189 protein-coding genes, 9 tRNA genes and 3 pseudogenes (1 of these 201 cut by a window edge) are annotated in these 230,686 nt (G+C 50.6%); 98 read left to right on the top strand and 103 right to left on the bottom strand.

Going from position 1 to position 230,686, the window contains the following annotated elements; translation table 11 throughout:
- The coding region (locus BUC02_RS07145; RefSeq protein ID WP_175549814.1) for a transposase at nt 1-303 on the top strand (303 nt) is incomplete at its 5' end.
- Nucleotides 304-463: 160 nt separating this feature from the next.
- On the opposite strand, the gene BUC02_RS07150 is transcribed toward BUC02_RS07145, so the two are convergent.
- The 3 genes from BUC02_RS07150 to BUC02_RS07160 are packed head-to-tail and all read right to left on the bottom strand — an operon-like array spanning nt 464 to nt 2,246.
- The gene (locus tag BUC02_RS07150; RefSeq protein ID WP_175549815.1) at nt 464-1,252 is read right to left on the bottom strand and encodes a DUF2971 domain-containing protein; all 789 of its coding nucleotides are present in this window, start codon (nt 1,250-1,252) and stop codon (nt 464-466) included.
- A gap of 39 nt (nt 1,253-1,291) precedes the next feature.
- The gene (locus BUC02_RS07155; protein ID WP_073320683.1) at nt 1,292-1,972 is read right to left on the bottom strand and encodes a GSU2403 family nucleotidyltransferase fold protein; all 681 of its coding nucleotides are present in this window, start codon (nt 1,970-1,972) and stop codon (nt 1,292-1,294) included.
- Nucleotides 1,950-2,246 (bottom strand): hypothetical protein, encoded by a 297-nt coding sequence (locus BUC02_RS07160; RefSeq protein WP_254794142.1) that lies wholly within the window; start codon nt 2,244-2,246, stop codon nt 1,950-1,952. The genes BUC02_RS07155 and BUC02_RS07160 overlap by 23 nt, the downstream gene beginning before the upstream one ends.
- A 410-nt stretch (nt 2,247-2,656) precedes the next feature.
- On the opposite strand from BUC02_RS07160, the pseudogene BUC02_RS07165 reads away from it, so the two are divergent.
- Nucleotides 2,657-4,006: pseudogene (locus BUC02_RS07165) on the top strand (ATP-grasp domain-containing protein); the annotation flags it as partial.
- 198 nt (nt 4,007-4,204) lie between these two features.
- Here the strand turns inward: BUC02_RS07165 and BUC02_RS07170 are convergent.
- The 6 genes from BUC02_RS07170 to BUC02_RS07195 form a co-directional block, all read right to left on the bottom strand.
- Complete coding sequence (locus tag BUC02_RS07170; protein WP_073320689.1) at nt 4,205-4,621, bottom strand: PIN domain-containing protein; 417 nt, start codon at nt 4,619-4,621, stop codon at nt 4,205-4,207.
- Nucleotides 4,605-4,838 carry a hypothetical protein gene (locus BUC02_RS07175; RefSeq protein ID WP_073320693.1) on the bottom strand — a complete coding sequence of 78 codons (234 nt, stop codon included), beginning with the start codon at nt 4,836-4,838 and terminating at the stop codon, nt 4,605-4,607. The genes BUC02_RS07170 and BUC02_RS07175 overlap by 17 nt, the downstream gene beginning before the upstream one ends.
- A gap of 407 nt (nt 4,839-5,245) precedes the next feature.
- Nucleotides 5,246-6,217, bottom strand: a complete 972-nt coding sequence (bioB, locus tag BUC02_RS07180; RefSeq protein WP_073320695.1) for a biotin synthase BioB — start codon at nt 6,215-6,217, stop codon at nt 5,246-5,248.
- Between the two features lie 194 nt (nt 6,218-6,411).
- Complete coding sequence (gene argF / locus BUC02_RS07185) at nt 6,412-7,371, bottom strand: ornithine carbamoyltransferase (RefSeq protein ID WP_073320698.1); 960 nt, start codon at nt 7,369-7,371, stop codon at nt 6,412-6,414.
- Nucleotides 7,372-7,754: 383 nt separating this feature from the next.
- Complete coding sequence (locus BUC02_RS07190) at nt 7,755-9,389, bottom strand: glucuronyl esterase domain-containing protein (protein ID WP_073320701.1); 1,635 nt, start codon at nt 9,387-9,389, stop codon at nt 7,755-7,757.
- A 138-nt stretch (nt 9,390-9,527) separates the two neighbouring features.
- Nucleotides 9,528-10,433 carry a DMT family transporter gene (locus BUC02_RS07195; protein ID WP_073320704.1) on the bottom strand — a complete coding sequence of 302 codons (906 nt, stop codon included), beginning with the start codon at nt 10,431-10,433 and terminating at the stop codon, nt 9,528-9,530.
- 70 nt (nt 10,434-10,503) lie between these two features.
- Between BUC02_RS07195 and BUC02_RS07200 the strand changes: the two genes are divergently transcribed.
- The 3 genes from BUC02_RS07200 (at nt 10,504) to trpS (ending at nt 13,378) form a co-directional block, all read left to right on the top strand.
- Nucleotides 10,504-11,343: a type III pantothenate kinase gene (locus BUC02_RS07200; protein ID WP_073320707.1), complete on the top strand. Its 840-nt coding sequence runs from the start codon at nt 10,504-10,506 to the stop codon at nt 11,341-11,343.
- 81 nt (nt 11,344-11,424) lie between these two features.
- Entirely contained in the window at nt 11,425-12,366 is a 942-nt protein-coding gene (locus BUC02_RS07205; protein WP_072798431.1) for a UDP-glucuronic acid decarboxylase family protein, read from the top strand.
- A 16-nt stretch (nt 12,367-12,382) separates the two neighbouring features.
- Complete coding sequence (gene trpS / locus BUC02_RS07210) at nt 12,383-13,378, top strand: tryptophan--tRNA ligase (RefSeq protein WP_073320710.1); 996 nt, start codon at nt 12,383-12,385, stop codon at nt 13,376-13,378.
- 149 nt (nt 13,379-13,527) lie between these two features.
- On the opposite strand, the gene BUC02_RS07215 is transcribed toward trpS, so the two are convergent.
- Nucleotides 13,528-15,321, bottom strand: a complete 1,794-nt coding sequence (locus BUC02_RS07215) for an ATP-dependent nuclease (protein ID WP_073320713.1) — start codon at nt 15,319-15,321, stop codon at nt 13,528-13,530.
- Nucleotides 15,322-15,548: 227 nt separating this feature from the next.
- Between BUC02_RS07215 and BUC02_RS07220 the strand changes: the two genes are divergently transcribed.
- Entirely contained in the window at nt 15,549-18,239 is a 2,691-nt protein-coding gene (locus tag BUC02_RS07220; protein ID WP_249268799.1) for a BamA/OMP85 family outer membrane protein, read from the top strand.
- A gap of 9 nt (nt 18,240-18,248) precedes the next feature.
- A complete protein-coding gene (locus BUC02_RS07225) occupies nt 18,249-18,764 on the top strand; it encodes an OmpH/Skp family outer membrane protein (RefSeq protein WP_073320715.1) in 516 nt (171 codons plus the stop codon).
- A 116-nt stretch (nt 18,765-18,880) separates the two neighbouring features.
- Here BUC02_RS07225 and BUC02_RS07230 read toward each other — a convergent pair whose 3' ends face one another.
- Nucleotides 18,881-20,053: a sugar transferase gene (locus tag BUC02_RS07230; RefSeq protein ID WP_073320718.1), complete on the bottom strand. Its 1,173-nt coding sequence runs from the start codon at nt 20,051-20,053 to the stop codon at nt 18,881-18,883.
- Between the two features lie 89 nt (nt 20,054-20,142).
- Between BUC02_RS07230 and BUC02_RS07235 the strand changes: the two genes are divergently transcribed.
- The 5 genes from BUC02_RS07235 to BUC02_RS07255 all read left to right on the top strand — a co-directional run bounded on the left by BUC02_RS07235 (nt 20,143) and on the right by BUC02_RS07255 (nt 28,354).
- Nucleotides 20,143-22,020 carry an InlB B-repeat-containing protein gene (locus BUC02_RS07235; RefSeq protein ID WP_073320721.1) on the top strand — a complete coding sequence of 626 codons (1,878 nt, stop codon included), beginning with the start codon at nt 20,143-20,145 and terminating at the stop codon, nt 22,018-22,020.
- Between the two features lie 47 nt (nt 22,021-22,067).
- On the top strand, nt 22,068-23,357 hold the full coding sequence (locus BUC02_RS07240) for a homoserine dehydrogenase (RefSeq protein WP_073190709.1): 1,290 nt from the start codon (nt 22,068-22,070) through the stop codon (nt 23,355-23,357).
- Between the two features lie 55 nt (nt 23,358-23,412).
- Nucleotides 23,413-24,864 (top strand): sugar transferase, encoded by a 1,452-nt coding sequence (locus BUC02_RS07245; protein WP_073320724.1) that lies wholly within the window; start codon nt 23,413-23,415, stop codon nt 24,862-24,864.
- Between the two features lie 93 nt (nt 24,865-24,957).
- On the top strand, nt 24,958-25,821 hold the full coding sequence (nadC, locus tag BUC02_RS07250) for a carboxylating nicotinate-nucleotide diphosphorylase (RefSeq protein ID WP_073320727.1): 864 nt from the start codon (nt 24,958-24,960) through the stop codon (nt 25,819-25,821).
- A 211-nt stretch (nt 25,822-26,032) separates the two neighbouring features.
- Complete coding sequence (locus BUC02_RS07255) at nt 26,033-28,354, top strand: NADP-dependent malic enzyme (protein WP_073320730.1); 2,322 nt, start codon at nt 26,033-26,035, stop codon at nt 28,352-28,354.
- A 7-nt stretch (nt 28,355-28,361) separates the two neighbouring features.
- On the opposite strand, the gene BUC02_RS07260 is transcribed toward BUC02_RS07255, so the two are convergent.
- The gene (locus BUC02_RS07260; RefSeq protein WP_139261057.1) at nt 28,362-29,351 is read right to left on the bottom strand and encodes a hypothetical protein; all 990 of its coding nucleotides are present in this window, start codon (nt 29,349-29,351) and stop codon (nt 28,362-28,364) included.
- A 102-nt stretch (nt 29,352-29,453) separates the two neighbouring features.
- Here BUC02_RS07260 and BUC02_RS07265 point away from each other — a divergent pair, with 102 nt between their 5' ends.
- The 4 genes from BUC02_RS07265 (at nt 29,454) to BUC02_RS07280 (ending at nt 44,570) form a co-directional block, all read left to right on the top strand.
- The gene (locus BUC02_RS07265; RefSeq protein ID WP_073320736.1) at nt 29,454-38,717 is read left to right on the top strand and encodes a VWA domain-containing protein; all 9,264 of its coding nucleotides are present in this window, start codon (nt 29,454-29,456) and stop codon (nt 38,715-38,717) included.
- A 207-nt stretch (nt 38,718-38,924) separates the two neighbouring features.
- Nucleotides 38,925-39,758: a TIGR02147 family protein gene (locus tag BUC02_RS07270; RefSeq protein WP_073321184.1), complete on the top strand. Its 834-nt coding sequence runs from the start codon at nt 38,925-38,927 to the stop codon at nt 39,756-39,758.
- A 34-nt stretch (nt 39,759-39,792) separates the two neighbouring features.
- Nucleotides 39,793-40,788, top strand: a complete 996-nt coding sequence (locus BUC02_RS07275) for a hypothetical protein (protein WP_139261058.1) — start codon at nt 39,793-39,795, stop codon at nt 40,786-40,788.
- A 95-nt stretch (nt 40,789-40,883) separates the two neighbouring features.
- Entirely contained in the window at nt 40,884-44,570 is a 3,687-nt protein-coding gene (locus BUC02_RS07280) for an SNF2-related protein (RefSeq protein WP_073320742.1), read from the top strand.
- 142 nt (nt 44,571-44,712) lie between these two features.
- Here BUC02_RS07280 and BUC02_RS07285 read toward each other — a convergent pair whose 3' ends face one another.
- The 3 genes from BUC02_RS07285 to polA form a co-directional block, all read right to left on the bottom strand.
- Nucleotides 44,713-46,794, bottom strand: coding sequence for a glycoside hydrolase family 5 protein (locus BUC02_RS07285; protein ID WP_139261059.1), 2,082 nt, complete (start codon nt 46,792-46,794; stop codon nt 44,713-44,715).
- Between the two features lie 206 nt (nt 46,795-47,000).
- Nucleotides 47,001-48,566 (bottom strand): glycoside hydrolase family 5 protein, encoded by a 1,566-nt coding sequence (locus tag BUC02_RS07290; protein ID WP_073320747.1) that lies wholly within the window; start codon nt 48,564-48,566, stop codon nt 47,001-47,003.
- 190 nt (nt 48,567-48,756) lie between these two features.
- A complete protein-coding gene (gene polA / locus BUC02_RS07295) occupies nt 48,757-51,627 on the bottom strand; it encodes a DNA polymerase I (RefSeq protein ID WP_073320750.1) in 2,871 nt (956 codons plus the stop codon).
- 53 nt (nt 51,628-51,680) lie between these two features.
- Between polA and BUC02_RS07300 the strand changes: the two genes are divergently transcribed.
- A complete protein-coding gene (locus BUC02_RS07300; protein ID WP_073320753.1) occupies nt 51,681-52,382 on the top strand; it encodes an SIMPL domain-containing protein in 702 nt (233 codons plus the stop codon).
- A 53-nt stretch (nt 52,383-52,435) separates the two neighbouring features.
- Complete coding sequence (locus BUC02_RS07305; RefSeq protein ID WP_073320755.1) at nt 52,436-53,593, top strand: FprA family A-type flavoprotein; 1,158 nt, start codon at nt 52,436-52,438, stop codon at nt 53,591-53,593.
- A gap of 45 nt (nt 53,594-53,638) precedes the next feature.
- Here BUC02_RS07305 and BUC02_RS07310 read toward each other — a convergent pair whose 3' ends face one another.
- Nucleotides 53,639-55,279 carry an NAD(P)H-hydrate dehydratase gene (locus BUC02_RS07310; RefSeq protein ID WP_139261060.1) on the bottom strand — a complete coding sequence of 547 codons (1,641 nt, stop codon included), beginning with the start codon at nt 55,277-55,279 and terminating at the stop codon, nt 53,639-53,641.
- The gene (locus BUC02_RS07315; RefSeq protein ID WP_073320759.1) at nt 55,280-56,203 is read right to left on the bottom strand and encodes a porin family protein; all 924 of its coding nucleotides are present in this window, start codon (nt 56,201-56,203) and stop codon (nt 55,280-55,282) included.
- Nucleotides 56,204-56,414: 211 nt separating this feature from the next.
- Between BUC02_RS07315 and BUC02_RS07320 the strand changes: the two genes are divergently transcribed.
- The 12 genes from BUC02_RS07320 (at nt 56,415) to BUC02_RS15855 (ending at nt 68,376) form a co-directional block, all read left to right on the top strand.
- A complete protein-coding gene (locus tag BUC02_RS07320) occupies nt 56,415-57,836 on the top strand; it encodes an esterase (protein WP_073320762.1) in 1,422 nt (473 codons plus the stop codon).
- Between the two features lie 99 nt (nt 57,837-57,935).
- A complete protein-coding gene (locus BUC02_RS07325; protein ID WP_073320765.1) occupies nt 57,936-58,760 on the top strand; it encodes an FISUMP domain-containing protein in 825 nt (274 codons plus the stop codon).
- A 4-nt stretch (nt 58,761-58,764) separates the two neighbouring features.
- Nucleotides 58,765-59,400: a hypothetical protein gene (locus BUC02_RS07330; RefSeq protein WP_073320768.1), complete on the top strand. Its 636-nt coding sequence runs from the start codon at nt 58,765-58,767 to the stop codon at nt 59,398-59,400.
- Complete coding sequence (locus BUC02_RS07335) at nt 59,400-60,056, top strand: FISUMP domain-containing protein (RefSeq protein ID WP_073320770.1); 657 nt, start codon at nt 59,400-59,402, stop codon at nt 60,054-60,056. The genes BUC02_RS07330 and BUC02_RS07335 overlap by 1 nt, the downstream gene beginning before the upstream one ends.
- A 52-nt stretch (nt 60,057-60,108) precedes the next feature.
- The gene (locus BUC02_RS07340; RefSeq protein WP_073320773.1) at nt 60,109-61,518 is read left to right on the top strand and encodes an ATP-binding cassette domain-containing protein; all 1,410 of its coding nucleotides are present in this window, start codon (nt 60,109-60,111) and stop codon (nt 61,516-61,518) included.
- 2 nt (nt 61,519-61,520) lie between these two features.
- Nucleotides 61,521-62,645, top strand: coding sequence for an Mrp/NBP35 family ATP-binding protein (locus BUC02_RS07345; protein WP_073320776.1), 1,125 nt, complete (start codon nt 61,521-61,523; stop codon nt 62,643-62,645).
- Nucleotides 62,645-62,941: a DUF971 domain-containing protein gene (locus BUC02_RS07350; protein ID WP_073320779.1), complete on the top strand. Its 297-nt coding sequence runs from the start codon at nt 62,645-62,647 to the stop codon at nt 62,939-62,941. The genes BUC02_RS07345 and BUC02_RS07350 overlap by 1 nt, the downstream gene beginning before the upstream one ends.
- Nucleotides 62,942-63,003: 62 nt before the next feature.
- Nucleotides 63,004-63,855 (top strand): sigma-70 family RNA polymerase sigma factor, encoded by an 852-nt coding sequence (locus BUC02_RS07355; RefSeq protein WP_073320782.1) that lies wholly within the window; start codon nt 63,004-63,006, stop codon nt 63,853-63,855.
- Complete coding sequence (locus BUC02_RS07360; RefSeq protein ID WP_073320785.1) at nt 63,855-65,570, top strand: tetratricopeptide repeat protein; 1,716 nt, start codon at nt 63,855-63,857, stop codon at nt 65,568-65,570. The genes BUC02_RS07355 and BUC02_RS07360 overlap by 1 nt, the downstream gene beginning before the upstream one ends.
- A gap of 110 nt (nt 65,571-65,680) precedes the next feature.
- A complete protein-coding gene (locus tag BUC02_RS07365) occupies nt 65,681-67,585 on the top strand; it encodes a tetratricopeptide repeat protein (RefSeq protein WP_254794145.1) in 1,905 nt (634 codons plus the stop codon).
- Nucleotides 67,572-68,030, top strand: coding sequence for a septal ring lytic transglycosylase RlpA family protein (locus BUC02_RS07370; RefSeq protein ID WP_175549817.1), 459 nt, complete (start codon nt 67,572-67,574; stop codon nt 68,028-68,030). Before BUC02_RS07365 ends, BUC02_RS07370 begins: the two co-directional genes overlap by 14 nt.
- Before the next feature lie 118 nt (nt 68,031-68,148).
- Nucleotides 68,149-68,376, top strand: a complete 228-nt coding sequence (locus BUC02_RS15855) for a hypothetical protein (RefSeq protein WP_139261061.1) — start codon at nt 68,149-68,151, stop codon at nt 68,374-68,376.
- A 52-nt stretch (nt 68,377-68,428) separates the two neighbouring features.
- Here BUC02_RS15855 and prmC read toward each other — a convergent pair whose 3' ends face one another.
- Together prmC and prfA are read right to left on the bottom strand one after the other, a co-directional pair.
- The gene (gene prmC, locus BUC02_RS07375; protein ID WP_083564473.1) at nt 68,429-69,337 is read right to left on the bottom strand and encodes a peptide chain release factor N(5)-glutamine methyltransferase; all 909 of its coding nucleotides are present in this window, start codon (nt 69,335-69,337) and stop codon (nt 68,429-68,431) included.
- Nucleotides 69,338-69,372: 35 nt separating this feature from the next.
- A complete protein-coding gene (prfA, locus tag BUC02_RS07380; RefSeq protein ID WP_073320791.1) occupies nt 69,373-70,440 on the bottom strand; it encodes a peptide chain release factor 1 in 1,068 nt (355 codons plus the stop codon).
- A 65-nt stretch (nt 70,441-70,505) separates the two neighbouring features.
- Between prfA and BUC02_RS07385 the strand changes: the two genes are divergently transcribed.
- The 3 genes from BUC02_RS07385 to BUC02_RS07395 are packed head-to-tail and all read left to right on the top strand — an operon-like array spanning nt 70,506 to nt 73,530.
- The gene (locus tag BUC02_RS07385) at nt 70,506-72,137 is read left to right on the top strand and encodes a hypothetical protein (RefSeq protein WP_073320794.1); all 1,632 of its coding nucleotides are present in this window, start codon (nt 70,506-70,508) and stop codon (nt 72,135-72,137) included.
- A 3-nt stretch (nt 72,138-72,140) separates the two neighbouring features.
- Nucleotides 72,141-72,953, top strand: coding sequence for a tRNA (N6-threonylcarbamoyladenosine(37)-N6)-methyltransferase TrmO (tsaA, locus tag BUC02_RS07390; protein ID WP_073320796.1), 813 nt, complete (start codon nt 72,141-72,143; stop codon nt 72,951-72,953).
- Nucleotides 72,954-72,978: 25 nt separating this feature from the next.
- Nucleotides 72,979-73,530, top strand: a complete 552-nt coding sequence (locus BUC02_RS07395) for a hypothetical protein (protein WP_073320799.1) — start codon at nt 72,979-72,981, stop codon at nt 73,528-73,530.
- Here BUC02_RS07395 and BUC02_RS07400 read toward each other — a convergent pair.
- Nucleotides 73,508-74,170 carry an NUDIX hydrolase gene (locus BUC02_RS07400; RefSeq protein WP_073320802.1) on the bottom strand — a complete coding sequence of 221 codons (663 nt, stop codon included), beginning with the start codon at nt 74,168-74,170 and terminating at the stop codon, nt 73,508-73,510. The genes BUC02_RS07395 and BUC02_RS07400 overlap by 23 nt on opposite strands.
- A gap of 131 nt (nt 74,171-74,301) precedes the next feature.
- Between BUC02_RS07400 and BUC02_RS16550 the strand changes: the two genes are divergently transcribed.
- Complete coding sequence (locus BUC02_RS16550) at nt 74,302-75,435, top strand: GGDEF domain-containing protein (RefSeq protein WP_254794146.1); 1,134 nt, start codon at nt 74,302-74,304, stop codon at nt 75,433-75,435.
- Between the two features lie 27 nt (nt 75,436-75,462).
- Here BUC02_RS16550 and BUC02_RS07410 read toward each other — a convergent pair whose 3' ends face one another.
- The 3 genes from BUC02_RS07410 to BUC02_RS07420 form a co-directional block, all read right to left on the bottom strand.
- Entirely contained in the window at nt 75,463-76,656 is a 1,194-nt protein-coding gene (locus BUC02_RS07410; protein WP_083564476.1) for an MFS transporter, read from the bottom strand.
- 84 nt (nt 76,657-76,740) lie between these two features.
- Complete coding sequence (locus BUC02_RS07415) at nt 76,741-77,901, bottom strand: class I SAM-dependent RNA methyltransferase (protein WP_073320808.1); 1,161 nt, start codon at nt 77,899-77,901, stop codon at nt 76,741-76,743.
- Between the two features lie 49 nt (nt 77,902-77,950).
- Nucleotides 77,951-79,981, bottom strand: coding sequence for a carbohydrate-binding domain-containing protein (locus tag BUC02_RS07420; RefSeq protein WP_073320811.1), 2,031 nt, complete (start codon nt 79,979-79,981; stop codon nt 77,951-77,953).
- Nucleotides 79,982-80,208: 227 nt separating this feature from the next.
- On the opposite strand from BUC02_RS07420, the gene BUC02_RS07425 reads away from it, so the two are divergent.
- From BUC02_RS07425 to pheS, 5 genes are all read left to right on the top strand, one after another.
- Nucleotides 80,209-81,681 carry an FISUMP domain-containing protein gene (locus BUC02_RS07425; RefSeq protein ID WP_073320815.1) on the top strand — a complete coding sequence of 491 codons (1,473 nt, stop codon included), beginning with the start codon at nt 80,209-80,211 and terminating at the stop codon, nt 81,679-81,681.
- A gap of 2 nt (nt 81,682-81,683) precedes the next feature.
- Nucleotides 81,684-82,217 carry a pyridoxamine 5'-phosphate oxidase family protein gene (locus BUC02_RS07430; RefSeq protein WP_073320817.1) on the top strand — a complete coding sequence of 178 codons (534 nt, stop codon included), beginning with the start codon at nt 81,684-81,686 and terminating at the stop codon, nt 82,215-82,217.
- A gap of 234 nt (nt 82,218-82,451) precedes the next feature.
- Nucleotides 82,452-83,720: an FRG domain-containing protein gene (locus tag BUC02_RS07435; RefSeq protein WP_139261062.1), complete on the top strand. Its 1,269-nt coding sequence runs from the start codon at nt 82,452-82,454 to the stop codon at nt 83,718-83,720.
- 4 nt (nt 83,721-83,724) lie between these two features.
- On the top strand, nt 83,725-87,117 hold the full coding sequence (locus BUC02_RS07440; protein WP_073320823.1) for an FISUMP domain-containing protein: 3,393 nt from the start codon (nt 83,725-83,727) through the stop codon (nt 87,115-87,117).
- A gap of 77 nt (nt 87,118-87,194) precedes the next feature.
- Nucleotides 87,195-88,217 carry a phenylalanine--tRNA ligase subunit alpha gene (pheS, locus tag BUC02_RS07445; protein WP_073320826.1) on the top strand — a complete coding sequence of 341 codons (1,023 nt, stop codon included), beginning with the start codon at nt 87,195-87,197 and terminating at the stop codon, nt 88,215-88,217.
- Between the two features lie 85 nt (nt 88,218-88,302).
- Here the strand turns inward: pheS and BUC02_RS07450 are convergent, their stop codons facing one another.
- The 7 genes from BUC02_RS07450 to galE all read right to left on the bottom strand — a co-directional run bounded on the left by BUC02_RS07450 (nt 88,303) and on the right by galE (nt 94,406).
- Nucleotides 88,303-89,286 (bottom strand): TrmH family RNA methyltransferase, encoded by a 984-nt coding sequence (locus BUC02_RS07450; RefSeq protein WP_083564477.1) that lies wholly within the window; start codon nt 89,284-89,286, stop codon nt 88,303-88,305.
- Nucleotides 89,287-89,310: 24 nt separating this feature from the next.
- Nucleotides 89,311-89,886: a 5-formyltetrahydrofolate cyclo-ligase gene (locus BUC02_RS07455; protein WP_073320829.1), complete on the bottom strand. Its 576-nt coding sequence runs from the start codon at nt 89,884-89,886 to the stop codon at nt 89,311-89,313.
- 56 nt (nt 89,887-89,942) lie between these two features.
- On the bottom strand, nt 89,943-91,100 hold the full coding sequence (locus BUC02_RS07460; RefSeq protein WP_073320832.1) for a ribonuclease D: 1,158 nt from the start codon (nt 91,098-91,100) through the stop codon (nt 89,943-89,945).
- A 65-nt stretch (nt 91,101-91,165) separates the two neighbouring features.
- Nucleotides 91,166-92,452 carry a type II toxin-antitoxin system HipA family toxin gene (locus tag BUC02_RS07465; RefSeq protein WP_073320835.1) on the bottom strand — a complete coding sequence of 429 codons (1,287 nt, stop codon included), beginning with the start codon at nt 92,450-92,452 and terminating at the stop codon, nt 91,166-91,168.
- Nucleotides 92,453-92,458: 6 nt separating this feature from the next.
- Nucleotides 92,459-92,869: a helix-turn-helix domain-containing protein gene (locus BUC02_RS07470; RefSeq protein ID WP_073320838.1), complete on the bottom strand. Its 411-nt coding sequence runs from the start codon at nt 92,867-92,869 to the stop codon at nt 92,459-92,461.
- Between the two features lie 350 nt (nt 92,870-93,219).
- Nucleotides 93,220-93,292 (bottom strand) — tRNA-Gly (locus BUC02_RS07475).
- A 94-nt stretch (nt 93,293-93,386) separates the two neighbouring features.
- A complete protein-coding gene (gene galE / locus BUC02_RS07480) occupies nt 93,387-94,406 on the bottom strand; it encodes a UDP-glucose 4-epimerase GalE (protein WP_073320841.1) in 1,020 nt (339 codons plus the stop codon).
- A gap of 172 nt (nt 94,407-94,578) precedes the next feature.
- On the opposite strand from galE, the gene BUC02_RS07485 reads away from it, so the two are divergent.
- Nucleotides 94,579-94,866 carry an ArsR/SmtB family transcription factor gene (locus BUC02_RS07485; RefSeq protein WP_249268804.1) on the top strand — a complete coding sequence of 96 codons (288 nt, stop codon included), beginning with the start codon at nt 94,579-94,581 and terminating at the stop codon, nt 94,864-94,866.
- Nucleotides 94,867-96,279, top strand: coding sequence for an SO_0444 family Cu/Zn efflux transporter (locus BUC02_RS07490; protein WP_073320847.1), 1,413 nt, complete (start codon nt 94,867-94,869; stop codon nt 96,277-96,279). It begins immediately after the preceding gene.
- Here BUC02_RS07490 and ispD read toward each other — a convergent pair.
- Nucleotides 96,276-96,959: a 2-C-methyl-D-erythritol 4-phosphate cytidylyltransferase gene (gene ispD, locus BUC02_RS07495; RefSeq protein ID WP_073320850.1), complete on the bottom strand. Its 684-nt coding sequence runs from the start codon at nt 96,957-96,959 to the stop codon at nt 96,276-96,278. The two genes, BUC02_RS07490 and ispD, sit on opposite strands and share 4 nt — an antisense overlap.
- Nucleotides 96,960-97,056: 97 nt before the next feature.
- Nucleotides 97,057-98,499, bottom strand: a complete 1,443-nt coding sequence (locus BUC02_RS07500; protein ID WP_073320852.1) for an alanine/glycine:cation symporter family protein — start codon at nt 98,497-98,499, stop codon at nt 97,057-97,059.
- Nucleotides 98,500-98,616: 117 nt separating this feature from the next.
- Here BUC02_RS07500 and gltX point away from each other — a divergent pair, with 117 nt between their 5' ends.
- From gltX to queA, 4 genes are all read left to right on the top strand, one after another.
- A complete protein-coding gene (gene gltX, locus BUC02_RS07505; RefSeq protein WP_073320855.1) occupies nt 98,617-100,089 on the top strand; it encodes a glutamate--tRNA ligase in 1,473 nt (490 codons plus the stop codon).
- Between the two features lie 175 nt (nt 100,090-100,264).
- Complete coding sequence (locus BUC02_RS07510; protein ID WP_088656678.1) at nt 100,265-101,437, top strand: BON domain-containing protein; 1,173 nt, start codon at nt 100,265-100,267, stop codon at nt 101,435-101,437.
- 9 nt (nt 101,438-101,446) lie between these two features.
- The gene (locus BUC02_RS07515; protein WP_073320860.1) at nt 101,447-102,439 is read left to right on the top strand and encodes a WYL domain-containing protein; all 993 of its coding nucleotides are present in this window, start codon (nt 101,447-101,449) and stop codon (nt 102,437-102,439) included.
- 1 nt (nt 102,440) lies between these two features.
- A complete protein-coding gene (queA, locus tag BUC02_RS07520; protein WP_073320863.1) occupies nt 102,441-103,487 on the top strand; it encodes a tRNA preQ1(34) S-adenosylmethionine ribosyltransferase-isomerase QueA in 1,047 nt (348 codons plus the stop codon).
- On the opposite strand, the gene BUC02_RS07525 is transcribed toward queA, so the two are convergent.
- The 4 genes from BUC02_RS07525 to BUC02_RS07535 form a co-directional block, all read right to left on the bottom strand.
- A complete protein-coding gene (locus BUC02_RS07525) occupies nt 103,484-104,743 on the bottom strand; it encodes a phosphotransferase (RefSeq protein WP_073320866.1) in 1,260 nt (419 codons plus the stop codon). The two genes, queA and BUC02_RS07525, sit on opposite strands and share 4 nt — an antisense overlap.
- A gap of 27 nt (nt 104,744-104,770) precedes the next feature.
- Nucleotides 104,771-105,124, bottom strand: a complete 354-nt coding sequence (locus BUC02_RS07530) for a hypothetical protein (RefSeq protein WP_073320869.1) — start codon at nt 105,122-105,124, stop codon at nt 104,771-104,773.
- 17 nt (nt 105,125-105,141) lie between these two features.
- Nucleotides 105,142-105,273: a hypothetical protein gene (locus BUC02_RS16625; protein ID WP_255369282.1), complete on the bottom strand. Its 132-nt coding sequence runs from the start codon at nt 105,271-105,273 to the stop codon at nt 105,142-105,144.
- Between the two features lie 220 nt (nt 105,274-105,493).
- Nucleotides 105,494-106,273 (bottom strand): nitrilase-related carbon-nitrogen hydrolase, encoded by a 780-nt coding sequence (locus tag BUC02_RS07535; protein WP_073320872.1) that lies wholly within the window; start codon nt 106,271-106,273, stop codon nt 105,494-105,496.
- Between the two features lie 61 nt (nt 106,274-106,334).
- Between BUC02_RS07535 and BUC02_RS07540 the strand changes: the two genes are divergently transcribed.
- Nucleotides 106,335-108,704 (top strand): peptidase associated/transthyretin-like domain-containing protein, encoded by a 2,370-nt coding sequence (locus BUC02_RS07540; protein ID WP_073320874.1) that lies wholly within the window; start codon nt 106,335-106,337, stop codon nt 108,702-108,704.
- A 140-nt stretch (nt 108,705-108,844) separates the two neighbouring features.
- Nucleotides 108,845-109,528, top strand: a complete 684-nt coding sequence (locus BUC02_RS07545) for a M15 family metallopeptidase (protein ID WP_254794147.1) — start codon at nt 108,845-108,847, stop codon at nt 109,526-109,528.
- Between the two features lie 355 nt (nt 109,529-109,883).
- On the opposite strand, the gene priA is transcribed toward BUC02_RS07545, so the two are convergent.
- Nucleotides 109,884-111,923 carry a replication restart helicase PriA gene (priA, locus tag BUC02_RS07550; RefSeq protein WP_073320876.1) on the bottom strand — a complete coding sequence of 680 codons (2,040 nt, stop codon included), beginning with the start codon at nt 111,921-111,923 and terminating at the stop codon, nt 109,884-109,886.
- A 127-nt stretch (nt 111,924-112,050) separates the two neighbouring features.
- On the opposite strand from priA, the gene BUC02_RS07555 reads away from it, so the two are divergent.
- Nucleotides 112,051-114,939: a DUF349 domain-containing protein gene (locus BUC02_RS07555; RefSeq protein ID WP_073321203.1), complete on the top strand. Its 2,889-nt coding sequence runs from the start codon at nt 112,051-112,053 to the stop codon at nt 114,937-114,939.
- 155 nt (nt 114,940-115,094) lie between these two features.
- Nucleotides 115,095-116,054 carry an L-threonylcarbamoyladenylate synthase gene (locus tag BUC02_RS07560; RefSeq protein WP_073320878.1) on the top strand — a complete coding sequence of 320 codons (960 nt, stop codon included), beginning with the start codon at nt 115,095-115,097 and terminating at the stop codon, nt 116,052-116,054.
- Here BUC02_RS07560 and gmk read toward each other — a convergent pair.
- The 4 genes from gmk to BUC02_RS07580 all read right to left on the bottom strand — a co-directional run bounded on the left by gmk (nt 116,051) and on the right by BUC02_RS07580 (nt 121,340).
- Nucleotides 116,051-116,614, bottom strand: coding sequence for a guanylate kinase (gene gmk, locus BUC02_RS07565; protein ID WP_073320880.1), 564 nt, complete (start codon nt 116,612-116,614; stop codon nt 116,051-116,053). The genes BUC02_RS07560 and gmk overlap by 4 nt on opposite strands.
- Before the next feature lie 110 nt (nt 116,615-116,724).
- Nucleotides 116,725-117,636 (bottom strand): glycosyltransferase family 2 protein, encoded by a 912-nt coding sequence (locus tag BUC02_RS07570; protein WP_073320882.1) that lies wholly within the window; start codon nt 117,634-117,636, stop codon nt 116,725-116,727.
- Between the two features lie 7 nt (nt 117,637-117,643).
- Nucleotides 117,644-120,205 carry an NPCBM/NEW2 domain-containing protein gene (locus BUC02_RS07575; RefSeq protein WP_073321205.1) on the bottom strand — a complete coding sequence of 854 codons (2,562 nt, stop codon included), beginning with the start codon at nt 120,203-120,205 and terminating at the stop codon, nt 117,644-117,646.
- Nucleotides 120,206-120,284: 79 nt separating this feature from the next.
- Complete coding sequence (locus tag BUC02_RS07580; RefSeq protein WP_139261063.1) at nt 120,285-121,340, bottom strand: hypothetical protein; 1,056 nt, start codon at nt 121,338-121,340, stop codon at nt 120,285-120,287.
- A 197-nt stretch (nt 121,341-121,537) separates the two neighbouring features.
- Between BUC02_RS07580 and BUC02_RS07585 the strand changes: the two genes are divergently transcribed.
- The 3 genes from BUC02_RS07585 to BUC02_RS07595 all read left to right on the top strand — a co-directional run bounded on the left by BUC02_RS07585 (nt 121,538) and on the right by BUC02_RS07595 (nt 125,236).
- Entirely contained in the window at nt 121,538-123,610 is a 2,073-nt protein-coding gene (locus BUC02_RS07585; RefSeq protein WP_073320885.1) for a transketolase family protein, read from the top strand.
- An 82-nt stretch (nt 123,611-123,692) separates the two neighbouring features.
- Entirely contained in the window at nt 123,693-124,136 is a 444-nt protein-coding gene (gene nrdR / locus BUC02_RS07590; protein ID WP_073320887.1) for a transcriptional regulator NrdR, read from the top strand.
- A gap of 149 nt (nt 124,137-124,285) precedes the next feature.
- On the top strand, nt 124,286-125,236 hold the full coding sequence (locus BUC02_RS07595) for a class I SAM-dependent rRNA methyltransferase (RefSeq protein WP_073320889.1): 951 nt from the start codon (nt 124,286-124,288) through the stop codon (nt 125,234-125,236).
- On the opposite strand, the gene BUC02_RS07600 is transcribed toward BUC02_RS07595, so the two are convergent.
- The 6 genes from BUC02_RS07600 to BUC02_RS07625 form a co-directional block, all read right to left on the bottom strand.
- Nucleotides 125,237-126,214: a uracil-DNA glycosylase family protein gene (locus tag BUC02_RS07600; RefSeq protein ID WP_073320891.1), complete on the bottom strand. Its 978-nt coding sequence runs from the start codon at nt 126,212-126,214 to the stop codon at nt 125,237-125,239. It lies immediately after the preceding gene.
- A complete protein-coding gene (locus BUC02_RS07605; protein WP_073320894.1) occupies nt 126,207-127,523 on the bottom strand; it encodes a bifunctional phosphopantothenoylcysteine decarboxylase/phosphopantothenate synthase in 1,317 nt (438 codons plus the stop codon). Before BUC02_RS07605 ends, BUC02_RS07600 begins: the two co-directional genes overlap by 8 nt.
- Before the next feature lie 220 nt (nt 127,524-127,743).
- On the bottom strand, nt 127,744-129,510 hold the full coding sequence (rpsA, locus tag BUC02_RS07610) for a 30S ribosomal protein S1 (RefSeq protein ID WP_073320897.1): 1,767 nt from the start codon (nt 129,508-129,510) through the stop codon (nt 127,744-127,746).
- A gap of 35 nt (nt 129,511-129,545) precedes the next feature.
- Nucleotides 129,546-130,214 (bottom strand): (d)CMP kinase, encoded by a 669-nt coding sequence (cmk, locus tag BUC02_RS07615; RefSeq protein WP_073320900.1) that lies wholly within the window; start codon nt 130,212-130,214, stop codon nt 129,546-129,548.
- A 36-nt stretch (nt 130,215-130,250) separates the two neighbouring features.
- Nucleotides 130,251-130,703, bottom strand: a complete 453-nt coding sequence (locus BUC02_RS07620; protein ID WP_073320903.1) for a hypothetical protein — start codon at nt 130,701-130,703, stop codon at nt 130,251-130,253.
- Complete coding sequence (locus tag BUC02_RS07625) at nt 130,703-131,314, bottom strand: hypothetical protein (protein WP_073320906.1); 612 nt, start codon at nt 131,312-131,314, stop codon at nt 130,703-130,705. The genes BUC02_RS07620 and BUC02_RS07625 overlap by 1 nt, the downstream gene beginning before the upstream one ends.
- A gap of 119 nt (nt 131,315-131,433) precedes the next feature.
- On the opposite strand from BUC02_RS07625, the gene BUC02_RS07630 reads away from it, so the two are divergent.
- Entirely contained in the window at nt 131,434-132,603 is a 1,170-nt protein-coding gene (locus BUC02_RS07630; RefSeq protein ID WP_073320909.1) for a TraB/GumN family protein, read from the top strand.
- Here the strand turns inward: BUC02_RS07630 and BUC02_RS07635 are convergent.
- The 8 genes from BUC02_RS07635 to BUC02_RS07670 all read right to left on the bottom strand — a co-directional run bounded on the left by BUC02_RS07635 (nt 132,600) and on the right by BUC02_RS07670 (nt 142,343).
- Complete coding sequence (locus tag BUC02_RS07635) at nt 132,600-133,244, bottom strand: HAD family hydrolase (RefSeq protein ID WP_073320912.1); 645 nt, start codon at nt 133,242-133,244, stop codon at nt 132,600-132,602. The two genes, BUC02_RS07630 and BUC02_RS07635, sit on opposite strands and share 4 nt — an antisense overlap.
- Before the next feature lie 77 nt (nt 133,245-133,321).
- The gene (gene cysK / locus BUC02_RS07640; RefSeq protein WP_073320915.1) at nt 133,322-134,248 is read right to left on the bottom strand and encodes a cysteine synthase A; all 927 of its coding nucleotides are present in this window, start codon (nt 134,246-134,248) and stop codon (nt 133,322-133,324) included.
- 41 nt (nt 134,249-134,289) lie between these two features.
- Entirely contained in the window at nt 134,290-135,450 is a 1,161-nt protein-coding gene (locus tag BUC02_RS07645) for an iron-containing alcohol dehydrogenase (protein WP_073320917.1), read from the bottom strand.
- 107 nt (nt 135,451-135,557) lie between these two features.
- Nucleotides 135,558-136,841 (bottom strand): O-acetylhomoserine aminocarboxypropyltransferase/cysteine synthase family protein, encoded by a 1,284-nt coding sequence (locus tag BUC02_RS07650; RefSeq protein ID WP_073055991.1) that lies wholly within the window; start codon nt 136,839-136,841, stop codon nt 135,558-135,560.
- Nucleotides 136,842-137,183: 342 nt separating this feature from the next.
- Nucleotides 137,184-137,642 carry an RrF2 family transcriptional regulator gene (locus BUC02_RS07655; RefSeq protein ID WP_073320920.1) on the bottom strand — a complete coding sequence of 153 codons (459 nt, stop codon included), beginning with the start codon at nt 137,640-137,642 and terminating at the stop codon, nt 137,184-137,186.
- 44 nt (nt 137,643-137,686) lie between these two features.
- On the bottom strand, nt 137,687-138,958 hold the full coding sequence (locus tag BUC02_RS07660; RefSeq protein WP_073320923.1) for a M16 family metallopeptidase: 1,272 nt from the start codon (nt 138,956-138,958) through the stop codon (nt 137,687-137,689).
- 54 nt (nt 138,959-139,012) lie between these two features.
- Complete coding sequence (locus BUC02_RS07665; RefSeq protein WP_073320927.1) at nt 139,013-139,888, bottom strand: nuclease-related domain-containing protein; 876 nt, start codon at nt 139,886-139,888, stop codon at nt 139,013-139,015.
- Between the two features lie 52 nt (nt 139,889-139,940).
- Complete coding sequence (locus BUC02_RS07670; protein WP_073320930.1) at nt 139,941-142,343, bottom strand: DEAD/DEAH box helicase; 2,403 nt, start codon at nt 142,341-142,343, stop codon at nt 139,941-139,943.
- Nucleotides 142,344-142,600: 257 nt separating this feature from the next.
- Here BUC02_RS07670 and BUC02_RS07675 point away from each other — a divergent pair.
- A tRNA-Ser gene (locus tag BUC02_RS07675) sits at nt 142,601-142,685 on the top strand.
- A gap of 88 nt (nt 142,686-142,773) precedes the next feature.
- On the opposite strand, the gene BUC02_RS07680 is transcribed toward BUC02_RS07675, so the two are convergent.
- From BUC02_RS07680 to BUC02_RS07690, 3 genes are all read right to left on the bottom strand, one after another.
- Complete coding sequence (locus BUC02_RS07680; protein WP_163453343.1) at nt 142,774-146,406, bottom strand: InlB B-repeat-containing protein; 3,633 nt, start codon at nt 146,404-146,406, stop codon at nt 142,774-142,776.
- 279 nt (nt 146,407-146,685) lie between these two features.
- Nucleotides 146,686-146,758: transfer RNA gene (locus tag BUC02_RS07685), tRNA-Glu, on the bottom strand.
- A gap of 107 nt (nt 146,759-146,865) precedes the next feature.
- Nucleotides 146,866-146,938 (bottom strand) — tRNA-Glu (locus BUC02_RS07690).
- A 75-nt stretch (nt 146,939-147,013) separates the two neighbouring features.
- On the opposite strand from BUC02_RS07690, the gene BUC02_RS07695 reads away from it, so the two are divergent.
- From BUC02_RS07695 to BUC02_RS07735, 9 genes are all read left to right on the top strand, one after another.
- Nucleotides 147,014-148,558, top strand: coding sequence for an ABC transporter ATP-binding protein (locus tag BUC02_RS07695; protein WP_073320936.1), 1,545 nt, complete (start codon nt 147,014-147,016; stop codon nt 148,556-148,558).
- 10 nt (nt 148,559-148,568) lie between these two features.
- Complete coding sequence (locus BUC02_RS07700) at nt 148,569-149,249, top strand: methyltransferase family protein (RefSeq protein WP_175549819.1); 681 nt, start codon at nt 148,569-148,571, stop codon at nt 149,247-149,249.
- Nucleotides 149,240-150,430 (top strand): glycosyltransferase N-terminal domain-containing protein, encoded by a 1,191-nt coding sequence (locus BUC02_RS07705; RefSeq protein ID WP_073320939.1) that lies wholly within the window; start codon nt 149,240-149,242, stop codon nt 150,428-150,430. Before BUC02_RS07700 ends, BUC02_RS07705 begins: the two co-directional genes overlap by 10 nt.
- Nucleotides 150,427-151,359, top strand: coding sequence for a 4-hydroxy-3-methylbut-2-enyl diphosphate reductase (gene ispH / locus BUC02_RS07710; protein ID WP_073320941.1), 933 nt, complete (start codon nt 150,427-150,429; stop codon nt 151,357-151,359). The genes BUC02_RS07705 and ispH overlap by 4 nt, the downstream gene beginning before the upstream one ends.
- A gap of 69 nt (nt 151,360-151,428) precedes the next feature.
- The gene (gene rpmB, locus BUC02_RS07715) at nt 151,429-151,650 is read left to right on the top strand and encodes a 50S ribosomal protein L28 (RefSeq protein WP_073056007.1); all 222 of its coding nucleotides are present in this window, start codon (nt 151,429-151,431) and stop codon (nt 151,648-151,650) included.
- A 212-nt stretch (nt 151,651-151,862) separates the two neighbouring features.
- Nucleotides 151,863-153,350 (top strand): DUF5683 domain-containing protein, encoded by a 1,488-nt coding sequence (locus BUC02_RS07720; protein WP_073320944.1) that lies wholly within the window; start codon nt 151,863-151,865, stop codon nt 153,348-153,350.
- A complete protein-coding gene (locus BUC02_RS07725) occupies nt 153,351-154,061 on the top strand; it encodes a hypothetical protein (protein WP_073320947.1) in 711 nt (236 codons plus the stop codon).
- An 88-nt stretch (nt 154,062-154,149) separates the two neighbouring features.
- Nucleotides 154,150-155,253 (top strand): efflux RND transporter periplasmic adaptor subunit, encoded by a 1,104-nt coding sequence (locus tag BUC02_RS07730; protein WP_073320950.1) that lies wholly within the window; start codon nt 154,150-154,152, stop codon nt 155,251-155,253.
- 7 nt (nt 155,254-155,260) lie between these two features.
- Nucleotides 155,261-158,326 (top strand): efflux RND transporter permease subunit, encoded by a 3,066-nt coding sequence (locus tag BUC02_RS07735; RefSeq protein WP_073320952.1) that lies wholly within the window; start codon nt 155,261-155,263, stop codon nt 158,324-158,326.
- Nucleotides 158,327-158,328: 2 nt separating this feature from the next.
- Here the strand turns inward: BUC02_RS07735 and BUC02_RS07740 are convergent, their stop codons facing one another.
- Together BUC02_RS07740 and dprA are read right to left on the bottom strand one after the other, a co-directional pair.
- On the bottom strand, nt 158,329-158,613 hold the full coding sequence (locus BUC02_RS07740; RefSeq protein ID WP_163415149.1) for an FtsB family cell division protein: 285 nt from the start codon (nt 158,611-158,613) through the stop codon (nt 158,329-158,331).
- Between the two features lies 1 nt (nt 158,614).
- On the bottom strand, nt 158,615-159,529 hold the full coding sequence (gene dprA, locus BUC02_RS07745) for a DNA-processing protein DprA (RefSeq protein WP_073320958.1): 915 nt from the start codon (nt 159,527-159,529) through the stop codon (nt 158,615-158,617).
- Between dprA and mazG the strand changes: the two genes are divergently transcribed.
- Complete coding sequence (mazG, locus tag BUC02_RS07750; RefSeq protein ID WP_073320960.1) at nt 159,528-160,334, top strand: nucleoside triphosphate pyrophosphohydrolase; 807 nt, start codon at nt 159,528-159,530, stop codon at nt 160,332-160,334. The genes dprA and mazG overlap by 2 nt on opposite strands.
- 478 nt (nt 160,335-160,812) lie before the next feature.
- Here mazG and fusA read toward each other — a convergent pair whose 3' ends face one another.
- From fusA to purU, 10 genes are all read right to left on the bottom strand, one after another.
- Entirely contained in the window at nt 160,813-162,942 is a 2,130-nt protein-coding gene (gene fusA / locus BUC02_RS07755) for an elongation factor G (RefSeq protein ID WP_073320963.1), read from the bottom strand.
- A gap of 108 nt (nt 162,943-163,050) precedes the next feature.
- Nucleotides 163,051-163,701, bottom strand: a complete 651-nt coding sequence (locus tag BUC02_RS07760; RefSeq protein ID WP_073320965.1) for an EcsC family protein — start codon at nt 163,699-163,701, stop codon at nt 163,051-163,053.
- Between the two features lie 121 nt (nt 163,702-163,822).
- The gene (locus BUC02_RS07765) at nt 163,823-164,158 is read right to left on the bottom strand and encodes a hypothetical protein (RefSeq protein ID WP_073320968.1); all 336 of its coding nucleotides are present in this window, start codon (nt 164,156-164,158) and stop codon (nt 163,823-163,825) included.
- An 89-nt stretch (nt 164,159-164,247) separates the two neighbouring features.
- Nucleotides 164,248-165,009 (bottom strand): type I methionyl aminopeptidase, encoded by a 762-nt coding sequence (map, locus tag BUC02_RS07770; RefSeq protein ID WP_072976675.1) that lies wholly within the window; start codon nt 165,007-165,009, stop codon nt 164,248-164,250.
- A 3-nt stretch (nt 165,010-165,012) separates the two neighbouring features.
- Complete coding sequence (locus BUC02_RS07775) at nt 165,013-166,410, bottom strand: DEAD/DEAH box helicase (RefSeq protein ID WP_073320971.1); 1,398 nt, start codon at nt 166,408-166,410, stop codon at nt 165,013-165,015.
- A 21-nt stretch (nt 166,411-166,431) separates the two neighbouring features.
- Nucleotides 166,432-167,718, bottom strand: a complete 1,287-nt coding sequence (locus tag BUC02_RS07780) for a hypothetical protein (protein WP_073320974.1) — start codon at nt 167,716-167,718, stop codon at nt 166,432-166,434.
- The gene (locus BUC02_RS07785) at nt 167,715-168,404 is read right to left on the bottom strand and encodes a hypothetical protein (RefSeq protein ID WP_073320977.1); all 690 of its coding nucleotides are present in this window, start codon (nt 168,402-168,404) and stop codon (nt 167,715-167,717) included. Before BUC02_RS07785 ends, BUC02_RS07780 begins: the two co-directional genes overlap by 4 nt.
- A gap of 13 nt (nt 168,405-168,417) precedes the next feature.
- Nucleotides 168,418-169,089, bottom strand: a complete 672-nt coding sequence (gene pyrE, locus BUC02_RS07790) for an orotate phosphoribosyltransferase (RefSeq protein WP_073320980.1) — start codon at nt 169,087-169,089, stop codon at nt 168,418-168,420.
- 37 nt (nt 169,090-169,126) lie between these two features.
- Entirely contained in the window at nt 169,127-169,627 is a 501-nt protein-coding gene (locus BUC02_RS07795) for a hypothetical protein (protein ID WP_073320983.1), read from the bottom strand.
- An 18-nt stretch (nt 169,628-169,645) separates the two neighbouring features.
- Nucleotides 169,646-170,491, bottom strand: coding sequence for a formyltetrahydrofolate deformylase (gene purU, locus BUC02_RS07800; RefSeq protein ID WP_073320986.1), 846 nt, complete (start codon nt 170,489-170,491; stop codon nt 169,646-169,648).
- Between the two features lie 100 nt (nt 170,492-170,591).
- Between purU and BUC02_RS07805 the strand changes: the two genes are divergently transcribed.
- Nucleotides 170,592-171,707: a fibrobacter succinogenes major paralogous domain-containing protein gene (locus tag BUC02_RS07805; protein ID WP_073320989.1), complete on the top strand. Its 1,116-nt coding sequence runs from the start codon at nt 170,592-170,594 to the stop codon at nt 171,705-171,707.
- A 158-nt stretch (nt 171,708-171,865) separates the two neighbouring features.
- On the opposite strand, the gene argS is transcribed toward BUC02_RS07805, so the two are convergent.
- The 12 genes from argS to BUC02_RS16555 form a co-directional block, all read right to left on the bottom strand.
- Nucleotides 171,866-173,593, bottom strand: a complete 1,728-nt coding sequence (gene argS / locus BUC02_RS07810) for an arginine--tRNA ligase (RefSeq protein WP_073320992.1) — start codon at nt 173,591-173,593, stop codon at nt 171,866-171,868.
- Nucleotides 173,580-173,996: a ribosome silencing factor gene (rsfS, locus tag BUC02_RS07815; protein ID WP_073320995.1), complete on the bottom strand. Its 417-nt coding sequence runs from the start codon at nt 173,994-173,996 to the stop codon at nt 173,580-173,582. The genes argS and rsfS overlap by 14 nt, the downstream gene beginning before the upstream one ends.
- Nucleotides 173,993-174,367 carry a LytR C-terminal domain-containing protein gene (locus tag BUC02_RS07820; RefSeq protein WP_249268809.1) on the bottom strand — a complete coding sequence of 125 codons (375 nt, stop codon included), beginning with the start codon at nt 174,365-174,367 and terminating at the stop codon, nt 173,993-173,995. The genes rsfS and BUC02_RS07820 overlap by 4 nt, the downstream gene beginning before the upstream one ends.
- A 123-nt stretch (nt 174,368-174,490) precedes the next feature.
- Nucleotides 174,491-175,126, bottom strand: coding sequence for a hypothetical protein (locus BUC02_RS07825; RefSeq protein ID WP_254794148.1), 636 nt, complete (start codon nt 175,124-175,126; stop codon nt 174,491-174,493).
- 20 nt (nt 175,127-175,146) lie between these two features.
- Entirely contained in the window at nt 175,147-175,494 is a 348-nt protein-coding gene (gene panD, locus BUC02_RS07830; RefSeq protein WP_073321213.1) for an aspartate 1-decarboxylase, read from the bottom strand.
- Between the two features lie 7 nt (nt 175,495-175,501).
- Nucleotides 175,502-176,263 (bottom strand): hypothetical protein, encoded by a 762-nt coding sequence (locus BUC02_RS07835; RefSeq protein ID WP_073321001.1) that lies wholly within the window; start codon nt 176,261-176,263, stop codon nt 175,502-175,504.
- A 23-nt stretch (nt 176,264-176,286) separates the two neighbouring features.
- A tRNA-Leu gene (locus BUC02_RS07840) sits at nt 176,287-176,370 on the bottom strand.
- Nucleotides 176,371-176,449: 79 nt separating this feature from the next.
- Nucleotides 176,450-177,352, bottom strand: a complete 903-nt coding sequence (locus tag BUC02_RS07845; RefSeq protein ID WP_073321004.1) for an SPOR domain-containing protein — start codon at nt 177,350-177,352, stop codon at nt 176,450-176,452.
- A 116-nt stretch (nt 177,353-177,468) separates the two neighbouring features.
- Nucleotides 177,469-178,791 carry a tRNA (N6-isopentenyl adenosine(37)-C2)-methylthiotransferase MiaB gene (gene miaB / locus BUC02_RS07850; protein WP_073321008.1) on the bottom strand — a complete coding sequence of 441 codons (1,323 nt, stop codon included), beginning with the start codon at nt 178,789-178,791 and terminating at the stop codon, nt 177,469-177,471.
- A 19-nt stretch (nt 178,792-178,810) separates the two neighbouring features.
- Nucleotides 178,811-179,821, bottom strand: a complete 1,011-nt coding sequence (locus BUC02_RS07855) for a HigA family addiction module antitoxin (protein WP_073321011.1) — start codon at nt 179,819-179,821, stop codon at nt 178,811-178,813.
- 339 nt (nt 179,822-180,160) lie between these two features.
- The gene (locus tag BUC02_RS07860) at nt 180,161-180,487 is read right to left on the bottom strand and encodes a hypothetical protein (protein WP_073321014.1); all 327 of its coding nucleotides are present in this window, start codon (nt 180,485-180,487) and stop codon (nt 180,161-180,163) included.
- Nucleotides 180,487-181,029, bottom strand: a complete 543-nt coding sequence (locus BUC02_RS16555; protein ID WP_254794149.1) for a hypothetical protein — start codon at nt 181,027-181,029, stop codon at nt 180,487-180,489. The genes BUC02_RS07860 and BUC02_RS16555 overlap by 1 nt, the downstream gene beginning before the upstream one ends.
- A gap of 153 nt (nt 181,030-181,182) precedes the next feature.
- Here BUC02_RS16555 and BUC02_RS07875 point away from each other — a divergent pair, with 153 nt between their 5' ends.
- The 5 genes from BUC02_RS07875 to BUC02_RS07895 all read left to right on the top strand — a co-directional run bounded on the left by BUC02_RS07875 (nt 181,183) and on the right by BUC02_RS07895 (nt 184,694).
- A complete protein-coding gene (locus tag BUC02_RS07875; RefSeq protein ID WP_073321017.1) occupies nt 181,183-182,883 on the top strand; it encodes a beta-galactosidase in 1,701 nt (566 codons plus the stop codon).
- An 11-nt stretch (nt 182,884-182,894) separates the two neighbouring features.
- Nucleotides 182,895-183,089, top strand: coding sequence for a hypothetical protein (locus BUC02_RS07880; protein ID WP_073056062.1), 195 nt, complete (start codon nt 182,895-182,897; stop codon nt 183,087-183,089).
- A 21-nt stretch (nt 183,090-183,110) separates the two neighbouring features.
- Nucleotides 183,111-183,791, top strand: a complete 681-nt coding sequence (locus tag BUC02_RS07885) for an HAD family hydrolase (protein WP_139261066.1) — start codon at nt 183,111-183,113, stop codon at nt 183,789-183,791.
- A gap of 22 nt (nt 183,792-183,813) precedes the next feature.
- Entirely contained in the window at nt 183,814-184,545 is a 732-nt protein-coding gene (locus BUC02_RS07890) for a hypothetical protein (protein WP_073321023.1), read from the top strand.
- A 75-nt stretch (nt 184,546-184,620) separates the two neighbouring features.
- A tRNA-Pro gene (locus tag BUC02_RS07895) sits at nt 184,621-184,694 on the top strand.
- Nucleotides 184,695-184,762: 68 nt separating this feature from the next.
- Here BUC02_RS07895 and BUC02_RS07900 read toward each other — a convergent pair.
- Both BUC02_RS07900 and BUC02_RS07905 read right to left on the bottom strand, forming a co-directional pair.
- The gene (locus tag BUC02_RS07900; RefSeq protein WP_083564492.1) at nt 184,763-186,649 is read right to left on the bottom strand and encodes a sensor domain-containing diguanylate cyclase; all 1,887 of its coding nucleotides are present in this window, start codon (nt 186,647-186,649) and stop codon (nt 184,763-184,765) included.
- 23 nt (nt 186,650-186,672) lie between these two features.
- Nucleotides 186,673-188,187: an extracellular solute-binding protein gene (locus BUC02_RS07905; protein ID WP_254794155.1), complete on the bottom strand. Its 1,515-nt coding sequence runs from the start codon at nt 188,185-188,187 to the stop codon at nt 186,673-186,675.
- 295 nt (nt 188,188-188,482) lie between these two features.
- Between BUC02_RS07905 and BUC02_RS07910 the strand changes: the two genes are divergently transcribed.
- From BUC02_RS07910 to BUC02_RS07935, 6 genes are all read left to right on the top strand, one after another.
- The gene (locus BUC02_RS07910) at nt 188,483-188,917 is read left to right on the top strand and encodes a DUF3332 family protein (RefSeq protein ID WP_073321033.1); all 435 of its coding nucleotides are present in this window, start codon (nt 188,483-188,485) and stop codon (nt 188,915-188,917) included.
- Between the two features lie 77 nt (nt 188,918-188,994).
- Nucleotides 188,995-189,699 carry a tetratricopeptide repeat protein gene (locus BUC02_RS07915; RefSeq protein WP_073321036.1) on the top strand — a complete coding sequence of 235 codons (705 nt, stop codon included), beginning with the start codon at nt 188,995-188,997 and terminating at the stop codon, nt 189,697-189,699.
- Nucleotides 189,696-190,856: a serine/threonine protein kinase gene (locus BUC02_RS07920; RefSeq protein ID WP_139261067.1), complete on the top strand. Its 1,161-nt coding sequence runs from the start codon at nt 189,696-189,698 to the stop codon at nt 190,854-190,856. Before BUC02_RS07915 ends, BUC02_RS07920 begins: the two co-directional genes overlap by 4 nt.
- Before the next feature lie 18 nt (nt 190,857-190,874).
- The gene (locus BUC02_RS07925; RefSeq protein WP_073321039.1) at nt 190,875-192,329 is read left to right on the top strand and encodes a sigma-54 interaction domain-containing protein; all 1,455 of its coding nucleotides are present in this window, start codon (nt 190,875-190,877) and stop codon (nt 192,327-192,329) included.
- Nucleotides 192,330-192,388: 59 nt separating this feature from the next.
- Nucleotides 192,389-192,841 carry a hypothetical protein gene (locus tag BUC02_RS07930; protein ID WP_073321041.1) on the top strand — a complete coding sequence of 151 codons (453 nt, stop codon included), beginning with the start codon at nt 192,389-192,391 and terminating at the stop codon, nt 192,839-192,841.
- Nucleotides 192,842-194,158, top strand: a complete 1,317-nt coding sequence (locus BUC02_RS07935) for a hypothetical protein (protein ID WP_073321043.1) — start codon at nt 192,842-192,844, stop codon at nt 194,156-194,158.
- 36 nt (nt 194,159-194,194) lie between these two features.
- On the opposite strand, the gene BUC02_RS07940 is transcribed toward BUC02_RS07935, so the two are convergent.
- The 7 genes from BUC02_RS07940 to BUC02_RS07970 form a co-directional block, all read right to left on the bottom strand.
- A tRNA-Ala gene (locus BUC02_RS07940) sits at nt 194,195-194,267 on the bottom strand.
- A 45-nt stretch (nt 194,268-194,312) separates the two neighbouring features.
- Nucleotides 194,313-195,317 carry a polyprenyl synthetase family protein gene (locus BUC02_RS07945; RefSeq protein WP_073321221.1) on the bottom strand — a complete coding sequence of 335 codons (1,005 nt, stop codon included), beginning with the start codon at nt 195,315-195,317 and terminating at the stop codon, nt 194,313-194,315.
- A 4-nt stretch (nt 195,318-195,321) separates the two neighbouring features.
- The gene (gene gyrB, locus BUC02_RS07950; RefSeq protein ID WP_073321045.1) at nt 195,322-197,262 is read right to left on the bottom strand and encodes a DNA topoisomerase (ATP-hydrolyzing) subunit B; all 1,941 of its coding nucleotides are present in this window, start codon (nt 197,260-197,262) and stop codon (nt 195,322-195,324) included.
- A gap of 59 nt (nt 197,263-197,321) precedes the next feature.
- Nucleotides 197,322-197,648, bottom strand: coding sequence for a DciA family protein (locus BUC02_RS07955; RefSeq protein WP_073321047.1), 327 nt, complete (start codon nt 197,646-197,648; stop codon nt 197,322-197,324).
- On the bottom strand, nt 197,648-198,421 hold the full coding sequence (locus BUC02_RS07960; RefSeq protein ID WP_249268811.1) for an MlaE family ABC transporter permease: 774 nt from the start codon (nt 198,419-198,421) through the stop codon (nt 197,648-197,650). Before BUC02_RS07960 ends, BUC02_RS07955 begins: the two co-directional genes overlap by 1 nt.
- Before the next feature lie 18 nt (nt 198,422-198,439).
- A complete protein-coding gene (locus BUC02_RS07965) occupies nt 198,440-200,203 on the bottom strand; it encodes a S41 family peptidase (RefSeq protein WP_254794150.1) in 1,764 nt (587 codons plus the stop codon).
- A 116-nt stretch (nt 200,204-200,319) separates the two neighbouring features.
- On the bottom strand, nt 200,320-201,174 hold the full coding sequence (locus BUC02_RS07970) for a sigma-70 family RNA polymerase sigma factor (protein WP_073321054.1): 855 nt from the start codon (nt 201,172-201,174) through the stop codon (nt 200,320-200,322).
- A 200-nt stretch (nt 201,175-201,374) separates the two neighbouring features.
- Here BUC02_RS07970 and BUC02_RS07975 point away from each other — a divergent pair, with 200 nt between their 5' ends.
- From BUC02_RS07975 to BUC02_RS07990, 4 genes are all read left to right on the top strand, one after another.
- The gene (locus BUC02_RS07975; protein ID WP_083564495.1) at nt 201,375-202,589 is read left to right on the top strand and encodes a sensor histidine kinase; all 1,215 of its coding nucleotides are present in this window, start codon (nt 201,375-201,377) and stop codon (nt 202,587-202,589) included.
- A gap of 224 nt (nt 202,590-202,813) precedes the next feature.
- Complete coding sequence (locus BUC02_RS07980; RefSeq protein ID WP_139261068.1) at nt 202,814-204,085, top strand: hypothetical protein; 1,272 nt, start codon at nt 202,814-202,816, stop codon at nt 204,083-204,085.
- Nucleotides 204,085-206,598 (top strand): hypothetical protein, encoded by a 2,514-nt coding sequence (locus BUC02_RS07985; RefSeq protein WP_073321061.1) that lies wholly within the window; start codon nt 204,085-204,087, stop codon nt 206,596-206,598. Before BUC02_RS07980 ends, BUC02_RS07985 begins: the two co-directional genes overlap by 1 nt.
- Nucleotides 206,599-206,676: 78 nt before the next feature.
- On the top strand, nt 206,677-207,477 hold the full coding sequence (locus BUC02_RS07990; RefSeq protein ID WP_073321063.1) for a hypothetical protein: 801 nt from the start codon (nt 206,677-206,679) through the stop codon (nt 207,475-207,477).
- Nucleotides 207,478-207,606: 129 nt separating this feature from the next.
- Here the strand turns inward: BUC02_RS07990 and BUC02_RS07995 are convergent, their stop codons facing one another.
- From BUC02_RS07995 to BUC02_RS08025, 7 genes are all read right to left on the bottom strand, one after another.
- Complete coding sequence (locus BUC02_RS07995; RefSeq protein WP_072976800.1) at nt 207,607-209,181, bottom strand: biotin attachment protein; 1,575 nt, start codon at nt 209,179-209,181, stop codon at nt 207,607-207,609.
- A 177-nt stretch (nt 209,182-209,358) separates the two neighbouring features.
- Nucleotides 209,359-209,880 carry a hypothetical protein gene (locus BUC02_RS08000; protein WP_073321065.1) on the bottom strand — a complete coding sequence of 174 codons (522 nt, stop codon included), beginning with the start codon at nt 209,878-209,880 and terminating at the stop codon, nt 209,359-209,361.
- Nucleotides 209,868-210,485 (bottom strand): hypothetical protein, encoded by a 618-nt coding sequence (locus BUC02_RS08005; protein ID WP_073321067.1) that lies wholly within the window; start codon nt 210,483-210,485, stop codon nt 209,868-209,870. Before BUC02_RS08005 ends, BUC02_RS08000 begins: the two co-directional genes overlap by 13 nt.
- A 65-nt stretch (nt 210,486-210,550) precedes the next feature.
- Nucleotides 210,551-210,919, bottom strand: coding sequence for a DUF1232 domain-containing protein (locus BUC02_RS08010; protein WP_073321070.1), 369 nt, complete (start codon nt 210,917-210,919; stop codon nt 210,551-210,553).
- Nucleotides 210,920-211,187: 268 nt separating this feature from the next.
- Nucleotides 211,188-212,246 (bottom strand): nuclease-related domain-containing protein, encoded by a 1,059-nt coding sequence (locus BUC02_RS08015; RefSeq protein WP_073321073.1) that lies wholly within the window; start codon nt 212,244-212,246, stop codon nt 211,188-211,190.
- 3 nt (nt 212,247-212,249) lie between these two features.
- The gene (locus tag BUC02_RS08020) at nt 212,250-212,834 is read right to left on the bottom strand and encodes a hypothetical protein (protein WP_073321076.1); all 585 of its coding nucleotides are present in this window, start codon (nt 212,832-212,834) and stop codon (nt 212,250-212,252) included.
- Nucleotides 212,835-212,947: 113 nt separating this feature from the next.
- A complete protein-coding gene (locus BUC02_RS08025) occupies nt 212,948-214,564 on the bottom strand; it encodes a hypothetical protein (RefSeq protein WP_073321079.1) in 1,617 nt (538 codons plus the stop codon).
- Nucleotides 214,565-214,840: 276 nt separating this feature from the next.
- Here BUC02_RS08025 and BUC02_RS08030 point away from each other — a divergent pair, with 276 nt between their 5' ends.
- The 4 genes from BUC02_RS08030 to BUC02_RS08045 all read left to right on the top strand — a co-directional run bounded on the left by BUC02_RS08030 (nt 214,841) and on the right by BUC02_RS08045 (nt 217,895).
- Nucleotides 214,841-215,284 carry a hypothetical protein gene (locus tag BUC02_RS08030; RefSeq protein ID WP_073321224.1) on the top strand — a complete coding sequence of 148 codons (444 nt, stop codon included), beginning with the start codon at nt 214,841-214,843 and terminating at the stop codon, nt 215,282-215,284.
- 68 nt (nt 215,285-215,352) lie between these two features.
- Nucleotides 215,353-216,249 carry an aspartoacylase gene (locus BUC02_RS08035; protein WP_254794152.1) on the top strand — a complete coding sequence of 299 codons (897 nt, stop codon included), beginning with the start codon at nt 215,353-215,355 and terminating at the stop codon, nt 216,247-216,249.
- Between the two features lie 47 nt (nt 216,250-216,296).
- Entirely contained in the window at nt 216,297-216,941 is a 645-nt protein-coding gene (locus tag BUC02_RS08040; RefSeq protein ID WP_073321082.1) for a hypothetical protein, read from the top strand.
- 15 nt (nt 216,942-216,956) lie between these two features.
- On the top strand, nt 216,957-217,895 hold the full coding sequence (locus tag BUC02_RS08045) for an HAD-IIA family hydrolase (RefSeq protein WP_073321085.1): 939 nt from the start codon (nt 216,957-216,959) through the stop codon (nt 217,893-217,895).
- A 250-nt stretch (nt 217,896-218,145) separates the two neighbouring features.
- Here BUC02_RS08045 and BUC02_RS08050 read toward each other — a convergent pair.
- A tRNA-Gly gene (locus BUC02_RS08050) sits at nt 218,146-218,218 on the bottom strand.
- Nucleotides 218,219-218,309: 91 nt separating this feature from the next.
- On the opposite strand from BUC02_RS08050, the gene BUC02_RS08055 reads away from it, so the two are divergent.
- Nucleotides 218,310-218,849 (top strand): hypothetical protein, encoded by a 540-nt coding sequence (locus BUC02_RS08055; RefSeq protein WP_139261069.1) that lies wholly within the window; start codon nt 218,310-218,312, stop codon nt 218,847-218,849.
- A 49-nt stretch (nt 218,850-218,898) separates the two neighbouring features.
- Here BUC02_RS08055 and nudC read toward each other — a convergent pair whose 3' ends face one another.
- The 4 genes from nudC to BUC02_RS16145 form a co-directional block, all read right to left on the bottom strand.
- Nucleotides 218,899-219,756 (bottom strand): NAD(+) diphosphatase, encoded by an 858-nt coding sequence (nudC, locus tag BUC02_RS08060; protein ID WP_073321090.1) that lies wholly within the window; start codon nt 219,754-219,756, stop codon nt 218,899-218,901.
- 109 nt (nt 219,757-219,865) lie between these two features.
- Nucleotides 219,866-221,764, bottom strand: coding sequence for a biosynthetic arginine decarboxylase (gene speA / locus BUC02_RS08065; RefSeq protein WP_073321092.1), 1,899 nt, complete (start codon nt 221,762-221,764; stop codon nt 219,866-219,868).
- A 92-nt stretch (nt 221,765-221,856) separates the two neighbouring features.
- A complete protein-coding gene (locus BUC02_RS08070; RefSeq protein WP_073321094.1) occupies nt 221,857-223,131 on the bottom strand; it encodes a saccharopine dehydrogenase family protein in 1,275 nt (424 codons plus the stop codon).
- A gap of 149 nt (nt 223,132-223,280) precedes the next feature.
- Nucleotides 223,281-223,343: transfer RNA gene (locus BUC02_RS16145), tRNA-Met, on the bottom strand.
- A 372-nt stretch (nt 223,344-223,715) separates the two neighbouring features.
- On the opposite strand from BUC02_RS16145, the gene BUC02_RS08075 reads away from it, so the two are divergent.
- The 13 genes and pseudogenes from BUC02_RS08075 to rlmN all read left to right on the top strand — a co-directional run.
- Entirely contained in the window at nt 223,716-224,120 is a 405-nt protein-coding gene (locus BUC02_RS08075; RefSeq protein WP_073321096.1) for a hypothetical protein, read from the top strand.
- Between the two features lie 2 nt (nt 224,121-224,122).
- Nucleotides 224,123-224,356, top strand: a complete 234-nt coding sequence (locus BUC02_RS08080) for a hypothetical protein (RefSeq protein WP_073321098.1) — start codon at nt 224,123-224,125, stop codon at nt 224,354-224,356.
- Between the two features lie 13 nt (nt 224,357-224,369).
- Nucleotides 224,370-224,747, top strand: coding sequence for a DUF3846 domain-containing protein (locus BUC02_RS08085; RefSeq protein WP_073321100.1), 378 nt, complete (start codon nt 224,370-224,372; stop codon nt 224,745-224,747).
- Between the two features lie 11 nt (nt 224,748-224,758).
- Complete coding sequence (locus BUC02_RS08090) at nt 224,759-224,932, top strand: DUF4314 domain-containing protein (RefSeq protein WP_139261070.1); 174 nt, start codon at nt 224,759-224,761, stop codon at nt 224,930-224,932.
- Nucleotides 224,933-224,934: 2 nt separating this feature from the next.
- Entirely contained in the window at nt 224,935-225,345 is a 411-nt protein-coding gene (locus BUC02_RS08095; protein WP_073321104.1) for a hypothetical protein, read from the top strand.
- A gap of 31 nt (nt 225,346-225,376) precedes the next feature.
- Nucleotides 225,377-225,658 (top strand): hypothetical protein, encoded by a 282-nt coding sequence (locus BUC02_RS08100; RefSeq protein WP_073321106.1) that lies wholly within the window; start codon nt 225,377-225,379, stop codon nt 225,656-225,658.
- Nucleotides 225,659-226,168: 510 nt separating this feature from the next.
- A pseudogene (locus BUC02_RS16405) lies at nt 226,169-226,321 on the top strand (GTP-binding protein); the annotation flags it as partial.
- Nucleotides 226,317-226,478: pseudogene (locus tag BUC02_RS16665) on the top strand (helix-turn-helix domain-containing protein); the annotation flags it as partial. The pseudogenes BUC02_RS16405 and BUC02_RS16665, both read left to right, overlap by 5 nt.
- 210 nt (nt 226,479-226,688) lie before the next feature.
- Nucleotides 226,689-227,306: a TetR/AcrR family transcriptional regulator gene (locus tag BUC02_RS08115; RefSeq protein WP_073321108.1), complete on the top strand. Its 618-nt coding sequence runs from the start codon at nt 226,689-226,691 to the stop codon at nt 227,304-227,306.
- On the top strand, nt 227,303-228,190 hold the full coding sequence (locus BUC02_RS08120; protein ID WP_073321110.1) for an ABC transporter ATP-binding protein: 888 nt from the start codon (nt 227,303-227,305) through the stop codon (nt 228,188-228,190). Before BUC02_RS08115 ends, BUC02_RS08120 begins: the two co-directional genes overlap by 4 nt.
- A 13-nt stretch (nt 228,191-228,203) precedes the next feature.
- On the top strand, nt 228,204-228,998 hold the full coding sequence (locus BUC02_RS08125) for an ABC transporter permease subunit (protein ID WP_035769273.1): 795 nt from the start codon (nt 228,204-228,206) through the stop codon (nt 228,996-228,998).
- 12 nt (nt 228,999-229,010) lie between these two features.
- A complete protein-coding gene (locus BUC02_RS08130; protein ID WP_026667057.1) occupies nt 229,011-229,796 on the top strand; it encodes an ABC transporter permease subunit in 786 nt (261 codons plus the stop codon).
- Nucleotides 229,797-229,870: 74 nt separating this feature from the next.
- On the top strand, nt 229,871-230,686 hold the 5' portion of the coding sequence (rlmN, locus tag BUC02_RS08135; protein WP_083564500.1) for a 23S rRNA (adenine(2503)-C(2))-methyltransferase RlmN. Its footprint extends 186 nt past the window's final position; 816 of the gene's 1,002 nt are visible here — the first part of the coding sequence; it begins with the start codon at nt 229,871-229,873; the stop codon falls past the right edge of the window.

Consider the following 230,686-nt stretch of genomic DNA (forward strand, 5'->3'; position numbering starts at 1 on the left):
GACATGTACGCGAAGGGAGTTGGCGAAACGCTGACATACCTCGAGTTCCCCAGCCAGCACTGGCGCAATATCCGGACGAACAACATCCTCGAACGGCTGAATCGCGAGATACGCAGAAGGACTCGTGTTGTCGGCTGCTTCCCGGACGGGGAATCGGCCCTTATGCTTGTCTGCGCAAGGCTAAGGCATGTCGCTTCGAAGGAATGGGGCACCAAGAGGTACCTGAACATGAAACACCTATACGAGCAGGAAAAGGAAAACGAACTGAAACGGGAACAGGAAAAGGACGGAAATGTAGCCTAGATCTGATGTTGGGACAAACTATTTTTGCGAAAAACCCTTGACACTACCCTGTTTTGAGGGTAAGGAAAATTTTGGAGCAAATGCCGGAGAAATACAAAGAGGACGAACGCAAAGGTCCTTGTAAAATTTTATCGTTGAATGTCAATGTATTTTTTTTGTATTACGGATTGTTGAAAATTTCCGAAAAATCAATCTGATAGGACGATTTATTCAATGTCGCTTGAAATATTTGAGGACTTATTCCTGAATCGATAATTTGCTTAATCCAAAAGTCTTGCTTTTTTAAATTGAATTTCGCCCCAAAATAAACGGACGTGATAAGTTCTTTTGGAAATTGAATTAGCCCTGACTTATGGATTGCTCGCCATTCCTTTTCATAAGACCATTCTTCATATTTGGTAAAGAACCATTTATCCATGACGTCTTTTTGTTCCTTAAAGAAATTGACCTTCGGGTAGTTTTTTTTGTATTGCACGGGTTCCAAAAGTCCTCCAGGTTTGGAGAATGTCATGTTCTTCCATAAAATTTTGGGATTAATTCCGATTACAATACCTTTGTGTGAATTTGCATAATGACTCCACATAAGGATGTCTTTAGGGGTTTCGCTCAGACATAGAATGCCAAACTCTTTTTCAATAGATTCTTTTTCCTGTATTAATCTGTTTTTTAAATCAGATTCCCAATTTTCATCATTTTGAAGGATGTTTTCTAATGATTTCATGTACTCTTCAGATGCATGACAGGTATTTCTAAAATAGTTGCGAAAATCGTCCTTGCTGTATCTTGCATCATCAAAAAATTTTCCCTCAAATGGATCGTTGAAATCGGTAATAGGAGAGAAATAAAAATATCTTGTTGTTAGCGTGTTTAGCGCATAAGGCCATTCGGGCATGTATTTGTATAAAATAGGAGGGAAATTAATTGGTTCAATACTGTTTTTCTCTTCCATGCCGAACTCCATTTTTATTTGCCTTTTTCAGTTCTTAATTTAACCCTCAAGAGCCTTCACAATATTCGGGTATTTCTCTTTTGCTTCTGATAGGATTTTGTTCCGCCACTTGGGAGGAAATTCGGAGAAAATTTCTTTTGTCCGCGTAGTCAATTCTGCTCGGTCTATAATGAGGTCGCTTAGAGATCGAATTGTTGCGGCATCTTTCTCTTTTTTCGCACCGTCGTTTCGCAGAGGTTGAACAAGAATTTTGTGTAAGACAAAAGCAGGCATCTCAGGAACATTCAAGTTGATATCTTTGAATGTTACGGGCTGAGCGTATTTGTTGGCAATGTCCATATAGGCGAGCATCTGCGCAGAAAGAGTCAAGTGTGGAATTTTCACAACGCTGTCGCCATTGCGCATCCTGGCAACAAGAAATTCTATTTCCAAGTCTTCACGCTCATATTTCGTGAGACCCGATGCAAGGTCGTTTAACGGTTCGAAACCGAGCTTTTCCAAAATGTCGGGAATGTTAATTTTGGGAATATTTACATTTGGCTCACGAACCAAAAAATCAAGATCTGTCGTTCTCAAGGCGGGAATTTCCGGTGCGTTGTTATATACGTTTTTGTAAACGAGCAAACACCAGCTGCCGACAAGGACAAGCCTTCGAAGAGCACCTGCATTTTGAAGTTGAACAAGGATTTCTACGAAATTATTTTCTGCCGAGTTTTCCAAGACTCCTCCTTATTTCTGCAAGGTCTTCTTTTACCTTCTTCATTTTTACTTTGAGTTCTCGTCTTTTGGCATCTTGCTCTTCGAAGCGTTCGGCTTCGGGGGAGCCTTCTTGGCAAAGGTAATCCGTTACGACATGTTCGCCTTTTCTGGAAATCAGGTAGAGATAAACCTTTTGTCCGATTTTACGCTTTCGAAGCGCTCCCTTGGGTAATGATGCAAGATTGGCGGAATACTTCGATTGGAGATTTTCCAACCGATTTAATTCTTCTTCCAATATTCCGCTTACGATACTCATTACCCTACAATATATAAAATTTTAACAAATGTAGGGTAAAGTATCTGAATTTTTTGTTGAAAAAGCCTGTTTTACGTTAAATTCGCATTATCTGCCACATTTGCGTTAGGGATAGTGACCCCTTGGGGCGGCACTGTGGTGCCGTTTTAGGAGGTGGGCGGCGAGCGAAGCGAAGGCGACCGCCCCTAAAATATAGCCCGACCCACGCCAGTGGGCGGACAGCACTTAACAACTTGTTGTTTAGTGCGCATGGCCACTAGGGTGGGGAACGCCCCCAAAGCGTAGGTTACGTTCTCCAGATTTACCACAAGGAAAAGCCTGCAAGCCGAGTGTCGCAAAAATGAACTCGTTCATTTTTATGACCGAGGTGTAGCGGCGGACGCCAAAGGCGTCAAAAGCCGGCTGGCGTGATCGTGCAGTTCGGTGGCCAGACTCCGCTGAACATCGCCCGCGCCTTGAGCGACGAAGGCGTCAAGATTCTCGGTACGAGCATCGACTCCATCGACATCGCTGAAGACCGCGACCTGTTCCGCAAGATGATGGACAAGCTGGATATCCCGATGCCGGAAAGCGGCATGGCCACGAACATCGACGAAGCCCTCGCTTGCGTCAAGCAGATCGGTGGCTACCCGGTGATGATCCGCCCGAGCTTCGTGCTTGGCGGCCGCGGCATGGAAGTCATCTACGACGAAAACATGCTCCGCGAATACGTTGCCAAGGCTGTCGGCGTGACCCCGGATCGTCCGCTCCTCATCGACCGCTTCCTCCACAACGCTTTGGAATGCGAAGCCGACGCTCTCTCCGACGGCGAACACGTTTACATCCCGTCCGTGATGGAACACGTGGAACTTGCCGGTGTCCACTCCGGTGACTCCGCTTGCATTATCCCGCCGGTGACCATCACGAAGGAAAACTTGGCAACCATCAAGGATTACACGCGCAAGATTGCTGAAGCCCTCCACGTGTGCGGCCTCATGAACATGCAGTACGCTATCGAAGATGGCAAGGTGTTCGTGCTCGAAGCGAACCCGCGTGCATCCCGCACGGTGCCTCTGGTCTCCAAGGTTTGTAACACGCAGATGGCCCGCCTCGCTACGCGCCTCATGCTCGGCGCGAAGCTCGAAGACCTGAAGCTCAAGGACAAGAAGTTCAACCACCACGGTGCCAAGGAAGCTGTGTTCCCGTTCGACAAGTTCCCGAAGGTGGACCCGGTTCTCGGCCCCGAAATGCGCTCTACCGGCGAAGTGCTCGGCCTCTCCGACGACTACGCCCTCGCTTACTACAAGAGCCAGGAAGCCGCTGGTTCCTTCCTCCCGAACGAAGGTGCCGTGCTGATTAGCCTCTCCGACAAGGTTAACTTGTCTGAACAGGCCATCGAAATCGGCAAGGAATTCCAGAAGCTCGGCTTCAAGATTTACGCTACCGAAGGTACCGCCAAGTTCTACGAGAAGGCCGGCGTCAAGTGCGAAGTCGTGAACAAGATTGCTGAAGGCCGCCCCAACGTCCTCGACATCATCCTGAACAAGCAGGTGAACCTCATCATCAACACTCCGTGGGCAAAGCGCGACGCCATCAAGGACGAAAGCGCCATCCGCAAGGCCGCCATCAAGTACAAGGTTCCGTACATCACGACCCTCGCCGGTGCCTACAACACCGTCAAGGGCATCGCCGCCGCCCGCAATGGCCACGGCGCGGTTAAATCTCTTCAGGAATATCACGCGAGCATTGAAGAGATTTAATGCTTAATGTCATCCCCGCGAAGGCGGGCGGACAGCACTTAGCACTTTAGTGCTTAGTGCGCATGGCCACCAAGGTGGGGATCTCCTAGCGTAAGCGTGTCATCCTGAGCGAAGGGCGTAGCCCGAAGTCGAAGGATCCAGAACATTAAAGACCGTAGCAATAAAATGCTGCGGTCCTTTTATCATACTTGAAAAAGATTATTTCGAAACGAACTTGTTGACGAATTCCTTCGGAGTCATTACAGACAATGCGGAATTGCTGTAATCGGAAGTGTTGCGGGTGACGATACAGTCGAACCGGTGATGTTCTGCAACGGAGTTCTGAACAGCATCTTCAAAATCTTCCCATCCGCTATCGAGAGCCGCCCAAATGTCGACTTCTGATACGGAAGAAACATGGACAATTTGGAGTAGGTTGCGAAGAAGCTGTTTTGTTAAGGACGGTTTTTTCAATTCCTTTTGTGCGATGTAATAAATATCCGTAATTGCGGAAGCCGAAATGAATTCTTGGATATCGTCTGATGCTGCTTTGAGAACTGCTGCCGATTCGTTCACATGGGCGGTTCTATTCAGCAGAACATCTAGAACAACATTGGTGTCAACCATTATCTGCATACTTTTCGAGTCTCTCTGAACGGTAATCTTCTAGTGACTTTCCTGTATTGGGAATAGCACCAATAAGCGAATCAACGAGATCCGCTTTTGCATTCTTTTTTTCAGAGGACGCTACGACCGTATATGCGATAACAACCTCCTGTCCCGCTTCTAGCCGAACAGGTGGTTCTAGCACAATCTGCTGCCCATCGAAAAATCCTTTTGCAGTTGCTATCATGGTTTTACTCCGATAACGTTCCTTCTAAATATACCTTTTTACACGCTCAAAAGGCAACCCCCTTCCAAGTTGGAATAGCCATTTTTCTTTACATATTAGCCTGGACTGGTACGCTGTTGTACGAGTGCGAAATGGTATTGTCATATTCATAGGGTAGTCTGGAAAAAAGACTGAATCAAAAAATCCCGGACCGTTCAAACAAACGTCCGGGAACAAGGAGTACAAAAAAAAGCCGCTCTGGTGGGTCTGTCTCGTCTAGAGACTTGCGGCTCGCGATTGCTGACTGGAACGGCTGCGACGCCGGCGCTTCTTATCCACCAGAAGGGCTCAATGATTAATATACCACTTTATTTTTAAAGTGGTACGGTTTTCTTTAATTTCGATATTCCAATTTGGAATAGTCGGCGCTAGCCGATGAATCCATGCGGCTTGAATCCGAGGCCCTTTACGAGTTCGAAGTCCTTGCAGCTGTTGACGCCTGCGGTGGTGAGCATGTCGTCGGTGATGGCTGCGTTTGCGCCGCTCTTGAAGGCGCGTTTGCCGTCGTCGCCCAAGACGCCGCGGCCACCCGCGAGGCGGATGAATGCTTTCGGGTTGATGAACCTGTAAATTGCCACGATGCGGCAGAATTCGTCGTTCGTGAGTTTCGGAAGATTCTCGTAGGGCGTGCCCGGGATGGCATTCAACACATTCACCGGCGTGGACTTGACGCCGAGCTTGCGGAGATCGAGGCACATGTCGATGCGGTCTTCCATGGTTTCGCCGAGGCCCATGATGCCGCCGCTGCAGATTTCAAGGCCTGCGGCAAGGGCGTTTTGGAGTGCACCGATTTTGTCGTCATAGGTGTGCGTGGTGCATACGTCGGGAAAATGCCTGCGGTAAGTTTCCAGGTTGTTGTGGAAGCGGGTGAGGCCCGCCTCCTTGAGCTTGTCGAACTGCTCGCGGTTCAAGAGCCCTGCCGAAAGGCATACGGAAAGTTTGGTTTCTTTCTTGAGGCGTCGAATGGCTTCTGAAATCTGTTCTACGTCGCGGTTCGAGAGCGTGCGGCCCGAGGTCACGATGGAGTAACGCGGAATGCCTGCGGCTTCTTTCTTCTTGGCGTCGGCTACGATTTCGTCGGCGCTGAGGAGCTTGTATTCGGGGGCGCCGGTGTGGTAGTAGCTGCTCTGGGCGCAGTACTTGCAGTTTTCGGAGCAACGCCCGCTACGAGCGTTCACGATAGAGCAAAAGTCAAAATCGTTGCCGTGGAATTTTTCGCGGATTTCGTTCGCGGCTTTCGTGAGTTCGTCGAGGTTTTCACCTAAAAGCTTGATTGCTTCTTCGCGGTTGATTTCGTAACCGCTTAAAACCTTTTCCTTAAGTTCCTGGATAAAAGACATATCTTACTCCTTGAACATTTTCGCGTGCAAATATAAAAAAGTGAAGCTCGGCAGTTGTCGAGCTAAAATCTGTTTTTTGAGAAACTATCTATGGTATCGCATTTTGCTTAAGAAACGAGTGAGACGAGGCGTCGCTCGCCCGTAGCGTACGAGAATTGTACGTGAGGTGCGAGCGCAACGAAGTATCACGAAGTTTATTTAGCAAAAGGCGGCATGACCTGCCACAGCACGGCTTTGTGTGCGTGCAGGCGGTTTTCCGCTTCTTCGAAGCTCATGTTCACGTCGAGGTTGTCCATCACGGAGTCCGTGATTTCTTCGCCGCGGTGAGCCGGCAGGCAGTGGCTGACCTTGCAGTGTGCCGGAGCAAGCTTCAGGAGTTCGTCGTTAATCTGGAACGGCAAGAAGTGAGACTGCTTCGTAGCCTTTTCGCCTTCCTGACCCATAGAAACCCACACGTCGCTATAGAGAATGTCGGCGTCTTTGACGGCTTCCTTCGGATCGTGGAATACGCGGTACTGGCAGCAGTGTTTCTTCAAGCCTTCTTGAGCTTCTTCGACCACCTTGGCGGGCTGTTCAAAGCCCTTCGGGCAGGCGAGCGTGAAGTTCATGCCCACCTTGGAGGCGAGTGCGAGGAAGGAGTTTGCCACGTTGTTGCCGTCACCGATAAAAGCGACTGTCTTGGGCTTGCCGTCTGCATTCTTGAAACCGCCGAGGTTTTCCTTGATCATCTGGGCGAATGCGATTGCCTGGCACGGGTGGTAGTCGTCGGTCAAGGCGTTCACAACGGGGACGCTGCCGTATTCGGCGAGCTGTTCCACCAAGTCCTGCTTGAAGCAGCGGACCACGATAGCGTTCACCCAGCGGCTGAGGCAGCGGGCCACATCCTTGACGCTTTCGCGCTTGCCAAGGCCAATGGAATCCGGGGCGAGCAATACGGCGTGGCCGCCGAGCTGGTTCATGCCTACCTGGAAAGTCGTGATAGTTCGCAGCGAGGGCTTTTCGAAGAACATGGCGATGTTCTGGCCGTGCAGGCGGTCAGACACCTTGCCGGCGTGGACTTCTGCCTTCAGGCGAGAAGCGATTTCGATAGTTTCCAGGATTTTTTCTTCGCTCCAGTCCATGAGGCGGAGGAAGTGCTTGTTGCGATCAATCATTTTTGATTCCTTTGGGCAAGCCCGTAAAACAAAAAAAAATTAAAAAACGGAGCTTTTACACTCCGTCTTTAACAGGAAATCACAATAGAATGCTAACGGATATTAGCGAAGTTTCTTTTTGTGACGGTCACGACGACGGCGCTTCTTACGCTTGTGAGTCGCAATCTTCCTGCGCTTTCTTTTCTTTCCGCAAGGCATGTTGTTTCTCCGTTAAGGGTTAAACTTGAAAATGTGCCTCCAAATAGAGAAAATTTTAGGGGCTTTGTCAAGGTGAACGACCCTTAAAAAAAGTAAAAACGCATAAAAATATGCAAAAAGAGCATGTAAAAAAGCCCCCCAGCTTGCGCCGAAGGGCTTTCGAGGTGTCTGGTTTTCTAGGGGAGCTAGTTCAAAGTGGGTGTTTCCCAGTCGATCCATTCGGACTTCTTGAAATTGATGGTCTGCGTGTTCTTGGAATAATCAATCTTACCCGTCTTGGCATCCTTATTGAGCAGGAACTTGTTCATAAAGTCCTTGACTTCGTCGAACTGTCCGTTCGGGAGCGAACAGTGCGCGTGGCCGCCTTCCTGGCTATAGGTGTAATTTTCCGTCACGCCGAGAGCCTTGTAGGTTTCGAGAGAAGCCTGGCCGCAGTAGTTCGACGGCACTTCGCCCAGCCATTCCTGGCCAGCGTTATCGATGATGAGGAGCGGACGCGGAGCGACCATGCTTACGAGCATGTGCTGGTCGAACGGGAGCGTATTTTCCCTGCCGTCGTAGTTCTTGAAGCTAGAAATCATCCACTTGCCTTCGGAACCAGCGCTGGCCAGGCCCTGCACAAACTGCTTGCCCTTCTGCTTGTTGACCTGGGCGCCTACACGCCAAAGCGATGCGCCGCCCGAACCGGATTCCTGCGGAATGGTGAGGGCGATACGTTCATCGAAAGCGCCGATGGCGAGGGCTGCCTTACCCAGGCGGGAACAACCGCTAACAGCCAGGTGCTTGACATCGATGCCTGCATCGGGGTCTTTTTCCAAAGCGTCGATCAGGCGGCTCACGCCCCATGCCCAGGCGATAATGGTGCCCTGGCCGCCGTTGTAAAGCTGGAAGAACTTGCCGCCACCGCTTTCGGGAGCGACATTGTTCGTATTGAAGGTTATCATGGCGATGTCCAAGCCGTTGGTCGAGGAGCCGAGGCTTCCGCATGAGCCAAATCCCTGGTCCAGGCCGATGAGGGCCGGCTTCGGCTTGTCCTTGGTGCCGGCGCTGTTGATGGTGACGTCGAAGGAGGCGGACTTGCCCTTGTCGGTAACGGTGACGGTGTACTTGTTGCCGGACTTCTTGCCCTCGACCTTTTCGGGATTGCGCGGCTTTTCGCCGAACATGAGTTTTTCGTACATGGCGCCGATTTCTTCGCGACGGCACTTCCAATCGGCCTTGCTAGAAATACGCTTGCCATCAAGACCCATGAACGGGTCCGGGAGTTTGGCATTGTTCACGCTAGTGGGAATATTGCCAATCTGGCATTCGCTGCGGTGATCTTCCACGAAGTCGTTGCCGGGTGTCGGCGGAATGACTTCTTCTTCGCTGGAGCTGGATTCGGCGGGTTTCACGTCGCCGACAGAGCTGCTAGAAGAGCGGTGATGATGGTGTCCACTGCTCGAAGATCCGATGACGGGTTCTGAGGCCAAAGAACTCGAAGATGTGTAAGAATTATTTGGAATAGAGTCGTTTTGAATGTCAACGGGGTTGCCTGTTTGGTTGGAATCTTGAGGCGTTACGACAGGTTCTTGGGAGGTTGCTCCCGAAGAGTCTGACGGAACGTCAATCACGTTCGGCCCTTCGTTGATTTCAAAGTCGATTGTCTCGACAGGCGTCTGCTGATTGGCTAAACTTGCCGAATCTGCGTTAAATTCGCCATATTTGTCAATGAGACACTGTTCTGTGGTACATTCGGTAGCGGTCGTGTTTTCGTCGCCGCATGCCCAAAAACCGGCGGCAATAATTGCCGCTGGCAATAGATATTTATATTTGTTCATACATCCAATCCCAATTAGAGTGTAGTGAATTCTGCACTCGTAAATGTGTAAATAAAATATATTCTTTTTTTTTAAAGTGGAAACTTTTGTTCCGATTTTTTACGTTAATTTTTATCAACAGGGCGGGTCGCTTGCTTTTTAGCGCCTAATTTGTGCGAAAACGATAGCGACCATCATGATGGCGCAACCGCAGATTTCGCGGGCTGAAAGTTGTTCCCCTAGAATTGCCCAGCCCGCAAGCACGGCGAAAACCGATTCCAGGCTCATCGTAAGCGAAGCGATGGTGGGTTTTACTTTGTCTTGAGCAACAATCTGTAACGTGTAGGCGATTCCGCTAGAGCAGAAGGCGGCAAAGCAAAGTCCTGCGACTGCTCTTGGATTGACAAGCGCGGCAGCAATCGTGCTAAATTCCATAACAGGGAATTTCATGTCGAAAACAATCATGAGCGGAGCCGTCAAAACGCCGATAGTGAGGAACTGGATCGCCGAAACGCGAATCGGGTCGACTTTGTTCACGAACTTGTCGATGACCAAAATATGGATTGAAAAGGCGAGGGCGCACAGCAGCGAAACACCATCCGAAAGTTCCAATGAAAAACCGTCCTTGATGCAGAGCAGGTAAAGCCCGACGGTGGTAATCGCGACGCAAATCCATGTCTTTGCCGAAATGCGGTGCCCGAGAATGAGCCTTACGACTGGCACGAGCACGATGTAGCACGCTGTCAGGAATCCGGACTTGCCGGCGGAGGTGCCGAGAAACATTCCCAGCTGTTGCAGGTTCATGGCCGTGCACAAGGCGAGCCCGTAAAAGAATCCGGCTTTCCAAAGAAGCTTGGTTTCGGCGGGGGAGCGCGGCCTGCGCGGACTTTTGCCGAAAATGTCGAGAATCTTGAAAATCAGGGCCAAAAAGCCAGCCGCGATAAAGCAACGTATGCACGAAAAGGTGAACGGCCCGAAGGCGTTGCCCTCAATTTGGGCTACAAAGCCCGACCCCCAGATGGCGGCGGTTAGAACGAGTAAAAGCGTATACCATAAATTGGTCATGTATACATATATAGAAATCCTCAAGATTTGAAAAAAAATTATATCTTTTAAGGAAAAGACTATTTTACAGATGAAAAAGACTGCTGAAAAGAAGAATACGATTTCCTTTGTGGTCGATGTGGGCAACTCCCACACGGTGATTGGTATTTTCAAGGATACCAAGGTGGTGGATTATTGGCGCTTGACGACCCGCAAGGAAACGACCTCTGATGAAGTGATGAATAAAGTGGGCGGCCTATTGAGGTTCTCCAAGATTAAGTCAGAAGAGATTACCCACGTGGGACTTTCTACCGTGGTGCCCGCTTTGGAACGCCCTTGGATCAAGGCTTTGGATTCCTTGCTAAAAAAACGTGTGCAGGTGGTGAATTCCAAGAACTGCATGGGTTTGCAGATTAATTACCAGAACCCGTCGATGGCCGGTGCTGACCGCTTGTGCAATGTGATTGCTATGCGCGATGCGGGGTTCAAGAATGCGATTGTCGTGGATATGGGGACCGCTACCACTTTCGACGTCATGAAGGATGGCGCCTTTGCGGGTGGCGTGATTATTCCCGGCATTAATGCAAGCCTGGATGCCTTGACGGAAAAGGCCGCGCGCCTTTTGCCTGTGACGATTGAATGGCCCGAGGCTGTGGTGGCGGACAATACCGATGACGCAATCCGCGCTGGTCTTCTGTATGGATTCCTTGCTCAGTTGGAGTTCCTCATCGGAAAAATCAAGAAGGAAATGGGCTGCGATGACATGCCCGTCTATGCAACCGGTGGTTGGGGGAAAACCATCGCTCGTAGAACATCCTTGATTGATAAATACGATCCGTTTTTGACGCTGCGAGGGATTCGTCTGGTGGCGTTGAACGGGACGGCAACTTCTGCTTACAGCGACGAATCGCGGGACTCGGAAGAAGAGTAATTTTTCTCAATTAAGAGGGGGGGGATTAATGTCACTTATGGCCATAATAGCTATATTATGCTCATATAATTGGAGCTTAATATGCGCTGTCTAGTTACTGGTGGGGCTGGGTTTTTGGGAAGTCACTTGTGTGAACGTCTTTTGAACGACGGACACGAGGTTATTTGCCTTGACAACTACTTTACGGGTCGTTTGATGAATGTCGACCACCTGCGCGACAATCATCGCTTCGAACTGATCCGCCACGATGTGACAGAACCGATTCTGTTGGAAGTGGACCGCATCTTTAACTTGGCATGCCCCGCAAGCCCCATCCATTACCAGTTTAATCCGGTAAAGACCATCAAGACGAGCGTGATGGGTGCCATCAACATGCTTGGCATGGCCAAGCGCGTAAAAGCACGCATCTTGCAGGCAAGCACCAGCGAAGTCTATGGCGACCCGGCGGTGCACCCGCAGACTGAAGACTATTGGGGAAACGTAAACCCGATCGGCATCCGTAGCTGCTACGACGAAGGCAAACGCGTCGCCGAAACCCTGTTCATGGATTACCACCGCCAGAACAATGTGGATATCCGCATCGTGCGAATTTTTAACACCTACGGCCCGCGCATGCTCATGAACGATGGCCGCGTCGTCAGTAACTTTATTGTGCAGGCGCTCAAGGGCGAAGACATCACCATTTACGGTGACGGTAGCCAGACCCGTAGCTTCTGCTATGTAGACGACTTGATCGAAGGCTTTATCCGCATGATGAACCAGGACAAGATTATTGGACCGGTCAACATCGGAAACCCCGGCGAATTTACGATGCTTGAACTTGCTAAAGAAGTTCTTGAACTCACGAGTTCCAAAAGCAAGATCGTGTACAAGCCGCTTCCGGGTGATGACCCCAAGATGCGCCGTCCGAACATTGACCTTGCAAAATCCGCTCTCGGCTGGGAACCGACGATTCCCTTGCGTCAGGGCCTCGAAAAGACGATTGTGTATTTCGACAAACTTTTAAAAGACAATAAACAATAAACCCTAAAATCGTTCCATGAAAAAAATTTCACTCACGGGCATTAAGCCCACCGGCACACCTCACTTGGGTAACTACTTGGGCGCAATTCGCCCGGCTCTTGAACTTTCGAAGACCTACGATACGGTATATTTCATTGCCGATTACCATGCTTTGACTACGGTGCAGAACGGCGCCGAAATGCGTGCGAACATCTACAAGATTGCGGCAACCTGGCTTGCCCTTGGCTTGAACCCCGAAGAGGGCTTGTTCTACAAGCAGAGCGACATCCCTGAAATTTTCGAACTCAGCTGGGCTTTGAGTTGCTTTACGCCGAAGGGTTTCATGAACCGCGCCCACGCCTACAAGGCGAAGGTCGAAGCGAATAACGCCGCTGGCGAAGATCCGGATGCGAACGTGAACATGGGCCTCTATTGCTACCCGTGCCTTATGGATGCTGACATTTTGATGTTCAGCGCAGACATCGTGCCGGTCGGCAAGGACCAGAAACAGCACGTGGAATTCGCCCGCGATATCGCCATCAAGTTCAACAAGCATTTTGGACAGGATGTGTTCACGATTCCGGAACCGGTGTTCCAAGAAACCACCGGTATCATCCCCGGTCTCGACGGTCGCAAGATGAGCAAGTCCTACGACAACGTCATCGACATTTTCTTGGAAAGCAAGGCTCTCAAAAAGAAGATTGGCAAAATCGTGACGAACTCCCAGGGTATCGAAGAACCCAAGGATCCGGACACCTGCAACGTGTTCAAACTGTACAAGCTGTTTGCGACTCCGGAACAGACCGAAGCGCTCGCCGCCCGCTACCGCGCAGGTGGCATGGGCTGGGGCCATGCCAAGCAGGAACTCCAGAATGTGCTCGAAGAACACCTCGGCCCTGCTCGTGAAAAGTACTTCTACCTGCTCAGCCATACCGAAGAAATCGACAAGATTCTTGCCTACGGTAAGGAAAAGGCTCGCGTTAAATCTAAGGCTATGATGGAAAAAGTCCGTGCCTTGTTAGGCACGTACTAATTCGTCTATAAACTTCGCAATACGGCGTCACGAGAACTCTCGCTGTATTATTTATACAGCTTCGGTTCTCGTTCCTGGTCTTGCTTGTTTCTAGACGAATTTCAGAATTTGATTTATATATGAGAAACCCCTCGAGGGGTTTCTTTTAATTAATTCCCGCGGCTGCCTTCAATAATCCAATTACACAGCTCCTCGATACTTGCGTAGTCGGGGAGAGTTTTTATAAAGTTCGATGATTTGCTGCGTTCGATGAACTTGCTCCAAGCCTGTTCATTCTTGGCTTCGAGACCTAGATGTTCTTCGATGGCGCCGCGCGTCCACACCCAAATGCCTTGGTTGCGGAGCTTCGCGTGAATGCTGCGGATGGGTTGTTGCGCTTCTTCCATTTCGGCCATCATGGCATAAGCGGTGGAGGCGCTAATGTTACTGTGCTTGTTGACGGGCAGCCCGTTTACCAAGCGCAAATGATTGTGGAAGGCGAGTTCGCGGAACAGGTCGCGGCAATACTTGATGTCGGGATCGTTCGCTTCCAGGAATCCGTCGCGGGTGGCGGTGGTGAATGCGTAATCTAGGTCCACGATGGCGCGCACGGGCATGTCCATGGCGTCGAGCACTTGCATGCTCTTGCGGGTGTTGCTCACGCCGCCCTGGCGGACCAGCGCGCATTTAATGAGGGCGAAGGACTGCCCGGTAATGCGCTCAAAAAGCGCCGGAAGCACGCGCCATTCGGTCTTGCCTTCGGTCAAAAGTACATAGTCGGCAAACAGGAGCTCGTTGCTGTTGCTAAGGCTGAATAGCATTTGCAACTGGCTGGGAGCATCTTGCACCACCTGGTGCACGGCGTCTTCCATTCGCTTGCGCATGTAGGTGCCGCGCTCCTTGTTCTTGCGGATGAGTAGCGAGGTGCTTACGTCTTCGCTGGTAACCATCTGGGCGCTGTGGGTGGCAAATACCACCTGGTAACCTTCGTTCGAAAGGTTCTTGAGAGCCACGCGCACGAGTTCTACTGCTTGCGGGTGCAAGTAAAGTTCCGGCGAATCGATAAGCAGCAGCGTGCGGCTAAGGTAATGGTTGTGATGATGCTTTTTTACATCGGCCAGGTAACGCACCAGTGCCATCTGGATAGCTCGCTTGCTGCCTTCACCCATGCGGCTGATGTCGCGTTCAAAACCGTCGTCTTCGTCGATGACCTTGAGGCTTGCGCTCTTGAGGAATGTTTCAAGGGTCGGCATGGGAATGTCGAATTCCACTTTGACGCTTGGGAATAGCGGCGAAAGTTTTTCGTTGACTTCCCGGTCAAAGGTCTCGATTTCGGCGGCGCGGTTTTCGCTGTCGGGCGAAAGCAGGTCGCTGAATTTGTTCAAAAGCGTGTTGATTTCGTTGCCGAAACGGCGTTCCAGCGGCTTGAAAATTTCATGCAAGAGCTTGGTGAACGCCTGGTTCCCTTCGAAATCCCAAATGGCAATCGATTCGGGGAACATGCGGTGGTAAGCGAACTTGAACGCTTCACTGGGGCGAACCCATTCGCGTTTGTCGCCCTTGCGGTGATTGCTCGGCACGAATACGAAAAGCTCGAGCGCTTCGGGATTTTCGTTGGGAATGCGCTGCACTTTCTTGACGCGCAGGCGGCCGGGGCCTTGTGGCGTATTCTGCAAAAACGGTCGCACTTCGGAGGCGTATTCTTCACCAAGGCGGTTGAGCACTTGCTCTGTAATGCCATCAAAAACGCCGATGACTTCTACGGGGTCGTTAGGGTCGTCAAAATACGAAATATCCAGCGAAAATTTGGACAAAAGCCAGCGAATACCCATCAAGATATTCGTTTTGCCCGCGTTATTGTAGCCGATGAGTGCGGTAAAGCTACTGAGCGGAAACGTCTGCCTCTGAATAGAGCGCAGATTCGAAATAGTAATCTCGGATAATCTCAGTGCTTGTTGTGTCATACCCTGAATGTATATAAAAAGTGTGGGGTGCGAACACTAAAAATGCCGTTTTTTTACTTTTTGGAAAGAATCATGCGGGTCTCCCGCTTATAACTTTTGTATTTTTGTCCCGAATTTTGTTTATAGGTAGGTTTATTCTGCGCTTTCGCTGGCTGTTTCTATTTGCTGTGTTTGTTGGGCTTGCTCAGGCCCAGCTTTTGGACATGTCCGAAATGTCCGAGAGCTATATGGTCGAAAATAAAATCCATAAGGTAAAGGTCGAAGGTACCGTCCACATGGACGACCGCGCGGTCCTTAGCCGTATCGGTATTCGCGATGGTCAAAGCTATTCTCCGACGGCCCTGACCGAAAAGGTGCAGTCCTCGGTGACGTCCCTTTACAAGTCGGGCCTGTTTGACGATGTGACTGCCTGGATTGACTATGTGGGCGATGGCACCGATGTCGACCTCATTTTCAAGATTAAGGAACTCCCGGCATTGGATACGGCCGTATTCGAAGGCTGTGATGAAGAATCCGAAGAAGATTTGAAACTCAAGATCCGTATGATTCCGGGTCAGGTTTACAGCAAGAGCCAACTCGAACGCGACCGCCAGGCTATTTTGGATTTTTACCGCGCCGAAGGCTACTTGCTGGCCGAAGTGGGCTACCGCGAAACGCCGGTCGACGAAAACAAGAATATGGTGACCTTCATTATCCGCGAAGGTGAAAAGGTCAAAGTCCGCCAGTTCGATATCCAGGGCAACGATCATGTGCCTGCCGAAGATATCATGGAACACATGGTGACAAAGCTCGACCAGTGGTGGGGCGGCGGCGAATTCAAGGAAAACATTTTTGAGGCTGACCGCGACACGGTGTTGAACGCTATTCGTCATTTCGGTTACCTGGATGCAGAACTGACCGAATTCAGTGCCGAATACCTGCCGGACTCCACCTGCTTGTTCTATATGGGCCGCATGGTTCCGCTGGGCGAAAACCTGGAAGTCCTTTACAAGCAGCTGAACCTCGCCTTGGGCGACTCCGCAACGCCCTTGTACAAGATGGCGGGCAAGCCCACCATGCAGGTGACGCACTTCTTCCGCAGGCACCGCGAAGTGGGCGAAATGCCGTGGGTGTCTAGACCTAAGGTCACGGTCAAGGCCGAAGAAGACGCCTGGAAGATGTTGAACGACATTATCCGCTACGAAAGCGCCCGTAAGGAATTCCTGGACATTGTCGACGGTCGCAAGTGGAAGAACCCCAAGATCGATTCCTTGCGCAAGGTCAAGAAACGCTCTACTTATCAAGAAAAGTTGATGGTCCGCTACATGATCGAAGACATGTTCCCGGTCCTCAACAAGTACGACAATATCAAGACGTCGAGCTCGATCCTCATTCATATCCACATGATCGAAGGCCGCAAGTACTACATGGGTGGCTTGCACTTCTCGGGTAACGAAGTGCTCAACGACAAGATGCTTGCCTATGCCTACCGCCTCGACAGCGGCGAAGTCTTTGACCAGTACAAGTACGACGCTTCCCGCAAGGCCCTTCTGGATGCCTACCGCGAAGACGGCTACCTGTTTGCCCAGTACGAAGAAACCCGTACGTTCGAAAACGATTCTATTGTGAACCTGTCCTACAGGATGACCGAAGGCCTGCCTGCCCAGATTCACAAGGTGCATATTCACGGCAATACCAAGACCAACGAAAAGGTGATCCGCCGCGAAGTCCGCCTGTATCCGGGCGATACTTACCGTCAGTCCTTGTTGGAACGTAGCTTCCGTGAAATCATGCAGCTCAACTACTTCGACATGGTCGTACCCGACATCAAGGTGGTGGGCGAGCAGGACGTGGACCTCGACTTTACCGTACAGGAAAAGGAAGCCGGTACCGGCCAGTTCAGCTTGGGCGTGTCCTATAGCGAAAGCGACGGTGTCGTGGGTACGGCTAGCGTGTCTATTCCGAACTGCTGTATGGGTGATGGCCAGGCTGCATCGTTCAGCGTGGAATACGGTGCCGACAAGAAGAGTGCTTCTATCAGTTTCCAGGAACCCTGGTTCATGGATAAGCCGATTACCTTGGGTGCAAGCCTTAGCTACTCCTGGTGGAACATGTCCAAGTATGACGACCCCGACATTACCCGTTACGGCGGTTCTGTCTACCTGGGTAAGCGCCTCAAGTGGCCCGATGACTATTTCTACGGCCAGATCGGTTACAGCTGGCTCATGAACAAGCAGGGCCCCAACATCGATGACAGCTACGTGGTTTACACCGGTGTGGAATCGGCCTTGAACTTCCGCCTGTTGCGTGACGACAAGAACCTGCCTCAGTTCCCGACCGAAGGTTCCCGCTACGTGCTCGATATCCAGTGGGCAGACGATGTGCTGTTTAGTGACTTCAACTTCGTGAAGACTGAGCTTACGGTGAAGTGGTGGTTCCCGCTGTTCCGCGACCGCCTGGCCATTGCCCTTACGAACCAGTACGGCGTGATCTTTGGCGACCAGTTGCAGTACCGCACGCTTTACACTATGGGTGGCGTGATGGGCTACGAAGGCATGATGCGTGGTTACAGCTCGGGTTCTATCGGCTACCGCCGCTTGGGTCGTAGCTACCAGTACACGGGTGCCGAACTCCAGCTCGGCCTTGTGCCGCAGACCTTCTACCTGTTGCCGTTCTTCTTTGACGCCGGTAACGTGTTCGGTGAACGCTACAACCCGCGCACCAAGGTGCCCGAACCCTCCAGGAACCCGCTCAACGAATGGGATCCGACGAGCCTCAAGAAGGATATCGGTTTCGGTTTCCGCGTGATTGTTCCGATGCTCGGTATTATCGGCTTCGACTTTGCCTGGCCCTTGGATGTGGGCGAAACCTATAGCGGCACACAGCGTACCGAAGTGGGCGACATGCAGTTCAACTTTGTCATTGGCCAGGGATTCTAAGGAGGCTTTATGCTTAAACATCTGCTGATGGCTTTAATGCTTGCGTTTGCGACCGTCTCGTTTGCCGAAGATGGACTCCGCATTGCACATGTGGATTCCAAGCTGATCTTTGACGGCTACAAGGGCACCAAGCGCGCCCAGGAAGAGTACGACCGCCAGGTGGCCAAGTGGGAACAGCAGGGCAACTTGCTGCAGAAGGAACTTGCCGCCATTAAGGAAAAGCTCGACAAGCAGGTGCTTATGCTCAGCGACGAAAAGAAGCGCGAGCTCGAAGCCGAGTACAACAAGAAGGATATGGAACTCAAGAGCTTTATCGACCGCGTGTACGGCCGTAAGGGAGAACTGATTTCTGAAAACGAAAAGGTGAGCGGTCCGATCATTCAGTTGATCCGTAAGGCCATTAACGAAATCGCCTTGCAGGAAGGCTACGACATGGTGGTTGACCGGGCAACGGGCGCCGTAGTGTTCTGGAAAAAAGAGAACGACCTAACGCAGAAAGTGCTTGACTACCTGAACAACAGATAATCAAGCCTCGACAATTTAATCAACAAAAAAGAGCAATGAAATTTTTTCATTGCTCTTTTTAAATTTCACATTTCACACTTCACACTACACATTTCACATTTCTCACTACACACTGACTAGTACGCGCCTTCGCCCTTGAACACGACCTTGAAGGTCTTGAGGATGAGCGAGACGTCGTCGCTCAGCTTGCCATTGCGCTTGATGTAGTCGTTGTCGAGGCGCATCTGGCCTTCGAAGCTGATGTTGCTGCGGCCGCTGACCTGCCAAATGCAGGTGAGACCTGGCGTTACGGACAGACGCATGCGGTGCCAGGGCTCGTATTCCGCCACTTCGGACGGAATCGGCGGACGCGGACCCACAATGGACATGTCGCCCTTGATGATATTGAAAAACTGTGGGAGTTCGTCGAGGCTGAACTTGCGGAGCACGTGACCGAACGGATAGATGCGCGGGTCGTTCTTCATCTTGAACGTCTTGCCGCCCGTTTCGTTCTGGGCCATGAGTTCCTTTTTGCGTTCTTCGGCGTCCACGTACATGCTGCGGAACTTGTACATGGTGAACAGCTTGCCGTTCTTGCCTACGCGGGTCTGCTTGAATATGACAGGTCCCTTCGGGTCACTGATCTTGACTGCGGCCGCGCAGAAAAGCAGTAGCGGGGAACAAAGTACAATCGCGATGCTGGTGCAGGTCACGTCGACAATGCGCTTGACCATGTGGCGGTAGCGAATGGTGTGCGGGTGTTCCCAGATGTGGTCAAGGTTCAGGCGGCTAAGCGAGAAGAATCGACCGTTAGCGCTGTTGAAGTCCTTGATTTTATCTTCGAGTTCCAGGTTGTCTTTTTCCTGGTATCCGGTATAGATATAGGCTTCAAAGATGGGCTTCTTGGGGTTGATGCGCAACGTCTGGATAAGGCCTGCGTCGTTCAGCTTGTGCAGAATCTCCTTGCGGATCGATTCCAGCACCGAGAGGTCGGAATTCAGCAAGATGATGCCGAGACCGCTACCGTCGGAAAGGTAGCCCAAGACATCGATAAAGCGCAGGTGCGAAAACATGGTCAAAATGCTGATTCGCCAGGTGTTTTCGACGGTCTTGTTCGGGCTACCCCAACCGAAGAAGTCGTACTGGTGCGAATACATCTTGATGTACAGGAACGGCTTGCGGGTGCGGTTCGCACGCATGAATTCTTCGTTCAAGCGCGTTCTGAAGAGCTTTGCCGGGTAGACAATGTTCTTCAGTTTCTGCTCGTCGAGAATTGAGCCAATTGCCGGGTTAACGGATTCCTGTTCCATGTCGCTAAATATAGTTACTTGTAACTGCTTAGGCAAAGTGGGGCTTTCAATTATTGTATCTTTCTAATCAGAATTAAAGAGGAGATTTTATGAAATTCACGATTTCAATTTTTACGGGAGTTCTGTTTACAGCCTTGTCTGCAAATGCGGCGACTATTACTTCAAAAATGCCAACTTTGTCGGATGGTTGTTATCAAATTTCAGATGCCGCCGAACTTTACGGATTTGCAGACATTGTGAATGGTACAGGAGAGGGTGACCCTCAAGGGAAGGTGTGTGGAAAACTGACTCAGGATATCGTGGTGAATGAATCAGTGCTAAATTCCGAAGGCGAATTGAATTCGCAAAAGGATTTTGTCCCGTGGGTTCCGATGAAAGATTTTTCGGGAAAGTTTGATGGGAACAACCATGTTATATATGGATTGTATTTTAATGGCAACGGTGACAAAAGTGTGGGCTTATTTGAAAATGCGTCAGGCTTTCAAATATTAAACCTCGGTCTTGAAGACTTTTATTTCGCGGGAAAAGAAAATGTGGGCGCCTTTGTTGGCTTTGTAAACGATTATTCGAAAAACCAAATGGAAATAACGAATTCCTATGCCGCAGGCTTGGTTGAGGGTGAATCTGGCGTAGGAGGCTTTATTGGAAGCGCAACATGGCACAAGGGATCGCTGTATATATCGAACAGTTACAACCTGTCTATGGTGAAAGGTTTGTACGAAGTGGGGGGATTCATTGGGAGTAAATATGAAGACGATGTCTATATAATAAAATCCTATAATTCAGGGGTGGTTTCCGGTAAGGAGGCTGTTGGTGGATTTGTTGGTTGGGCAAGTAAGGGCGTTCTCGGGGTTTACCAAAGCTATAATGCCGGAAAAGTTGTCGGACAGATGTATGTTGGCGGCTTATTAGGCAAAGCGACTTCTTTCGAATACGCTCTTTTCAAAAATGTCTACAACAAGGGTGCCGTAGAAGGTGGCTCGAGTGTTGGTGGGCTTGTTGGTTATGGAGAAGGCGCAGACCTTATTGGTGGTGGCGTTACTATTGCTAATGCGTATAATGCTGGGCATGTTTCCTACGATGCAGATTCTTCACTAAAAGCAGGAACTATTCTCGGGTATGGATATGGTGACGGCAAGATCAGATTTGAAAATTGTTTTTTTGTGGAGCAAGAGGATATTCTTGTTGCTAATGTGTCGGATACAACTAACAAGGTAATAGAAGATGTTCTAGGTGTTACCGAAGAACGTTTAATGGGTGGAGTTATTGCTGGTTATTTACGAGGCTGGATTGAAACTTACCGTAACGGTTCTTATGTGGAAAATGGCGCCGATGGTCTCGTATGGGCCGAAGACCCTGCTGGCACGCAGGTGCTCCCGCATTTTGATTGGAGTAACACGAAACACTATGTATTTTTCGTTTTAGATGAAGGCGGCAAAATCGAAAAAGGTCATGAGCTGAAGTATTATGAAGAAGGAGTGGAGACAGCGCTTCCTGATGCACAATTCGTGACTCGCGAAGGGTTCTATTTTGCGGGTTGGTATGATAACAGGCAATTTTGGGGGAATGCTGTCACTTCGGTGAGCCCCAAAGCGACTGGTACACAGATCTTTTATGCCAAGTGGACTACACCCCCAGTTTCGAGCTCCAGCGAGGAATCCTCTTCGAGCGTATCTAGCAGTTCTTCTGATGCGTCAAGCTCCTCTGAGACGCCGAGCTCGAGTAGTGAACAGACTACTTCCTTTGAGCGAATGCCGTTGCCGCGGTTTAGCGTGTACGTTGTAAATCGCAACTTGCAGGTGGCGGGAGCCCGTGTGGGCGATAGGTATGCCTTATTCGATATGCAGGGCAACGTGGTGCTCCGCGGGACTGTAAACAGCTCGAATTTCAATATGGTGGTGCCTGTTTCGGGGAATTATGTGCTTCGAATCGGGAATGGAAGCCGCAAGGTGTCTGTGAGATTCTAGCCAAAATTCTATATTTGCCCCGTAAAAATTTAAAATGGAGACGCCTTATGTTGCGTATTGGTCTTATTGGTACTGGAACCGTTGGTGGCGGTGTTATCCAGATTCTGGAACAGAAGATTGCCGAGTACAAGGAAAAGCTCGGTGTCGAACTCGAACTCGCCTGCATCTGCGCGAAGTCCGAAGAAGAAGTTGCCCCGTACAAGGCGAAGGGCTACAAGGTGTCTACCAATGCCGACGAAATGATTGCCGGTAACGACATCGACGTGCTCGTGGAACTCGCCGGTGGCTACAACATGCCGCGCAAGTGGATCCTCGCTGCCCTCGAAAGCGGCAAGCATGTGGTGACCGCGAACAAGGCTCTCCTCGCCAAGTACGGTCACGAAATTTTCCCGCTTGCAGCCAAGAACGGCCTGCATGTGCTGTTCGAAGCCGCTGTTGGCGGTGGCATTCCTATTATCCGCAGCCTGCAGGAAGGCCTGCTCGGCTCTACGGTGGAACACCTGAGCTGCATTATCAACGGTACTTGTAACTACATCTTGAGCCGCATGGCCGACGAAGGCCTCGACTTCGATGTGGTCCTGAAGGATGCCCAGAAGCTCGGCTTTGCCGAAGCGGACCCGACCTTCGATATCGAAGGTATCGACTCCGCCCACAAGACGGCTTTGCTCGCTAGCCTCTGCAGCGGCAAGCGCGTGGACTTCGAAAAGATTCACGTGACCGGTATCTCCAAAATTACCGCCCAGGATATCGCATTCGCCAAGGAAATCGGCTGCTGCGTGAAGCTCCTTGGCATTTACCACCGCGACGGCGACCGCGTGGACGCCCGCGTGCATCCGTGCTTTGTCTCGAACGACAACCTGCTTTCTAACGTGAATGGCGTGATCAACGCCGTTTACCTGAAGTGCGACAATCTGGGCGAAACGGTTCAGACCGGCGCCGGTGCAGGCCGTTTGCCGACCGCCTCTGCCGTGGTAGCCGACCTCGTTTCCCTGGCCCGCTCCGTGGACCAGGGCTCCCGCAAGGCGCTCCCCATGGGCTGGTTCAACGTCGACAATTCCGCGACGCTCGTGCCGATTTCGGAAACGACTTCTCGCTACTACCTGCGCTTCACCTCTCGTGACGCTTGTGGTGTGCTTGCCAAGATTACGAGCATCCTGGCCGAAAACAAGATTTCCATCGAAACCATTATCCAGAAGAACGTGAAGGATCCGGGTAAGGTTTCTATCGTGGTTATCACCGAAAAGACCCAGGATTGCAAGACCTCGAAGGCTGTCGACGCTATCGACGCTTTGCCCGAAATTGTCGAAAAGAGCCAGGTGATTCGTTTCCTCGCCTAAAAATTGCGTGAAACGGAAAATCTGAGATTCGGTAATTTGGTAATTTAGGGCTGTTATGATTCGCGCCGCTACATTGGAACGCATTCTCGTTGTCCTTTCGGACTTCGTGGCGTTGTCTATTTGTTTTGTACTCGCCTTCTGGGTGCAGTTCCACAGTGGTTGGATTGCCGATAAGTTCGATCCTAGCAAGACTTTTGCCGAATATTGGCACATGGGCCTCGTGCTCAATGTGGGCTGGCTTGTGCTGTTTACTTGCGCCGGGCTTTACCGTTCATGGCTGTTGATGTCGCGTACGCACCAGGTTTTGCGCGTGTTGCGTGCGGTGCTCATTGGCATCGTGCTTGTAATCGCAGTCCTGTTCGGCGCTGAATTTATCGGTAAGGTCATGGTGAACGAACCGCTCAATCAAGGTTACCTGTACGGTTCTCGATTCCCCTGGATTTTTATTTATGGCGGCTTTGCGCTGTTCCTGGTGATTCTCTTCAGAATGCTCATTTACCGCTGTCTGCGTAGGCTCTTGAGCCTTGGCTTTGGTGCGAACAACATTCTTGTCTTGGGTGCGACCGAGGCGGGCCGAAAGATTGCCGAAGCGCTTGCGAAAACTCCCGAACGCGGCCAGCGTGTGGTGGGCTTTGTGGATGAACGTTTTCAGGTCATGGAACATGAATTTGCGAATGTTCCGGTGCTTGGAAAATATGCAGACCTTGCTTCGCTCATTAAGAAGTACAAGGTAACGGGCATTATTATTGCGCACGAAAGTTCTTCGCCGCAAGAAATTATGCGCGTGCTTGTGTGGGTGTGCGACCAGCCGGTTCACATTTACCTGGTGCCTGAACTCTACAGCGTGGTGCATGGACAGTTCAAGGCGAACCTGGTTTATGGTTTTGAATTGCAGGAACTGTTTGCGTTTACCATGCCTTTGTGGCAGGTGCGCGTGAAGCGTGTGATTGATATTCTGTTTGGCGCCTTCCTCGGGATAATTTCGTTCCCGGTATGCGTACTCGCCGCCATTGCAATCAAGCTCGAAGATCGTGGCCCGGTGTTCTATTCGCAGGAACGCATTGGCCTGTACGGCAAGCCCTTTACGGTCTACAAGTTCCGTACCATGCGTACCGATGCTGAAAAGTTTGGCGCCCAGTGGGCCACCAAGGACGACCCCCGCATAACCAAGGTGGGCAAGTTCTTGCGCAAGACCCGTATCGATGAACTTCCGCAGATTTTGTGTGTGCTTAAAGGTGACATGAGCATGGTGGGCCCGCGCCCGGAACGCGCCGTGTTCATTGCCAAGCTCCGTGAAGAAATCCCGTTCTATATTAGCCGCCTGAAAATGAAACCTGGCCTGACCGGTTGGGCTCAGGTGTGCCACCATTACGATACCAGCACCGAAGACGTGAAAATCAAGTTGCAGTACGACATGTACTACTTTGAAAACATGAGCTTGTTGCTTGATTTCCAGATTCTGATGCGCACAGTGTATGTGGTGCTGACTGGAAAAGGAGCTCAATAGAAATGTGAAATGACGAATGTGGAATGACTGATGAAATATTTCATTTCACATTACACATCTCACATTACACATTTTAACAAAAGGTACTAAGTTATGTACGGCGATAATTCTACTCCAGTTTTTCCGAAAGATGATGCTCTCACGATGATTCGCTTGGCGCTTGCCGAAGACGTGCGCACGGGTGACGTGACCAGTGAATGGACGATTCCTGCCGACCAGAAGCAGCATGCGCGCCTGATTGCAAAAGAAGATGGCGTGCTCGCAGGCCTTCCGGTGATTGAACTTGTGTTCCAGGAACTCAAGGCGAACGTGAAGGTGACGCTCCACAAGAAAGACGGCGATGTCGTTAAAAAGGGTGACCTGATTGCCGAAATGGACGGCACGACGCACGAACTCCTGACGGGCGAACGCACGCTTTTGAATTTTATTCAGCAACTTTCCGGCGTGGCAACCGTTGCGCATACCTTCCAGGAAGCCTTGAAGGCGGGGAAGACCAAGGTTCTCGATACGCGCAAGACGGTTCCCGGTTTCCGCACTCTGCAGAAGTACGCCGTTCGCGTGGGTGGCGGTTCTAACCACCGCATGGGTCTTTTTGACATGGTGCTGGTGAAGGATAACCACATTGCGGCAGCCGGTGGCGTTCTCGAAGCGCTTGAAGTGGTGAAGAAGAACAACAAGCAGGGCCTGATGGTGGAAATGGAAGTCGAAAACTTCGACCAGCTGCGAGCGCTCCTGAACAAGGGAGTCGACGTCATCATGCTTGACAACATGAGTAACGAGATGATGGCGGAGGCCTTGAAGATTATCAAGGAAAGCGGCGACAAGTGCCTGGTGGAAGGCTCCGGCAACATGACGCTTGAACGCGCGAAGGAAATCGCGACACTCGGCCTCGACTATATTTCGGTCGGCGCTCTTACACATAGTGTAAAGGCCCTTGACATTTCCATGAGAATATAAGACCGTTCGCGCCCAAGGCCCAAAAGGGGAGTCTAGACTCCTTTTAGACTGCAAAAAAATACATCTTTCTTATAAGGGTATTGAAATCTTTACAATGCCCTTTGATTTTTCTATCTTGCGCGCTGAAATTTGTTATTGGTGTTCAAACGTCATTGCGAGGAGTCGAAGGCGACGAAGCAATCCACGTAAGATTTGCCAAAAGGAGAAAAGAATGAGCAAGGACTTAAAGGAAAAAGCTCTCGAATACCATTCCATGGGCAAGCCCGGCAAGATTGAAATCGTGCCGACCAAGCCGCATAGCACGCAGACCGACCTGGGTCTTGCGTACACTCCGGGTGTAGCTGCTCCTTGCTTGGAAATCGAAAAGGATAACAACCTCGCTTACGAATACACGGGTAAGGGTAACTTGGTTGCCGTGATCAGTAACGGCACCGCAGTGCTTGGCCTCGGCGATATTGGTGCGCTTGCCGGTAAGCCGGTGATGGAAGGCAAGGCTCTCCTCTTCAAGATTTATGCCGGTATCGATGTGTTCGACATCGAAATCAATGAAAAGGACCCGAAGAAGTTTATCGAAATCGTGAAGGGGATTGCCCCGACATTCGGCGGCATCAATCTCGAAGACATCAAGGCTCCGGAATGTTTTGAAATCGAAGACACCCTGAAGGCCGAACTCGATATTCCCGTGATGCACGACGACCAGCATGGTACGGCTATCATTTCTTCTGCAGGCCTTTTGAACGCTATCGAAGTTGCAGGCAAGAGCATTCGCAACGTGAAGATGGTGGTGAACGGTGCGGGTGCAGCCGCTTGCGCCTGCACGCGACTCTACTTGTCGCTCGGTCTCAAGAAAGAGAACCTGGTGATGTGCGACAGTAAGGGCGTCATCCGCAAGGACCGCAAGGGCTTAACCGAAGCGAAGGCTTTCTTTGCGACCGACCGCACCGATATCGAAACGCTCGAAGATGCCATGAAGGGTGCCGACGTGTTCGTGGGTCTTTCCAAGGGCAACATCCTTACTCGCGAAATGGTCCGCAGCATGGCCGACCAGCCGATTGTTTTCGCTCTTGCCAACCCGAACCCCGAAATCAGCTACGAAGAAGCCATGGCAAGCCGTGGCGACCTGATTTTTGCAACGGGCCGCAGCGACTATCCGAACCAGGTGAATAACGTGATCGGTTTCCCGTACATTTTCCGCGGGGCGCTCGACGTTCGCGCTACCTGCATCAACGAACACATGAAGCACGCTGCCGTGCGCGCCATTGCAGCCCTTGCCCACAAGCCGGTTCCGGATGTGGTGAACATCGCCTACAACGCCCAGCGCTTTACCTTCGGTAAGGAATACTTGATTCCGAAGCCCTTGGATCCGCGCCTATTGACCGACGTTTCTATCGCCGTGGCGAAGGCCGCTATCGAAAGTGGCGTGGCCCGCAAGCCGATTACCGATTGGGACGCTTATTATGACCGTCTGCGTGACATGATGGGTTACGACAACAAGCTCATCCGTCAGTTTAGCGATACCGCCCGCAGCAACCCCAAGCGCGTGGTGTTTGCCGAAAGCAACCTCAACATGCTCAAGGCCGCCGTGCAGGCGAAGGTTGAAGGCGTTGCACACCCGATTCTTTTGGGCAACCCCGACCGCATCCAGATTATCGCCCAGCGCGAACAGCTGGACCTCACGGGCATCAAGATTGTGAACCCGCGTTCTCCGGAAGAATTTGAACGCCGCCGCAAGTATGCCGAAATCTACGCCGAAGAAAACGGCCGTAACGGCGTGACGCTCGACGAAGCCCGCGACGACATGTTTGAACCGAACCACTTCGGTATGATGATGGTGAAGGTCGGCGATGCCGACGCCCTGATTTCTGGTGGCTATTCCAAGTACAGCGAAACGATTGAACTTGCCAAGGAAATCATCGGTATCCGCGAAGAATACAAGCACTTCGGTGCCATGCACATTTTGAGCACCCGCAAGGGAACGTTCTTCCTGGCCGATACGCTGGTGAACCGCGACCCCGATGCAGAAACGCTCGTGGATATCGTGAAACTCACGCACGACGCCGTACGCTTCTTTGCCCACGAACCGGTGATGGCCATGCTCAGCTACGCAAACTTCGGCAGCGACAAGGGTGCTCCGCGCGGAACGTCTAACACCGCCCGCGAAGCCGTGCGCATGATTCACGAACAGTTCCCGGATTACATGATTGACGGCGAAATGCAGGTGAACGTGGCGCTCGACAAGGACCTGCGCGATACCAAGTACCCCTTCAACAAGATCAAGGGCCAGACGGTCAATACGCTAATTTTCCCGTGCCTCTCTTCTGCAAATACCACTTGCAAGATGCTCCTCGAGATGGGCGTTGGCGAATCCATCGGCCCCGTGCAGATGGGCCTGAACAAGCCGGTGCACTTTACCGATACCGACGCCTCGGTGCACGATATCTTCAACCTGACGGTTGCCGCCGTAATCGACGCTATCGTTCAGGAAAAGAAGGACGAAGAAAAGAGCCGCAAGAAATACGACAAGATGTGGTAGAATAAATCTACTTCTTTTTACTCTTTTTGGGTTTCGTTTTTTTAGCCTTCGTTTTTACGGAGGCTTTTTTCTTTGTTGTAGATTTTTTGGAAGCCTTTTTCTTTCCCTTGACGTTTTTCGTCTGCTCGGCGGCTGGCTCGGGTTCAGCCGTTTCTTCAGAAGAAATTTCTGCAGGATTGGTTCCTGCAGAGGCTGCCGCCGGCTCGTTTTCTGCGGAAGCCGCCGCTGGCTGTGCCGTCTCTACAGGCTGCACAGGTTCTGCGGCTTTAGTAGAATCGACAACTTGTTCGGGGACGGGGGCGACGCTATCTGCTATAGCGGACGTGGTTTCGCTATCATCGCTGCCATCGTCGAAAGGTTCTTCTTGTACAGCGGATTCGTCCCTCTTTTCGATTCGGTCGTGGGGGTTGTAAATTTTGTCACGAGTAATTTCGAAACCGATGGATAGGCGGGCGCCGAATTTGCCTGCCGAAATGCGAAAGTTTTGGTCGCTATGTTCGTAGGACTTGAGCACGGAGGCGTATTCGTAGTTGACTTCGACGCCGATTCGGTAGGGGAGTATGACGCCGAGGCCTCCGGCGACAAAGAAGTCGAAGGGGCGTTCCCACCAGTTGCCGTTAGCTGTGATGAGGGGGAGAACGCCTACACGGCCCACGGCATAAGGTGAAAAGAAGGCGTCGGTATTGATGCGGCCGAAAGCGAAGGTTCCCCATACGGGAATAGAGGCGGGGACAATCTTGGTGTGATCCTCTTTTAGCGGACTCTTGTAGCCTGCGCCGAAACCGTAACGGATGGGACTAAATTCGGCGGCGAAGTTCATTTCGAGTCCGGCAGAGAACTGCTTTTCGCTGTCCCAGTCCCTTTCGGATTTTACGCTTTTCTGGTGGGTGACGATAGATGCGTTGCTGGGAGCATAGCCGTTGAAAAAGGGCCTGAGTTCCATGGCAAAAATATTGCCGATTAGGCAAGAAATGCAAACGAGTATAAATTTCCTCAAAATAACCCCGTGAATCAAGAAATTTGTAGCAAAATATAAAAAAAATTCTAAATTTTTTGTAGGAAAGGCCCCTCTAAAAAAGACCATGTTAGGAGAACATTGATGATTCGTGCATATATTGCATTGTGCATTTTGTTTGCTTTTAGTTATGCGCAGGCTGTACAAGTTTCCATAGAAGATAATGGCAATGTTTACCTTCTTTCTACAAAAGGGACTAGGGAGTATTCTGCCGGCGATACCATTCAACTCAGAGCGTCTACCAGAGATGGCTATGCCTTCGATGAATGGAAAATGGATAATGGTGGTGATTGCGTTATTGACGACGCTCATTCCATGTCGACCTTTGCCACGGCGTACGAAGGTGGTTATTGCCGTTTTAGACCTTACGCCAAAGAACAAAACTATTTTTATACACTGACTCCTGGAGCAAGTTCCCCTACTACGCTGGACTTTAAAAAATATTCGACCACGACGAATGGTGTTTATGGGGTCCGGGTAAAAATCGAGCAGGGGGCCAAGAGGGTGGCTCTTGCCATTTCGAACTATACTCAAAAAGAAAGCGTGTATAAAAGCCACTCAGGTTTTGATGGCTATATGAGCTCGGGTGGAAATTTCTCAAATGGTCGACTCAATTTTTATAGTGATGAGTACAGCTCTACTCCTTATGATTACTATATCGCTATTCCCGAAAATAACATTGATAGCGAAGACAAAACGGCTACGGTTCAGGCGTTTTTAGCCTATTATTTGTCAACTAAAGTGGAGGGCGGCGGTTCCGTTAAACTGGGTCCCTCTGGGAGTGTCCTTATTGAAGGCGATACGCAAACTGTTTCTGCCACTCCGAATAAGGGCTACCGCTTTGGCCACTGGAAAACGACCGGCGGTTGCTCTGTTGACGATGAAAATTCTGCCACGGCGACCATTACCATGGGAGCAAACGATTGCGTTGTCACGGCAGTGTTCAATACGGGCGAAGTCTTTGAACTTTCTTCGACGCCGAGGTCTTTCAACTTGGCCATAGATGCTTTCTTGGTAGACGGCAATTATGATTTGCGTACCAAGTTTACCGCCCCGGCAACCGGCACCTATGTGGTTCATGTAAAGACCAATAGAAATATCAAGTACATTGACAATGGACAAAATTCCACATTTAGCGTTACTACGGAAAAGACGCTTGCTAGTAATGGACAAATCTCCTTGAGCATGAGTGCGGGAAAGTCCAACTATATCTTGTTCCGCCAACTGGAAGACTACGGCACAGATGATGTTGAACTGGTGGTGAAGCGAAAATATGCTTTACGCTATGATGTTTATGGCTCAGGAAGCTATAGCACGAAGAATTGCGACCCCGATTCTTCTTACACGATTACTGCGGGATCTGTGTATGGAAAGATGTTTGACAAATGGAACGTGGTGTCGGGAACCTGCGAAATAGACAATGAGAACCTTGTGACTGCAAAGGTTCAACTTTCTACGGATTGCTCTGTCAGGGCACAATTTAAAGAGGCTCCCATTCTGCCCATTACCGAAACCCCCGTCACCTACAAGTTTAATGACGATGGCTATGCCAGCGGTTCCAATTACAGAATAAATACGGGATTTGTCCCGACAGATTCCGGTACCTACAGGCTCACGATTAAACCGGCTCTCTCGACTTCTTTTTATTTGTATGATGATGGCTCCGACAAAACGTTCCCTTCTACAACCAGTAAAAGTTATAGCGGAACTGCGACCAAACAGGTTTTCTTGGGAAACGTCGATACAGACGGCCGGTACCTTCTTTTTAGCACTGGTGCCTCGCAATCCTTAACGCTCAACGTCGACCGTACTTACCATATAGAGCTTGTTGGTGACGAAGGTGTTTCTGCCAAGTTTGAAAACGGCTCTTCCCACGACACGACGCACATTAAGGGTGAATCCATACAAATCTCCGCCACTGCATCTAGCGGAAAGAGGTTTTCGTACATGAAGGTGACTTCGGGTAAATGTACCCTGAGCGACACCGCTTCCCAGAATGCAAAAGTGACTGTCGATGGAGATTGTAAAATAACCGTATTCTCAGAAGATGAGGGTGGCGTTTATCCGATTTCGACAACGTCTTCGAAATTCAACTATGCCATGCACCGCTCTGAAATCGGTTCAAGTTTTGGCATCAGGACCGTGTTTACGGCGCCTGAAGACGGCGGGTATACTCTTTTTGTAAAAAGTAGCCTGTCGAACAATGTTTGGGCTTATGACGAAACCTTTACCACAAGGAGTAGCCTCTCGTCCAATGCGTTTAGCGCCACTGAAGGTGAAAAATATTATTTCTACTTGCAAAGCACCAGTTCTTCCTATTCTCCGGACAAGAACGACACTCTCTCGGTATGGGTTGTCAAAAACGTAAACGTGAGTTCTGCAGTTTCGGGAGCGGGAACCGTTAAAGTCAATGGCAAATTGGGTTCCAGCGACGACAAATTTGCTGGAGATTCCATTTCGATTGTGGCGACTGCGGACGATGGGTCGCGTTTTGACCATTGGGAAAAAGTTTCTGGTTCCTGTACGATTCGCGATACGGCAAAGGTTAGCACCTTTGTGGCGCTCGCCGGAGATTGCAAGGTAAAGGCGTTCTTTGTAGAAGGCAAAGTTTTTGAAATTAGCGAAACTCCCAAATGGTTCAATTTCCTTAAAGACGGTGTCATGCGCGACGGTTATATGGGTATACAGACTTATTTCGATGTTCCGACTGCGGGAACCTATAAGTTTGTTACGTATTCTAACACGACCAATTATTATCGTTACCTTTATTCCGATGAAACTTTTGAAGGGGGGACCTACAAGTCTTCTAATGTTGATGCCATTGCGGAGGCCGGTAAGCATTATTATGTGTTCCGTGATTATCACAATGTCTCGCAGGTCACGTTTGCCGATTCCATATTGATTTCGGTGAAACGTACTTACCGGGTTCATATAGATACCTTGGGAAAAGGCGATGTCTCAATCAATGGCTATTACCGTTATGACGATTCTACGGCTGCTGCGGGGGATACCCTTCGGCTTGTTGCCACTCCATACACTGGTTATAAGTTCAAAAAGTGGGATATTGTTTCGGGTTCTTGCTCCTTGTCCGATAAGGCGTCGGCTACGACAACTGTCACGGTCAAGGGGGACTGTAACCTTAAAGCTCACTTTGTTGCAGGTGAAATCTATAGCGTTACCGATACACCCGAGGAATACACCTTCAAAGACAATTATTACAGTGGCTCAGCAACTAATGGCGTTCGTTTCCGTTTCGTTGCGCCGGATGACGGTAAGTTTGGTATTGTGGTAAAACGTAAAAATCAAGCTAACTATGTTACATATTACAAGTGCGCTAATGCGGGCTGCACAAGTACCTCTGCTTCCAGAAGTGTGTATACCGCTTATATAGACTCTGTAACCGTTTCAAAGGGCGACTCGGTAAACTTCAAAGTGGTGCCCTACAGTGTCGCTATTGCCAACGGGGATACTATTTCGGTCCATTATGTAGATTTGAATGAAAAACGCCTTGTCATAAAACTCCTGGCTGATTCCTTGGGGACAGTTACTCCCAGCGCGGGCTATACAGATGTGATTTCTGGCATGGACTACAGTATTGACGCTGCGGCGACTCGCTTTGGTTACCGATTTGATCAATGGAGTGTGAAGTCCGGTAATGCGACTATTGCGAATAAAGATACTAGCCATACATTTGTCAGCACGACCAACGATGCCTCCGTTCAAGCTCACTTTAGAAAAGGTGATATCTATGAAATTGACAAAACGGTAAAGTCTTTTGTTTTTAGCACTGACTACTATTCCGATTCTGTTTACCGCAAAAAATATGAAGTGGCGTTGAAATGGACTCCTCCCGATACGGGAACCTTTATCTTGGATATTGAAGCTCCGCAGGCAAGCGTGTATGTGTACGCTTTTGGCAGTAGTTCCACATTCAGGTCTTATAATACCTATAAGAGTTTTAGTAATAAGTACAGCTTCCCTGTTACCGTAAAAAATAAGGGTGAAACACTGTATTGGACCGTTGCTCCCAATAGCTCCAGCTATTTTAACAATTCATTTACGGCGACTATACGGGGCTCGGTATCCCTGAAGGTTGTCGCTGGCAGCAATGGATCTATATCGAGTTATTCGGAAATAAAACTTGGTGCAGGTCAAGATACTACCGTTACCGCCTATGGAAATATGGGCTATCTCTTTGACGAGTGGCGAGTGGTTTCGGGCGGTGCGTCTATAAAGAACCCGACTTCACGCTCTACCAAGGTGACTGTCAACAAGGACGCTGTTATTGAAGCCTCGTTCCGTAAAGGTTCCATTCAAGATATCGGTTATGACGAAAGTGAGTTTACATTCTATAAGGACAAGTATACCGACAACAGCAGATTCAACAACTATGTATTCATGACCTGGACCGCTCCTGATTCTGGTGTGTACTTTATTGATTTCGATATTTCGGGATACAGCTATCTCTATAGTTTTGGTACGGATTCTACGTTCTCAAGATCTTCTTCGAAGTATTACTATTCCGGTAAGAACAGCTTCGCTTTCACGGGTGCTTCGGGTATTCCGCAGTATTGGGCCTTGGGACCTTATTATGCTAGCGACAGTTCTGGATCCAGTAAAGTAAAAATAAGCAGGGGGTATGAACTTTCCGTTAATGTTGATGCTTCTATGGGAACGATTAATACGGATAGCAAGATTGCTCTGCATAAAGGACGTGATACAATCATTACGGCCAGCAGCAAGGTGGGGTATTTCTTTGACGAGTGGAGTAAAGTTTCTGGTAGTGTGACGATTGGCGCTTCAACCCAGCGTTCGACAAAGGTATCTATCGAAAGTGATGCTACGGTAAAAGCGAAGTTCCATAAGGGACCTGTTCAGAAAATTGGAACAACAGCAAAGACCTTTACCTTTAATAAGGACGCTTTTACGGACCATTCGAGCCATCTGTATGATGTCGCCTTGACATGGACCGCTCCGGATTCTGGCTGGTATTACCTGGAAATTGAAAGCCCTGATAGTAACATTACCCGTGGCTACCTTTGGAACTATGGTACGGATTCTACCTTTAGAGGTTCCTATAGTACCTACACCTTGCCTGTCACATACCTGTTCCAGGGGACTGCCGGGGTGCCCCAGTATTGGTCTTTCCAACGGTATTATTCTGCGGATTCCAGTAAACGCATTACGGTGAAAATCGTAAAGTCCGCTCAAATCATGGTTGTCTCGGATGGTCATGGAACGGTGACGCCCACAACTCCGAAACCTGCAAGTCCGACGAGCACGGTAAGCATTACCGCAACATCGGATTTCGGATACAAGTTCAAGGAGTGGGCTGTTACGTCTGGCACCCCGGATATCGGAGATACCAAGAGCGCAAACACCACGGTAAAATCTGCGGACAATGCCACCGTCAAGGCTACCTTTAACAAGGGTACTATACACACCATCGGCGCCACCTCCAAGGACTTTGTCTTTGCTAAAGACTACTATACCGACACCACCGGGTTCAAAAACCAGGTGTTCATGTCTTGGACCGCGCCTGATACCAACTGGTACTTTATAGAAATCTCTGCCGATTCTGGCGTTAATCTTAATTTATACAGCTACGGAACCGACTTGAAAAATAGGACCGGCCGTTTGAAAAAAGTGAACGGGAAAAGCATTTTGTCCTTCCAGGGAACAAAGGGTGCGGTGCATTACTGGTCGCTTGGTCCCGTACTCGCTCGCGATAGCCTTGCGGAATTTTCTGCAAAGATTGCCATTCCGTACGTGCTTACAGTCGAGTCCGATAATCATGGTACGTCACATCCCAACGGATCCATCGTTTTGCCTTCGGGCGGCGACACTACCGTCATGGCCATTCCGTACGGCGGATATGTTTTCAGCAAATGGACCGTAACCAAGGGGAATGTGACCATCGCAAACCCCACAAGTGAAAAAACGAAAGTAACCCCCATCGATACAACTTGTTCCATAAAGGCAAATTATGTAGTGGACCTGACCACCGTTCCGAAAGTTGACATTCAAGGAATCAACACTGCCGACCATCCTAGAATTTGCAGCATCGTTTCTGTGGTGGATTCCAACAGCGGAAAGTCGATTTTCGATTTGGATTCTTCTGATTTCGTTTTATTCGAAGACGGGAAATCTCTCCCCGCAACTGTCACAAGCCCGAAAAATGTGATGGGCGTATCTGTTGTATTTGTCGTTGACGAAAGCGGCTCCATCGGTGCCATTCAAGATGCGGCCAGAGAATATGTAACCCGTTTTGTGAACGAAATGGAGGAGTTCGATAGGGTTGCCATTATCGGCTACGTAGATACCGTTCGAGTGGTGCAGGGCTACACGGCCGATAAGGACAGCCTCTTAGGTGCCGTGAAACGGCTAAAGTTTACCGGGGCGTACGAAGACATCGCCCTCGGTGCCTACAAAGGTGTGGAACTCGGGGCCGATTTAGGTGGACCCAAGGCAATCATCGTATTTTCGGACGGTAGATCCGACCATAAATTATACACGGCTTCTACTGTTGTAGCGCTTGCCGAGAAATATGCGACTTCCATCTATACTATCGCGTTCAAAAAAAGCGCAGAATATTCCACCTCGCATTCCAACTACGGCTTCGACATCTTGCAGGACATGTCCGCAGGAACGGGAGGCCGCTATTACGAAACGGCGGGCATTACGGAAACGAGGGAAATCCTTGCCCAAATCCGTCATGACATGCAAACCCGTTACACGGTATGCTACACGACGCCGGATACGATAATCGATGGCGACATTCACCATGTTAAAATCGGCGTCAGCTATCGCGGCAAAAAGGCTTCCGATACGGCGAGCTGGCGAGAGGATTTCTTGCCGCCTAAGGTGACTTTGACTAAGGCGACCGCGGGCCTTGTGGGCAAGGAACTTAAATCGGATTCCTTGAATATCGGCGTTCTCGTTTCGTCTAGAATCTCCATGAAATCCGTGAAGGCTTTTGTCCGCACGCATGGAGATACGTTGTCAACATATAAGCAACTTACCATGAGAAAAGTGAAGGATAGCACTTGGACGGTCACGGTTCCTGAAGACTATCTGGTTTCTCCGGGTGTTGATTTTTATGTGACGGCGACGGATTCCCTGGGGCGTGATGCAAGCACACCTTCTGTTGTTTCCCCGGAAAGAAATCCGTACACCATTTATGTCAAGAACCTTAAATCCAGCATAGCGCTTTTGACAGAAGGTTGTGTGGATACGCTTCAAACCGAGGTGAAGTTGAGCTTCGAGGTACGCGACATTGAAGGTGTTAGCTCGGCAAAGCTTTTGTATAGAAACAGCGACAAGGTGCCTTTCGATACTTTGCCTATGGTGCGCCGTAGCAGAACCAGCGATTACTGGGACGTGATGGTGCCCTCAAAGGCGTTTGGCAGAAGCGGACTGCAAATCAATGCCGAGGCGTGGGATGTTCTGGGCGAAAAGACCACTTGGCTTACCACAGAGAGAGTCTTGATTGAGGGCTGCGAAGCTCCGGCCGCTCCAGATGAAAGGGACCGTATCAAAATCGTAAACGCGGATTCTGCCGGAAAGTCTATCAAAAGATCGACGAAAAAGATCAGGTTGACTCTAGAAAGCCAAGATTTTACGCGGGGAAAGGATACTCTGAAGGTTTCGCTTTCTTGTCTCTCTTCTGGCGATATTGAAAGCGACCTGAAGGTTGCCGAAAAGAAGCCCGGCTATTACGAGATTACAAAGGACATCGAGAAAAATGAATATGCGCCGAAACGCGGCGACGGAAAGATTTCTTGCGATGCTACGGATACCCTTGTAGCGGAATTCAAGGATCCTGTGTACAAGACCATCGCCCGCAAGAGCGTCGTGGTGTCCGATGACATCGAAATCGCTTACCGTTTCTTGAAAAAGAAAGGCGGGGCGGATTTGGATTCTGCAGAAACCACCGACAGCGTGGCGTTTGTACTCCGCGTTACGGCCGAAAGCAAGTCGATGTATGACCGCGATACGATCAAGGTCATTCTGTTCACTGATACCGGCGATACCATTAAGCTTAAGGCTGTAGAAACCGATGTGTATTCTTCGGAATTTGAAGTGAAATCGGCGTTCTACTATGTCGAAGACAAGAAGGAACTGAAAAGTAAGCGCCTCGATGCTGTTTTCGACTACAAGAGTTCCGATAACCGCATCAAGATTTATGCCGAGGTCGATGGCGACGAGTCTTCGTTAAAGTCCCGCGACTCGCTGATTGTCTATTCCGATTATTCTGCCGCAGACTATGCCGAAATTTACGACAGCGACAAGGATGGCCGCGCCGATTCCGTTCGCATCCACTTTATCGAGCGTCTTTCCGAAAATATCGTAAGCATCGATACGGTCTTTTGGAATGCTGCCGGAAAGACGTGGAAAAAGGCGTCCAAGAGCAAAATGCACTTGAGTGAAGATTTCCACTGGGTGGAATCCATTATCAAGGACCCGTTCGATTACGGCGTGACCTTTGCCGATAAGGACAAGACCCCTTACTTGCGCATGACAAAGACTGCTGCCGACCGCCCGCAAAAGGTGGAACTCCGGGATAAAATTGGCCCGGTTCCCGTGAAGGCGGAAAAGCACCCTGGCCGTGTCCCGACTGTGGAATACATTGAGGATTCTTACGGCATTCCGCCCGACACCTTGTTCGTAGAAATGTCCGAACCGATTTCCACCAAGGAAAAGAAGGAACCTTGGAAAAACTTGTTCCGCTATTCCGCTCGCTGCTCCGATACGGCGAGCATGGCACTGCGCGTTCAAGGTGAACCGAAGGTTAGCGAATCTGGCAAGGAATGGACGATTGTCCTTAAGGACAACAACTTGCTGGTGGACAACTGCATTCGCACAAACCCCGCCTCGGGTTATGTTGACCCTCAAAAGAATGCCGTTGGAATTGGAGGCGTGTCGGTGGGCGGCCAGAACAGCGATATTTACCTTTACGAGGTGTCTTCCAATATTCGCCTTTTAAAGAAAGATAAGAAACCGAAGTGGATACCCCCTGAAGAAGAGGAATGGGAACCTGTTCCTGATTCCTTGCAGACGATCCGCATTTCGTCTATTGCCCCGTACAAGGCCCGCGTCATTATTTACGATAACTATTCCAATGTGGTAACATCGTTTAACCAAACATTCACCAAGGAAGAAATGGAAATGGATTCCCGCGGTAATGAAAACGACCATTCCAAGCTAGGATTTCTTTATTGGAACGAGCGCAGCTCCGAAGGTCGCAAGGTGGGTGACGGCGTGTACATCTGGAGAATTGATTTCAAGTTTAACGATGGTCACAAGGAATATCGACTGCTCAAGACCGGCGTGAAACGCCACAAGTAAATCGAACGGAACCGATTCGTCTGACGAAAATCGAGACGAGGTTCTTTACCCAAAGGCCCTGCGGGCCTTTTTTATGATACGGGGTGTATCATTTACGCATAAAATGCGTTTTAATGTTTGTCTAAAATGCTAAAAACGTGTAAAATTCTTTAACTTTGTATCATTTAACTATTGACAAGGCAATTTTCACGAAATATATTTATGAATATGAAACCGATAGTTGAATATCAAGATTATCGCATCTTCATGAGCGACTATTACGAGGAACGCAAAAGAAGTTCCGCTTTTTCGTGGCGTGAATTTGCAAAAATTGCGGGGTTTACTTCGCCCTCGTACCTGAAGCTGGTATGCGAAGGCAAGAGTAGCTTGAGCCGCGTGACCATGGAGCGTGTGGCGGTTGCCATGGGGCTTGTGGGCTACGAGGTGGACTACTTTAAGGCGATGGTGAATTTTGGCAATGCCAAGAAAGACGTTGCCAAAAGGCGCTACTTTGACGAAATGCATGCGATTGCAAGTGCGCACAAGGTTCGCGTTATTGACAAGGCGGCATTCGAATTTTATGACAGCTGGAAAAAACCGGTGATTCGTGAACTTGCTCCCATGATGCCGGGTGCCATGCCGGGCGAAATCGCAAAGATGTGCAACCAAGATATTTCTGCCTATGAAGTCCGCAAGTCCCTGATTTTCTTGGAACGCACCGGGCTCCTTAAAAAGGTTGGCGAAGAAACTTACGAACAAACTGAAAAGTCGGTGAAGGGTTCAAAAGAAGGGCTCCCCATCGCGATTCGTTCAATGCATCGCGAAATGGGACGACTTGCCGTCGATTCGCTTGAAAAATTCGATTCCAGCGAACGCAACGTGACTGGTATTACGATGGGCTTGAATCGCGAAGCCTACGAAAAGATTGTTGACGAACTTGATGATTGCCGCAAAAAAATCGTGGCGATTGCTGCGGAGTGTGGCGAACTGGATCAAGTTTATAGGTTAAATTTACAACTGTTCCCCCTGACCAAGCAAGTCAAGGGCTCTAAGGAGAACTAATATGAATCAGAAACTTTATATGGCCAGTGCGGGTATGTTTGCACTTGCAATGCTCGCTTGCTCGGAGTCTGTGGATTCTCCGGTTTCGGGAACAGCCGAAGAACCGAACGTGTTGATGGCGAATAACGACTTGCTGTCGAGCAGTTCGATAGTAGAACTGTCTAGTTTTTCTGTAGATACGCCTAATTCTTCTGCAGATGTACCTAACTCGTCTGCAGAATTGCCGACAATTTCGTCTAGCTCTGAAATCCCGGTATCGTCCTCAAGTTCAAGTGAACCTTCTTGGTTGTACTCGAGCGCTTATATCCCGCCTGTCTTGTGCAAGATCGGTGGCTTTGGTTGTGCTGTTTCCTATAGTGGTGATTTGTGGAGTCCTGAAACTTATTATGGGAAAGATGAACCTGATGATGATGTGAAAACAAGCTCGTTTGCCGAAGATAAATCTCAGTTCGGAATAAATGCGGGAAAATGGTTCCTGGATATAGATACTGCTGATGGCGGAAAGTCAACTATCCAATGGGCGGCTCCTGTTGGTGTTGAAGGGGATTCGACCTCGATTCTGCCTGTGGTAGAAGAATGTGGTGAACGTGGAGTTTGTGGTACATTTAAGTTGGATAGAGGCGACTTGAGTTATGATCCGTTTGTGCGGGTTGGATTCAATGTGGCAGGCTTTGATTCCAATGGGGTTGCCCTTACAGCAGATGTTTCGAATTGGACCGGAATTTGCTTGATGTATGAAGCTTCTCAATCTGCGATTCTTGTGCTAGATGTCGGTGATTCGCTTGATCAGGTTTTGAAGTATGACTTGCCCAATGTGCCTTTAGCGAGGTCCGAAGCCGGTTCTGTTAAATGTTTTGAATGGAGTAAGTTCAAACGTGCTGGTTGGGGTCCCTCTGTCGAAGGGTGGGATGATGATGTTGCCGGTGAAATGGCTGCACGTCACCTGTCGAAGGTTTATATTCAATTTCAAGAAAGGAACGGAACTGAAGGCAAATTCCACATTTTCGCGGTAGGCACGAACCTAGATTAAGACAAATATCCATAACACCAAAGTCGTACTTTTCCTAGATTAAATTGCTCAAATGAGCAATTTGTCTTGGAAAAATTTGCTATATTTGGGCGGCTATGGAATATGGTGTTTATGGAAGTACTTGGTGGAGCAAGAAGTGGCTAGATCACTTGCTTGCGGGTGCTTCTGAACGCGATATCGATTACGCCTTTAAGTATGTGGGGCGCGGCCAGGTTCAGCCGTTTACGGTGAACGATAACCGCGTCATGGCCGAGGTCAAGGGCCCGAATGGGGGCTTGCACAATGTGTACCTCGTGTTCCCCAAGTTCGACAAGGAACGTGGCGAAGCCTTTGTGGGGCTTTTAAAGCAGCAACCGGTCGAACTCATGGCGCTTTCGAATGGCGCACTCAATCCTTCCATCGAACTGATTTTATCGAAATGCGGGCTTTCGCTGTTCGAGGGCTTTGACCAGGTGAACATGAATTGCGACTGCAAGGACGCTCTGCCTTGCCGTTACGTGATTTGCGTGTGCCTGAAGTTGGCCGAAATGGCGTCTGCCGACCCGTTCTTGCTGTTCAGGCTGCATGGGCTTGATATTGCCTACCTCAAGGATTACAAGCCCGAAGAACCGGTAGAATCGGATGTGCCGCGTGAATCGACTTTGGTGCGAATTTTGCCGGTGAATAACCGCAGCGCGGCCCCGCGCGTGCCCATGTTCAAGTTCGAGGAATGGCGCGACTATTCGCATGTGTTGCCGGCCATGCTCAAGAACTTCCCGGATTTTTGTCCGGCGGGGAACTTTAAGAAGAGCTTTGTCGACGAACTGGCTCGCTGCAGGGAATTCTACAACCACTTTGAAAACTTTGGCCAGTTTGCGCAGGATTTTGGCATTTACCATGCCCGAACCTTCTTGATGGAACAGGAACGCTTGCAGCTGATTCACGCTCGCCCCTGGCAGTGGACTTTTGACCAGATGGTCGAAGAGAATGTGGTTGCCTCGGGGCTTTCGGTTGAAAACGTGATGGGCGCCCTTTGCCGCCTGAATCAGGATTGCGTCTGGCATAACCATGTGACGGTCCGCTTTTTGCATCAGCTTTTGCAGGTGGCCTATTACCTGGTGCGCTGCGGGGCGATTTACCCGCAGGTATTCTGGCTGAATAACGTGACCGCGCAGGTGCGCTGGCTACCGGCAGAGATGTTGCCCGATGTGCTTGCGATTGTGGCTGAACTCGAAAAGTCCGTGCCCGATGATTTTGCATTTACGTTACGCGATGGGTCGCGTGAAGAAAATTCTCGCGAAGAAAAATCTCGTGAGGATCTGGATGCTGCGGCCGAGCATATTCTGTCGGTGTTTATCGGCAAGTTGTTGCGATTTGCCCGCACCGCCCAAAGTTACAAGAAGGGCCCGCATGAAAACTTGCTCGGATTTTTTTTCGATTGCAAGTCGGGGCGCCTTGCCGCAAATGGCCTCAAGATTCCCTCCAAGATTCAGGCGTGGTTCTCGGTCTATAATTCGCTGGAATTCAACCACAAGATTGTATTTGTCTGCTCGGAGCTTGGCAAAGAAATTGCGCTGAATGTCTTTATTGAAGATGCTTCGGGCCGCGTGCCACTTGCGCAGCTGTTCCGCGATAGCGATCCGAGGCTCTTGTCGCTCTTGAATGTGCTAAACTGCATGGCCGAAATCTTTAAGCCCATGAAGGCCTACCTTGAAAATCATGCGGCAGAGCCTGTGGTCATGCATGGTGCCGAACTCAAGGAATTCGTGAATTATACGGTCAAGAAGTCCGAAGTGTTTGGAATCGTGACCGAAATTCCACGCTCGCTTTTGGAACGCACGCGTCCGAAAACCCAGATGAAGCTGAAGGGTAGCCTTGGAATCGGGGCGTTTACCGCAGGCGACTTGCTGGACTTTGACTGGGAAGTGGCGCTTGGTGAAGACAAGATTTCGGCCGAAGAATTCCTGAAACTTGCCCGCGATGCCGAAGGGCTTCTCAAGTTCAAGGACCGCTATATTGAATTCAACAAGGACGACTTGGACTTGTTGCAACAGCGCCTGGACGAACGCGAAAAAGAAAAGGCGAAAAAACAGAAAGCGGACGCTTCTGACGATGTCGCAGTCATTGATGGCGCCGAGAATGCAGAATCGGCCGAGACGACGGAACAGTTTATTCCGTCTACGGCAAAGCTGGTTCAGGCGTGCCTTACCGGCAAATGCGACGATATTACGGTCGACATGACCGATGGCCTGAAGGACCAGTTTGACGCCTGGCGCAGCGAAACGAACTGCTCGCTGCCCGAAAATTTGAACGCGACGCTTCGCCCGTATCAGGAACGCGGCTATTCCTGGATGTACAAGAACCTGCAAATGGGTTTTGGCTGCATTCTGGCCGATGACATGGGCTTGGGTAAGACGCTGCAGGTGATTGCATTCTTGCTCAAGCTAAAGCAAGAAGGGCGCCTTGTCGAGAGCCGCGCGCTCGTGGTGGTGCCGGCGGGCCTTTTGCTGAACTGGCAGATGGAAATCAAGAAGTTCGCGCCCGAGCTCACTGTATTTGCATACCATGGTGCAAGTCGCAAGCTTGAAAAGTTCGATGCCGACTTGCTGATTACCACGTATTCGACATGCCGCCTCGACTTCAAGAAACTGGAAAAGTTGAATTGGCAAGTGGTAGTGATTGACGAAGCGCAGAACATCAAGAATGCCGATAGCGAACAGAGCCGTCGCATTCGCGCGTTCCGTGCGCCCATGAAGATTGCCATGAGCGGAACACCGGTCGAAAACCGCCTCATGGAATTCTGGACGATTATGGATTTCTGTAATCGTGGATTCTTGCCTTCTGCAAATGAATTCCGCGACAAGTTCGAAACGCCAATCCAGAAGAATGCGAACCAGGCGGTGGCCGAGCATTTTAAGAAGATTACGGCGCCCTTTATGCTGCGCCGCATGAAGACGGATAAATCTATCATTAGCGACTTGCCCGACAAGATTCAGCAGAACGAATACGCCGAACTCACGCGCACGCAGGCCGCCCTGTACAAACGCACGCTCGACGAATTCATGAAGCAGTTGGAACTTTTGGCCGAGGGCGCCTCGCTCGATATCAATGACGATGTGCTTGCGGCCGCCGCCGGCAATTCTCTGGATGTCGGAGAAGGTTCGAATGGACCGAATCTCTTCAAGCGCAAGGGTCTCATTCTGCAGATGATTTTGGCTCTCAAGCAGATTTGCAACCACCCGCGTACGTATCTGAAGGCGGGGGAGGCGAAGGTCGAAGATTCCGGCAAGCTTGGCATGTTGCTCGATTTGCTCAAGTCTATCGAAGAATCCGGCGAAAAGACAATCATCTTTACGCAGTTCCGCGAAATGGGCGAACTCCTGCAAGAAACGCTCGACCGCGAACTGTCGATCAAGGCGGATTTCTATCACGGCGGCTGCACGCAAAACCAGCGCAACGAAATGGTCCGCAAGTTCCAGGAAGACCCGGAAGTCAAGGTGCTAATCTTGTCGCTGAAGGCGGCAGGAACCGGCCTGAATCTGACTGCCGCTTCGCAGGTGATTCATTACGACTTGTGGTGGAATCCGGCGATTGAGGCGCAGGCAACCGACCGCGCCTTCCGTATCGGGCAGACCAAGAATGTTCAGGTGCACCGCTTTATTACCAAGGGTACCTTCGAAGAAAAAATCGACGCCTTGTTGCAGGCAAAGAAGGCTGTCGCCGACATGACCGTGAACGCCGGCGAAACCTGGCTTGCGAACATGGACGACAAGCAACTCACCGAAATATTCAATCTCGATTAAAGTCGCGCTGCCGCGCGTTTTTAGTTGCAAAAAAATCCGGTCCTATGCAGGACCGGATTTCGCTGCTTTTCCAAGCAGCTCCCGGCGAGACACTCCAACCTGCCGGGATCCACACCAGACTTTTTTTTACGACGGAATTTTTTTACTTCAGAATCACCTTCTGCATGTAGCGCTGGCTGCCCTGGCGAACCATGAGCATTGCCGGACCGCGATAGTTGCTGGAAAGTTCAACTGTGTTCATGCCCTTGTTGGCGGTAAAGTTTTGCTGGGCAATCACCTGGCCGAGGCTGTTCAAGAGCGTTGCCTTTGCCGGAGCCGTCTGGGCTGCTACAAAGTTTGCGCTCACCATGCCGGGCTGCACGTTCACGAGCATCTTGCTTGCTGCTGCGACAGTTGCGGTCTTGATGGCTTCAGTGCCGTTGAGGGCGACAACCTTACCGGATGCTGTACCTTCGAGCTGCGGTTTCTTGTCAAAGTCGTCAATGATTTCGGTAGAACCGTCGGCCTTGATACCCTTGATGTAGTCAAAGGTGATGGTGCCGGTGACCTGAGTGCCGTAGAGGTTCAGGCCGATGGCGTTTGCAGAGTTGAGGTCGGTCGGTTCTTTGCGGAAGTCTTCCCACTTAACTTGGATTGTCTGGAATGCGCTGGCATCGAGGTCCTTGTCGGCCTGTTCCACAACAGAGGCGTCGAACCAAGCCCAGCTTTCACCCGTCATCATGAAGAGGTCCATGGAGGTCCAGCCGTATTCGCCGCAGCCATCGCTTGCGCCAGTGCAGGGGCCTGCAGTAGCAACTTCGCCCTTCAAGCGAACTTCAATACCCACATACTTGGAAAGATCCTTTTTCGCACCCTGGAGATTGATACGCAATGTACCCACTTCGCTAGAATCGGAAGTTACAGTTTGGTAAGTCACCTGGACGCCCTTGCCAGCTGCGGTTTCGGGAATGTCCGGGTTCTGGGTAACGATAGAATCAATGCTGTTGCCCGGGAGAGATGCCTGGCCGTAAGCTTCACGCATGGCGTTCAAGGTTTCGACGTCGGTAATGTCGCCGACGTTGCCACCGAACTTGTTCACCTGGCGGCGGATGATGGTGAAGTTGCCATCGCCTTCGTCACCGGTATCCCATACGCAAGGAACGAGGCCATTCTTCTTGGCTGCGGCGACCGTGTAGCCGTACCATGCGGCGCGTGCCTTCAGGTGAACCTTCAGGTTATCACCGGTGAGGACTCCGAGACGCTTGACGGCACCCATTTCACCAATCACAACAGGAATGCCCTTGTCGTAGAAACGGCTCTTGAGTCCGCTGAACAATTCATCGATCGATTTTTTGGAACCGAGGGCGGAGCCGGAGCAAGTGTGTGCAGCGTCATTGCCCGGAGTCTGGTCTTCCCAGTAGTAGAACATCTTGCCCCAGTCTTCGTCACCGCTGGTCATCAAGGAGAACTGATACGGGTAGAAGTGGACTTCGGCCATGGTGTAGCCTTCGCCTGCCGGGTCAGTCGGGTACATGGACGCGAGCAACGGAGACTTGTCAATTTCGGTACGCGGAGACTGCACGACCACGATACGGGTTGCGTTGTTTCCGCCGGTAGAACGCACTGCCTTAAGGCATGCTTCGTGATAGCTCTTGAGAACCTGCATGCGGGCTTCGTCGAATGCCCACTGACCATTGTCGGAACCGCCGTTCCACGGGTCGTTCACGCCCGGTTCGTTGGCAGATGCAAAAATCAGGTGTTCGTCGTATTCGGCGAACTTGGTTGCAATCTGCTTCCAGTAGCTTCCCTGCTTGGCGGCGATATCGGCTGCAGAAACAGTCACTTCGCCGGTCTTGTCGAAGCCCTTGCCGTCAAAAACATGGTCTTCGAGCCAACCGCCGTCCCAGTGGCTGTTCAAAATGGCGTACATGCCGTTATTGATAACGAGATCAACGACGGTCTTTACGGAGTCAAGCCAGCCGGCATTAATCGTGCCGTTAGAGGCGTGGCTGTCCCAAGCGCAAGGAATACGAACGGTATTGAAGCCGGCGTCCTTGATTGCCTTCACGTAAGCGGCATCCGGGAAGGGGTTGCCCCAGTCGGTCGGGTTCTTGGGCACTTCCATGGTGTTGCCGATGTTGTAGCCGAGACCCATGTCGGGGTAAATCTCGGTTGCCTTGGGGAGAGCGAATGCAGCGGTGGCTGCCAAGCCGAAGGCGATACCAAACATTCCAAAACGTGTCATTTTGACTCCTTGAATTTGTTTACCTTCTTGAAATTAAATTCTATACGGATTCAAGTAAATAAAATTGTGTCGGTGTTGAAAAATTGCGGTGCTGAATTCTCAACAAATGTAAACTTGAATTTACTTTGAGAAATAAAAATTGCCGATTTTTAGCGAAAATCGACAATTTCTGTTAATGAGGAAAGATTTGTTTGGTGTAGAGGTTTTTATTTCACATCAACAAGCAACGTCTTGTTGGCGCTCTTGGCCAGGTAAACGCCCTGGTGGAGTCCCGTGAGCGAAAGTTCGGCGCGTCCGGCGCTTTTTTTGGCTGAGCGAATCTGGTTTCCGTTGATGTCGAACAGGCGAATGGGCTTGTTGGAATAAAGTATGCTCCCGTTGCGAGTGAATTGCACCGTAGAATTCAGGCCGGCGATGATTGTCGTCGTGGGAGCGCTAGAGCTAGACACGGCTTCGCTCGAGCTAGAGGCGACTTCGCTGGAGCTAGATGCCGGAGTGGAACTTCCGCCGGTGATGTAGTCTTCGACGTGGGTCACACCGGTGTTGTTGTAGTTGCCGAGGTTGTATACGCTGCGCATGGCGTTGATGACGTCAGTTTCAAGAACCTTGCCCACCGGCGAAGATTGACGGCGGATGTAGGCCATGTTGTCGTAGCTAGAGTTGCTTTCGTTGCCCATGTCCCAAAGAATCGGCGTGAGCCCGTACTGCTTGGCCGCGCTCACCACGTCTTTGTGCCACTGCACGCGGCCCTGCTTGTGTAGGTTCAGGTCGTTGCCGCTCAGTTCCGGAGAGCGCACGTTGGCGCCGAATTCGCCCACGATTACCGGATAACCTTTATCCACGTAATTCGTCTTCATTTTGGCAAACTGTTCTTGCGGGTGAACGATGCTTCCGAGTTTGGAATCTACGGAGCCTGCCCAGGCATTGTAACCCGCGTTGCGCTTGGGTTCACTCGCCTTGGTGTAGTCGCCATAGTAGTACTGCGGCAGAATGGGCTCGCTCGCGCCCCAGTCCTGCTGGCTAGTCATAAGCGTGTACTGGTACGGATCGTAGTAGTGCACTTCGAACATCAGGCGGCTTTCAACGTTGTCTTTCGGAAAGGTTGTCACCGGGGCGTTCGCGACGGACTTATCGATGTCGGTGTTCAAACCCTGAATAATCAGAGTGCGGGTGACGTTATTGCCGCCTGTGGCGCGGACTGCGTCAATGAATGTCTGGTAGTAATGCATCAGCGTGGATACATGCTGCGATGTCCACGTGTTAATGTTTGGGCCGGGTTCGTTGGCGCCGGCAAACATCAAACGTTCGTTGTAATCCTTGAACTTGTTCGCAATCTGCGTCCAGTAAGTCTTCATCTTGTTGTCGACGGTCGAGTTGACGCTCGTGCTGATGTTAGTCTGGAACCAGCCGCCTTCACCCTCGTGGTGAATGTTCAAAATTGTGTAGAGGCCTGCGCGCATGGCGTAGTCGACCACCGTTTTCACGGAGTCGAGCCAAGTTTCGGTGACCTTGCCGCCACTCGTGTGGCTGTCCCAAGCGCAGGGAATTCGGACCGTGTTGAATCCTGCCGCCTTCACGGAGTCGAGCAACGCCTGAGTCGGATAGGGGTTGCCCCAGGCAGTGGGGTTGTTCGGCACTTCCATGGAGTTGCCGATGTTAAAGCCCATGCCCATTTTGGCCTGGACTTCCTTGGCGGTGGGGAGCGTCGCTGCGGTCGCAGAAAGGGTTCCTGCAAGGGCGATGAGGGCGGTTTTGACAAAAATATGCTTCATTTTCGGTCCTTTTCGAAATACGCCCTTAATTTATACCTAAAAATTTGAAACGTATCGTATAATATGTAAGGCCGTTCAAAAACTATTGAACGGCTTACAACGTACGAAAAGATTTGGTTACTATGTAAATCTTTTTTTTTTGACGAGTGCTTCGGGTACGTACTTAGTGTGACTGGGCACGAGCGGTCTGTTAATGTGCCACGAGCCAGTTTTCGCCGAAGCCGACGCTTGCAACGAGCGGAACCTTGAGCTGCATGGCGCCTTCCATTTCGGATTTCACCATCTGGGCCATCGCTTCTACCTGGTCGCGGGGGCATTCGAATACGAGTTCGTCGTGCACTTGCAGCATCATGCGGAGCGGCAGGTTTTCTTCGTTGATTCGCTTCTGGATGCGGATCATCGCAATCTTGATGAGGTCGGCGGCGGAGCCCTGGACGGGAGTATTCACGGCCATGCGCTCGGCCATTTGCGATTCCATGCGGTCGCTAGAGTCGATGCCTGCAATATAACGGCGGCGGCCCGAAAGCGTTTCCACGTAGCCGTCGCGGTGGGCGGCCGCCTTGATGTCTTCGATGTATTGCTGCACGCCCTGGTACATGTCGAAGTAGCCGGTGATAAAGTCCTTCGCCTGCGACATCGGAATTTTCAGGTCGCGGCTCAAGCGGAAGGCGGTCATGCCGTAGAGCACGCCGAAATTCACCACCTTGGCGTCGCGTCTCATGTCACTCGTGACGGCGTCTAGGTCAACTCCGTAAATCGCGGCAGCGGTGCGGGCGTGAATATCGATGCCTTCCTTGTAGCTTTCGATGAGCGCTTCGTCTCCGCTCAAGTGGGCGAGCATTCTGAGTTCAATCTGCGAGTAGTCCACTGCAAGAATCACGTTATCCTTGCTCTGTGGCACGAATGCGGCGCGAATCTTTTTACCCAAGTCGCTACGCACAGGAATGTTCTGCAGGTTCGGATCGCGGCTCGAAAGGCGGCCCGTCGCGGTACCCCACTGGATAAAGCTCGTGTGAATGCGCTTGGTATCCGGATTCACCAGCGTGGGGAGCACCGAGATGTAGGTGCTCTGCATCTTCTTGAGTTCGCGGTACTCGATGACGGCAAAAACAATCGGGTGCGGCGCCTTGTAGCTGAGTTCTTCGAGAACGACGGCGTCGGTGCTGCGCTTCTTGATTTCGGGAAGCCCGAGCGTATCGAAAAGCACGTCGCCCAGCTGCTTTGGACTTCCGATGTTGAACTCGACGCCCGCCATATCGCAGATTTCCTTTTCCAGATTCTCGATGCGGCGGCCCAGTTCCTGCTCCAGCGTCTTGAGGGCCGGAACATCAATCGCCACTCCCACGGATTCCATTTGGTACAGTACCTTCAGCAAGGGCATTTCCTGCTCGAAGAAATACTTCACATAGTCGAGCTTTTCGAGTTCCTGCTTGAGCGGTTTCCAAAGGCGGAGCGTGTAGACTGCATCTTCGGCGCCGTATTCCGTGGCTTCCTTGATGGGCGTGCGGTTAAATGTAATCTGGTTCTTGCCGCGTCCAATGAGGTTCTCGATGGGAATCATCTCGTGCTGTAGACGCTGCATCACTTGGTTGTCGAGCCCGAGGCCCGATTGCCCCGGCGAAAGCATCCACGCGGCAATCAGCGTATCGATGAGATTCGCGTTGTCGATAACGGATTGCGGAATCTTGAAGGCGCGTGCGAGAACGTGCAAGTCAAATTTTGCGTTATGGAAAATGAATGCTCGTTTTGAAGCCGCGCCCTCGGCGCCATCATTTTCGGCGACAGGTGCATTGTCGGCGAAAAATTCGCAGAACCATTCCTTGACCTTGTTCAAGTCGTAATTGCCTTTGGGGCCTGTCGGCAGCGGGAATCCGATTTCATCGGAATGACCGAGCGGAATGTAGTAACCCTTGTTTACTTTGCCGTCGTTGTCAGCTGCGGCTAGGCAAAGTCCTACCAGGTTGCACTGCATCGGGTCGAGCCCATCGGTTTCGGTATCCACGCCAATAAGCGACGATGCCGCAAATTCCGCCTTCATCTGCTCAAAGATTTCGTCGGTATCGACGCAAATGTACGGCGGCGGAACATCGACTGCAAAATCTGCGCGTTCCACTTCTGCGTCCGTTGAATTATCGACGCCTTCCACGCCATCAGAACCTTCTCGCACGAATCCCGACTTGCTCGGAACTTTCTCAAGCAGGCGCAACAGGCTGTTGATTTCGTGATCCTTGAACATCTGCGCCAAGGTATCCACATGCAGGCCGTTGTATTCGAGGGCGTCCAAGTTTCCGCTAAAGGCGCGCTTGGTCTGGAGCGTCACCAGTTCGCGGCTGAGGAATGCCTTTTCGCGGTTGTTCGCCAAATTGTCGTGCAAACCCTTCTTGGTAATCTTGTCGAGGTTTGCATATAGGTTGTCCATGTCGCCGTAATCGTTCAGCAACTGGATGGCGGTTTTCGGGCCCACCTTCGGGACGCCAGGAACGTTATCGCTTGCGTCACCCATGAGAGCCAAGTAGTCGCGGATTTTCTCCGGCGGAATCCCGTATTTTTCGAGCACCTGTTCTGGGCCAAAGTCAATACCGTCGGCACCCTTCGTCAGGTGGAAAAGATGAATCTTGTCGCTTACAATCTGCGACATGTCCTTGTCTTTACTCAGAATGACCACGTGGTCAAAGCCCGCTTCCACGGCGGCCATGGCGGTACTCGCCATCACGTCGTCCGCTTCGTAGCCCGGCTCCGACAAGAGTGGAATTCCGCTCGCTTCAAGACTTTCGCCCAATAGCGGCATCTGCGCTGCCATCTCTTCGGGCATGGGGCCGCGATTGGCCTTGTAGTCAGGGTAAAGTTCGTGCCTGAAAGTTTTGGTGTGTGCGACATCGCGTGCAATCGCAAAATGCGTCGGCTTGTGCTGGGCCAAAATGCGGAGCACCGCACCCCAGTAACCGTGCATCATCGAAACCTCTTCGCCCTGGCTGTTTTTCAGCGGGTTCTGCGAATAGGCGTAAAACATGCGGAACGCAAGCGCGTAGGAGTCAAGCAAAAGTAGAGTCTTTTCAGGCATGCTTTGAATGTAGAAAATTTGTATATTGGATTTATGTAAAAAAGGAGTTGAATATGCAATCAAGAGTTAAAGAGACTGTCATTTTGGCGCTTGCCATTTTGTGCCTGGGGGCTTTTTTCTATCGCGCGCAAATCGATGTCAAAGACCGCGACCGCGTGGTGTTCGTGCGCGGCCTTGCCGAACGCGAAGTACCGGCTGATTTCGTGATTTGGCCGATTGTCTACAAAGAAGTGGGCAACGATCTTGCCGAACTTTCTGCAACGCTACAGTCCAAGTCGCAGATACTTGAAAAGTTCCTGCTCGAAAACGGCGTTAAAAAAGAAAATATTACTTACTCGACCCCGGCCATTGTCGATGCCGATGGCGAACTGTACAGTGGCGGCAAACATAATTATCGCTACGTGGCAACCGTGGTTGCAACTGTTGCGACAAACGATGTGGCCCTTGTCCGCAAGACCATGGAAAAGCAGGGCGAACTCCTGAAAAACGGAATCGCCTTTAGCGGCAGCGATTACCAGTACCGCACCGTCTATAGTTTTAATGGTCTCAACGAAATCAAGCCTGCCATGATTGACGAGGCAACCAAGAACGCACGCACTGCCGCCGAAAAGTTTGCGAAGGATTCCGACAGCAAGCTTGGCAAAATCAAGACGGCAACGCAGGGCGTGTTCTCTATCGAAGACCGCGACGAAAATACGCCGTACATCAAGAAAGTCCGCGTCGTGACGAACGTGCAGTATTTCTTGGAAGATTAAGGTTTGCCATCAAAGAATTTTTTAAATTCTCTGCGAAAATATTAGGAGTCTCTATGAAGAACTTTAGCAATAACATCAAGTACATCGGTGTCGATGATCGCGACATCGATTTGTTCGAAGGCCAGTACGTGGTGCCCGAGGGCATGGCGTACAATTCGTATGTGATTGTGGACGAAAAAATTGCCGTGACCGACACGGTCGATGCCCACAAGGTGGGCGAGTGGCTTGCAAACTTGGAAGACGCTCTCGCTGGTCGCAAGCCGGACTACCTGGTGATTCACCATCTGGAGCCGGACCACGCCGGCGGTATCGCCGATTTCGTGGCGAAGTACCCGGAGGCGACGCTTGTGGCGTCCGCAAAGGCTTTCGCGCTGTTGCCGCAGTTCATGGCGCTCCCCGAATCGGTCAAGAAGCAGACCGTGAAGGAAGGCGATACGCTTTCGCTCGGTGCGCACACCTTGCAGTTTATCGGTGCTCCGATGGTGCACTGGCCCGAAGTGCTGTTCAGCTACGAACAGAGCGAAAAGGTACTGTTCGCGGCCGATGCGTTCGGCAAGTTCGGCGTGTACGATGCTGACCCGGATGACTGGGCCTGCGAAGCCCGCCGTTACTACTTCAACATCGTGGGCAAGTATGGCAACCAGGTGCAGGCGGTTCTCAAGAAGGCTGCCGCGCTCGATATCAAGACGATTTGCCCGTTGCATGGCCCGGTGCTCACCGAAAACCTCGGCTACTACATCGACAAGTACAACACCTGGAGCAGCTACGCTCCCGAAGACAAGGGTGTGCTTGTGGCGTATGCCTCGATCTACGGCGGAACCAAGAAGGCCGCGGAATTGCTCGGCGAAAAGCTCAAGGTCGCCGGTGTCGAGAAGGTGGTTGTCTCTGACCTTGCCCGCAGCGACATGGCCGAAGTCATCGAAGACGCCTTCCGTTACGATCGCATGGTAGTGGCAGCCCCCACGTACGACGCCGGGCTTTTCCCGGTCATGGAAGATTTCCTCAACCACTTGAAGGCGAAGAACTATTCCAACCGCAAGGTTGGCGTTGTCGAAAATGGCACGTGGGCCCCGATGGCCGCGAAGAAGATGACGGAAATCCTCACCACGCTCAAGAACGTGACGCTTGCCGAAACGGTAGTGACGGTAAAATCGACGCTCAGCGCCGAATCCGAAGCTGCGCTGGACAAACTGGTTTCTGAACTACTTTAGTAGAAAAGGAGATGCCGCATCAAGTGCGGCATGACATTAGTACCCCTAGCAGCCAAATGCTGCGGGCAACATTTCAATGACATCAGTCGGGAGCATTCCAAATGCTCCCATTTTTTCGCGGGTCAAGCGGCCGGCTTTCTGGTGCAAGAGCACGCCGAGAACTGCTGCTTCTGCGGTGGGCAAACCTTGGGCAAGGAGCGCGGTGATAATGCCGGTGAGCACATCGCCTGCGCCGCCTTTGGCAAGGCCTGAATTGCGGGCCGGAATCACGTACACGCGTCCGTCGGGAATGGCCACGTAAGTGGGGCAACTCTTGAGAACGAAGGTAATCTTGAACTGCGTTGCAAACTGCTGCAAGTATTCCGGATAGAAACTTTCATTTGCCGGAAGCGGACCGAAGTTGCGTTCCCATTCGCGCTTGTGCGGCGTGATAATCGCATTCGCAGGGCCGCCTTCCATGCAGAAGAATGCAGAACCACAGGCGTTAATGGCGTCGGCATCAACAACCACGGGAATCGTGAGTCCGGTCAGGAACATGCGGACTGCGTCTTGCGTTTCGGTGTCGGTTCCAAGTCCGGGACCGATGGCGATTGCATTCTGATGCATCGCGATATCCTGCAACTGCATCAAGTGCATAATCGAAAGCTTGTCTGTCGTCGCATTTCCGATACCGTAGAATACGGGCTCGTCAAGCTTGGATTGCAAAGCCGGGAGCAAAGCCTTCGGCGTCGCGGTCGTGACAAGTCCTGCACCGCTTCTAAGGCATGCCTTGGTACAAAGGGCGGCTGCCCCGGTCATATTGCCGGAACCTGCAATCACCATGGCGGTACCTTGGCTGCGCTTGTCGCCAAATTCATCGCGGTCGGGGAGCAGTGCCGGAATCATGCTTTCGGTTGCAAGGAAAACGCCTGACAAGACTTTGTCGATCAAGTTGTCAGGGTAGTCTAGCGGCTCGACCGTCGTCTTGCCGAAAACGCGAGCGCCTTCGTTGGTGTAGGCGTCCAAGCGGGGGAGTCCGAAGACAAGCGTTTCGGTAGCCTGAATGCAGTTTTCGCCGCAGCGGTGTTCCGAAGAATCAAAACCGGTGGGTGCGTCTGCTGCAAGAATCGGAATGTTCCATTCGTTCAAGTTGATCACGACTCGCGCAAATGCCGGGCGCAGTTCGCCCGAGGCTCCGTTGCCGAGCATGCAGTCCACGGCAAGTGCGAATTTCGGTTCGTGTACGGGGAGGTCATTAATGACAATGAGCTTTCCGCCGCTTTCCGTGAAATCCTGGTATGCCATGGCCGCTTCGTTCTTGAAGGTTTCGGCCTTGGCGAGCGAATAGACTGTACAGGGAATACCTGCTTCAATCAGCAATTTGGAAAGAACGAGGCCGTCGCCGCCGTTGTTTCCGCCGCCGACAAATACGGCGACCGATTTGCCTTCGGGGCTTTCGCCGAGCATGGCAATCGTTTTTTCAAAGAGTTTTTGCCCCGCCAATTTCATTAGGCCGTAACCGGCATCGATGGCGGTCGCAAACTCATCTAAGATTTCTGCATCGATTTCGGTTTGGGGTTCCCAAAACGGCGGAAATCCGGCGCTAGAAACGCGGCTCCTCTTGGTGTCTCCATCCAAGAAGCGCATGGCCTCTGCAGTCACTACAGGGGCACATTCCTTGAAAGTCAGGTTCGAAAGGAGTTTCAATTAGATAATCCAGTAGCTGAGGCCGACCTTGATCTTCATCATTCTTGCGCCAGACATGTCTATCAGGGAGTAGTCGCCCGTAGCGAATTCCAGGTCGTCCAGGGTCTTCACGTCGGGGTAGAGTTCCGTGATGCCCATGTAGAAGCGGAAGTCGAAGAAGAGACCTGCAACAATGTTGACGCCTGCACCGGCCACAATGCCGAATCCGAATGTAGCCTGTTCGACCTTTTCGTTGCTAGCAACCGTGATGTCCAACGTGGCGTTTTCAACGGCGTCGATTTTAGCCTTGCTGCTCAAGGTGAAGTTGAACTGGGCGCCGCCGGTCACGTAGAATCTATTGGCAATGACGCCGCGCATCAGCAAGGGGAGTTCCAAGTCCGTAGAAACGTACTTGCGCTTGTGGTGCATGAATTCGTGTTCGGTGGTAATGTGGGCGATGTTGACTTCAGGAGTGAAGTACAGGTTCGGAATCATCTGGATGCGGAACATGAGACCGCCGTCAAAACCGATACCCGACGGGGTTCCGTCGATGTCGCTGTCGTTGTCGAGGTCTTCCTTGAAGCCGAACATTCTGCCATAATTGAAGGCGAACTTCAGACCGAAGCCAAAGAAAGGCGTGTTGTTGGCGTTTGCCGGAGCGTATTCGTCATTCTGGACGTTTTCTTGTGCGGGCTCTTGAGCGCTAGCCTGGTACTGCGGAGCCGGAGCGGGTGCCGGAGCAGGTTCTTCTGCTACGTTAGCCTTTTCTTCTACAGGTTCAGCAACCTGTTCCTGTTCGGCGGGTTGCTCTTCAGCTTGTTCTTCTGCTTGTTCAGCGACCTGTTCTTCGGCCTGATCGGTATATTCAGGATCAAAGTCGTCCTGAGCAAATGCGACGGAAGCAACCAACATGGTGCTTGCAATGAGCGTCCAAAGCTTTTTCATATTTTCTCCAAACTAGATGTTATTTGCGTAATAAAATAGTATATTCCGGCCTTTTCTTTGCTCTGATTCGCTTAAAATTGCTGTAAAACGGCGGCCTTGTAAAATCTCTTAAACCTGCTTATGGATATTTTGTCCAAACCAATTGCCTTTCGGCGTGAACAATGGCTCCCTTTTGAATTTATTTTCCATAAAAGCAATATAAGGAGCTACTATGAAAAAGAGTGTTTGGGAATCTCTGGCTCTCGCTTGCGCAATGGCTGTATCGGCTAGTGCCTTTACGCTTACGGGCAAAGTGAGTGACGAACAGGGCGGCGCGGTAAGCGGTGCATCTGTTTTACTTGTCAAAAATGGCCTTTCTACCAAGACCGATGACAAGGGTGAATTTAAATTCCACGAAGAAGGAATGTCTGTGATGGGACGCGTGCTTCCGGGCTATATCAGCGTCAATAACGGCGTTCTTTCTTTCTCTCAACGTTCCAGTGAACCCGTACAGGTCCAGATCTTCGACATGATGGGTAATCGTCTGATGAGCGAAACCCTTTATGGTTCGGGCAGCCTCGATTTGCAAGCTTGCGTCAAGGCTCAGGGCGCCTACTATGCGAACGTGAAAATCGGAAGTGCACAACGCAGCATCCGCTTTACTTCTAATGGCAATTACGGGGCCTCTTTCGCTAACGGCCAAAAGGCTGCTCTTGCAAGGCTGACGACGAACGAAACCCTCAAGGTGATTGCCGATGGTTTCGATACTCTTTCGGTGATTTTAAATAAGTTAGATACAAACCTTGCTCTTACGGTGAAAAAGCCGAAGGCCGAACCGCAGTACGCCTACGGTTGGGGCTTAAAGAATGATCCGGTTCCCACCCGTGGTTGCGGCAAGACCTGGAATCGCGTCAAGTCCGGCAGCTACGAATTCCAGTGGAGCAAGGGCAAGCGCACCATCCGTATCGACATTCCTGACAATTACGACAACAAGAAACCGTACAAGCTCATATTCGGCATGCACTGCATGGGCGGCTGGGCCGGTGGTGTGCAGCAAGAAGGCTACTATGGTTTGAAACCGCTTGATACCCAGAAGACGGCAATCTTTGTCGCTCCTGAAGGTAACGGAAACCAGGCCCCGTGGGGTCAGGATGACTACCTGCTCTTCGATGAACTTTTGGCCGATTTGCAGAGCAACCTTTGCATTGACTCTAGCCGCGTATTCTCTACAGGCTTTAGCTACGGCTCCATGTTCAGCAACGGTCTCTCTTGGAACCACCAGGATGTGCTCCGCGCTGTAGCCGTGTATGAAACCGCCGAACGTAACATCTGGCTCCCGCAGCGTCAGAATAAGGGCGTGGGTTGGATGGGTGTGCTCGGCCTGCAGGACAACCTTTGCACTCCGCAGATGGGTCGCGCCGCTCGCGATATCATCTTGACGCTCAACTCCGAAGGCGGCAAGGCCAAGAATGAAAAGGCTCAGGAATATGGCGGCAGCGGTCCGCACGTCTGCTACGACTATACCACGGTTGAAGAACGTTTCCCGGTTCGCTGGTGTACGCAGAACGGCGGCCACATCTGGGATCACAAGGATCCCGGCCAGCAAAAGTCCTGGGTTCCGCAGGCCACTTGGGATTTCTTCAGCAAATTCTAAAGATCAGCATACTTTAAAATTTCCTATATAACACATCCAAAGCACCTTTCCGTTTCGCGGAGAGGTGTTTTTAATTAAATTGTACGTAAAGGACAAAAAATGATTAAATATTCAAAATATGTAGTTCTTTTAATTTCGTTATTCCTTTTATCCTGTGCTGAAGACGAGCCGGAGTGGAGTGCCGCGGATGTTTGTCCTGAAACAGGTATGAACGCTTATGGCATCCCGAACCGAGGAACCTTTGTTGATGAACGCGATGGCCGTGAATACAAGTATACGACAATTGGTAAGCAGGTGTGGATGGCCGAGAATTTGAAGTATGAACTGCCAAATCCTTATAGCACTTGTTATGGCAAGGAATTCTGTGTGCCGAGAGGTTTTGGGTTGAATGATACAGTGCAAGTTTGTAAAACAGATACCACGCGACTTGCAAAAATTGCAGAGCGCCTTCATTCCACTTGCGAAACCAATGAATGTATTGCTGATGAATTTTGTGAAAAATATGGAAGGTTCTATACGCTAATAAAAGATGCAAAAGATCGTGGTTTTCTAGATCGTGATATCGTGGATTCAGTATGTCCGAAAGGTTGGCATGTTCCGACCAAGGTGGAATGGGAAATACTGGCTGAATCTGTGGACGGCGTAGTAAATCGGCTTCTTAAGGAAGAGGCGATCCTTGCGATGGATTCAATAGCAATTGAGTACCAAAAAAAAGATGGGGGACCGATTGATGCTTGTGGCTTTTCTGCGCTGTATACGGGATATTATGATTATAGTGGAGGATTAAGTGATGTTTTCCGAGCAACATATTTTACGACAAGTACGATGTTAAATACTGGAGCTGCTTATTCAGTAATTTTTGGAGAAAGTATTAGTATTCAATCAATAGGTACAAAAATATCTATTCGTTGTATTAAGGATTGATTGTATGAAAAAAATTTTATTATCAATTTTCTTCTTTTCTATTTCTTCGTTTGCACTTTCTTTGGAACAGGTTCGTGCAGATTTAAAGGTTTTTTCCATTGCTCAAGATTCCGTTGAAATGAGTCTTCGAACGATGGTGTATTCTTCTGCCGGAAAACAGACTATTTCTGTTTATATGGTCAAAAAAGGTTCATCGAAGATTTATACCGAAATACAATCGTCTCTTATGAGTCAGCGAAGCGTCATAAATGGCTCGCGAATGAAAGTTATTGATTTGAAAACCAATAAAATTCAGGTTTTGCCATATAATGGGGATCCGTTAGATGCAGATAAGTATACACGCTTTAATCCGCTGGAGCGTGGTAATTGGCAGGAACCCGTGTTTGTCTCTGAAAATCTGTATAAGATAAGTGGTGCTAAAGGTGTATTGTATTATGATTCCAAGAAAAAGCGTATTGAAAAAATTGAATTCGATGGTGTGGACAAATTTGTTTTGACGGAATTTACTTATGACGCCGAAAATAACCTCAAAACAATGACAGTCTCTGTGAAAGCCAATGGTGTGGATACCAAAGTGGTTACGGAAGTACTTGCTTTGCGCAGTTCAAAAAAATTCCCAGATAAACTTTTTGAATTTTAGTGAGTGAACCAATGCTTAAATGTTTGCCGTTTGCAATACTGTTTCTTTCTTTGTTCTTAATGTCTTGTACTACTGATGCGGATGAAGAATGGGATGCCGCTCGTGTATGTCCTGAAGACAAACGGGGGGTGTTTACGGATAGTCGCGATGGTCGTGAATACAAGTATACGACAATTGGTAATCAAGTGTGGATGGCAGAGAACCTAAATTTTTTAAGCAAAAGCAGTGAGTGCTTTGACAAAGAGAGCTTGTGTGAAAACTTTGGACGATTATATGAAGTTGATAGTGTAGAATGTCCCATTGGTTGGCATTTACCTTCGCGAGAAGAATGGGTTACTCTAGCGAATAATATGGGTGGTATAGAAGTAGCCGGTTTGCGTTTAAAGAATGATACGGAATGGAAACCATTAAATCCCGGAGATAATGGTAATGGCTTGAATGAGTGTGGTTTTAATCTGATTCCCACCTACGAGTTGGGCGAAGAGTATGGTTATATGGCTGTTTTTTTAACGGCGTCAATGGACTCTGCTGCTTGGACAGGTGGCGGTCTTCCGGCTTATGTAGTTCTTGCTCAAGCCTTGTCATATGTGGATAGTATTGTCTTTGGCTCTGTTTTGCGGAGTACCTATAGAAATGTTCGCTGCGTGAAGGATTAACTTTCCTTTTAATTCTATTGCGCAAAGTTTGCCATTTTCTAAATTTGGGCGCATGGAATTCAAACGTTTTGAAGCCCTGATCGAAATGTTCCCGCAGGTGCAGATTTTTAGCACCGAGGGCGAAGATCTTGACAGGGTCATTACCCATTTTTTGAATCAGCAAGAAAATGTCTCCACCATGTCGGAGGCAATGCAACGTAAAATCCAGCATGCGCTCGCGCCGTTTTTCCAGCAGCGTTTTATTAGCCTGCACGACGAAGAAGCTCCGTTGGTGCGTCACCTGCTCCTGAAAAAGAAATTCTTTTTGCAGACGGACCGCTATATCGACGATATGGCATGGCCGGAGACCGACCCCGACAAGCTGGAAGAAGCGTTAAAGATTGCCGACTTGTCCGACGAAGTTTTGGACCGCAAGTTGTTGAGCCTTTCGAACGGTGAACTGCGCCGCGTGTTGCTTGCGCGCATGTGGATGGAAAAGCCCGAGTGGGTTTACTTCAATGATTTGTTTGGCGGGCTTGACCCGGAGTACCGTGCGCATTTGGCGGGCTCTGTTGTGGAACTTTGTAAGCGCCCTGGCCTGAAAGTCGCCGTGCGCCTCGCCCGCGAAGACGAACTGCTCCCCGAGATTCCCGCGTTCGTGTATGCGAACAAGACGTTCACGCAGTACGCAGGCGAACTCCCGAGTGCTGCAGCGAAGCCCAAGTACACAAAGGCCGAGCTGAAGGACTACGAGATTGTTTCGCTCAAACCTCAAAGCGAGCTTGCGAGCGACCCCATTGCTCAAACCTCTTCTGAAATCCTCTTCGATTTGAAAAACGTCAACGTCCAATTCGGCGACACGACCGTGCTCAAGAACCTGAACTGGACGGTTCGCAAGGGCGAACATTGGGCGGTCATGGGCGAAAATGGTGCCGGCAAGAGTACGCTTTTGGGGATGCTTACAGCCGACCATCCGCAGATTTACAACAACGACATTACGCTCCTCGGTGAACATCCGGGGCATGGCTTGAACATTTGGGACCATAAGGCGAAACTCGGATTCTTCTCGCCGGAACTCGCACTCCAGTACCGCGAAGACTTGAACTTGCAAGAAGTCTTGTGCACGGGCTTTACCGCAAACCTTTGCAAGGCCGACAATACCACTTGGGAAGAACGCGCAAAGGCAAAGGAATGGCTCAACTATCTGGGCTTTGAAGACGTGAATGCCCGCTACCGTGACCTGTCGCCCATCGACAAGCGCGTGGTGCTCATGGCTCGTGCCGCCATTCGTCCGCCCAAGGTGCTGCTGCTCGACGAACCTACGCAGGGCCTCAAGGGAGAGTACCGCGAAAAGATTTTTAACTTGTTGCAGTTGCTTTCGAAAGAAACGACAATCATTATGGTTAGCCATTATGAAGAAGAATGGCCGCCTTGCATGACGCATCTGCTCCGCATGCCTAAATTCTCGATGGAGAAGTCTTAATTATGCAGCTTAATGAACAAACTATTATGACGGCTCTGCAGGCGGTCCAAGACCCTGATCTGCACAAGAATATCGTTGAACTGAACTTTGTCCAGAATCTAAAGATCGATGGCGACAAGGTGAGCTTTGATCTTAGGCTTACGACGCCGGCATGCCCGATTCGCGACAAGTTCAAGGACCAGTGCATTACGATTGTCAAGTCGCTTGGCGCAAGCGAAGTGAACGTGACGTTTACGGCGCAAGGCCGCGTAGAAAGCTCCAATACGGCTGCGCAGGCTCCGAAAGTTTCGTACATCGGCGATGTCGCTCATGTGGTGGCGGTTGCAAGCGGCAAGGGTGGTGTGGGCAAGTCCACCGTAACGGCAAACCTCGCCATGGCCCTCAGCCTCTCGGGTGCCCGCGTGGGAATCTTGGATGCCGACATTTACGGCCCGAGTATGGGACTCATGTTCGGCATCGACAAGGCTCCCGAAGTCTTTGACGACAATACCATTGCGCCTGTCGAAGCAAAGGGCGGCATTAGTATTGTCAGCATGTGCATGTTCGCCGATAGCGACAAGGCGACCATCTGGCGTGGCCCGATGGTATCGCAGATGATTCAGCATTTTATCCATCATGTGCGTTGGGGCAAGCTCGACTACCTGCTGGTAGACTTTCCTCCTGGAACGGGCGACATTCAGCTGACCCTTACGCAAAATTGCCCGATGGCCGGTGCCGTCGTGGTGACGACACCGCAAGAGGTGGCTCTTGCCGACTGCCGCAAGGGGCTTGCCATGTTCGATTCCGTGGGCGTTCCGGTGGTGGGCGTCGTCGAGAACATGAGCTACTTTATTTGTGATGAATGCGGCAAGCACCATCATATCTTCCGCGAAGGCGGTGGTGAACGCATCGCCCAAAAGTGGGGAGTCCCCCTGATTGCAAAGGTTCCGCTTGAACCTGCAGTCGCGGGCTGCGGTGACGAAGGTACGCCGGCCGTGCTCCGTTACCCGAACTCTGAATCGGCCAAGGCCTTCATGCAGGCCGCCGATGCGACCGTCCGCACGCTTTCGATGTTTGCATCCGAAGGTAATGGTGTGCTCAAGAATTTTAACTACGATTTCGAACAACTTCCGGTGGAGGCTGTCTAATGATTCAACCGAAGAAAGTTTTTAGAACTGCCGAAGGAAAGCTGGGGTTCGAATGGAACGACGGTAGCCGTGGTGCATGCGATATCCGCACTCTCCGCTTGGCTTGTCCTTGTGCATTGTGTGTCGATGAACATACTGGCGAAAAACTCTTGGATGAATCGACGGTACCACAAGATATTTCGCTTGTCAAAGTGCAGTCGATTGGCCGCTACGCCGCAGGCCTTACCTTTAGCGACGGTCACAATTCGGGAATTTACCCTTACGAAAAGTTATATAACTTGACGAAAACAAAGTAAAAAGACATATTTGGATAGTCTTCAAGGAAATTTCCTATGAAGAATTGAAGGTATGTATTTCTATGAGTGATGCAAACGAAGCGCTTTATTTTAGGGACCTCAACAGGTTTCCGACCCTGAGTCCTCAGGAAGAAGAGGCTCTTCTTGCGATTATCAAGAGCGACCAGGCGGAAGAAATTCGCAAGTCGGCCTTGCAGCGCCTGATTCGGGGTAACCTCCGTTTTGTGGTGAGTGTCGCAAGAAAGTACCAGGGGCGTGGACTTTCCCTGCTTGATTTGATTAACGAAGGAAATATCGGGTTGTTCAAGGCGGCAAAACGCTTTGATATGGGAAAGGATGTCAAGTTTATTTCTTACGCGGTTTGGTGGATTCGCCAGTCTATCCAGAAAGCCCTGTTTGAACAGGTGGGCGCGGTCCGAATTCCGCCCAACAAGCTTGCTTTGGTGAACCGCTTTAAACGGGCCTTGATGCAGAACGACGGTGACTACGATCGTACCATAGCTATGGACGAATTCGCGCCGTTCGAAAAGGACATCGTCGAGGTCATGGAAAAAATCGTGGACATTTCGCTGGATGCCCCCATTGGCGACAGCAACAATGTCGGCGGTAGCGGTGACACGGTCAGTACGCTTATGGATGTCTTGGGATCCGACGGTAACCAGGACGAAGACATGGAAAAGGATGAACGCAAGAAACTCATCCAGGAAACCTTGTCCGCCCTGCCGCAGCGCGAAGAAGAAATCCTTCGCATGTTCTATGGTCTTGATACGGTTGAAGATACGACGCTCAAGGATATCGGTGAAGATTTGAAACTGAGCCGCGAGCGCGTGCGCCAGATCAAGAATAAAACCTTGCGTCGGTTACAGAAAAGCAAGGAACATAAAGAAAAACTGGCTGATTTCTTGGAAAAGTAATGGCGTATTCGTCTTCGGCAGCCCGCAGGGCTGCATACTTGTTTTTGACCCTTTGTTGCGGAGCCCTGCTTACTTTTGCGGGCTTTCGTATTTATGATGTATATGGCCCCAGTAAAATTTCGGTAGGCGGGATTCCGTATGGCCTTCCTGCCGGATCGACGGTTGCTCGCGGTGATACGCCGGATTTGACCGCCGATGTGGCCAAGGTCCCGGTGCAGGTACAGACGGAACTTCGCCGTGCGACGGAGCTTGCCCGTTCGGGCTCTTACCAGGCTGCCTACGACATTTACGACGGCGTGATTGTCCTTTACCCTGATCTTTTGCCGGCGCTCCTCGGACAGATTAATACTTTGTTTGAAATGGGTGCGCTAACGGAAAATCAGCAGGACCGCCTTTCCCTTTTGATAGGAAAACTGCAGGCCCGCTTGCCGGGTTCCGGCGTGGCGACCTATGTAGAAAGCCGTAAAATTTACCAGTCCGGCAATGCCTCTGCCGCCCTGGAACTTGCCCGCGTGGCCTCTGAACGTGCGCCCGCCTTGTACCAGACTCGCCTTTGGTACGGCAAGCTCCTGATGGATAACGGACGTTTCTTGCAGGCCGCCAACGAATTCAAGACGGTGGTGAGCCTTTCGGGTGGCGATGTGCCTGCCGCCTACGAAAATCTTGCCGAACTTTACCACCGTAGCGGTCAGCTGGACAGTTGCGCTGCCGTTGTGGAATACGCCCTTTCGCAGTACCCGGTCAACGTGAAGCTTTTGCTGTTGCAGGGTTACATGGACGAATACCAGGGCCATTTCGATGCCGCCGAAAAGATTTACCAGCGCATTCTGGCCTTCATGCCCGATTACGCTCCGGCACGCGAAGCGGTCTCTACTTTGGGCGAAAAGTCTCCTCCGGGTCCGGGTAACGGCGTGGTGCTTTCTCCGCAAGACCGTGCCCAGACGGCGCTCGATATCTTGGAACCCATGGTTGACAAGTATCCCGAAAACCTGCCGCTCAAGGAAGCTCTTGGCCGTGCGTACTTGAAAGGTCGCCAGTTCGATTTGGCCCGCAAGCAGTTCCAGGATATCCAAAAGGTCGATCCAGAATACCCTGACATCCAGCAGCGCATTCAAGAATCGAATATTACGAGGCCGGCTCCCATTAACAAGAACGACGGCTTGACTGCGAACTTGAACCGCGCTGTCGATAGTCTGCGCGAAACGATGGCCCCGTCTGCCGTTCATGATTTCTCGACGATGCTTGGCCATTATGTGGTGCGCTACGGTGCGACTCCCAAGGAATTCTTCAAGAAGTATTCTATCGGGAACTTTAGGCCCGTGGCAAAGAACGTGTGGCAGGAATCGTTCTTTGTTGCTCCTTACATGCACACCTACACGGTCGTCTTTGATTCCCTGAATCATTTCCGCGAAGTTCACGTGGTCGTTTACGATTCTTCTTCGAGCTCGAACCATTTCGGAATCGCGCCCGAAATCTACACGAGACTCCTGAAGCAGAATTCCAGAATCTCCGGCATTGGCAACAGCACGGGCGAAACCGATTGTGGCGATGGCCTGATTATCGATGCCGCCGTGTGGGAAACGCAGGACAACTTTGAAATGCTTGCCCGCGTGGTGGGTAAACCGGCCGAAGTCCGCATGGTCCGCTTTGACAAGTCCGCGCTCCCGCCGGGCCTCAAGCTCTGCGATTACACCAAGTATCTGAATGAATTCTAGCGAAGAACGTTAATGAGTGATGTGGAATGTGTAATGATTAATTTTACATCACTCATCGCACATCTCACATCTCACATTTTTTTTATCCCGCATTTTTGTATCTTTACACTATGATGTTCCGTTTTCTGGCATTAGCTATTGTTGCCCTTGTGTTCGAGGGGTGTACTTGCTGTGCCTACCTGAACCACATGTTCAATGCGGAACGCCTGGATGAGCAGGCTGCCGAAATGCGTGCCGCCCGACTCGACAGTATTCCGGATAGCGAAAATTCCCTGCCCGGCTCTGAAGAGCGCCAAAAATACGATAAGATTATCGAAAAGGGCTCCCGTGTGCTGGAGCGATTCCCCAAGAACAAGAAACGTACCGCCGAGGCCGTGTTCCTGATTGGTGAAGCTTTCCGCCATAAGCATGAATGGGGCAAGGCCATTACCAAGTACGACGAATTCGAACGCTATTTTGCCGACCACGATTCCATGAAGGCGGTGGAATACCAGCGTGCCTATTGCCTTTACCGTAACCACGAATACAACATTAGCCGTTTTGCCCTGGAACCGGTGATTGCTTCCAAGGATCACCCTTATTATTTCCAGGGACTGAATCTTCTTTCGCTTTTGGATGAGCAGGCCGAATTCCCGGACCAGGCCATTGCCTCCTTGGAAGCGGTGTTGGCCGATTCGGCCGGTACGCCCTTTATGCGTGGCAAGGCGCACTTTAGACTGGCTGGCCTGTACTACAAGAAAGAAAACTGGGACAAGGCTCGAGAACATTATACCGCCAAGGAAATCAAGGAACTGAACCCGCGCGAACAGCAGACGGCGGGGGAGCAGGCGGCAGAATGCCTTGCCTACCGCAAGGAATACCTGCAGGCGGCCGACGAATACAAGGAACTTTACAAGAATCCCGAATACGAGTCCAAACAGCCGGAATACCTGGTTCGCATTGGCGAACTGACCATGTTGGGCGGACGTTATCCCGATGCGATTATCATCTTGCAGAAGGTGAACACGGAATACCCGCGTTCCGAATTTGCATCTCGCAGCTATTTCTGCCTGGGCGACTACGAACAGCACAAGACGATTGACTACGACAAGGCCGTTGTCTATTACGACAGTAGCTTTATTTCTCGCACGATCAGCAAGTGGGGCCAAGAAGCTCGCGAACGTCGCGACGCTCTTAAGCGCTTGATAGCCATGCGCAACCAGAACGACAAGGAACGTAAAGATTCGATTCCGAACGTAGACAACTTCTTCAAGTCGGAATTCCTGATTGCAGAACTGTTCCTGTTCAAGCTGGACGAAGTCGACAGTGCCATGACCCGCCTGGATGCCGTGATTGAATCGGGCGACAGCGCGAAGTCCTTGCGGGCCCTTTATGCCAAGGCGTTCGTTTACGACGAATACATGCATGATCCCGATTCTGCCGAAGAAATCTACAAGCAGATTATCGAGAAGTACCCGGAAACGGAATATGCAAAGCAGGCCCAGGTGAACTTGGGTATGCGCGTGACTTTAAAGACCCGCGAAGATTTGGCGAAAGAAAAGTACATGGAAGCCGAAAGCCTTTGGACGATTGCCACCGAAATGCCTTTGGATAAAATGGACATGGTGGACTCGGCGTATGCCCGCGCATTCGTGCGTTTTGACAGTCTGTATCAGGAGTTCCCCGAAACGCAGGCCGGTATCCAGGCGCTTTACATGAAGGCGATTTACTTCCAGATGAATCCGGAACGTATCGATAGCACCTTGCTCACTTACAAGCTCCTTCGCGACAAGTATGGCCAGACGCCTTGGGGCAAGGAAGCTGCGAAAAAGATGAACACGCGCCTCACGATTACCGACCAGGATCTGGAACGCCTCCGCAAGCGCGTCAAGAGCAGCGAAACGCATGTGAACAAGCTGTCTGCGCAGTATTACGAAGAATTGAATAAGGCTCCCGAAGAAAAGCAGGCCGAAGTCAAGAGTCAGGAAGATGAAATCCTTGAAAACACGTACAACAGCATGTATGATTTTGAATAGGCGCATCATTTTTGTTGTGCTGGCGATGTTTGTGGCAGTGCTTTTGTCTAGCTGCGCCGACGGAAATGCAAAAATTGCCTCCCGTCAAGGTTACGAAAGGTTCCCCGAAGACTCACAGACTCCTCAAAAGGGTAAAAAGACTGCTCCAATCGGAAAGGTCATGAAGGGCCAGGCGAGCTATTACGGCCCTGGATTCGATGGTAAGAAGACTGCCAGCGGTGAAATTTTCAATCAGAACGCTATGACCTGCGCCCACAAGACCTTGCCTTTTGGCACCAAGTTGCGTGTGGTTCGCGACGACACGGGAGCTTCTGTCGAGGTGCGCGTCAATGACCGCGGCCCCTTTGTGCGCGACCGCATTATCGATTTGAGCGCTGCCGCCGGCAAAAAGCTTGGCCTCGATAAAGTCGGGCATGCCAAGGTTACCGCTACCGTGATTGAATAATCTGCTCTCAAAAAAAGAAAATTGCCGGTGTCATTATTTGACATCGGTTTAATTTTATATTTAGCTGTACAGAAAAGCACTAGTAAGTTTGTGTGTTTTTCTTGAATTAGAGGTAAATATGTATAGCGAATATGATCTTGGAAAATCCGCCTGTAAAGCCGACCGTGAGCCTATGATGCTCTGGAATTCCGGCTTTTCGTCCTTCAAACGCCGTATAGACGAACAGCTTCAGCTGAATGGATTCGATGATTCTTTAGTTGATGACGAAACCCTGCTGCCGTTTTACCGTATGGGCGAAAGCGAAACCTACGTGCTTACGGCACTGGGCTGTGCCGTGGGGGTGTAACGTCATCTTTGTCATCCTGGGCGATAGACCCGGGATCTCCTCTTGTAGAGGCTTATTTCGCCTTATAACTTACAAACCTGACATTTCCGCAGTAGTCCTTGTGGATTCCTGCGAATTCGAGCCACGGGTAGTTGGCGGCTTCGTTCTTCAGGACTTCGGCTTGTTCCGAGCCGATTTCAAGGAGAATCGAGGCGCCTGCGCTTAGCTTGCCTTCGGTCTGCTGTAAGAGCTTGCGCACGAGCGTAAGGCCGTCGGGGCCGCCGTAGAGCGCGAGTGCCGGGTCGAATTTGTCGACTTCGGGCTGGAGCTTCCCTTTTTCGCCGTCGGGAATGTAGGGGAGGTTTGCAACCAGGCAATCAATTTTTTTATCGGCATTACCTGCGGCCTTCGCAATTACGTCGGCGGTAACGGCGTCCAGCAAGTCGCCTTGAGCAAAAGTCAGATTCGAACCTTCGGCATTTGCGCCGAGGCTGTTGGCTTCGGCATTTTCGCGGGCGAGCGAAAGTGCGTCTTCAGAAATGTCCGTGGCGAGCACTTTCGCTTCGGCGATTTCTTTCGCGCACGCGATAGAAATCGCCCCTGTTCCCGTGCCCACTTCTACAATGAACGGAGTTTCGATTCCCTTGAGCGCCTCTTTGGCCATATCCACGAGGGATTCGGTTTCTGGGCGCGGGATCAGTGCCCGCGGGTCGCACTTGATGATGAATCCTCGAAAACTGGTGTCGCCAATAATATGCTGCAGCGGTTCGCGGTTTGCGCGGCGAGCCACCATCTGGCGGAGTACGTCGAGTTCGGCCTCCGTCAGAGGCTTTTCAAAGTTCAGGTAAATGTCCATGCGGGACTTCATCTGAAGTCCGTGGCTGATGATGTATTCGGCATCCAATCGCGCGTCAGGAATTCCCTTCTTTTCGAAGAATACCTTGGTGCGGTTCAGAATTTCAAGTACAGTCATCTGTGGCATTTTCTTGTCACGCCCGGCTTAACCGTGCGTCTCCATTAAGCGTTGAACTTTCCGAGCTTTTCCTGGGCGTTCGCCATCTGGAGCCCGTTGATGATTTCATCCAGGTCGCCAGTGATGACTTTGTCCAAATTATAGAGAGTAAGACCGATACGGTGGTCGGTCACGCGGTTCTGCGGGAAGTTGTAAGTGCGGATTTTCGCACTGCGGTCGCCCGTACCCACGAGGGCCTTGCGGCTTGCCGCCTCTTCCTGTTCCTTCTTCGCGATGACCGCGTCCAAAATCTTGGAACGCAGCATTTCCATGGCATGCAAGCGGTTCTGCAGCTGGCTACGTTCGGTCTGGCAGCTCACCACCACGCCCGTCGGGATGTGGGTGAGTCGCACGGCGGAGTCCGTCTTGTTGATGTACTGGCCGCCCGCACCCGAAGAACGGTAGGTGTCCATGTGGATGTCTGCCTCGCGGATTTCCACGTCGACTTCTTCGGCTTCCGGGAGAATGGCGACCGTTGCGGCAGAGGTATGCACGCGGCCCTGCGTTTCGGTTTCGGGCACGCGCTGCACGCGGTGCACGCCGCTTTCGAACTTGAGTGTGCCGTACACGCTATCGCCTTCGATAAACACTCGAATTTCCTTGTAACCGCCCACGGTGCCTTCGCTTGCATCCTGAATGGTCATCTTCCAGCCCATGCGGCTGCAGTAGCCTTGGTACATGCGGAACAAGTCGCCCGCAAAGAGCGCCGATTCGTCACCGCCGGTACCGCCGCGGATTTCGAGTGTCGCGTTGCGGTAGTCCCACGGGTCCTTCGGCACCATCAGAATCTGGAGCTCGTCGGTCACGCCTGGCAGCTTCTTCTCGATTTCCGAAATTTCGGATTTTGCCATCGCGACCATCTCGGGATCCGGGTCTCCGAGTGCCGCCTTGTATTCGGCGAGGTCGTTTACCAGTTGCAGGTATTCCTTGGCCTTCAAAACAGCCTTTTCGATACCCTTGTACTGCTTGTGAATCTTGTTGTAACGAGCCTGGTCAGAAAGAACATCCGGGTTCCCGAGTTCCGATTCCAGTTCCTCGTACTTTTCAATCAGTTTTTGAGCCTTGTCTTTCATCGCGAGCAAATTTAGAAAAATTAAAAGAGTATATTTACCACAATAACTGGAGAATAAGGAATATTATGAAAAAACTGATTTCTGCCGCCGGTGCTGCGATTGTTTGCTCATTGGGTTTGGTTGCTTGTGGCGATAGTTCTTCGAGCCCGAGCTCAAAAAAAGGCCAAGATTACTGCAAGGTCGTGTCTTCGGACCCTCTGGTGCTTGAAACCCTTGAAGACGGTATTTATTCCAAGACGTCGTTTGAATATTCAGATGAAAGACTTGTCGAAAAGGTTGAATTCGACGACCAGTCGATCGCCAAGTTCGCTTGCTCTTCGTATATGGAAGACGATGATTATGGTGTAGTAGATTGCAATGGTAAGTCCGTTGTCGCATACAGTGGCGCACGCTTGACGAAGAACGAGTACAAAAAACTTCTGAACACGTTCTTGTCGATGTGCAAAGAATATGACGAACCCGAAGATGAAAATTCGAATAGCGATCCCGGAGATTCGAATCAGTTTAGCGAATCGAAATCTTCCTCCAGTGCGCAGGGTTATCAGACGGGATTGTCGGATTATTGCGAGGTCGTTTCAGAAAATCCTTTCGTGATGAACATGAATTTTATGGGTTTGCCTAGTACATCCCGTTATTCATATAGCAATGGAACGGTGACGGTTGAAACCGAATACGAAAATTCGGCGGTTGTCGATTCCATGTGTGCCCTTGAAAAGAATAATTACTCGTACACGAATGTTCGTTGCAAAGGAAATAAAATCACGGCCGATTTCGATGAAACCATGTCGGAACGTGAATATACACAACTTGTCAAAATGTATAAAGAAAGTTGTATCAATTATAAGGATTGGGGCAATGTCGAAACCTATTTCGAAAGTTCCAGTTCTGTGGCAGAGGTAAGTTCCTCTAGCATTGAATATGAAATGGAATATTCGTCATCAAGTAGTGAATTCGTAATCATTGATGATTCTAATGGCCTTGTAGCCGGTATCACGTATAAAAAGGAAAAAGTCGTCGCCATGAATGCAGAAGATTTGGTCTGCGATGATGGCGGAGAGACCGCTTCCTTGGAAGGTTACACGGTTGCCTATGAATTCAATGTGCCGACAGATTTAGGACGCGATTATCTTGGAACGAACCACGCCTATATTGCCGATGATGTTCCTGCGGTTGCAGCGGAATGCGGTAGCCTAGTTCTTGACGGCACGAACGGCTTGCTTGTCCCGCTGAGTGAAGAATTCAGGAGCAAGGGCTTTGTCGCAGAAGTCCGCTTTATGCCTACTGCACCCGGCGATATCGCCAATATCTTTGTGGCTGAGCCTCCTGGAAGTGAAAAGGATGGCTGGCAGATTCGCCTTGATGGGTCTTATGTTTCTTTCCATTATCGCGATGCGTCGTTGTCTTATGACTGGTCTGTTCAGAAAATTGATGAAGTGTCCATGGACGAATGGCATGTTATCCGCGTGAAGATTTTCCCGACTAAATCGGAACTTTCCGGAACGATTTTCTATTCGATGAATATTTCTCTCGATGGCAGCTTGCATCTGGCGTCGGAATTCAAGGGAGACATTTCCGATATCCAATACAGGTTGGGAATCGGCTACGATTCCTTTAAACAGTCTTCCCATAACAGACGTTTCTTTACCGGTAAGATTGACTATATCCGCTATGGAAAAATAACGGAAGACAATCTGTAATCAATGACCCCGATAGGCACATTCTACGGTGATGCTGTTTACAAGTACGACGCTCCCAGACAGGGGCGTCTGTTTGCTGGACATCCGGGCCGCATCGAGCTGAATGCGGGGCAGAACTTCGAGATGGCGCTCCGTGACCTGGACGGTTTTGAACGCATTTGGGTCATATTCCAGTTTCACGAGAACGAGGGATGGCGCCCGACGACGCGCCCGCCGGTACCGCCCAAGGGTAAAGACCGCGTAGGCACTTTTGCGAGCCGCAGCCCTTACCGCCCCAATCCGATTGGACTTTCTTGCGTACGCCTGCTCAAAATCGAAGGCCTTACGTTGTATGTGGACGAAGCGGATTTGCTGAACGAGACGCCCGTGCTCGATATTAAACCCTACATTCCGATGGCAGATGCGTTCCCCGATGCCAAGGCCGGCTGGGTCGAAGAACAGGTGGGCGATGTATGGGCTATCGAAATGTCCGAAGAGTTTGCCGCGCAAAACCGCTGGATTGCCGAACATAGCGTCTTTGACTTGTTCAGCTTTGCGCAGGTGCAACTTTCACGCGGGAATTTTGCAAAAGATGTCTTTGACAGTTCACGCCGCCGTTTGACGATTGATACGAATACTCATACAGGGGTGCTTGCGTACCGCACCTTCCGTATTCATTTCAACTACGACGAGCCTGAACGCCAGGTGCTATTGCAGCGCATTTCCAGCGGCTATTCAGCCGAAGATCTAAAACAGGGAACCGAAGACAAATACGGCGATAAGGACTTGCACAGAGAATTCTTATATTTGTGCGCGAACGGCTTAAAAAAGAATTAAGCCTTTAATTAAGACAGGAGAAAAAATGAAAAAAATAGCCCTTTTGCTTATTTTCCTCGCAATACCTTCTTTCGCCATTTATATTGATGCGGGATTAGGTTATGGCGGTGCAAGTACGGAAGTTGATGACAAGTCCGTAGATGACATTATTTGTAATGACTGCGATGAACTTGCTGTGAGCTTTGGTGTCCGCGTCGGTGGACAAGTCTCGGAACGGTTTTGGATTGCCGGCCAACTCGCCGGTTTGGGCCACCGTTACTATAAGTCCGGCGATTATATCCAGTTTAACTCTTATCTTTTTGGCCCGAGTTTTATTTTCTACCCTGTAGATCATTTCCATTTGTCGGGCTCGGTTGGCTTTTCATGGACTGCAAATCAGACCGATATCCGTGGCCTAGATATGTATGATGGAGTAGGTGCTGCAATCGAATTTACGGCTGCCTACGATACGGGAGTCCGTGGTCATGGCGTCTTGCTCGGCATGAAGTTGTTCTCGTCTTCGAATGAATTGGAAACAAGCGAGAAGGACTTGTCCATGGTGGGCGTGACGCTCTTTATTGCTTACGTTCACAAGTAAGCCGCCATTTGAAATATCCGGCGATTTGTAGCGGGTGGTTGAATGAACCATCCGCCATTTTTTTCTGCAATTCTTCGTCGCTTAACAAAAGACTTTCGATGTCTTCGGTGCTGTCAAAGTGGGTGCTTCCGCCCTTTACGACGCCGTCGATGAATACCATGTGGAACTTGCCGCGGTGCCTGTCCGGATTCACGGGAAAAGAGCCGAGGTAACTGATTGTGTCATTCTGAGCCCGTTCGACAGGCTCAGGGTAAACTCCGCCGTTAGGCGAAGTCGAAGAATCTAGACCCGTTCGACTTCGCATCTTCGATGCTTCGCTCAGGGTGACACATTGTTTCTCAATGCCATATCCGCATTCTTCTTGCAATTCCCGCAGGGCGGCCTGTTCCGGCGTTTCGCCTTTGTCGATGATTCCGGCGGGGAATTCCAGCGCGATTTTCCCGGTGCCGTGGCGGTACTGTTCCGTCATGACCCATTTGCCTTCGGCGGTGCGGGCCAAGATAAGGACCCAGTCCGGCTGCCATAGGGTATAGAAATCGTCTATCACCTTGCCGTTGGGCAGTTCGCAGGTTTCTTTAGCAACTTTCAGCCAGGGGGTGTCGACCAGATATTCCGAATTCAGGAGTTTCCAGGGTTTCATGCGAGTCAATTTAGCAATTATAAGCTCAGGGGTGGATTTCGAGCCGATTTAGGGGGTAATGTTGTTAAAAATCAGACGCCGTAATTGAAAAATAAGATTTTTTTCTATTTTTCTATGATAGGTGTAAGAATATGAGTGATTTTGTTTTTTATGCGGAAGTCAGTGTCGGCTGTGCGTGTGTCTTGACACTTCTTTTGTATAGCATCAAAAATCTCCCGACGCCGCAGTTCAAATTCAAGCTTTTCCATAATTTGGTGCTGTGGCATATTCTCTATTTCCTGAGCGATGCGATTTGGGCGCTTGTAAACGACGGTGTTATCCCGAAGAACACTTTTAGTGTTTTGGCGGTGAACTACTCGAACGCGATTATTATTTCGTTGCTTTTTTATAGCTGCTTTACTTTTGCCGAAATGAGCACGCGTCCAGAGTTGACGCGTTTGCAAATTCATCGTATTCAGGCGAAACTCCGGATTCCGATTTTTGCAGAAATGGTGCTGTTGCTTGTTTCGTTTGTAGTTACGCCTGGTTTTTGGCTAGACGACAAACTGGAACTGCGTGACTTGTACTATGTTGTGCTGATGTTCCTCCCGTTTATTTACATCATGACGGTGACGGTCCGGTGCTTTTTCCGCGGACTTAAACCGGAAAACCGCAAGAATTTCAAGACGTACTTGATTGTGGGTAGCTACACCCCGGGCTGCATAGTGGCGGCAGCCTTGCAGGTGTTCTTCTCGATGACGGCGCCGATTTTCTGCTTCTGGTGTACCATGATCATTCTGTTCGTTTACCTGAACCTGCAAAATCTTCTGATTTCGACGGATACGCTGACCTCGCTCAACAACCGTAACCAGTTGGAACGCTATTTGCAGTCTCCGCGCGACTCCAAGAGCTATTACGTGGTGATGGTGGATGTGGACCACTTCAAGCAAATTAACGATACCTACGGCCATATCGAAGGCGATCGCGCACTTGTGCTTGTTTCTAAGGCGCTCAAGAGTGCATGTGCCTGCATGGGCAAATCGGTATTCCTGTGCCGTTATGGCGGCGATGAATTCTTGCTTGTTGTGCAGACGGAAATACCCGAATATGTCATCAGGATTATCCGCGAATGCTTGCGTGAAGAAATTGAAAATCGCGACGAACGCCGGTATTATACGCTCCAGGTGAGCATCGGTTATGCCAGTTGGGATGGTCGTAATTCGAACTTCAGGAAGAGCGTCATCGATGCAGACCAGATGATGTACGAAGACAAACGTTCGACGTAATGTCTTTCCGGGAACAAGAGCCCGGGCTTATCCTTCAAGTTTATTTTTCGAATAATGTCTTGCGGTCCACGTGAAGTAAAGCACGTCGGCAATTACGAGTGCTATGGCGCAGGCCAGGAATACCGGCTGGTGCATGCCGAAGTGTTCGGCCATGGAACCGCCCGCTAAAATTCCGGTGCCAATGCCGATGTCCCAACCGCTCAGGTATGTGCTGTTGGCGGTGCCGCGTTGGTCGTGGCGGGCGAGATTCACGCACATGGTCTGGTATCCCGGAAAAATCAGGCCGAGGCTTGTGCCAATCAAGAACGCCGAAATAAAGAAGGCTGCCGGCGTATGGCTGAAGGCGAGGATAAAGTAGGCGACTACGTTCAATGTCATGCCGGTGCCCACCAGGTGAATCAGGTAGCCACGGTCAATCAGGCGCCCTGTCATAACTCGGTTCAGAATCAGGCCCGCTGCAATCAATGCATAGAACCAGCCGGTGCCGCCAATGCCAAGTTCCTTGGCGTAAAGGGCGATGTAGTTCGTGACCGGACCGTAGGCGAACCCGACGAAAATGAAATTGGTGAACTGGGGAATGGCGCGGGTCAAGAAGAATCGGTCGAGCGAAAGCGGAGCGTGCGGCTTTTTGTCCTTGCGCGGCACGTTCAACGTCTGCACGAGAACTAAGCCGATCGCGCACAGAATAATCGAAACCGCAAACACTATCGTATCGCCGAAAGCCTCGTACAGGAACATGCCGGTCATGGGACCGGTCGCAAACGCCAAATTCACGCTGATTCCGAAATAGCCGATGCCTTCGCCGCGACGGCTTGCGGGCAGGGCATCGATGGCGACCGTATTGCTCGCCGTGCTCGAGATTCCAAAGAACAAACCATGCGCAAACCGCACGGCGGCAAGAACCGGCAAAATGCCGACAGTCTTGTAGCCCAAGAAACACGCGGTAAACCCGAAGAATGTCCAGAAGTACAAGGGCTTGCGGGAAAGCGTATCTACCAAGAATCCGGCAAAGGGTCTGCAGGCAAGAGCCCCGATTGTATAAAGCGAAATAATGAATCCGGCAGTCGCGTTGTCGGTTGCAAATTTCTCGATAATGTAGAGCGGGAGAATCGGAAGCAGCTGGTAAAAGCTAAAGAACAGCAGAAAGTTCGCGGCGGCAACCGTCACGAAATTCCGCGTCCAGAGCGGCGGTTTTTCTGTTGTCAAAACATCAGCTGGCATAATCCCTCTTCAATATAATGCGGAATGTGAAGTGTGTAATGTGGAATGATTTCATTTCTCATCTCACATCTCACACTTCACATCTCATTTCCTCTCCAGCATCACGATGGTTTCGAGGTGCGGGGTGCCGGGGAACAAATCGAGCGGCTGCACTTCGCGCACGCGGTAGCCGTAGCGTTCCCATTCTTTGAGCGATGCCGGGATTTCGTCGGTGCCGCAGAACACATGCGCGACGCGGATGGGTTTGCGCATGGCAAGTGCGTGAATCACGCCGGGTTCGCAGCCCTTGCGGGGCGGGTCCAGCAGAATTTTTTCGGGTTCGTTCACGACCGGCCGCGGAAGGCGAGTCTGCACGAACATTTCGTCGATCTTGCCGGCGATAAAGCGGTAAGACTTTTTAAGGTGCTTGGCAGAAGCCTTGGCGCAATCGATGGACGGACCTTCCCATTCCACGCCCAAGACGTCCTTGGCGGCTTCGCCGAGTGCAAAGCTGAACAATCCGTATCCGCAGTACAAGTCCAAGAAATGATCCTCTTTGCTCAGGCTGAGCATGCGGCTTGCCGCCTTGATCAAGTTGTGAATCTGGCTCTCGTTAATCTGGCTGAATCCGGTAACGGGGTAGCGCAGGCTGAACTTGCCAAGCGACAGGCTCATTTCGCGCGGACCATAGAGCTGCTTGAAATTCAGACCGTCTGTTGGGCGCTTCGATTCCAGATAGTAATCCGATTCAGTCGTGTCCACGTAGGCGTGTGCGGCAGTTACCTTGAACGGAGTTTCTTTCAGTGCGTCCGAAATCAGTTTGAGCTTGCGCACGACGCTTGCGTCAATCTTCTTGATGTTGAAAATCACCACGCGGTACTGGTAAGTGCCACGAATAATGATCCAGTTCAAAGCGTAAGCGAGCGGCTTGTAAGCCGGCTGAATCAGCTTTTCGAACAAGAATTCGTAAATCTTGTTGTGTTCTTCGGGTTCGAGCATCGATTCTTGACGGTCGAACTGCAAGTTGCCTGGCTGCATGTACACGCGGCGCTTGCTCGTGGTACGGTAGCTGCGGGGCATGGGGCTTGCAATCACCTTTTGCGGAGTGCCCGCAAGGCGATTGATATCCCAAAATTCCTGGATAGCCGCATCTTTAATGCGGAGTTCATCTTTGTAGTCGAGCATGGCGAGCGATTCGCCGTGGGCGGAATCTGCTTCGCGGGTGTAGCCCGGAACCTGATGTGCAATGGCTTGTTCGAAAAACATAGCCATAAATTTAGAAAGTTTTAAAGTCGGTAAGGAATCGTGTATCGAGTTACTTGTACATGTAGACCTTGCCGTTCGGGAACTTGAATTCCTTCATGCCAGATGTATTCACCTGGCTTACGGACTTGACGTCGCCACCATAGAAGATGGTACTGCCTTTGTATTCCGGCTTGAAGGCCGCCTTGTCGGAGCCGTACCAGTTGTCGCTGGTGAAGCTTACAGATGCGCAGTTCGGGGTGTCTGTCGAGTAGTCGCCGAAGGCGAGCAGCACACCGCCGGTAATTTCGAATCCGGTATCGGTGTCAATGAGACCGCCAGCCATGTTGGAGGGGCAACCATTGCCGCCTTGTTGGCCGCCCATGCCCGGGAATCCTCCCATGCCGCCTCCCCAGCCCATGCCACCTTGGTTCTCGTAGCTCTGGCCGGTAATCTCAAGAATCAACACGCCGCCGCTCATCTTTGCTGAGCCGTTGGCATCGAGCACGTCGATCATGTTGCCCTTCGAGGCGATGTAATGGTAACCGCCGCTAATTACCGCATGTCCGCTGGATTCGCTGAACATGGAATATCCGCCTGAATTTTCCTTGGCGCCACCGGCTGCATTCCAGCCGTCGTTGGTGGCAAATGTCGCGGTAACGCCGCCCTCGGCAATAATCTTGTAGGCTTCAAGGCCTTCGTAAGCGGTCTTCACGTTAACCGTAGAACCCTTCAGGTACAGAATGGAGTCCGCGTGAATGCCGTCGTCCTTGGTCGAAATAGTCACGTTGCCCGCATTCATGAACACTTGGTAGTGAGTATGGATAGCGTCATCGTCCGAAGTCACGTCGATGGTGCCGCCGTCCACATAGACATACTTTTCGGCCGAAAAACCCTTGCCGGTAGAAGTAATTTTGACGGTCGAGGTTTCGGTGGAATCGCTGACGCGGATAAAGTTTTCTGCCTGGATGCCGTCATCGCCGGCCTTGATGGTGATATTGCCACCCGAGATTTCGACAATGCCCTTGCCTTCAACGATTTTCTTGCATTCGCCGTTGACCTCTTCGCATTCGTCGCTTTCGAGACCGTCGCCTTTTTTGGCGGTAACGTTCAGGACGCCGCCCGAAATCTGGAGGCTGCCCTTGCCCTTGATGGCGTTTTCTTCGGCTTCGACTGTAATGTTGCCGTTCTTGATTTTAAGGTCGTTGCTGCACTGGATGCCGTTTCTGAACTTGCCCTTGACGGTCAAGGTGCCGGCGCCCTTGATGTTCAAGTCGTCTCTGGAGTAGATGGCGGCCTTGGCGGTATCTTGTGCGCCGTTGACCTTGGTGAACAAATGGTTGCCGTTGCCGTCTTCGACAACGTTAGTGGTGCCCTTGACCAGGTGAATCACTGTCTTGTCGGCGTTCTTCACGAGAATCGGGGCGTTTGAACTTTTCAAAGTCGCGTTGTAGAGGTAAATGCCGGTGTTGCCTTCTTTTTCGGCGGCCGGAGTGTTTACGACCACCTGGAAGTCGGAAGATTCGCCGGTTACGTAGTAGGCGCCCGGGCAGGTGATGGTTGCACTTTTTTCGGCAATTTCGACGCAACCGTTGTTGTTCTCGACGGTGGCTGTGGTGCCTGCAAGTTTCAGGAGTATCTGCGTGCCGTCGAGGGTTCTGGAATCCTCGTTGTCATTCTCGTTATCGCCGGATTCGTTTCCGGGATTGAAAGGAACTACGCTGCTGGAACTATAAAATTCATTGCCGGGGAACCCTTCACTGGAACTGGAAAGGTTGCTGCCCGGAAACTGGTTCTCGGGAATTTCAGTGCCCGGAATTTCATTGCCTGGATTTTCTGTTCCGGGAATTTGGCTGCCGGGATTCTCGTTGCCAGGAACTTGATTGCTTGGATCTTCATAACCAGGAATTTCGTTGCCCGGAATCTGGTTACCAGGAATTTCAGTGCCGGGAACTTCTGTTCCGAAAAATTCGTTGCCAATGGGGTCTTCGGCTGAGATTGGTGCTTCGCCGTTGGGTACCGCGTTCGTAGTATTGTCTTCGAAACAGGCCGTTAAGCTCAATGTTACGGATGCCGTAATCACAGGCAACTTCATGAATTTCATTGAATACTCCTTTTTCTTGTAATATAGACCAAATCCCAGGTGTAGGCAATATTTCAATAATAGTTTCCGTTGCTGTAAAAAACAACAAAAGTAAACTTCTTTTTGTGTAAGAGGTGTGTAAAAGTCTGGATTAATATTGTCTCACGAAATCGGAATTATTAACGTAAAGCCTGTTTTAATAAATTAAATTTGGAAAAATAGTTCCGTTGGGAATATTAGGAGACTTTATGAAAAATGTTGTTGCGGCATTCTGTATGGTTGTACTTCTTGTGGCGTGTGGAGACGAAGGCTCTTCGACGGAAAGTTCGCAAGAGAGTGCCCCGGTTTTTGAGTATGGAACATTGACGGATTCCCGCGACGGCAATCAGTATAAAACGATTCGAATCGGTTCGCAAAACTGGATGGCCGAGAACCTGAAATATGCGTATGTGGATAATGATAAGGTTTCTTGTAAAAATGGACTGAAATCGAATTGTGATTCGTTGGGCCGCTATTATACATGGGCTGAGGCTATGGATTCTATAAATTCGGGCTGTGGCACGGATTATTCTTGGTTTTGCACACAAGGAAAATATGCCTTGCCTAAGCACTTTCGAGGGATATGTCCCGAAGGTTGGCGCTTGCCGACAGAAGAAGATTGGAATACTTTAATTGACTATGCCGGAGGTGTTGATTCGGCTGGTTTAAAATTGTCTACGAATAAATTACGTGACGGGTGGGATTCCTTTGGCTTTAATGCATTACCGACGGGAATATATTTTTGGTATGAGGTAGATTCGCTGTGTTACTATGGAAAAATGACCTATTTTTGGACTTCTTCTGAAAATGTGCTTGGCGGCGCCACAAGTATCTTGATGGGAGCGGGAGATTATTTTAATGCCTCTGGTTCTGGAGAACTTTATTGGATCCCGACCGAAACCACTTTGAGAGGTTCTCATAAAGCGGACCGTATGATGGTTCGTTGCATTGAAGACGAAGGTTTGAGTGTGTCGGAAAAGTCTTACAAGACGGAATACAATGATTCTGTTTTAGTGGATAAGCGCGATGGTCATGTATACAAAGTGGTCTCTATCGGCAACGAAGTTTGGATGGCTGAAAATCTGAATTATGAATATAATGATAATGTGCAAAGCGTATGCTATAAGGAAGATTCAGTCGATTGCCAAAAGTATGGACGACTTTATACCTGGGCCGGGGCCATGGGACTAGATGAAACGAAATACGGCGTATCTGGGTCGGCAGGTTTTTTGCCGTATCCGCATCAGGGGGTTTGTCCTGAAGGTTGGCATGTTCCCTCGGTGGATGAATTTTTAAGGTTGATAGAGGCTGTGGGTGGATTTTCTACTGAGGGCAAGAGTTCGTATGTGGATGGTAAACTTCTAAAAAATGGAGAAGCCTTAATGTCTACGTATGGTTGGAACTATGATAGGAATGGTTCGGATAAAGTGGGCTTTTCTGCTCTTCCTGCAGGAATAACAAGTTTTTATGTTCTTGAAACTATCAAAAGTGTTGGAATCGATCGTGTTTATGGACATGAGGCTAGTTTTTGGAGCGATACTGAGAAACTTCTGGAAGAAAAACCGGTGATGCTCTCGTATGCGTATTACTTGTTGTTGTCTCCAGGGTCAATACCTACGAAGCACCGTTTTGATACGGGGCCTAAAGGGGAATTGATGTCTGTCCGCTGCGTAAAGGACTAAGTATGCGACGTAAAGACCGAGAAGTTTTGGGCGACGAGAATATCGCGAAGATTATCGAGCAGTGTACGACCTGCCACATTGCGATGATAGACGATGTAAACGCGGGAATGCCCTACGTGATTCCGATGTCGTTCGGGTATAGTTTGATGGATGGTGTACTGGAATTGTATTTCCACTGTGCGCATGTAGGAAAGAAACTAGACTGCATCCGCAAAAATCCCAATGTCGCATTCAGCATGTGTGTCGAGAACCGCATCGAGATTCACGAAGATGTTTATTGCAAGAGCGGGCGCTTTTACGCAAGCGTTGTCGGGCAGGGTAAAGCCGAAATCGTCGAGGATACCGCCGAGAAATGCCGCGGGCTCTCGCTCCTGATGGAACGGCAGGCCGCAAGTGCTGCTCACGCTACAGGTGCGGCGCAGCAAATGCATGCTGCACCGCACAAGTTCGAATTCACGCCCGCGCAGGCCGCCGCCGTGACCGTATTCAAGATTACAAGCACGAATTTCACCGGGAAAGCGAAGGCTGAAAAGTAGATTTTGAAATTTTCGCATTTTGCGAAAAATGCTTTATAAGGCGGTCGAAAGACCGCTTTTTTCGAGTATCTAAGGAGAAAAAAAAACTCGTATTACTAGTCGTTATTCCAACTTGGAATATCGTTTTTTCTCAAAAAATGGCCGAAAAACGAAAAAGTAGTTGACATTGTTTTTTTTTGTTTACATTTGAGGTGATGGAATTAAAAAACGGATAGATTGCTTGTTGAGGATGATATGAAAATAGGTCAATATGTAAGAGAACATTTGATTCCGTTGCTTGAAAAAATGAATCAAGAAGATTTTAAGCAAGTTTTGGATAATGTGTCATCTGGTGAAACCAAGGAAATTTTTGGTCTTCATAATTCAGGTAGGAGTATCCCCTTTTTGGAATTGGAGGGGAATATGAATGATAGTTTAAAACGGTATTATTACACGAAAAATCCAATTAAGCGTCAGGATGGTAAAGTTTATTATTTGACCTCGCAATGGTATGAAGATCAGTTCATTAAGATTGAGAATTGGTTAAGTGGATATATCAAAAAATATGGTTTAAAAAAAGATGTTGCAGAGGTAAAAAGTTTATCAGAATATCTTCAATGGGTTAAAGGCAAAAAAGATACTAATCGAGATGAACCCGAGTCATTAGAAAATTTTTTAGCAAATATTTTACAGAATCCTTCGGAAAAATCGTGGATTAAAAAAGGTCTTGGTGATGTCAAGATGTCAAGTAGATGTTTCTATAGGGGACATAGTAAAATTAATTACAAATTAAAGTCTAGTGTTCGAAGACAAGATAAGTATTCTGAAGAAATTCTGTTTAAAAAGTTTGAAGCACAGTTTTATGATGAATTGCGGGGAAAAAGTGTGTTTGAAAAACTCGCAGTAATGCAACACCATGAATATTATTCAAGATTGTTAGATATTACAGAAAACCCATTAGTTGCTTTGTATTTTGCATGTAAAGGAAATCAGGATGCCGATGATGGGGTTGTTTACGAATTTACATCTGAAATTTCGGAAGTCCTGTTTGAAAGTGATGATGAAACAAAATTCTTGGCGGCGTTAGCAGTTTTAAAGCAAACGGATAAAAATAGATTGTTTTATTTAGTTACAAATGGTGTTTGCAGAGTCTCAGATTTTAACTTCAGCTTATTGAAACAACAAGAAAAAGAAGAAATTAAAGCTATTCTTAAATCGGTTGATGTTACCATAAGGGATGATTTTAACCTGTCTAGAGTACTTTATCCGAGAATTGTTCAGCCTAATAGCAGTTTGGAAAGGATTAAGAGGCAAAGCGGTTTGTTTGTTATGGATCCCTTGTTTGAGTATAATGATGAAAAAAAATCTAGTTCGCTTGAATTTCAGATGGTCTTTGATAGAGTGAAAATTCCCTATACTTGTAAAAAAGATTTGCTGAAAGAGCTTGATTCCCTTTGTATCAATGAATTTACGTTGTTCCAAAATATGGATTCTTTTTCAAAGTCAACAAAAATGAGAGGTTAAGGTTATGTGGTTAAGAACATATCTCTTTGCGATTCTCGTTGCTTCGGCAACGGTTTTTGCTGCCGAGTGGACCGGTTCCGCAGTAGAACCGGAAAATATGAAGAAGATCGATGGCAAGTCATTCTATGTCATCACAACGGCAGAGGAACTTGCGTGGTTTGCGGCGCAGGTTAATTCGGGCCAAACGACAATAAATGCCGTTTTGGATAATGACATTGTGTTTGGTTCAAGTATGACTTCTATAGGAACTTATAATTGGACTCCAATTGGTAAGGATTCGAGTCACATTTTTAATGGGATTTTTGATGGTGATAATCATAAAATTTATGGTTTGAATATAACGGGTGATACGGTAACAGTTCGTTTTAGCAAAACGCATACGGTTTTGTATGAACGAATGGACCTGTCTTCCCTTGTCGGAATTTTAGGGACATCGGGGATAGTAAAAAATTTAGAAGTTGTTAGTGGACGTGTTGTAGGACGTTATGTTGGGGGATGTGTTGCGCAGAATAGAGGCCATATTCAAAATTGTGTAAATAGAAATAAAATTGTATCATATCATGCTATTATAAATGGAATGTATGGAAATGGCGATCTTTATATGGGTGGTATAGCTGGATATAATTCTGGGACGATTAGCGACTGCAAAAATAACGGCTCTGTAACGCATGAAAATTCTGGTTCAGACAATGTTGCTAATATGGGTGGTATTGTTGGATATAATAGTGGAAGAGTTTATTCTTCGGATAATAATGGATCGTTAGGTAGTACGAGGACAAATTATGTTGGAGGCGTTGTTGGAAAAAATTTAGGAGTTGTTGAGGAATGTTCTAATTCAGGTTCTTTTTCTTCGACAACTGCAGGAGGTATTGCAGGTTCTAATTCTGGAGAAATAAGAAAATGCTTAAATAGTGCAACTATTGGAGGCAATGGTAATGGAGGTGGAATAGTTGGAGAAAATAGTGGATTGATTGATTATGTGTATAATAAGGGGCTAGTAACTTGTGGTGATGGAACAAATTCTGGAGGATTGGTTGCGTTAAATTCGGGGACAAATGCTGTATTGAAAAATTCATTTAATCTTGCGATAGTTGAATGTAAAAATTCTGGAGCGAAGTCTGGAGGGGCTTTGGTTATGTTGAATAAAAATTCTGGAAAAATAATAAATACCTATTATGATGCTACAGTATTGACTGGTTTAAGTGCTGTAAAAGATAATTCTGCAACAATAACCAATGTTAGTGGGAAATATACCACTGATATGCAAACTGACCAGTTCGCATGGATTCTTAACACTTCAAACGGTACCGAAGAAAATAGTGGTGTATGGACTCGCGGAACAGATGGCTATCCTACTTGGGCAACTGAAGATTCCTTGGCGATTCACAAGGTGGTTTTCGATGATGACGGAACCACGAGTAACCGCTACACAAATTATAAGGGGCAAGTTTCATTTCCCGAAAATCCTGAAGCACCCGTGGGTCTCGTATTTAGTGGCTGGTATAATTCTAATGATATCAAGGTCAAGCCGACCACTGTGTTTTCTGTAGACCAAACTGTCAATGCTGTCTATGTCGATGCAAGTGATGTTTTCTGGACCATCAATTTCTACAATGCGGTTCCTGCCGATACGGTATTGGAATCCAAATCCTATCAGCATGGTAGCATTGTGACTTATGGTGGTGTCGCTCCGACACTTGCTTCCACGGCCCAGTATATCTATACCTTTAAGGGCTGGGATGTAGAACCTACAAATGCTGTTGAAGATTTTGATTATCATGCTGTTTATGATTCTACTATTCGTTCGTATGCGATTTCTTTCAATAATACAGATGGCTCCGAAATTGAAAAAGCGACCTTTGAGTATGGCAAAATGCCGAGCTGCAGTAAGACTCCGACTCGTGATGCGACTGTCGAATGGACGTATTCTCACAAGGGCTGGAAACCTGCTCTAGATTATGTCACTGAAGCTGCTGCCTATACCGCAATCTATGATTCTAGCAAGATCAAGTATAAGGTAACGTTTATGAATGGTACGACCGTTATTGATGAACAGATGATCCCGTATGGCGATTCGGCTGTTGCCCCAGCCAATGTGACTCGCGAAGGTTATAAGTTTGTTGGTTGGAATACTTCTTTTGCGGAGGTGACGGAGGCTTTGACGGTCAAGGCCTTATTTGAAGAACTGATTATCCGCATAGTCAATGTTGTTAACGGTGATGGCGAAAAGATTGATAGCGTTAAAGTTGAGAATGGCGAAACATACATGCTTCCTGAAGCTCCGAAAAAAGATGGTTACACCTTTGATGCTTATTACGATGGCAATCTGAAACTTGGTGTTGCAGGTGATAAAATCACTGTGACCGCAAACATCACGATTATTGCGAAGTATATTGAAAATCCCAAGAGCAGTTCAAGTTCTGCAGTTAGCTCTAGCAGTAATCCGAAATCGAGTTCCAGTAAGGTTGGATCTAGTTCAAGTGAAGTCAAATCTTCAAGTTCTACGCAATCTACGGTGGTATATGGAGAACTTTATGATGAACGCGATGATCGAAAATATCGTACAGTAGTTATTGGTTCTCAAATATGGATGGCGGAAAATCTTAGCTATGTGACATCGGAGAGTTGGTGTTATAAAGATGACACTAGTAATTGTATCAAATACGGACGGCTTTATCGACAAGGTGCTGCGGCTCAAGCATGCCCTGCTGGTTGGCATTTGCCGAGTAAAAGTGAATTTCAGAAACTTTTTGATTATGTTGGAGGAGTATCGTCTGCCGGATTGTATTTGAAAACGACTAGTGGTTGGAATAATAATTCCAATGGAAAAGATCAATATGGCTTTAGCGTTCTTCCTGCAGGGATTAGACGAGAAGACGGGTATTACTATGATATCGGTGGTCATGCAATATTCTGGATGTCTGACAAATATGCTCATGTTGATGTTGTTGAAGCTGCAGATGTTCGCATAGGGAGTGATAATGTAACCTATGGTTTTTCTGTTCGCTGCTTAATGACATCTGATAGTTCTTCTATATTTGTAAGCTCTTCTAGCACGGCGAAGAGTAGCAGTTCTGTTGCGAAGTCTAGTTCGAGTCGTGTTAGGTCTTCCAGCTCCGCAAAGAGTTCGTCAAGTTCGAAGGTGAGGTCATCTTCTAGTGCGAAAACAAATGCTATTGAAGTCAGTGTTGTTCCGCAGTTCTTTGTCCAGGTGGTGGGTAGAAATCTGCAGATTTCCACTGCCCGCATCGGAAATGCTTACGCTCTCTTTGATTTACAGGGTAAGGTTCTGTTGCAGGGGCGTGTGCAGTCTGCAAATTTTGAAATCCCTGTCGCACGCTCGGGTAATTACCTGATTCGCGTTGGAAATAATGTTCAGCGAATAGCAGTCAAGTAGAAATCAATAAAATTTCAAGAAATGAAGCTGGCCTTCTTTGAAAGGTTGGCTTTTTCTTTTCTATTTTTGTAGCCACTATGAGTGAAGCTATTAACAATGTGAAGCAGGCGTTTGACGCAGAACTTGCGCAAACCGACCTTACGAACCAAGAAGCCGTCAACAACCTCCGCGTGAAGTACCTGGGCAAGAAGGGTGCCGTCACCGACCTCATGAAGCAGATGGGGAGCTTGAGCGCCGAGGAACGTCCGGCTTACGGCAAGCTCGTGAACGAACTTAAGGTCGCCGTCTCCGAGGCAATCGACAAGGCTATCGAGACCGCGAACCAGGCTGCCCTCCAGAAGAAACTGGAAAGCGGCTTTGTAGATACCACGCTCCCGGGTGCAGGCATCCCGGCGGGCTCGACGCACCCGCTTTACGACGTGCGCGAAGAGATTATCGACTTCTTCAGCCAGATGGGTTTCGAGGTGGACTTCGGTCGCGACATCGAAACGGACTGGTACAACTTCGAAGCGCTCAATACGCCTCCTGACCACCCGAGCCGCGACATGCAGGACACGTTCTACGTGGACGACAAGGTGATGCTGCGTACGCATACCTCCGGCACGCAAATCCACTACATGGAATCGCACAAGCCGCCGTTCCGCATGATTGCTCCGGGCCACGTGTTCCGCGTCGATAACGATGCGACCCACGCCCCGATGTTCCAGCAGTGCGAAGGCCTCGTGGTCGATGAAAACATCAGCTTTGCAGACCTCAAGGGTGTGCTGCAGGTGTTCATGAACAAGCTGTTTGGCGAAGGCGTCAAGACGCGTTTCCGCCCGAGCTTCTTCCCGTTCACGGAGCCCAGCGCCGAAATGGACGTGAGCTGCGTGTTCTGCGGTGGCAAGGGTTGCCGTCGCTGCAAGGGAACCGGCTGGATGGAAATCGGCGGTTGCGGTTCTGTGGACCCGAACGTGTTCAAGAACTGCGGCATCGATTCCGAGAAGTACACGGGCTTTGCATTCGGCTTCGGTCTCGACCGTATCGCCATGCTGCGCCACGCGATTCCGGAAATCGGCCTCCTGACCAGCAACGACCAGAGATTCCTGAGTCAGTTCTAGTTTAGACGATAAATATGAAAAAACGGACCATGTGGCCCGTTTTTTTGTATTAAATCGTTTTGTTTTCGGCGAATTGCCGAGTCGCTTACTTGATGCGGAGTCTCGCGTATTCGTACAGGCCGAGCGAAAGGGCCACCGAGGCGTTGTAGGAATGCGCTTCGGGCATCATCGGGATGCGGAGCACGGCGTCGCACTGCTTGCGGATAAAGGGCGGGAGGCCCACGTCTTCGCCACCGACGGCAATCACCGCCTGGTCGTTGAATTCAAAGCCGGCGAGGTTCGTCTCGGTGTCGGCATCGAGGCCCAGAATCTGGTAGCCCGCGAGCTTGAGTTCGCCGACGGCGGCTTCCAGGTTGTTCGGGCGGCAAATCTTCATCTTGTCGAGTGCGCCTGCGGCAGAGCGGGCGACAGCCGGCGTAATGCCGCACATGCCCTTGGCCGGGAGCATCAAAAGGTCTACGCCCAAGGCGAGCGCACTACGGATGCAGGCGCCCAGGTTACGCGGGTCTTCGATGTTGGTGCCCACGGCAATCAGCTTGCGTTCGCCTTTTTGCTTGGCGGCAAAGTATTCTTCGCGGATGTCTTCCCAAACCAGGAGTTCCTTTTCGTTTAGGAGGGCGACCACGCCGTGGTGCTGCGTCGTATAAGTATTTAGAACCTTGGAATCCACCTGCTGCACGTGCACATGGGCGCGCTTCGCGAGCTTCTGCAGTTCGTAGAGCTTGGGGTTGCCCGACTGGTGCATAAAGAGCACGCGGTGCACTTGCATGGGGCTGCGTTCCAGAAGGTCGGTCACTTCGCGGATGCCGCCGATAGCGGTTTGCGGAGCGCCATCGGGGTCACCGAAACTTGTGCGGCGGTCGCCATCGGTTTTACGGCGGGTAAAGCCATCGCGCTTTTCGCCGAAGCTATCGCGCGGTTTGAATTCTTTACGCGGTTCTCGGAAACCTTCACGTGGCTCACGGAAGTTGTCTCGGCGTTCAAAACCGTCACGAGATTCGCGGTCCTTGAAGTTGTGGCGAATGATACCGAATTCTGTTTCCTTATCGGAATTCTTGTTGAATGCCATAATGCAATCCTTTATCTAAAATCCTTAGGGCTTTTCCCTACAAATGATAATCTGGTCCATCTTGATGTCGGTCAGCTTTTGCACAAGCGGCTCCACGCTAATCTGCTTGGGAGTCGCGATGCCTGCCTTGTGGGCGTTCGGGTGCTTTGCCAAAAAGCGGTCGTAGTAACCCTTGCCGTGTCCGCAGCGTTCGCCGGTCAAGTTGAACTTGGTGCCGGGAACCAGGAACACGGTGAAGTCGCCCTCGTAGGCCGGAATGTCGCCGCGGGGTTCCATAATGCCGAACTTGCCCTTGACCAAATCTTTCTTGAGGCTTTGCACGTGGCAGAACTCCATGGTCGTGGGGCCCGTGCAGCGGGGGAGCAGCAAGCGGTCTTCGTCGGCGAGCTGCTTGATAATCGGCATAATGTTCGGTTCGCCCGTGAGCGGGTAGAATGCCGCCACCTTGCGCGATTCCCTGTAACTCTTGATGGCGTGGATTTCTTCCCACGGGTTTCCGATAAGTTCTTCGCCGTCGCGTTTTTTGCGCAACATCTCGAAAAGCGGCCTAGAGCCGAAAATCAAAAGGAGTAAAGCAGAAACGAGAAGTACAGATTCCATAGTATGCCTGCGGGGGATTTGTCCAGTAGCGGGCGGTTAAGGTGAGTTGAAAAAAATTAGTCGGGGTCGCCTACGCGCTTTGCGTTGGGCAAGTTCTGTTGCAAAATTTCGGTCCACAGGACGCGCTGCCAGTTCATGAGGTGCGCCTCTTCGTAGCGGGCCTCCCAGGGCATGTCTCCCGGGGCTGCAAGCCAAATGAGTTGCGCCTTGTTGGCCAAAAGCGATGGGTCAAGCTCCAGTTCCTCTGCCTTAAGGTCGCGCCAGGTCTTGAGTACCGAAAGCAGGTCGGAGTTCGGCACCACCGGCGGGGGCGGAGCCTTGGGGAGTCTTTCGGGCCAGTCCGATTGCGGCACGGCCACGGCCGTCTGCAGCATGTTCACGAACGAATCCAGGCGCTCGTCGCGGAAATTGCGGGGGAGCTTCGGCAACTTTTCCAAGTCCACGGTCGGAAAATTCGCTTCGCTGCGGCGTGCGATGGCGAGCATCAGTTCCACCGGCATCACCTTGTAGGGCGGGCGGTCCAGTTCCTGGGCCTGGTTTTCGCGCCATTCCCAGAGGAACTTGAGCACGTTCAGGGCGCACGGCGAAAGCGGAGCAGAACCCGTGACGCGCCAGGGGTCCTTTCTCTGCGGTGCCGGGTGCTTGGCATGTTCGATTAGGGCTTCGCACTGTTCGGTAAGCCAGCTCATGCGGCCAGCCTCTTGCAGTTTTTCCACGAGAATCGCGCAGAGTTCGTGCAGGTAGAACGTGTCGTGGATGGCGTATTCGCACATTTCGAGCGGCAGCGGTCGCGTGGTCCAGTCGGCACGCTGGTTTTCTTTCTTGAGTTCGTCACCGAAGTATTCGCGGACCAAGTCCGCAAGGCCCAGGTGATCTTCGCCCAGAATCTTTGCCGCGAGCATGGTGTCGAAAATCTGCTTCGGCGAGAATCCGTAAGTCTGCCACAGCAGTCGCAAGTCGTAGTCGGCGCCGTGGAAAATGAGCGTCTGCATGGCGCGGGCCTTGAACAAAGGGGCAAGGTCAAGCCCACACAGCGGGTCCACAATGTAGTGGTGTTCGCCGATGGTAATCTGGATCAGGCAAAGACGGGTGGTATAATGGTACATGGAATCCGCCTCGGTATCGACGGCGGCCATTTCGTACAGCTCCAAATCCGCGAGCAAATTCGCGAGCGATTCTTCGCTATCTACCAGTATGTATTTCTCGTCTTGCATCGGTAGGGTGAAATGTAATAAAATTTTTGGGTAAAGGGGGGCTTGCTTAATCTTGCGGAAAAAATTTACCGGTGCGCAGCCGCAATAGCGCGGATGATTCTTGTGGGGACTTCGTTTTGCTTTGCAAGTTTGGGCCACTCGGTGACGGCGCTTTTGACTTCATCGAGAATTTTTTTATAGCGCCCCTGTCGCAGTCCTGCAAATTTTGCGACCGCTTTGAAATCGTCTAGCGAGAAATTGTCTCGCTTGCCATTGAATGTCATCTGGTGAGTGCCGGTCCATAGACCTTGCGGATTGTAGGCGTAGGTCATGTCGAATGCGGGAGCGAGTTTCCACGCTCCACTTTTGTCCATCAAGAACCCGATGTTTTTGGCGTGGTCATCTTGGTTGCGGGCGCAGATGTTGAATGCCGCACGGCGGAACATTTCTTCGAGTGCGTCGTAGCCGAGGCCTAGCAGCTTGATGATATTCAGGGCTTGTTCGTAGCTGTAGGCGCCGGGCATGTTGAAGTCGTAATGGGCAAGGCCGCATAGCGACTGGTAATGCAGCTTTTTCCCGCCCGGCAGTCGGTCGAACCGTCGGGTCATAAAGTGCCTGTGTCCGGCGCATTCGTACAGCTTGCATTCGGTCATGTCTATACCGGCAAGCTTGGCCATTTGCGAGTAAGTGTATTCAATCGCGCCGTACCCAAACAGGTCTGCATTTTCCTTGTCGCCGTTTTGTTCCACATCGTCGAGTTTTAAAAGCCAGTAGCCGAAGTTCGCGTCTGTGGCCACCTGGCCTGAACGCATTTCGCCAGTTGCTTCGTCATAGGCGATGAGGATTTTCGCGCGGGCGCCTCCAGCGGAGGTTCCTACCCGGAGAATGTCCTCGAAGGATTTTGTGTTTTTTTTGCTGAGCTTTTTTGTGGAGAACCGCTTTCGTTGATTCAATACTTCGGCGGCGAAAATTCGCAGGTTTTCTACATCCAGGGAGTCGTCTGTGTGAGAATCGGGGCCTTGCAAGGGGAAAAATTCCAGCGCCCCCATGCCGCGATTCCCTGTGTAGCACAGGCGCTCAAGGGCGGTAAAATTTTCGGGGTGCCGGCCTTGCCGAATAAGCCATGCGTCAATGACTCTGTTGCCGAATTTGTCGGGGATGCTGTCTGCGAAAAGTCCCGGAAGTCCATGGAATGTCTTTGACAGCAGTGGAAACGAATAAATTTGCTTGGATACGGGCATTACTATAGGAGAAGGTTCTATTCCTGCTCCGATAAAATTAGGGGCGTATTCGAAACGCGCTGTTTGCTCGCCTTCGAGCATAGAAAGCGCGCCGATGGTCGTTCCCCAGAGTTTTACTTCGACTGCAATCATAATGCGTTACTTGTCTTCGTCCCATACCCAGGGCTTGTTCTTGGCAGGGCTTTCGGCGGCTGAATATTGAGCGGAGTTGTCGGCGACGGAATTTTCGCTGGTGCTTTTCTTGTGAGGAGAGCTTGCGCGATGGCGGTTCTTGATTTGCCCCATTTGCAAAAGTTGCATGGGCGAGGGAGAATCGTCCGGGAATATACTCAAGAAAGTCTCGAGCATGTTGCAGGCCCGTAGTACCTTAACTAGGTTTAACACTTGGACTGAATCGCCGCGTTCAATGCGTTCTACGGTTCCCTTGCTGACTCCGGATATTTGGGCGAGTTGGGCTTGTGTCCAGTTGTTTCTTATGCGGAATGCCGCCATACGTTTCCCTAGTAGGGCTAGTGCGGACTCGTCGGTTTGTGCTTTGTATATCGCCATATTTTCTCCCGTTGTTTAAATTGAATATAATAAAAATTGAATCTAAAAACAATAGTATTTCATTAGATTTGGTGAATTATTACCGAAATTACGTATTTATTCTTTAGATTTAATGAATTAATTTTTATAAAAAAGAGTGGGAAAAGGGACTGCGGCTGCGCCAGTCTCCGCTATGCGGCTGGCTTGCCGCCCTTCGGGCTCAACACTCACTTCGTTCGCGTTAAGCTCCAAATTCTTTTCACGGGCTTCGCCCAAAAAAGAATTTGGTCGCACCCTCTTCGAGGGTGCCGGGTCCCTTCCCGTGTTATAAAACGAAAAAAGACACCATATAGGTGTCTTTTTCGTTTTAGAGCGGGAAAAGGGACTCGGACCCTCGACCCCGACCTTGGCAAGGTCGTGCTCTACCAACTGAGCTATTCCCGCGGGGTTGCCCAATTATAGAATAATTGGGCGGAGGTGTCAAGGGGATGGTGACGCAAAAAATGAATTTTTTTGCGGAACGCGGCTTTTGGGGCCGTTACCCCTTGCGGTAACCGTTCGGGTTGTTCTTTTGCCAGTTCCAAGCGTCGCGGCACATTTCTTCGATGCCGAACTGAGCCTTCCAGCCGAGTTCCTTGTAGGCTTTTTCGGGGTTGCAGTAGCAGGTGGCAATGTCGCCTGCGCGGCGGGGCTTGATGCTGTAGGGCACCTTGATGCCGTTCACCTTTTCAAAGGCGTGCACCACGTCGAGCACGGAGTAGCCGTGGCCTGTACCCAGGTTGTAAATGGCGAGTCCGCACTTGTTTTCGATGGCCTTGAGCGCGCTCACGTGGCCTGCGGCGAGGTCGCATACGTGAATGTAGTCGCGCACGCCAGTGCCATCGGGGGTGTCGTAGTCGTTGCCGAACACACCGAGTTCCTTGCGGATACCGACTGCGGTCTGCGTAATGTAAGGCATTAAGTTGTTCGGAATTCCGCTCGGGTCTTCGCCGATGCGGCCACTCGGGTGTGCGCCGATCGGGTTGAAGTAGCGGAGCAGTACCACGTTCCATTCGGGGTCGGCCTTCTGCACGTCGCGGAGCACTTCTTCGAGCATGGACTTCGTTTGTCCGTAGGGGTTGGTGATGGCGCCCTTCGGGCAGTTTTCGGTAATGGGAATTTCGGCGGGGTTACCGTACACGGTGGCCGACGACGAGAAGATGATGTTCTTGCAGCCGTTGTTGCGCATGGCGTTCAACAGCACAAATGTGGCGTTCATGTTGTTTTCGTAGTATTCCAGCGGCTTGGCGACCGATTCGCCCACGGCCTTGAGCCCTGCAAAGTGGATACAGGCGTCAAAGTGGTTTTCCTTGAAAATCTTGTCCATGGCGGCAGCGTCGCGGGCGTCTGCCTTGATAAAGGGAATTTCTTGCCCGACGATTTCGCCGACTCTGCGGAGTGATTCATCGCAAGAGTTCACCAGGTTGTCGACGGCGACAACGGAATGGCCTGCCTTATAAAGTTCGATAATCGTGTGGCTGCCAATATAACCTGCGCCACCAATCACTGCAATCTTCATTAAAAACCTCAATTTTTGGCTAAAAATACAAAAATGGGGGGAGAAAAGATGGAAATTTTTAAGAAAATGGGGCGAATTTCGGTTTTTGACCTTGACGGAACGCTTGAAAAAATGTATATATGAAAATATGAATACTTGTTCATGTATAAAAAATGCGAAAAATGATATTTCGATGGATGTTCTTTTCGAACTGTCGGAGTTTTTCAAGTTCTTTGGCGATACCACGCGTATCCGCATTATCCATTTGATGCTCTCGGGCGAAATTTCGGTGAACGATATTGCTGAAAAACTGAATCTGGAACAGTCCGTGGTAAGCCACCAGCTGCGAATCTTGCGTACGGCGAACTTGGTCAAGCCGCGTCGCGATGGTCGCAAGATGTTCTATTCGCTTGACGATGAACATATCGGATTGATTTTCAATACGGGTCTCACACATATTCTGCACAAGAAGGGTAAGTAAATGCCTGCTGTTTTAGAAATTCTGGAAAAGTTTGTTTGGCAATTCATTACGCTGTTTTCGGAGATGGCGCCGTTCCTTTTGCTCGGCTTTTTGCTTGCGGGCATTTTGCATGTGTGGGTGCCGAATCACTTGTATGTGCCAAAGATTGCGAAGCCGAACTTTAAGTCGGTATTGTGGGCGGCCTTGTTCGGGGTTCCGCTTCCGATTTGTAGCTGCGGCGTGATTCCGACTTCGATTGCGCTCCGTAAAGAAGGCGCAAGCAAGGGTGCGAGCGTGAGCTTCTTGATTTCGACGCCTGCGACAGGCGTAGATTCTATTTTGGCAACGTATTCGCTGTTAGGCGGACCGTTTGCGATTTTGCGCCCGGTGGCCGCTTTTGTAACGGCAATGCTTGGCGGCGTGTTTACTAACTTGGTCACAAAGAACGAGCCTGAAACGGGTGTTGCCGTGCTTGAAAATTCTCACGAGCATGAGCATCACGAACAATGCGATTGTGAAGGCGACCATTGTTCCTGCGGCCATGATGATCACGATGAGCATGCGAAAAAGTCTTTTGCGCAAAAGTTGAAAGAAACTTTTGAATACGGCTTTGTAAACATGATTGGCGATGTGAGCAAGTGGCTGACGATTGGCCTTTTGCTCGGTGCCCTGATTGCCGCCTTTGTTCCGGATGATTTCTTCTTGTTCCTGCACGAATACCCGCTGCTTTGCATGTTGGTGGTGCTGGTGCTTGCCATGCCCATGTACACTTGTGCCACAGGCTCCATTCCGCTGGCGTTGGCCCTTGTAGAAAAAGGCATTACGCCGGGGGCGGCCCTGGTGCTGTTGATGGCGGGCCCTGCCACAAGTATCGCAAGCATGTTGGTCGTGGGCAAGGCTTTTGGCAAGCGCACTCTCGCGGCCTACCTTGTTTCGATTGCACTTGGAGCTATGTTCTTTGGCTTTGTGGTCGACACCTTCTTTATGGATTCGTTCCTTGCTTCGATGCTCCCGCACGGTTCTGCGGAATGTCACGGTCACGGCGCACTTGGCGTATTTGACTACGTTTGCGCAGTCGTGTTTGCAGCGCTGATTATTTATGCGAAGTTTGCGCATAAGGGTTGCGGCTGCGGCGGACATTGCAACTGTGGTGAACATGAATGTTGTTGCGAAGGTGAAGATCATTGCGAATGCGGCGAACGTCATTATGAGGAACCTGTAGTCGAAACCTATCGCGTGCACGGCATGAGTTGCAGTCACTGCAAGGCATGCGTAGAGAAAGCCGTCAGGATTCTAGAAGGCGTTGTTTCGGCCGAAGCCGATGTCGCGAAAAAAGAACTCCGCGTGGAATGGCATGACGAAGACGATATAGACGAAACCGCCCTCAAGAAGGCGGTCGATGAAGCCGGATTTGAATTCGTCGGAAAAATTTAACGGGTGCGGCTTGCGAAAATCTCGAAGTCTTCGGGAGTCGTAAGCTTGTTGTTCAGGTTGTTGCCCTTCACGATGTAGACGCTTTCGCCGAAATATTCGAGGATGCTTGCTTCGTCGGTGGGGGTAAAGTTTAAAGGCTCTGCGGCAATGCGCCCGTAGAGCTTTTTGAGTAAGGCAATCGAGGCCGCCTGCGGGGTCTGCGCCATCCATACGGTGTTGCGGTCGATGGTCTGCTGCACGCATCCATCTTTTGCAATCTTGATGGTGTCAACGGCGGGCTTTGCCACAAGGCAGCTGCCTTTTTCGACAAGCGTCTTGCAAACGTCAAGGATGATTTCTTTACTGATGAACGGACGCGCCACATCGTGCACCAGTACGAATTCGGCGTTGCTCGTGAGCGCGTTCACGCCGTTTTCCACGGACTGCCAACGCTCTGCGCCACCCACGACGATTTTTAGTTTCGGGTGCGAAAAATCCTTTTCAAAGTGGTCTTTCCAGTCGGCGGGCACGGCCATCACGACTTCGGCGATTTCATCCATCGAAAGGAAGGTCTCGAGGCTGTAACGGTAAACGGGCTTGCCGCCCAGAACCAAAAGCTGCTTGGGAATGTTTCCGCCCATGCGCTTGCCGAGTCCCCCCGCCGGGAGCACCGCCGCAAATTTGCCTTTAAAATCCAACATAAAACCTTCCGACGAAATATATTCGCTTCATTTCCAAATTAAAAAAATGAACTTCGAAATTCTAATTCTGAACTCCGAATTCCGAAATCCGAACTAATTAGTCGCCCACGTGTCCGTTGTGAAGCCGTTCCAGGTAATCCTTGGTTTCTTTGGCGGCAATTCCGCTCAAGAGAATCAAGGCGACCAAGTTCGGGAATGCCATGAGGCCGTTGAAGATGTCGGCGCTGGTCCATACGGCGCTTACGGTGAGGTAGGGGCCGATAAAGATAGCGGCGATGTACACCCAACGGTAAATCAGCGTTGCCTTGGCGTTCTTGCCTCCCATCAGGTACTGCAGGCACTTTTCGGAATAGTATGCCCAGCCAAGAATCGTGGTGAATGCGAAGAACACCAGGGCGATGGCGAGGAAGAACGGTGCGATGATAGAACCGGCCGGAACAATGGCGAGTCCGCGAGAGAAGGCTTCCATGGTGATGTTCACGCCTTCGAGGCCAAGCTTCGGATCCCATGCGCCCGAAACCACGATAGCAAGACCCGTCATGGTACAAATGATGATGGTGTCGAAGAAGGTGCCGGTCATGCAAACGAGGCCCTGGCGAACCGGTTCCTTGGTCTTTGCGGCAGCGGCTGCAATCGGGGCAGAACCAAGGCCCGCTTCGTTACTGAAGATACCGCGGGCAATGCCCTTCTGCATGGCGATAAAGATGGTGCCCACGGCACCGCCGGTAATGGCGCTCGGGTTGAATGCAGCCTGCACGATCGTCTGGATGGCAAGCGGAATCTGGGCGAAGTTCAAGAGCAGCAAGAGCACGCAGGCGAGAATGTAAACGATTGCCATAATCGGGACAATATAGGTCGAAACTTTTGCGATGCGTTTTAAGCCGCCGATGATAACGGTTGCCGCAAAAATCGTAACCAAAAGGCCTGCGATGGCGGTGGTCCAAGAAATGGAATTGCCACCGAGGTTAATGAATTCAGGGGCGTTCGGGGTGAGGCGGGCCATGGCGCTTGTAATGCCATTCACCTGTGTAATCGTGCCGATGCCGAGAAGACCTGCGAGTACGCCGAAAATCGCGAACAGGACTGCGAGCCATTTCATATTCCAGCCGAAGCGTTCCTTGATGCCTGTTTCGATGTAGTAGAAGGGGCCGCCCAAAACTTTGCCGTCCTGATCGACGGTACGGTACTTGACGGCGAGCAGGCCTTCGGAATACTTGGTGGCCATGCCGAGGAAAGCTGCCACTTCCATCCAGAAGAGGGCGCCCGGGCCACCGGTACCGATAGCGGTGGCGACACCCACGATGTTACCCGTGCCGATGGTGGCTGCAAGAGCCGTGCAGAGTGCTCCGAAACTTGAAACTTCGCCATCGCCGCCCTTTTCGTTGTGCAACATGTAACGAATGGCATTCGGCAAGTTCAAAACCTGCAGGCAACCGAGGCGAATCGTGAGCAAGAAACCCACGAAGAGAACGATGACAATCAGGGGTACTCCCCAAACATAGCCGTCAATTGCATCTAAAATGGAATTTAGAGTCTCCATAGAAATCCTGTAGAAAAGGGTGGCTGTTTCGATTAACGGCCCCAAAGATAGAAAAGTTGAATCTGGAGTCATTTTAAATTGCTATTTTTTGACACGGAATAAACAAAAGAGGAAATTATGTGCGAAAATTGCAATTCTAACCGTCCTGTCCGCGTCCGTTTTGCCCCGAGCCCCACGGGCTACCTGCATGTGGGCGGTGCGCGCACCGCTATCTACAACTACTTTTTTGCCAAGCACATGGGCGGCACGTTCTACCTGCGTATCGAGGATACCGACCGCAAGCGTTACAACGAAACTGCATTGCACGACTTGATGCGCGACCTCAAGTGGCTTGGCCTGCAGTGGGACGAAGGTCCGGGTTGCGAAGGTGACTGCGGCCCGTACTTCCAGAGCGAACGCCTGGACATTTACCACCGCGAAATCAAGAAACTTCTGGATGCCGGCTGCGCCTACTATTGCTTCTGCACCGAAGAACGCCTGCAGGAAGTCCGCGCCGAGCAGGAAAAGAGCCATGTGCCGGTCACGGGTTACGACCGTCACTGCCGCAATATTAGCCGTGAAGAAGCCGAAGCCCGCATTGCTGCCGGCGAAAAAGCGGTGATCCGCTTCAAGGTGCCCGAAACTGGCGTCACGGAATTCGACGACATGATCCGCGGCCACATCAGCTACCAGAACGAACTTCTGGACGACCTGGTGCTTATCAAGCGCGACGGTTACCCGACTTATCACTTTGCAAGCGTGGTGGACGACCACCTGATGGGTACCACTCACGTGCTCCGCGGCGATGAATGGATTAGCTCTACGCCCAAGCACGAACTCTTGTACAAGGCTTTCGGCTGGCAGCCGCCTGTATGGTGCCATCTGCCGGTGATTCTCGACAAGAACGGCGGCAAGCTTTCTAAGCGCAAGGGTGCCGCCTCCGTGGGCGACTTCCGCGACCTCGGCTACCTGCCGGAGACTCTCGTGAACTACCTCGCTCTCCTCGGCTGGAACCCGGGTGACGACCGCGAGGTCATGACCATCAAGGAAATGGTGGAAAGCTTTACGCTCGAACGCATCAACCCGAAGTCTGCAAGCTTCGACGAAAAGAAGTTGCAGTGGATGAACGGCCAGCATATCCACATGTGCGATGACGCTTTCCTCAAGAACATCATGAAGGAAGGCTTGGCTGCGAAGGGTATTGACCTTTCCAAGGAACCGGAAGAACGCCTTGACGAAATTGTGAAGCAATTGAAGCCGCGCGCCCACTTTGTGCAGGACCTGGCCGACATGGCTGTGTACTTCTTTGTGGCTCCGACCACCTACGACGAGAAGGGTGTGAAGAAGCACTTCGGCGAAGGCTCCAAAGAAGTGGCGACGCTCGTGCGCGACATGCTCGCTTCCATAGAGGACTTCAAGACGCCAGTCATCGAGAAGGGATTCTATGACCTCGCCGAACGCTGCGGCCACAAGGTGGGTGAACTCGTGGGTGCGCCGCGTCTCGCTGTTTCTGGCGTGACCGCAGGCCCTGGCCTCTGGGAAATGTTCGAAATCATCGGCAAGGAAGAAGTGCTCCGCCGCATCGACGTCGCAATGCCGCTCATGAAATAATGAGAAGTGTGTAATGTGTAGTGTGTAATGATTTCCACACTCCACATTTCACACCCCACACCTCACACCTCACACCTCACACCTCACACCTCACTCTCCACACTAATACATGCGTTCTCAGTTTCCACATCGGTTGTACTCTCAAAGGCTTTTCTGCCGGCGCTGCCAGAAGGTAGTGGAACACGGCGTATTTGCCCGCGAGGCGTATTCAACCTTTGGTGGAATGGATCCGCATATTCCTCTTTTATGTTGTTGCGATGCTTGCGGCACCATGTTTGTCGCATTTTCGAACGAGTTCGTTTTTTGCAACAGGGAATATGTCAACCGCGATTATACCAAAATTTACGGCTACAACCGCATCAAGGCGGGCGACTGGGTTTACTTTAAAGGTGCACCCAAGCCAGGCTTTGTCAAGAGCATTTTCCAGACGCCTGACAAGTTGATTTTGGTTGTCACTTATGACGGCGGCCCCTTTCAAAGAATTGAAAAGCCGAGAGTTTCAATAGAAGACGAAGAGTCGCCTGAAGGGTATCGTTTGTTGCCGATTCAGAGCGCACAGACGCTTTTGGGCGACTGCATTTACCATGCCATTCGTGACCAGTTCGGAGTTGCCGTTGGTTTAGTGAACGATGGCGAAAAAGACAAACTCGCCGTTTTGCTGAAAGACCATACGCTGGTGTTTATTACGCTCCCGCCGTTGGCGCAGAATTTGTCGAACGAGAAACTTTGTGCCGTGGTGCAGGGCAAGCTTGCCCAGGTATTCCCGGAACATTGCGATAAAATTTCGGTAGAAGCGGGACAGGGCATTATTTACTTGAATGGCCTTGTCGAGAATCTGTCTATCCAGCGGGCGGTGGTAAAGTGTGTGAACGCTATACCCAAGGTGCGCGGCTGCGTGGACTTTACCCGCGTGGTTGTGCCGCCTTTTATGACCGACGAACAGATTGAAAAATCTGTGTATGACCAGCTGGATTCTTCGACGACGCGCCTGTTCGATTGCAAGGTAAGTGTGCAAGATGGCAAGGTGCAGGTTGAGGTGTGCTGTTACGAAAACGAACGCCCGAAGGACTTGGAAAACCGCCTGGCCGAAATTCCGGGCGTACGCGACTTGATTTGCCTGGTGACAGAGGTTTACGATCCGTTAAATATAGACGTTTGCCAAAAGGTGGAATCGGAAATTGCGTCGAGTTCTTTTTTGCGCGGAGCGAATGTTAGAATATCTTGCAACAATCGCAGGTATTTGTTGGAAGGGAGTGTAGTTTCGCGGTTGCAAAAGGAACTTGCCTTTGCGACGCTCCTCAAGAATGTGAAGACGACGTCTATCGAAAACCGTTTAAGAATTGTATAGGAGGTGCCTATGGCTACCGGTTACGAAAAAATTAATGCGATTAAAAGCAAGCTGAAGGTCAAGCAGACGGTAAATGACTTGGCTCGTCTGATGGGTTGTGGCCCGCGTACCATTTTCCGCCATTTGGAAGTAATCAGCGAAGAAAATTGCGGACTCCGCAAGTTCAAGGAAAACGGGGAAACCTTCTACATTATTCAGACCGATAAAGAAGCGAACTTCAATCAGGAAGTCGTAAAGCAGCTTGAAAAAATCAAGAAAAACCTGCCGACGAGTTCCGCTCCCGATATCAAGACGGTCAAGCTTTTGGACAAGGTCATCAAGACCATGCAGACCACGAATCCCGAAGACTTTAAGCCCGAGGCGATTTCGACGGACCCGGATTACGTTCTGGATTACGGCCCCTTCAGCGACGACAAGTTGCAAGATACCATGGTCAATCGCGTGCTCAAGGCAATTCACGACGGTTTTTCCATCAAGATCCATTACCGCCCCTCCGGCAAGGGCCATACGGACGCCGAAGAGGTGACCCTGGAAGTGAACCCGGTCAAGGTAATTATGCGCGTAGACACGCTTTACCTGGTGGCTGGCGAAATGGATGAAAAGGGTAACCAGGCTTTCAAGAATTATGTTTTTGAACGCATTGATAGCGTAACTGAAACGAATCATGCCATGCCCAAGTTCGTGTTCGATGCCAAACTGCATTACAAGTACTGCTTTGGCAAGTATTCTGGCCAGGGCACTCCCGAAGATGTATCTCTTGAAATCAAGTCGTCATCCAAATGGTTGCAGTCGCAGTTCGAACGTTCGCATTTCTACCCCGAAATTTCGAAGCGTTTCGACAAGAACAAGAATATGATCGTTGATATGAAACTTCACGTGACGCCGGACTTTTTGAACTGGCTGATGGGCAATGCGGGCGAAGTCCGCATTCTTAAGCCCGCATCGCTTAAAGAAAGCGTGAAGAAGTTGCTGAAAAAGGCTCTCGCTGAGATGGATGCCTAAAATGGAATCGCATAATCTTTCTGACTATAATTTTGAATTTCCCAAGGAACTGATTGCCAGCCGTACGGCGGGCAAGGGGAAAACCCGCATTCTGCATTGCCCGAAAAATGGCGGTGAACGCCGCATCATGAAGGCTCCTGAAATTGTCGACCTTTTTAAGCCGGGCGATTGCCTGGTGGTAAACAACACCAAGGTGATTCCGGCCCGCTTGTATGGCCATACCATGCACGGCGGCGAAGTGGAAACGCTCCTGGTGCAGGCCTTGATTCCGGCCGAAGATGGCTCTGCCCGCTACGAGGCGCAGGTACGCCCGGGCAAGGCGTTCAAGGTTGGTCGCGAGCTCGATATTGCGGGTGTCAAGACTGTTGTCGAAGACATCAAGGAAGACGGCGCTCGCGTGCTGCGTTTTGCGGTGACGCCGGTGGAACTTGAAGCGGTGATGAACCGCGAAGGACACGTGCCTCTGCCGCCTTACATTGACCGCCCCGATGACGAAGACGACAAGAAAGCGTACCAGACGATTTTTGCGAAGTATTCCGGTGCGGTGGCTGCCCCGACGGCAAGCCTCCACTTTAGCGAAGAAATGCTCGAAGCCCTCAAAGCGAAGGGCGTTTACGTTGCCGAAGTCACGCTGCATGTGGGCCCGGGAACCTTCCAGAACATTTCGGTGGAAGACTTTACCCAGCACAAAATGCACGGCGAACATTACGAACTCACCGCCGAAAACGCCGACATCATCAACAAGGCGAAACGTGAAGGTGGCCGCATTGTAACCGTGGGCACTACGAGTACCCGCGTTGTCGAAACGATTGCCGATGCAAACGGATTCCTGAAACCGCAAAAGGGAATTACCCATGCGTTTTTTTATCCGGGATACCGCTACAAGATTGTGGACGGCCTTTTGACCAACTTCCACTGGCCGAAAAGCAGCCTCATTTTGCTGGTGTCTGCCTTCTATGGCCGAGAAAACACCCTCGAAGCCTACAAGATGGCTGTTGAAAACAAGATGAAACTTTTCAGCTACGGCGATGGAATGCTGATTCTTTAGAGTCCGCTTTTTAGGGCTGCTTCTGGAATCCAGAACCAGTCTGGCCTGTATTCCAGTTCGTAACAAGCTTCGTAGATGGCCTTGCCCAGTACATAGGGCGAGGCCTCTTCTTTTAATTGCGCAACGGAAATGCCGGATTCACGGCTGTAGCCTTGCAAGAAGGCTTCGGCCGTGAATTGCTCGAATTCCTTTCCGCCGCGGCATTTTTCTGTCGCGTTGTTTTGCCGAACGGCGCTGGCATAGGCGAAGCTGCGGAGCATGCCGGCTATGTCGGCGGCGGGGGAGCGGAACCTGCGCCTGTATTCGAGAGTGCGGGAGGGTTCGCCTTCGAAGTCTAGCACGATAAACTTGCCGTCTTTATAAAGCAACTGTCCTAAGTGATAATCCCCGTGGATGCGCTGCGGTACTAGAAAGCGGGGGTCTTCGGTGCATCTAGATGCACTTGCTTTTTGTTTGTCATCCCGGGCTAGACCCGGGATCTCCTCTTGAGTTTGCAACTTCAGTTTTTCCACTCGCGCCACCAAATCCTGTTTCCCGTTTGCCTGCAGTAAGGCAATCAATTTGTCGAAGGGAACTTCTTCGGCCCGCGGGGCGGTGCCGTCTAAATCTTTGAGTGCCTTGTGCATTTGGGCGGTGGTGCGCCCGAGTTCAAGTGCGGCGTCTGCAAAAAAGTTCTGGCTGCCGGATTGCGTTTTCTCGCTCGGTGTGCGGACCATTAAATCCCAAGCATTTGTAGCGCCTTCGATATGATTTTCGAGAATGCCGATAGCGTAACTTGCGGTGTAATCTTGATATTCGATGGATCCTAGAAGTTGCGGAACACCGTCAAAATGGGTCGCGTTCAGTTGCGAGAGGATTTCTTGTTCGGGGTGAATGCCTGCCTGTAGACGGCGGAACATCTTGAAAAAATACTTGCCCTTGACATAGAAGGCGGAATTGCTCTGCTCGGCACCTAGCGGGGTTGCTGTTGCGAGCGACACGCGGTCAAGTTCTGCGAACCGCTGGAATTTGAAAAATCCGTTGCGGGCCTTGTACGCCTGGATTGCGGCAAAGCTTCCAAAACCTTCGGCGAGAAGGGCGCCCGCTTTAGATTCGTCGCTCATGGTGGCGTACAGGTCGCTTGTACCGTTTTCGAATTCAACCTTAAGAATCTGGAGTTGTACGCCCGCGATTTCGGCAGAATCCATTTCGCTGACTTGACGGATGGCCTGCCCCTTGCCCATGAACCAGCGTTTTCTTGAAATGTCCTCAATCATCGCACATCTCGCATCACACATTTCACATTAGCCTCTGGCCTTAAGCGGTGGAAAATACCCTTGGGCGCGCAGCGTGGCGAGAATCTTGAGTTGTGTTTCGAGAGGCTCCTTGAGAATCCCTTCGAGTACGAATTCGGGAATGCGCTTTTGTGGACGGAATTCCTTGGGAATATCTTTAAAATCGGACAGTTGCCAGTTCACGAGGAGCTTGGGCAGGAATTGATCCCACGGAAACAGGTCGCTTGGTTTGAGGTAAAAACGGGCTGGCTTTTTACCGTCTTTGGCGTCGAGCAATAGGGAACCGTCCCTAAAGCAACTAAAAAGCACAGCCTGCCTTTCCTCGTTCGAGGTGGCGGGCTGCGCTGGTATAACTAACACCATTTTCAAAGTACGAAACCTTAGGCCGCAAGTTCCCTTTGGATTTGCGAATACTGATAGCTCGAAATCGACGTGATTTTGAGAATCAGTTCGCGTGTAATGCCGGCCTTGATTAGCGCCTTCGCATACTGGAGTCTGCTTGTGTTCGACATAACTTACCTCACACGTTAAGACACTGTCGATTTGTTTACTCCAATAAAGATACAATAAAATTTTGACATTTCAATGTCAAAAATAATGCATTTTTTTTCGTGTTTTCGGGTATATTGGGCCTAACTTGTTGATAGTTCGTGAATTAGGTCCATTCACTTTCTTTAGGGAAAATGTGATATAAATTACAGAAAAATGCAGGTTGCTTTTGTTAACGATCTGTTACAAAAGGTCCTTCAAAACAGGGAATTTGATGCGGTATTCTTCTTGCGGAGTCGATTCAATTCGCCCGTAGACAATGCATTCTTCCTGGCCGTTTGCGCTTGCGATGATTTCGCCTTTTGGGTTGACTATCATGGAGTTACCGCCGTTTAGTTCGCTACCGGTGCAGTTGACTGCGGCCATGTATACTTGGTTCTCGATAGCGCGGGCTTGCAGCAAGGTTTTCCAGTGTGCAATGCGTGCGAGTGGCCATGCTGCCTGAACGGTGATAAGTCTTGCCCCTGCCTTGACGGCGTCGCGGTAAAGTTCCGGGAATCGCAAGTCAAAGCAAATGGTTGCTGCCGTATTCCAATTCGCAATTTTGAATAAATTAACTTTTTCGCCGGCACTGAATTTCGCTTGTTCCATGAAGAAGGGGCGGCGCTTGTCGTAGTGCGCGAATTCTTGTGCGCATTCGGGAACGTAGACGCTGCTGTGGTTCAAGAGCGTGCCGTTGGATTTTGCAATGCCCGCCCCCATGACGGTGCAGCCGGTTTGGTTTGCAAGTTCGTAGAGCAACTTTGCGGTCTCGCCGGAATCTTTCGTCGAAAAGTCTTCGGCAGCAGATTCCGGGTGTAGGGGCAAGTAGCCCGTGGCAAACATTTCGGGCAAAACGATAAGTCCTGGCACGGGGTCGCTTGCGTTTTTGCGGATTTTGGCGGTCAGTTCGCGCACTTTGGCGAAGTTTTTTGCCTTGTCGTTCGGGGCGACGTCCATTTGTACCAAGTAAATATCGAGCATACTATAAATATAGAACTTAGTTGGTAGAACTAAGAACTTAGTTTTTTCTATTTTAAAAAATATGAGATTACGCTCCCTGTTTGTTTTCGTACTGCTTTTTGCAGCAGCCATATTTGCCGCGACCCCGACCTTGATTGTGGGTGTGGTTCTGGAATCCGAAACTGATTTGCCTATCAAGAATGCGACGATTACCTATGTCTCGGGTAAGAAACTCGGTGAAACCGATTCCGATGGTCGATTCGAATTGACTGCCGAATCCAAGAACGCCGTGCTCATCTTTAAGAAAGAAGGCTTCGATAGCGTGCAGGTGGAATTACAGGACTTTGCCGACTTGTTCGACATGGTGATTACCATGCAGACGACTGCCGACGTGCGCAACCTGGGAACAAGCACTGTGATCGGTGGCGGTGCCGACAAGGTACAGTGGAGTTTTGAACGCAAGGTGAATCTCGACAAGCTCGAAGATGCAGCCGGCATGCGTTTTGACGTGACGGAACACCTGAGTCAGATGCCGGGAATTTCGGGCCAGAAAGACTTTAGCAGCGCTCTTTACTACGAGGGCTCCCGTGCAAGCGACGTGGCTTACCACTTGGGCAGGCTCCGCGTGCCGAACATGCGCCACTTGGATGTCGGGTTCCCGGGCAACCTTTCGGTGATTAACCCGCATATCCTGAGTGCAATCGAAATTCATGACCATTATGGAGAAGGCCCGATCGGTCAGGGCCTGGCAACGTCTGTGCAGTACATTCCCGAACAAACCAAGGGCGACTGGGGCCTGCGTGGAACGGCCGGCATTGCCTTGCAAGAAGTGGTGGTTGACGCACCATGGCTTTTCTGGGACAGCTTCAGGTTCTCTTTCCGCAGACTCGACGACGAAATGCTCAAGAACATGGGCGAAAAGTTCTTTAGTGAATTCCGCAAGGACCGCAGTGCCGAATGCTCGGGCAGCGACTGCAACGTGAAAACCTCTGATCCGTACGACTTGACCGCTTTTGACGTGTATGCCCAGTTTAACGGTTCTGACACCAACGGCAACACTTGGGCCTTGCGCACCTTGTATAGCTCCGATGAATACAGCGTGCACCAGGATACCGCGACCTCTTATAACGAGGTGAACTCGATCGACATTATCGAAGGCAAGCAGCAGTACTTGGTGGTAGGTGCCGAATACAATTCCCGCTTCGGAACCTCGGCTCACGCCGGCGTGGTTCGCGAAGTGCTGGGCGATACGCTCCGCGATACGAAGGGATTCCGCAATACGGCTAATTCCAAGGAAGCCGCCACCTATATTGACGGTTACGAACAGACCCATACGACTTTGACAGGCGGCATCGACAAGAACTTCAAGGGAAGTATCCTGGGCTCCAAGCTGAGCTGGGCCTTGCTCTATGAACACCACTTCGTGGAACGTAGTTACCAGGATTACGGTGGCTCGATTACGGATGACTTTAATGCGGGCGTGTGGTCGGGTGCCGGCCGCATGAACTGGCAGAGCGACTTTTCTCAGAAGATTCTTTCTGTGGGTGCGGTGACCGACTTGGGAGAACGCGAAGCGGCTCCGACAGCCTCGTTCGACTTTGACCAGAACCTTTCTCATGTGGACACTGCTTACTGGAGATTGATTGCAAACGCCGCTTACCGCAGCGACTGGAAGCCTTATTATGATGACGGCGATCTGACGGGTCGCCTGGAATCGGGCGTGTCCGGCAAGCTCGGCTTGGGTTACAACTCCAAGTACTTTGTGGCTCAGGGTTCCGGCTTTGGCCGTTACTACCCGGATCCGCTGCTCCCGATGCCTAAGGCTTTTGCGCAGTACGAAGACGTGACACCGATTGACTACGCCTGGGTGGCAGGTGCTTCTGCCACGATGGAACTCAAGACTTCTCACCATTTCTCGATGGCGACGAACGTGAGCTCCGTGTATGGTGAATACGAACTCGATGGTGGCAAGTCACTCCCGTGGGAAGCGAACTCCCGCTTGGATATTCTGTCGCATTTCCGCTATTACCCGCGTAAGGACTCGATTCTTTCGTTTATCATTACGCACCACGCAGCATTGCACCGTCCTCTTTATTACTACGAAATCATGCCGTCTGATCCGAAGGACCGCAGAAACGGTACCCGTCGCCTCAAGGATTTCCATGACTTCACGGACATGTTCCGTACGGATGCCCGCGTGAACCTGGATTTGATTGGCAAGAACAACAGCTTCTTCAGGACGGCAAGATTCTACGTGGAAGTGGATAATATCTTTGCAAACCTGGATGTCGATGCCCTCAAGTTCCTGGGTAGCGAAAACGCCCGCGAACGTTCTTGGGTGACCCGCGACAATAACGAAGACATTAACGATGGCTATGACCTGGTGCCGTTTATTGCCAAGGGCATGGGCCTGTACGTGCAATTCGGTGTCGAAGTCCAGCTGGGAATCTAGTTGCTAGAAGATGAATGATGTGTAATGTGAAATGTGTGAAGGGAAATAATACATCTCACATTCCTCATTTCTCATTTCACATTGATATTTTGGTTGGGCTCATGTTTCGGATACTTCTGACAGTACTTTTTCTGGGTGTCATGGCTTTTGCTCACGAAACGGATTCCCTATTTGTGCCGCCGAAGCCCGATAAGCCCTTGCGTTATTGCAGTTCTGTCAAAAAGTGGATTGAATTTGCGATGGCAGATTCCAACATGGTTGAAATTACGCGCCTGAAGGGCGTGCGCATGGACTTGCGTTATGCGACTTTCAATAACGTGACAGGCCATGACTTGTACTGCGGCGTGCAGCGAGCCTTTGTGCATAAAGATGCCGCGGCAAAACTCCGCAAGGCTGTGAAAATTATGGAACGTGAAATGCCGGGTTCCGAGCTTGTGATTTTTGATGCGTCGCGCCCGCTGTATGCGCAAGAGGCTTTGCGAAAGACAGTGCGTGGAACGCCCTATTCTGCCTACGTTTCTTCGCCGGCTACGGGCGGGCTCCATAATTTTGGCTTGGCGCTTGACTTGGGTATTACCGATGCCGATGGCAACTTGCTTGACATGGGCACGGACTTTGATTCTTTTGAACGCTGCGCGGGCGAAGTCGGCGAAGCGGAAGCTTTAAAGAGCGGCAGGCTTACGCAGGAACAAGTGGATAACCGCAACAAGCTCCGCAAGATTATGCGCGGGGCGGGCTGGGTCCCGCTCGGCAGCGAATGGTGGCATTTTAATGCTTACCCCAGCAAGTACGTGCGCGAAAACTATCCGAAGTTTCCGCTTTAACGATAATTTTAACGATGTTGTTAGTTTGTTTTAAATGCTTTTTGAGGGGCTGTACAGGCTAGATAATGTGTAATGGCGGAAATGGCCTGTACTATTTTTCGATTTTTTGAAAAAATGAAGGTTGCTTTGCTGCTGGTACAGGTTGAATGGTATACTTGAGCTTGTTAGACCTGTACGAAACGCCTTCTTTTCGGTTGTCAAATGCTTTTTGAGAGATTTTGTACAGGCTAAAAGTATTGCGCAATTTGAAAAGGCCTGTACAAGCCGCATTTTTTTTGAAAAATCTGGCCTATGTGACATTTTGGTACAGGCTAAAAAGTTTATTGTGGAAAAATTGGTCTGTACAATACAGAAATTATTCTATTTCTACCTTGATTTCTACGTTTTGCACCCAGGGCTTGGCGCCGTTGATGACGGGGTGCAGAATCTTGCGTACAGGCGCTAAGTCCTGGGTCTTGATGTAGAGTTTTGCCCAGTGGACATTTTGCACGACAGGCACGAAGGCGTCCACAGGGCCGAGCACCATGAGCTTCTTGTCGGCGCGCAGAAGTGATTCCAGACGCTCCATGGTGTGGCGGAGTAAATCTTCGTCGCGGCTGCCGCAGCTGATTTCCACGAGCTTGCAGAAGGGCGGGTAGAAGGCGGCGCGTCGGTCTTCCATTTCCTTGTTGGCAAATCCGTTAAAGTCGTGGTTCACGGCGAACTGCATCACGGGTTCAGACGGCTTGAGTGTCTGGATAAGTACCAGGCCTTCGCCGCCGGCGCGACCCGCGCGCCCTGCAGTCTGGCTCAGCAGTTGGAAAAGCCTTTCGGTGGAGCGGAAGTCGGGAATGCCGAGCCCGCTATCGGCGCCAACGACCCCGACTAATTGTACGCCCGGGAAGTCGTGGCCCTTGGCGACCATCTGCGTTCCAAGCAGAATGTTGTATTCGCGATTGCGGAACGCGTCAAGAATCTTTTCACTGGCGCCCACGTTCTGCGTGGTGTCGCGGTCCATGCGAATCACTTTCGCATTCGGAATCCATTCCTTGATTTCGTCTTCGAGCATCTCGATCGCGCCGCCCACAAACTCATAAGTTTCGGCGCCGCAGGCGCTACACGGTGTGTTCACCGGGTAAAGGGCAGCGCAGTAGTGGCACATGAGCGAGCGGTATTGCTTGTGGTAAACGAGCGGAATGTGGCAGTGTTTGCAGTAAAGTGTTTCGCCGCATTCGGTACACACGCGCATCTTCGAAAAACCGCGACGGTTCATGAGGATAATCGCCTGGTCCCCGCGCTCGATACAATCGGTCAATGCTTCGCGGAGCGCGGGCGACAAGAGGATGCCTTTTTGCTGGCGCATCTTGCCCATGTCGACAATTTGCACCTTCGGGAGCGGCGCCTGCGTGGCGCGTTCCTTGAGCGTAACCGTCTTTAAGTTGTTCGCTTTCGCGTTGTTGAATGTTTCAAGGCTCGGCGTGGCGCTGCCGAGCACCACGAGGGCTCCGTACTTGTACGCCAAGTGGAATGCCATTTCGCGGGTATGGTAACGCGGCGCCGGGTCCTGCTGCTTGAAAGAGGAATCGTGTTCTTCGTCGAGAATCACGAGGTCGAAATCGAACGGCGCAAGAATTGCGCTGCGGGTGCCGAGAACCACTTGCGCGTCGCCCTTCAAAATCGAGACGTAGCCTTCGCGTTTCTTGGGCGCCGAAAGTGCGGAATGCAAAACCACAATCGGGACTTGCAGGAAATCTTCGAAGCGCTTGCGCGTTTGCGGCGTGAGCCCGATTTCGGGCACGAGGATTAAAACTTTCTTGTGGCGCATCAAGGCTTCGCGGGCGAGCTCCTGGTAAACGCGGGTCTTTCCCGAACCTGTAACGCCGTGAAGCAATACGCCGCGGAATCCGTCTTTGTCCAGTTCTTCGCAAAGCGTGTTGAATGCGTTAGTTTGTTCTAATGTCAACGCCGGAGCTACTGGGGTAGGCTGTCTACTGTCTACTTCCGACTGTCTACAGTCTGCGGCGAGTGCGTTCAGGTACTTCTCGAAATCGGCGGGCCAAAAAACGAACAGCGCCTTCATGGGTGTGCTAATGTAATACCGCGCCGTCCATTCGAGCGTTTCCATATAACGTTCGCTAAAGCGGTAGCCCGACTGGTGCGGGTAAGCGGGGCGCACATCAAACTTGGGGCGGTCCTGGTGGACGCGTGCGACCACGGCGAGGGCCGGCTTTTTACGGGTGGCAAACTGAACCCATACAACGTCTCCGCGGCAAAGGCTTACTCCGGCGGGCACTCCGTAGGTGTATACATCGGGCGCCATGGGAATGTACACTTCGCAAAAATCCGTTAACAATTCGGACTTGAGCTTCTGATGAACCTCTTCGGGGGCGCTAAGTTTTGGGATTCGTTTTGTCACGGGCTAAAAGATAGTTAATACCGCAAAAAGCGCCTATTTTACAATCTTTTTTGTTTCAAAAAACTTTTTTTGTTAGATTATAGTATGCAAATCCCCTTTGGGAGTTGCCATACTATTGGAGATCTCTATGAGCTTATTTGACGCCTTTAAACCGAAGTGGCAAAATTCCAACCCCGAAAAGCGACTGGAAGCAATCGCTGAATTAGGTGCGGACAACCAGGATGTCCTGGAACGTGTTGCCGAGTCTGATACCGATGCTTCTGTAAGGATTGCTGCCGTAAAGAAGTTGTCCATCATTGCTACTCTGAAAAAGATTTCAGAACGTGATTCCGACGAAGATGTGAAGCGCACGGCTAAGACTCGTTATTTGGAAGAAGTGGTCAAGAAGCTTAAAACCGAGGCTCAACCGAGTGCCGAGGATCTCGCTTATCTGCAAGACCTTAAGGATACGCACTATGCCGAAGACTTGCTCAAGGGTGTGAACACCGCAGGTCTCGTTCGTGCCGAACTCGTAAAGATTTGTACCAAGCAGTCGGTCCTGGCCCTTGCCGCTAACCGCGACTTGGATGAAGACATCGCTATGTCCGCTGCACGCAAGGTGACCTCCGACTCCTTGCTCCAGGATATTGCAAAGAACTCCAGACAGCCCGAAGTTCGCAAGGCTGCAAGTGAACGAATCCGCGCAAGAAAAGAAGCTGAAGACAACGGTAAGAAGGCGGCCGAACTCTTGGCAAGCAAGCGCGAAGCTCTTGTACAGCAAGCTCATTTCTTGGCTGCGCAGAAGGAACCCCTCTCTGTCAAGGCACAGTTTGAATCTTTGATGGAAGAAGCCGCAAAGCTTGGCATGGGCGACAAGCAGGCGACGATTGACGAAGTCTATGCAAGCTTCAAGAAGTTCTGCGACGAAGCCGATGCCGCACGCATCGCAGCCGAAAAGGCCGAAGCCGAAAAGCAGGCAAAGATTGCCTCTCTCTCGGCGGCTCTCGAAGAACTCGAAACCTTGATTTCTGAAAACAAGGTGGCGGACAACGCCGAACGTGTGGATGCCATTCTCGCTGAATGTGCCGAAAGCAAGTCCCTGATGGATTCCGCTTGGACCAAACGCTACAACAATGCCTCCTTCAAGGTGCAGGATTTGCGCAAGGTTAAAGACGTTGTGGTGGACGTGCCCGAAGCGACCGACGAATCGGTGCGACCGGAACTGCTGGAACGCCTTAAGGCCTTGGCAGATACCGACGTGAACGACATGACCAAGAAGCATTTGCATGCCCTTGTGCGTGAATGGGAAAAGCTTCCGCTGTTGGAAGGTGAAGACCCGATGTTGCAGTCTTACAACGGACTCCGCAACACGCTCTCTAACAAGATCTCTGCATACGAAGAAGATTCACAGAAGCGTTTCGAAGCCAATTCCGAAAAGCTCAAGGCTATTATCGAAAAGGTAAAGGCCCTCGACGAAAACGAAGACTTCCGCGACTTGAACAAGAAGGTTCGCGAATTCTATCAGCAGTGGAAAGAAATCGTGGGCGAAAACAAGTTCAAGTATCATGATTTGTGGCAGGAATACAAGGCCGCAACGGCGCGCTTCCAGGAAATGCAGCAGTGGGAAAACTGGCATAACGAAAAGGACCGCGATGACCTGCTCCTTGAAATGGATGCTCTGACCAAGGAACCGGGTAGCCAGGCCGTTCTTGCCAAGCTTAAGGATATTACGAACCGCTGGAAAGAAATCGGACCTATCTCTGCCGCCAAGCTGCAGGAATACCGCGATCATTTCCAGAGCAACTACGAAAAGATTAAGGAAAACTGCGCCGGCTTTATCGAAGAGATGAATGCGGAACGCCAGAAGAACTTGGCCGACAAGGAAGCCCTTTGCGCGAAGATTGAAGATCTTGTCAAGAACACGGAAATGTTCTGGAAGGACAAGTACAAGGCCATGCAGGATATCCAGGAAAAGTGGAAGGCCATTGGCATGGTGCCTAAGGAAAATGTGGCTGCATTGACCGAACGTTTTAAGGCTGCAATGACTGCCTACTATGCACAGCACAAGGAAAACCTGAAGGCCGAAGACGAAAACCGCGAAGCCAACTACGAAAAGAAGGTGGCGCTTTGCATGGAAGCCGAAGCCCTCAAGGAATCAAACGACTGGAATGCTACTTCGAACAAATTAAAACAGCTCCAGGAATCCTGGAAGGCCGTGGGTCCTGTGCCGAAGAGCAAGTCCGACGAAATCTGGAATCGATTCCGTACGGCATGTGACAGCTTCTTCGAAAAGAAACGCGCCCATTTTGAAGAAATGGATGCTTCGAAGCAGAAGAATCTGGATGCCAAGAACGCTCTGTGCGAAAAACTTGAAGCCATGGAAGCTGCCGGTCAGGGTTCTCTTGAAGAACTGAAGGCTGTAGAAGCGGAATGGAAGGCCGCAGGTATGGTTCCGAAGGAAGCGATTGAATCTATCAGCAACCGCTACAATACGGTTTATAACAAGATTCTCGAACGCCTCGCACACGCCGATTCCACCTTGGCTCAGGGGCTCGACGTAATCAAGGAAAAGAAGAATGCCATGATCGATAAGGTTCGCCAGTTTGCCGAAAGCGCAGGCTCTAACCAGCTTGCAGACGCGGTTCGTGAACTCCAGAAGGAATGGCGTGAACTTGGATTCTGCGGTATCGAAGATATGGATCTTTACAAGAAGTTCCGTGAAGCTTGCGATGACTTCTTTACCCGCCGCCGCGACCAGCTCGACATTCAGGAACAGGCTCGCCAGAATAACTTGCAGAAAAAGCTGTTGCTCTGCGAACAGGCCGAAGACTTGCTGACTGACTTGAACGAGCAGACTGTCGGTGCCTCGATGAACAAGGTGAAACACCTGCGCCGTTTGTGGAAGGAAGTGGGAGCCGTGCCGCGCGAACAGTCTGAAAAGACGTGGCAGCGTTTCAATTCCGCCTGCGATAAGGTGTTTGCCTTTGGCCGCAAGGACAAGGAAGAAGCTCCGGCTGCTGCTCCGGCAGAAGCATAATAGTTCTGAATCCGGATTTCTGAATTCGGAATTATTATTGAATGTGAAATCATAATTAAAAAGAGGATAGCGTTGCGCTGTTCTCTTTTTTTATGTGAACAACAATTTTTTCTATTTTTAACGCTGAAATCTGAATTCTTAATTCTGAATTGAAAATGCAATTTCCTCCTTGGACAAGTATTGACGATGCCGCGCGCCTGCTCCACGACGGACAGGTGGTTGCGATTCCGACCGAGACCGTTTACGGCCTTGCGGGTAATGCTTATTTGCCGTCGGCCCTGGCGCAGATTTTTGCGATTAAGGAACGCCCGACTTTTGACCCGCTGATTGTTCATATTTGCGAAATTTCGCAGTTGGCTGATGTTGCCGAAAATATTCCCGATGCGGCGTATGCGCTGGCGAAGGCTTATTGGCCGGGCCCGATGACGATGATTCTGCCCAAGAAGGAATGCATACCGGATTTGTGTACGAGCGGACTCCCGTCTGTGGCGGTGAGGTTCCCGAGCCACCCGGTGGCGCAAGAGATTATCTGGAAGGCCGGCGTGCCTCTTGCGGCTCCGAGCGCGAACTTGTTCAAGCATGTGAGCCCGACGACAGCGGAACACGTGGCAGCTCAGCTCGCCGACCGCGGCCTTGCGGGCATCGTGGATGGTGGCCCCTGCGACGTGGGCGTGGAAAGTACGATTGTGTCGCTGGTGGGCGAGCCGACGGTTTTAAGGCCGGGAGCCGTAACGCCCGAAATGATTGCGAAAGTCATCGGTGATGTGAAGATTAAGGAATCGACCTCTAAGCCGGGGCAAGCTATGCTAGCGCCGGGGCAGTGCGATACGCACTACCGCCCGCAGGTTCCGCTGCTCTATGGTGAAATTCCTGCTGGCTTTACGCTTCCGGAACACTGCGTGCGGATTGCCTTCGGCAATCACCCCGGCGTGATTCCTGCGATGCTGAATCTGTCGGAATCGGGCAATATGCTAGAGGCGACAGCCAAGCTGTACGCCTACATGCACGACTTGGACGACCCCAAGTACGACTTGATTCTGGTAGACCCGATTCCGAATGTCGGCGTCGGCATGGCCTTGAATGATCGCCTCAAAAGAGCGAGCATCAAGGTTTAGTCTTTTTTCTTCAGGATGTTTCTGAGTTCTTCTGCGGCGCGTTGCAAGTCGTCGTTGATGATGACGTATTCGTACTTGCCCTTTGTCTTTGCAAATTCCATTTCTTTCTTGGCGTTTGCAAGGCGGAGCTGAATCACTTCTTCGCTGTCGGTACCGCGTCCGCGAAGACGCTTTTCAAGTTCTTCTTCGCTCGGCGGCAAAATCAGAATGCCCGTAGCGTCGGGGTAGACCTTGTCAAAATTCACTTTGCCGAAAACGTCGAGGTCGAACAACACGCGGTTGCCTTCGGCGAGAGTATGCTCGACAAAGCTCTTGGGCGTACCGTAGTAATTGCCGTGGACTTCGTTCCATTCGATCAAGCCATCTTCCTTGATGAGCTTTTCGAATTCTTCTTTAGTCTTGAAGAAATAATGAACACCGTCGACTTCGCCTTCGCGCGGCTTGCGCGTGGTGGCCGAAATAGAATACTTGATGTCCGGAAAATCCTTGATGACCAAATCCTTGAGGGTGGTCTTGCCTGCGCCACTAGCGGCACTCATAACGAATAATTTATTGCGCATAAAAACCTTTTAACTTCTTGCAATCAATTTCAATGTGAAATGTGTAATGTGTAATGTGAAATGTTTCGTCATGCATTTCTCATTTCACATTCCTCATCACTAATCACTGTTTACTTCTTATCTTCAATGTAAAGCGGACGCTGCTTGACTTCGTCGTAAATGCGGCCGATGTATTCGCCCATAATGCCAATAGACATCAGCTGTACGCCGCTAAAGAAAACGATGGCGGTCATGAGGGATGCCCAGCCGGGAACCGTCGTGGCGGGGCTCAGGAATTTTTCGAGGATGGACCAAATCAAAACGCCGAGACCGACGATGGTCGCGAAGAGTCCTGCATAGAAACTGATTTTGAGCGGTGCGGAACTGAATCCGGTAATGCCGTCGAGAGCGAGACGCACCATCTTTTTGAGCGGGTACTTGGAAGTGCCTGCGGTGCGTTCGGCGCGGTCGTACTTGACGCCAATCTTCTTGAATCCGACCCAGCAGACGAGCCCGCGCAAGAAGCGGCTACGCTCGGGCAAGTTCTTGAGCTGATTCACCACGCAGCGGTCCATGAGGCGGAAGTCTCCGGTATCAGGCGGAATGTCGATGCTCGTGAGTTTGCCGATCAGGCGGTAGAAGCAGAAGGCGGTAAAGCGCTTGAAAATGGTTTCGCCTTTGCGCTTGTTGCGTTGTGCGTAAACCACCTGGTAACCTTCGCGCCACTTTTCGAGCATTTCGTGAATCAGGCTCGGCGGGTCCTGCAAGTCGCCGTCGATAATGACAACTGCATCGCCGGTAGAATGATCGAGGCCCGCGCTGAAAGCAGCCTGGTGACCGAAATTGCGGCTGAAGTTGATAATCTTGTTGTTCGGATTCTGGGGCAAAAGCGATTCTACGATTTCGCGGGTCTTGTCCTTGGAACCATCGTTTACAAAGATGAGTTCGTGCTCGATATCCTTGAGTTCTTCTTCGAGAACGCGGTAGGTTTCGGCGACGATTTCTTCTTCGTTAAAAACAGGAATGATTACAGATAACAGCATGATTTACCTAGGGAATAAGCGCGGGGTTGATGATATCGACATGGTCGCAGTCCATGTCTTCGTAAGAGTTTGTCTTGATGATAAGTGTTTTCACGTTTTCGACGCTCACTTCGGCAACCTTTAAATTGCCCAGAGCGAATCGGCCACTGTCGTGAATCACGTTTCCGTCGGCAATGATTTGCAGTTGGACGCCATCGCTGCAGAGCGATTCTTCGTCGAGGCCGTAACCCATCTTGAAAGTCTTGTACTTGCCTTCGATATTGAATACCGTTTCGGAAGAGGCGTGTGTGCCAAAGCCGTCGTTGTAGAGCTTGCCGCCCACCTTGAACGTGTTGCCTTCGAGCGAGGTGTTCTTGTGGAGCTTGCCCCAAGCTTGCTTGTGGCTTACGTAAGGCAATTCGGTCAGTTGCATGGCGCCTTCGGCATTGTTAAAGTAGAATTTCTGGATGTCGGCCATGAGTTTGCCGTTTTCGCGGTTCTGCACCACGAATTCCATCTGGTTGTAGCCAGACTTTAACTTGTCTTTAGCAATGCTTCCGCTAAAGCTTCCGTTAGAGTATGTGTTGTGCGCAATGGTGTCGCCATCGAAAAGAATGGTGTAGTCCCACTGGTTTGCAATGGCTGCGGTCTCGTTCAGGCTGAATCGGTAGAAGAGCGATTGTTCAGCGAGGGAATCTCCAGAGGCCGGTCTCAACTCGAGGTCGCTTACGGCAATAATTTTTTGCGGGTTGAATTCCTTGCGCCCATTGAACTTCGCGATTTGCACCCAGTAGTTGTTGGTAATCAGAATGTTCTTGACGCCTTCCAAATCCATGTCGCGTTCAAACACGTCGCAGGTGGTGGCAATGCGATGTTCCACCGCCTTCTTGTGGTAAGTCTGGCTGTCCCAACAGTCGAGGCCGCGAATGTAGTAGACCTCGCCTTGGTATTTGTCGATGAGTTTCTTGAGATCAAGGGAGCTCATTTGACGGGCGCGGTCGTAATGAATCGAAGAAATGCCGTAACCGATAAAATGCCAGGGACGGCCGTATATGAACATGCGTTCCTTTTTCGGCTGTTCCTTGAGCCAACTCAGAATTTCGTATTCTTCGATGGTCAGGTGGTTGCGGTTGTACATGATGTTTTTGTTGAAGTCTTCTTTATAGTGGAAGGTCCAACCGGTAAAGATAAGGCCTGCAACGAGCGTAATCAGGGCGGCAGTCATGGCATTCTGCTTGGCGTCTTTGCCGCTCATGGAATCAATCAGCAGCTTTACCAAGTGGGTTACCGGGAGGGCGCCGACAAAAGCCATCGACGGCAGCATGACCAAGCTGTAGCGCTGGTTGATTTGGATGCTGAAATCGCCCGAGACGTTTTCGAGAATCACGTATGTCTGAATGTGGTACAAGAGCAAGAAGGCGAGAATTTCAAGGTAGAAGTATTCCTTCTTCTTGGCGCCCCAAATGGCGCGGACCACCAGGTAAATGGCACCGATGACGAACAGGTAATTAAAGTAAGTGAGAAACGGGTTTTCAAGCTCGCCGTTCTTGGTGAGCGGCTTGGTCATTTCGGTCCAGTTGCGGGCGAGGTCTTCTAGGAAGTGGCCGTGGGCCTCGAATTCTCCACCCTGGAAACCAAAGCCCTGGAAGTAGCTGATGGTCAAAAGTGCCGGGACCGAGAACAGAGAAAGCGTCACAAAAAAGGTGGGAGCCTTGGCGCTCTTGCTGTCCAAAAGTTTGGGCAGGGCGAACAGGATGAAGGCGAATAGGCAGAAGACGGTCTCTTGGCGGGTCTGCGCGAAGAATGCCAACGAAAGTGCGAGAAGCGCCCAGTGCTTGACAGTATTGCGGTCAAATGCCCACTTGAAAATCAATAGCGAAAGGGCGGAAAGGAAAATGTAGAGCGGTTCCACTGACATGGCGCGGAACTGGAAAAGCACCGTGGGCTGCAATGCTGTAAGGAGTGCGGCAAAGAAGGCGAGGAGCGGCATCCTTGTCCAGGCGACAATCGCGAGGAACATTAGAAGCACAGCAAGCGGGAGCATCAGGAGCTCCATGTGGAAAATCCAGTGCAGGTTGTTGCCCAGGAGCGGCATGCCGAGCAGGTAAAGGAAGGCGAGGCCCTTTGTCTTGAAACTATTCGACTTACCGACGCAATTCAGTTTGCCGTTATCGAAGTATCCCTGGTTGCAGGTGCCCGATTCCTGGTTGTAATACATGTTCTGGGCAACCGACATGAACACGCTTTCGTCGCTTTGCACGCGGTGGCGGGCCTCGATCTGGGTGCCGGCGAAAATCGTAATCGCGGCGGTAAAGGCGAGCATCAAAATGGAAATCTTCTTTTCGGGGAGAATTCCCTTGATCCATTCCTTGAAATCCTTATGCAGGAGCGCAAAAATGACAACCGCAGCGATCAGCTGAACGATAAATAGCGGGAGCGGCAGGTACAGGTCAAGATTCTTGATGGTATCTTTGTGCCCGATATTGGGACCCAGGTAAATCAGGAACGGAATTGCAATTGATACGACAAGGCCGATAATGGTTCCCGGATGGGCGAGATTCTTCAAAAGTCCAATAATGAAAGCTTTCATTTTATAAATATAAATAATGAAGGCGCCCAAGGGCGCCTAGTTCGTTTGGAATTAATCCGATTTCATTTTTGTGTGAGCATTACTTCTTCTTTTTGCTCTTTTTGCTGGATTTCTTCGAAGATTTCTTGGAAGATTTCTTGGATTTCTTCGAAGACTTCTTGGATGACTTCTTTTTTACAGCTGGCTTGGGTTCCGGTTCCGGAGCAGGTTCTGCGGCCGGTTCGGGTTCCGGTTCTGCAGCGCTCTCTGCTTCGGGTTCTGCGGCAGCTTCTTCTGTAGCAGGCTCTTCGGCCGGGGTTTCTTCTGCTACAGGTTCCGTAGATTCGCTGGCAGTGGTGTCTTCGGAAGGTGTTTCTTCGGAGGCGCCGTAGCCGTAATCTGTTTCAGAGGTCGTTGCCGTGGTGTCCGGTTCAGAAGAGTCGTAAGCTCCGCCGGAGTAGTCAAAACCGGAGGTTTCCTGCTGCGGTTCCGGTTCGTTGGATTCAGTGTTCTGGAAAGCGTCCATGCTGTAGGGGTTTTCGGATTTTTCTTCAGCCGGCTTCTTGTCGCCAGAAAGGTTGAAACCGTAAGAAAGCATAACGCCTACGCGGCCGGACGACGCCCTGACCTTGGTGTCCATGCTCTTGTAGGACTTGAGGAGAGAAGTGTAGTCGTAGTTGACTTCGAGGCCGATGTTGAACGGCAAAATGACACCGACACCACCCTGGACGACAAAGTTGAGGGGGAGTTCCCACCAGTTGCCGTTGCTAGAAAGCGGAGCGAGTGTACCGGCGCGTGCGACAATGTACGGAGAAACGGCGTACTTGTCCTTGATGGGATCGTACGAAATGGTTCCCCAGAGAGGAACGGTTGCCGGCGTTACGACGGTGCTGCCCTTTTGCTGGGCGCTCTTATAGCCCAAGCCACCACCGAATCGGATAGGAATGTTTTCGGGGGAGACGAGGATTTCGGAGCCAATCATAAATACAAGATCAGTTTCCCACTTGATGTCAGCCTTGTTGCCGCCCTTATCGTAAGCGAGGTTCACTTTTGTGGGGAAGAGAATTTCGGTGAGCGGACGAATCTCAAGAGCGTTTGCTGTTCCGATGAGGCCGGCCAAGGTAACTAAAGCTATTTTGTAAATATTTTTTATCATATAAAGAGACCTTTGTTTTTCCTGTCCCAAAAATAGATATAAAACGGCCGTATATTATCACGGATTTGGTAAAACATTTTTCACTCATTTTCACTAATTATAAGGAGATTGTAAGGTGTTTTCTGTGGGTTTACCTTGAGAGATTGGCTAAAAAAAGTTAAATTTGGGGCGCTTAATTCTAAAGAGAGGTTAAAAAAGTGCAAGACGCGTTGGTTACAAAAGCGGCTGACAACATTCGAATCCTTTCCGCTGCCATGGTGCAGAAGGCAAAGTCCGGACATCCGGGTGGAGCCATGGGCGCTGCAGACGCCATTACGCTCCTGTATTCGGAATTTCTCCGTTTTGACCCCGAAAACCCCTACTGGGAAGCCCGCGACCGCTTCTTTATGGATCCCGGACACATGTCCGCGCTCCTGTACGGCGAACTGGCCATGCTCGGCAACCTCTCGATGGATGACCTCAAGAATTTCCGCCAGCTCGGCTCCCGCACGCCGGGCCACCCCGAAGTCGATGTCGCCCTCGGCATCGAAAACTCCTCGGGTCCGCTCGGTATCGGTCATGCCGTAGCCCTCGGTAATGCGATTGCCGAACGCTTCATGGTCGAACGCTTTGGCGACATCTTGCAGCACAAGGTCGTATGCCTCGTGTCTGACGGTGGCCTTGAAGAAGAAATCGCTTACGGCGTGGGCCGTATTGCCGGTCACCTAAAGCTTTCGAACCTCATTTTCTTCTATGACGCGAACCAGGTGCAGCTCTCTTGCAAGGTTGAAGACGTGATGAGCCACGACTTGGCTGGTCAGTACGAAGCATGGGGCTTCCGCGTGATTGACGTGGCAGACGGTCACAACATTGCAGAACTCCGCAAGGCTTTCAAGGCCGCTTGGGCCGAAACTGAAAAGCCGACCATCATCATCGGTCACACCACCATGGCGAAGGGTGCCATCGCCGAAGACGGCAAGAGCTTCGAAGGTGCCGTTTCTACTCACGGTCAGCCGCTCAATGCAGCAGGCGCTTCTACCGACGCAACGGTGAAGAACCTCGGCGGTGATCCGGCCGATGCATTCAAGATTTTTGACGACGTGAAGGCTGGCTTCGAAGCCCGTAAGGAAGAGCTCCGCAAGCAGGTTGCCGAATGGAAGAAGGCCAAGGCCGCTTGGGATGCCGCTAATCCGGAAAAGGCCGCCACCCTCAAGGAATGGCTCTCGGGCAAGGCTCCGAAGATTGACCTTTCCAAGCTCGAACTCAAGGAAGGTGTCGCTACCCGCGTGACTTCCGGTACTGTGCTCGGCTACCTCGCCGAAAACGTGAAGAACTGCATCTGCAGCTCCGCTGACCTTTCCAACTCCGACAACACCCAGGCCTTCCTCAACAAGACCGGCATCTTCCGCGCAGGCGACTTCAAGGGCGCCTTCGTTCAGGTGGGCGTTGCCGAACTGACCATGGGCGCCATCTGCTGCGGTATCGCTTTGCACGGCGGCCTCTATCCGATTTGTGCCACGTTCTTCGTGTTCAGCGACTTCATGAAGCCGGCGATTCGTATGGCTGCCCTCATGAAGCTCCCGGTCAAGTTCATGTACACGCATGACAGCTTCCGCGTGGGCGAAGACGGCCCGACGCACCAGCCGATTGAACACGAAACCCAGATCCGTTTGCTCGAAGGCCTCAAGCGCGAAGACGGCAAGTCTGAAATGTTGGTGCTCCGCCCGGCCGACGCCTTCGAAACCGTGACCGCCTGGGAAATGGCTTTTGAAAACATCGATCGCCCGACAGCGATTATCCTTACCCGCCAGAACGTGAAGACGCTCCCCGGTGACAAGCGCTACGAAGCTTCCAAGGCTTGCCGCAAGGGTGCCTACATCGTGAGCGACAATTGCGGTTCCGCACGCCCGGACCTGACCTTCGTGTCTAACGGTTCCGACGTGCTCCTGACTCACGACGCCGCCGAAATCCTCCGTGGCGAAGGTCTCAAGGTTCGCGTGGTCTCCATGATCAGCCCGGCCCTCTTCATGGCTCAGGACAAGGCATACCGCGATTCCATCATCGTTCCTTGGACTCCGGTGTTCGCAAAGTCCAGCGGCCTTCCGCTTCTGTTCGCCCAGGTCGTGGGTGGCTTCGGCAAGGTCTCCGGTCTCGAACGCTTTGGCGCTTCCGCTCCGGCAGCAGTGCTCGAAAAGGAATTCGGTTACACTCCGGAAGCTGTTGTGGCTGCTGCGAAGGAATACCTCGCTGAATTCAAGGCAAACGTCGAGGAATTTAAGAAGAACAATTAATAATTCGGATTTCGGAATTCTGAATTCGGAATTTAATTAGTTTTAACTCTGAAATCCGAATTCTGAAATCATAATTAAAGAGATGATTTGCCCGTTCTGCAAGAAAGATAACGACAAGGTGGTGGATAGCCGCGTGAGCGGTTCGTCCATTCGTCGCCGTCGTGAATGCTGCGAATGCGGCAAGCGCTTTACCACTCGTGAATACATCGAACTTCAGCCGCTGACCGTAATCAAGCGCAGCGGTGAACATGAACCGTTCCAGCGCGAAAAGCTGCTGCGCGGTATCATGAACTCCTGCAAGAAACGTCCGGTTTCTGTTGCTGACATAGAACAGCTCGCGACCAACGTGGAAAACGCCTTGACCGTGACTGAAAACTTCGAAGTCAGCTATGAGCAGATTGGCAACCTGGTGATGCAGGAACTCAAGAAACTCGATGCCGTCGCTTACGTGCGCTTTGCCTCGATTTACCGCGAATTCAAGGAAGTCGGCGAGTTCGTGGACCAGATCAAGAGCATGGACAAGTGACACGAAGTGTCATCCTGAGCGTAGGGCGAAGCCCGAAGTCGAAGGATCTATGGAGCAGGATTAATAAATAATGTATAATGTGTAATGTGAAGTGTGAGATGAGTAATTCCACATCCCACATCTCACATTTGTAATCAAAATCATTGCTTATGAGTTTTGCCGAAAAACTAGATGCTGCTTATAAAAGACGTGCTCCTTTGCTAGGGGTTACCGAGGCTTTCCGCATTGTGAACGGGGCTCCGGACGGTTTCCCCGGTATGACGCTCGACAAGTTCGGTGACCGTTACCAGATTCAGTTTTTCGGTGATGAATTGCTCCGCGAAAAAAATGCTGTCGTTGCCGCCGTCGCAGAAAAGTTCGCGCCGGTTTGCCTCGTTGTAAAGGAACGCCTTTCGCGTTCCGGCAAGTCGCTGGAGAACCCACCGATGGAAGTGGCGGTGGGGTGCGCGGAAGATTCTGTAGGTGTAGTCCGCGAAGGTTCAGCGAAATTTCACATCGATTTGCTCGACACGGTGAATCCGGGGCTGTTCCTGGACATGCGTCATATTCGCCTGGAGATGGGCGAGCGTGCGGCCGACCGCCGTATGCTCAACTTGTTCAGCTACACTTGCGCCTTCTCGGTGCACGGCCGCTTAGGCGGTGCAGAGATTTCGACGAATGCCGACATCAGCGCGAAGATTCTGGACAAGGGCCGCGAAAACTACGCCCTCAACGGCCTTGAACCCAAGCAGGGCGAATTCTTCAGAGGCAATGCCGTTGAATACGTTCACTGGGCGCAAAAGAAGGGCCTCAAGTTTGATGCCATCGTTTTGGACCCGCCGAGTTTTGCCCGCTTCAAGGGCAAGAACTTCAATGTGCGTGAACACCTGATGCCGTTGGTGGCCGACTGCGCCACGCTTCTGAACAAGGGCGGCCTCTTTATGGTGAGCTCCAACTACAGCGAATTTAATTTGTCCAAGTTTTCGCGCGATGCGCTCGCTGCGGTGGCATCTGTTCACTCGAACGCCAAAACGCTTTGGAACAAGTCGCAGGACATTGACTTTGTGGGCTCTGGCCACACTAAAGACAGCTGCCTTGTGGCAACGCTGATTGAAGTGTAACTATTTTGCGGCGATGGTGAAAAGCCCACTGCGTGGGATGTGAACCTTCCAGGTGAGCCATTTCATTTGCTTGTCGTTCACCATGAGGTAGGGGTCCACGAGAGCGACACTCTTGGTACCTGAGAAATCCATGGCGGTGCCGGCGTTGTCGTCGAAATTCTTGCCCTTGCCGAACACCTGATAGAACAGTGGTTGCCCGAAGGTGACCATGATTTCGGGCTGAATAAAGCTGAGTTCCTTGGTAAGCATCTTGCGGAGCGCGGCTTCGAGAAGCGGCGCGAGCGGGAGTTCGGTGGACTTGAAGAAATAGGTGATGCCGATGTCCTTCTGCTCGATGGAGAGGCTTGCGAACAGGCGCGAAAGCATCTGCCCGACGGGAGTTCCGAAGAAGGCGTCGGTGCTTGTGGCCGAAATGTTTGCGGCCTCGGCCATTTTAATGGCGGGGAGCAGGAAAAGCAATTTCGGCTTCGCGGGGCCTACGTAGCGGGCGAGGGCTGTTTCCTTGGCGTACAGGGCTTCGCCCTTGATGGACTCGTAGAATGCGTCAAGGGATTCTGCGGATTCAAAGGCGTGGGTAGCGCGCTTGACTGTGCGTGCCGTCGGCATGTTGGCAGCGGAAATTGCTGAGGCCTTGGTGTCGACGGCGCCGAAGAGCGAGGGGGCAAATCCGGTGGTGTCCGGAATCGGGGCCTGCGGAATCGGAGCGCTTGCGGCTTCCGGAGCTGTAGAAGCGGGCGCACTGTTCGGAAATTGAGGCGGCAGGTTGCGCGGCATCGGGCGTGCCGCAGGTGCTGCGGTCGGAGTCGGCGGAACGGGGCGCGGGGGAACAGGGGCAGCTGGGCGCGCTGCAGGCGCACCAGGAACAGCGGGCTTGCGCGTGAGTGTCCACGGTTCGTCTAGCAGAAGTTCCGCTTCGCCCAGGTCGATTTGTCCTGAAAGGTAGTTGCGCAGTTCGCTAAAGTCAAATTCGTCAGCCATTCAGGCGCTCCAGGCAAAAGTTCAAAATCGTCTCGGCCAAATCGACCTTCTCGCCCATGGCGAGCGGTGGAACGGGACTCCCCTTTTCCACCAGGGCGAAGCGCACGCAGTCGCGGCCGAAGCCGGAATCAGCGGCCACGGGCGCATTTAACAGAAGTGCGTCGGCTCCGCTCTTTTCAAGTTTTTCTGCGGCGTGTTCTTCGAAGTGATCGGTCTCAAGTGCGAATCCGACAATTACCTGCTTATGCGCGGCGGTTCCCGATGTGGAATCGGTGCGAGCCTTGCGGGCGGCAGTGCAGTCGCGTAGAATATTCGGATTCGGTACAAGTTCAATCGTCAGCTGGCTGCGGCTATCCTTGATTTTCTCGTCGGCGGCGTGGGCGGGGCGGTAGTCCGCTACCGCCGCGCAATGCACGACGGCGTCCGCAGAATCTAACCGTTCCATCACGGCGTCGTGCATGTCCCGGGCGCTTTGCACGCGGGTCACTTTCACGCCGCCCGGGAACGCCGCCTCCATCGGGCCTGCGACGACTTCGACTTCGAAGCCGTTGGCGTAGAACACCGAGGCAAGTGCCACCGCAGTCTTTCCGCTACTGCGATTGCTGATATAGCGCACCGGATCGATTGCTTCTTCGGTGCGGCCCGCCGTCAACAGCACCTTCTTGCCGTAGCCGGGAAGTGTAGAATCCTTCGTCGGGTCAATGTCTTTTGCAACGGGGATTGCCGGCGGTTCAATTCGGAATTCTGAATTCGGAGTTCGGAATTTAACGTCGCTGGCCTCTAAATAATCCACAATTTCTGCAGGTTCCATCAGGCGGCCTTGTCCGACTTCACCGCAGGCGAGTTCTCCCGCGGGCGATTCCAGCACGGTCGTGTTTTCAAAGCCGCGCAAAATCTCGAGGTTGCGTCTAACGGCGGGGGAGTTGTACATGGCCACATTCATCGCCGGTGCAATCACGCGCGGGCACGTGCAGCTCATAAAGCAGAGGCTCACCGGGTCGTCGGCGATACCGCAGGCGAATTTCCCGATGACATTTGCGGTCGCAGGCACAACCAGGTAAAGGTCCGCCCAACGAGGAAAATCAATATGCTGGAAAGGGCGCGCTTCGACGGCGCCGTTCTTTAGATACACGGGGCACTTGCTAAGGCTTGCAAAAGTCAGTGGTGCCACGAATTCTGTCGCCGCATCGGTCATGCACACGCGTACTTCTGCGCCCTTCTTTTGCAACAGGCGCAGTAGCTCGCAGCTCTTGTACACGGCGATGCCGCCCGAGACTCCGAGCAAGATTTTCTTTCCAGCGAGATTCATGCCCCCTAAGATAGAAAAAATGTGAGATGTGTAGTGTGAAATGTGTAATGACTGATTTTTCATTCCACATCCTACATTATACAATAAAAAACTCCCGTGGTTTTACCCACAGGAGTTTTTTAAAGTTGTCAGTAAGAAGTTAGAAGTAGGAAGTTCTAATAATTGCGACGTAGTCGCCTTACTATTCCTGCCTACTGTCTACTGCCAACTGCCTACTAAATTAAGCTTCGGCTTCAGCGTCAGCCTTCTTCTTGGAAGACTTCTTCTTCGGGGCGGTAGCTTCACCGATGGTGGTGCCAGATTCGCCCGGCTTGTGAGAGTCCATCCAAGCCTTGAGCTCGGCGGATTCACGGTTCTTGAAGTAGTCAACCACAGAGAGGAAGATCTTACGGTTGTTCTGATCGATTTCGGTCACGACAGCCGGAACTTCGTCGCCAACCTTGAATGCATCGGCCGGAACCTTGATGTATTCAGCGGTGAGCTTGGAGACCGGGATGAAGCCTTCGATACCGTCGTTGAGTTCAACCACGACGCCGCGGTCGAGCATACGGACGATCTTGCCCTTCACTTCGCTGTTCACCGGGTAGGTGGAATCGATGGTATCCCACGGGTCTTCGGTGAGGTGCTTCATGGAGAGGGAAATACGACGCTTTTCCTTATCGACGGCGAGCACGACGCATTCAACCTTGTCACCCTTCTTGACCATTTCGTTCGGGTGGGTGATCTTCTTGGTCCAGGACATGTCGGAAACGTGGATGAGGCCATCAACACCTTCCTTGATTTCGACGAAGGCGCCGAAGGATGCGATGTTGCGGATTTCACCAACCACGCGGGCACCCGGCGGAAGTTCGGTTTCGATAGAATCCCACGGATCGGATTCGAGCTGCTTCATGCCGAGAGAGATGCGTTCTGCATCTTCTTCAACCTTGAGCACGACAGCTTCGACTTCCTGACCCACGGAGAGGATCTTGGACGGGTGCTTGACATGCTGAGTCCAGGACATTTCGGAAACGTGGATGAGGCCTTCGACGCCGCTATCCAGTTCAACGAATGCACCGTAATCGGTGATGGAAACAACCTTACCCTTAACGATAGCGCCTTCCGGATAACGTTCGGCGATGTCCTTCCACGGATGCGGCTTAAGCTGCTTCATGCCGAGAGAGATGCGTTCCTTCTTGTCGTTGAAGTCGAGAACCATGACTTCGACTTCCTGGCCGAGCTGGAGCATTTCGGTCGGGTGGTTGATGCGCTTGTAGCTCATGTCGGTGATGTGGAGGAGGCCGTCTACACCGCCGAGGTCAATGAATGCACCGAAGTCGGTGATGTTCTTGACGATACCCTTGCGGACCTGACCCTTTTCGAGGGTTTCGAGCACGTCGCCACGCTGCTTGTTGCGTTCTTCTTCGAGAACGACGCGGCGAGACACGACGATGTTGCGGCGAGCCTTGTTGACCTTGATAACCTTGAGGTCGTATTCCTGACCGATGAGGGCGTTGATGTCCGGGATCTGACGGAGGTCGATCTGGGAACCCGGGAGGAAGGCGTCGATGCCGAACAGGTCGACAACCACACCGCCCTTGATACGCTTCGTGAGCGTACCGCGCACGACTTCGTTGTTTTCGAATGCAGCGTGGATGCGATCCCACACGCGCACGAAGTCGGCCTTCTGCTTCGAAAGGATGAGACGTCCGTCTTCATCTTCAAGCTTTTCGACAAACACTTCGATTTCGGAACCGATTTCGAGGGAGTCCGTGTCCTTGAATTCAGCACGGTCAATGACACCTTCGGACTTGTAGTTCACGTCGATCAGGACTTCCTGGTCGTTCACCTGGCTAATCTTACCAGTGACGAGCTTGCCTTGTTCGAGGCAATCCATGCCGGCGTAAACGTCAGCGTTCTGCTTACGGAAGTCGGGGCTGCATTCGCCCTGAGCGGCGAGGATTTCAGCGAGATCTTCAGCGGTACCGAATTTGAGATTTTGAGACATATTGTTTAGTTGGGTTGTGGAACAAAGGATTCAGGCTACGCCACTACACCTACGTAGTCGAGAATCTTTTGAACCTGTTGTTGGATTGAGATGTGTGTAGTGTCAATTTCAATAGCGTCGTCCGCTTTCTTTAACGGGGCGGTGGCACGCGAAGAATCCAGGCGGTCGCGTTCGACCAGGTTGTTGAGGACTTCTTCGAGAGTCACCTTTTCGCCCTTTTCAAGGAGTTCCTTGTAGCGGCGTTCGGCGCGGACCTTCACGTCCGTCACCATGAAAAACTTGTACTTGGCATCGGGGAACACCACGGTTCCGATATCGCGGCCATCCAGGATGCAGCTCTGCTTCTTGCCGATTTCGCGCTGCTGCTTGGTCATGGCGGCACGCACCGACGGGAGTGCGCAGTAGATGCTCACGTTGCTCGATACCTTCATGCCGCGGATTTCGTTTTCGCGGCAGACTCCGTTGATGAGGATGTGGTTTTCGGAATCGAACCCGAGGGTCAGGTTTTCGAGCAATTTGTCCATCGCGGGGCCTTCTTCGGCAGCAAGTCCTGCATCGAGGGCTGCAAGCGTCACGGCGCGGTACATGGCGCCTGTATCCAAATAAGTGATGCCGAGTGTCTTTGCCACGATTTTTGCGGTGGTACTTTTACCGGTACCCGAACCGCCATCGAGGGCGATAACAAAATTTTCTGAATTACTCATGAGTGGGGCTAAAATTAGAAACTTGAAGCCCCGTCGTCAATCATATATCTCGTAAAAGTAGTAGGTTACAAGGCCGTTCGCATTGTCCCAATAGGCCATGACTTCGCCGCTTTTGTAGATGGTCAGGTCGTCGTCATTTTGCGTAAAGCCGAAAAAGGGACCGTAATCGCTGTCGTAGTCTTCGGTGTATTCCGATTCCAGGTAGTAATAGCGGTCACCATCGAGGTTCAAGGAGGCTAGGCCGTCACTGTCGATTCTGAGACCCACGGTCATGGAGGGGCTCAGGGAGTGTATCGGTCCGCAGTCATATGCGCCGAACGAATCAAAGCGGCAGTCCTGTACATAGTAGTAATGAAACCGCCTGTTGAAGCGGGCTCCGTCTGCATCCGGGTCTGGGCCAAGATTGCAGGCCGCCAGGCAGAACAATGCTGCAAAAAACGACGCCTTGAATAGCGCCGTTTTCGAAATGGTTTTTAATAAGTTAATCATTACGGGTTTTCGTAGTCGCCGCCGTAGATTTCTTCTTCGGCTTCCTGCGTGCTTTCGTCTTCGTAAGCTTCCGGAGCCTGCAGGTCGCGGGTGCTACCGTACTTGCGCTTTTCTTCTTCGGTCAGCTTGTTGGAATAGACGATTTCTTCTTGTTCCTGGTTGGCTTCTTCCTCTTCTTCTTGCAGAATCTTTTGGCCCTGTTCAATACGGCGCTTCACGCGTTCGTCTTCCATCTGCTTGAGGTTGGTACCAACCTTGGCCTGTTCTTCGGACATCACGTAGCGGCCGTTAGCTTCGTCCATGGCGTCCTTGATGCCTATTAGACGGCCTCTGCCGTCAACCTGGAGTCCTGCTCTACGGAGTGTCGAAAGCGGGAGTCTGCGGGCGGCAGTCTTGTATTCGTCTTTGAATTCGTAACCATCGGATGTTGCGATTGCGTCAGCTTCGCTTGGCGTCACATATTCAAGAGCTTCCTGCCAGCGAGAACCCTGCACACAGGAGGTGAATCCGACCAATGCGTTGTCAAGGGCTTCCGGGTCATCAGACTTAGAACCTGCACAGCCGGTCAGAACCAATGCCGCCAAAGAAAGATATGCCAAAATTTTTTTCATAGGGCCAAACCTCCGAAAAACGAAAATTTTATATAAATATAAACATTTTTTGATAAAGTCAACAAAAAAGAAAATTTTTTTTCAATTTGCAAGCCGTTTTCTTGCTATCATTTAGTCCGATGAACGAAAAATCTGATATTTACCGCATTAAAAAAGACGATAGAGAGCTTATTCTAATTGGTACCGCCCATATTTCCCAGGCCTCCAAGGACCTGGTTCGGGCGACTATTGAAGCAGAATCTCCGGATACAGTTTGTGTTGAATTGGATGAAGGGCGTTTGAATTCTATCAAGGATCCGGACCGCTGGAAAAAGACTGATTTAAAGCAAGTCATCAAGAAAAAACAGTTGGCGACGCTTATTGCAAACTTGGTGCTCGGGTCCTACCAGAAGCGCATGGGGGCTCAGACGGGCGTGAAGCCTGGTTCCGAACTTAAAGAAGCTGTTGATGTCGCTGCAGAAAAGAACGCTGAACTGGTGCTTGCCGACCGAGACATCAAGATTACCTTGAGGCGTACTTGGGCTTGCACTCCGTGGTATCGTAAGTTGAGCCTTTTGGGTGGACTCATCGCAAGTATTTTTGACAAGACCGAAGTCAGTGAAGAAGACTTGGCCAAGATTAAGGAACAAGATGCCTTGAGTGCCATGATGCAGGATTTCGGAAAGTCGTTCCCCGAAGTCAAACAAGTGCTTATCGACGAACGTGACCAGTTCCTCGCAAGCAAAATCAGGAACGCTCCGGGCAAAAAGATTGTGGCTGTTGTCGGTGCGGGCCACATGAACGGGATTGCGCACATTATCGAAGAAAACCGCGAACTCCCGAGCGAAGAATCCATTAGCGTGATTCCGAAGAGCGCTCCCATCTGGAAGATTATCGGCTGGGCCATTCCGGTTGCAATCATCGCAAGTATTATTGCCGTGGGCGTGCATACGGGTGCCGAAAAGGCGGGCGAACTCAGCCTGCAGTGGGCGATGCTCACCGGCGGTGGAGCCATGCTCGGTACCATCATTGCTGGCGGTCATCCGCTGACAGTTCTGGTGGCGCTTATCGCAGCTCCGTTTACGGGTCTTACACCGCTGATTGGTGTCGGGTTCTTTACGGCGCTCACGCAGGTTTATATGCGCCCGCCGCGCGTGTCCGAAATGGAAACATTGACAGACGATATCTGGCAGGTCAAGCGCTGGTGGAAAAACCGCGTGACTCGCGTAATCCTCTGCTTCTTGTGCCCGGGAATCCCCGCCATTATCGGAAAGATTCTCGCCATATTCAAGATTTACCAGGCGTTTTAATTAAGCGCTTTAAGGTAATCGAACCAGTCGAAATCGGGTGTGATTTGCTCCGCTTGAATGCCGCAATTTTTTGCGGCATTTACGTTATCGATGTTGTCGTCGAGGAAGATTGTGTCCGAGGTTATGTCGCCTGACACCTCTGTGCCGCGGACAGCGCCGATTGTTTTGGTGACGTATTCAAAGATTTTTGCGCTGGGTTTTTCGAGGTGCAGGTCCTGGCTTAAGAACACCTGGTTGAAAAAATCTTCGCAACGGTTTCCGCCCGCGTTGAACCAATGGTCCAGGCAGTATTGCCAATGAAGGTCGTTGGTGTTGCTCAGCAGGTAAACATTGGCTCGTTGCTTAAGTGCCTTGATGGCGTTCAGCTTTCGTTCGGGAATGCCGATGCAAATGCTGTTCCAGGCGAGTGCGACTTGTTCGGGAGTCGTACCCGGATTGCACTTGGCGGCAACGAGTCTGCAGAATTCATCGGTCGCAAAATGCCCGAGCTGGTAATGGTGCATCAAGTCGGCTGTTTCACCTTTATCGAAGCGGAGTTCACTTTGGGGAATCCCGAGTGCAGCAAAGCCGTCTAGGGCCTTTTGCATGTTGATGTCGAGGATGACTCCACCTAAATCGAAGATGATGTTCTTGTACGCCATAAATTAAACCTGGCGCAAACATAGAAAAACAAAAAGAGGCCCCGTTAAGGGCCTCCTGTGTAACAATTCAATTGTAATTATTCTGCGAAGAGCGCGGTAGAAAGGTAACGGTCGCCGGTATCCGGGAGGAGTGCGACAATCGTCTTGCCCTTGTTTTCCGGGCGCTTCGCGAGTTCCTTGGCGGCCCAGAGTGCGGCACCAGAAGAAATACCCACGAGCACGCCTTCCTTCTTGCCGATTTCACGGCCGGCTTCGAATGCGGCTTCGTTTTCGACAGCGATCACTTCGTCGTACACCTTGGTGTTCAAAGTTTCAGGAATAAAGCCTGCGCCAATACCCTGGATCTTGTGGGCGCCTGCAGTACCCTTGGTAAGCACCGGAGAGCTAGCCGGTTCAACAGCGACAACCTTCACGTTCGGATTCTTGGACTTGAGGTATTCACCCACGCCTGTCACCGTACCACCGGTACCGACACCGGCCACAAAAATATCAACTTTACCATCGGTGTCTTCCCAAATTTCAGGACCGGTGGTGGCCTTGTGGGCTGCCGGGTTTGCCGGGTTCACGAACTGGCCCGGAATAAAGCTGTTCGGGATTTCCTTGGCGAGTTCATCGGCCTTTTCGATAGCGCCCTTCATGCCCTTGGCGCCTTCGGTCAGCACGAGTTCTGCGCCGTAAGCCTTCATAATCTGGCGGCGTTCCACGCTCATGGTTTCGGGCATCACGATGATGATGCGGTAGCCACGTGCTGCAGCGACAGATGCAAGACCGATACCGGTGTTGCCCGAAGTCGGTTCGATAATCACGGCACCCTTCTTGAGCTTACCGCTCTTTTCTGCTTCGTCAATCATCGCCTTTGCAATACGATCCTTCACGGAACCGGCGGGGTTGAAGTATTCGAGCTTTCCAAGAATCTTGGCTCCGAGGCCTTCTTCGATATGGGTGAGTTCGAGAAGCGGGGTGTGACCAATGAGCTGGTCGGCGGAGGTATAGATTTTAGACATGTTTTTAATCCTTATCTTTGAATTGTTTTTCCTGTTAAAATTTACAAAGCTAACGTCAAAATGTCCTTGATTGCGGTTGCATCTAAAGGTACATAATGCCCGACATTGCCGTTTCTTACGGCTCTTGCGGCCATGGCGTCAAAATCCTTGTTGTCGATCTTGAGTTCTGCCAGGGTTGTTGAGAGGTGCAGTTTCTTGAAGAAAGCCGAAAGCTTTTCGGACAAAATGTAAGCGCGTTCCGTTTCGCTGTAGTTGAACGAATCTACTCCGAACACCCTACTTGCCAAAAGCGCAAGCCTCCAGGGCTTTTTCTCGGCCATATACTTGGTCCAGGCGACCGTTACCACGGCCATGCCTTCGCCGTGAGTGATGTTGTACTGCGCCGAAAGTTCATGCTCGATTCGGTGAGAGCCCCAGTCCGCGCGACGCCCCGCATCCAGGAATCCGCCGTGAGCAACGCTCGCGAGCCACTGGATTTCACCACGGGCATTGACGTCCTTCTGATCTTTCAAGAGCTTGTCCGCATTCACGAGCAATGCGCGAATCGCGCCTTCAATCAGGTAGTCCGTCGTGTCGGAATTTTTCTCGTCAGAGAAATAGCGTTCCAGCAAGTGCGAAAGCACATCGGCAATTCCTACGAAAGTCTGGTATGCCGGCAGGCCCACCGTGTATTTCGGGTTCATGATGGCGAACTTCGGAATGATTCGGTCATCTTCAAAGCCGAGTTTCCATTCACCGCTCGAAAGAATCGCTGCGTTCGAAGTCTCGGAACCACTTGAAGCCGTCGTTGCGATCACGCCAATCGGCAAAACCTGCTTGGGCGAGATGCCTTTTTCAAAGAAGTCCCACACGTCGCCGTCATACGGAATGCCAAGCGCCACAGCCTTCGCCGTGTCAATGGAACTTCCGCCACCGACCGCGAGCACAAAGTCCACCTGGTTTTCCTTGCCCTGCTTCACGAGTTCGCGCACCAGGTCAATCGAAGGGTTCGGAACCACATTCCCGTTTTCGGAAAAACGAATCCCGAGTTCCTTAACGGCGTCCTTGATCACGTCATAAATGCCGAGCGACTTGATAAAGTCTCCGCTGTAAACAAGCTGGAGCGATTTCACGCCGTATGCAGCCAAAAGTTCGCGAAGCTTCTGTTCACTGTGTTCGCCAAAAACAATCTTTGCGGGATTATAATATTCGAAGTCAATCATTTAATACTCTCCGTTTTCGCCAATACGGCGTTCAAAAAAGAATCCAGTCCAACAAACGTTTCCTAATGGTGAAAACGCCGTCGGAACTGGAAACTCAATGCAATCAATTAGATTGCGGCAAAGCCGTTTTCGAGGTCAGCAATAATGTCTTCGTAATGTTCCGTACCGATAGACACGCGGATCGTTGCCGGGGTAATTTCGGCGGCGGCCAATTCTTCCGGAGAAAGTTCGGCGTGCGTGGTGGTGTACGGGTGAATCACGAGGCTCTTCACGTCGGCGACGTTTGCAAGCAGGCTGAAAATTTTCAGGTTGTCAATGAACTTGAAGGCTTCTTCCTGACCGCCCTTGATGTCGAAGGTGAAAATGGAACCGCCGCCATTCGGGAAGTACTTCTTGTAAAGTTCGTGGTCCGGATGGTTCGGGAGGCTCGGATGGCTCACGCGGGTAACCTTCGGATGCTTGGTGAGGAACTCGATAACCTTCTTGGTGTTTTCCACATGGCGATCCAGGCGGAGAGAAAGCGTTTCGACACCCTGCAACAGGAGGAATGCGTTGAACGGAGAAATGGCAGCACCTTCGTCGCGGAGGAGAATCGTGCGAACGTAGATCACGTAAGCAGCGGCGCCCGTCGCGGTGAAAGGAATTCCGTAGCTCGGGTTCACTTCGGTGAACTGCGGGAACTTGCCGGATGCAGCCCAGTCGAACTTGCCGCCGTCCACGATGATACCGCCGAGAGTCGTGCCGTGGCCACCGATGAACTTGGTAGCGGAATGCACCACAATGTCGGCACCGTGTTCAAGCGGACGAATCAGATACGGAGTACCGAAGGTATTGTCGATCACCAGAGGAATCTTGTTCTTGTGGGCGATTTCGGAAATGGCTTCGATATCCGGGATGTCGGAATGCGGGTTGCCGAGCGTTTCGATAAAGATGAGCTTCGTGTTGCTCTTGACAGCAGCTTCGACACTCTTGAGGTCGTGGGTGTCAACGAAAGTCGTTTCGATACCGAAGTCGCGGAGCGTGTGCTGCAGCAGGTTGAAGGTACCGCCGTAAACCGTACGCTGTGCAACCACGTGGTCACCCTTGCGGGCGAGAGCCGTAATGGCGTAGGTAATGGCAGCTGCACCGGAAGCGACGGCGAGAGCGGCAACACCACCTTCGAGGGCAGCGATACGTTCTTCGAGCACACCCTGCGTAGAGTTGTTGATACGGCCATAGACGTTACCGGCGTCCTTCAGGGCGAAACGGTCAGCGGCATGCTGAGCGCTATGGAACACGTAGGAAGTGGTCTGGTAGATGGGAACTGCGCGAGAATCGGTTGTGGGATCAGCATGTTCCTGGCCAACGTGAACCTGGAGAGTTTCAAAATGGAGCTTGTTCTGTGTAGTCATGGTTAAAATTCCTTTTTTTTATTGTTGTCCCCGCTGGGACGTTAAATGGTTTGTTGTTTTTTATGCCTGGCTTTTCCAGGACGGTTCAGTTCTGTTACACATTCGACAACTCATAGGCTATCCTACCTTTGCGACTCTTCCTCGCGTGTCATTCCGGTTTTGGTTCGGAACGATTTTTTGTTAATTGCTTTGAACGGCTAATCCGTTCGACAGGTGGTAAATTAGAACTTTAATCCCACCGAATCAATAGGAAAATGATTCGGTATGCAAGAAATTTGCTTACATTTTTCTTACTAATAGTTTTAAACTATAACTAGTACTCGAAAAAAAGCGGTTTAGGCGCTATAAACCGCAATTCCAATTCTTTCCGCCAGGAATTTTGCCCTTGGCTTTGGGACTGTTGCGTAAAAACTGGTCCAGCTTGACTCCGTCCAGGTAATCCTTGATCATGGAATGGAGTTCTTTCCATACCGGGAGCGTAATGCAGATGTTGGCGCGTTCGCAGGTGTTTTCCTTTTCGTCAAGGCAGGCGACGGGCGAAACGGATGTTTCTACAACCGAAAGGATTTGCCATACGCTACATTGGGCGGGTTCGCAGTTGAGCCTGTAACCGCCGGCTTTGCCGCGGGCGCCCGTAAGCAGTTTGCCGCGAACGAGCGAACCTAAAATGCCTTCAAGGTATTTTTCAGAAATTTGCTGTCTTTCGGCAAGTTCCTGTAACTTCACATATTCGTCCTTGCTGTGTTGAGCAAGATCAATCATGACGCGCAGTGCATAGCGGCCTTTGGTAGAAATTCTCATAATAATGCCTTATTTTCTTAAATAATAAGAATTAATTTCGGGCTTTAGAAAAAATGTACCGGAATTTGAGTCTTTTTCTTGCTTGCAGGCTCGATTACCGCTGCCGAGAACTTAGCTGCGCCGAATAACTTATTCGTTATGGCGACGACTTCGTCTTCGGGCATGGACTGGATTAACTTTTCGGACTGTTCCATGGTATGGAATTCGCCCAAGTGCAGCACTTGTTCGGCCATGCGCACAACGCGCTTTTCGGGACTGTCTGCGCCCAAATACATGGCACCGAGGATGTTCGTCTTGGTGCGTTCGTATTCACCCTTATTGAATCCGCGCTTCAAGAAGTTACGGATTTCGTTGAGAGAAAGTTCTAACGCCGTGTTCAACTGGTGCGGTTCGGTGGCGAGGGATACGCCCCAGTCGGTGCAGTCGAGGTAAACGTCGGCGGTTGAATACACGGAGTAGGCAAGTCCCTTGTCTTCGCGGATTTTTTGGAACAGGCGGCTGGCCATGCCGGCACCCATCGCTACGTTAAAGAGCGAAAGGGCGCAGCGGGCGCGTTCATCCATCAGGCTTCGGTCAAAGCTTAAACCCCAGAAAAGGTTCGATTGTGCAATGTCTTGTTTCTGTACGACTTTGACGCTGTTGCTTGCCTTGTAAATGTCGGTGGGTATGGTGCCGTTCACTTTCTTTTGTGCGAATTTTTCAGCACAAAGTTCTACAAGTTCATCGTGATTGACTTTACCCGAGGCGCAAATCAGGAGCGGAATCTCGCTTACGACTTGTTCCTTGTACTTGAGCATTTGCTTGTGCGTGAGCGCCTTGACTTGCTTGATGTTTCCGGTAATGGAATGGGCGATTCCGCTGCCTTTAAAGTGGATGGCGTTAAAGACGTCGCCTACGATTTCTTCGGGAATGTCGTCGTAGCTGTGGATTTCTTCGATAATCACACGGCGTTCTTTTTCCATTTCCTTCTTGTCCATGCGCGGGTGCATGAGCATGTCGGCAATCACGTCGATGGCGAGTGGCAAGTGGCTGCGTTCGATTTGCGCATAGAATCCTGTTTCTTGGCGGGTGGTATAGGCTTCCAGGTTTCCGCCCTTGTCTTCGATAGCGCGGGCGATTTCTAGTGCGCTCCGGTTTTCGGTTCCCTTGAATACCAGGTGTTCGTAAAAATGACTCAGGCCAAATTCGTCTTTCGCTTCGTGACGCGATCCGCGCGGCACCCAGACGCCAACTGCAACCGAGTAGGCATGCGGCATGTAGTCCGTTAAAATCGTGATTCCGTTATCGAGAACTGTTTTCTTTACAATCTGTTTCATATTTATTAGTAGGAAGTAGGCAGTAGGAAGTTGGCGGTAGGAAGTGGTTTGTAATTAAGAAAGCGCTGTCCCTCTTTTGCTGGCGTAATCTCTATGTTGCTTCTTCACTTCTTCGCTCACGTTCATGCAGCCTTGCAATTTATAATAAAAGTCTTCGAGTTGCTGCATGCTGTAAATGGTCTTGCGGCTCGTGATGCGCTTGAGTAGAGCGTCTTGCAATTCGCTGCAGTGGACGATGCTCCAGAATTCGTTGTCTTTGGGCACTTTTCGTAAGGTGCAACGGTCGCTGAATACCACGAACGAAATAAAGTGCGCTTGTTCGTGGCGAATTTTCAGAAAATGTTCTAGTGCCAAGATGTGTCCGATGTTTTGACGAATCGGGTTGTGGAATGTATGCTCGGTGCTTGCGTTCAAGTGTTGATTCCAACGCTCGCTTTCGAGGTCGCCTGCGATTTCTCCCGAAAGGTTCTTGCTTTCAAGAACGTAAATGCCTGACTGGTGCAAAAGCAACGCGTCGATTTCGGTGTAGCCAGCACGGGCGGGAATGTACAGGTTTCGCATCAGCACATACCTGCGCTTGTCGGTGTCGCAGACGCGTGCGGTCAAAGCCATCATGGCTGCTTCGCCAAAAATGCCGCGTGGGTCGTTTGCGATGCGTTCGTCGTTGAATTTTGGGTCCGGCTTAAAAAAGTTCTCGCTGCGGGTAGGCGCGTGCGTGATACCGTAACCTCCTAATTCAAAAGGTTTGTCGAAACCAGGTGCGCCACGGTCGCTGAAATTCCGTCGGCGTTCCTGCTCAAAATCGCGGAATGTTTTGCGACGGCCGTCTCCATGGTACATTTTCGGATTCTTCTTCGGCGATTTGCCCTTAAGCTTAAAAAAGACGAGGGCGAGCAACAGAATGATGCCGATGAGAGTCGAAAAAGTCATGCCGCAAGTATAGTAAAAAAGAGGCTCGGCGGAGCGAACCTTTTGTCTTTACTTAAACTCTTCCAAAACGACGCGTCTTGCGGAAGGGCTTGTCTCCAAAGCTACGTTCGTCGTGGTCTTTGTGGAAACGGTCTTCCTTTTTGCCGAATTTCTTGTCGCCGAACATCTTTTCGCGGCGGGCCTTACGGTTTTCGAAAGGCTTGTCGTCACCGAACTTTTTGCCGTGACGGTCGCCGAAGTCCTTGCGGCCTTCACTGCGGTGGAAACTGCGACGGTCTTCGCGGCTCGCGCGCGGGCGCGTTCCCGGAGCGGGGCCGGTGGGAGGTTCGTCGGTCATTAGGCGGAATCTGGATTCATTGCCGCGAATCGTCATGTCGGCCAAAATGTCGAGGACTTCCTGCGGCATGGTTTCGGGGAGTTCCACGGTGCTGAATTTGTCGAACAGCTTGATGCGCCCGATGTTGGAACTGCTGATGTTGCCTTCGCCGGCGATTGCTCCTACGATGTCTCGCGGCGTCACGTGGTCGCGACGGCCCACGCCAAGGTAGTAGCGCAAGTAGCCTTCTTCGACGCCGTTCGCGCCTTCGTTGCGTTCCTTGCGGAGGCGGCTCTTTTCTTCGCGGTCGAGGCCAAAGTTGTCGTTGTTGCGGTCGCGACGTTCGCCTCTTTCGCGCGGAACGTCAAGCGGCTTGAGTTCCGGGAACAGCGGCTGCTTTTTCTGCCAAATCTTGATGACGGCGGCGGCGATGTCTGCGGCGGTTAGCGGTTCTGCACCTTCTGTAGCGCTTTCGCTCACCATGCTTTCCACAAGATCCTTGAACTTGTCGAGTTCGCCGGTGGTAATCACACTCTTGATTTTGTCCTTGAAGGCGGCCACGCGCTTTGCGCTGATAATTTCGGCGGTGGGCAATTCCATCGTTTCGATCGGCTGGCGGGTTGCCTTTTCAATAATCTTGAGCATCTTCTTTTCACGCGGAGTGATAAAGAGGATGGCGTTTCCGCTGCGGCCTGCGCGGCCTGTACGGCCGATGCGGTGCACATAAGATTCGGTGTCAAAGGGAATGTCGTAGTTCACCACGTGCGTAATGCGGTCCACGTCGATTCCGCGGGCGGCCACGTCGGTGGCGACGACGATGTCGAGCTTGCCCATCTTGAGCCGGTTGATGGTGCGTTCGCGCATGGACTGGGCGAGGTCGCCGTTCAAGGGGGCCACGTTGAATCCGCGGCTTTCGAGCTTTTCGGCGACTTCGGTCGTATTCTGCTTGGTGCGCACGAAAATCAAAACGCCGTCAAAATCTTCGCCTTCGAGTACGCGGGCGAGCGCCTCGATCTTATGTTCGTTCTTTACGAGCAAATAACGCTGGCGGATGTTTTCGACAGTCGTTGTCTTGCCTTCGATGCAGGCTTCTTCGTATTCGCCCAAGTGCTGTTCGATGATCTTCTTGACTTCTTTAGGCATGGTGGCGCTAAAGAGGGCGCGCTGAGCGCTTGCCGGGATTTCCTTGAGGATGGTTTCCACATCTTCCATGAATCCCATGTCGAGCATTTCGTCGGCTTCGTCGAGGACGATGGCCTTTACGCCCGAAAGCACGATGGAGCCGCGCTTAATATGGTCAATCAAACGGCCCGGAGTGGCAACCACGATGTTTGCCTGGCGCTTGAGGGCGCGGAGCTGTACGGCGATGTCCTGTCCGCCGTAAACCGGAACCACATGCACCTTCGGCATCTTGGCGGCATACTGCTGGATGGCTTCGGCTACCTGGATCGCAAGTTCGCGGGTCGGCGTGAGCACGAGCATCGAGGTTTCGTGACCGTTAAAGTCGAGCCTCGAAAGCAGCGGAAGCGAGAATGCGGCGGTCTTGCCGGTACCGGTCTGGGCCGTGCCGAGCAAGTTTGCTCCCTGCAACAGGGCGGGAATCGCCTTCGCCTGAATGGGAGAGGGTGTCTCGTAGTTCAATGCCTTGATGGCTTCAAGAACTTCGTCTGCAAGTCCGAGGTCTTCGAATGTGACCAGCGCTTCGTCAGCGGGTTCCGTGTCTTCGGCCAGTTCATCGTCAGAATTGATGTCGGATTCTTCAGCAACAGTTTCGTTGGCCGGAGCTCTGTCAGCGGCGTCTTCCACAGCGCGTTGTTCTTCTTCGATCGGTTCGGCGCAGTCTTTCTTGGATTCTGCGTAGTCTTCGTCGCAGTCATCTTCGGGTTGCTCGACTTCGCCTTCTTCGAATTCGACCTTCGTGCCGACTTCAATGGCTGATTTCTTGCCCTTCTTGAGCACGTCGCCTTCTTCGTCGACGATTACTCCGTTCGGGTTCAGTTCCAGGAACGCGGCTTCATCCGCTTCGTCTTCGTCGGCACCGCCTGCAATAGCGTTCAAAAACGCGTCTGCTTCGCGGGCAATCTTGGATTTGGGGTCAATAGCTTCTTCAGGAATACGTTCTTCAGTATTCTTCGTCATAATACGCCTTCAGGACCCGTAAACTTCATCTGCGGCCCATGCCGCACTATCGAATGGTTCTTATGCCGGTTGTCCGGCTGAACCTTGAAAAGCCCCGAAGCGCACTCGCGCTTATAAACCTGAAGTTTTTTGGATCCGTTTTGTTGGATTTGCGGCCAAATGTAGAAATAAAGGGAGCATTTTCAAAGGGTTGCAAGTTTTTCTTTAGAATTGGGTGTAGACAACCGAAAAATATTTTACTACATTGTGCGAACCTCGGAGAGATGCCAGAGTGGTCGAATGGGCCGGTCTCGAAATCCGGAGTCTGTCACAGGACCGAGGGTTCGAATCCCTCTCTCTCCTTGAAACAAAAAGCGGAGCCGTAAGGCCCCGCTTTTTGTTTCACTGAAAATAGGATGAGAACCCTCGCAGAGGGTTCGTTTCGCGCGATTTATTTAACCCGAACATGCTTCATGCTGTAGCCGATTTTCACTAAGTAAGAACCGGAGCTCGGTACCTGCAAATCCATGCTGGACGCACTCGTGCGACCGGTATAGATGACGCGGCCTTGCATATCGAACAATGCCAGCGGCATGCCGACTCGCGCACCGTCAATATGGATATTACGGCCGGCAGTAGTGACGACCATATTCGCATCCCAGACGAGGGCGATATGATTCGTCTTGCTGGAACTGGACTTCGGCGCATTACTCGAGCTAGACTTCGCGCTGCTGCTGGACCCTGCCGAGCTGGAGCTAGATTTTGCACTGCTACTAGATTCTACCGTGCTAGAACTAGATTTCGGAGCGTCGCTAGAGCTGGACTTTGCCGAACTGGAACTAGATTTTGGCGTATCGCTAGAACTCGACAGCACAGAGCTGGACGAACTCGAAACAGAAGAAGAGGACTGCTGTTCGGAACTCGAGCTGACCACGCTGGAACTAGAGGATTCTGGACAGGATTTGTCGTCGCGGAGAACCCACTTGGGCCAGAATTCCTTGTCGCCAATCGAACCCTTCGAAATAGAATCAATAGGTTCGCCTTCAAGGCCTTCATTGTCATACCAGCCTGCAAAGGTATAGCAGGTCCGATCATCTAGGACCACAAGTGCCATGGCGCTTCCATGGCTATAACGACTCTCGTACCAGTACGGAAAGAATTGGTCATCCTCATGGTATATAATCTTGTACTTCTCACAGGTAAAGTATGCGCTGACGGTATCAGACTGTGTTACCTTGTCAAAAACTTCCACGCCGTTCTGGAATGTTACATAACTATCGTTCAATTTACAGCCGGGGTCGGGTACAGCCTTCAATGTGACGCTTGAGCCGTAGTCATAATACCCCACGCCTTCTACGGTGCCACTGCAACCGTCTACGTCGTTGATTTCTGCGCCCAAGTAGAACCGTCTCATTTCTAAACTTGCGTAATAGTGCAGTTCGCCCGTAGCTGTCGCGCTAATCTTGCTGATAGAATCGCCCGAAAAATCAGCGTTGTCGAACCACCCGTGGAAATTGTAGCCTTCGTGAAACGGAATGGGCAACTGCGTTTCTACGCCTTCCTCATAGGAGCTCGCATATTTGACAGGATCACTTTCATAGGTGTACAGGACAAGCTTCGAATACTTGTGTTCGCCTTCATAGCCCTTAATCTCGGAGGTAAACACGGGATATGGATCAACGCCCACCTCTTGTCCCCAAATCAAACCATTGATTTCACCGTTGTCATAGTGATGCAAAGCATTGGCGACAAAGCCATTGGCAAATTTTTCTTCGTCAACGCCATTCACCGTACTATCCGGAATCAAAGTAGAAGGGTAAAATACGTTATCAGCATGCACATTATCGGGACGGATTGTTCCCGCCAGAGCTCCAATCCTAATGGGATGGCAGTGGTTTTGGATAGTCCCCAATAGGTAAGAATTGACAATAGACAACGGAGCGCCGGCGACTCCGACGAACCCGCCAATCACGACGCCTTCAAAGGCACCGGCCCCAATCGGACAAGAATTCCCGGTGACGATATCCCCGACATGGAATGAATTCTCTATACGGACATGTCCGTAGTTGCCGCCGACAAATCCGCCCATATAGCTATAGCCATGAACCTGACCTTTAGCATACGACTGGCTTATCAGGACATCAGCTTCATTGACTATGCCAATCATGGAACCTACCCCATTTTCATTCGCAGACACATCTCCGTCAACAAAACTATTGGTAATGGTCACCTGCGCGCCATCCCAGATATCGCCAATAAACCCGCCGACATCGTAGTCCCCTCCCATCTCGCCAGTCCTGCCGGAATTTTTCAAAACAACTTTCGCCCCATAATGAACAGAGCCAACAATTCCGCCTATTCTATAATTTCCCCAAGCAATGGCATCCACCAGAATGCTGTCCAGAGTAACCCTGGAACTATCCTTCACGCCACCAATGACAGTACCTGCGTACCATTTTGCAGTAAATGCGCAGTCCTGCAATCTAAGGTTCTTGATGACGACCGGATTTTCATCGCTGCCCCCGGAAACCGATCCGAACAGGCCCACATATGCCGATTCTACACGATTAAGCCCATCATATCCTGGCCACCACGAAAGGCCGCCAATGGTAAAGCCGTTGCCGTCAAAGCTTCCCGCAAAATCCTGGATGGGAATCCACCACAGTCTCCCATTCTCATCATTCTTTTCGTACTTGACGTCGGCCACGAGTTTTCCGCAAGCTAGGGAATCCTTTTTCGCTCCGGGAGCACCGTTCACAATGGCCGCAAAACCGAACAGGTCGTCCATGGTAGCAATCTCATAGCAGTCTCCCTTAGGCTCGGGAATTTTCCACCATTTCCCGTAAATCGTCAAATCACCGGTAAGGCGATACGATATAGAATCAACGGGATGCCCGGCACCATCTGTATTGTAGAACCAGCCACTAAAGACATACCCGTCCCTTTGTGCCGGAACATACTTAAAGGGCCTTGTTTCGCCTTCGATATAATACTCGGGATATGAGGTGGTGTCGCCATCAAAAGAGACTACCGTCAGCTTCGAGATATTAACCGAAGAACCCGTGTAGCCAACAACCTTGCCGCTAAAAATCGGGAGCGGATCCACACCCACATTTTGGCCCCATATCTCTCCATCGTCATTCGCATAATGCAACCTTGTGGCAATCGTGCCGTCGGCAAATTCCTCTAAAGGGTCTCCCGCATAATAGGAACTAATTGTATCCGGATAGAAGAAATTGTCCCATCTAATCACTGCATACGAACCATATTCTTCATTACGGGTATATAGAGGTTTAATTATCCCATCCCCAATAGTATACCCATTGACTATCCGCAACGTATCGTGTGCATACCCCACAAGGGCTGCACTTCCAGCAACATTATAAACATTCTTTAAAGAGACAACGCCCCTAGCATCGGCGACAAAAATGCCAGTCTGCTCCTTGTCGTAAAAATCGTACGAAATCTTTCCCGCGTTATAGGAATTGGAAATCGTCAAGTGGCCATATTGCGTAAGGACAAAGCACGAAACCAGGCCTTGGGAAGCGGTATAATCAACGCTATTGTACACATGGTCCAATATGACGTATCCGTCGCTCTTACGAATTAGCCCGATATTTCCCCATCTCGAATCAATGGTTGAGTTTACCCAGCCCACGTTTTTGACAACCGCCGGTTTTTCTTTTGTCCCCTCGATTAACTTAAAAAAGAAGTCGTCGCCGATAATTCCGAGGTTGGAAATCGTGTGACCGTTTCCGTCAAAGGTTCCTGAAAAGGTCTCCATCGGATCCCATCCAAATTCGTCGGCAATAAGACTGATATCAGCTGTGAGTACACCGCAGGCTGTAGAGTCTTTTATATGGACGTAGTCAAACCTATCGCCGTTTTCGTCCCAAAACTCGCCGTCGGGAGAATACTCCTCGACACTAAACCCGTTCACGATTCGAATAAAGCCGTTCATCTCCTGGGCCGTGGATATCTGGTAGCAGCCGTCCACCTTTGGCGGATACTCTAGATATTCATCTGCGAACGAGAACGCGCACAGGGCGAGTGTCAGGATAAAGGCAAATTTCTTCAAGAACATCTTGTTTTCTCCTCCTTCAAGACAAATTCTTCTTTTAATGTAACTTTTTTTAAAGGGACTGTCCGCCCAATTACAAAAAAAAGACCAACCTTTGGTTGAGCCTTTTTTTATACCCTTTGTCACGATTGAAAAAAGGAACCTTTCTTTCGAAAGGTTCCTTTTATACCTTTGAATGGGTTGAAAAAAAGGACTCATCTAATGATGAATCCTTTTTATACCCTTTGTCGCGGTTGGCTTGGGTGTATAAAAAAAGAACCAACCTTTCAGTTGGTTCTTTTATACCCCCAAGCGGTTTCGAACCGCTGTTGCGGGAATGAAAATCCCGAGTCCTGGGCCACTAGACGATAGGGGCGATTTGTGCGACCAAATATAGGAAAGATTTTTTGTTAGTCAAGGGTGGTTGGCGCTTTTTTTTTCGCGGTTGAAAAAAGGAACCTTTCTTTCGAAAGGTTCCTTTTATACCCCCAAGCGGTTTCGAACCGCTGTTGCGGGAATGAAAATCCCGAGTCCTGGGCCACTAGACGATAGGGGCGTTTAGTAGGGCCAAATATAGGTAACTATTTAATTTTAGTCAAGGGGGCAACTGGAAAAAAGTTAATTTTTCTGAGTGAATTTGCGAAAATGGCTGAAAAAATCCCTGAAAGGCGGTGTAATCCGCTTTTTGCCGATGGCGCTTTTGGCAAGTGCTGCCGATGCGGCGGTGCTTTGGGGTGTCCGTTCCTTTATCGACATCGTTGGGGGCAAGGCCGATATTCCGCTTGCAGCCTGGGTCGGGGGAATGGTGGTTCTCGCCATGCTTCGCCTGTTGTTCCTGTACGGCAAGTCAAAAGTTTCCGAAGGTTGGCTCTATAAGGTGTCGGCTCGGGTGCAGGCGTGGTTTCTGCACAGGCTCCGTGATCTCGCTCCTAAGAATTTCCATACCCCCAAGGGCGAACGCATGGTCGAATCCGCTTACGAGGCGACCGTCGTGCTCCAGAATAACGGGGGAGTCTTCTTTCAGGCGGTGCAGGCGGTACTCCAATTGCTGGTTTTCTTGCCGGTGCTTTTCTATATCTCCTGGCCGCTTGCCGCATTCCTTTTTGTGGTGATTGTGCCGCTGGTGGCAGTCCTCCAGCGAAAACTCCACAAGCTAGGGCCCGCCGAAGAATCCTTGTTGCGGTCCCGTTCTGAATTCCGCGGAAACCTGTCGCTTGCCCGTAGGCTTTTTAGGCAGTGGAGCGGCCGCGACGAGCGCAAGGATATCTCGGATGGCTTGCTGAAAGAAGTCCGTGGCCTCCGTGATGCAGGTTTCTCCGCCGCTATCAAAAAATCCGGCCTTTCGCTTTTGACCGAGACGGTTTCGGTGCTTGCAATGGTCTTGGTGCTTGCGTTCTGTGCGCTTTTGATGGCCCGCGGCTACATGGACGCGTCTGGCCTGGTGCTGTTTACCTCGGCGGTGCTCCTCTGCTACAAGCCTGTCAAGGAATGCGCCCGCGTCATGCCGCAGTTCCGCTCGGCAGTTTCGGCAATCAATGTCCTCGAAGAATTTGAAAAGCTTGAATTGGCCGGAAAATCCGCTGGCAAAGATATTGCTGCGTCCAGTGAGGTGTCCGTTCACAAGGGGCAATTCACTTATGAAGGCTCCGAAACTCCTGTATTCACGGACCTTGCGCTCCAGTGGTCCCGCGAAAAACCGGTTCTTGTCCGCGGTAAAAATGGGGTGGGCAAGTCCACGCTATTGCGTCTGCTTTCGGGGCTTGAACGCTGGAATTTTGCCGATGCGAATACCCCCCGCGATGTGTTCTTTGTCGCACAAGACCTGGAACTTCCACCTAGGTGGATGCTTTCCCGCCTTCTCGAAAAACGCTGCGATTCCGAATCGTCTTCGATCCTCAAGTCCTTTATGCAGTCTTCGGGTGCCGCCCCCCTCCTTCAAAAATCAGGCCTTTCAGGCGGCGAACGTGCCCGCGTGGCGCTCCTTTGGGCGCTCGCCTCGGACTCCCGCACGATCCTTCTGGATGAACCTTTTGCGTCCGTGGCGCTGGCCGACCGCGAAAAGCTGCTGAAATCCTACCTTGATGCAGCTCACGCTTTGGATAAATGGACAATTATTGTGAGTCATGATGTGCTTGCTCCCGAAGTTGAATGTATATTTAATGTTGCAAAGCTTTAGCGGAGGTGATATGGACGAACCTGTTGAAAGTCAGAATGAGCAGATAAATCCGGTTGAAAATACGGTCAAACAGAGCGACGATTCGTCTGTTGAAACGGCTCAGCTTCCCGAAGAAGAACCTAAGCGCGAGTTCCTTTTCCGTTACCGCGGGTGGGTCTTGGGTGTCCTTTCGTTAATCATGCTGGTATTTGAACCGGCTGACCTCGAAATTGTCATGTTCCTTGTCTTTGTCAATGTGTTCATCTTGGCGTTTTACTTGCGCGTCAAGGCTCGCCGCGTCATTGGCGACCATACGCGTGGAGACATCCAGGATGCCGACGAGTTGGTGACTTGGGGCGCCTACGCTAGGTTGCGGCATCCGTTGTACGTGTCTAACGCGGCGTTTGGGATTTCGCTGATTATCTTGCACTTGGGTCTAAGCCTGCGCGTCATTCCGTTCATCGTGGTTCTTGTCGCGTTTGAAGTCTATTTGGGTAAACTCGATGACCGCTTCCTGGAGAAAAAGTTCGGTGACGAGTGGAAAATCTGGGCGCAGCAGACCCCTGCCTTTTTCCCGCGCGAATTCCACCGCTCTGGACCGATGCGTTCTGCAAAAGAGGCGTTCCTTGCAGACCATTTTACATGGCTCTGGATGATCATGATCCTTTTGCTGATTGTTGTCCGTAAGATTGCGTTCATGCTATGGACTTAAACGTAAAGAACTTAGGACGCCTTGCTGTAGGGACTGCCATTAAGACGGTGGCGCGTGCCGCTAGCAAGTTGCCTCGCCTCGATCGCGAATATCATATTGAAGAACGTTTGTCTGGACCGTGGCCAAGCGACGGTCCGTATCTTTGGCTTCATGGGGCAAGTCTCGGCGAATGCCGCATGCTTCTTGGACTTGCGCATGCACTCCGAGAGGACTTGCCGAATTGTCCGAAGATTCTGATTACTTCGCAGAAAGTCGAAGTGGTCTCGTTCCTGAAGGATTCCTGCGCAGGCGTCGCCGAGGTGGCTATTGCTCCGGCCGATGTACCGTCGGCATTGCACTTGTTTGCAAGTGCGGTGCAGCCCCTGGGACTAGTCTTAGCCGAAAACGAACTCTGGCCGGGTTACCTTTCGACCATGTCCAAACTTTCGACCCGCCGAAACATTGCGCTTGTTTCAGGACGTTACCGCAAGTCGTTCCCGTTCATCAATTTTTCGGGGATGGGTTATGCCTGCATGCAGACGGCTGCGGACCTTGGCCGTTTCACGTATGCGAGCAAGGGCTTTGTTCCGTGCACCATGGGTGGCGACTGGAAACTTTTAAACTGGGCCCGTGATGGGGGCCTGGTCTGTGAACCTGAAAAGCCGACTGTCGACGTGGTGTTCCTGTCGTTCCATCAAGAAGAAGCCGAAGCGCTTGTGTCCATGGCGAAGGATTCCGTGGACAAGGGCGAATCGGTAGTGCTCATGCCGCGCAAACTTTCGGAACTGAATTTGTTCCGAAGACTTTTGAAAGAGTCTGAACTGCCTGTGGTAGATTACCCTTCTGTCGAGAAGGGCTCTGTCTCCTTGGTGACCCGCTTTGGGCTTTCCCGCGAGATTCTTCTGAAATCTAGGAGTGCAGTCGTGGGCGGCTCGTTTGACCGTCGTTTAGGAATCCATGATTTCTGGGAACCTTTGCAGATGGGCGTATCCACGTGTGTCGGTCCTTACGCCATGGGGCATGACGATGTGGTAGCTAAACTGGTCGACGCACATGTGGTCGCCCGGATTTTTACTCCGGCGGATTTCTTGCGTCGCCGTCACCCTTCGCCCGATGCAGTGCGGACGTTTTTGATGGCCGAGCGAATGAAGGTTTTGAATTCTTATAAGCTGTTGCTGAATTTTCTAAAGGGTATTTTATGAAAAAGGTGATTCTTGCGACTCCCCGCGGTTTTTGCGCCGGTGTAGACCGCGCCATTCATGTGGTTGAACGTGCCATTGAAAAATTCGGGACTCCTATTTATGTGCGTCACGAAATCGTGCACAACAAGTTTGTGGTCGATACTCTCAAGTCCGAGGGCGTTGTCTTTGTTGATGAACTCAATGAAGTCCCGTCGGGCTCGGTGGTTATTTTCTCTGCCCACGGGGTCGCCGAAGAAATCTATGCCGATGCAGAAAAACGCGGACTGCAGGTGCTGGATGCTAGCTGTCCGCTGGTGCTCAAGGTGCATTTCAGCGCAAAGCGTCATTATGCTGCTGGCCGCCATATCATTCTGATTGGGCATGCAGGCCATGCCGAAGTGGAGGGCACTTTGGGACAGCTTCCGCCGGGAGCCATCACGCTGATCAAGAACGAAACCGACGCACGGACGGTGGAAGTTCCCGCAGACAAGGAACTCGCCTATATTACGCAGACCACGCTTTCGGTGGCCGAAACCCGCAAAATTATCGAAGCGCTCAAGGAACGGTTCCCCAACATTATCGGTCCCGATGCGGGAGACTTATGCTATGCGACGGGTAATCGTCAGGCGGCGGTCCTCGATCTCTGCTCCAAGGTGGATATGCTTCTGGTGGTGGGCGCCAAGAATTCCTCCAATTCCAGCCGTCTGATGGAACTTGGTCTTGAACAGGGAATCCCGAGCCATTTGATTGCCTCGGTCGAGGATTTGGAAATGGGTTGGTTCGACAATATTGAATCGGTGGGTATTTCGAGCGGCGCAAGTGCTCCCGAAGTGCTCGTTCAGGGGGTGGTAGACTGGATAAAAGAGAAATTTGCCCCCGTAGAAATCGAAAATTTCGTAAAATTGGTCGAATCTACCAAATTTAACCTGCCAAAGGCATTGCAAGATTGATAATTTAACCTTGACGGAATGGCGATTTTTTTCTAAAATTGCGTCCGTTATAAAACAACGGAGTTTATTATGAGCCGCATTTGTGAAGTTACCGGCAAGGCCGGCCTCGTGGGCAACATGGTTTCCCACTCTAACCGCAAGAAGTTGATGAAGCAGCTGCCGAACCTTCAGAAGAAGCGTTTCTACATTCCTGAAGAAGACCGCTGGGTGACCCTCCGCGTTAGCGCTGCAGGGCTTCGCACGATCAACAAGCTTGGTATCCAGGCTGTTGCTGCTGAACTCGGTATCTAATCTAGATTTCCTAAGGTTTGCCAAGATTCGCCGCCTAACGGGGTAATCCCTCGCTAGGTGGTTCTTTGTGTTTATATAAAAACGCCGATTTAAGCTCGTTTACCGGCCTTGTCGGATAATTTCTCTTTTTAGTTAAAAAACAAATACGAATAGCCAATAACTAGTGGCTTTTTATGCGTCTAAATACCCGTTTTTTGCTATTTTAGCGTTATATGCGCAAGTTTGCCTATTCATTGATCGCCTGTGTGGCTAGTGTTTTTGTTGCCCAGTCTTTTGCCCAGCCCCGTGACCTTTTTGCGGAGTTCGAGGCCGAAGCCGAGGCTGCCCAGTCCAGTGCGGCTGTCCAAGCTGCTCCGAGTTCCAGTAGTGTTGCGGCTGCGCCCGCTCCTGCAGAGAAATCTCCTGCAGTAAAGGCTCCTGCATCGAGCAGCAGCGTCAAGGCCTCGTCTAGCTCGGTTGCCTCTTCCAGCAGTGTCAAGCAGTCCTCTAGTAGCGTGGTTGCATCTAGTTCTAGCGTAGCTCCATCTTCTAGCTCTGTCGCTGTTTCTTCCAGTAGTGAAGTTCCCGCTCCGGTGGATTCTGCCGCGGCTGTCGCCGAAGCTCCGGCCGAAGCGGATTCCGCTCTCGCTGATACTCTCGCAGGCGATTCTGTCAGGGAAATGACTCCAGAAGAAGCCTACGCTGCCGAAATGAGAAGGCATAACGAAGAAAACCGCATCCGCGATTCTCTCGCGATGGCGGGTTCCTCTTCTTCTGCCGAAGTGCCGTCCTCTAGCAGCATGAACCGTCGCGAACTGCTGGGCCCTGTCAAGGTGTCCAAGGTGAACGGTATCGATGAAATGAAGGGCCGTTACAAGAGCCCGCGCAAGGCTTTGTTCATGTCCTTGGTTGTGCCGGGCTCCGGTCAGATGTATGTGGGCGGATCCAATTTCACTTACGTCCGCGGCGGCATTTACCTTGCTTTGGAAGCGGGTCTTTGGGGCGGCTGGTATTATTACTCCGTGAACAAGTACGACAAGCAGGTCGACAGGTATAAGAAGTATGCCCAGACGCATTATTCCATTGGCCAGTACGAAAAGCGCATGCGCGGCCTGTATAACGCCGACGCCGTGAACTACGAATCTGAATTCCGCCGTCGCTACCTGGGAACGCGCGAAACGTTCTGCGAAGGTATCTTCGGTACGGCGACAACGCACCGCTGCTACGATCGCGACAAGCTTTATTCTGGCGATGCCGAATACGTGAACGATTTCGTGAAGAATCCGAAGAGTCTGAAGGAAGAAATGAAGAAGGTCAAGTTCGAATCCCCGTCCGAAGTTTATCAGCTGATTGCTGACGACGCCTATATTCTCGGTTGGGACGACATTGGCGATGAAGATGTCGCCGTGGCAACGTCGCTTGCTCTTGAAGACCCGAACAGCGCTACAGAGCCGCTGGCAAAGACTGAATCGGATCACCAGAAAGAGTACCGCAGTATGCGTGGCAAGGCCAACGATTACGCCGACATGCAGGCTTGGTTCTTTGGTGGTCTCATTCTGAACCATATCATTTCGGCTGTCGACGCCGCCATTACGGCTAATTCGCACAACAAGGCTCTGTACGAAGAAGAACTTTCTTGGTACGACCACTTGCATTTCGATAGTGGCTTGTCCTTTATAGACGGCTTTGGTTTTAACGTGCAGGCAAGCTGGGGCTTTTAAATGAAACTGCTCCTGGTCCTGTTGCTTGCGGCGGTGTCTGCTTTTTCGCAGACGGTGATTTCCGTTGACGAGAATGTGAGCAAGAACTCCGACAAGAGTTGGCTCTTGGCGATGGGCGCCTCGGCGGTGTTGCCTGGTATGGGGGAACGCTATCTTGGCGAGCCGCAGTTTGTGCGCCCGTTTGTTTGGACTGACATTGCCCTCTGGTTTACGGCTATCGGGTCTTACGTGATTGGCGAACGCTATATTTCGTCTGCCCATAACTATGCCGTGCGCCACGCGGGCCTCAATTCCAGCAGCAAGAACGTTTCTATGCTCAATACGGTGGGCGACTACCGTAGCCGCAGCGGTGTCGATGGCCAGAATTCTTCGCCCGACATGGACGAAGACTACAATCAGGCGATGATCCGTGCCGGCAAAGAAATTGACGAAGATCTGTCTGCAGACATCCAGTGGGACTGGGGGTCTAGCGACAATCCCGAAACGACGGAACATATCGATGAATTCAAGAGCCGCATGCGTCATTACCGTGTGAGCCGGATTGTCTTCCAGGTGTCGGTTGGCGCCCTTCTTCTGAATCGCGTGGTTTCAGTCCTCAATACGATCAGGGTTTACCGGGCGACCTCTTCCAAGAGTTTTACGGAACGAATGGAATTTGTGCCTGAATTCTACGAAGATGGCAGTGGTTTGATCATGAACGTGAAATTCTAGAGAAATTTCAGATTTCGGAATTCAGAATTCGGAATTGGAAATGACAAATAATTTGCAACGCCTTATACAGTTTAATCATCTAAAGTTTATGAAAAAATTTGCATTGTTATCTGTCGCGTTGCTGTTGATTGCTTGCGGTGGTGATTCTGCTCCCGGTGCAGGTGCGCCTGGCAAAGGTGCTGCCGGTAAGGGAGGCCCTGGTGGCAAAGGTGGTAGACCCGCTCGCGAAATTGCTGTAGAGGGCTATATTGCCGAAGCCCATGAAGCGGGCAAGACTTTTACCGCCATGGCAACGCTTGAACCGCTGAACAATGTACAGCTGACGGCGGCGACTTCGGGCAGACTCACGAATCTTTATGCTAAAGACGGTGCCCAAGTTCAAAAGGGGGCGCTCCTTGCAAAAATTGACGATTCCGAACTTCGCGCCCAACTCAAGCAGGCCGAATCGAACCAGCAGCTTGCCCAGCAAAAATTTGACCGCGTCAAGACGCTTTTTGAAAAGGATGGAGCCACCAAGGCCGACATGGAAGCCGCCGAAGCAACGCTTAAGTCTGCCGAAGCATCCGTAGAACTTATCAAGGCTCAAATCGCAAAGACCGAGGTTCGGGCCCCGTTTGCAGGCAAGCTTGGCTTTGTGAATGTGTCCGTGGGCGCCTGGCTTACGACCGGTACGTCGATTGTGTCTCTTAGCGAAGTCAAGAAATTGAAGGCCAAGTTCTCGCTCCCGCAGCGCTACGCCTCTGCGCTTAAAGTGGGTGACGCCGTAGATGTCAAAGACGAAGAACGCAACGTCTCCAAGTCGGGCAAGGTAAAGGCTTTGGAAGCTGCACTTTCTGAAAGCAGCCGCACACGTCAGGTGCTTGTCGAAGTCGATAACGCCGGCAATGATCTTTTGGCTGGCTCATACGCCAAGGTGAATGTCACGATGCAGGCGGGAATGGCGAAAAGCATTCCGATTCCAGCCGAAGCTTTCACACTCGATAAAGATGGCGCCTACGTATTTGTGGCGACTGGAGGCAAGGCAAAAATCAAGCATGTCGAAACGGGCCTCCGCACGCCGATTGCAGTCGATGTCACGGGTGGCCTCGATGAAGGTGATACGGTCATTACCTCTGGCTTGATTAGCCTACGCGAAGGGGCTTCCGTACGTATCCGCGAAATCCGTCATAACACCGATTACGAAGTGGAGTAGGTAACCGATGAGTGTCGCGAACCTTTCCGTACGTCGCCCGGTGCTCATGACCGTGATGGCGCTCGTGATTATTTTGCTTGGCGCCTTCGGGGCCTCGAACTTGGGCGTGCGTGAATACCCCAACGTGGACTATCCGCTCATTCAGGTGCGAACCTCTTACCCGGGCGCAAACGCAGCCGTGGTCGAAGCCGAAGTTACCGAAATTTTGGAAGCATCCATCAACAGTGCGTCCGGTATCAAGGCGCTGACCTCTACCAGCCGCGATGGTTTCTCCTTCATCAATATTGAATTTGAAACAGGCATGGACCTGGAAGCGGCCGCCAACGAAATCCGCGACCGCGTGAGCCGCGTGCGTCGCCGCTTGCCGGACGATGTGGATGAACCGACGGTGTACAAGTCCGATAGCGACAACGATCCGATTCTCATGGTGAGCCTTGTGAGCGATAAGTTCGATCCGATGGAAGTTTCGGAACTGGCCAACAACTTTGTCAAGGAACGCTTGCAGACCATCAATGGCGTCTCCGAAATCGCCATTTGGGGTGAAAAACGCCCCACGGTTCGTTTGTGGATTGATCCGGTGCGCTTGCAGGCGCTCGGTGTCTCCGGTGCCGAGATGTCGGCGGCACTCAAGAAGGGTAACCTGGAACTGCCTTCCGGCTCTATCGAAGGGAGCGAGACTACGCTTTCTATCCGTACGTTGGGACGTATTCTCGACCCGAAGGCTTTTGAAAATATCGCGATCAAGGTTGCTGAAGATGGCACTGTCATTCGCATTTCGGATGTAGCGGACATTCACTACGAACCGAAGGATACCCGCACGGGATTTAGGCGCAACGGCAAAAATTCCATTACGCTTGCATTGATGGCGCAGCCCGGCTCAAACCACGTTGAAATCGCCAATGAATTCTACAAGCGCGTCGAAGACATCCGCCGCGAAATTCCTGAAGGAGTTGATGTTCTTTACGGTCGCGATACTTCTGTCAATATCCGTGCCTCCATTAAAGAAGTGGTGGAGACGATCTTTATTGCGTTCCTGTTGGTGATTGCCATTATCTTCGCGTTCCTCCGCGAAGGGCGTACGACGCTGATTCCGATGGTGGTGGTGCCGGTGTCGGTAATCGGTAGTTTCTTTGTGCTTTACCTTTGCGGATTCTCCATTAACGTGCTGACCTTGCTTGCCATGGTGCTTGCCATTGGCCTTGTGGTGGACGATGCCATTGTGATTGTGGAAAATATCTATCATAAGATTGAACGTGGCATGACGCCCAAGCAGGCGGCAGTCGCGGGCACAAACGAAATCTTTTTTGCCGTGATTGCGACCTCTGTGGTGTTGATGGCCGTGTTTGTGCCGGTGCTTGCGTTGGGTGGTACGACGGGGCTTTTGTTCCGTGAATTCGTGGCGGTGATGATTGGTACGGTGTTCCTTTCTACGTTGTGCGCTTTGACGCTTTCGCCCATGCTTTGCTCCAGGTTCTTGAAAAAGCAGAAACAGGGGTGGTTCTTCCGTGTTACCGAACCGTTCTTTGATGGAATGAACCGCATTTATTCGGTGCTGCTTGGCGGCTTCCTCAAAATGCGCTTGCTCTTGTTCCCGATAGTGGCGGGCCTTTTGGCGTCGGCCTATTTCTGCTTCAATAACATGAGTAGTGAAATGGCTCCGACCGAAGACTCCAACGCGGTCATGGTGAACTTGAATATGCCCGAAGGTGTGACGCTCACGCGCACGAAGCGCATGGCCGATGCTTTTGCCGAAGAAGTGATAGCCCTGTTAGATAGCAACGAATATACCGAATTTCAAGCGGGTGCGTGGAATGCGGGCAATTCGAGAATGCGCTTGACTTTGAACGACAACAAGAAGGCGCGTCGCCCGCAGAGTGTAATCGCCCGTGAAATCCAGCTGCTCGGGAACGAATATCCGGACTTGCGCGTGATGGTGTTTGAACCACAGAGCATCAGTACACAGCGCGGTGGTTTGCCGGTGCAGTTCGTGTTGCAGGCCCCGAATATCGAAATCCTGCGTACACTTGTGCCCAAGTTCGAAGAAGAAGCGAGCAAGAGCCCTGTGTTCAGCGTGGTGAATACGAACCTCCGTTTCACTAAGCCTGAACTGCATATCGAGATTATGCGTGACAAGGCCAACGAAGAAGGCGTGTCGGTGAATGACATTGCCCAGGCGGTGCAGCTGGCCATTAGTGACCAAAGCTATGGCGAATTCTATAAGGATGGCCGCCAGTATGACATTATCGGTGCGGTTGGTTACCAGTACCGCAGCATGCCCGAGAACATCTCGATGCTTACGGTCAAGAATGGCAAGGGTGAACTTGTAAGCCTTGATAACTTTATCACATTCAGAGAACAGTCCGCGTCGCCGTCGCTGCCGCGATTTAACCGCTTTAGCGCAGCGACCATTCAGGCGGGCCTCGTGCCGGGTAAGACGATTGGCGACGGCGTCGAAGAAATGCGCCGCATTGCAAAGCGCTTGCTAAAGGATTACCCGAACGTGAGTACGGCTTTGAGCGGATCATCCAAGGAATTTGAAGAAAGCTCCAGCGGCCTTTACATTGTGTTCCTTTTGGCGCTTGCGCTGGTGTTCTTGGTGCTTGCAGGCCAGTTCGAAAGTTTCCGCGCTCCGTTCGTCATCTTCTTTACGGTGCCGCTGGCACTCGCGGGCGCCCTTGCATTCCTGTTCATTACGGGTCAGACGCTCAACATCTTTAGCGAAATTGCTCTGATTCTTTTGATTGCCCTGGTGACGAAGAACGGTATCTTGATTGTGGAATTTGCAAACCAGATTGCGGCGAATACCGGCTGTAACAAGCTTGAGGCGGCTCGGATGGCGGCGGAACGCCGCTTCCGCCCAATCCTCATGACGAGCATGTCCACGGTATTGGGCGCCGTGCCCTTGATCCTCACGGGCACCCCGAGCCGTATTGCGATGGGTGTCGCTATTGCAGGCGGTCTTACGTTTGCGACTTTCATGACGCTCTTTATTGTGCCGGCGGCTTACAGCTTCTTTGCGGGCAAGGCTTCGATGGATGCCATGAAGAGCACCGACGCAAGCAAGATGGCGTGAGATTATTTCACCATCTGGAATACGCGCTCGCCTTTGCGGCTCATGCCGTAGCGGGTGCGTAACAGGTTTTCCTTGTACAGGGAATCGTTCTTGAGTCGTTCAATCTCGATATTGCAAGAATCAATGGCGTGCTGCAGGGAATCGATTTGCGCTTCGAACCTGGCGATGTCCTGCGTGATTTTTTGCTGCTGCTTCAAGCTGTTTTTCCCGAACATCAACTGCGAAATGACTATCGCAATTGTTGCGACAATCGTAAACAGGATAATCCAGAAAAAACGCTTTTTCACGTCAAGTTGCTCCATTAAAGTAGAACTGGAAGTTGTCTGGCGAATGGACTAGACCCGAAAGTTCTAACTCTGTTAATATAGCTAAAATATTGTTGGGCTTGAAGTTACATTCGTTCTGCAGTTCCTGAAAAGTCTTCTTGAAACCGTTGAATTGCATAAATAAGGCTAGGGCTTCGTGAGAAAGATTGCAACCGGTTGCTTCAATTTGAGAGAGGCTGACTGCGGCCGGCGCATCCGAATCCGTCTTGATTTTGGGGAGCCCGGCAACAGTGCGCAGGCTTTCGGGCATAAAGACTGGCATGGCCTTCCCTTGGTCCAGGTATTGATTGGGTCCTGCAGAGGTTTCGCTATCGAAGTCCCCCGGAACGGCGAGCAAAAGCTTGTTTTCTTGCAGGCAGTAGTCGGCCGTGATGAGGGCTCCGCCCTTGGCTTTACTTTGTACTAAAACCGTGGCGCGGCTAAGTCCGCTGATAATCCTGTTGCGGGCAGGAAAGTTCCCTTTGAAAGAGGGAAAGTCTTCTTCGTATTCGGTCATGATGCAACCGCCGGCATCGATAATGCGGCGGGCGAGCGTTGCACGGTCTCCAGGAATCGGGACATTGATTCCCTGTGCAATCACGGCAATCGTCGGAATCCCGAAATCGAGCGCGGCTTCGTGGCAATAATAATCAATACCTTGCGCAAGCCCGGAAACGACGACGGCCCTCGTACCTTTCAGTGATTTGACGAGCCGTCTGCACAGCTCGCGGGCGGAACTGCTTGGACGCCGCGTACCTACCATGGCAATTCCAATGCAATCGCTTGCGGGCAGTTTGCCGCGAACGTACAGTAACGGTGGCGCTAACGGAGATTCCTTAAGCGAAAGCGGGAATTGATTCGGTTCAAGTGTTTCGTACTTTCTATCTTTGTCTGTCATGAAATATTCCTTTGAAGACTTGGTGAAAATTATGGCGACCCTCCGCTCCCCGGAAGGCTGCCCTTGGGACAAGCAACAGACGCACCAGTCGTTGCTCCCTTATTTGGTCGAAGAATCCCATGAATACATCGATGCCGCCCAGGCAAACGACAAGGCTCACATGGCCGAAGAACTAGGCGATGTGCTGTTCCAGGTGGTGTTCCATTCGCAAGTCGCCAAAGAAAACGGCGATTTTTCTATCGACGACGTGGTGCAGGGAATCTGCGAAAAAATGATCCGGCGCCATCCGCATGTCTTTGGGGATGCAAAGGTCGATGATTCGAACGGCGTTGTCCGCCAATGGGAACGCATCAAGGCGCAAGAAAAGAATAATCTAAAAATGCAAGGCCAGTCCGCTATGGACAAAGTAAGCAAGAGCATGCCGACGCTTGCCCGTGCCCAGGAACTCCAGCGCCGTGCCGCCAAAGTAAGCTTTGACTGGACCGAGGCTGAACCTGTCTTTGACAAGGCCGTAGAAGAATTTAGTGAATTCCGTGCCGAAATGCAAGCGGCCTCTCCTGAAAATCGTAACGTAGAGCGCATGGAAGATGAATTCGGCGACATCATGTTCAGTCTTGTGAATGTGGCGCGCCACTGTGGCTTCAATGCGGCCCTTGCACTTGAACGCGCAAACTCCAAGTTCGAACGCCGCTTCCGCGTGGTAGAACAGATGGCCCGCGATCAGGGCAAAGAAATGAAAGACGTTGGCCTCGAAGGCCTGCAAGAAATGTGGAAACAGGCTAAAAAAACGTCATTGCGAGCGTAGCGCGGCAATCCATTGGACTCTAATTAGGAACATTCCACTTTGGAATACGAAAGTTGAAAAATTATTTTCGCATTCCATATCCCGATGGTATATTAAGTAATGTGCTTCCAGTCCATTCTGGTTTAGCGAAGGGATGCTGGAGCAAATCACGGGGTAGAATAGACCGGAAGCACGCTTGTTTTCTTCTAATTCCACTTTCCCGCAGGGTTCCCCAAGTTCCCTGCGGGATTTTTTATACAAAACAAAAACCCCCGGAGTAGCACTCCGGGGATTTTAAACTTCTAAGAAGTTTGGCTTTAGCTTTTTTGTGAGCCACAAGCGACTTGTATTGCGATAATATCGCATAAACCGGCGCCTCAACAATATAAACAAGCAAGCTTGTTTCTGCTGTATTCGGCTTAGGTTTATTTAACGAGTCGTGGTGGCGAGAGCAAGGCGATATCACATTTTTATGAATGCGATAGAGCCGAGCGGTCTGTTAAGCCCTAGCCTTGGCCTTGTCGCCGTACTTCTTGATGAGTTCGTCCTGGATGTTCTTCGGAACCGGCAGGTACTTGCAGAATTCCATGGTGAATTCTGCCTTACCCTGGGTCATAGAACGCAGGTCAGTAGCGTAGCCGAACATTTCGGAAAGCGGGACTTCGGCGGTGATGGTGGTCATGCCGAGTTCTTCGTTCGTACCGGTGATGGTACCACGACGCTGGGAAACGTTACCCACGACAGAACCCTGGAATTCGGTCGGAGTCTGGATTTCGACCTTCATGATCGGTTCGAGGATCTGAGCGCCAGCCTTTTCGAAAGCTTCGCGGAAGGCCATACGGGCAGCAACCTGGAACGCCATATCAGAAGAGTCAACCGGGTGGTATGCACCATCCTGGACTTCCATTTCGATACCCACAACCGGGAAGCCGATCAAGGAACCTGCTTCCATGCAGCTCTGGAAACCCTTGTCGCAAGACGGGATGTATTCCTTCGGAATACGGCCACCCACGACGGAGTTCACGAAGTTGTAGACCTTTTCCTGGTCGCCTTCGACAGCCATCGGACGCATTTCGCCGACAACCTTAGCGTACTGACCAGAACCACCGGTCTGCTTCTTGTGGGTGTAGTCGAACTTGGCCGGACGGGTAATGGTTTCGCGGTAAGCCACCTGCGGAGCACCGGTCGTCACGTCGCACTTGTATTCGCGGCGCATACGTTCGATGTAAACGTCGAGGTGAAGTTCGCCCATACCCTTGATGATGGTCTGGCCGGATTCCTTGTCGACTTCCACCTGGAATGTCGGGTCTTCCTTGGTGAAGCGGTTCAGAGCCTTGGACATGTTGTCCAGGTCGTCACGGTTCTTGGCTTCGATCACGAGCTCGATCACCGGATTCGGCACGTGCATAGAAGTCATGTTGTAGTGGTTCTTGCCATCGGTAAAGGTCGTACCGGAGGCGCAGTCAATACCGAACAGGGCAACGATGTCGCCTGCACCGGCTTCGGTGATGTCCACCATTTCGTCGGCGTGCATACGCACGAGACGGCCCACGGACACCTTCTTGCCGGTGGCCATGTTGGTGATCATGTCGCCCTTCTTGAGGGTACCCTGGTAAACGCGGATGTAGGTGAGCTGGCCGTAGCGGTCGTTCACGAGCTTGAATGCGTAGCAGACGAGCGGTGCGTTGTCTTCGGACTTCAGCACGACTTCGGCTTCGTTGTTGTCGAGGTCGAGAGCTTTGTTTTCGACGTCGGTCGGGCACGGGAGGTAGTCGATAACGCCGTCGAGGAGCTTCTGGACACCGACGTTCTTGTGAGCAGAACCCATGAACACCGGAGTGATGTCGAGACGGATGGTTGCTTCGCGGATGGTCTTCTTGATGAGGGCCTTGTCGATCTGGTCCACACCATACTGGCCTTCCATAGCCTTTTCCATGATTTCGTCGCTGTAGTCTGCGCAGCAGTCGATCAGCTTTTCACGGTATTCGTTAGCCTGGTCAACGAGTTCGGCCGGGATATCCTTTTCGATCATGTCGTCGCCGTTAGCGCCTTCGAAGTAGTAGGCCTTCATTTCGACGAGGTCGACCACGCCCTTCAGTTGGTCTTCGAGACCGATAGGAATCTGCATGACGCAGGGCTTGTGGTTGAGCTTTTCCTTGAGCATGACAGCCACGCGGAGCGGGTTTGCACCGGAGCGGTCGCACTTGTTGACGAACACGACGCGCGGCACATGGTAGCGCTTCATCTGGCGGTCAACGGTAATAGACTGGGACTGGACGCCTTCCACGCCGGTGAGCACGAGGATAGCACCGTCGAGCACGCGGAGAGAACGTTCCACTTCGATCGTGAAGTCCACGTGCCCCGGGGTATCGATGATGTTGATGGAGTCGGTTTCGCCAGACTTGGTGTGGGTCCAGTTTGCAAACGTGGCTGCAGACTGAATCGTGATGCCGCGTTCGCGTTCAAGTTCCATGGAGTCCATCGTGGCACCGACGCCGTCTTTACCACGAACTTCGTGGATAGCGTGGATACGCTTTGTGAAGTAGAGGATACGTTCGGTAAGGGTGGTCTTACCGGAGTCGATGTGGGCAGAAATACCAATATTTCTGTGCTTTTCAATGTTTTTCATATTTTATTCCACAAATGGAGTTGATGTTTGTTTGAGTTGCGCCCAAAGATAGAAAAAAAAAGCCCCCTTTCAAGGGCTTGATTATGGGAATAGGCTTGAGACTGGCTTTTAAACCTGATTTTCGGCATTTTCGATGATTACGTCCGCTTCTTCGGCAAGAGGATCCTCCGGATTGTCTGCCAGGGCCTTGAAATAGCTCGCGGCCGTTTTTCCGACTTCGGTGGTGTCATAGAAGGAGTAGGCCCCGTTTCCGAGGGCGCCAATAGCCGGAATGGCTCTTAGGGCGGCCCTGCCCAGGAACTTGGTAGAGACCTTGAGCCCGATTTTCTTGAGGAGTGTTTCTAGGACTGCAAAAGAGACCTTTTGAACAACAATGCGGCTGCCGGTGCGAACCGCTATGTCGCGAACCAGTTGGGCGGCACTGTGGCGGAACAGACACCAAACCATGGCTTCGCGGCTGAGCTGCGCAAATTTGCCGTAGGTGGCTGCAATGTCAGATACAAGCTGCGCCTGAATACGCCAGATGGCGGCAATGTCGGGGATGGAAGTCAAAACGCCCGTAACACCGGCGGGCACCGAAAGCGTTGCACTTACCAGGGAGGCCTTGACTGCGGCTTGGCGAATCAGTTTCTTGATTTTCTCGTCGGAATTTTCCGTAGGGGTGTGCAGGGATTCCGGAATGTCCGTAATCAGTTCAAAAAGCAAGGAACTCAGTTTTTCCTTGAATTTTTCCATTTTTTCGTCAGTGCATTCGCTCATAAGAAACTCCTTATGAGACTAATATACATTATTATGAGGTATGAGGTCGCTCGCAAGCTCGCTATGTGCTATGAGGTCGGCACTTTGTGCCTTTGAGGTGTCTAGCCTCACGATTCATAGCCTAGAATATAATCTTCGCGATTCCGCCGGCAAGTCCGGGCAGGTTATAGCGCAGAGTCTTGCCTTCGAGCCAGTACGAAAGCGCCTGGTCAATCCACTCGCGTTCGCAGGTGATTTTGCGGACCACAATATCGGTGCCTGTGTCAGTATCGTCGAAAAAGTAGTAGCCGCGGAACTTGATCGGGAAAATTTCGCCATGCAAAAGAACGCTCACGTCGGCGGTGCCGTTGTCCGAATCAATAGAAATGGATTGGACATCGCCGAAGCGCTTGACCAGTTCGTGATTCTTGACGAAGGCTTCCACCGCCTTGTTGCGTAAGTTACCTAGCAGTGACATAATCAATTATGAGTTCGGATTTCAGAATTCAGAGTTAATATTAAGTTGAAATTTAACTCCGAAATTCGAATTCCGAAGTCCGAATTATATTAGCGAGGGAGCGTTAAAATTTCAATTCCGTTCTTGGTGCGGGCCACGGTGTGTTCCCATTGGGCGCTCAAGGAGCCGTCGCGGGTCACGGCGGTCCAGCCGTCGCTGAGAGTCTTGGTGCCCGGGCGACCCACGTTGATCATGGGTTCCACGGTAAAGACGTTTCCGACTTCGATGAACTGCTTGAGCACGTTGTTGCGGAAGTGGTACAGGGTCGGTTCTTCGTGGAAACCGCGACCGATACCGTGACCGCAGTAGTCTTCGACCACGCTGAATCCGTGTTCGTCGGCGATGTCCTGGATGGCGTTACCGATGTCATAGTAGCGAGCACCCTGTTCGCCAGCGGCGCGGATGCCTTCTTCCATGCAGAACTTGGCGGTGTCCACGAGTTCCTGGGCGAGGTTGCTCACGCGGCCGACGCAGAACATGGCGCTTGTGTCACCGTGGTAGCCCGAAAGAATCGTGGTGATATCGATGTTCACGATGTCGCCGTCTTTCAGGATGGTGTTTGCACTCGGGATGCCGTGGCATACGACTTCGTTGATGCTGATGCAGGCGTAGCGCGGGTAACCGTGGTAGCCCATGCAAGCGGAAATACCCTTGTGCTTGCGGGTGTAGTCGCCGATGAATTCATCGATTTCGAGTGTGGATACGCCGGGCTTGCACATTTCGCCCGCGCGGATCAGCGTTTCGGCAGCAAGGGCGCCGGCGTCGCGAATCAGTTCAATTTCTTTTGCGGATTTGATTTTGATTTTAGCCATTTTTTATGCCTTCTTCCATGCGTAGCGGTCCACGAGGTAGGCTAGAAGCATCTGGTCTTCTTCGGAGCCGTTCGCGAGTTCCTTCACCAGCGGAATGACGCGGCTGATGCGTTCGCGGGCCTTCTGTCCGCCAAAGTGGTTGCGTTCCTGTTCGAGCTTGGCACGCACGCGTTCGCTTACCTTCTTTGCAATTTCTTCGTTTGTCGGAACTTCCATCTTGATGAAGTTGATGCCGAAGTCGGCGGCGGTCTGCTTCATGTCGATTTCTTCGACTGGGGTAATCAGCGAAATGCAAAGACCGCTGCGGCCCGCGCGGGCGGTACGTCCGCTACGGTGCACATACACTTCGTGGTCATCGGGGTGGTCGTACACAATCACATGCGTCACGTGGTCCACGTCGATGCCGCGGGCAGCCACGTCAGTGCAGATGAGAATGCGGAGTTTCTTGTCGCGGAAAGCGTTCAAGGTCTTTTCGCGCATGTTCTGGGCGACATCTCCACTCAGAGCGCCTACGTTGAAGCCGTAGCCCGAAAGCACCTGTTCCAGGTAGCTCACGTCGCTCTTTTTGTTGCAGAAAATCATGCAGCTTTCAGGATTGTAGTATTCCAGAACCTTGATGGTCATGGAATCCTTGTCCATCACATCGCAAGAATACCAGCGGTGTTCCAGGTTGTTCGCAATCACCTTGTCGTAGCTGAGCGACAGGAATTCGGCGCTCGGACGCTGGAATTCGCGGGCGAGGCTCTTCACCGTCTGCGGAATCGTCGCGCTGAACATGGTGCATGCAATCTGCTTCGGCAGGTAGCGGCGAATCTTCTGCATGTCGGGGTAGAAACCCATCGAGAGCATTTCGTCGGCTTCGTCCAGGATCAAGTCGCGGATGTCGAGGAAGTCTACATTACCACGCTGCACATGGTCCATCAGGCGACCTGGAGTTGCGACGATAATGTGTACGCCGTTCTTCAGCGCCTTCAGCTGCGGTTCGTAACTCACGCCGCCAAAAATCGCAACGGAGCGAATGCCCGTACCGGCAGAAAGCTTTTCGATTTCGTCTTGAACCTGCAAGCAGAGTTCACGGGTCGGCACGAGAATCAAAGCCTGCGGGAAAATATGGTCGCGTACAATCACCTGCAAAAGCGGGAGCACGTAGGCGCCGGTCTTTCCCGAGCCGGTCTTGGACTGCACCAGCATATCGCGGGCGGCAAGCATGTAAGGAATCGTCTTGCGCTGCACCGGCATCAAGTCGGTCCAGCCGTGCTGTGCGAGAACGGCCTTCTGTTCTTCGGGCAGCATGTCAAAAGTGTAGTCGGGGAGTTTGTGTTCGGGCTCAATAATCTTAACGGGAGTCAGGAACGGATTTACTTTTTCTTCTTTCTTTTCTTCTTTTACTTCTTCACTCATAGTGAGCGCAAATGTAGAAAATTACTTAAACGGTGTCCAATGGTACTCCAAGCCGACGCTTACAAACCAGTCAACAGTGGTGGCGCCGATGGTGGTGGGCTCGGCGGCAGCATCGGGCGAAGGCTCCACGTAAACGTCCTTGCCGCGGCTCGAAATGCCTGTACGCACGCTTAAACCGTAGTGTTGCAAGAATACGCATTGTGTGCCGAAGCCAAAGAGAGCGCCCTTGTAGGGGTCTTCTGTCCTGAAGCGGGTCTGGTATTCCCTGGAGGGCTTTTTCTTGGAATCCTTGACGTCAATATCTTCGGAATAGAAACTGTATTGGAATCCGAGGAAGGCGAACAGGTGCAAGTCCAGCCATTTGAAGGGATCGTACGTTCTTGCAAACATCACGTTCAGGCCGATTTCATGTTGGGTGAAATTCCAGTGGTCCAGTTCCTCGTAGACTTCGTCGCGTTCGTCGATTTTGACGTCGTGGTTTGAATAGCGGTAAAAGATTTCGCCACCGATAAAGCCAAACCAGATTCCGCCGGCATACAAAGTGAACAGCGGGGTGGAATCGTCCATGAAATTCCAGAGGCTTACGGAGTCGCGGGTGGCGCGGTAGTTAGAAACGCGGCTCCTGATTTTGCGCTTGTACCAGTTGTAGGGCGTGAGCGGAATATGGGCCTGCGCGTAGCCGGCCGAAATGCCCGCCCATGAACGGAACGTCGGAGTTTCCTTGTAAAGGTCGTCAGGTTCCGTTTCCATTTTGAGGCGTTCTTCTTTTGTTAGGCGGCGCTTGGTGTTGCGACCGAAGAAGGCGCTTGCGATGTCGTCGCCCAATGCAATCTTGTCGTTTTTCTTCTGGACGGTGCCGGCGCTTCGCGGTTCAAGCGTCGTTTCGTCAAAAATGGCGATTTGTAGCTTGTCGCCCTTGTCGGCGATGAACAAGACGATTTTGTCTTCGAGGGCTTGGAGCTTTGCCATCATGGCGGGGTGGCGGGCTTTTAAAAGGTGCGCATTCAGGCCGGGCTCGATGTTGTTCGAAAGCCAGGTGGCGTAACGCATGGCGACCGTATCGCGTTCCCATTCGCCGAAAAGTCTGCATTTGGGTTCGCCAATGCCAGAGTTGTTGCGGCGTAACGACAGGCAGAATTCCTTGGGGTCAATTGCCGGTTCTTTATCGGGAGTCCAAATCAAAATCTCGGCGTTCTGCCAAAGAGTCCAGTGGGAATCGAAGAATACGTCCTTGGCGTGTGCTGTTCCGGCCAAAAATGCCTGCGTCAAAATGGCGGCGACAAATGCGACTAGGGAGAGGTGTTTCATTTGCCTGCCCCCGTGTACATGTTCTTGCGGATCTGCTGGACGGTCAAGCGCATCAGCTGTTCAAGGTCATTCAGAGTCAGCTTGATAACCGGGTGCTGGATCTCGTCGACGGCGCTAAACAATGGACGCTGTTTTATATTGTCCCACAATGTATACGAAACGATTGCGCTGATATTCTTGACATCGCGCTTGTCTTCGAGCTCGTTATGAATTAGGGCGTAATCGAAGAAGTTTTCACGCTTCAGGTCGGTGCCGATAATGACTTCGTGAATCAAGAGAATCTGTGGGGGAATGGTTCCGTCGGGTGCTTTGACTGTTACCCCTTGCTCCGGAAGTTTGCCCTTCATAAAGATTCTGTCGTCCAGTTTCTGGCTTTCTTCGGGGAAGTTTGCCAAAAGCGAATCCGGCAACACGTTAAGTTTGCTGTATCCGCCGCGGAATTCATGTTCCATGGCTTTGGCGCAGAATTCGGTCGCCTTGATTTGCGTGCTGTCGCCAAAGTCTAGGCGGTTTGCAAACCACTTGGTTCGGGTGATGACGAACGCCTTCTGAAGCCCCGCTATCGTAAGCTCTCCATAGGGGGCTTGCTTGTAGGCGGGGTGCTTAGCGGACCACTGGTAAGAATCGGCGCAACCCGTGAAGAGTAGCGCCGCCATCACAAACAATGTTCCCCAAAGGCGTGCCATTAATCCCTACGGGTTACGGGGCGCCCCACTTTTCGCGGTAGGCGTACACCTTGTCGAGAATTCCTTCGGGAGCGTTGATTTTCTTGCGGTTTTCTTCGCTTTCGAGGAATGCGATGATGTCGTTGATGTTTACGATGGAATGGGCTTCGATGCCGTATTCATCTTGCACGGTCTGGAGAGCAGATTTTCCGTTTTCAAGCTTTTCCTTGCGGTCCACCGAAATCAGGAGGCCGATGACGTTTGCGTTTTCGATCTTCGAGAGAGCTTGCATCGTTTCGTTCACGCTGGTGCCAGCCGTAATCACGTCTTCAATGATCACGACGTTCGTCTTTTCGGCGTACTTGTAACCGACGAGCATGCCGCCTTCACCGTGGTCCTTTGCTTCCTTGCGGTTGTAGGTAAAGGTAAGGTCAGAGCTGTACACGTCAGAAAGCTTCATGGCGGTGGCGGCGCACAGGGGTATACCCTTGTAGGCCGGTCCGTAAAGGTTCTGGGCCTTGCCGTCAAAGTATTTCATGAATGCGGCTGCGTAGAATTCGGCGAGCTTGGAAAGGGTGCGGCCGGTACGGAATTCTCCGGTATTGATGAAATACGGCGTGTTGCGGCCGCTCTTGGTCACGAAATCGCCGAACTTGAGAGCGCCGGCTTCAACGAGAAAATGTACAAAGGAATCAGTGTTGTTCATAGTAAACAGTGGTTAGTAAATAGTGGTCAGGTGCGAATTACGATGCTCCGCACAGAAGGCTTACGATCTTTGCAAACACGTTCGTTTCTTCTGTAAGGATTTCAATGACTACCAAGAGGATTGAAATGAGTACGCAAAGTCCGATGTAGAAATAGAACGACTTCTTGAAGCCCTTGATCTTCATCTTGAAAATTGCCCATGCAATCACGCTGAAGATGGCACTGAACGTCCATGCGGCGACGGCGCCGAGCGAAATGCCCGGAATCAAGCTGATGGCGAAAGTGATTGCGATACCCGGCATAAAATAGAAGCAAATGCACAGGACGCTCAAGAGGGCGAATCCGACGTAATGCGAAAAGCCGCGTTCGCGCTGGACAATCACCTGGGGCTGGGTCGGCGTTGCAACGGCTTCTTCTACAGCGCCTTCCTGCGGAACGGTTTCGGCTTCAGGTGCCGGAGCGGTTTCTGTCTCGACAACCGGAGCGACTTCAGCGGGGGCTTCGGCTGTGGTTTCTTTTTCATTCAGTTCTTCAGACATGTTGTCTCCTGTAAAATTCTAGAGGATAAAGGTGCGGCCCGCATAAACGAATACGCGGTGTTCCAGCCACAGTTTGAGGGCTGCCGAAAGCGTGCGCTTTTCGATATCCTTACCCAGTTCCACGAGTTCGTCAATACTTGCCGTTTCGGGCACTCGCTGAATGTCTTGGCAAATGATCGGGCCCTGGTCCAAGTCTTCGGTAGCGAAGTGGGCCGTGGCACCGATAATCTTCACGCCCTTGTGCCAGGCCTGGTGGTAGGGCTTTGCTCCCTTGAAGGCCGGCAAGAAGCCGTGGTGAATGTTGATAATGCGGTACTTGAATTCTTCAGTGAATGCTTCGCTCAAAATCTGCATGTAACGGGCGAGAACCACCGTATCGGTATTGGTTTCGGCGATAATTTCGCGGAAACGGTTCTCGGGAATGCTCTTGTCCGGGTTCGACGGCACATAGTAGAACGGTACACCGAAGGTGCCGCCCACGGGGCCGAGGTCGGGGTGATTGCCTACAATGCAACTGAACTCGCAGGGGAGGTCTCCATCGCGTCTCTTGAGCAAAAGGTCGTAAAGGCAGTGGTCCGTCTTCGAGACGAAGATGGCTACGCGCTCAATTTTGGTGGTGTCGAACAACTTCCAGTTTAGGTGGAGGTGACCTTCCAGGGTCTCCAGATGCTTGCGGACTTCTTCGATATTTTCGGAATCCGCTTCAAAAACGGCACGTAAAAAGAAAGTTTCGATATCTTTTGCCGTATGTTGCTGTAAATCGACAATGTTGGCGCCCGCCTTGGCGAGAACCTGGGTGGTTCCGGCAATAAGTCCCTTTTGGTCAGGGCAATGAATCTGCAAAATGTAACGTGTAATAGCCATAGCCCAAAATTATAAAATCGCAGGGATTAAGTCTTTGTCCTCCTCCCGAAAAACTAAAATATTCTAACTTTAAAACGAAAACTTTATACGAGAAGGAAAAATGAGTCGTAAAATCTCTTTCAAGTCCATGATTGCTGTTGTACTCGGTATGGCGGTTGTCCAGGCTGTTGCTGTTCCGCAGAAGTCCTGGGATGCTATTTACAATGCCGAAGGCGAAGGTGATTATTCTGCAGCTAAGATCGAAGGTAAAATCCGTTTCGGTAAGTACACGCACTATAAGGAAGTCCAGCCGGTTTCTTTCAAGGTTGCCGATAGCCTGTTTGCTTTCTCTGTCGCCGGTAACATGACCGTTCCTGCCGACAAGATCGAAAAAGAAGGCTTCTACAACAAGTGTAACGAAACCATGGAAGCCTGGATTTCGTTCTTTAATAAGCCGCGCGATTTTGGTGGCGAACAGCTTGTCATCAATATTGCTGGCGTGGACCTCGCCTGTGGCGACGAACTCTTTGCCGTGGGTGATCTGAGAATCAAGTTCACGAACCCCAAGGCTCAAGAAGCCTGGGCAAATACCCTGGAGGGTCGCGAAAAGTACAAGCGCGAAAAGGTGGTGGAATACCGCCGTGCCGAACAGGAACACCGCGCTTCTCTCCGCGATGTTTCGGGCATGGTCAAGGACCCGCGCGACGGTCAGGTGTACCGCACCATCAAGGTGGAAGGCCGTGAATGGTTCGCCCAGAACGTGAACTACAATGTTGAAGGTCACTCCTGGTGCTACGAAGATAAGGAAAACTACTGCGCCCGCGGTGGTCGTCTGTATGACCTGGAAGGCGCCCGCAAGGCATGCCCCGAAGGCTGGCACCTGCCGCGAGACCGCGAATGGATGGATCTGCTTGTTGGCCTGACTCATTGCTACGACGGCGTGGACAAGTGCGAAAAGTTTGCCAACAAGATGAAGGCTACCACTGGTTGGCAAGGCGGTGGCGGCACCGACGAATACGGCTTCTCCATTTTCTCTTCGGGCTACCGCAAGATGGTGGGTAAGTCTATTGTTCGCTACGAAGACATGGGGGAATACGCCGGCTTCTGGTCTGCACAGAACGGTCGTAACGAAACCATCTGGATTTGGGCAATGGGCCGTATGAGCGACCAGATGGTCCGCCAGCTCGTGCCGAGCAAGACCAACGCCTACTCCGTCCGCTGCATTAACGGAAACTAGTAGACAGTAGGAAGTAGTCGGTAGGAAGTTTTTAACGAAAACCGAACGAAGTTCCGCTAATTTTTAAGAAAAGAAAAACGAGAGCTTTCAAGCTCTCGTTTTTTACTGTCTACTTCTAACTGTTTACTGCCTACTGCCGCGAGCCAAGGGCTCGTCGGCTACATCTGCCTAATCGGGAAGAGTCCGAGCAGGTCGAGTACGTTTTCGAGCACGATCTGTGTCGCCTGAACCAGGAAGAGTCTGGACTTTTCTTCGGCACTCCCGAGCACGCGGTCTTCGTGGATGAACTTGTGCGCGGCTTCTGCGATTTCCAAGGCGTACTGGGCGAGAACGCTCGGTTCGTCACCGGCGACGGCATCCTGAATCTTCTTGCCCTTCTTCGACAGAATATTGATGAGGCTGTAGGCTGCATCGTCGCCAAGTTCGGCGAAGTTCACGTCCTTGATTGCGGCGGCGAGGTCCGCGCGTTCAATGCCGGCCTTGCGCATAATGCTGCACAGGCGCACGTGGGCGTTCTGCACATACGGACCGGTATCGCCTTCGAAGCTCATCACGGCGTCCCAGTCAAAGCGCACGTCCTTCAGGCGGCTGTTTTTCAAGTCGTTGAAGGTGAGCGCTGAAATGCCGATCTGGCGCGCGATGAGTTCCTTGTTCTCGAGGCCCGGATTCTTCTCGTCGATGAATTCGAGAATCTTCTTCTGGGCGGCTTCGATTACGTCGCGCAACAGGCTTGCAGTCCCCGTGCGTGTCTTGCCCTTTTCCCACTTGCCATCCACCAGCTGCAGAATCACGCCGAACGGAATGTGGTACATGTCCTTGTACCATTCACGGCCCATTTTCTTAAGCACATGGAACACCTGCTTGAAGTGGAGAGCCTGTCCGAGATCCACCACGTAGAGGCACTTGTCGAAGTTGTATTCCTTCTTGCGGTAGCATGCGGCGGCGAGGTCGCGGGTCGCGTACAGCGTGGAGCCGTCGCTCTTGCGAATCAGGCAGGGGTTCAGGTCGAATTCGTCGAGCATCACCACGTCCAAATCCTGGCTCTTGACCATCAGGTTCTTTTCGCGGAGTTCGTCGAGAATGGCCGGAATCTTGTCTTCGAAGAAGGATTCGCCGGTGTAGTGGTCAAAGCTCACGCCCATCATGTCGTAAATACGCATGAGTTCCTTCAGCGTCGCGGCGCGGAAGGCGGTCCAGAGCTTGCGGTAGAATTCGTCACCCTGTTCCAGCTTAGTGAATGCGGCGCGAGCTTCGTCTTCGAGACTAGGCTCTTCCTTAGATGCCTTGGAGAAGGCGGCGTAAAGAATGTTCAATTCCTTCACAGTCAGGCTATCGAGCGTGGCGTCGTCGGTGGGGCGGTTTTCGCGCAGGTACATCACGATGAGCTTGCCGAATGCGGTACCCCAGTCACCCAGGTGGTTAATGCGTTCTACCTTGTAGCCCGCTGCCTTGTAGATGCGGGAAAGCGAGTTTCCGATCATCGTGGAGCGCAGGTGGTGGAAGGCGAGTTCCTTGCCGATGTTCGGGGAACTGAAGTCGATGCAAACAACCTTGCCGTTCGGGGCTGCATGACCGTATTCCAAACCCTTGGCGGCGATTTCTTCGAGAGTCGACTTCGCGAGGAATCCGCGGTCAATGAAGAAGTTCAGGTAACCGTTCACGGCTTCGACCTTCGAAAGGCCTGCGGGGAGCTTCACCTGTGCGGCGAGGTCTTCGGCAATCATCTTCGGGGCCTTGCGCATCACCTTCGCGAGCGAGAAACACGGAATGGTGAAATTGCCGTGGCTGGTGTCAGGCGGCACGGAGATAAGCTTGAGGGCGGCTTCCTTCTCGAAGGATCCTGTGGCGGCGAGCGCTTCTGCGATTTCTTGCTCAAACGAGTTCATCTTCACTGCTCTTCTTCTTGGAGGTCTTCTTCACAAAGTCATTTTCGTCGAGGGTTTCAACGGTGCCGTCGGCGTACAGGCGGTCGAGCGAAATCTCGTTGCGTTTTTCTTCTTCGAACAGGTGAACCATCAGGTCGAGACCTGCGTCGAACACGGCCCAACGCACGCCTTCCTTGTATTCCACGCCAACAGACGGGAGCTTGTTGGCCTTGAATTCCTTGCGGAGTTCGTTCAAAATGGCCTGCATCTGGGCTTCACTTTCGCAAGTGGCGACGAGGAAAAAGTCGGTCACGTCCTTGATGCCGCGAAGGTCTATCAACTGGACGTCCTGGGCGCGCAATTCAAAAAGAATGCTGGCGCCGATATTTACGGACTCTGGCAGGTCTTTGATTTTTGTTGTCATTTTTCTTCTCCCTGTTCGGGTTCTATGATTTGATTAAAGTCTTTTCCGATGTACACGGCGGCATCGACAACGGCGCGGCTGCTATGGACTATCAGCACATTGTCGGTCTTGAGCGCTTGGGCAAGCGCTTTCGCGCCTTCCCATTCGGGATTTCTAAGCACAAGAATGGTTTCGTCGTAATTCTGCAGGCGGTCGTTTCTAGAACTCACAATGTCAAAGCCGTTGTTGCGCAAGTAGGAGCGCATCTTGGCTGCCGCTCCCTGCATGCCACAACTGTTCAACACTTCGACATCACCTTTGTAGGTACGCTTGACCTTTACTACCTGAGGTTTCTTTTCTTCTTCGCAACCTGTAAAAAGCAATGCAGCCATCAAGGCTGTTGCGGCGAAAGAAAAGCGAAATGTTTTGGTGTACATCAAGGACATTTTCTAGTTGAAATTTAGAAAAAATGTTCCTTGTTTGTATTGCTTGTTCAAGTCGGGCGAGGCTTTCTACTATCTACAATAATACGGATTGCGCCAAGGGCATCCGCCATACAGGTAGCGGTGCGGGCCGTAAGCCTTGAAAGCATCGCGTTCGTTCACGAACATCAGCCTGAAACTCATGTTGTCATTAGGCTTGTATTCCAGTGCAATGTCGGGGAGCACAACATCTACATTACCCTGTCGTACATCTTCTTTTGCAATGGGTGTTCCGAAACGGAAGTTGGAATATAGCGGCATCCAGAGTCCTACATTTGCATATAAATGAAGCTCCGGTGTGAATTCGTAGGCGAGGTGTGCCATGTAGCTCTGCTGGGCGAAGCTTCCGAAGGTGCCGCCCATAAAACTCACGGAATAGGTGTAGGCGACTTTTAAAGCCGGGTCAAAAGTTTCGTGGCGCACAAGGCGCTCGGGGTCAAAATGCTCGCGGTTCCAGGGAATACCGTCGTCTGGAACCACGTAGATGGTGTCGACAATTGTGTCTTTGGGGGCGTTTTTTGCAAGGGTAGAGTCTTTTTGGGTATTAGAAACAATAGCTGAGTCTGCCTTTATGGGGTTTTCAGCAAAAGCAAATGCTACGAATACTATTGTCAGCAGCAAAAATCGCATGCTAGGAATATAGATAATTCCACATTCCTCATTCGTCATTACACACTACACCGAAGGTGTTAAACGATTTCGTTCTTGGCGTTCACGTGGATAACTGTGGGTTTCCACGTTTTCGCTTCTTCTTCGCTCATGGTTGCATAGGCAACAATAATCACGAGGTCGCCGGGCTGGACAAGTCGTGCGGCTGCGCCATTCAGGCAAATCACGCCGGAACCGGCAGGGCCTTCAATGACGTAAGTATCCAGGCGATTGCCGTTGTTCACGTCAAGAACGCCCACCTTTTCGAAAGGAAGAATATTGGCGGCGTCCATCAGGTCGCGGGCAATAGTAATCGAACCCTCGTAGTTGAGGTTTGCGTCGGTTACAGTTGCGCGATGAATTTTGCTTTTGAGTAATTCTAGCTGCATGATGCGCTTAGAACTTGACATTGAAGAATCCCGCAACACCTTTTTCCGGTGTCGGGAGAATGCCGTAGCTGAAGCGGTTTGCGTCCGGGTTGCTGTCCCACTGGGTGCTGAAGAATGCATCAGCAAAGGACCAAATGTGTGCGCCAGCTACAAAAATCAAACCATACCACCAAGCGGTGTTGCCGTCGACTGCAAGGTAAACTGTTGCACCGACGCTTACGCCCCAAAGAGCGTCAATCCAGATGGCCTTCATCGATTCTTGCTTGTGCCACTGATAGAGCGACGGAACAAGGAGAGAAAGGTAGGCATAGCCCTGGTCGCCAGAACGGTTGCGGTAAGAACGGTCGATGTCGGCGTCTTCGAGACCGCCAGAACGCTGAGCGAGCCATTCTTCTTCAGAGACGCCGAGTTTTTCCCACGGTTTCTGCAGATATTCGGAGGGACGGACACCCATTTCAACAAGGTGTGTCAACTTGGCTCTTGTGATGCCTTCCTGCTTGGCCTGCTGGAATTCCCACTGGGTCAGACCCATTTCTTCGTAGTTGAATCCCTGCCATTCGTCGGCCGTTGCAGTTGCTTCGCCAACGCTTGCGCTGGAGGTTTCTTCGGCTTCTTCGTTGCTGTTTTCGTCTGCAAAGCCGTCGTCTGTTGTTTCCTCGGAGGCCCCGTAAGAATAGGAATCTTCGGAAGATTCGTCGTCGTCAAACTGTGCGAACGCAATGGAGCCGCACAAAAGCACCGTTGTGAGAATCTTGCACCAATTCGCCATCAGTTTCTTCCTTCAAAAAATAATGCCGGGGGAGGGAATCGAACCCTCACACTCTCGCGAGTACCGGATTTTGAGTCCGGCGCGTCTACCAATTTCACCACCCCGGCTCGGGGTTTGCTTAAATATAGAACAATTTATGCTTTTTTTGCAGGGGAAAGCTCGAAAAAAGCGTTTTTTTGTGCAAATTTACCTTTTCAAAAGGGGCTGATATTCGATTTTTAGGGGCGCAAGCTTGTTTGCCGCGAAGTCGATGGCCTGGTCCTTGGTATCAAATTTGCCCGTTTGCACCAAATAAAGCGTTTTTTCGCCTCTCGGCTGTTCAATAATTGTGCAAGAAATCTTTTGCTTTTTCAGATTCGAAACAAGCAAGTCCGCATTAGATTTTGTTCCAAATGCACCCAATTGTAAAGTCCAGTATTCAATCGGTGCGGTAGCGGCAGGTGCTGCGGGAGCTGCGACAGGGGCGGCTGTTTTAGGTTGTTCGACTGCAGGTGCCGGTTCGGCAACAACGGGCTTAGGTTCCGGCGCGGCAACCTTTGCAGGTTCGGTGGCCGCGGTGGCTTTTGCCTGCGATGCGGTTCGTATGGCCTTCAAGGAATCTGGATTGTTCAGCAGGTTGCAGCGGTCGTTCAAGTCTTCCGATTTCACCTTTGCCTTAACGGCCTTGCAAACCTTTTGCAGTACAATAGCTTGGTGCGGGTGAGATGTTTCAATTGCCTGGATCAAGTCTTCGGCGGCCTTGTCGTATTTGCCAAGGTAGAGCCTGAACTGGGCGCTCGTCATCATGAGGTCGGCGTAGATGGCGCGTTGCGGATTGGTCGTCTGGATGAGGCTGTCGAGGCGCTTGCCTGCAATCTTGAACGACTGGGCGCTTCCCGTTTGCGAAAGTGCAAGCACATTCCACAGGTAGCATTCGGCACGCAGGGAATCTGGTTCCTTCGGGCAAGCGGCTTCGTATGCTGCGGCGGCTTCTTTCCAGTTGCCTGCAACGTAGGCCTTGTGTGCGTCTGCCATCGTCTGCGCAAATGCACTTGCTGCAAAAACAGAAAGCAATGCAAACGCAATCCCGCGAACATTCCAAAACTTCATACTCATCGCCTCGCACTTCTCACTACACATTTCACACTCCACACCTCACACCCCACATCTTACACCTCACACCTCAAAGCGCCGAAGGCGCGACCCCACACCTCACACCCCACATCTTACACCAGCGTCCCGCGAATCGTCCAGCCCCTAATATCATCCAATTTAACTTTCACGTAGTCGCCGGGCTTCACAATCTGGCCAACTTCCGGCTTGAACACCACCTTCTTGAAGTTGTCAGTGCGGCCACGCAGTTCCGTCTCGTCGCGCACGGAGTTCTTTTCCACCAGCAGTTCCTCGGTGCGGCCCAGCATCATCTGGTTACGCTTGAGGGTGATGGCGTTCTGCAGTTCCACCAGGCGCGTGTGGCGCTCGTTCTTTTCGGCCTCGGTGAGTGTCTCCGCTTCCTTGTACGATTCCGTGCCCTTGCGCGGGCTGTAGATGAACATGAAGGCGGAGTCGAACTGGCAGGTTTCAAAAGCCTTGAGCGTCTGCTCGAAATCTTCTTCCGTTTCGCCCACGAAACCGCAAATCACGTCCGTCGAAATTCCGTAGAACGGGTCCTTGCTTCGCAACTGCTCGATAATCGAGAGGTACTGCTCCATATTGTGCTGGCGGCGCATCTTCTTGAGCATGGCGTCGGAGCCGCTCTGGATAGGAATGTGCGCATAGTGGCAGACCTTCGGGTTGTTCAGCAGCACGTCGATGAGCTCGTTCGTGTAGTGCCTCGGGTGCGGGCTCGTAAAGCGGATGCGGCGGATGCCCCCGATTTCAGAAACCTTCGTAAGCAGGTCCGCAAAGTTCCCGCCTTCCGTCTTGTAGGCGTTCACCGTCTGGCCAAGGAGCGTCACCTCGGTAATGCCCTTGTCGGCCGCCTTGCGCACTTCGGCAAGCACGTCTTCCATGTCGCGGTACTTTTCCGGCCCGCGCAGATACGGCACAATACAGTAACTACAGCGTTTGTTGCAACCGCGCTGGATGGCGACGAAGGTGGTAAAGTCGTTCTGGAGTTTCGCGTATTCGCCCAGATAGTTCTCGCTCAGGTCCTCGTCGATGAACATCTTGTGGTGCGTCAGGTGCAGCGGACTTTTGGCGTCGCCCAGCAGCAACTCCGGAATTTTCTTGTACTGGTCCGGCCCCACGATGTAGCTCACGTTCGGGAGCCTCTTCAAAAGTTCCGGCCCGCGATTCTTCGCCATGCAACCGCATACCACGACTTTCACATCGGGATTCTTTTTGCGCAAGTACTTGAGCTTGCTGATGTTGACGATGGCGGTTTCCTCGGCCTTCTCGCGCACGCTGCAGGTGTTCACGATGATAAAGTCGGCATCTTCCTGGTTGCTCGTCTCGACGCAACCGCACATGTCGAGCTCCTGGGCAATCATCGCCGAGTCGTACTCGTTCATCTGGCAGCCGTATGTGGCCAAGTGGTATTTTTTCATGCGCACAAAGATAGCATTTTTAGACTTCTAGCCCTGCCTGCGTCATGTATTTTTGTGCGAATGCGTTTGCCTCGTCGTCCTTCTGCTGGTTCTTGTTGCCGTAATAGACGTTCTTGATGAAGATGTCCTTCTTGCCGTGGAGCACGATGTGGCCGAGCTCGTGGAAGAACGTGAACCAGAACGCGTTGCGGTCCTTGAAACGGTCGTGAAGCTGGATGACGGGGATGTCCTTGTACCAGCGGGCCATGCCATGAATCGGCGCCGACTTGAAGTTCTGCGCGTAGAGCACCTTGATTCCGAGCTTTGCGCCCAGTTCCTGCAACTTGTGCATGCCGTCGTCAATAAAATCTTCGCCCACCTTCGGCTTGGGCAATGCCTTCTTGCGGCGTAAATCTTCCCACGCGGCAACGTCGTTTTTGGCCAGTTCCACAAATTGCGGCATCGCCTTCTTGATGGCGGAACGCACCTTCTTGTCGTTCTGCTTTTCCATTTTGATTTCGTCGGCGAGGATTTCGCCGCGGCGCATCCACACGGAGGCCGCGTACGGGTCTTCGGTTTCGGCCAGCGAAATGCGGAAGGCCACCTTCAGGCGGTTCTTGTAATAGTAATTTTCCCACGCCTTGGGGCTAGCCACCCCGAAGAACTTGAGGATGGGCGATACGCCGTCTTCTTTGTTGTTGAAGTCCTTGACCCATGTGCGCGGATTGAGTTCACCGATAGGGAAGAACTTGCGCCAAACAACACTTTTCTTGAGGGATTTCTTGATTTTTTCACGCCAAAGGTCTTCGTCGTACTGTTTTTGAAGATTGAGCCAACAATACTGGGGAATTCCTGTCCCAAATTCAAGGCTATAGGCCATTTCAACCGTCACCCTGCACTTGGCTTTGAGCAATTCGTTCACCGTCTTGGGGGTGTAGCCGATTCGGGCGGCGAAATCGTTAACATCCACATTCATTTCTTGAAGTTTTTCTTCAAGAATTTCTCCAGGGGAAGTTGCCCCCCACAAAAGGAGTTCTTTTTCTTCTGCCATATTATTCCTCTCTATTTATGATAATCTATAATTTCTATGACTTCTGCTTCGGTAACTTCAGCCCAAATAACAGCCTTGTTCGGTTCTGCGCCCCAAATAATCAATCGGTATGGCTGATCAAGGTCGCAAGCCCATTGTCCTTTTCGGTTGCCCACAAGTCAACTTTCAAGAAACCTCCACCGTTAATCAAAAATCTCTTTTTTTAATATAATAAAAATTTTTAAGAAACGCAAGGGGTGTCTTGTTTTTGCAAAAATAGGGTCGATTTTGTTGATAACTAAAGGGGGAGAGCCTGCAAGTAGGTAACGCAAAGAAGATGATAAAGTAAAGATTTCGTAATCAATGATAATAAGTTTGAATAAATCGACCTAAAAAATATGTAAAAATTCTAAGCACAAATGCAACCCAGAAACATAAAAACCATACGCGATTTTTCACCCATGAAAATTGAACATTCAAAAAATCAAGGAACAAAAGTATTGATGCTGGTAGAATTAAAATACCAGACAAAGCCCAAATTGTTCCAAAATCTTTTTCAAAGCCGTAATGAATCAATGTCATAACATTTGACAAACCATATAAAAAAAGCAAAATCGATGAAATCAGGGAAAGCAGACGATTGACCCAAGGAAGTTCACCAATATTCATGGACATCCATTTTTTCATCAAAAACAAGCCCCTTCTACAGTACGTACATTTTCCAAATCACTCAAAAATTTAAATTGAATCTCTTTTGAGAAGGGATTATTTTCAACCTTAAAGCCGTCTACCGGTTCTTTTTCATAATAAACAGTTATTACATCTGAAGTTTCTTCAATAATAAAATCAATATCTTCTGGAATAACATCAAGTCCGTAAGTTAAAGGACACTTATAAGTAAAAAACTTACGTTTTTCGCCAGATTTATTCACATACATAACATCATATACGCGATACAATCCGTAATAACCATTGATAAATACTTGCAAAAAAGGAACAACCAAAGGTTCTTCTAATTTAGAAAGTTTATAGCCTTCAATTTGGCACCCAATCCCTTCTTTTTGATTAGCCTTCGTATAAGCAAGCACTCGTTCATTGTCCACGGGAGTAAAATCTCGTGGATGAAGAGCAAACAAAAGAAGCATAACAAATCCATAAAAGCCTATAATAAAGACTTTCGCCTGCCTTTCATTCTTTTTTATCCATTCTACAATCGATTGTGTGCTCATTCGCGAACTTAATATACAAAAAAGCCGTTTTCAAAATCAGATGAAAAAAGTAAAAATATCGAGTTTGTGTAAACATCGATACATGTGTTTCTTAAAAGCTCTTGACAACGTTGCTTCCGAGTCTCAAAAAAATATTTTTGCTATACTTAAATTATGGCGAAACCCTTCAGCAAATACCTTGTAAAAATTGCTCTGATGGCTGCTGTGGCACTGTTTGTCGCCTGTGGCGATGACGGTAGTAGTGCTGCTCCGGAGAATACAGAAAGCAGTGCGGTCGAGGAATCAAGTTCTTCGTGGACACTATCGTCTCCTTCGGCAGGCTCAGGGACCATTGACTCCAGGGAGACAGATTCGCTAAGCACCAGCAGTTCTTCAGAGATTGCCTCGAACTCTTCGAGTTCTCGCAATGACGAAAAAGACACCTCCGCGGTTCATGTTGCAGACACTACCAAAATCACTTACGCGCTCAAGCCTTTCGACGGGCCGCTTTCTAACCCGCACAAGGGATTCACGGTGCCGACCGGTGGGGCGTGGACTTTTGTCCCGGAATTTGAATATGGCCCTTACGGTTCCCTGAATAACAGGGCGTGGGATTTGGTCTCGTACGGTTCCGGTTACCAGCAGTGGAACAAGTTGAATCCGGAAAAGGGCGTTTATGACTGGACGGAACTAGAAAAGCTGCTGAACGCACTTGCCGAGCACAACATGACTTACGCCTTGCGCGTGCTGCCGTACACCCCTTCGTTTATCAAGAGTGATTTCCCGCCCCAAGAGGATTACGACTGGACTCCGACCTTTGTCTACGAGATGGGCGCGAAGAAAATCCAGATTGACTTGCGCGGGACAGAATACCATGCGTATGCTCCCGTCTGGGATGACCCGATTTATTTGCAAGCGGCGAAGGAGTTTGCGAAGGCCCTGGCCGAAAAATACGATGGCGACCCGCGCATTGAATACATCGATGTCCGCACTTTTGGCGAATGGGGCGAATGGCACACGTCCCACATATTGGGGAGCGAAATGCCGGCCGATTCGGTGTTGATCGACATGCTGGACTATTATGCGTCCGTGTTCAAGAAGACCCAGCTGGTGCTGCCTTCTAACGGTTTTGGCGATGTCTATACGCATGCACTGGACCTCGGCATTACCAAGCGTGATGACGGATTCATCGGCATTCCCGGCCGGCCGGATACCTTGCTGCGGGCATACAACGCGAACCTCCCGACCATCGCCGAGAATATCGCCGGTTACAGGACGATGCTGACCTACGACGACCTGATTCCCGGAGGCACCCAGAAGTGGACTGCGGAACGCTGGGTGGATGCGATTACCACGGCGCACCTGACCTACTACGTTCTCGACCAGGACAACGACTGCGGTTACTATTTCTACAAGGACAACAAGGCGTTGGCCGATTCCATGAGCAAGGTCATCGGGTACAACTTTACCGTGACGCGGGCGGAACTGGTGACTGTCGCGACACCTGCCTCCGGAAACGCCACCGATATCACAAGTATGCTGAACGTTACCGTTAAGAACACCGGCGTGGCGCCCTGTTTCTTCGATGTCTATTTGGTGGCGGAATTCGTCGATAGCACGGGAGTGTCTCTTGCGCAGATTGGCGAGATGGTCCGCATTCCGAAGGCATCCTTCAAGGACGGCGCTTCGCAGGAATTCTCGTTCAGCGACGCGGTTCCGGTGGGCGAGGTAAATCTTGCAACCCTGCCTGGCGTTTCTGTAGTCCTTTCCCTCTACGAAAGCGAAGATGCCTACAAGAGCGGCAAGAATTCCACCGTCCGCTTCGACAACGACGGCCTTCAAGAGAATAATAAGCTACTATTGAAATCCCGATAACGCGCGCTTCTATGTCCCTTCTGCTAGCCTTAATCTTCTTGGCGCTTTTTATAAGTGCGATTGTCCGTGGGCAGTTCTCCTACGGCAAGGCGGATTACAGTTTCCGCGAGCACCCGGTGCAGTTTGTAATCGTGCTTGTGTTCATCTTGGGCGTGTCGGCGCTTTGCTTTTACCGTTTTCTTGTGGAAATGGAATTCTTGCGGTAAATTTCTACATTTGGGCGCGCTATGCTTCAAAAGAAAACCCTCATCGTGTTTGACCTGGACGGCACGCTGTTCAATACCCTCGGTGACCTTGCCGTGGCGGTGAATTATGCGCTGCATCATTTCGGGCTTCCGGAACATGACGAACAGCGGGTGCGGACTTTTATCGGAAACGGTTCCTTGAAGCTGATTGAGCGGAGCATGGGGGAGGCGGCGCTCCCTGAAAACGTGACCCGTACGGGCGTTACCATTGAAATGGTCCATAAGGTCTATTCGGATTTTTACTGGGAACACTGCACCGAGCGCACGCTCCCGAATCCGGGCGTTGTCGAATTCCTGCGCAATACGACTGCCCGCGTAGCTATGCTTACCAACAAGCCGGAGCGCCCGACATTCAAGCTGCTGGAACATTTCCACCTTCGTGACCGATTTGAGTTCGTGCTCTGCGGCGACACCACGCCCGAACGCAAGCCGAGCCCCGCGGGTCTGTTGAAAATCATGGAATCCGCAGGTGTCTCTCCTGCCGAAACGGTCATGGTGGGTGACGACCAGCCCGACATTCTGGCCGCCCGCAACGCCGGAGTCGACTGCATTACGCTGTTCTGCGGGTTCGGAAAGCCGGTGAACCTGCTCCCGCTTAAGCCCGAAAATACGGTTGAAAGCTATGCGGAAATGTGCCAGTTGCTTGCAAGAATCTCTAGCTAGTATTTTTTTCTATATTCATACCATGACTTTCAAAATCATTCCTACAGTTTTGGCAGCGGCTTTGGCTTTTTCGACGGCTGCTTTTGCCGACGAGGCAATCCGCTTTGTTCCCGAAAAATACCCCATCGGCATGTTGAACCAAGGCGATACCAAGCATATCGTTTTGCAGGGTGCTAATATTACGGACAAAGAAATCGTTCTTGAAAATGTGTTCGGCCAGGGTAACGGCATGTCGAACTTCAAGTACCCGAACAAGATTCCTGCCAAGGGTACCGTCAAAATCGAATTTGATTTCAACTCTTCTGAAATGGAAGGCCAAATCAATCCGGTGGTCGTGCTTGTCGATACAACCGGCAAGCCTTATCTTGCCAACATGGATGGCATCGTGAAGGTTCCGTTTGTCTTTAGTGAAAAGCTCTTTGATGCCGGCTATTATGCCAAGGGCGAAAAACGTGAATGGTCGTTCTATATTTGGGAAACCGACAAGAAGGCTCGTCCTGATATCGCTCTGGAAGCTGAATCTGCCAAGCAGTTTTCCGTGTCCGCCAAACCAGTGATGCTGAATGTCGATAAATTTGACAAGATTACAGAGGGCGGCAAGGTTCCTGGACTTAAGGTGACGCTTTCGACCAAGGGCCTTTCCCGCGAAGGCTGGGAACTCAAGCAACAGAGTATCCGGAAGATTGTTTCGTTCAAGAGCAAAAAGTACCCGAAGGCTACGCCTGACGTGTTGATTGTGGGCTTCTGGAAGTAAAAAAACGGCTTTTTTGGGGCTTTAGCCTTGCAAAAAAGCCCACTTTTATCTAATTTTGACCCACCAATGAACCAACGGGATGTAGCTCAGCCTGGTAGAGCGCTTGAATGGGGTTCAAGAGGTCGCTGATTCGAATTCAGTCATCCCGATAAAAAACACCGCTTTAAAAGCGGTGTTTTTGCTTTAGAAGCTTGTATCGGTTTTATGCCGGAGCGTTTTAACTCTGCTTTTCTTCCTTTTCGGGAGGATTTTCTTCATCGCGATCATCCTCGCCTTCTTCGCGTTCCGCAGCTTCTGCGGCCTGCTTGAGCGGATGGTCTTCGATATAGTCGAGACTCAGCTGGAAGTTTTCGCCCTTGGGCTTTTCGGCATCCTTTTTCAAGGCGGCAAGTTCAATGGCGGCAGCCTCGTAGTCGGCTTCGGTCACCCATTCGGGCCTCCACACAATCACGCGGTTACGGCCTCCTTCCTTGCCCTGGTAAAGCGCCTTGTCTGCCATTTGGATGCTGCGGTCAGCGCCCAGGCGTTCGTCGAACTTGGCGACACCGAGCGTAATCGTAATCTTGATGGTGAAGTCCGCGTAGCGAACGGTCATCTTTTCGATCTGCTTGCGGAAACGTTCGGCGACTACTCTAGCCCCTTCGAGGTCCGTTTCGGGTAACAGAGTCAAGAATTCTTCTCCGCCATAGCGGGCGAATACGTCGTATTTGCGCAAAAGACCGCGAATCGTCTGGGCAACCGACTTCAGGATAATGTCGCCACAAGCATGCCCGTAGGTGTCATTGATATTCTTGAAGTGGTCGATGTCAATAAAGATGAAGCAGAACGGCTTATGCGTGCGGGCAGAACGACCCATTTCGTTTGCGATGGTTTCGTTCATTTCGCGGCGGTTCGGAAGTCCCGTCAGCTCGTCGGTCTTCGAAATCAGTTCCAGTTTCTTGTTGGCCTGTTCCAAATCCTTGGTACGTTCCTTGACTTCCTGTTCCAAGATTTCTCTATGGGCATTCAGTTCTTTAATCTGGCGCTTGATGGTGTTGTGCATGGAATTGAACGCGTTGCTCAATTGACCCAGTTCGTCTGTGCGGTTGCCCATGTTGATTTCGTCGACATCGAGGTTCCCTTCACTAATCTGGCGGATGTGCCTGGTCATGCGGTTCAGCGGAAGTCCAAGCGTATAGAACATCCATGCGGCGACAAGGAAGATTATCAGAATTGAAATCACGAGAATGGCGATGCTTGCCTGCGTTGCCGAAGAAATCAGGTCGTCAATTTCGCTTTTCGGCTGGAAGGCAAAGAGACCAAAATCGGTGTTAGAATCAAAGTAGTAGTTAACAAGATACTGCTCGTTGTCGTAAAGCTTCTGGAACTGAGCTTTCTTGACATCATAGTTGCGAGGATCAATTTCTGTAAATCCAAGTTCGTTGATCTTGTGTGTATCTGTAAGCCAACGCTTTAAGTCGGGGTGGTACAGAATTTCTCCTTGACCGTTAATGGCGACCAGGAATCCGTTTCTACCAATTTTATAGTTAGGGAAGTTCGTCCAAAGTCTGCGAAGTGAGAATTCTGCAAGCAGGTATCCGCTGGAACTAGACTTGTTTGTAATGCTAATGCCGAACAGACGCTTCGGGGGTGCATCCTTTGCTTCCCTAAACCAGGGCGTCAAGTAAGGGCGGTGCGGAGTAATGCGCGAAAAATCAATGGGGTAGGGGCTTTCTGTTGGAATGCCGACCATGGAATTGTCGCAAATAAACGAGTTTTCTCTGTCGTACAAAGTAACTGTTTCGCCCGAAATGAACAGCGACGAAATGCTATAGCTCTTGAGGTAGCTTGCGGCGGTATTGGGGTCTAGGCTCTGGATTTCAGAAGTCTTGGAAAGAAGCGTTAGGCGGTCGCCGAACTGCTTCATTTCGCTTGACGCCATGTTGCCAATCTGCGTGAGCATCGATTCGTTGTTGTTGAAGCTCCACTCCAACATCAGGTGTGTCTGTTTCGAGGTGAATATGAAGATGCTCCCCGTGACCACGAGAGTCATGGAGAAAATCAAAACGATAAGCACCTTGAAGACGATGCTTCGCGAAAAACCTGATATCGTGTGTGTAGGCATAAAACGTTACTTCATAAGGCTGGTTATTTCTTGCGCTTGCGGAGGAAGGCGAACAGGAACCCGAGGATAAGCATGACGGCGAATACGAAGGGGGCTGTCTTCATGTTGTCGTCGACGACTCCGTTCGTGGAATCCTTGGCGACTTCAACCACAGGCGTTTGCTCTTCGTTGATCTTGTTCCAGGCGGCCTTGAATTCGGCAGCGGTCATCATGCTGTTTGTCGGGTAGTTCAACTTCTTGTTGATTTCTGCGGTGTACTGCTGGAAAGTCTCGTACAGCTTGTCTTCGGAATAGAGCGACGGTATTTCCATCTGTTCCCAGATGGCGCTGAACATGGCGACGAGCAACTGTTCCAATTCACCCCATTCCGGAATGGCCATGTAGGCGCGACCGGTTTCAAGGGCGCGAACAAGAATGTTGTAGTCTTCATCCTTGGCCCATTCCTGCAGAACCTTTCTAGATGGCGGCAAAAAGCCAATCTGCTTGGTATAGGCGTCCAGGTTTTCGTCTTCGGTCAAGAAAAGCAAGAGATCGAAAGCTTCTTTACGCTTGTTGCTTGCCGGAATGGCAAGGTTCGAACCGCCGATAAAGCTTACGCTTCCAACTTTGCCCTTGGGAATGGGAAGTACCATGATACTGTCGCTACCGATACGGGCGTTTGAAAGGCCTCCCATGCTTCCGTGGAAACGGGTCTGCATGACGATTTCTGAAGTGCTTACGATAAAGGCGAGTTCGCCGTTGTTGAACTGCTGGGCAATCTGGGCCGTGTTGGTCTGCAAGGCTTCGGGATTGACCAGTGTATCCATGATAAAGTGGAGATAACTGGAAATGCCGAGAAGGGTTTCCCTGGAAAGAATATTGGCATGCCACTTGCCGTTTTCATCTTTCTTGATGAATGAACCGCCGTTGCTCCAAATCCAGGGGGCAAAATTGTGCGGAATGTTCCAGTCGCTCTTGCCGGGGAAGGCGAAACCCTTTACGTGGGCGCCATCGTCAAGAACTTCATCTTTGCTGTTGATTTTGCGGATAGCGTTCTTGAAACCTTCGTATGTCCTGACGGAATCGCGAGTGATGCCGTGTTCGGCGAGAATCCTCTTGTTGGCAAGGACCGGGCGAATGTCGATGAACCATGGGACGGAGTAAATGGTCGTGTCTTCGTCGATATGCGTCGTGTTCCAGCTGACAGGAACGAATCTTTCGGGCTGAATTGTCGAGAGGTTTTCGTTCAGGGGCTTGATTTCTTTACGCGATGCGAAATACGGAATCCAGGTGGTTCCGAGCTGCAGGACATCCGGTGCGGGCTGCTGGCCGGCAAGGGCCTGCGAAATACGGGTCCAGGCTTCACCCCAGTCAAGCACTTCGACCTTGGTCGGAATACCGGTCTTCTTGGAGTAGATTTCAAGTCTTTTTTCGAGAATTTCTTGCGGAGAGGCTCCGTTGGGCATAATCCACACAGTAAGCGGCTTCGCTTTAGCTGCTATCGCTGCGGTAGATGCAATAGCCACTGCGAGAATGGAATGCATAATTCTATTCGTCATCAAACCCATGAACAACTCTCCTTTCTTACCTATCGTCATGAATACTTGAACATTAAAATAACAAAAAAAAGAGAAAAGTGAAAAAAATCACGGAAATGACGGTCGCAAAGATAGTCCAAAATGGAATAAAAAAAGGGAAAAAGGAGAATTTTTGTAAATAAAAGTAAACGGAACGAAGGTGTGATAAAAATCAAAAAATGAGTTTTTTTATGGTGTTTATCACCAAAGAATCATTTTTTAGTTATATTTCTGTCATCGTAAGAAAACGATAAACAACCCTTAAGGAGTTAATAAAATGAAAAAAGGTATCATTACCCTTCTCTGCGCCGGCATGATTGTTCTTTCCGGCTGCTATGGCAAGTACGCATGCTTCAACAAGCTGCTCTCTTGGAACGGCTCTCTTGGTAACAAGTGGCTCAACTCCATCGTTCACTTCGCTATGTGGGTGATCCCGGTTTACGGTATCGCTACGTTCGTGGACTTCCTCGTCCTGAACACTGTCGAATTCTGGACTGGCTCCAACCCGCTCGCTGCTGGCGACTCCTACTATGAAAAGGACGCTCAGGGCAACACCATTGCTGCTGTCAAGAACGCTGACGGTTCTATGACTGCTGAAATCACCACCGCTGCTGGCGAAAAGGCCGTCCTGACCCTCCAGCGCGATGAAAACGTTATCCGCGCCCTCGACGCCGAAGGTAACGTTGTTGCTCAGCGCGAACTCGACAAGTAATTTCTTACTTGATTGAATTTGAAGGACCTTGGTTTTGCCAAGGTCTTTTTTTATTGATTTTATTATATATTTAGGCTATGCTTAGGCGTGTGTGCTACATAGGGGTGCTGTTGTTCACCTTGTCTTTGATGTCTTGCGTCAATGACGACATCAAACGTGGAAACGACGCCTTGCGTATTGGCGACTATGAACGCGCCATTGCCAATTTTTCTAAAGCCCTCGATGTAGAACCCGCCAACCGCGACGCCCGTTACGGGTTGGCCCTTTCTTATTATGCCGATGCGGAGCAGGCGGACCGGTTTAACGATTCCTCGTTTGTCCGTTGGAGTCGCGCCGCCCGCGAATTCAAGATCCTTTACGGCCTTGATAGCAGCGGAAGCATCGATGCCAATTACTCCACGTGTTTGTTCTACTTGGCCCGCGCAACGCTAGGCCACGATGCGTCTGCGAACGTGCTTCCTTTATTGAATAAATCTATCGACTTGGACAGCTTGAACTATTTTAGCTATAACCTGAAGGGTTTGATTCTTTCGCGGAGCAATGTTCCCGGAGACCAGAATAGCGCAAAGAATATATTCATCCATATCGTGACCCGTGAACCCGGATTCATTTCGGCGTACATCAACCTCGGAAATATCTACTGGGAAGAAGGCGATGTGGAATCGGCCTGGGATACTTGGTCTGCGGGCTTGCAGAAGGCGCCCACGAACAGCTCCCTGATTTACTGGACGCAGGTTGCCGAAGATTCCTTGAAGTCGATGGTACTTTCGGGTAGACTATGAGCGTAAAAAGCGAAAAGTCTACGGCGAGCATTCTGGACAAGGCGTGTGACTGCGCCTTGTTGCACCAAGGTGGCGAAGCCGATATCTATGAACTTGCCTGTGGCGAAGACTTTTACGCATTGAAGTGGTACCATTCCGGTTGCCGTTTTGAGGATTCTGTTGCTGACCGCCTTAAACACTTGAACATTCCCGGGCTTTACCGAGTCCGTGAATCGGGCGTTCGCGACAATACGCCGTACTTGATTTATGATTTTATTGACGGCGTGAGTTCGGCAGACGTTCCGGCGATGCCGGTAGCGGTGGCGTTGAAGCTGTTGCGTGGAGTCGTGCAGACGTTGGATGCCCTGAATAAAGAAAATATCCATCACGGCGATATCAACCCTTCGAATGTTTTGCTTTGCAAGTCCGGCAATAGCTTGCAGACATATATGATTGACTGTGGCATTGTGGGCCCGGGCGCCTTGGCCTATGCGGCGCCGGAACGCTTTCAGGGCAGGCCTGCCAGTATGCAGAGTGATCTTTACAGCCTGGGGATGCTTTTGTTCCGCTGGATTGCAGGTGCCCCCTTGCTTGAATCGAATGTTTACAATGAACTTGCGGCCCAGGCCCAGGCTATCGAAGGCGTGGATATTTCTTCGCGGCTTTATGACTTGGAGTGCTGCAAGCCGCAGGAACTTTCGGCGCTGGAGCCGTTGTGGAAGGCCTTGCTGCGCGAATCCCTGGAAAACCGCGCCGAGGATTTTGACGAACTTGATGAACTTCTGGAAATCGCTCTCGATTCAATCGGCGTGGGGGAGGTGACCGTCCAGACTGCTTTGCAAAAATATGCCGTCGAAGCCTTGCCCGAAAAAATGGGAAAAAAATTCCCGACGGAGCGAAAAAGCGCTTTCCCGTACAGCCAAAACGATAACGGAAACAAAAAAAACACCTTAAAAATTGCGGTTTTAGCCCTTTTTGGACTTATATTAATTGCAGTGGTGTTTTTCGTCTTGATTGGGACAAAAGGTCCCGATATCGACGAAACGGGAAGTTTGTTGCTTCAGAAATCCAGAAGTTTGGAATCGGTTGAGTCGGGCTTGGAAAATCGCGAAAAATCTGCCCCTGATACGCTTCCGCCTGCGGTACTGAGGGATTTGCCGACACCTGTATCGGAATAGTTAAGAAAGAGGTTTCGCATGAAGTCAGAATCGATGCTAGCTACAGAAAAAATGCTCGATGTCGTAAGAATCCTGTTGGACGAAGTCCAGCCGGAATCGCTTTTTGTGAAAATTCTTGAAGTGGCCAAGGATGTGTTGCATGCCGACGCCGCCGTTCTCGATACCGGTGGCGAAAATGCAATCCACTTGAGCAATCCCGAACAAGTTGCGATTTCTATTTCTGCAGTAAAACAGGCCAAGCTCGAAAAGAAGGCTGTGGTGTGGAATCAACTCGATGACGATACCGCCGACCTTTCGAAGTCTATTGTGCAGAACCAGCTGACAAGCATTATGGTGTCGCCGTTCCGCACGCCCGAAAGCGAAGCCGGTTACCTGTACTTGCAGCGAGCCGCCCGCGAGGAACCGTTTACTGAAGACGACAGTGCCTTGTTCGATTCGTTCGTGATGGTGTGCGAAAAGTTTGCCTTTGCAGCCTTCGATCGCTTGCGCGACAAGGAATCCTTGAATGTCTTGCGTAATGTCATTCGCAAAGACGGCATTGTGTATTCGAGCAAGGCGATGGCCTCCTTGATTGCGCTTGCAGATAAATTAGCGGAACTTCCGATGCCGGTAATTATCCGTGGCGAAACGGGAACCGGTAAAGAAGTCATTGCCCGCTATATCCACAGGCATAGCCCCCGTGCAGACAAACCCTTTGTCGCTGTCAACTGTGGCGCCATTCCGGAACACTTGATGGAATCTCTTTTGTTCGGACATGCCAAGGGTTCGTTTACGGGCGCTATTGAAACCCGCAAGGGATTCTTTGAGGAAGCCGATGGCGGAACGATTTTTCTTGACGAAATCGGGGAACTGCCCATGAACATGCAGGTGAAGCTCTTGCGCGTGTTGCAAGAAAAGCACATTACCCGCGTGGGCGACAACCGCGAAATTCCGGTGAACGTGCGCATCATTAGTGCAACGCATGTAGACTTGGAAGAAGCGGTCAAGGCGAAGCGTTTCAGGGAAGACCTGTATTTCCGCATTCAGGTGATGCCGGTAGAAATGCCGCCCTTGAGAGACCGCGGACAAGACGTTGTGCTCCTGGCCGAAGAATTCTTGACCCGCTATGGGGCGGAATACGGTCGTGGAAAATTCCACTTGAGCCGCAATGCCGAAAAGGCGATGCTCAGCTACCACTGGCCGGGTAACGTGCGCGAACTCGAAAACAAGGTCCAGAAGGCTTTGGTTCAGGCGGTGCATGGAGTAGTCCAGCCTGCCGATTTGGGCCTGGGCGATGTCCAGGCGCAGGCCAAGGAGTCGCCGCGTACGCTTAAAGAAGCCCGCGAAATCGTGGAACGCGAAGTAATTGGCCGGGCGCTTTCTGACAGTAATGCGAATCTGACGCTCGCAGCGACGATTTTGGGCATCGACCGCAAGGTTCTGCGCGAAATTATGGAAAGATTGGGAATGAAAAAAGAAGACTATAAGAAATAGTTTTATATATTTATTATAGCCTAAAAGACGGTTGGCACGGAATTTGCAAGAGATTGAGTATGAAAAAGACTACTCTCATAACGACAATTATGATGGCTGCAGCGCTTAGCTACGCTGCTCCGTCTTCTGCGCGTCCGGAGTCTTCTGTCCCGACCCCCGCCGAGAAAATGGAAATTTCGCGAGAAATGCCCAATCTCGGTGCAAAGGAAAGCGCAGATTGGCAAAAATTGCGCGCAGAACGTCGTGCTGCCCGAGAGCAAATTCTTAGGGACTTGCGCAACAGTTCCTCCGCCGAAAAGAAAAATATCCGCCAGGAAGTCTCGAAAAAACGGGACGAAAAGCCTCGCTTTGAGGGGGAAATCCCGAAAAATCAGTCTCGCGAACGTCGTCCTTTTTATGAGCACCCGGAGTCTCATCAAATGAACCCGATGCGAGAAATGCCCCATGGTCCGGGGCCGGCTCCAATGAATCCCATGTATCCAATGAAGCCGATGTATCATCCACATCCCTAGATGCGCTTCGTTGCAGTAGTGCTCCTGTTGCTTACGTCTCTGCTTTTTGCCGAGACGCAAGAATCTGTGTACTTCCGTGCAATGAAGGCTGAAGAAGCCGGTGATGTGTCGGCCGCCCTAGCAGCCTTCGAAGAAGCGGTTCAGATTCCCGGCCCCTATACAGAAGAAATTCGTGAAATTATCGATGAATACTATAAAGCCCTTGACACGACTGAGAAAAAAAAGAATCCGTGGTCGCTACGTTTTTTGGGTGATATCGGTTTTTACGGTTTGCATTATAACGAATATGGCGGTGTAGAGAAAGTCAGTGAAACCGGTGGAGATATCTTCTTTTCTCTGACTCCTTTTGTTGATTATTCGGCTGGCGATTGGATACATTCCTTTGGGGTAGGTTTTTCGGGCGACTGGTTTGTGGCGAACGATGACATGCCCGTGCTTGATACGAATGACTGGAATATTTCGGTGGGGCTTGAATATTCCTTGGTCGGAAAATCCTTGATGGTCGATGTGGGGGCGGATATAAAGGTTGTCGAGGGGGCTTACGTTTCGCCAAATTTTTATGCATGGGTGGAACGCGATTTTTATCGGTTTGAAAAGCAGCGTGTTGGGGCGGCGGTCTGGGGCTACTATGATCCCGATGGGCCGCTTTCGTTTGCGTTGTATGGTTCCTGGCACAGGACCGTTCCCTATGGATTGAATTGGTCCGTTTATGCTGGTGCCCGGTTCGAAGCGGATTCCGCAGTTGATCTTGTGAGCTATATCGAGTCGTATAAGAATGCGCTTGAAGAATTGGAAAGTGAAGAAAACGAGGAACCGTGGAACCCATATTGGGGTGGAAGTTATCCTATGTACGGGGAATGGCAAAACCCGATGCAGGTTTGTCTGGAAACCTACGGACCGGAATGTTATAACTGGAATATCGGAAAGCTGGATTCCATGTATTGGGCGAAGATGAATGATTTTAAGGATACGACGTCATCTGTTAGTGTGGCTATTCCCAAGTATTTCGCCAAATGGTTTGGACCAACCCTCCGTTCGCAGGTGTCTTACAAATTCAAACGCAATATAACGCTTGAGGCTAGGCTCAATCTGTTTTATGGTATTGTCCTGGATGGTCCGGATAGCGATTACAAAAAAATGTGTAAATTCAGCGGTGTCTGGGGAACCATGCTTTACTGGAAGCCGAATGCGTTGACTCTCTATTTGGGCGTAGAACAATTCTACAAGCATTACAGCTTGCCCAAATATTATAGGGGAGTCTATCCGGAAAACAGTATTCTTTCAGAACTGAAAGTTGGCTTCAAGTGGGAATTTTAAAAACGAAAAAAAGCAGGACTTGGTCCTGCTTTTTTATGGAGATAGTGGGAGTCGAACCCATGACCTACAGATTGCGAACCTGTCGCTCTACCAACTGAGCTATATCCCCAGGTTTGGGCGGAAATATAGAATTAGCCGTCGACGTTGTCAAGAGCTAATTGCCACGGTTGTCCATTGACGAAAACATCTGGATGATTTCATCTGTGAACGTCGAGTTCGGCAGACCTTGTGCAATTACAAGAGCCTTTTCAAGATGATCTTGGGCGCAAGCTTTTGCCTTTTTGAATGCGTCCTTTTCGTTCAATTTCTCGATGATCTTTTCGGGAATGTCGGGCTGGTCCGCCCTTGCGATGAGCGATTCCATGTCGGAGCGTTCCTGTGCGTTGCAACTTTCAAAATAGTACAGCAGCGGAAGAGTAATCAGTCCATTGCCTAAATCGGTGAACTTGGCCTTGTCCAGATTCTTGCTGCCAAAACCGTAGTCCAAAAGGTCGTCGACAATCTGGAATGCAATTCCGAAATGGCTACCCATTTGGGCGCACTTGTCGGTGTTTTCTTTGTTGAATCCGGCAAGGATTGCTCCGATGCGTGCTGCCGCCGCAATCAGGGAGGCTGTCTTCCCGTCAATAATACGGTCGTATTCTTCGAACGAAAGACGCATGTTACCGGACTGATCCAGCTCCAAGATTTCGCCGGCGATTAATTTGTCTGCGGCCTTGGAAAGTACGGTCGGAATGTCGTGCGATTCTTCATCAATCACGCACTGCATGGCTTGCGAAAGAACGTAGTCGCCAATCAGCACCGCTACTTGCGTACCCCATTCCTTGTGCGCCGTTTTCTGTCCACGGCGAATATCGGTGCCATCGATAATGTCGTCGTGCACAAGGCTTGCGAGGTGCAAAAGTTCAATGCCAGCGCAAGCGTGTGCCACGCGCAGAGGATCGGGCTTTTGAGAACCACTTTGTGCAAGCAGGCAGAGAAGTGTTGATCGAATTCGCTTGCCTTTACGTTGGAACAAGGATTCTAATCGCTCGCTTATTCCAGCAGGAGCATTCTTGGCAACACCGAAAATGACATTTTCGGTAAGTTTCAATTGTTCTTGGACAAGTGTGCGTGCTTGAGTCAGCACGGTCTGAAAATCTGCCTTAGTCGGAGCCATTACCTTACACATCCAAGTCGTTCAAGACCTTGTAGGCGTTCGTTTCGATAAACTTGCGACGCGGTTCCACATCTTCGCCCATAAGCATGCTGAAAATCTGGTCGGCCGCCACAGCGTCTTCCACGTAGCATTGTTTGAGGAATCGCTTGGTCGGATCCATGGTCGTTTCGGAAAGCTGTTCCGGCGACATTTCACCAAGACCTTTGAATCGGCTAACCGTCACGTTCTTCTTGTCTTCGAGCTTGGCCATGGCTTCGTCCTTGTCGTTTTCGTCAAACAAGTACGTTTCCTTGGTGCCGACCTTGAGCTTGAACAGAGGCGGCATGGCGAGGAACACGTGACCTTCGTCAATGAGCGGGCGCATGTAGCGGAAGAAGAACGTGAGGAGCAGAGTCTGAATATGAGAACCGTCCACATCAGCATCGGTCATGATGATGATCTTGTTGTAGCGGAGCTTTTCGAGTTTGCATTCGGTACCGAGACCGCAACCGATGGCGTTCACCAGGTTCTGGATTTCTTCGGTATCGAGCACGCGGTGAAGGCTTGCCTTTTCCACGTTCAAAATCTTACCGCGCAATGGGAGAATGGCTTGGAACTCGCGGTTACGGCCCATCTTTGCAGAACCACCTGCAGAGTCACCTTCCACGATGAACAGTTCGCATTCCTTGGGGTCGCGGCTAGAGCAGTCAGCGAGCTTGCCCGGCAGGCCGCCGCTTTCGAGAACGTTCTTGCGGCGGGCGAGCGTGCGTGCCTTGTGGGCGGCTTCGCGGGCCACGGCGGCGTTGTAAACCTTGTCCAAAATAATCTTGACCGCGGCCGGGTTTTCCTGGAAGTATTCTTCTAGCTTTGCGCCGAAAGCAGAGGCGACGTAGCCTGCGATTTCGGAGTTGCCAAGTTTGCGCTTGGTCTGGCCTTCGAACTGCGGCTGCGAGACCTTGATGGCGATCACGGCAGTCAAGCCTTCGCGAATGTCGTCTGCGGTAATCTGAATGTCTTTCTTGCCCTTGGGCATTTCTTGCGCGAACTTGCTGATGACGCGGGTGAGGGCGGTCTTGAAGCCCGTCACGTGCGTACCTCCATCGTAGGTGTTCACGTTGTTCACAAAACTAAAGAAGTTTTCCTGGTAGCCGTCGTTGTACCACATGGCGACTTCCAGTGGATACTGACCATCGGGAAGTACCAGGTGAATCGGGTCCTGGAACAACTTGGTGCGGTGTTCGTCCACGTAACGCACGAATTCAGACACGCCACCCGGATAGCAGAACGTATCAGTCTTCTTGTTTTCAGGATCGCGTTCGTCGGTAAGCGTCAGGCGAAGACCGCTCATGAGGAAGGCGAGTTCGCGGAAACGCGTAGCGAGCGTGTCATACACGTAAACGGTTTCGCTGAAAATCGTATCGTCTGGGTAGAATTCAACGGAAGTACCGGTCGTGCCGTCGCTTTCGCCGAGGTCCACCTGCGGACCGCACGGAACGCCTCTAGAAAATTCCTGCTGAACCACGCGGCCGTTGCGGCGCACGGTAACAACGAGCTTGTTAGAAAGAGCGTTCACGCAGCTCACGCCCACGCCGTGCAAACCGGCAGAGACCTTGTAAGAGCTATTGTTGAACTTGCCACCGGCGTGGAGTTTAGTCATCACGACCTGGATGGTGCCCACCTTTTCCTTGGGGTGAATGTCGGTCGGAATGCCACGACCGTTATCGGTCACGCGGATGCCGTTACCCGGCAAAATGGCAATTTCAATGTGAGTGCAGAATCCGGCTAAAGCTTCGTCCACGGAGTTATCGACCACTTCCCAAACCAGGTGGTGGAGACCACGGATGTCTGTCGAGCCAATGTACATAGCCGGGCGTACGCGCACGGCTTCGAGGCCTTCCAAAACGGTAATGCTAGAGCCGCTGTAATCTTCTTCGGCCTTTTTCATTTCTTCAGATTCTTCTGCCATTTTTTACCTTGTTTTCTTCTTCTAAATTCTTGATGCTCGTGGGCCTTTTTAACATGCTTTTAAACGAAAAGAATGTTCTTAACAGAGGGCTTTCCAAGCAATAAATTACACTTGTCAATAATAGCTTTTTTTTGCAAAAAAAGTTCTTGTTTCCATGCGGAACTACCGCACTTTAGCGTCAAAATATTGCGTTCGAATTTGACGATTTGAACGTGCGGTTTTATGAGTGGACCCACGATAGTTTCAAGGCCTTCGGACAGCTTTTCAAGTGCCATTTCATCGGTGATGTGGGCCTTGTCTAGAACCATTTGCAGCAGCACGCTAATGTCTTCGGGATCTTTCCCGCAGACCGGTTTTTTGCGCTTAATGCGATAGGAATTGTCCATTAGAGCAACAGCAGTTTCGAAAGGACAAAACCGCCAATCAAAATACTCGTCATGCCGGCAACCACAGTGGCCTTGGTGCTCTTGCCTACGCCTTCGGCGCCGCTATGGGTGGTAAAGCCAAAGAAGCAGGCGTAGCTTGCAATAAAGTAGCCGTAAAGGGTTGCCTTGATCAGGCCCACGACCAAGTCCCAGTTCTGGTAGAACATGCGTACACCGTAGAAGAATACGGCGAATGACACGTCCTTGTAAAGGTGCGCCACTTCGTAACCGCCTACGATACCGATAAAGATGCTGATAATCGTAAGGGTCGGAAGCATGATGATGGTTGCGATCAGGCGCGGTGCAAGCAAAAACTTGTAGGGACTAAGTCCTAATACTTTGTATGCATCGAGCTGCTCGGTGACAGCCATGGTGCCCAGTTCCGAACACATGGATGCTCCAATTCGGCCTGCAAGTACCATTGCAGTAAGAATCGGACAGAGCTCTACCATCACGGACTTACCCACGGCCATTCCCACAAACATCAGGGGTATGATGTCTGCAAACTGGTAGGCGAGCTGCCAGGCCATAATGGCACCTGTGGCAAGGGAGGCGGCCACCACCACGGGAATGCTGGTGATGCCCACGTGTTGCATTTGTTCCACGGTCGTGTGGAGGTTGCTGAATGCGCCAGGAATGTTCTTGAAAAGCTGCCACACAAAGTGCAGGTAGCTTAATACCGTATGCAGAAACTTCCGGATAAACTTACCCAGACTTTCTGCAATTCTGTTCATGACGGTAATCAAGGATTCCTACTTCTTCTTGGATGCTTTCTTGGACGGAGCGCTGATTGCCTTTTTGTAAAGGTTCATGTCGCTCAGGTACTTGATCGCTTCGTTCAACTGCTTGTCCTGCTTCAGGGAGAAGGCGGTGCTGACAGAGTCGTTGATGAACGCTGTCAGGAGTTCACGCTTGATGCCGTCCTTGATGTACTGCTTGTTTTCGTCAAACTGGGCGTTGCGGTTGTTTTCAAGAGCCTTGCGCATGTCGGCTATGCGCTTGGCAAGAGCGGTGTCGCTCACGACCTTGGCACTATCGCCCATGTAGTTCTGTTCGCGGATAATGCTCTTTTCGAGCTGGTCCACGCCTACCAGTGCGTTGCTCTTGATCTTCGTGAAGTTTGTATCCTTCATGCAGAAGTCGCGGAATTGCGTAAACAGGCTGTCGGGAACTTCCCAGTTGGCGTCAATTTTCACGTTGTTCTTTTCCAAGTCCGGACGGATCTTGACGGCAAACTTGAAGTACATAGCCATGCGTTCCTGTACCTGCACCACCCAGGGCATCGGGGCGAGTTCCACTTCTACGTCGGGGGTGATGCCACCGCTGCCGAACATCATGCGGCCGTTGTGCGTGTAGAAGGTGTCGACTTTAGCGGTGTCTTTTTTGGTCGAATCAGCCATGCCTTCACCTTCGTCGGCGTATTCTTCTTCAAGGATCTTCAAGCCCTTGATGCCATTTTCGGGCTTGTTGATGCATCGTCCGAAGGGCAGGTAGTAGAAGGCGGTCGTAAGCTTCAGTGCGTTACCCTGGTTGTCGAGCGGGAAAATCGTCTGCACAGATCCCTTGCCGAAGGATGTCTTGCCGATAATCAGAGCTCGGTCCCAGTCCTGCAGAGCACCAGAGACAATTTCGGCAGCACTTGCGGAACCCTGGTTCAAAAGAACAACCATCGGCACTTCAGGCTTCACGATGCCGTTTTTGCGGGCGTGGCTTTCGGTCTTTTGGGTGCGGCCACGGGTGCTCACGATCAGGTTGCCCTGTTTCAGGAACAATTCGCTGATTTCGATAGCCTGGTTCAAGAGCCCGCCCGGGTTGTAGCGCATGTCGAGAATAATCTTCTTCATGCCCCTCTTCTGTAGAATCTTGAGGGCGTTTTCGACATCGCTCGTGGTCTTGTCGCTAAAGGTGGCGAGCTTGATGTAGCCGATATCCTTGGTGACCATGCCGTAGTAGGGCACGGCGTGTACAATGATTTCGGCTCGGGTAATGGTAAAGTCCATCAGATCGGGCACGCCTTCGCGTTCAATGGAAACGGTCACGTCGGTGCCGATTTTACCGCGGAGCTTGTTCACGGCTTCGTCGAGGCTTAAGCCTTTGGTGTCCTTGCCGTCGATTCTACGGATGCGGTCGCCGGCACGAATGCCCAAGCGGAATGCCGGGGTGCCGGAAAGCGGTGAAATGACGGTCAAAATGTTGTCGCGGAGGCTAATGGTGATGCCCACGCCGCCGAACTTGCCTTCCATCGAAACCTTGAGGCTTTCGTAGTCCTTGGGCGAAAACACCGTAGTATGCGGGTCCAAGATGTTGCGGATGCCGTTCAATGCCGCGTCGGTGAGCTCAGTCGGATTCACGTCTTCGACATATTTGCGGTTGACTTCGGAAAGCACCTTGTTCAGGCGCGAAACTTCGTTATAGAAATCGCCAGGAGGATCTTTCTTGTCGCTTGCTGCAAGCGGGCTTGTGGTGAGGCACAGAGCCGAAAGACCGGCTACAAAAAGGGTTCGAAAGTTCAGCATATTGAAATTCATGCTTTAAAAATACAATTTCATTTGTTTGCTTGACTAATAAAAACGGAAAAAACCGGCCAAAAGGCCGGTTTTTAATATAAGGAGAGAGAGAAAAAAGGTCAAAATTAGGCGGCGTCGTTCAAAACGCGGGCAAGCTGTTCGTTTCTGAGCTTTTCGAGCGCGGAATCCTTGAGCTGGCGGGTGCGTTCCTTGGAAAGGCCGACCATCGGTGCGATTTCCTTCAAGTTCAGGTCGGAATCCATCTTGAATCCGAAATAGAGCTTGATGATTTCCTTTTCTTGGGCGGAAAGGCTGTTGTTCATCGCCTTGTTAAAGAGCTTGGAGCGGTTGTTTTGTTCGGCAAGTTCGTCGGTGCGGAATTCTTGTGCCGCAATGGTATCGCCGAGCGTCATGTCGCCATCTTCGCCAACGGGGGCGTCGAGAGAGGTAGACTTGTTGCCCATCATCAAGATCTTTTCGATGTCGTCGGCTTTGTACTTGCTGACGCCTTCGAGGCTCTTCGGGTCAAGCATGAGACCGCCGCCAACGACCTGGTGCATGGCGCCACCTTTCTTGGCGAAGCGGCGGAGCACGAGTTCCTTTTCGGCGCTGATGCGGACCAGTCGACCGCGTTCCGCGATGGCGCGGGTGATGTTCTGGCGAACCCACCAAACGGCATAGCTGATGAATTTGATTTTCTGGGAGTGGTCAAAGCGGCGAGCGGCTTCAATGAGGCCCATGTTGCCTTCGTTAATGAGCTCGTTTACATCGATGCCCTGACCTTTGTAAAGGTTTGCGATGTTCACGACGAAGCGGAGGTTGCTTTTGACGAGCAGGTCCATGGCTTCGCGGCTGCCTTCGCGAACTTTCGCGAGTACAACCTTTTCTTGTTCCTTGGTAAGCAGCGGATATTTGGAAATATCGTTCAGGTACTGGAAATAGACATCCCTGTCGTCATGAACGTGTGTATTCTTTGTCATATCAACCTCGTTGCTTGTTGTTTCGTTTACATTCGTAAATCTACCTCCATTTGCATTTTGAAGTGTCATAGATTACGCCTTTGTTCGCAAAAGTTATTTGTGAATTTCGTCAAAGAAAACGGCACTTTTGTCATGTTTTTGTCATAACGCCCTTTTTTTTGCCCCAATAAGGGCTATTTTTGTATTCGCAAGAGGAAAAAATGACGACAAAATATGCGAAATCCGCCCTTAGGGCCTTTTTACGCCGCAATTATGAACGTTTAGCGGAACTTCAAGAGGCTCAATTCGAGAAAAATGAGCGGGAATTGATCGAAATCGTGGGCGATGAGAACGACCCGCAGTATCCGATTCCGACTTTTGCGCTGATGGTTCTCATTTGGATGTTTATTCTGTTGTTCCCGCTAATATTGTTGCTGGATCCGACATATCCGATGACTCAGGTGTCGTTTATCAACCTTGCAACCTACTATTTGCCACTTCTGGCTACTTTCTTGACCTTCTTGGTAAACCAACGTTACCTTGTTCCAAAATGCTTCTTTAGAAAACGCTATGTGGTGTTCTTTGCGGGAAATGCGTTGATACTCTTTATTTCGCTATTAGGCCGCGAAGTTTTCTATTTCTTGATCCAGCGCAAGGCAAACGAAGGAATTGTTGATTTCTTTAGTAACTATTGCTTTAGTGCTGGCGCCGGACGCGGACACTTTTCGTTATGGACTGTACTCGTGTTCCTGATAGCTCTTGCGCTTATCTGCTTTGTGTGCATTTTGATTTCGATGTTTACGAGACAAATCATTAAGGCATTTATCTTGCGTGAAAAAAAACGCTCGACTTTGGAATACGAACTCAAATTTTTGAAGAATCAGCTTTCGCCGCATTTCTTGTTCAATACCTTGAACAATATTACTAGCCTGATTCGTATAGACCCTGGCCTTGCCGAAACAAGTATGACGAAACTTTCGCAGCTGATTCGTGTGATGCTTTACCAGACAGGTGACAAGTATATTTCGCTTAAAGAAGATGTGGGCATTTTGGAAAAGTATGCGGAACTTGAAAAATTGAGACATGACGATTCATTTGATTTCAAATTTGAATACGAACTTGAAAATCCCGATTGTCAAGTGGAACCCTTGCTGATGATGCCCTTGATGGAAAATGCGATGAAACATTGCGTAAATCCGGACGGTAAAAGCTTTGCCCATATCAAGATTGTGCAGAAAGGGGATGAACTTAGCTTTGTGGGCGAGAATAGTAACTTTCCGCGCAAGGCGAAACCGAATGCGAGCGGTCTTGGACTTTCGACCTTCAAGAAACGCCTGGAACTCATGTATAGTGGATGCTATCGTTATGAAGGTCGCGTAGAAGGTGATGTGTATAGAACGGAACTGAATGTGAAGCTGAAAAAGGATTCCGTGTAAACGCTGTATACACTTTTTTTGAAAAATTCCGAATGACGTCTTTACAATAAAAATTTGTTTATCTATAATTCGGTTCGGAGCAATTAAATAGTTTTTTAGATACATCTGTTAGCCACAGGTGTATTTTTTTATCCTGTTTAATGCTTTGTTTTTATATGGCTTTTTATATCGCGGCCTAGCGAGTGCTAGGGAGCTTAACAAACATCTTTAAAAATGGAGGTCCTATGATCAGTAGGATGTCAAGGTGTGCAGCCTTGATTGGGGCCGTATTGTCTCTTTCAAGTTTTGCGCAAGTTTGTAATGATGTTTCGCTGTATAAAAATGGCGAAGCAGGTAAAATGGAAATGGCTGGCATGACGTTCCCGGAAGCACCGGAGTGGAGCGCCAACTGGGGTGTGCTCGGCCAAGGAGGAAATTTTTCGGGCTCAACGGAGGCGCTTACCCCGCCTTATATCCGATTGTCCGGCATGAAGGACAAGGCAGGGGATTGGACGGGATTGTTGTCGTTTGACAAGTTGCCCTTGACCGTCCAATCCGGGAACGTTGCGTTCAAAGTGCGCGCAACGCAGAAAAGCAAGTTCGGAATCTGGCTTGCGGGCGATTTCGGCAATAGCGGCGTGAAGTTCTTTGATCTCGATGCCAATAAGACTTATTCGCTGAAGATTGCTGTCGCTGAACTTCTCGGAAATTCCGCAAAGGCGGTCAAGCATGTAGGCGTTGGGCTTTTTGATGTTCCTGCGCATCAATACACGACCCTGTTTATTGACGATGTATCGGTAAGTTGCGCGGTGTCGAACGGCTCGGTTGCCGAAGTGTGGACTTATCCATACAGCGATTTGGACCCGAGGACCCCTCGCCGCGAAGGCAAATTCATCTCGACGCCTGCGCCGATGACGTCTGCTGCCTATTCTGAAGAAAAACGTCGTAAAATAGCAGATTCCACTAGCGCTGATTTTGTTTTGAGTGAATTAGAACATTATCAGATTCAAAAATTTTGTGGCCGGACCGATTTGACTCCGCAAAAATCTCGCGATGGCTGGTTCAACAACATGTACTTTATCGATCGGAATCGCTTGCGTGATAGCGTGATTGCGAATCCGAAGGGGTTGTTTTACGAGGCAAACGAGGCTGCCGCAGGTACGGATAATCTCGAAATGCCCTTGCTGATAGGCAATGTGGATTACGCTTACCGTGCCTGTAACGATAGCGTTTGTAAGGCAGGGCAGTTACAAAATGCAAGAATTCTACAGGCGGGGGTTCCGTCGGCAACTGTGAGGGGATCTCGACTCAAGATTTTCTATGACCCCTATTTTGTTTGCACGAATAGAAGTGTGCTTCCGAAGGTGGAAATTTATACGAAAAATAAGTGGCAGGCGCTAGAACCAAAGTCCGAAATGCTGCTGGAGTTTGAATCGGCGGGCGAGCAGTCCGTAAAAGTAAGGCTCTCTGAAGGCGGTAAAACCGTTAACCAGACTTTATTCGTGGAGGTAAAGTAATGAGATTCGTATTATTTGTTTTGGCATTGTTGCTTGGTTTTTCAGTTTCTACGGCAAGGGAACATATTGATTTGGTCTTTAGTGGAAATTACGGATTGGATTCAATGTGTGTGGCAAAATATGATATTAAAAATTCAAGAAATAGCGGATTTACGTTGACAGGTCTTCCTTGTTCTGCGCTTCCGATGTATGATAAGGTGAGAATAAGGGTCCTTAATCCGCGGAAAGACGACTCGAAAAAAATGCACTTTAGCCTGGTTCGCCCGTTCCTGATGATTGATGGCATTTACCTCAGTACAAATGGAATGCGGACTTTAAGCGAAATGCAGGACGAAGTTGAACGTTTTGGCATTGTTGACCCGCTTGTAGAATTGGGCTACACGCCCGTTCTTGTGCAATTCCCGCAAACTGTGAGACGGTCTCTGTTGGAAAATTCTCAAAGTTTTGCGAAAATGCTTCGTTTGATTAATTCGGAATACTGGTTTGGATTTGATAACAAACTGCAAGATGGTTTTGTTGTGCTTGGGGTAAGTCAGGGCGGTATCTTGGGCCGTTATGGTTCGTACTTGTACGATATCGCACGGAATAAGATGACGGACGCCCCGATTCGGCTGTATTCGTCTTTGGATTCGCCGCACCAGGGAGCCATTTTGCCGCTTGCGCTTTTTTATACGATTGATTTTTGGGCTCTAGATGGTGGCTCCGGTGGTGCTGAGGCTTTCAGGGATTTGATTAATGGCCCTGGTGCTAGCGGGTTGTTGCTGTATGAGAGAATGTGCAAGAATAAAGATTGTTCCGATTATTCATACGAGGTGAATGCATCGCCTAACCGATTCCTTTTTGGGGAATATCGCAAGGCTGCAGAATACAAGGGATTTCCGTCTGTACTTATTGCGCAAGGCCAGCTGAAAGGGACTATTCCGGCGCATTCTGACACATTCTTTGTTTTGAACAGGCATGCAAAAAAATTCGGTTCACCGTTCGGTCGTGCAGAAAGTAGGCTTTATTCTTACCTTGATGGCAAAACCCCAATTGCCCACAATAGAAAATATCAGTATCTAGATGGTGCTAAAGAAAAAAAGCGTACGGCACAAGCCTTCTATGATTTTATTCAAGGAAGTACTTATCCGTTTGCGGAAACAATGTATAATAGCTTGAGTGACGGTATGATTAAAGCCATGCCGGATGACATGACTGAATTTTTTGTTTCTTTTTCAACGGGTTGGGATGAAAATTCTTTGATCCAAAAGAATAGTACCTTTATTCCGACAACAAGTGCGATGGATTTGAAATGTAACGGGATAAGTTCCATTACGGAACCATGCGCTTTTTATCAAAATTATTCTGGGTTCCCTTTCACGAATCCGGGCGCAAAGAGTTCTGCGAATGCCGTTTATGCGGTAGATGCAACGCACCCGCGTTATAACGAACCGATTAGCGGTAGACATATTGAATTGCCGTCGAATATGAAGGCTGATTCTGCCGTTATCAGAGGTTTGCAGGTCGATATGTGGCGAGTCCTGTGTGAATTGGCTAATTACGACTACGATTATGCCGGCAAGAAATTCCGTAATGAAAATTTGTCTTGGTATTTCAAGCCGGGAACCGACTGCATGGATCAGACGAAAATGCCTGAATTCCTGAGAAAGGGCGGCTATGTACAGAAGAAATATTTCGCTTATGGCCGCTACGATTATAATGCAGAAGCGACTGAGAGCGACAAAAATGTGACATTTGATTTGCCTGCCGGGTGGCACAAGGTTGCCGTATTTGACAATGGCGAAGACCTTCCGGAAGGCACTTCTGTCGGTTTTGACATTACGGTTAACAAAACGAAAGGCTCTTGGATGAAAGCGGAACTTTTGTTACTGAAATCTAAATCGGGTGCGGGGCAATTGCAATTGCAAGAGGTGTCTATTCCGGTAGATGGCAAAAAGCACCATGTTCATTGGAAACTCCCTGCAAATGAAGGTTCGCTCAAAAAGTATCACTGGATTCGCCTGGTGTTGAATTCCGATGGAGGCAATGTAACGGTTGCGAACCCGGTGCTTACGAAGTCTGTTGAAGATACCGGTAAGGAATATGAAAACGCTGATATTGAATTGTATCCGAAGGCGTATAAGTTTGCCTCATGGACGCCGTCTGCATCGGTGGAGACTTATCTTGAAGGGGCCAATATGGGGGCTGAACTGGATTTTAAGAAAATAGGTAGCGAAGCTTATTTGGATTTTAAAGGCGAAAAGAGCTTTGAATCTTATAAGAAACTCCAGATTTATTATTGGCCGGGGTCTTGCCAGGGAACAGGCGTGTATTTTGATTCGTATTTATCAGGAATGCAGTACTTGAAAGATTCTGCTACAATAGAGGGTGACTTTGTTGTAAAAGAAATTTCTCTTTCAGATGTCATAGATACGAAAATTACGCATAATTACAAAAAAATCGCGTCTAGGCTGGTCTTTAGGAGTGGCAAGACAGACGAGGTTTGTCTTGTATACAGAATTTTGGCAAAATAGTGCCTTTATTCTAACAGGTAATCTTATTTTTCAATGCGGTATGGTTGTTGTCATACCGCAAATTTTAGGAGCTATGATATGAAAAAACAATTAATTCTGTTGGCTGCCTTGTCGGTGGCGTTTACGGGGTGCATGAAACCGACGACGCATTCTATAGGGGCTGCGCTAATGCCTGCTCCGATTATGCACCGTAGTTCTCCGGATAGTTCTGTGCAGGAATTGTCTGTGGCGGCTTCGGGGTTTTACGGACATTCGGGTGATGGTTACAATTTGGAAAACCTGAATGCCTTTGGTGGCAACATTGGTTTGACTTACCGTATGGCGGGAACTTTATCGCCACTGTTTTTGAATGTGGCTGCAGGCGTATTTGGCGGCTCTCTCCATTTTGGTTGCGACGCGTCTCATCGTTGTCTCAGGGACAGTGAATTTGATAAAGATTACGTTGCTTGGTTGGAGTCTAAGGCCGGTCGCAAGAGCTATAGCTTTTGGAATTTGCAAGAACGAATCCTTGTCGGTGCGGACTTTAGCCCAGCGTTTTTAATTGTCGGCGGTGCGGTTGGTTTCCAGCTGTATGAGGGTGGTTCTTCTGACTACGATAAAATACGCGGAAGGCTTGACAATGAAGGCCTGATGGAAAGCAGAGGGGGTGATAACGGTGCTGACGTCACTTCTTCTGTGTGGCTAGGTTCGTATTTTGGACGAAATGGTCGGTTTGGCAACTTGGTTGCAGAATATGATATTATTTTCAAACACCAGTATGAAGATGGGCTAGCTTCAATCAAGTTGACGTATACACACCCGAGTGGATTTTTCGGTGGGGTGTCGCGAGGAGACTTGATTGACTTCTCACTGTTTGTGGGAAAACAGTTCGTGTTTTAGATCCCGGGTTAAGCCCGGGATGACAAGAAATCTGCGCCCGGGATGACAATAAACCGCGTCCGTTGACACGAAATAAAAAAAGAGCCCCGGCGGTTTGCCGGAGACTCTTCTTAATTTGTTTTGAACAAATTACTTGAGGGTCTGAACCTGCACGTCCCAGCTCTGGTTGCCAAGAGCGATACGGTAGGTGCTTGCAGCGCCGGCCTTCATGTTCTTGGTGTCCACGGCCGGAGCGGCGTTCGGGTCCTTCTTGGGAACGCCAATGTGGCGGTTGCCCTTGAGGAATTCGATACCCTTGTTGCCAGCCTTCGTCTGGAGGCAGCCCGTGATGAAGATGGTCTCGTCGGTAACCGGCAGACCATTTTCTTCGAGGAGGGCCTTGGCCTTCGGAATGCCCGGTTCGAGAATTTCTTCTGCGCACTGGACGCCCGGATAGGCTTCCTTGAACGGCTTCATGTTGAACTGGTCGGCAGCGATCTTCACGAGTTCCGGATCCGGTTCGCACGGGGTCTTGCCCTGGTAACCGAGGAGCATCTTGCCGTAGCCTTCGGTCATCTTGAACCACGTGCCGCGGCCTGCAGCCTGGTTCAAGGTGTTCATGTAAGCCTGCTGGAAGTAGAACTGAGAAACCGGCGTCACGGAAGAAGCGAAGCCACCGCGGCGGACGCATTCACTCATGTTCTCGATCACCTTCGGGAACAGGTGGAAGGTCTTGGTTTCACGCATCATGAGGGTGTTGGCGGTAAGAGCGCCACCCGGCATGGGGCTGAAGATCACGTCGGTCGTGATCTGACGTGCTTCAGGCGGGAAGTTGTAGTCCTTGAGGCATTCAACAGCGACGTTGTTGGCTTCCATGAGTTCTGGAATGTGATCGTCGACGATGCTGTCTTCACCGAGGGCGAGCTTGTATTCCGTACCCTTGAGGGCGTGGAACATGGAGAACAGGTCGGGCTGAGCCGTACCGCCGGAAAGGGGCTTGCGGCCGAGGTCGACGCCATCGGCGCCACCTTCGATAGCGGCCTTGTACTGGGCCACACCGGTACCGCAGGTGTCATGGCTGTGGATGCGGAGTTCGACCTTGTCGCCGAGGAGCTTGCGGGCGCGCTTGAAGGTTTCATAAACCTTGGTCGGGTTCGTCGTACCGGAAGCGTCCTTGAAGCAAACGGAAGCGAACGGAACGCCTGCGTCCAAGATGTTGCGGAGGATGCGTTCGTAGAATTCCGGGTTGTGGGCGGCGTTGAGGTCGCATCCCGGAGGAAGTTCCATCATGGTCACGACGACTTCGTGTTCCAGACCGGCGTCGGTAATGCACTTGCCGGAGTAGATCAGGTTGTTGACGTCGTTCAATGCGTCGAAGTTACGAATACGGGTCATGCCGTGCTTCTTGAACATGTCGGCATGGAGCTTGATCATGTCGCGCGGCTGCGGAGCGAGGGCCACCACGTTGATACCGCGGGCAAGGGTCTGCAGGCGGATGTTCGGGCCGACTACGCGGCGGAATTCGTCCATCATGTCGAATGCGTCTTCGCCGCAGTTCTGGTACAGGGCCTGGAAACGGGCGCCGCCACCAGCTTCAAAGTGGGTGATGCCAGCCTTCACGGCTGCTTCGACCGCGGGCATAAAGTCCTTGGCGAACACACGGGCACCGAAAATAGATTGGAAACCATCGCGGAACGAGGTGTCCTGGAACTTGATCTTTTTCATTTGTGTCTTCCTATGGGATAAATCCCTGGTTTTTACTGTACAATAAAATACGGGGGGAAAGATAGAAAATAGACGGCAAATGCGTAAGGCGAATGATGAGCAAAAGCTTGTTTTAGGGGGTGATAAGTGATTATTATATCTATAATAATCATATTCATAATAATGGTTTGTGCGGATTTACCATGGAAGGTTGTATTGGAAATTTACACCCCAACCACCAAGAGTGAACAATCTAAGAGTTGCTTCTACAGGGCGCTGCTCGGTATAGCTGATACTTGCCATAAATTGTGAATTGATTCGATAGCCGAGCCTGAAACCGTAATCCAGATTATTACCGTCGCCATCTTCCCGGTAGTGGTGCCCAGCGATGGTTTTCATTATTCCCAAATTGGCCTCGAAGGAGACGTTCCATAGTGTAATTGACCATATCAAGGGCTTAAATTCTATTGCCCACGTGGCAACGGTCTCGTTGCCTCCATCATAGGAGTATCCGAATCGACGTATTCCGAACGCCAGTGTGTAGTCAATTATGTTTTCGGTTTCGTTGAAAAAGCCTATTTCGAAAGCCGTGCCAACGATACCTTCGGGTTTATATATGTGATTGTCATCTACAATACGGCTGTCTTGAATGGTGGCGTCAATAAAGATTGCGTGAGAGAGCCCACACAGAATCAAAAGGCTCAGGATTACTCTTCGCATAGAGTCCATCCTTTGGAAGAATATTCATCCAGATACTTGATTCCATTTCGTTCGGAATAAGTTTTATATCCGTATCGGTCTTGCATGGCTGAAAGCCAAGATTGGGAGCCTTCAAATCTGTAAGTTGAATCCCAGCTTTGGTACGCCACATTGTAGTCGAAAGAACCTGGTTGCACGATATCGTAGCCTTGAGCTAATGGTTCTACGATAGTCACGGAGCCACTTCCAATTTCTTCTGAATGATGGTACAGGGTCTTTATTTCAGGATATTTTGTATTCCAACGGTATCTGTAAAACTTAAAATGGCTTTTTTGTATATTTTGTTCAAAACAGATTCTTTCACATTGAATGTGGCTTTCGATTGTGTCTGAAAAGACTACAGAGTCTGTGGGATAAGAAACAAGAACGCTGTCTTCATAGTAGTGAAAGACAGAATCTTCGTGATAATATTCTGCGTAATAACATCCTTGCAAGTCTTCTATGGTGATGATGTCGGGGGCATCGCTTTCGCCACTTGTAAGCGGAATGGAGCATGCAGCAAGGATCAAGAATAATAAACTGAATGGAGCTAATAATCGTTGGTGCATGATTATCTCTGTTTTCATTTAATGGCGGTAATCCATCGGCCTAAAAATAACATTTCTGTTGGACTGTAAAGGATTTTTTTGATTTACTTGGCAATCAAATTGACGATCAGGGCGATTAGACCGCCTAGCAGCAAAACGGCTATGGCGACCATCGAGACGAAGGTCCACTTGGCGTATTTTAGGAGCTTTACCAGGCTTGCGTTCTGGTTTCCGACAAACTGTTGAATCAAGTTGATTCCTGCGGCAAGTGTAAGACCCGCATCATCAATCCAACCTATGATGGGAACGTCTGGAATGAAGTCTATTGGGGAGGCGTCATAAGCCAAGGCAGCAAGCATCAGCAACACCGCCAAAGCCTTTTTCATGTTCGAAGAATTATCTTCCACAGGAACTTCTTCCCGGTGAATTTCGTGAACTTCTACTTCTTCGATTTCGTCTTCATCTTTTGTCATGGCATTTAATATAATAAATTTCCTCAATGGCGCATGCGAGTTCGTTTTTCTTCTGTTTGAACAGTCAAGTATTCCTTGACAGTTGGTTTGTGTTGAAGTACGCTTTTTTTTAACCAGCAATTATATTGCAGGCTTTAGGGAGTCTTTTATATTGACAATGTCAATACGCTCTAATTTTAGATTGATCGTTGGCTTATACTTGGAGAGAGTAATATGCAAAATTTGCATATTACTTTCTTTGGTGATTTCGCCTACTGAAATTAGCGAATTAATTGATTTTTCCGAATTTTTTAGTGATTCGTTCTATATGAGCCTTTTTTTCTTCTTCGGATAATTGAGTGTACGGCAGTAACATTCTGCACCAATCATCAATGGTTTCTGCACTATAAAAAATTTGTTCGGCTTGCATTTTCTTGACCAATTCTATTTCTAAGTTGCAAATTTCGTGAATGCTCGTAAGAGATTTGTTTTCTGGGATATATTTTAATTTTGATTTGTTTCCAAAAATAATCATACTGAATGCGCGGAACTGGTATTTATTTTGATTTAAAAAGACACATAAACAGTCTATATGCCGTTTGTTTTGTAAGATAGGATTAGGTATAGGGCCTTTTTTTCCATTAGTCTTGTAGCGTTGCCATTGAGGGTGTTTTTCATCGCCGTAGACAGATCCTGATAAATTCTTGCTTTCAAAAACATAGATGCCTGTTTCATGCAAAAGCAGAACATCAATTTCTGAATATCCGTCAATTGTTGGAACATAGACATTTCTTAAAATTTTATAATGTCGCTTGTCAAATTGACATGCAGCCCATACGGCTCTACTTACGGCATCCTCTCCCAACTTACCAACCATTTCTGCCGCGGTGGGAATGGTACCGACAACATCTTCATAAGTTGCTGGATGAACGCTTAATTGTTCTTTGGTAAATGGAATGGAATCTTGTTTCGATGTGCGGTTTGAGAAAACTTGTTCTTTGGGAGTGAATTTTTTTGCTTCAAAAATTTTAGGGTATGTTGGTTCAATGTCTTCTGGAAATTCTTCAGTTTGGGTTGTTTTGAAAACAATTACTGCGACAATGATAATTAATACAAGAATGATGCCGCCAATAGCAAAAGCGGTGCTGTGGTCTTTGATAAAATTGAGAATAAGTAGGCCGATCCAAATACAAATGAAAATTGCAAAGACTGCTAAGCATCCGAGACAACCATCACCATCGTCGTTACTTCTTGAATGACGACGTCTTCTGCGACGGGGTTTGGTTGCTCCGTCAATCGCTGCAAATATAAAAGCGATTACAATTGCTATGCCAAGGATTGTTCCCAAAATCTATTTGCTTTCCTGAATTACAATTTTGCCGGAACCACTTTCTTTGATGACGATGCCGGGTGCATCGCCGTTTTGTATTGCTTTGGCACGGTTTTTACTTACGTAATTATATGAACCACGAATGTTCTGTACACCTCGAGTGGGTGTGAATTCAAATTCGCCATTTTGTTTTCGAAATTCAAAACCTGTTCTGCTATACCATTGTAAAGCTGGAAAAAGCTCAGTAGATTTCCATTCACTCCATTCGCGGCCGACTTTACGTGTACGGAAGGAGTTGCCTTCAATCCAAAGAGTTCCTTTGATTTCTATACCATTTAGCCGATCGGCTTGGGAATAGATATTCTTTTGAGTATAATCAATTCGGCATTTATCGATTTCGTATTCTATATCGGCATCACGGGTTAATTCAAAATAATAGCACCGCTTGTTTTTTACAGAAATTTTATCGCCATACACTTTGTCAAGGGTTTTGGCTAGGGTTACACCATGTTTGTCCTTGACCTGCAATAAAAAAGGGTGATATTGCAAATCGTAGCCGAACGTTGCGCTAACAATAAAGAATAATGTGATGATAGGAAGTTTCATATTCAAGTTTGTGTTTTAGTTGAAAAGGAAATCCCCACCTTGGTGGCCATGCGCACTAAGCGCTAAAGGGCTAAGTGCTGTCCGCCTGACCAGGTCGGGGAAAACATTGTGGACTATTCTTCTTGTTCCCAACTTAAAATGGGGTAGCTGTCGTTCAAACCGCTGTCGTAAACGAAATCTTCGCCGAGGAGTTCTGCAAAGTCTGAGGATTTCATTTCGTCTGCTGATTTGGGGGTGGCGACTCCGCCGCCGTTGTTAAGGCCGAAGGGTTCTTGGTCTCCTTGTTCCAGATAGTAGTAGTCTGCCATAGTGGTGTTGTAGTTGTAGCCAATCATCAAACCGACTAGAGAATCTCCGTCAACTTTGCCGGTAGAATAGGCGGAACTAGTGACGCCTTCTTGGTTGTATCCGATAAGACCACCCACATATGTTGAGCCAGATACACTGCCGGTGTTATAGAGATAACTAGAATTTGATCCTAATAGATTGCCAATAATACCTGAAATATAATCTGATCCTTCTATAGAAGCACTATTCCCTGCATTATTTATAGAGACCCTATTTGCAGAACCGATAATCCCTCCGATGTATTTTTTCCCTAAAACTTGCCCCTCGTTTTTGACATTGGTTACTGTAGCAAGAATGCCGCCGCTAGAAATAGTGGGGCTGACGTAACCCGCGCCGCCAATTATTCCACCAACATTATTTTCACCGATTATGTTTGCGTGGTTCAGGGCGTTTTTACAATCCATAAAGTAGCTGCTTACATAAGTGTATGCTCCTCTTCCGGCAATTCCGCCTACATTAGAACCTCCTTCTACTAACCCGTAGTTTTCAGCATTTTCTATCGATGCCTGATAAGCTTGTCCTGCTATGCCTCCGGTATAATTTTTCCCTTTGATTATTCCATGGTTTGTGCTTGATGAAATCATTGATTTTTTGGGGTATGGACCATTTGATTGTCCTGCGATACCTCCAGTGCAATCTTCGTTTCCAATTATTGAACTGTAATTGGTTGCTTGAGTAATACTACCTCCATTGATTCCTGCAATTCCTGCAGAAAATTTTCCACCGCTTACCCAAGAATTTTTCAATATAAGGTGCGATATTGAGCCTTGATTGTTTCCGAACAGTCCGTTATGCGAGCTTGTCGTGTTGATGAACATTCCGCTGACGGTGTGGCTGTCGCCATCGAAGGTCCCGGTAAAGGCGACGCTTGAATTGCCGATAGGAGTCCATTTGTGGAGTTTAGAGGAGTCCGCAACGAGTGCGCCCTTTTCGTCGATAATCTTACCATCGTTCAAGATTATATCTGCGCCTAGTTTATAATATTTGCCTTGATAATCTTTATCGTTGGAGCCGACGATAAAAGAAAGTTTTGCGAGTTGTTCGGCAGTCAAGATGACATAAGGGCTGAGTTTAGTTCCTGCACCGCATGCAAATTTTTTGGCAGTTGTTCCGTCCCACGGCTTTCCCGGTTCGCCAATGCAATATTCATCTAGTTCTTCAACAGAACTGCTGGATATTTCGTCATCGGAGTTGCTTGAACTGCTTTTATCTTTTTCCACGGCACTAGACTTCTTATCGGAAGTTTTGCTTGAACTTGATTTTTTGCCTGAGCTACTGGAAACAGAAGAAATTTCATCTTCGTCGTCAGATGAAATGGTTGCTGTACAGGCGCATATTAATGCCGCGCAACTAAGGAACAAAAAATATTTTGCGAAACTCATAACATCCCTCTTTTTAGAAAGAATATAATTTAAAATCTTTCAAAATGTTAATAGAAATATGCGTTTTGCTTTAGTAGAAAGGAGATCCCGGCTCTAGGCCGGGAAGACAATTGCGGCGGAATGTGCTGTAGATTGCTTCGCGCGGAGCGCTCGCAATGACGTGGGGGTATTCCAACTTGGACTATTAAAATGTTTACATTCGCTGGTTTGGCGAATGGGGTGGTTTGTATCTTGGAGGTGGGGCGGTTGGTTGCCCCGATAACACGGAGGTCCATCATGAAAAGCGTAAAAGTAATGTTGTTTGTAATGCTAGCCGTTCTGGTATCGACCTCTTTCGCTGCCAGGAAGGTTAAGTCAAAGTTGGGAGACATCGATGTCACAGCCCAGAAAGGTGGTGGCGCGGTTGTCTGCACCGCTCACTTCAATGACGAACTGACGATTCTCAAGGATTCCGATACGGAGGTTCTTGTGAAGGGAAGTTGCGGTCAGGGGTGGGTCGCGAAATCAAAACTCGAATATGTGGCGCAAGGCCCGCGTGATAATACAATCACGATCGAAAACTTCGATATCCAGGCATGGATTGACAATCAGTCGGTATTCGATGTTCATATTGATAATGTCGAGGATTTCGAAGGGGTTACGATTGACCGTGACTTTAGAGAATACTTGACTTACACGATTGATCGCGAACAGACTGAAATGCATAATGGCGAAAACTGATTTAACCATGGAGGTGTTTAATCCGTAGAATAATCCCTGCGCAAGCGGGGATTTTCTATATTATGGGTATGAGTTTGATAAATACCATAGTCGTTGCAGGTGGTACCCACGGTAACGAACGGACGGGGGTTCGCCTTGTCCAGAAATGGATGGAACACCCAGAGTGTTATAATTCGCTCTGTAGCGCCAAGGTGGATTTGGTGCTTGCTAACCCCGAAGCGGTACGCTTGAACCGCCGCTATCGCGATCATGACTTGAATCGCGCTTTTTCGCAGACTTGCTTAGATGTGACGGTGGAGCCGCAGCAGTACGAGTTCCGTCGAGCTAAGGAACTGAATGCTTTGTATGGCCCGAAGGGGGCTGATACCAAGACGGACTTGCTTCTGGATGTGCACAACACGGGCTCAAACATGGGCTATTGCCTGATTCTTTCGGCGCGCGACCCGTTTACGATGCGCGCCTCGGCGGTGCTGACGCAGGAATTCAAGGATGCGTGGATTTATTACCAGCCCGAAGAACGCTCCGCTTCGCCGTATTTTGGAACGGTGGCAAAGGCGGATGTGTGCATCGAGATTGGCCCGCAGCAGCACGGGACGCTGGATGCCGCGATTTTCGAGGAATCGGAACGCCTGGTGAAGCGCTATTTGGAGCTTGCCGAGGAATGGAACCGCGGTGAATTGCAGAAAAGGGCGCCGATTAAGGTGGAAGTCTATACGCAGTTCAAGGATTTGGGTTACCCCAAGCCGCAGGGTGGTGGAGCGATCCAGGCGATGATTCATCCGGAATTGATGGGGCGCGACTATCGCGAACTCAAGGATGGCGACAAGCTGTTCCGTACATTTGACGGCGAAGATATTTTGTACCATGGCGAAAGTCCGGTGTATCCGATTTTCATTAGCGAGCCTGCGTACTACGAAAAGGATATCGCGATGAGCCTCACGGTGAAAAGCGTCGAGGAATGGTGATGCGCCAAAGGCGCGGTAGACGGTAGGAAGTAGACAGTAGGAAGTATATGATTGAAGAAAATGAAGAACTGAAGGAAATTTCGGGTGAAGAACGCCTGAAGAATTTCATGGACTTGGTGCAGAACCAGAAAAACGAACCGTGGGATTCCCGCCTTTCGGAAATTCTGGATGCGTTCGAGGATTTCTTGACGCTTCGCCCGGAACCGCCGCAGGAATGGCAGGAAACCTATGCCAAGAGCGGAAAGGAATTCGACTACTACCAGGTGGTGCTGCCGCAGGATTTCCAGGATCCGTACGAAGACGACTTGGGCAATATCCGCAGGCTGCGCAACGAGTTTGAACGCACGCCTTCGACGATGGCGCTTGAACATGAGCTCGTGAGCCGCAACTACTTTATTTTTGAAAACGGCCATGCCGAAGCGATTCCTGCCCCGCGTCCGATGCTGATGCTTGAAAGCAAGGATCGCGATGATGACGAGGAAGAACAGGAAGGCGACATCACGTGGGATTGTTGCATCTCGATTTTCCCGGACGGCAGCTACGTTGCCTACAACTTGAATCACGATGACGAAGAAGAACTCGGCGAAGATTTTAAGGCCGAATTCGACAAGCATATCGACGTGCTTTCGAAACTGCAGCTCGTGATTCCGGTGGAAGGCCGCGACTACGGGATTCTGAATAGCCGCTGCTAGGCGACATTTGAGTCAATGACCCAATTCGAAACGGAAATCTACCTGCGGTATAAGCAAATTATTGAATCGCAGGGGTTTGTTGTACCTGCGGCGGGCGAGTCGCCTGCGCCGCGTCGTGTGCGCATGGAAGATTTGCTGGACCGTTACGATGCGTTCTGCTTTGACGGTTATGGCACGCTTTATAACCGCGGGAGCTTTGTTTACGAGGGCGCGCTGGATTGGTATACAATGCTGCGCGCGGCGGGTAAGCAGATGCGTCTGATTACGAATGCGGCCTCTGATGTGGATTCGGTGCTTGCGGCCGATGCGGGCAAGCGAGGCTTCGCGTTTAGCGAGACCGAGACGATTTCTTCGGGAAGTTTGCTCAAGGATTTGTGCGCTGAATTGCGCGGTTGTGGCAAGGCTGTGCGCGAGGTGTATTACATCGGGCGCGAAACGGGCAAGCATGTGCTTGAAAATTGCGGCATTAAGGCGGTAGCTCCGGCGGTCGAACCGGTGGAGCCGATTGTGGCGATTTCATCGGCGAAGGATACGCCTGAAACGTACGAGCAGGCGGTAAAGATTTTAAGGCGCCCGGGCTCGATGCTTTTGGTGTTGAATTCGGACGCTTGGGCGCCGAAGATTCCGGGGGACGATGGCATGACGGTTCGCGAGCCGGTATCGGGCGAGCTCAGCGAAAGGTTGCGCCGCGATTCCATGTGCGAGGCAAATGGGGGTGCGGGTTGCGAAACTTATTATTTAGGTAAACCATTCCCTGCGATTTGGGAGAAGGTCAAGCGGAGTCTGCCTGAAGGTTCTCGCGTGCTGATGGTAGGCGATACTTTGGGCACGGATGTGTTGGGTGCGCGTATCGCGGGCTTTGATTCTGCCCTTGTGGTGGGCCGGAATGTGCCGGCAGATGAACTTGAGGCGGATGAAAAGGCCTTAGGAATTAGGCCGGATTATTACTTGTAAGCTACACTTTTTTCTGTAAAGGGTTTGTTAACTCACAATAACTAAAGAAAAGGGTTTGACGGCTTCGCCAGTCTCCGCTTACGCGGCTGGCTTGCCGCCCTACGGGCTTACCACTTACGCGGTAAGTCCTAAATTCTTTTCACGGCCTTGCGTCCACAAAAGAATTTAGTCGAACCCTCTTCGAGGGTTCTTAGAAACCCTTCCGCGAATAAAGCAAAAAACCACCCGATAGGGTGGTTTTCTGCTTTAGAGCGGGAAAAGGGTTTCGAACCCTCGACATCGACCTTGGGAAGGTCGCGCTCTACCAACTGAGCTACTCCCGCGAGTGCTGTTAATTTAGAAAAAATGGGCTGTTTGTAAAGGGGTGGGGCGGTTTGCGGGTGTCGTTTTGTCTGATTTTTCTATCATTGAGGCATGTTTACGAAATCTTTGATGTCGGGCCGTATTGGGCTTGTCGTATGCTTAACGCTTTTGGTTTCGGCGGGGTATGCCGAAGAAAAATCCGTGTGGAAAAAGTTTGTGGAGTTCTTTTCCCCGACTTCTGAAGTTGAAGGGGAGGGGCCTCTGTACGATCAAGTTCGCGAGTTGGACCGTAAAATCAACCGTGTCGAGGGTAAGTATGCTCGTGAACGTCGTCCGATGACGAAGGACCGCTACAAGAAGGAACTTGTCCAGCTGCGTGAAGAACGTGAGGCCTTGATGAAAAAGATCGAGGCAGAAGAGAAGAACAAAGGCAAGTCTTCGGCTGTTGCAAAGTCAAGTTCTTCTGTGAAGGCTGCGGTTTCGTCTTCGTCTGCGGTAAAATCCTCTTCAAGTGTAGAATCTGTGGCCGCTGCTGTTGCCTGCAAACCGGATACGGTTTATGTCCGCGACACAGTTGTGGTGCACGACACGCTTTACGTGATGCTCGCTCCGAAGCCTGAAGCGGCGCCTGCTGATACAAGTAAGAAATGATTGCTTTTTTTAGTAGAAAAGGAGATCCCGGATCAAGTCCGGGAAGACATTATGGATTAATCGTAAAGCCGCGGCGGAAGTTCTCGATGAGGCAGCAACTGATGCTGACGTCGGTCTCGTATTCGGGAATGTCTTCGCGCTTGACCCACATGGCTTCGGAAAGTTCTTCCTTTTGCATGTGGATTGTGTCGTCGCCATCGAGTTCTGCGGTAAAGCCCGCGATAAGCGAGTCGCTGAAGGGCCACGGTTGCGAACCGAAATAGCGAATGTTTTTCACGCGGAGGCCCGCTTCTTCCATGACTTCGCGGTGAACGGCCTGTTCCAGGCTTTCGCCGATTTCCACAAATCCCGAAATCAAGAAAAGTCTCGGATTCGGATTGTCGATGTTGTGCGCCATCAGGAGCTTATCGCCGTTGCGTACTGCAACGATGACCACAGGAGAAATTCTCGGATAAACCACATTTCCACATTTGGGACAAATGACGGAACGTTCGTGGTCGCCGCGAATAGTCACGTTTCCGCAGCGGCCGCAGAACTTGTTCAAGGATTCCCAGTGGGCGATGTGGGCCGCAGTGGCTCCTCCCATACGTTCTACGGGATTCATGCCGCGGAAGGTGCGGTTGCCCATGTATTCGTAGCCGACAGGAGCTTCTGCTTCGACCGTAGCCTTGCTGTCATCTAAAAAGAAGGCTGTGTCATCGATACTGAAAAGGTAATGTCCTTCAAAGTCATCGAGAGATTTTCCTTGCGATTCCAAAAGTTCGCCTACGCGCGGAATTGCATAGCCGTCGCCGCTCTTCTTGAGAAGCGTCTTGGATCCATTGTAACGAATAACAAAGTCGGTGGCCTTGGGGTCAACGACTTTGAATTCGTTATTGAATACGTGAGGAGATATCTCGTGAATCATGAATTAGATCCTTCGACTTCGTGCTGCGCACTCCTCCACATAGAGGATAACTCAACTAAGGCAACAAGTTGCCAAGTTTCGTATAGCTCAGGATGACACTTTCTTTTGTCTACTCCAGGTACGTGTAACCGTACAGGCCGCCACGGTAGATGTTCAAGAATTCCTTGCCTTCTTGCAGGGTAATCTTGCCTTCCTTCACGGAGCGAGACACCCAGTTTTCCATGGTGCGCACGAGCGCCTTGTCGCTGAAGTTCACGTAGTCAAGCACGTCTTCCACGGATTCGCCGTCAATCACCTTGTCGATTTCGTAGCCGCCCTTGTCGTTGCAAACGATATGGACTGCGTTGGTGTCGCCAAAGAGATTGTGCAGGTCGCCGAGGATTTCCTGGTAGGCGCCCACGAGGTAGACCGCGATGTAGTACGGTTCGCCATTCTTGAGTTCATGCAGCGGGAGCGTGCGGCTCACGTCGCCACCACGGACGAACATGTCGATTTTACCGTCGGAGTCACAAGTAACATCCTGAATGGTGGTTTCGACGGTCGGTTCTTCGTTCAGACGCTGGATCGGCATGAGCGGGAAGACTTGGTCTACGCCCCAGCTGTCCGGCAGGCTCTGGAACAAGCTGAAGTTGCAGAAATACTTCTGGGCTAACAGGCGTGGGAGTTCGCTGAGTTCGTAAGGCGGATGACGCAAGTCCTTGGCGAGCAGGTCCACCTTGCGCACGATGCTCCAGAACAGGCGTTCGCACATGGCGCGGGTGGGCAAGTCGTAATCGCCGACTTTGAAACCGTTGAGCACGTCGTCGTTCAGCTGAATGGCGTCGTGCCAGCTTTCCAGCAGGTTCTTGGGCGTGAGACCCTTGTAGATGCCGTAAAGGTCCTTCAGTGCATCGGGAGCGTCGTCGTCAATCTCGTGCGTATTCTCGTCGAAGAACGCCTGGCCCGCAGTTTCAAGCACGTTGAATACCAGAATGGAATGGTGCGCTGCAAGAGCACGGCCAGATTCTGCGATGATGTTCGGGTGTGCGACACCGCCGTTTTCGCAGGCTTCGAACATGGCGTACACCACGTCGTTGGCGTATTCCTGAATGGAGTAGTTCACCGAGCTTGCGTTGGAACTGCGGGTGCCGTCGTAATCGACACCGAGACCGCCGCCTACGTCCACAAATTCAAGGCCCATGCCCATCTTTTTAATTTGCACGTAGAACTGCGAAACTTCGCGAAGGCCGCTCTTGATGTGGCGGATGTTGGTAATCTGGCTACCCAAGTGGAAGTGAATGAGCTTCATGCAGTCTTCCATCTTCTCCTGCTTGATGTAGTCGAGAGCTTCCAGCAGTTCGGAACTGTTGAGGCCGAACTTGCTGTGGTATCCGCCGGATTCTTCCCACTTGCCGCTACCGGAACTTGCCAACTTGATGCGGATGCCGATGTTCGGACGCACTCCGATACGGCGCGACAATTCCACCACTAGGTGAAGCTCGTTCATCTTTTCGACGACGACGAAAATCTTCTTGCCCATCTTCTGCGCGAGAAGCGCAAGTTCGATAAAGTCTTCGTCCTTGTAGCCGTTGCAGATAATCAGCGAATCCGGGTTGTCCATGTTCGCGAGCACCGCATGCAGTTCCGGCTTGGAACCGGCCTCGAGACCGATGTTGTACTTCTTGCCGTGACTGACGATTTCTTCCAAAACAGCGCGTTGCTGGTTCACCTTGATCGGAAAGATGCTGTAGTAGCTTCCGTTAAAGCCGTATTCCTGACGGGACTTGTTAAAGCACTCGTTAATCTTCTCGATGCGACTATCCAGGATATCCGGGAAACGAAGCAGCATCGGAGTGGAAACGTCGCGGAGCGAAAGTTCCTGAACGAGTTCGTACAGGTCGATGTCCGGACCGCCTTCCTTGAGCGGGTGAACCGTTGCGTGGCCCTTCTCGTTGATGTCGAAGAAGTTCACGCCCCAACCCTTGACGTTATACAAGTCGCGGGAATCGTCAATGCGCCATTTTTTCATGAATGATCCTTCGGATCAGTAGACAGTAGACGGTAGGCAGTAGACAGTTTCACCTGCGTTATTCCTGTCTACTTCTAACTTCCTACTTCCTACTAATCAACAAGCACAGGGTTGAAGTTTTCCTTCCACGGGAGGCCGTACTTGGTGAGGGCTTCCATGAACGGATCCGGGTCAAATTCTTCCACGGTATGTACGCCCGGCTTATTCCACTTGCCGGTGAGCACCATCATGGCGCCGCACATGGCCGGAACGCCTGTGGTGTAAGCGATTGCCTGGCTGCCGAGTTCCTTGTAGCATTCCTGGTGGTCGCAAACGTTGTAGAGGTAGTAAGTCTTCGGCTTGCCATCCTTGGTGCCCTTGAAAATACAACCGATGTTGGTCTTACCGACGGTGCGGGGGCCGAGGCTTGCCGGGTCCGGAAGGAGAGCCTTCAGGAACTGGATAGGAACGATGTCCTGGCCCTGGAACTTGATGGGCTGCGTGCTGAGCATGCCCACGTCTTCGAGGCAGCGCATGTGGTCCAGATAGCTCTGGCCGAACGTCATGAAGAAGCGGATGCGCTTGACGCCCGGGATGTTTTGGGCCAAGGATTCGATTTCTTCGTGGTGCAAGAGGTACATGTCCTTCTTGCCCACTTCGTCAAACACGTATTCGCGCTTGATGCTCATGGCCGGAATTTCAACCCAGTGACCCTTGCCGTTTTCGTCGGTGTCCCAGTAGCTACCCGGGGCAGAAACTTCGCGGAGGTTGATTTCGGGGTTGAAGTTCGTGGCGAACTTGTAACCGTGGTCGCCACCGTTGCAGTCGAGAATGTCGATTTCTTCGATGGTGTCGAACTGGTGCTTGAGGGCGTAGGCGCAGTATGCCTGGGAAACACCCGGGTCAAAGCCCGAACCGAGCAGAGCCGTGAGACCTGCCTTTTCAAACTTTTCTTTATAAGCCCACTGCCAGCTGTAGTCGAAGTAGGCGCTGAAACCCTGTTCCTTGCAACGCTTGTCGTAGACTTTGCGCCACTCGGGATCGTCGATGTTTTCGGGTTCATAATTAGCCGTGTCCATGTAGTTCACGCCGCATTCGAGGCAGGCGTCCATGATGGCGAGGTCCTGGTACGGGAGCGCGATGTTCATCACCAGGTCCGGCTTGTATTCCTTGATCAGAGCAGAGACATTTTCGGCCTTGTCGGCGTCAACGGCTGCAGTCGTAATGACCGTCTTTGTGTTCGGGCGGAGTTCCTGGGCCAGCTTTTCGCAGTTTTCGCGATGGCGGCTTGCGATACAGATTTCGCTAAAAACTTCGCTGCAGGTGCAGCACTTCTTGATAGCAACTGTGGCAACGGCGCCACAACCGATAATCAATGCTCTTGCCATTTTTTGTTTGTTCCTCATTTGTTGAGAGTTAATCCATCGGGATGGCGATCCCGGTAGAGTATGTTGACTGGTTAAAATGTAGAAAAAGGCAAACGGCCACTTGCGGTCTTAAAAAAAGAAAGGCGGTTTCTAGATGAAACCGCCTTTCGTGGGACCTCCGGGACTTGAACCCGGAACCCGCGGGTTATGAGTCCGCTGCTCTGCCCTGTCCCGCGTAGATACTGGGTTTTCGATTAACGTCTCACAAAAAGCTCACAATTTAAAACCCTGTTTTTGCCTTAAAAAGCCCACTTTTTGTGACCTGGTTTTGAGCTTTTTGCTCATCCCCAGACGTCAAAAATTTACAAAAAATTAACAGGTTGAACCAGGGGGTAAAGACCGTCAAAATTTTTTTTGTACGGCCATTGACAAACCTAACTAAATTAGGTATATTAAGTAGTGAACAAAAGAGCACTAAAACTGTTTAAAAATGACCATAATGTTGACTAGAAATTTGATGATTCCAGACGGGAAAAAACGACTTTCGATTCAATCCATCGAGGCTCGCCAAACGGCGAGCCTCTCTTTTTTTGAGAGGTAAAACCATGAGTTACGACTACCATGAAAACATCAAGGACGACTGCGTGACAGCCATCAAGGAATACCTTGGGTATCACGACGTGAAGGGAATGTCCAAGGAAACGCTGAAAGAAAAATTCCGCGATGCGTTCTGGGTTGACGATTCCGTTACTGGCAACGCTTCGGGTTCCTATACGTTCTCCAGCTATGACGCTGAACAAAACATCGCGGGAAACTGGGACTTGCTTGGCGAGGCCATGACCGAGTTCTGCTGCGAGTGCAACGCCATCGAGAAAGGCGCCGAATGGGCGGACGTGACGATTCGTTGCTACCTGCTTGACGAGGGCATCGAGAAGGCGATGGAGGAACTGGAAGAAGAAATCGAAAAAGCGATTGAAGAAGAACCCGAAGAAGAAAGCGCGGAGGCATAGCGATGGAAAGGGCGAAAGTGAAAGAACAGCTTGAACGGATGATGAACGAGTTCAACCAGAAATCCGACGAACTTCAAAAGATGGCGGAGAAAAGCGTCAACGGAACCATGGAAAGGTACACGCTGGCGCAAGCCGACACCGTAGCGGCGAAGCTGCTCGCGCTCAAGGAACTTGCCTTGAGGCTTGGCTTCGCTGTTGTTTACGATGCAATCCAAAACAAGTGGACACTAACCTAAAGGAAAAAAAACAATGAAGATAAAAGCATACCTAATCGACGTTATCAACGAGACCCACAAGGCGGTCGAAATTGAAAACAAGCTCGCGGACTATTACCGCGAATTGCAGTGTACCGTGATTGACATTCAGGAACGGAAAATCGGAAAAAAGGTCTTCGACATTATCTGCGACGACGAAGGTCTTTTCAAGGAGCCTGCGAAAATCAGTGCCATCGACAATCTCGGTTCGCCTATGTTTGTCGGCAATCTCCTAGTCGTAAAAAATAAGGACGGAGAGACTACCACATTGAGCGACGAAGATGTATATTACGTTTCCGAACATGTGGAAAAACTTTGTACCAAGCTGTTTCCGAAAGGCTACCCGATGCTGACGCAGGTCGAATATTGCTAGGAGGGCTGAACATGAATTTGAAAATCGGAGACAAGATTGAGATTCTCGAAATGGTAGGCGAACCCCAGTACACGGGAAAGGTCGGAGTCGTTGATTTTATTGACGACGCTGGTCAAGTGCATGGAACCTGGGGCGGCTTAGCCGTTCAGCCTGAACGCGATAAAGTTCGGCTGCTGGAGGGGTGACGATGGCGGAAGGACAGCTGGATTTCTTTTCCATCCTGGATTCCGCAAGCGAAGCGAACAACGCAAGGCCATGGTGTAAATCATGGCTTTGCGCCCGTAAGAACGACTGCGGAGTCTATGTGGAGAATGTGCAGACATTCAGGCAGGGAGAGGGCTACAGGCGCTACGTGGAGCTGAAATGCGCCCTCGACTACCCGCGGGTCTATTACGCTTGCAGCATCCAGGACAGAATTTCCGGGCGCGGTTCGCCACTGGATGCCGATGGAGATTACTGCTTCGACGTGTTCGACGGAATCGCGGACGTGGAGAAGAAGGTACGCGGCTATCTGACGCGCTGTGCGTCGGGCTACGAGGTGAACCGTTCCTGGATAGATGGCGTGGTGAACATGCTCAAGAACAGCTTGCAGCAATAGTACAAAAGCTATTTTTAAAGCGAGGCAAACAATGAATTACAGAACTCTGTGCAGCTTTTACAAGGGCGAGAAGGAATGTCCCTTTGAAGCTGGGAATGGAAATGCGGGGAAATTCTGGATGGCGGAACGGTTCGTGTGCGAGGAATACGCGCAGACCGTCGAGAAGCAGGTCGAGACCGATTTCTTCCGCATGGTCGCCGCCTATATGTGCAAGTGGGCGCCCTACAATTTTCCCGACCTGATACGCGACTACCTGTCGAAGTCCGATGCCGATGAAAAAATCAAGGCTCAAGTGAAAGCCATGTATCTCTAGTCTTAGGCGGCAGTAGGAGCCGCCTTCGGTCTCTTTTTTGCACAAAATATGATTTATTCACTTGAAAAAATCCGATTTTTACTATCTTTGCGCTCGGAGCCTTAGCTCAATCGGTTAGAGCGTCGGACTCATAAAAATTGTGGCACCAGCTTGAAAGAGTTGGATGCGAATGGGAAGAAATCGGTGAAACCTAACCAGCGGTAACGCTGCACGGCAACGCCGAGCCGAGCCAGGGGTACACTCCTGGAAGGTGTAGAGACTAGCGGAGCAGTAGAGCCTGCTTAATGACCGCACAAGCCTCCCACGCCTAAACCCGCAAGGGCATGGCGAAGACATAGTCCACGGAGGTGCGAAAGCATCACGAACGTAAACCCGTTGGTTCCCGGTTCAAGTCCGGGAGGCTCCACTTAAAGAGGATGAGCTGAACAGCTCACCCTCTTTTTTTATCTTTAGGGTAAAGCCCTTGGAGGATTTTTATGCCCTTCGGGGCAGTAAAGGGAGGACAATCACATGAAAATAATCAATATTGGAATTCTTGCCCATGTAGACGCTGGAAAGACGACCTTGACGGAGAGCCTGCTATATGCCAGCGGAGCCATTTCAGAACCGGGGAGCGTCGAAAAAGGGACAACGAGGACGGACACCATGTTTTTGGAGCGGCAGCCTGTCCTTTACCATCCCCTATAACCGCCAGCAGCTGGCGGACTACCTCTGCGTCGAACGGGCCGCCATGTCGGTGGCGCTTTCTCAGATGCAAAAGGATGGGATACTTCAGTACAGCAAAAACAAATTCACGTTGTTCACATATTCATCGGATTGATTTAGAATGAGCCGGCTTTGAGAAACGGAAAAACAATTTTGCATAATAACGCAAGCCGCCTGTGCGGGCATGGGAAATGCTCGTACAGGCGGCTTTTTGGGTGTCTATCTATTTTTAAAATGATAATTTTTAATTACTTGACCGAATCGGTTATTGGTGTTATATTATAAATAACCGATTCGGTTATTTCGTTGAAAGGCAGGGATCAAAGTGGAAAAATTTTTGGCGCTGAGGGAAGAAAAGAAAATGACGATCCTGAACGCAGCACTTCAGTGCTTCGGAAAATTTGGTTATGAAAAAGCATCCGTCAATGATATTGCAGTGGCTGCTCATATCTCCAAGGCATCCATGTTTCAGTATTTCGGAAGCAAAAAACAGCTCTATATTTATCTGCTGGAATACTGTAAAAAGGTCATTGAAGAAATATTTGAAAAAGCACATCTGGATTCCAAAACGGATTTGTTCGACAGGATCCTGGCATCCAGCCGCATGGAAATGGAGAGCTTCCAAAATCAGCCCTTCACCCTGCAGTTTATTACCAGCGTCTGGGAAGAAACTTCTCCCGAAGTAGCCGATGCGCTGGTGATTCTGACAGAGGAAGCCTGCAGCTTCAGAAACGATATGGTTCTTCGGGAGGAGGACGCTTTGAAATTCAAAAACCCGGAGGATGCCCGGCCGGTATTTCAGATGCTGCTTCTGATGGGCGAGGGATATGCGGCCCGGTACCGTGGGGCAAATGCTTTTGACTTTGAGACCGTCATGGATGATTTTGAGAAGAACATCGCAATTCTGCGGAAAAATTTTTATAAGGAGGAGTATCTGAAATGAGCGAGCCAATCATTGTTTTGGAAAAGCTGACCAAGCACTATGGGAAACATCGGGGAATTGACGGACTTAGCTTCTCTGTTGACCAGGGCGAGTTTTTCGGCTTCATTGGCCCAAACGGTGCGGGAAAATCCACCACCATCCGCACCCTGATGGGCCTGATCCATCCCAGCGGCGGCAGCGCATCTATTTTCGGCCTGGACTGCCAGACCAAGGCCAGTGTCATTGCCAGAGATGTGGGCTATCTTCCCAGCGAAAACAGCTATTATGAAAACATGAAGGTGCGGGAACTGCTGCAATACAGCGCAGACCTGTACGGCATGAATTGCGAAACGAAAATGTATGAGCTCTCCGAGCGCCTCAATCTGGATCTGACCCGGAAAATCGCAGACCTGTCTCTGGGCAACAAGAAGAAGGTGGGGATCGTGTCTGCCGTCATGACCTCGCCCAAGCTGCTGATCATGGACGAACCCACCAGCGGCTTAGACCCGTTGATCCAGCAGGCTTTCTACGATATTCTGAAGGAGGAGAACAGCCGGGGAACCACCATTTTCTTCTCCTCCCATGTCCTCAGTGAGGTGCAGAAGCTGTGTGACCGGGTGGCGATCTTAAAAGAGGGCAAGCTCGTGGGCATTCAGTCCATCCGAGAGCTGCGGGAAAGCGGCTATAAAAAGGTCAGCCTTACCGCTGAAACGGCCATCCCCCGTGAGTTCTGGGGCCTGCCCAGCATTGCCAACTACACCGAGAGTCCTGACAAGACCTCTGTTTCCTTTATGTATAACGGCAATATCACGGCGATCATTGACAAGCTTCACCTGCTGCATTTGGACGATGTGCTTTTGGAAGAACCCTCTTTGGAGGAGATCTTCCTGCACTACTATGCGTAAGGAGGTGTCAGGCATGGTCATTTTGAAATATGAACTGAGAAGGCATCGAACCTATATCCTGGGCTGGGCCATCGCCTTGGCTGCGTGCATCTTTTTCATGACACCGACTTATTACAGCTTTCTGGATGCGGCCTCCGTGGAACTCTTTGAAACCATGGGCACCACGGACTTTTACAGGAGCGTCGGCGTATCGATGGAATACCTGACCTCTCCGCTGGGTATTTACGGGTTCCTGACCAGCTTTTTCATGATTGCCTCCGGCGTTTTCGGGATGCACTTCGGCATTTCCATTCACACCAGAGAATGTACGGAAGGAACCTCGGAATACCTGTTTACAAAGCCCTTTCCCCGGAAAGCAATTTATTGGGCAAAGGCATGGACGGTGTTTGTCGGCGTGGCGATCGTGGGTGCGGCGTATCTGCTGGCTTCCCTTTTCGCCATGGCAACATTCCGTTCCGGAACTCCTTGGGGAGAGTTTTTCCTGATTGCCCTGTCCCTGACCCTTGTGACGCTGTTCTTCGCTGCAATGGGGCTGATGGTGGGAGTTTTGTTTTCCCGCAACCGCAGTCCGCTGCTGACTGCCGGTTTGGTTGTGTTCGTTGAGTATTGCATTACCAGCTTCTCCAACATCGTCAGTAACCGGGCTATCAGTTTTCTGTCTCCCTACTCGTTCTTCGGAGCCGCCGAGATCTCCAAAGCCGGCTTCTATGACCTCCGGTATCTTGGGTGGTGCGTGCTGCTGTTTGCCTTGTTTTTGGTGCTTTCTTACGGTGTCTTTCTGAAAAAAGACATTCAGTTCCGCAGCTAAGGAGGTGTGAACATGAAAACATTGATTAAAAATGAATTCCGCCAAACCAGAAGACTTTTGCTGATCTGGCTGGGAATCATGCTGCTTCTGTGCGGTTTCTGCTATTTTGAGCTTCTGTCCCTACGGGACAGTCTGGATGAAATGGCAGCGATGGTCAGCCAATTTCCGAGACTGATCATGATCATGTTCGGAGTCAAAGGCGACTTGACGACATCCACCGGCTGGTATGTGTGCATCTATTTCTGGGAGGGACTGCTGGCGTTTCCTTATGCCATGTCTTTGGGACTGTCCTGTGTGGCAAGGGAAAAGAAATTCGGAACATCGGAATACCTGTTCACAAAGCCTGTGAAGCGGAAAACCATTGTTCTGGCGAAGGTGATCGTTTCGGCAGTGAACCTGCTGGTGTTCGCCCTGTTCAGCGGCGTGTGTAATTATTTCACGATCGTTCTTCCTTTGGGCGGTCTGGATCAGCCGGGAGCGGTGCTTTCCACAACGATGGGAATGTTCTTTACCCAGACTCTCTTTTTTGCCCTGGGTCTGCTGTTTTCCAGTGTGCTTCGATCCTATAAGGCTGCGGTGCGGACAGGAACAATTTCCATGCTGGCTGCCTATGGGTTGGCCTTTACTGCCGAGTACACAGGAAATCATTTCCTGGACTACCTGACCCCATTGCGTTATTTTGATGTGTACGAGGTAGCACTGCACGGTTTCCACCTTCCCTATCTCGTCTTAACGATCGTTGTGGCAGGTATTTGTGTCGCAGCTGCCCTGGATCAGTGGAAACGGCGGGAATTGTGATGTTACATGAAGTATAACGACCCGAAATTTTTGGAGGGTCGTCAACCAAATACAATGCGAGGAAAGGAATTATCATGGCAAATAAAGAGAAAATGGGCCCTCCTACATTAGAAATGATTCAGGGCAATCCGTACAATTATACTTTTGATGAAGTAGCCAAATGTATGGGAGAAGAACGAGCTAAGTCTTTATTCAAAACCTTGTATAAAAATGGCGTAAGTCCTAAAAATCAAACTATGACTATAAAAGACATATATGTAGGGGGAGATACTACAAAGTATGCTTTTGAATTACAAGATGGCTACTGCATTGAAACAGTATGCATTAAAAGAAGGACTGGCAATACGGTATGCGTTAGCACTATGGTCGGTTGTCCGGTGGGGTGTATTTTCTGTGCATCAGGAAAAAATGGATTTATTCGCAATCTTTCACCAGCTGAAATAGTTCAGCAAATCGTTCTTTTGAAAGAACGTGTCAACAGAATCGTTTTTATGGGGATGGGAGAACCTCTCTTTAATTATGATAATCTGATTAAAAGTATTCATATACTTCGTGATCGCAATGGACTTAATTTTCCTACAGATGGCATAAATGTATCGACTGTTGGACCAGTTGAACAGTTGAAGCGACTGAGAGAGGAGCATTTAAAGATTCAGTTTACACTCTCTCTTCACGCAACGGATCAAGCAACTAGAAACATGATTATGCCGCACATGAAATCCAATAGCATTCATAGTGTTGTCGAAGCTGCGCTTTCCTATTCTGAACGACATAACAGAAAGATTACCATTGCATATCTGCTCGCTCCTGGAATTAATGATAGGGCTTCAGACGTAAGACAACTTGGTAAATGGTTTAGAGGAAAAAATGTACTGATTAATCTTTTACAA

Source organism: Fibrobacter sp. UWOV1 (genome assembly GCF_900142495.1).
GTDB lineage: Bacteria > Fibrobacterota > Fibrobacteria > Fibrobacterales > Fibrobacteraceae > Fibrobacter.

Bases quoted from the DNA above. Each gene is read 5' to 3' on its own strand.
- BUC02_RS07150 (WP_175549815.1), bottom strand. From the start codon at position 1,252: ATGGAAGAGAAAAACAGTATTGAACCAATTAATTTCCCTCCTATTTTA.
- BUC02_RS07170 (WP_073320689.1), bottom strand. From the start codon at position 4,621: ATGCAGATAATGGTTGACACCAATGTTGTTCTAGATGTTCTGCTGAAT.
- BUC02_RS07175 (WP_073320693.1), bottom strand. From the start codon at position 4,838: ATGATAGCAACTGCAAAAGGATTTTTCGATGGGCAGCAGATTGTGCTA.
- bioB (WP_073320695.1), bottom strand. From the start codon at position 6,217: ATGTCTTTTATCCAGGAACTTAAGGAAAAGGTTTTAAGCGGTTACGAA.
- argF (WP_073320698.1), bottom strand. From the start codon at position 7,371: ATGATTGATCGCAACAAGCACTTCCTCCGCCTCATGGACTGGAGCGAA.
- BUC02_RS07190 (WP_073320701.1), bottom strand. From the start codon at position 9,389: ATGAACAAATATAAATATCTATTGCCAGCGGCAATTATTGCCGCCGGT.
- BUC02_RS07195 (WP_073320704.1), bottom strand. From the start codon at position 10,433: ATGACCAATTTATGGTATACGCTTTTACTCGTTCTAACCGCCGCCATC.
- BUC02_RS07200 (WP_073320707.1), top strand. From the start codon at position 10,504: ATGAAAAAGACTGCTGAAAAGAAGAATACGATTTCCTTTGTGGTCGAT.
- BUC02_RS07205 (WP_072798431.1), top strand. From the start codon at position 11,425: ATGCGCTGTCTAGTTACTGGTGGGGCTGGGTTTTTGGGAAGTCACTTG.
- trpS (WP_073320710.1), top strand. From the start codon at position 12,383: ATGAAAAAAATTTCACTCACGGGCATTAAGCCCACCGGCACACCTCAC.
- BUC02_RS07215 (WP_073320713.1), bottom strand. From the start codon at position 15,321: ATGACACAACAAGCACTGAGATTATCCGAGATTACTATTTCGAATCTG.
- BUC02_RS07220 (WP_249268799.1), top strand. From the start codon at position 15,549: ATGGTCGAAAATAAAATCCATAAGGTAAAGGTCGAAGGTACCGTCCAC.
- BUC02_RS07225 (WP_073320715.1), top strand. From the start codon at position 18,249: ATGCTTAAACATCTGCTGATGGCTTTAATGCTTGCGTTTGCGACCGTC.
- BUC02_RS07230 (WP_073320718.1), bottom strand. From the start codon at position 20,053: ATGGAACAGGAATCCGTTAACCCGGCAATTGGCTCAATTCTCGACGAG.
- BUC02_RS07235 (WP_073320721.1), top strand. From the start codon at position 20,143: ATGAAATTCACGATTTCAATTTTTACGGGAGTTCTGTTTACAGCCTTG.
- BUC02_RS07240 (WP_073190709.1), top strand. From the start codon at position 22,068: ATGTTGCGTATTGGTCTTATTGGTACTGGAACCGTTGGTGGCGGTGTT.
- BUC02_RS07245 (WP_073320724.1), top strand. From the start codon at position 23,413: ATGATTCGCGCCGCTACATTGGAACGCATTCTCGTTGTCCTTTCGGAC.
- nadC (WP_073320727.1), top strand. From the start codon at position 24,958: ATGTACGGCGATAATTCTACTCCAGTTTTTCCGAAAGATGATGCTCTC.
- BUC02_RS07255 (WP_073320730.1), top strand. From the start codon at position 26,033: ATGAGCAAGGACTTAAAGGAAAAAGCTCTCGAATACCATTCCATGGGC.
- BUC02_RS07265 (WP_073320736.1), top strand. From the start codon at position 29,454: ATGATTCGTGCATATATTGCATTGTGCATTTTGTTTGCTTTTAGTTAT.
- BUC02_RS07270 (WP_073321184.1), top strand. From the start codon at position 38,925: ATGAAACCGATAGTTGAATATCAAGATTATCGCATCTTCATGAGCGAC.
- BUC02_RS07275 (WP_139261058.1), top strand. From the start codon at position 39,793: ATGTTTGCACTTGCAATGCTCGCTTGCTCGGAGTCTGTGGATTCTCCG.
- BUC02_RS07280 (WP_073320742.1), top strand. From the start codon at position 40,884: ATGGAATATGGTGTTTATGGAAGTACTTGGTGGAGCAAGAAGTGGCTA.
- BUC02_RS07285 (WP_139261059.1), bottom strand. From the start codon at position 46,794: ATGACACGTTTTGGAATGTTTGGTATCGCCTTCGGCTTGGCAGCCACC.
- BUC02_RS07290 (WP_073320747.1), bottom strand. From the start codon at position 48,566: ATGAAGCATATTTTTGTCAAAACCGCCCTCATCGCCCTTGCAGGAACC.
- polA (WP_073320750.1), bottom strand. From the start codon at position 51,627: ATGCCTGAAAAGACTCTACTTTTGCTTGACTCCTACGCGCTTGCGTTC.
- BUC02_RS07300 (WP_073320753.1), top strand. From the start codon at position 51,681: ATGCAATCAAGAGTTAAAGAGACTGTCATTTTGGCGCTTGCCATTTTG.
- BUC02_RS07305 (WP_073320755.1), top strand. From the start codon at position 52,436: ATGAAGAACTTTAGCAATAACATCAAGTACATCGGTGTCGATGATCGC.
- BUC02_RS07315 (WP_073320759.1), bottom strand. From the start codon at position 56,203: ATGAAAAAGCTTTGGACGCTCATTGCAAGCACCATGTTGGTTGCTTCC.
- BUC02_RS07320 (WP_073320762.1), top strand. From the start codon at position 56,415: ATGAAAAAGAGTGTTTGGGAATCTCTGGCTCTCGCTTGCGCAATGGCT.
- BUC02_RS07325 (WP_073320765.1), top strand. From the start codon at position 57,936: ATGATTAAATATTCAAAATATGTAGTTCTTTTAATTTCGTTATTCCTT.
- BUC02_RS07330 (WP_073320768.1), top strand. From the start codon at position 58,765: ATGAAAAAAATTTTATTATCAATTTTCTTCTTTTCTATTTCTTCGTTT.
- BUC02_RS07340 (WP_073320773.1), top strand. From the start codon at position 60,109: ATGGAATTCAAACGTTTTGAAGCCCTGATCGAAATGTTCCCGCAGGTG.
- BUC02_RS07345 (WP_073320776.1), top strand. From the start codon at position 61,521: ATGCAGCTTAATGAACAAACTATTATGACGGCTCTGCAGGCGGTCCAA.
- BUC02_RS07350 (WP_073320779.1), top strand. From the start codon at position 62,645: ATGATTCAACCGAAGAAAGTTTTTAGAACTGCCGAAGGAAAGCTGGGG.
- BUC02_RS07355 (WP_073320782.1), top strand. From the start codon at position 63,004: ATGAGTGATGCAAACGAAGCGCTTTATTTTAGGGACCTCAACAGGTTT.
- BUC02_RS07360 (WP_073320785.1), top strand. From the start codon at position 63,855: ATGGCGTATTCGTCTTCGGCAGCCCGCAGGGCTGCATACTTGTTTTTG.
- BUC02_RS07365 (WP_254794145.1), top strand. From the start codon at position 65,681: ATGATGTTCCGTTTTCTGGCATTAGCTATTGTTGCCCTTGTGTTCGAG.
- BUC02_RS07370 (WP_175549817.1), top strand. From the start codon at position 67,572: ATGATTTTGAATAGGCGCATCATTTTTGTTGTGCTGGCGATGTTTGTG.
- BUC02_RS15855 (WP_139261061.1), top strand. From the start codon at position 68,149: ATGTATAGCGAATATGATCTTGGAAAATCCGCCTGTAAAGCCGACCGT.
- prmC (WP_083564473.1), bottom strand. From the start codon at position 69,337: ATGCCACAGATGACTGTACTTGAAATTCTGAACCGCACCAAGGTATTC.
- prfA (WP_073320791.1), bottom strand. From the start codon at position 70,440: ATGAAAGACAAGGCTCAAAAACTGATTGAAAAGTACGAGGAACTGGAA.
- BUC02_RS07385 (WP_073320794.1), top strand. From the start codon at position 70,506: ATGAAAAAACTGATTTCTGCCGCCGGTGCTGCGATTGTTTGCTCATTG.
- tsaA (WP_073320796.1), top strand. From the start codon at position 72,141: ATGACCCCGATAGGCACATTCTACGGTGATGCTGTTTACAAGTACGAC.
- BUC02_RS07395 (WP_073320799.1), top strand. From the start codon at position 72,979: ATGAAAAAAATAGCCCTTTTGCTTATTTTCCTCGCAATACCTTCTTTC.
- BUC02_RS07400 (WP_073320802.1), bottom strand. From the start codon at position 74,170: ATGAAACCCTGGAAACTCCTGAATTCGGAATATCTGGTCGACACCCCC.
- BUC02_RS16550 (WP_254794146.1), top strand. From the start codon at position 74,302: ATGAGTGATTTTGTTTTTTATGCGGAAGTCAGTGTCGGCTGTGCGTGT.
- BUC02_RS07410 (WP_083564476.1), bottom strand. From the start codon at position 76,656: ATGCCAGCTGATGTTTTGACAACAGAAAAACCGCCGCTCTGGACGCGG.
- BUC02_RS07415 (WP_073320808.1), bottom strand. From the start codon at position 77,901: ATGTTTTTCGAACAAGCCATTGCACATCAGGTTCCGGGCTACACCCGC.
- BUC02_RS07420 (WP_073320811.1), bottom strand. From the start codon at position 79,981: ATGAAATTCATGAAGTTGCCTGTGATTACGGCATCCGTAACATTGAGC.
- BUC02_RS07425 (WP_073320815.1), top strand. From the start codon at position 80,209: ATGAAAAATGTTGTTGCGGCATTCTGTATGGTTGTACTTCTTGTGGCG.
- BUC02_RS07430 (WP_073320817.1), top strand. From the start codon at position 81,684: ATGCGACGTAAAGACCGAGAAGTTTTGGGCGACGAGAATATCGCGAAG.
- BUC02_RS07435 (WP_139261062.1), top strand. From the start codon at position 82,452: ATGAAAATAGGTCAATATGTAAGAGAACATTTGATTCCGTTGCTTGAA.
- BUC02_RS07440 (WP_073320823.1), top strand. From the start codon at position 83,725: ATGTGGTTAAGAACATATCTCTTTGCGATTCTCGTTGCTTCGGCAACG.
- pheS (WP_073320826.1), top strand. From the start codon at position 87,195: ATGAGTGAAGCTATTAACAATGTGAAGCAGGCGTTTGACGCAGAACTT.
- BUC02_RS07450 (WP_083564477.1), bottom strand. From the start codon at position 89,286: ATGGCATTCAACAAGAATTCCGATAAGGAAACAGAATTCGGTATCATT.
- BUC02_RS07455 (WP_073320829.1), bottom strand. From the start codon at position 89,886: ATGGAATCTGTACTTCTCGTTTCTGCTTTACTCCTTTTGATTTTCGGC.
- BUC02_RS07460 (WP_073320832.1), bottom strand. From the start codon at position 91,100: ATGCAAGACGAGAAATACATACTGGTAGATAGCGAAGAATCGCTCGCG.
- BUC02_RS07465 (WP_073320835.1), bottom strand. From the start codon at position 92,452: ATGATTGCAGTCGAAGTAAAACTCTGGGGAACGACCATCGGCGCGCTT.
- BUC02_RS07470 (WP_073320838.1), bottom strand. From the start codon at position 92,869: ATGGCGATATACAAAGCACAAACCGACGAGTCCGCACTAGCCCTACTA.
- galE (WP_073320841.1), bottom strand. From the start codon at position 94,406: ATGAAGATTGCAGTGATTGGTGGCGCAGGTTATATTGGCAGCCACACG.
- BUC02_RS07485 (WP_249268804.1), top strand. From the start codon at position 94,579: ATGGATGTTCTTTTCGAACTGTCGGAGTTTTTCAAGTTCTTTGGCGAT.
- BUC02_RS07490 (WP_073320847.1), top strand. From the start codon at position 94,867: ATGCCTGCTGTTTTAGAAATTCTGGAAAAGTTTGTTTGGCAATTCATT.
- ispD (WP_073320850.1), bottom strand. From the start codon at position 96,959: ATGTTGGATTTTAAAGGCAAATTTGCGGCGGTGCTCCCGGCGGGGGGA.
- BUC02_RS07500 (WP_073320852.1), bottom strand. From the start codon at position 98,499: ATGGAGACTCTAAATTCCATTTTAGATGCAATTGACGGCTATGTTTGG.
- gltX (WP_073320855.1), top strand. From the start codon at position 98,617: ATGTGCGAAAATTGCAATTCTAACCGTCCTGTCCGCGTCCGTTTTGCC.
- BUC02_RS07515 (WP_073320860.1), top strand. From the start codon at position 101,447: ATGGCTACCGGTTACGAAAAAATTAATGCGATTAAAAGCAAGCTGAAG.
- queA (WP_073320863.1), top strand. From the start codon at position 102,441: ATGGAATCGCATAATCTTTCTGACTATAATTTTGAATTTCCCAAGGAA.
- BUC02_RS07525 (WP_073320866.1), bottom strand. From the start codon at position 104,743: ATGATTGAGGACATTTCAAGAAAACGCTGGTTCATGGGCAAGGGGCAG.
- BUC02_RS07530 (WP_073320869.1), bottom strand. From the start codon at position 105,124: ATGGTGTTAGTTATACCAGCGCAGCCCGCCACCTCGAACGAGGAAAGG.
- BUC02_RS16625 (WP_255369282.1), bottom strand. From the start codon at position 105,273: ATGTCGAACACAAGCAGACTCCAGTATGCGAAGGCGCTAATCAAGGCC.
- BUC02_RS07535 (WP_073320872.1), bottom strand. From the start codon at position 106,273: ATGCTCGATATTTACTTGGTACAAATGGACGTCGCCCCGAACGACAAG.
- BUC02_RS07540 (WP_073320874.1), top strand. From the start codon at position 106,335: ATGAGATTACGCTCCCTGTTTGTTTTCGTACTGCTTTTTGCAGCAGCC.
- BUC02_RS07545 (WP_254794147.1), top strand. From the start codon at position 108,845: ATGGCTTTTGCTCACGAAACGGATTCCCTATTTGTGCCGCCGAAGCCC.
- BUC02_RS07555 (WP_073321203.1), top strand. From the start codon at position 112,051: ATGAGCTTATTTGACGCCTTTAAACCGAAGTGGCAAAATTCCAACCCC.
- BUC02_RS07560 (WP_073320878.1), top strand. From the start codon at position 115,095: ATGCAATTTCCTCCTTGGACAAGTATTGACGATGCCGCGCGCCTGCTC.
- gmk (WP_073320880.1), bottom strand. From the start codon at position 116,614: ATGCGCAATAAATTATTCGTTATGAGTGCCGCTAGTGGCGCAGGCAAG.
- BUC02_RS07570 (WP_073320882.1), bottom strand. From the start codon at position 117,636: ATGCTGTTATCTGTAATCATTCCTGTTTTTAACGAAGAAGAAATCGTC.
- BUC02_RS07575 (WP_073321205.1), bottom strand. From the start codon at position 120,205: ATGAAAGCTTTCATTATTGGACTTTTGAAGAATCTCGCCCATCCGGGA.
- BUC02_RS07580 (WP_139261063.1), bottom strand. From the start codon at position 121,340: ATGATAAAAAATATTTACAAAATAGCTTTAGTTACCTTGGCCGGCCTC.
- nrdR (WP_073320887.1), top strand. From the start codon at position 123,693: ATGATTTGCCCGTTCTGCAAGAAAGATAACGACAAGGTGGTGGATAGC.
- BUC02_RS07595 (WP_073320889.1), top strand. From the start codon at position 124,286: ATGAGTTTTGCCGAAAAACTAGATGCTGCTTATAAAAGACGTGCTCCT.
- BUC02_RS07600 (WP_073320891.1), bottom strand. From the start codon at position 126,214: ATGGCTGACGAATTTGACTTTAGCGAACTGCGCAACTACCTTTCAGGA.
- BUC02_RS07605 (WP_073320894.1), bottom strand. From the start codon at position 127,523: ATGAATCTCGCTGGAAAGAAAATCTTGCTCGGAGTCTCGGGCGGCATC.
- rpsA (WP_073320897.1), bottom strand. From the start codon at position 129,510: ATGTCTCAAAATCTCAAATTCGGTACCGCTGAAGATCTCGCTGAAATC.
- cmk (WP_073320900.1), bottom strand. From the start codon at position 130,214: ATGAGTAATTCAGAAAATTTTGTTATCGCCCTCGATGGCGGTTCGGGT.
- BUC02_RS07620 (WP_073320903.1), bottom strand. From the start codon at position 130,703: ATGATTAACTTATTAAAAACCATTTCGAAAACGGCGCTATTCAAGGCG.
- BUC02_RS07625 (WP_073320906.1), bottom strand. From the start codon at position 131,314: ATGAAAAAAATTTTGGCATATCTTTCTTTGGCGGCATTGGTTCTGACC.
- BUC02_RS07630 (WP_073320909.1), top strand. From the start codon at position 131,434: ATGAACGAAAAATCTGATATTTACCGCATTAAAAAAGACGATAGAGAG.
- BUC02_RS07635 (WP_073320912.1), bottom strand. From the start codon at position 133,244: ATGGCGTACAAGAACATCATCTTCGATTTAGGTGGAGTCATCCTCGAC.
- cysK (WP_073320915.1), bottom strand. From the start codon at position 134,248: ATGTCTAAAATCTATACCTCCGCCGACCAGCTCATTGGTCACACCCCG.
- BUC02_RS07645 (WP_073320917.1), bottom strand. From the start codon at position 135,450: ATGATTGACTTCGAATATTATAATCCCGCAAAGATTGTTTTTGGCGAA.
- BUC02_RS07650 (WP_073055991.1), bottom strand. From the start codon at position 136,841: ATGACTACACAGAACAAGCTCCATTTTGAAACTCTCCAGGTTCACGTT.
- BUC02_RS07655 (WP_073320920.1), bottom strand. From the start codon at position 137,642: ATGAGAATTTCTACCAAAGGCCGCTATGCACTGCGCGTCATGATTGAT.
- BUC02_RS07660 (WP_073320923.1), bottom strand. From the start codon at position 138,958: ATGAAACAGATTGTAAAGAAAACAGTTCTCGATAACGGAATCACGATT.
- BUC02_RS07665 (WP_073320927.1), bottom strand. From the start codon at position 139,888: ATGACTTTTTCGACTCTCATCGGCATCATTCTGTTGCTCGCCCTCGTC.
- BUC02_RS07670 (WP_073320930.1), bottom strand. From the start codon at position 142,343: ATGACGAAGAATACTGAAGAACGTATTCCTGAAGAAGCTATTGACCCC.
- BUC02_RS07680 (WP_163453343.1), bottom strand. From the start codon at position 146,406: ATGTTCTTGAAGAAATTTGCCTTTATCCTGACACTCGCCCTGTGCGCG.
- BUC02_RS07700 (WP_175549819.1), top strand. From the start codon at position 148,569: ATGGACGAACCTGTTGAAAGTCAGAATGAGCAGATAAATCCGGTTGAA.
- BUC02_RS07705 (WP_073320939.1), top strand. From the start codon at position 149,240: ATGGACTTAAACGTAAAGAACTTAGGACGCCTTGCTGTAGGGACTGCC.
- ispH (WP_073320941.1), top strand. From the start codon at position 150,427: ATGAAAAAGGTGATTCTTGCGACTCCCCGCGGTTTTTGCGCCGGTGTA.
- rpmB (WP_073056007.1), top strand. From the start codon at position 151,429: ATGAGCCGCATTTGTGAAGTTACCGGCAAGGCCGGCCTCGTGGGCAAC.
- BUC02_RS07720 (WP_073320944.1), top strand. From the start codon at position 151,863: ATGCGCAAGTTTGCCTATTCATTGATCGCCTGTGTGGCTAGTGTTTTT.
- BUC02_RS07725 (WP_073320947.1), top strand. From the start codon at position 153,351: ATGAAACTGCTCCTGGTCCTGTTGCTTGCGGCGGTGTCTGCTTTTTCG.
- BUC02_RS07730 (WP_073320950.1), top strand. From the start codon at position 154,150: ATGAAAAAATTTGCATTGTTATCTGTCGCGTTGCTGTTGATTGCTTGC.
- BUC02_RS07735 (WP_073320952.1), top strand. From the start codon at position 155,261: ATGAGTGTCGCGAACCTTTCCGTACGTCGCCCGGTGCTCATGACCGTG.
- mazG (WP_073320960.1), top strand. From the start codon at position 159,528: ATGAAATATTCCTTTGAAGACTTGGTGAAAATTATGGCGACCCTCCGC.
- dprA (WP_073320958.1), bottom strand. From the start codon at position 159,529: ATGACAGACAAAGATAGAAAGTACGAAACACTTGAACCGAATCAATTC.
- fusA (WP_073320963.1), bottom strand. From the start codon at position 162,942: ATGAAAAACATTGAAAAGCACAGAAATATTGGTATTTCTGCCCACATC.
- BUC02_RS07760 (WP_073320965.1), bottom strand. From the start codon at position 163,701: ATGAGCGAATGCACTGACGAAAAAATGGAAAAATTCAAGGAAAAACTG.
- BUC02_RS07765 (WP_073320968.1), bottom strand. From the start codon at position 164,158: ATGTCACTGCTAGGTAACTTACGCAACAAGGCGGTGGAAGCCTTCGTC.
- map (WP_072976675.1), bottom strand. From the start codon at position 165,009: ATGGCTAAAATCAAAATCAAATCCGCAAAAGAAATTGAACTGATTCGC.
- BUC02_RS07775 (WP_073320971.1), bottom strand. From the start codon at position 166,410: ATGAGTGAAGAAGTAAAAGAAGAAAAGAAAGAAGAAAAAGTAAATCCG.
- BUC02_RS07780 (WP_073320974.1), bottom strand. From the start codon at position 167,718: ATGAAACACCTCTCCCTAGTCGCATTTGTCGCCGCCATTTTGACGCAG.
- BUC02_RS07785 (WP_073320977.1), bottom strand. From the start codon at position 168,404: ATGGCACGCCTTTGGGGAACATTGTTTGTGATGGCGGCGCTACTCTTC.
- pyrE (WP_073320980.1), bottom strand. From the start codon at position 169,089: ATGAACAACACTGATTCCTTTGTACATTTTCTCGTTGAAGCCGGCGCT.
- BUC02_RS07795 (WP_073320983.1), bottom strand. From the start codon at position 169,627: ATGTCTGAAGAACTGAATGAAAAAGAAACCACAGCCGAAGCCCCCGCT.
- purU (WP_073320986.1), bottom strand. From the start codon at position 170,491: ATGGCTATTACACGTTACATTTTGCAGATTCATTGCCCTGACCAAAAG.
- BUC02_RS07805 (WP_073320989.1), top strand. From the start codon at position 170,592: ATGAGTCGTAAAATCTCTTTCAAGTCCATGATTGCTGTTGTACTCGGT.
- argS (WP_073320992.1), bottom strand. From the start codon at position 173,593: ATGAACTCGTTTGAGCAAGAAATCGCAGAAGCGCTCGCCGCCACAGGA.
- rsfS (WP_073320995.1), bottom strand. From the start codon at position 173,996: ATGACAACAAAAATCAAAGACCTGCCAGAGTCCGTAAATATCGGCGCC.
- BUC02_RS07820 (WP_249268809.1), bottom strand. From the start codon at position 174,367: ATGGCTGCATTGCTTTTTACAGGTTGCGAAGAAGAAAAGAAACCTCAG.
- BUC02_RS07825 (WP_254794148.1), bottom strand. From the start codon at position 175,126: ATGACGAATGAGGAATGTGGAATTATCTATATTCCTAGCATGCGATTT.
- panD (WP_073321213.1), bottom strand. From the start codon at position 175,494: ATGCAGCTAGAATTACTCAAAAGCAAAATTCATCGCGCAACTGTAACC.
- BUC02_RS07835 (WP_073321001.1), bottom strand. From the start codon at position 176,263: ATGGCGAATTGGTGCAAGATTCTCACAACGGTGCTTTTGTGCGGCTCC.
- BUC02_RS07845 (WP_073321004.1), bottom strand. From the start codon at position 177,352: ATGAAGTTTTGGAATGTTCGCGGGATTGCGTTTGCATTGCTTTCTGTT.
- miaB (WP_073321008.1), bottom strand. From the start codon at position 178,791: ATGAAAAAATACCACTTGGCCACATACGGCTGCCAGATGAACGAGTAC.
- BUC02_RS07855 (WP_073321011.1), bottom strand. From the start codon at position 179,821: ATGGCAGAAGAAAAAGAACTCCTTTTGTGGGGGGCAACTTCCCCTGGA.
- BUC02_RS07860 (WP_073321014.1), bottom strand. From the start codon at position 180,487: ATGAAAAAATGGATGTCCATGAATATTGGTGAACTTCCTTGGGTCAAT.
- BUC02_RS16555 (WP_254794149.1), bottom strand. From the start codon at position 181,029: ATGAGCACACAATCGATTGTAGAATGGATAAAAAAGAATGAAAGGCAG.
- BUC02_RS07875 (WP_073321017.1), top strand. From the start codon at position 181,183: ATGGCGAAACCCTTCAGCAAATACCTTGTAAAAATTGCTCTGATGGCT.
- BUC02_RS07880 (WP_073056062.1), top strand. From the start codon at position 182,895: ATGTCCCTTCTGCTAGCCTTAATCTTCTTGGCGCTTTTTATAAGTGCG.
- BUC02_RS07885 (WP_139261066.1), top strand. From the start codon at position 183,111: ATGCTTCAAAAGAAAACCCTCATCGTGTTTGACCTGGACGGCACGCTG.
- BUC02_RS07890 (WP_073321023.1), top strand. From the start codon at position 183,814: ATGACTTTCAAAATCATTCCTACAGTTTTGGCAGCGGCTTTGGCTTTT.
- BUC02_RS07900 (WP_083564492.1), bottom strand. From the start codon at position 186,649: ATGCCTACACACACGATATCAGGTTTTTCGCGAAGCATCGTCTTCAAG.
- BUC02_RS07905 (WP_254794155.1), bottom strand. From the start codon at position 188,187: ATGACGAATAGAATTATGCATTCCATTCTCGCAGTGGCTATTGCATCT.
- BUC02_RS07910 (WP_073321033.1), top strand. From the start codon at position 188,483: ATGAAAAAAGGTATCATTACCCTTCTCTGCGCCGGCATGATTGTTCTT.
- BUC02_RS07915 (WP_073321036.1), top strand. From the start codon at position 188,995: ATGCTTAGGCGTGTGTGCTACATAGGGGTGCTGTTGTTCACCTTGTCT.
- BUC02_RS07920 (WP_139261067.1), top strand. From the start codon at position 189,696: ATGAGCGTAAAAAGCGAAAAGTCTACGGCGAGCATTCTGGACAAGGCG.
- BUC02_RS07925 (WP_073321039.1), top strand. From the start codon at position 190,875: ATGAAGTCAGAATCGATGCTAGCTACAGAAAAAATGCTCGATGTCGTA.
- BUC02_RS07930 (WP_073321041.1), top strand. From the start codon at position 192,389: ATGAAAAAGACTACTCTCATAACGACAATTATGATGGCTGCAGCGCTT.
- BUC02_RS07935 (WP_073321043.1), top strand. From the start codon at position 192,842: ATGCGCTTCGTTGCAGTAGTGCTCCTGTTGCTTACGTCTCTGCTTTTT.
- BUC02_RS07945 (WP_073321221.1), bottom strand. From the start codon at position 195,317: ATGGCTCCGACTAAGGCAGATTTTCAGACCGTGCTGACTCAAGCACGC.
- gyrB (WP_073321045.1), bottom strand. From the start codon at position 197,262: ATGGCAGAAGAATCTGAAGAAATGAAAAAGGCCGAAGAAGATTACAGC.
- BUC02_RS07955 (WP_073321047.1), bottom strand. From the start codon at position 197,648: ATGGACAATTCCTATCGCATTAAGCGCAAAAAACCGGTCTGCGGGAAA.
- BUC02_RS07960 (WP_249268811.1), bottom strand. From the start codon at position 198,421: ATGAACAGAATTGCAGAAAGTCTGGGTAAGTTTATCCGGAAGTTTCTG.
- BUC02_RS07965 (WP_254794150.1), bottom strand. From the start codon at position 200,203: ATGCTGAACTTTCGAACCCTTTTTGTAGCCGGTCTTTCGGCTCTGTGC.
- BUC02_RS07970 (WP_073321054.1), bottom strand. From the start codon at position 201,174: ATGACAAAGAATACACACGTTCATGACGACAGGGATGTCTATTTCCAG.
- BUC02_RS07975 (WP_083564495.1), top strand. From the start codon at position 201,375: ATGACGACAAAATATGCGAAATCCGCCCTTAGGGCCTTTTTACGCCGC.
- BUC02_RS07980 (WP_139261068.1), top strand. From the start codon at position 202,814: ATGATCAGTAGGATGTCAAGGTGTGCAGCCTTGATTGGGGCCGTATTG.
- BUC02_RS07985 (WP_073321061.1), top strand. From the start codon at position 204,085: ATGAGATTCGTATTATTTGTTTTGGCATTGTTGCTTGGTTTTTCAGTT.
- BUC02_RS07990 (WP_073321063.1), top strand. From the start codon at position 206,677: ATGAAAAAACAATTAATTCTGTTGGCTGCCTTGTCGGTGGCGTTTACG.
- BUC02_RS07995 (WP_072976800.1), bottom strand. From the start codon at position 209,181: ATGAAAAAGATCAAGTTCCAGGACACCTCGTTCCGCGATGGTTTCCAA.
- BUC02_RS08000 (WP_073321065.1), bottom strand. From the start codon at position 209,880: ATGCGAAGAGTAATCCTGAGCCTTTTGATTCTGTGTGGGCTCTCTCAC.
- BUC02_RS08005 (WP_073321067.1), bottom strand. From the start codon at position 210,485: ATGAAAACAGAGATAATCATGCACCAACGATTATTAGCTCCATTCAGT.
- BUC02_RS08010 (WP_073321070.1), bottom strand. From the start codon at position 210,919: ATGACAAAAGATGAAGACGAAATCGAAGAAGTAGAAGTTCACGAAATT.
- BUC02_RS08020 (WP_073321076.1), bottom strand. From the start codon at position 212,834: ATGAAACTTCCTATCATCACATTATTCTTTATTGTTAGCGCAACGTTC.
- BUC02_RS08025 (WP_073321079.1), bottom strand. From the start codon at position 214,564: ATGAGTTTCGCAAAATATTTTTTGTTCCTTAGTTGCGCGGCATTAATA.
- BUC02_RS08030 (WP_073321224.1), top strand. From the start codon at position 214,841: ATGAAAAGCGTAAAAGTAATGTTGTTTGTAATGCTAGCCGTTCTGGTA.
- BUC02_RS08035 (WP_254794152.1), top strand. From the start codon at position 215,353: ATGAGTTTGATAAATACCATAGTCGTTGCAGGTGGTACCCACGGTAAC.
- BUC02_RS08040 (WP_073321082.1), top strand. From the start codon at position 216,297: ATGATTGAAGAAAATGAAGAACTGAAGGAAATTTCGGGTGAAGAACGC.
- BUC02_RS08045 (WP_073321085.1), top strand. From the start codon at position 216,957: ATGACCCAATTCGAAACGGAAATCTACCTGCGGTATAAGCAAATTATT.
- BUC02_RS08055 (WP_139261069.1), top strand. From the start codon at position 218,310: ATGTTTACGAAATCTTTGATGTCGGGCCGTATTGGGCTTGTCGTATGC.
- nudC (WP_073321090.1), bottom strand. From the start codon at position 219,756: ATGATTCACGAGATATCTCCTCACGTATTCAATAACGAATTCAAAGTC.
- speA (WP_073321092.1), bottom strand. From the start codon at position 221,764: ATGAAAAAATGGCGCATTGACGATTCCCGCGACTTGTATAACGTCAAG.
- BUC02_RS08070 (WP_073321094.1), bottom strand. From the start codon at position 223,131: ATGGCAAGAGCATTGATTATCGGTTGTGGCGCCGTTGCCACAGTTGCT.
- BUC02_RS08075 (WP_073321096.1), top strand. From the start codon at position 223,716: ATGAGTTACGACTACCATGAAAACATCAAGGACGACTGCGTGACAGCC.
- BUC02_RS08080 (WP_073321098.1), top strand. From the start codon at position 224,123: ATGGAAAGGGCGAAAGTGAAAGAACAGCTTGAACGGATGATGAACGAG.
- BUC02_RS08085 (WP_073321100.1), top strand. From the start codon at position 224,370: ATGAAGATAAAAGCATACCTAATCGACGTTATCAACGAGACCCACAAG.
- BUC02_RS08090 (WP_139261070.1), top strand. From the start codon at position 224,759: ATGAATTTGAAAATCGGAGACAAGATTGAGATTCTCGAAATGGTAGGC.
- BUC02_RS08095 (WP_073321104.1), top strand. From the start codon at position 224,935: ATGGCGGAAGGACAGCTGGATTTCTTTTCCATCCTGGATTCCGCAAGC.
- BUC02_RS08100 (WP_073321106.1), top strand. From the start codon at position 225,377: ATGAATTACAGAACTCTGTGCAGCTTTTACAAGGGCGAGAAGGAATGT.
- BUC02_RS08120 (WP_073321110.1), top strand. From the start codon at position 227,303: ATGAGCGAGCCAATCATTGTTTTGGAAAAGCTGACCAAGCACTATGGG.
- BUC02_RS08125 (WP_035769273.1), top strand. From the start codon at position 228,204: ATGGTCATTTTGAAATATGAACTGAGAAGGCATCGAACCTATATCCTG.
- BUC02_RS08130 (WP_026667057.1), top strand. From the start codon at position 229,011: ATGAAAACATTGATTAAAAATGAATTCCGCCAAACCAGAAGACTTTTG.